The 198564-nt window shown below is 64.1% G+C and carries 166 protein-coding genes and 4 pseudogenes; 103 read left to right on the plus strand and 67 right to left on the minus strand.

The window, feature by feature from the left end:
- Window positions 1-198: 198 nt before the first annotated feature.
- A complete protein-coding gene (locus tag U5782_RS14450; RefSeq protein ID WP_322044508.1) occupies window positions 199-759 on the minus strand; it encodes an ester cyclase in 561 nt (186 codons plus the stop codon).
- Window positions 760-1111: 352 nt separating this feature from the next.
- Between U5782_RS14450 and U5782_RS14455 the strand changes: the two genes are divergently transcribed.
- The 5 genes and pseudogenes from U5782_RS14455 (at window position 1112) to U5782_RS41635 (ending at window position 6620) form a co-directional block, all read left to right on the plus strand.
- The gene (locus U5782_RS14455; RefSeq protein WP_322044509.1) at window positions 1112-2647 is read left to right on the plus strand and encodes a methyl-accepting chemotaxis protein; all 1536 of its coding nucleotides are present in this window, start codon (window positions 1112-1114) and stop codon (window positions 2645-2647) included.
- Window positions 2648-2773: 126 nt separating this feature from the next.
- Window positions 2774-3505: a gluconate 2-dehydrogenase subunit 3 family protein gene (locus tag U5782_RS14460; protein ID WP_322044510.1), complete on the plus strand. Its 732-nt coding sequence runs from the start codon at window positions 2774-2776 to the stop codon at window positions 3503-3505.
- A gap of 6 nt (window positions 3506-3511) precedes the next feature.
- Window positions 3512-5290, plus strand: coding sequence for a GMC family oxidoreductase (locus U5782_RS14465; RefSeq protein ID WP_322044511.1), 1779 nt, complete (start codon window positions 3512-3514; stop codon window positions 5288-5290).
- Window positions 5291-5303: 13 nt separating this feature from the next.
- Window positions 5304-6182: pseudogene (locus U5782_RS14470) on the plus strand (c-type cytochrome); the annotation flags it as partial.
- Between the two features lie 99 nt (window positions 6183-6281).
- Window positions 6282-6620 carry a c-type cytochrome gene (locus tag U5782_RS41635; protein ID WP_415914327.1) on the plus strand — a complete coding sequence of 113 codons (339 nt, stop codon included), beginning with the start codon at window positions 6282-6284 and terminating at the stop codon, window positions 6618-6620.
- A 608-nt stretch (window positions 6621-7228) separates the two neighbouring features.
- Here the strand turns inward: U5782_RS41635 and gcvA are convergent.
- Window positions 7229-8137, minus strand: coding sequence for a transcriptional regulator GcvA (gene gcvA, locus U5782_RS14475; protein ID WP_322044513.1), 909 nt, complete (start codon window positions 8135-8137; stop codon window positions 7229-7231).
- A 114-nt stretch (window positions 8138-8251) separates the two neighbouring features.
- Between gcvA and U5782_RS14480 the strand changes: the two genes are divergently transcribed.
- The 5 genes from U5782_RS14480 (at window position 8252) to U5782_RS14500 (ending at window position 15018) form a co-directional block, all read left to right on the plus strand.
- Window positions 8252-9028 (plus strand): hypothetical protein, encoded by a 777-nt coding sequence (locus U5782_RS14480; RefSeq protein WP_322044514.1) that lies wholly within the window; start codon window positions 8252-8254, stop codon window positions 9026-9028.
- 97 nt (window positions 9029-9125) lie between these two features.
- Window positions 9126-9446 (plus strand): antibiotic biosynthesis monooxygenase, encoded by a 321-nt coding sequence (locus U5782_RS14485; RefSeq protein ID WP_322044515.1) that lies wholly within the window; start codon window positions 9126-9128, stop codon window positions 9444-9446.
- Between the two features lie 353 nt (window positions 9447-9799).
- Window positions 9800-11980: a glycogen debranching protein GlgX gene (glgX, locus tag U5782_RS14490; RefSeq protein WP_322044516.1), complete on the plus strand. Its 2181-nt coding sequence runs from the start codon at window positions 9800-9802 to the stop codon at window positions 11978-11980.
- A 127-nt stretch (window positions 11981-12107) separates the two neighbouring features.
- The gene (locus U5782_RS14495) at window positions 12108-14522 is read left to right on the plus strand and encodes an ATP-binding protein (protein ID WP_322044517.1); all 2415 of its coding nucleotides are present in this window, start codon (window positions 12108-12110) and stop codon (window positions 14520-14522) included.
- A gap of 58 nt (window positions 14523-14580) precedes the next feature.
- Window positions 14581-15018 (plus strand): response regulator, encoded by a 438-nt coding sequence (locus U5782_RS14500; RefSeq protein ID WP_322044518.1) that lies wholly within the window; start codon window positions 14581-14583, stop codon window positions 15016-15018.
- Between the two features lie 21 nt (window positions 15019-15039).
- Here the strand turns inward: U5782_RS14500 and U5782_RS14505 are convergent, their stop codons facing one another.
- The 4 genes from U5782_RS14505 to U5782_RS14520 form a co-directional block, all read right to left on the minus strand.
- Window positions 15040-15420 carry a nucleotide pyrophosphohydrolase gene (locus tag U5782_RS14505; protein WP_322044519.1) on the minus strand — a complete coding sequence of 127 codons (381 nt, stop codon included), beginning with the start codon at window positions 15418-15420 and terminating at the stop codon, window positions 15040-15042.
- 63 nt (window positions 15421-15483) lie between these two features.
- On the minus strand, window positions 15484-17142 hold the full coding sequence (locus U5782_RS14510) for a sensor histidine kinase (protein WP_322044520.1): 1659 nt from the start codon (window positions 17140-17142) through the stop codon (window positions 15484-15486).
- 23 nt (window positions 17143-17165) lie between these two features.
- Window positions 17166-17831 (minus strand): biliverdin-producing heme oxygenase, encoded by a 666-nt coding sequence (locus tag U5782_RS14515; protein ID WP_322044521.1) that lies wholly within the window; start codon window positions 17829-17831, stop codon window positions 17166-17168.
- A gap of 288 nt (window positions 17832-18119) precedes the next feature.
- Window positions 18120-19982: a diguanylate cyclase domain-containing protein gene (locus tag U5782_RS14520; RefSeq protein ID WP_322044522.1), complete on the minus strand. Its 1863-nt coding sequence runs from the start codon at window positions 19980-19982 to the stop codon at window positions 18120-18122.
- A gap of 432 nt (window positions 19983-20414) precedes the next feature.
- Here U5782_RS14520 and U5782_RS14525 point away from each other — a divergent pair, with 432 nt between their 5' ends.
- The 4 genes from U5782_RS14525 (at window position 20415) to U5782_RS14540 (ending at window position 23159) form a co-directional block, all read left to right on the plus strand.
- Entirely contained in the window at window positions 20415-20618 is a 204-nt protein-coding gene (locus U5782_RS14525) for a hypothetical protein (RefSeq protein ID WP_322044523.1), read from the plus strand.
- A 44-nt stretch (window positions 20619-20662) separates the two neighbouring features.
- Entirely contained in the window at window positions 20663-21532 is an 870-nt protein-coding gene (gene motA, locus U5782_RS14530) for a flagellar motor stator protein MotA (protein ID WP_322044524.1), read from the plus strand.
- Window positions 21533-21560: 28 nt separating this feature from the next.
- Entirely contained in the window at window positions 21561-22517 is a 957-nt protein-coding gene (gene motB / locus U5782_RS14535) for a flagellar motor protein MotB (protein WP_322044525.1), read from the plus strand.
- A gap of 165 nt (window positions 22518-22682) precedes the next feature.
- The gene (locus tag U5782_RS14540) at window positions 22683-23159 is read left to right on the plus strand and encodes a PRC-barrel domain-containing protein (protein ID WP_322044526.1); all 477 of its coding nucleotides are present in this window, start codon (window positions 22683-22685) and stop codon (window positions 23157-23159) included.
- Between the two features lie 121 nt (window positions 23160-23280).
- On the opposite strand, the gene U5782_RS14545 is transcribed toward U5782_RS14540, so the two are convergent.
- Together U5782_RS14545 and U5782_RS14550 are read right to left on the minus strand one after the other, a co-directional pair.
- Window positions 23281-24378, minus strand: coding sequence for an aromatic ring-hydroxylating dioxygenase subunit alpha (locus U5782_RS14545; RefSeq protein WP_322044527.1), 1098 nt, complete (start codon window positions 24376-24378; stop codon window positions 23281-23283).
- Between the two features lie 1068 nt (window positions 24379-25446).
- Window positions 25447-26757 (minus strand): dicarboxylate/amino acid:cation symporter, encoded by a 1311-nt coding sequence (locus U5782_RS14550; protein ID WP_322044528.1) that lies wholly within the window; start codon window positions 26755-26757, stop codon window positions 25447-25449.
- Window positions 26758-26942: 185 nt separating this feature from the next.
- On the opposite strand from U5782_RS14550, the pseudogene U5782_RS14555 reads away from it, so the two are divergent.
- Window positions 26943-27122 (plus strand): annotated as a pseudogene (locus tag U5782_RS14555) (IS5/IS1182 family transposase); the annotation flags it as partial.
- Window positions 27123-27446: 324 nt separating this feature from the next.
- Here U5782_RS14555 and U5782_RS14560 read toward each other — a convergent pair.
- Window positions 27447-27617 carry a hypothetical protein gene (locus U5782_RS14560; RefSeq protein WP_322044529.1) on the minus strand — a complete coding sequence of 57 codons (171 nt, stop codon included), beginning with the start codon at window positions 27615-27617 and terminating at the stop codon, window positions 27447-27449.
- A gap of 115 nt (window positions 27618-27732) precedes the next feature.
- Window positions 27733-28635 (minus strand): LysR family transcriptional regulator, encoded by a 903-nt coding sequence (locus U5782_RS14565; protein ID WP_322044530.1) that lies wholly within the window; start codon window positions 28633-28635, stop codon window positions 27733-27735.
- 377 nt (window positions 28636-29012) lie between these two features.
- Between U5782_RS14565 and U5782_RS14570 the strand changes: the two genes are divergently transcribed.
- From U5782_RS14570 to U5782_RS14590, 5 genes and pseudogenes are all read left to right on the plus strand, one after another.
- Window positions 29013-30173 (plus strand): MFS transporter, encoded by a 1161-nt coding sequence (locus U5782_RS14570; protein WP_322044531.1) that lies wholly within the window; start codon window positions 29013-29015, stop codon window positions 30171-30173.
- Between the two features lie 219 nt (window positions 30174-30392).
- Window positions 30393-31202 (plus strand): annotated as a pseudogene (locus tag U5782_RS14575) (IS110 family transposase).
- An 818-nt stretch (window positions 31203-32020) separates the two neighbouring features.
- Complete coding sequence (locus U5782_RS14580) at window positions 32021-34294, plus strand: hypothetical protein (protein ID WP_322044532.1); 2274 nt, start codon at window positions 32021-32023, stop codon at window positions 34292-34294.
- Window positions 34291-35733 (plus strand): hypothetical protein, encoded by a 1443-nt coding sequence (locus tag U5782_RS14585; RefSeq protein WP_322044533.1) that lies wholly within the window; start codon window positions 34291-34293, stop codon window positions 35731-35733. The genes U5782_RS14580 and U5782_RS14585 overlap by 4 nt, the downstream gene beginning before the upstream one ends.
- Window positions 35734-35798: 65 nt before the next feature.
- Window positions 35799-37283 carry a hypothetical protein gene (locus U5782_RS14590; RefSeq protein ID WP_322044534.1) on the plus strand — a complete coding sequence of 495 codons (1485 nt, stop codon included), beginning with the start codon at window positions 35799-35801 and terminating at the stop codon, window positions 37281-37283.
- A 192-nt stretch (window positions 37284-37475) separates the two neighbouring features.
- Here the strand turns inward: U5782_RS14590 and U5782_RS14595 are convergent, their stop codons facing one another.
- From U5782_RS14595 to U5782_RS14615, 5 genes are all read right to left on the minus strand, one after another.
- Window positions 37476-38231 (minus strand): DeoR/GlpR family DNA-binding transcription regulator, encoded by a 756-nt coding sequence (locus U5782_RS14595; protein ID WP_322044535.1) that lies wholly within the window; start codon window positions 38229-38231, stop codon window positions 37476-37478.
- 88 nt (window positions 38232-38319) lie between these two features.
- Window positions 38320-41289 carry an EAL domain-containing protein gene (locus tag U5782_RS14600; protein ID WP_322044536.1) on the minus strand — a complete coding sequence of 990 codons (2970 nt, stop codon included), beginning with the start codon at window positions 41287-41289 and terminating at the stop codon, window positions 38320-38322.
- Complete coding sequence (locus U5782_RS14605; RefSeq protein WP_322044537.1) at window positions 41286-42575, minus strand: ABC transporter substrate-binding protein; 1290 nt, start codon at window positions 42573-42575, stop codon at window positions 41286-41288. The genes U5782_RS14600 and U5782_RS14605 overlap by 4 nt, the downstream gene beginning before the upstream one ends.
- A 201-nt stretch (window positions 42576-42776) precedes the next feature.
- Complete coding sequence (locus U5782_RS14610; RefSeq protein ID WP_322044538.1) at window positions 42777-43535, minus strand: hypothetical protein; 759 nt, start codon at window positions 43533-43535, stop codon at window positions 42777-42779.
- 37 nt (window positions 43536-43572) lie between these two features.
- On the minus strand, window positions 43573-43863 hold the full coding sequence (locus tag U5782_RS14615) for a hypothetical protein (protein WP_322044539.1): 291 nt from the start codon (window positions 43861-43863) through the stop codon (window positions 43573-43575).
- Between the two features lie 210 nt (window positions 43864-44073).
- Between U5782_RS14615 and U5782_RS14620 the strand changes: the two genes are divergently transcribed.
- The 5 genes from U5782_RS14620 to U5782_RS14640 all read left to right on the plus strand — a co-directional run bounded on the left by U5782_RS14620 (window position 44074) and on the right by U5782_RS14640 (window position 47426).
- On the plus strand, window positions 44074-45018 hold the full coding sequence (locus U5782_RS14620; protein WP_322044540.1) for a metallophosphoesterase family protein: 945 nt from the start codon (window positions 44074-44076) through the stop codon (window positions 45016-45018).
- Between the two features lie 37 nt (window positions 45019-45055).
- Window positions 45056-45403: a cupredoxin family copper-binding protein gene (locus U5782_RS14625; RefSeq protein WP_322044541.1), complete on the plus strand. Its 348-nt coding sequence runs from the start codon at window positions 45056-45058 to the stop codon at window positions 45401-45403.
- A gap of 670 nt (window positions 45404-46073) precedes the next feature.
- Window positions 46074-46448 (plus strand): DUF4148 domain-containing protein, encoded by a 375-nt coding sequence (locus U5782_RS14630; RefSeq protein WP_322044542.1) that lies wholly within the window; start codon window positions 46074-46076, stop codon window positions 46446-46448.
- A 94-nt stretch (window positions 46449-46542) separates the two neighbouring features.
- Entirely contained in the window at window positions 46543-46692 is a 150-nt protein-coding gene (locus U5782_RS14635; RefSeq protein ID WP_322044543.1) for a hypothetical protein, read from the plus strand.
- 257 nt (window positions 46693-46949) lie between these two features.
- On the plus strand, window positions 46950-47426 hold the full coding sequence (locus U5782_RS14640; RefSeq protein WP_322044544.1) for a hypothetical protein: 477 nt from the start codon (window positions 46950-46952) through the stop codon (window positions 47424-47426).
- A 51-nt stretch (window positions 47427-47477) separates the two neighbouring features.
- Here U5782_RS14640 and U5782_RS14645 read toward each other — a convergent pair whose 3' ends face one another.
- Window positions 47478-49304 (minus strand): sigma-54-dependent Fis family transcriptional regulator, encoded by a 1827-nt coding sequence (locus U5782_RS14645; RefSeq protein ID WP_322044545.1) that lies wholly within the window; start codon window positions 49302-49304, stop codon window positions 47478-47480.
- A gap of 376 nt (window positions 49305-49680) precedes the next feature.
- Here U5782_RS14645 and U5782_RS14650 point away from each other — a divergent pair, with 376 nt between their 5' ends.
- The 8 genes from U5782_RS14650 (at window position 49681) to U5782_RS14685 (ending at window position 56562) form a co-directional block, all read left to right on the plus strand.
- On the plus strand, window positions 49681-49962 hold the full coding sequence (locus tag U5782_RS14650) for a phenol hydroxylase subunit (protein ID WP_322044546.1): 282 nt from the start codon (window positions 49681-49683) through the stop codon (window positions 49960-49962).
- Between the two features lie 42 nt (window positions 49963-50004).
- Window positions 50005-51048, plus strand: coding sequence for an aromatic/alkene monooxygenase hydroxylase subunit beta (locus U5782_RS14655; RefSeq protein WP_322044547.1), 1044 nt, complete (start codon window positions 50005-50007; stop codon window positions 51046-51048).
- Window positions 51041-51313 carry an MmoB/DmpM family protein gene (locus tag U5782_RS14660; protein WP_322044548.1) on the plus strand — a complete coding sequence of 91 codons (273 nt, stop codon included), beginning with the start codon at window positions 51041-51043 and terminating at the stop codon, window positions 51311-51313. The genes U5782_RS14655 and U5782_RS14660 overlap by 8 nt, the downstream gene beginning before the upstream one ends.
- A gap of 21 nt (window positions 51314-51334) precedes the next feature.
- The gene (locus tag U5782_RS14665; protein WP_322044549.1) at window positions 51335-52942 is read left to right on the plus strand and encodes an aromatic/alkene/methane monooxygenase hydroxylase/oxygenase subunit alpha; all 1608 of its coding nucleotides are present in this window, start codon (window positions 51335-51337) and stop codon (window positions 52940-52942) included.
- Window positions 52943-52968: 26 nt separating this feature from the next.
- Complete coding sequence (locus tag U5782_RS14670; protein WP_322044550.1) at window positions 52969-53331, plus strand: phenol hydroxylase subunit P4; 363 nt, start codon at window positions 52969-52971, stop codon at window positions 53329-53331.
- A 28-nt stretch (window positions 53332-53359) separates the two neighbouring features.
- Window positions 53360-54424, plus strand: a complete 1065-nt coding sequence (locus U5782_RS14675) for a phenol 2-monooxygenase domain-containing protein (protein ID WP_322044551.1) — start codon at window positions 53360-53362, stop codon at window positions 54422-54424.
- Between the two features lie 36 nt (window positions 54425-54460).
- On the plus strand, window positions 54461-55363 hold the full coding sequence (gene catA / locus U5782_RS14680) for a catechol 1,2-dioxygenase (protein WP_322044552.1): 903 nt from the start codon (window positions 54461-54463) through the stop codon (window positions 55361-55363).
- A 110-nt stretch (window positions 55364-55473) separates the two neighbouring features.
- A complete protein-coding gene (locus U5782_RS14685) occupies window positions 55474-56562 on the plus strand; it encodes a porin (RefSeq protein WP_322044553.1) in 1089 nt (362 codons plus the stop codon).
- A gap of 733 nt (window positions 56563-57295) precedes the next feature.
- On the opposite strand, the gene U5782_RS14690 is transcribed toward U5782_RS14685, so the two are convergent.
- Together U5782_RS14690 and U5782_RS14695 are read right to left on the minus strand one after the other, a co-directional pair.
- Window positions 57296-58099 (minus strand): metallophosphoesterase, encoded by an 804-nt coding sequence (locus tag U5782_RS14690; protein WP_322044554.1) that lies wholly within the window; start codon window positions 58097-58099, stop codon window positions 57296-57298.
- Between the two features lie 371 nt (window positions 58100-58470).
- On the minus strand, window positions 58471-58695 hold the full coding sequence (locus U5782_RS14695) for a hypothetical protein (RefSeq protein WP_322044555.1): 225 nt from the start codon (window positions 58693-58695) through the stop codon (window positions 58471-58473).
- A 413-nt stretch (window positions 58696-59108) separates the two neighbouring features.
- Between U5782_RS14695 and mqo the strand changes: the two genes are divergently transcribed.
- The 3 genes from mqo to U5782_RS14710 all read left to right on the plus strand — a co-directional run bounded on the left by mqo (window position 59109) and on the right by U5782_RS14710 (window position 62744).
- Window positions 59109-60698, plus strand: a complete 1590-nt coding sequence (gene mqo / locus U5782_RS14700; protein ID WP_322044676.1) for a malate dehydrogenase (quinone) — start codon at window positions 59109-59111, stop codon at window positions 60696-60698.
- A 7-nt stretch (window positions 60699-60705) separates the two neighbouring features.
- Entirely contained in the window at window positions 60706-61008 is a 303-nt protein-coding gene (locus U5782_RS14705; protein ID WP_322044556.1) for a DUF3579 domain-containing protein, read from the plus strand.
- Between the two features lie 701 nt (window positions 61009-61709).
- Window positions 61710-62744: a helix-turn-helix domain-containing protein gene (locus U5782_RS14710; RefSeq protein WP_322044557.1), complete on the plus strand. Its 1035-nt coding sequence runs from the start codon at window positions 61710-61712 to the stop codon at window positions 62742-62744.
- 24 nt (window positions 62745-62768) lie between these two features.
- Here the strand turns inward: U5782_RS14710 and U5782_RS14715 are convergent, their stop codons facing one another.
- Window positions 62769-64076: an MFS transporter gene (locus U5782_RS14715; protein ID WP_322044558.1), complete on the minus strand. Its 1308-nt coding sequence runs from the start codon at window positions 64074-64076 to the stop codon at window positions 62769-62771.
- A gap of 344 nt (window positions 64077-64420) precedes the next feature.
- Here U5782_RS14715 and U5782_RS14720 point away from each other — a divergent pair, with 344 nt between their 5' ends.
- Window positions 64421-65050 carry a lipocalin family protein gene (locus U5782_RS14720; RefSeq protein ID WP_415914328.1) on the plus strand — a complete coding sequence of 210 codons (630 nt, stop codon included), beginning with the start codon at window positions 64421-64423 and terminating at the stop codon, window positions 65048-65050.
- A gap of 52 nt (window positions 65051-65102) precedes the next feature.
- Here U5782_RS14720 and U5782_RS14725 read toward each other — a convergent pair whose 3' ends face one another.
- A complete protein-coding gene (locus U5782_RS14725) occupies window positions 65103-65414 on the minus strand; it encodes a hypothetical protein (protein WP_322044560.1) in 312 nt (103 codons plus the stop codon).
- A gap of 269 nt (window positions 65415-65683) precedes the next feature.
- Entirely contained in the window at window positions 65684-68608 is a 2925-nt protein-coding gene (locus U5782_RS14730; protein ID WP_322044561.1) for an ATP-binding protein, read from the minus strand.
- A 461-nt stretch (window positions 68609-69069) separates the two neighbouring features.
- Between U5782_RS14730 and U5782_RS14735 the strand changes: the two genes are divergently transcribed.
- Window positions 69070-69990, plus strand: coding sequence for an AraC family transcriptional regulator (locus U5782_RS14735; RefSeq protein WP_322044562.1), 921 nt, complete (start codon window positions 69070-69072; stop codon window positions 69988-69990).
- 54 nt (window positions 69991-70044) lie between these two features.
- Here U5782_RS14735 and U5782_RS14740 read toward each other — a convergent pair whose 3' ends face one another.
- The 3 genes from U5782_RS14740 to U5782_RS14750 are packed head-to-tail and all read right to left on the minus strand — an operon-like array spanning window position 70045 to window position 71792.
- On the minus strand, window positions 70045-70890 hold the full coding sequence (locus U5782_RS14740) for an MBL fold metallo-hydrolase (protein ID WP_322044563.1): 846 nt from the start codon (window positions 70888-70890) through the stop codon (window positions 70045-70047).
- A 22-nt stretch (window positions 70891-70912) separates the two neighbouring features.
- The gene (locus tag U5782_RS14745) at window positions 70913-71239 is read right to left on the minus strand and encodes a hypothetical protein (RefSeq protein WP_322044564.1); all 327 of its coding nucleotides are present in this window, start codon (window positions 71237-71239) and stop codon (window positions 70913-70915) included.
- Window positions 71232-71792: a sugar ABC transporter gene (locus tag U5782_RS14750; RefSeq protein ID WP_322044565.1), complete on the minus strand. Its 561-nt coding sequence runs from the start codon at window positions 71790-71792 to the stop codon at window positions 71232-71234. The genes U5782_RS14745 and U5782_RS14750 overlap by 8 nt, the downstream gene beginning before the upstream one ends.
- 165 nt (window positions 71793-71957) lie before the next feature.
- Between U5782_RS14750 and U5782_RS14755 the strand changes: the two genes are divergently transcribed.
- Window positions 71958-72857 (plus strand): LysR substrate-binding domain-containing protein, encoded by a 900-nt coding sequence (locus U5782_RS14755; protein WP_322044566.1) that lies wholly within the window; start codon window positions 71958-71960, stop codon window positions 72855-72857.
- Window positions 72858-72888: 31 nt separating this feature from the next.
- Here the strand turns inward: U5782_RS14755 and U5782_RS14760 are convergent, their stop codons facing one another.
- On the minus strand, window positions 72889-73806 hold the full coding sequence (locus U5782_RS14760) for a LysR family transcriptional regulator (RefSeq protein WP_322044567.1): 918 nt from the start codon (window positions 73804-73806) through the stop codon (window positions 72889-72891).
- 120 nt (window positions 73807-73926) lie between these two features.
- Between U5782_RS14760 and U5782_RS14765 the strand changes: the two genes are divergently transcribed.
- Both U5782_RS14765 and U5782_RS14770 read left to right on the plus strand, forming a co-directional pair.
- Window positions 73927-74955, plus strand: a complete 1029-nt coding sequence (locus U5782_RS14765) for an NAD(P)-dependent alcohol dehydrogenase (RefSeq protein WP_322044568.1) — start codon at window positions 73927-73929, stop codon at window positions 74953-74955.
- Between the two features lie 122 nt (window positions 74956-75077).
- Window positions 75078-75758: a VIT1/CCC1 transporter family protein gene (locus tag U5782_RS14770; protein WP_322044569.1), complete on the plus strand. Its 681-nt coding sequence runs from the start codon at window positions 75078-75080 to the stop codon at window positions 75756-75758.
- A 52-nt stretch (window positions 75759-75810) separates the two neighbouring features.
- Here the strand turns inward: U5782_RS14770 and U5782_RS14775 are convergent, their stop codons facing one another.
- Complete coding sequence (locus U5782_RS14775) at window positions 75811-77442, minus strand: MFS transporter (RefSeq protein ID WP_322044570.1); 1632 nt, start codon at window positions 77440-77442, stop codon at window positions 75811-75813.
- A 159-nt stretch (window positions 77443-77601) separates the two neighbouring features.
- Here U5782_RS14775 and U5782_RS14780 point away from each other — a divergent pair, with 159 nt between their 5' ends.
- Entirely contained in the window at window positions 77602-78624 is a 1023-nt protein-coding gene (locus tag U5782_RS14780) for an Ig-like domain-containing protein (protein WP_322044571.1), read from the plus strand.
- Window positions 78625-78698: 74 nt separating this feature from the next.
- On the opposite strand, the gene U5782_RS14785 is transcribed toward U5782_RS14780, so the two are convergent.
- Both U5782_RS14785 and U5782_RS14790 read right to left on the minus strand, forming a co-directional pair.
- Complete coding sequence (locus U5782_RS14785; RefSeq protein ID WP_322044572.1) at window positions 78699-79133, minus strand: nuclear transport factor 2 family protein; 435 nt, start codon at window positions 79131-79133, stop codon at window positions 78699-78701.
- Window positions 79134-79169: 36 nt separating this feature from the next.
- Window positions 79170-81194: an NADPH-dependent 2,4-dienoyl-CoA reductase gene (locus tag U5782_RS14790; protein ID WP_322044573.1), complete on the minus strand. Its 2025-nt coding sequence runs from the start codon at window positions 81192-81194 to the stop codon at window positions 79170-79172.
- Window positions 81195-81349: 155 nt separating this feature from the next.
- Between U5782_RS14790 and U5782_RS14795 the strand changes: the two genes are divergently transcribed.
- The gene (locus U5782_RS14795) at window positions 81350-81943 is read left to right on the plus strand and encodes a PadR family transcriptional regulator (RefSeq protein WP_322044574.1); all 594 of its coding nucleotides are present in this window, start codon (window positions 81350-81352) and stop codon (window positions 81941-81943) included.
- 42 nt (window positions 81944-81985) lie between these two features.
- Here U5782_RS14795 and U5782_RS14800 read toward each other — a convergent pair whose 3' ends face one another.
- Complete coding sequence (locus tag U5782_RS14800) at window positions 81986-82948, minus strand: D-glycerate dehydrogenase (protein WP_322044575.1); 963 nt, start codon at window positions 82946-82948, stop codon at window positions 81986-81988.
- Window positions 82949-83239: 291 nt separating this feature from the next.
- On the opposite strand from U5782_RS14800, the gene U5782_RS14805 reads away from it, so the two are divergent.
- From U5782_RS14805 to U5782_RS14825, 5 genes are all read left to right on the plus strand, one after another.
- On the plus strand, window positions 83240-83998 hold the full coding sequence (locus tag U5782_RS14805) for an SDR family oxidoreductase (RefSeq protein WP_322044576.1): 759 nt from the start codon (window positions 83240-83242) through the stop codon (window positions 83996-83998).
- 51 nt (window positions 83999-84049) lie between these two features.
- Complete coding sequence (locus U5782_RS14810; RefSeq protein WP_322044577.1) at window positions 84050-85369, plus strand: MFS transporter; 1320 nt, start codon at window positions 84050-84052, stop codon at window positions 85367-85369.
- A gap of 9 nt (window positions 85370-85378) precedes the next feature.
- Window positions 85379-85789: a VOC family protein gene (locus U5782_RS14815; protein ID WP_322044578.1), complete on the plus strand. Its 411-nt coding sequence runs from the start codon at window positions 85379-85381 to the stop codon at window positions 85787-85789.
- 70 nt (window positions 85790-85859) lie between these two features.
- Complete coding sequence (locus U5782_RS14820) at window positions 85860-87122, plus strand: citrate synthase (RefSeq protein ID WP_322044579.1); 1263 nt, start codon at window positions 85860-85862, stop codon at window positions 87120-87122.
- 736 nt (window positions 87123-87858) lie between these two features.
- The gene (locus U5782_RS14825; RefSeq protein WP_322044677.1) at window positions 87859-88731 is read left to right on the plus strand and encodes a DUF535 family protein; all 873 of its coding nucleotides are present in this window, start codon (window positions 87859-87861) and stop codon (window positions 88729-88731) included.
- A gap of 66 nt (window positions 88732-88797) precedes the next feature.
- On the opposite strand, the gene U5782_RS14830 is transcribed toward U5782_RS14825, so the two are convergent.
- Window positions 88798-89490, minus strand: a complete 693-nt coding sequence (locus tag U5782_RS14830) for a DUF3304 domain-containing protein (protein WP_322044580.1) — start codon at window positions 89488-89490, stop codon at window positions 88798-88800.
- Between the two features lie 175 nt (window positions 89491-89665).
- Between U5782_RS14830 and U5782_RS14835 the strand changes: the two genes are divergently transcribed.
- The 3 genes from U5782_RS14835 (at window position 89666) to U5782_RS14845 (ending at window position 92574) form a co-directional block, all read left to right on the plus strand.
- Window positions 89666-90265, plus strand: a complete 600-nt coding sequence (locus U5782_RS14835) for an NUDIX domain-containing protein (protein ID WP_322044581.1) — start codon at window positions 89666-89668, stop codon at window positions 90263-90265.
- 46 nt (window positions 90266-90311) lie between these two features.
- Window positions 90312-90608 (plus strand): YciI family protein, encoded by a 297-nt coding sequence (locus U5782_RS14840; RefSeq protein WP_322044582.1) that lies wholly within the window; start codon window positions 90312-90314, stop codon window positions 90606-90608.
- Window positions 90609-90828: 220 nt separating this feature from the next.
- Entirely contained in the window at window positions 90829-92574 is a 1746-nt protein-coding gene (locus U5782_RS14845) for a putative bifunctional diguanylate cyclase/phosphodiesterase (protein WP_322044583.1), read from the plus strand.
- Between the two features lie 85 nt (window positions 92575-92659).
- Here the strand turns inward: U5782_RS14845 and U5782_RS14850 are convergent, their stop codons facing one another.
- The 3 genes from U5782_RS14850 to U5782_RS14860 all read right to left on the minus strand — a co-directional run bounded on the left by U5782_RS14850 (window position 92660) and on the right by U5782_RS14860 (window position 96407).
- Complete coding sequence (locus U5782_RS14850) at window positions 92660-93448, minus strand: FRG domain-containing protein (protein WP_322044584.1); 789 nt, start codon at window positions 93446-93448, stop codon at window positions 92660-92662.
- Between the two features lie 124 nt (window positions 93449-93572).
- Entirely contained in the window at window positions 93573-94874 is a 1302-nt protein-coding gene (locus tag U5782_RS14855) for an MFS transporter (protein ID WP_322044585.1), read from the minus strand.
- 57 nt (window positions 94875-94931) lie between these two features.
- On the minus strand, window positions 94932-96407 hold the full coding sequence (locus tag U5782_RS14860; protein ID WP_322044586.1) for a M20 family metallopeptidase: 1476 nt from the start codon (window positions 96405-96407) through the stop codon (window positions 94932-94934).
- 148 nt (window positions 96408-96555) lie between these two features.
- Here U5782_RS14860 and U5782_RS14865 point away from each other — a divergent pair, with 148 nt between their 5' ends.
- On the plus strand, window positions 96556-97482 hold the full coding sequence (locus U5782_RS14865; RefSeq protein ID WP_322044587.1) for a LysR family transcriptional regulator: 927 nt from the start codon (window positions 96556-96558) through the stop codon (window positions 97480-97482).
- Window positions 97483-97555: 73 nt separating this feature from the next.
- Complete coding sequence (locus U5782_RS14870; RefSeq protein WP_322044588.1) at window positions 97556-98137, plus strand: phosphotransferase-like protein; 582 nt, start codon at window positions 97556-97558, stop codon at window positions 98135-98137.
- A gap of 77 nt (window positions 98138-98214) precedes the next feature.
- Here the strand turns inward: U5782_RS14870 and U5782_RS14875 are convergent, their stop codons facing one another.
- Window positions 98215-98457, minus strand: coding sequence for an iron chelate uptake ABC transporter family permease subunit (locus tag U5782_RS14875; protein WP_322044589.1), 243 nt, complete (start codon window positions 98455-98457; stop codon window positions 98215-98217).
- Between the two features lie 429 nt (window positions 98458-98886).
- On the opposite strand from U5782_RS14875, the gene U5782_RS14880 reads away from it, so the two are divergent.
- Both U5782_RS14880 and U5782_RS14885 read left to right on the plus strand, forming a co-directional pair.
- Entirely contained in the window at window positions 98887-99762 is an 876-nt protein-coding gene (locus U5782_RS14880; protein WP_322044590.1) for a helix-turn-helix transcriptional regulator, read from the plus strand.
- A gap of 256 nt (window positions 99763-100018) precedes the next feature.
- Window positions 100019-101770: a methyl-accepting chemotaxis protein gene (locus U5782_RS14885; RefSeq protein ID WP_322044591.1), complete on the plus strand. Its 1752-nt coding sequence runs from the start codon at window positions 100019-100021 to the stop codon at window positions 101768-101770.
- A 65-nt stretch (window positions 101771-101835) separates the two neighbouring features.
- Here the strand turns inward: U5782_RS14885 and U5782_RS14890 are convergent, their stop codons facing one another.
- Window positions 101836-102798 (minus strand): response regulator, encoded by a 963-nt coding sequence (locus tag U5782_RS14890; RefSeq protein WP_322044592.1) that lies wholly within the window; start codon window positions 102796-102798, stop codon window positions 101836-101838.
- A 395-nt stretch (window positions 102799-103193) separates the two neighbouring features.
- Between U5782_RS14890 and U5782_RS14895 the strand changes: the two genes are divergently transcribed.
- On the plus strand, window positions 103194-103691 hold the full coding sequence (locus tag U5782_RS14895; RefSeq protein WP_322044678.1) for an acyl-CoA thioesterase: 498 nt from the start codon (window positions 103194-103196) through the stop codon (window positions 103689-103691).
- Between the two features lie 78 nt (window positions 103692-103769).
- Here U5782_RS14895 and U5782_RS14900 read toward each other — a convergent pair whose 3' ends face one another.
- Together U5782_RS14900 and U5782_RS14905 are read right to left on the minus strand one after the other, a co-directional pair.
- Complete coding sequence (locus tag U5782_RS14900) at window positions 103770-105227, minus strand: ATP-binding protein (protein WP_322044593.1); 1458 nt, start codon at window positions 105225-105227, stop codon at window positions 103770-103772.
- 451 nt (window positions 105228-105678) lie between these two features.
- The gene (locus tag U5782_RS14905; RefSeq protein ID WP_322044594.1) at window positions 105679-106665 is read right to left on the minus strand and encodes a GlxA family transcriptional regulator; all 987 of its coding nucleotides are present in this window, start codon (window positions 106663-106665) and stop codon (window positions 105679-105681) included.
- A 150-nt stretch (window positions 106666-106815) separates the two neighbouring features.
- Here U5782_RS14905 and U5782_RS14910 point away from each other — a divergent pair, with 150 nt between their 5' ends.
- Together U5782_RS14910 and U5782_RS14915 are read left to right on the plus strand one after the other, a co-directional pair.
- Window positions 106816-107457 carry an HD domain-containing protein gene (locus U5782_RS14910; protein ID WP_322044595.1) on the plus strand — a complete coding sequence of 214 codons (642 nt, stop codon included), beginning with the start codon at window positions 106816-106818 and terminating at the stop codon, window positions 107455-107457.
- 82 nt (window positions 107458-107539) lie between these two features.
- A complete protein-coding gene (locus U5782_RS14915) occupies window positions 107540-107998 on the plus strand; it encodes a hypothetical protein (RefSeq protein WP_322044596.1) in 459 nt (152 codons plus the stop codon).
- Between the two features lie 72 nt (window positions 107999-108070).
- On the opposite strand, the gene U5782_RS14920 is transcribed toward U5782_RS14915, so the two are convergent.
- Together U5782_RS14920 and U5782_RS14925 are read right to left on the minus strand one after the other, a co-directional pair.
- On the minus strand, window positions 108071-108379 hold the full coding sequence (locus tag U5782_RS14920; RefSeq protein WP_322044597.1) for a high-potential iron-sulfur protein: 309 nt from the start codon (window positions 108377-108379) through the stop codon (window positions 108071-108073).
- 114 nt (window positions 108380-108493) lie between these two features.
- Window positions 108494-109726, minus strand: a complete 1233-nt coding sequence (locus tag U5782_RS14925) for an MFS transporter (RefSeq protein WP_322044598.1) — start codon at window positions 109724-109726, stop codon at window positions 108494-108496.
- 108 nt (window positions 109727-109834) lie between these two features.
- Here U5782_RS14925 and U5782_RS14930 point away from each other — a divergent pair, with 108 nt between their 5' ends.
- The 3 genes from U5782_RS14930 (at window position 109835) to U5782_RS14940 (ending at window position 114317) form a co-directional block, all read left to right on the plus strand.
- Window positions 109835-110716 (plus strand): LysR family transcriptional regulator, encoded by an 882-nt coding sequence (locus tag U5782_RS14930; RefSeq protein ID WP_322044599.1) that lies wholly within the window; start codon window positions 109835-109837, stop codon window positions 110714-110716.
- A 113-nt stretch (window positions 110717-110829) separates the two neighbouring features.
- Complete coding sequence (locus tag U5782_RS14935; RefSeq protein ID WP_322044600.1) at window positions 110830-112605, plus strand: diguanylate cyclase; 1776 nt, start codon at window positions 110830-110832, stop codon at window positions 112603-112605.
- A gap of 161 nt (window positions 112606-112766) precedes the next feature.
- On the plus strand, window positions 112767-114317 hold the full coding sequence (locus U5782_RS14940; RefSeq protein ID WP_322044601.1) for an EAL domain-containing protein: 1551 nt from the start codon (window positions 112767-112769) through the stop codon (window positions 114315-114317).
- Between the two features lie 25 nt (window positions 114318-114342).
- Here U5782_RS14940 and U5782_RS14945 read toward each other — a convergent pair whose 3' ends face one another.
- Window positions 114343-114972 (minus strand): GNAT family N-acetyltransferase, encoded by a 630-nt coding sequence (locus U5782_RS14945; RefSeq protein WP_322044602.1) that lies wholly within the window; start codon window positions 114970-114972, stop codon window positions 114343-114345.
- A gap of 120 nt (window positions 114973-115092) precedes the next feature.
- Window positions 115093-115740: a GntR family transcriptional regulator gene (locus tag U5782_RS14950; RefSeq protein ID WP_322044603.1), complete on the minus strand. Its 648-nt coding sequence runs from the start codon at window positions 115738-115740 to the stop codon at window positions 115093-115095.
- A gap of 102 nt (window positions 115741-115842) precedes the next feature.
- Here U5782_RS14950 and U5782_RS14955 point away from each other — a divergent pair, with 102 nt between their 5' ends.
- Window positions 115843-116319: an OsmC family protein gene (locus U5782_RS14955; protein ID WP_322044604.1), complete on the plus strand. Its 477-nt coding sequence runs from the start codon at window positions 115843-115845 to the stop codon at window positions 116317-116319.
- 26 nt (window positions 116320-116345) lie between these two features.
- On the opposite strand, the gene U5782_RS14960 is transcribed toward U5782_RS14955, so the two are convergent.
- Window positions 116346-117260: an SDR family oxidoreductase gene (locus U5782_RS14960; RefSeq protein WP_322044605.1), complete on the minus strand. Its 915-nt coding sequence runs from the start codon at window positions 117258-117260 to the stop codon at window positions 116346-116348.
- Window positions 117261-117386: 126 nt separating this feature from the next.
- Here U5782_RS14960 and U5782_RS14965 point away from each other — a divergent pair, with 126 nt between their 5' ends.
- Window positions 117387-118256: a helix-turn-helix transcriptional regulator gene (locus tag U5782_RS14965; RefSeq protein ID WP_322044606.1), complete on the plus strand. Its 870-nt coding sequence runs from the start codon at window positions 117387-117389 to the stop codon at window positions 118254-118256.
- Here U5782_RS14965 and U5782_RS14970 read toward each other — a convergent pair.
- On the minus strand, window positions 118253-119155 hold the full coding sequence (locus tag U5782_RS14970) for a LysR family transcriptional regulator (protein ID WP_322044607.1): 903 nt from the start codon (window positions 119153-119155) through the stop codon (window positions 118253-118255). The genes U5782_RS14965 and U5782_RS14970 overlap by 4 nt on opposite strands.
- 99 nt (window positions 119156-119254) lie before the next feature.
- Here U5782_RS14970 and U5782_RS14975 point away from each other — a divergent pair, with 99 nt between their 5' ends.
- Window positions 119255-120253, plus strand: coding sequence for an NAD-dependent epimerase/dehydratase family protein (locus U5782_RS14975; protein WP_322044608.1), 999 nt, complete (start codon window positions 119255-119257; stop codon window positions 120251-120253).
- A gap of 154 nt (window positions 120254-120407) precedes the next feature.
- Window positions 120408-121604: an enoyl-ACP reductase FabV gene (gene fabV / locus U5782_RS14980; protein ID WP_322044609.1), complete on the plus strand. Its 1197-nt coding sequence runs from the start codon at window positions 120408-120410 to the stop codon at window positions 121602-121604.
- A gap of 112 nt (window positions 121605-121716) precedes the next feature.
- Here fabV and U5782_RS14985 read toward each other — a convergent pair whose 3' ends face one another.
- Window positions 121717-123459, minus strand: a complete 1743-nt coding sequence (locus U5782_RS14985; protein WP_322044610.1) for an IlvD/Edd family dehydratase — start codon at window positions 123457-123459, stop codon at window positions 121717-121719.
- A gap of 282 nt (window positions 123460-123741) precedes the next feature.
- Here U5782_RS14985 and U5782_RS14990 point away from each other — a divergent pair, with 282 nt between their 5' ends.
- The 8 genes from U5782_RS14990 (at window position 123742) to U5782_RS15025 (ending at window position 132552) form a co-directional block, all read left to right on the plus strand.
- A complete protein-coding gene (locus U5782_RS14990; RefSeq protein WP_415914329.1) occupies window positions 123742-124692 on the plus strand; it encodes an ABC transporter substrate-binding protein in 951 nt (316 codons plus the stop codon).
- Between the two features lie 153 nt (window positions 124693-124845).
- A complete protein-coding gene (locus U5782_RS14995; RefSeq protein ID WP_322044612.1) occupies window positions 124846-126372 on the plus strand; it encodes a sugar ABC transporter ATP-binding protein in 1527 nt (508 codons plus the stop codon).
- Window positions 126369-127415 carry an ABC transporter permease gene (locus U5782_RS15000; protein WP_322044613.1) on the plus strand — a complete coding sequence of 349 codons (1047 nt, stop codon included), beginning with the start codon at window positions 126369-126371 and terminating at the stop codon, window positions 127413-127415. Before U5782_RS14995 ends, U5782_RS15000 begins: the two co-directional genes overlap by 4 nt.
- A 37-nt stretch (window positions 127416-127452) precedes the next feature.
- Entirely contained in the window at window positions 127453-128601 is a 1149-nt protein-coding gene (yjfF, locus tag U5782_RS15005; protein WP_322044614.1) for a galactofuranose ABC transporter, permease protein YjfF, read from the plus strand.
- A 234-nt stretch (window positions 128602-128835) separates the two neighbouring features.
- On the plus strand, window positions 128836-129957 hold the full coding sequence (locus U5782_RS15010; protein WP_322044615.1) for a sugar ABC transporter substrate-binding protein: 1122 nt from the start codon (window positions 128836-128838) through the stop codon (window positions 129955-129957).
- Window positions 129957-130967, plus strand: a complete 1011-nt coding sequence (locus tag U5782_RS15015) for an ABC transporter permease (RefSeq protein WP_322044616.1) — start codon at window positions 129957-129959, stop codon at window positions 130965-130967. Before U5782_RS15010 ends, U5782_RS15015 begins: the two co-directional genes overlap by 1 nt.
- Window positions 130967-131779, plus strand: coding sequence for an ATP-binding cassette domain-containing protein (locus U5782_RS15020; protein WP_322044617.1), 813 nt, complete (start codon window positions 130967-130969; stop codon window positions 131777-131779). The genes U5782_RS15015 and U5782_RS15020 overlap by 1 nt, the downstream gene beginning before the upstream one ends.
- A gap of 47 nt (window positions 131780-131826) precedes the next feature.
- The gene (locus U5782_RS15025; RefSeq protein WP_322044618.1) at window positions 131827-132552 is read left to right on the plus strand and encodes a FadR/GntR family transcriptional regulator; all 726 of its coding nucleotides are present in this window, start codon (window positions 131827-131829) and stop codon (window positions 132550-132552) included.
- Between the two features lie 56 nt (window positions 132553-132608).
- Here U5782_RS15025 and araH read toward each other — a convergent pair whose 3' ends face one another.
- The 8 genes from araH to U5782_RS15065 form a co-directional block, all read right to left on the minus strand.
- On the minus strand, window positions 132609-133619 hold the full coding sequence (gene araH, locus U5782_RS15030; protein ID WP_322044619.1) for an L-arabinose ABC transporter permease AraH: 1011 nt from the start codon (window positions 133617-133619) through the stop codon (window positions 132609-132611).
- 51 nt (window positions 133620-133670) lie between these two features.
- Window positions 133671-135221: an L-arabinose ABC transporter ATP-binding protein AraG gene (gene araG / locus U5782_RS15035; protein ID WP_415914321.1), complete on the minus strand. Its 1551-nt coding sequence runs from the start codon at window positions 135219-135221 to the stop codon at window positions 133671-133673.
- 48 nt (window positions 135222-135269) lie between these two features.
- Window positions 135270-136274 carry an arabinose ABC transporter substrate-binding protein gene (locus tag U5782_RS15040; RefSeq protein ID WP_322044620.1) on the minus strand — a complete coding sequence of 335 codons (1005 nt, stop codon included), beginning with the start codon at window positions 136272-136274 and terminating at the stop codon, window positions 135270-135272.
- A 68-nt stretch (window positions 136275-136342) separates the two neighbouring features.
- Complete coding sequence (locus U5782_RS15045; RefSeq protein WP_322044621.1) at window positions 136343-137272, minus strand: Gfo/Idh/MocA family oxidoreductase; 930 nt, start codon at window positions 137270-137272, stop codon at window positions 136343-136345.
- Between the two features lie 54 nt (window positions 137273-137326).
- Window positions 137327-138268 (minus strand): dihydrodipicolinate synthase family protein, encoded by a 942-nt coding sequence (locus U5782_RS15050; protein ID WP_322044622.1) that lies wholly within the window; start codon window positions 138266-138268, stop codon window positions 137327-137329.
- 56 nt (window positions 138269-138324) lie between these two features.
- Window positions 138325-139683, minus strand: a complete 1359-nt coding sequence (locus tag U5782_RS15055) for an MFS transporter (RefSeq protein ID WP_322044623.1) — start codon at window positions 139681-139683, stop codon at window positions 138325-138327.
- A 74-nt stretch (window positions 139684-139757) separates the two neighbouring features.
- Window positions 139758-141335, minus strand: a complete 1578-nt coding sequence (locus U5782_RS15060; RefSeq protein ID WP_322044680.1) for an aldehyde dehydrogenase (NADP(+)) — start codon at window positions 141333-141335, stop codon at window positions 139758-139760.
- A gap of 25 nt (window positions 141336-141360) precedes the next feature.
- Window positions 141361-143112 (minus strand): IlvD/Edd family dehydratase, encoded by a 1752-nt coding sequence (locus U5782_RS15065; RefSeq protein ID WP_322044624.1) that lies wholly within the window; start codon window positions 143110-143112, stop codon window positions 141361-141363.
- A 145-nt stretch (window positions 143113-143257) separates the two neighbouring features.
- Here U5782_RS15065 and U5782_RS15070 point away from each other — a divergent pair, with 145 nt between their 5' ends.
- The 4 genes from U5782_RS15070 to U5782_RS15085 all read left to right on the plus strand — a co-directional run bounded on the left by U5782_RS15070 (window position 143258) and on the right by U5782_RS15085 (window position 148118).
- Entirely contained in the window at window positions 143258-144259 is a 1002-nt protein-coding gene (locus U5782_RS15070) for a LysR substrate-binding domain-containing protein (RefSeq protein WP_322044625.1), read from the plus strand.
- A gap of 39 nt (window positions 144260-144298) precedes the next feature.
- Window positions 144299-145147, plus strand: coding sequence for a class I SAM-dependent methyltransferase (locus U5782_RS15075; RefSeq protein ID WP_322044626.1), 849 nt, complete (start codon window positions 144299-144301; stop codon window positions 145145-145147).
- Window positions 145148-145273: 126 nt separating this feature from the next.
- Window positions 145274-146464: a tyrosine-type recombinase/integrase gene (locus U5782_RS15080; protein WP_322044627.1), complete on the plus strand. Its 1191-nt coding sequence runs from the start codon at window positions 145274-145276 to the stop codon at window positions 146462-146464.
- A gap of 589 nt (window positions 146465-147053) precedes the next feature.
- Window positions 147054-148118: a DUF6402 family protein gene (locus U5782_RS15085; protein WP_322044628.1), complete on the plus strand. Its 1065-nt coding sequence runs from the start codon at window positions 147054-147056 to the stop codon at window positions 148116-148118.
- 430 nt (window positions 148119-148548) lie between these two features.
- Here U5782_RS15085 and U5782_RS15090 read toward each other — a convergent pair whose 3' ends face one another.
- Entirely contained in the window at window positions 148549-149421 is an 873-nt protein-coding gene (locus U5782_RS15090) for a LysR family transcriptional regulator (RefSeq protein WP_322044629.1), read from the minus strand.
- 147 nt (window positions 149422-149568) lie between these two features.
- Between U5782_RS15090 and U5782_RS15095 the strand changes: the two genes are divergently transcribed.
- A complete protein-coding gene (locus tag U5782_RS15095) occupies window positions 149569-151047 on the plus strand; it encodes an MFS transporter (protein ID WP_322044630.1) in 1479 nt (492 codons plus the stop codon).
- Between the two features lie 217 nt (window positions 151048-151264).
- Here the strand turns inward: U5782_RS15095 and ptrR are convergent, their stop codons facing one another.
- Window positions 151265-152152, minus strand: coding sequence for a putrescine utilization regulator PtrR (ptrR, locus tag U5782_RS15100; RefSeq protein WP_322044631.1), 888 nt, complete (start codon window positions 152150-152152; stop codon window positions 151265-151267).
- Between the two features lie 108 nt (window positions 152153-152260).
- Here ptrR and U5782_RS15105 point away from each other — a divergent pair, with 108 nt between their 5' ends.
- A complete protein-coding gene (locus U5782_RS15105; protein ID WP_322044632.1) occupies window positions 152261-153652 on the plus strand; it encodes an aldehyde dehydrogenase family protein in 1392 nt (463 codons plus the stop codon).
- 364 nt (window positions 153653-154016) lie between these two features.
- Here U5782_RS15105 and U5782_RS15110 read toward each other — a convergent pair whose 3' ends face one another.
- The 4 genes from U5782_RS15110 to U5782_RS15125 all read right to left on the minus strand — a co-directional run bounded on the left by U5782_RS15110 (window position 154017) and on the right by U5782_RS15125 (window position 157725).
- Entirely contained in the window at window positions 154017-154256 is a 240-nt protein-coding gene (locus U5782_RS15110) for a hypothetical protein (RefSeq protein WP_322044633.1), read from the minus strand.
- Between the two features lie 79 nt (window positions 154257-154335).
- Window positions 154336-156243 carry an AI-2E family transporter gene (locus U5782_RS15115; RefSeq protein WP_322044681.1) on the minus strand — a complete coding sequence of 636 codons (1908 nt, stop codon included), beginning with the start codon at window positions 156241-156243 and terminating at the stop codon, window positions 154336-154338.
- Between the two features lie 325 nt (window positions 156244-156568).
- Complete coding sequence (locus U5782_RS15120) at window positions 156569-157156, minus strand: ABC transporter substrate-binding protein (protein WP_322044682.1); 588 nt, start codon at window positions 157154-157156, stop codon at window positions 156569-156571.
- 335 nt (window positions 157157-157491) lie between these two features.
- Window positions 157492-157725 (minus strand): hypothetical protein, encoded by a 234-nt coding sequence (locus U5782_RS15125; protein WP_322044634.1) that lies wholly within the window; start codon window positions 157723-157725, stop codon window positions 157492-157494.
- 432 nt (window positions 157726-158157) lie between these two features.
- Between U5782_RS15125 and U5782_RS15130 the strand changes: the two genes are divergently transcribed.
- From U5782_RS15130 to U5782_RS15165, 8 genes are all read left to right on the plus strand, one after another.
- Window positions 158158-158568 (plus strand): response regulator, encoded by a 411-nt coding sequence (locus U5782_RS15130; protein WP_322044635.1) that lies wholly within the window; start codon window positions 158158-158160, stop codon window positions 158566-158568.
- 63 nt (window positions 158569-158631) lie between these two features.
- Entirely contained in the window at window positions 158632-159084 is a 453-nt protein-coding gene (locus U5782_RS15135) for a GNAT family N-acetyltransferase (RefSeq protein WP_322044636.1), read from the plus strand.
- Between the two features lie 103 nt (window positions 159085-159187).
- A complete protein-coding gene (locus tag U5782_RS15140) occupies window positions 159188-159877 on the plus strand; it encodes a hypothetical protein (protein ID WP_322044637.1) in 690 nt (229 codons plus the stop codon).
- 229 nt (window positions 159878-160106) lie between these two features.
- Window positions 160107-161273, plus strand: coding sequence for an HPP family protein (locus tag U5782_RS15145; protein ID WP_322044638.1), 1167 nt, complete (start codon window positions 160107-160109; stop codon window positions 161271-161273).
- 94 nt (window positions 161274-161367) lie between these two features.
- Window positions 161368-161781: a helix-turn-helix domain-containing protein gene (locus tag U5782_RS15150; RefSeq protein WP_322044639.1), complete on the plus strand. Its 414-nt coding sequence runs from the start codon at window positions 161368-161370 to the stop codon at window positions 161779-161781.
- A 5-nt stretch (window positions 161782-161786) separates the two neighbouring features.
- Window positions 161787-163580 carry a chloride channel protein gene (locus U5782_RS15155; RefSeq protein ID WP_322044640.1) on the plus strand — a complete coding sequence of 598 codons (1794 nt, stop codon included), beginning with the start codon at window positions 161787-161789 and terminating at the stop codon, window positions 163578-163580.
- A 453-nt stretch (window positions 163581-164033) separates the two neighbouring features.
- The gene (locus U5782_RS15160) at window positions 164034-164618 is read left to right on the plus strand and encodes an ANTAR domain-containing response regulator (protein ID WP_322044641.1); all 585 of its coding nucleotides are present in this window, start codon (window positions 164034-164036) and stop codon (window positions 164616-164618) included.
- Window positions 164619-164671: 53 nt separating this feature from the next.
- Window positions 164672-165811, plus strand: a complete 1140-nt coding sequence (locus U5782_RS15165; RefSeq protein ID WP_322044642.1) for a CmpA/NrtA family ABC transporter substrate-binding protein — start codon at window positions 164672-164674, stop codon at window positions 165809-165811.
- Between the two features lie 22 nt (window positions 165812-165833).
- On the opposite strand, the gene U5782_RS15170 is transcribed toward U5782_RS15165, so the two are convergent.
- The 6 genes from U5782_RS15170 to U5782_RS15195 form a co-directional block, all read right to left on the minus strand.
- Entirely contained in the window at window positions 165834-166127 is a 294-nt protein-coding gene (locus tag U5782_RS15170; RefSeq protein ID WP_322044643.1) for an antibiotic biosynthesis monooxygenase, read from the minus strand.
- Window positions 166128-166214: 87 nt separating this feature from the next.
- On the minus strand, window positions 166215-167318 hold the full coding sequence (locus U5782_RS15175) for an NAD(P)/FAD-dependent oxidoreductase (protein WP_322044644.1): 1104 nt from the start codon (window positions 167316-167318) through the stop codon (window positions 166215-166217).
- A 120-nt stretch (window positions 167319-167438) separates the two neighbouring features.
- Window positions 167439-168542: a porin gene (locus tag U5782_RS15180; protein WP_415914322.1), complete on the minus strand. Its 1104-nt coding sequence runs from the start codon at window positions 168540-168542 to the stop codon at window positions 167439-167441.
- 103 nt (window positions 168543-168645) lie between these two features.
- Window positions 168646-169989 (minus strand): MFS transporter, encoded by a 1344-nt coding sequence (locus U5782_RS15185; protein ID WP_322044645.1) that lies wholly within the window; start codon window positions 169987-169989, stop codon window positions 168646-168648.
- 95 nt (window positions 169990-170084) lie between these two features.
- Window positions 170085-170444, minus strand: coding sequence for a protocatechuate 3,4-dioxygenase (locus U5782_RS15190; RefSeq protein WP_322044646.1), 360 nt, complete (start codon window positions 170442-170444; stop codon window positions 170085-170087).
- Window positions 170441-171307 (minus strand): gallate dioxygenase, encoded by an 867-nt coding sequence (locus U5782_RS15195; protein ID WP_322044647.1) that lies wholly within the window; start codon window positions 171305-171307, stop codon window positions 170441-170443. The genes U5782_RS15190 and U5782_RS15195 overlap by 4 nt, the downstream gene beginning before the upstream one ends.
- Window positions 171308-171647: 340 nt before the next feature.
- Between U5782_RS15195 and U5782_RS15200 the strand changes: the two genes are divergently transcribed.
- From U5782_RS15200 to U5782_RS15210, 3 genes are all read left to right on the plus strand, one after another.
- Window positions 171648-172355, plus strand: coding sequence for a GntR family transcriptional regulator (locus U5782_RS15200; protein ID WP_322044648.1), 708 nt, complete (start codon window positions 171648-171650; stop codon window positions 172353-172355).
- Entirely contained in the window at window positions 172352-173623 is a 1272-nt protein-coding gene (locus tag U5782_RS15205; protein ID WP_322044649.1) for a LysR family transcriptional regulator, read from the plus strand. Before U5782_RS15200 ends, U5782_RS15205 begins: the two co-directional genes overlap by 4 nt.
- Window positions 173624-174049: 426 nt before the next feature.
- Window positions 174050-176275: a TonB-dependent receptor gene (locus tag U5782_RS15210; RefSeq protein ID WP_415914323.1), complete on the plus strand. Its 2226-nt coding sequence runs from the start codon at window positions 174050-174052 to the stop codon at window positions 176273-176275.
- 102 nt (window positions 176276-176377) lie between these two features.
- Here the strand turns inward: U5782_RS15210 and U5782_RS15215 are convergent, their stop codons facing one another.
- Complete coding sequence (locus U5782_RS15215; protein ID WP_322044650.1) at window positions 176378-177046, minus strand: O-methyltransferase; 669 nt, start codon at window positions 177044-177046, stop codon at window positions 176378-176380.
- A 133-nt stretch (window positions 177047-177179) separates the two neighbouring features.
- Between U5782_RS15215 and U5782_RS15220 the strand changes: the two genes are divergently transcribed.
- The 10 genes from U5782_RS15220 to bcsR all read left to right on the plus strand — a co-directional run bounded on the left by U5782_RS15220 (window position 177180) and on the right by bcsR (window position 193126).
- Entirely contained in the window at window positions 177180-177392 is a 213-nt protein-coding gene (locus tag U5782_RS15220) for a hypothetical protein (protein ID WP_322044651.1), read from the plus strand.
- A gap of 202 nt (window positions 177393-177594) precedes the next feature.
- The gene (gene bcsB, locus U5782_RS15225) at window positions 177595-180081 is read left to right on the plus strand and encodes a cellulose biosynthesis cyclic di-GMP-binding regulatory protein BcsB (RefSeq protein ID WP_322044652.1); all 2487 of its coding nucleotides are present in this window, start codon (window positions 177595-177597) and stop codon (window positions 180079-180081) included.
- Window positions 180082-180083: 2 nt separating this feature from the next.
- On the plus strand, window positions 180084-181394 hold the full coding sequence (gene bcsZ / locus U5782_RS15230) for a cellulose synthase complex periplasmic endoglucanase BcsZ (RefSeq protein ID WP_322044653.1): 1311 nt from the start codon (window positions 180084-180086) through the stop codon (window positions 181392-181394).
- On the plus strand, window positions 181364-185434 hold the full coding sequence (locus tag U5782_RS15235; RefSeq protein ID WP_322044654.1) for a cellulose synthase subunit BcsC-related outer membrane protein: 4071 nt from the start codon (window positions 181364-181366) through the stop codon (window positions 185432-185434). Before bcsZ ends, U5782_RS15235 begins: the two co-directional genes overlap by 31 nt.
- A gap of 127 nt (window positions 185435-185561) precedes the next feature.
- Window positions 185562-187472 (plus strand): cellulose biosynthesis protein BcsE, encoded by a 1911-nt coding sequence (gene bcsE, locus U5782_RS15240; RefSeq protein ID WP_322044655.1) that lies wholly within the window; start codon window positions 185562-185564, stop codon window positions 187470-187472.
- A 1-nt stretch (window position 187473) separates the two neighbouring features.
- Complete coding sequence (locus U5782_RS15245) at window positions 187474-187749, plus strand: hypothetical protein (RefSeq protein ID WP_322044656.1); 276 nt, start codon at window positions 187474-187476, stop codon at window positions 187747-187749.
- Window positions 187746-188612 carry a cellulose biosynthesis protein BcsQ gene (gene bcsQ / locus U5782_RS15250; RefSeq protein WP_322044657.1) on the plus strand — a complete coding sequence of 289 codons (867 nt, stop codon included), beginning with the start codon at window positions 187746-187748 and terminating at the stop codon, window positions 188610-188612. The genes U5782_RS15245 and bcsQ overlap by 4 nt, the downstream gene beginning before the upstream one ends.
- Window positions 188609-191248 (plus strand): UDP-forming cellulose synthase catalytic subunit, encoded by a 2640-nt coding sequence (gene bcsA, locus U5782_RS15255; RefSeq protein WP_322044658.1) that lies wholly within the window; start codon window positions 188609-188611, stop codon window positions 191246-191248. The genes bcsQ and bcsA overlap by 4 nt, the downstream gene beginning before the upstream one ends.
- A gap of 84 nt (window positions 191249-191332) precedes the next feature.
- Window positions 191333-192922, plus strand: coding sequence for a cellulose biosynthesis protein BcsG (bcsG, locus tag U5782_RS15260; RefSeq protein ID WP_322044659.1), 1590 nt, complete (start codon window positions 191333-191335; stop codon window positions 192920-192922).
- Window positions 192923-193126, plus strand: coding sequence for a BcsR/BcsP family cellulose biosynthesis protein (gene bcsR / locus U5782_RS15265; protein WP_322044660.1), 204 nt, complete (start codon window positions 192923-192925; stop codon window positions 193124-193126).
- Window positions 193127-193239: 113 nt separating this feature from the next.
- On the opposite strand, the gene U5782_RS15270 is transcribed toward bcsR, so the two are convergent.
- Window positions 193240-193479, minus strand: a complete 240-nt coding sequence (locus U5782_RS15270; RefSeq protein WP_322044661.1) for a hypothetical protein — start codon at window positions 193477-193479, stop codon at window positions 193240-193242.
- 316 nt (window positions 193480-193795) lie between these two features.
- A pseudogene (locus U5782_RS15275) lies at window positions 193796-194542 on the minus strand (hypothetical protein); the annotation flags it as partial.
- Between the two features lie 80 nt (window positions 194543-194622).
- Between U5782_RS15275 and U5782_RS15280 the strand changes: the two are divergent.
- The 3 genes from U5782_RS15280 to rpoD all read left to right on the plus strand — a co-directional run bounded on the left by U5782_RS15280 (window position 194623) and on the right by rpoD (window position 198238).
- On the plus strand, window positions 194623-194958 hold the full coding sequence (locus tag U5782_RS15280; protein ID WP_322044685.1) for an XRE family transcriptional regulator: 336 nt from the start codon (window positions 194623-194625) through the stop codon (window positions 194956-194958).
- 336 nt (window positions 194959-195294) lie between these two features.
- Complete coding sequence (locus U5782_RS15285) at window positions 195295-195723, plus strand: GFA family protein (protein ID WP_322044686.1); 429 nt, start codon at window positions 195295-195297, stop codon at window positions 195721-195723.
- 529 nt (window positions 195724-196252) lie between these two features.
- Window positions 196253-198238 carry an RNA polymerase sigma factor RpoD gene (gene rpoD / locus U5782_RS15290; protein ID WP_322044662.1) on the plus strand — a complete coding sequence of 662 codons (1986 nt, stop codon included), beginning with the start codon at window positions 196253-196255 and terminating at the stop codon, window positions 198236-198238.
- The last annotated feature ends 326 nt before the right edge of the window (window positions 198239-198564 follow it).

Here is a 198564-nt window from a genome sequence, read left to right on the forward strand (position 1 = left end):
GAAACGGCTTCGTACACGGCATATTTTTCTGATCGAGCGATATGCTTACCGCTTACTTCAAGTAATAGATGCCTTTAAATTCACCTTGAATCATCCGTTGAAGTGGAATTGAAAACCCATGCCTTCGCGCATAGACCATTCCCTGCGAATTCAGCCAATGACAATCGAATCCATGACAAGCCGATCGGGTTAATCGACTCACTTCGCAACGACGCCTAATTGCTGAAGGAAAGTCAGGTTGTCTTCGAGGTGCCAGTTATCGCTGATCTTGCCGTCGCGAATGCGATAGATATCGGTGGCGATGAAGTCCACCGTCTGCCCCTTGCCCTGCACGCCATTGAACGTGCCGGTGAAATGCCCGGTGAAGTGCAGATGGGTGACCACACGATCGCCCACAACGATCATCTGCTCGACATCCGCATGCACGTCGGGCACGGCGGCGTGAAAGACCTTCGAGGCAGCCAGCGGGCCGGCAAGACCCTGGGGCCGTCCGGCCGGCAGCGTGCGGTCGGTGAAGTCCGGCGCGAGCGCGGCGCGCGCCTGGGACGCGTCGCCGGTGCTCCAGAACGTGTCATAGAGACGCGCGGCGTGGATCTGCCGCTGAACCTGTTGTGCGGGCAAGCTTTTATCGACGATCAGTTCGTGCGCCTCTACGAGCCCGGCGTCGGCGGAGGGCGCCGTATCGGCGGCGAAGGCGGGCAGCGCAGCGCCCAGGGCGAGAGTCAGGGCGGCGGCGCGGAGTGTGGTTTGCAGGTTCATGGCGGTTCCTTGAGAGCGGGTGATCGGGGTTGGGCGCGTGATGCAGTGCGTGTGAGTGCATTCTGCGATCCGCCGTCACGTTTGATAATTGGCCGCGCCATTGAATGATTTTCAAAATTATCCGAAAGATCACCCCACTGCCTGGCAAACGTTTCCGCCTTACAACAAATTTCCTCGCCTGCTTACAGACTGATTTCAAACAAATTTTTCAGTAGTCTCTTAAAAATTTCGCCGGGCACCCTAAATATCGTCAGACGATTGACGATATGAGGGAGGTACGCCCGCAGCGACCCACTGCCCCGGCAAGCCGGCAACTGCGCTGCGTCACCCTTGGTCAATCCGGTACAGACGCATGACACTCACTATTCGAGCGCGTATCGCCCTCACCTTCGCGCTTCTCGCCGCCCTGCTCACCGTTTCCGGTGTGCTGGGCTTCATCAGTACGGAAAAGGCCAACAGCGCCAACCGTGACACTTATCGCAACAAGCTCGCCGAATCCACGGCAATCGACAACGCCGAGATCTACATCGCCCGCACGCGCCTCGTGCTCGACCGCGTGGCGCTGCATCCCGACGCGTCCACGGTGCCCGACCAGATCGACCGCGCCGCCGGCTTCTTCAAGAACTCCGACGAATGGTGGTCGAAGTTCCAGCAGATGCCGCACGAGCCCGACGAGCTGCCGCTGATCGCGAAGACCACCGAGCGCCGCACCGCCATGCGCGACGCGGTGGCCGCGTTCACCAAGGCGCTCCAGGCGGGCGACAAGGAGACCGCCGACAACATCGCGATGACGCAGCTCTCGGACCTCTACAGCAAGATGAGCGAGGCCAACAACGAGGTCAAAAAGCACCTCTACGAGAATGCCAAGACGCGTTACGAGGAAGCCGAGTCGAACTTCTACCTGTTCTCGACCGTCAGCGGCGTGATGGTCGTGCTCGGCCTGCTGGCCGCCGGTCTCGGCTGGGTGATGCTGCGCGCCGCGATCATGAATCCGCTCAACTACGCGCTGCAGAGCCTGCAGGAAATCTCCTCGGGCAATCTGAGCCAGACGGTGCGCGCGCAACGAAATGACGAAATGGGCCTGCTGCTGGAAAGCATCGAAAAGACCCGCAAGGAGCTGGGCAACGTCACGGGCTCGGTGCGCTCGGGTAGCGAATCCGTGTCGGTCGCGACGCGCCAGATTGCGGCAGGCATGATCGACCTGTCGGCACGCACCGAGGAACAGGCCGCGTCGCTGCAGGAGACCGCCGCCAGCATGAACGAGCTCACCTCGGCGGTGAAGCAGAACACCGACAACGCCCGCACCGGCAGCGATCTGGCCCAGACCGCCGCAGACGTCGCCACGCGCGGCAGCGACATGGTGCAGCGTGTCGTGAGCACGATGGGCGAGATCGAAGGCAGCTCGCGCAAGATTTCCGACATCACCGCGCTGATCGAAGGCATCGCATTCCAGACCAATATCCTCGCGCTCAACGCCGCGGTGGAAGCGGCGCGCGCGGGCGAACAGGGTCGCGGCTTTGCCGTGGTCGCGAGCGAAGTGCGCTCGCTTGCCCAGCGCTCCGCAGCGGCGGCCAAGGAAATCAAGGAACTGATCGCGAACTCGGTCGAGACGGTCTCGCACGGCACGGAACTCGTGTCGTCGGCAGGCGCGACGATGTCCGAACTGCACACCGCCGTCGAACGGGTCACGGCGATCATGAACGAAATCGCCTCGGCTTCGGAACAGCAGCAAAGCGGAATCGAACAGGTCGACACCGCAGTCACGCAGATGGACGAAGTCACGCAGCAGAACGCCGCGCTCGTTGAACAGGTGACGGCCGCCGCGCAGGCGCTCGACACGCAGTCGAGCAAGCTCAGCAACACCGTGCAGGTTTTCCGGGTGGCCTGACGCCTCGGCTTCCTTTAGCCAGCGTTTTAACGCCCCCAGTCTCAGGGCGCGCGTGCCTTTGCCTTATGGCGGCGCGCCCCACGTATCACAAGCGCTCAAGCGCCTCTCGCCGGAGTCCCCTCTCTCATGACATCGCCAGACAAGGCGGGTCGTCGCTCGTTCCTCAAAGGATCGATTGCGATCGTGCCCGTTGCCGCCGTTGGCACGGCGTCCGCCGTGCTGCGTCCTACCGTGGACGACATCAAGCGCTCCGCGCCCCCGCCCGACACGCCCGCCCAGGAACACTATCAGCCGGGCTATTTCACACCCGACGAATGGGCCTTCGTCAACGCCGCCTGCGACTGCCTGATCCCGAAAGATCACGTTGGCCCCGGCGCGGTGGAACTGGGCGTGCCGCAATACATCGACCGCCAGTTGCAGACCGGCTATGGCGACGCCTCGCGCTGGTATATGCACGGGCCGTTCCAGAAGGGCGCGCCCGAGTTCGGCTACCAGTCGAAGCTCACGCCGAAGGAACAGTATCGTCTGGGCATTCGCGCGATCGACGCCTATAGCAAGGCGCATTTCGGCGGCAAGACCTTCGCCCAGTTGGAGAAGGCACAACAGATCGCCTTTCTTAAGGATATCGAAGCAGGCAAGGTGCAGGACGACTTCAACCTCAAGTCGTTTTTCAGCGGCTTCCTGCTCAAGAACACGATGGAAGGCTATTTCGGCGACCCGATGTACGGCGGCAACAAGGACATGGGCGCGTGGAAAATGATCGGCTATCCGGGCGCGCGCGCGGATTACGTCGAGTGGGTCAGCGAATCGAAACCGTATCCGTACGGACCGGTCAGCCAGTACGGCAAGCGGGGTTGAAGCAAAGTGAGCACCATTAAAAAGAAACCTGTCGATGCAGTGATCGTCGGCTTTGGCTGGACCGGTTCGATCATGGCGATGGAACTGTGCAGCGCGGGCCTCGACGTGGTCGCACTCGAACGCGGCGACGGTCGCGACACGATTCCGAATTTCGCGTACCCGCAAATCGTCGACGAGATCAAATACTCGGCGCGCAATGCGCTGCTGCAAAATCTCTCGAAAACCACCGTCACCACGCGTCACACGAAAGACGACACGGCCCTGCCCTATCGCCAGATCGGCTCGTTCAAACCGGGCGAAGGCGTGGGCGGCGCGGGCACGCACTGGTCGGGCGTGCAGTCGCGCGTGATGCCCGACGAATTGCGCCTCTTTAGCCGCGTGAAAGAGCGCTACGGCGAGAAGTTCATTCCCGAACACATGCAGCTACAGGACTGGGGCGTCAGCTACGACGAGCTGGAACCGCATTTCGACCGCTGGGAATACGTGTGCGGCACCTCGGGCCGTGCGGGCAACATCCAGGGCAAGCCGCAGGAAGGCGGCAATCCGTTCGAAGCGTACCGCTCGCGCGAATTCCCGCTGCCGCCGCTGCCCGATCACCCGACCGGGCGTCTGTTTGCAAAGGCCGCGCGCGAGCTGGGCTACAAGCCCTTTGCGCTGCCCGCGGGCAATGCGTCCGGGCCGTATCAGAACGAATATGGCTGCCAGCTTGGACCCTGCAACTTCTGCGGCTTTTGCAGCGACTACGGCTGCCTGAACTATTCGAAAGCCTCGCCGCAAACGGCCATCATTCCGGCCCTGCTGCGCAAACGCAATTTCGAATTGCGCGTGAATTCGCACGTGCTGCGCGTCGAACTGGACAAGGACGGCAAACAGGCCACCGGTGTCACCTATATCGATGCTCAGGGTAACGAAGTATTCCAGCCTGCCAACATGGTGGTGCTGGGCGCGTTCCAGTTGCACAACATCCGCCTGATGCTGTCGTCGAAGATCGGCAAACCGTACAACGCGGAAACCGGCGATGGCACCGTGGGCCGCAACTTCTGCTACCAGGTGCTCAACAGCGTCAACATGTTCTGGGACAAGGACGTCTACATCAACCAGTTCATGGGCGCCGGCGGCGGCGGCCAGGCCATCGAGGAATTCAACGCGGACAACTTCGATCACGGGCCGCTCGGATTCATCGGCGGCGGCATCATCTGGGGCCGGCAGACCGGCAACGGCCCGGTGCGCGGCATCCCGCTGCCCAAGGGCACGCCCAAATGGGGCACCGAATGGAAGCAGGCCGTGGCCGATAACTTCCTGCACACGGGCCGTATCGAATCGCAGATCAGCAACATGGCGTATCGCGGCTGCTTCGCCGACCTCGATCCGACTTACAAGGACGCCTATGGCGAACCGCTGCTGCGCATCACGCTCGACTGGCAGGACAACGACCTGCGCGCCTCCGAATACGTGGCGGGCAAGATGATGGAGATCGGCAAGCAGATGAACCCCAAGAGCATCTCGGGCCGCATTCTCAAACCGGGCGCGCACTGGGACACGCGGGCGTATCAGAGCACGCACGTGAACGGCGGCACCTCGATGGGCGCCGATCCGAAGACCTCCGTGGTCAACAAGTACCTCCAGAGCTGGGACGTATCGAACGTGTTCGTGCTGGGCGCGAGCGTGTTCGCGCATGGCATCGGCTACAACCCGACCGGCCTCGTGGGTGGACTTGCCTATTGGGCCGCCGCGAACATTCGCGAGCGCTATTTGAAGAACCCCGGCCCGATGGTCCAGGTTTGAGGAGCCGCACGACATGCGCAAACTTTCTGTAGCACTCGTTGCGACCGCCGTGGTCGTGGGCGGCCTGTGGGCCGGCAGCCGCGCGAAGCCCGCGGTAACGATCGACGCCCAGGCGCTTACGGCGCCCGGTAACGCCGCGCACGGCGAATACCTCGCGCGCGCGGGCGACTGCATGGCCTGCCACACGGCAAGAGGTGGCGCGCCATTCGCGGGGGGCGTGCCGCTCGCCACGCCGTTGGGCGCGGTGTATTCGACCAACATCACGCCGGATAAAACGCACGGCATCGGCAACTGGAGTTTCGAGGACTTCGCGCTGGCCATGCGCCAGGGCGTGACGCCGGACGGACGTCACCTTTATCCGGCGATGCCCTATACGTCCTATGCCAAGGTCAGCGACAGCGATCTGCGCGATCTCTACGCGTACTTCACGACGCGCGTGAGCTCAGCTCCGGTGGCGAACCAGGCGGCAGACATACCGTGGCCGCTCAATGCGCGCTGGCCGCTTGCTTACTGGAATCGCCTGTTTCATGACGACTCGCGTTTCAAGACCGACAATGCGCATAGCGTCGAGTGGAATCGTGGTGCGTATCTGGTGCAAGGGCTGGCGCACTGCGGCACTTGTCATACGCCGCGCGGCGTGGGCTTTCAGGAGGTTGATCTGGATGGCACCAGCGCGCGTTATCTGTCGGGTGCGCGGATCGATGGCAGTTCGCCCGTTAATCTTCGGGGCGATAAGGGCACCGGGCTCGGTGAATGGAATGAGGCCGATATCGTCGCCTTGCTCAAGACTGGGCGTACGGAACATTCCGCTGTTACTGGCCCGATGGGCGAAGTGGTCGAGCACAGCACGCAATATCTTGGCGATGCGGATCTGCATGCTATTGCCGTGTATCTCAAGAGCCTGACGCCGCTTTCTAATGATGCTGCTGCGCCGGCTTATAAGGCCGATGATGGCACGCTCACCACGATTATGACCGGCAACGCTAACGATATTGGCGCGCGGATTTATATCGATAGCTGTGCGGCTTGTCATCGGCAGAATGGGGAAGGCGCTGCGCGCGTGTTTCCTTCACTGGCAGGCAATCCTTCGGTGCTTGCTGCGCAGCCGGATTCGCTGATCGCTGTGATTCTTGCGGGGTCGCGGCTGCCTTCCACCGCTTCCGCGCCTGCGCCGCTCGCTATGCCGCCTTTTGCATGGCGGTATGGGGATGAGGAGGTCGCTCAATTGGCGACTTTTGTGCGGTCTGCATGGGGGAATGATGCGGGCGCCGTTTCTGCGAGCGATGTTAAGCGCGTGCGCGCTTCTATAGGAATCGAGGCTCAGCGTTAGGCGTTTGCTTTTGTTTTTCGTGGTTTATTGCGGGGTTGGCATTTCCTTGTTTTGTTGTCGGTCTATTAGCGTTGCCCCTGTGCGGGGCGGCACCTACTTTTCTTTGCCGCGGCAAAGAAAAGTAGGCAAAAGAAAGCCGCTCACACCGCCAGTGTGACGAAGTCGGCAAACCGCCGTACAAGGGGAAAGGTATAGGAGCGTCTGCCACCTCGCACCACAGAACGAAGTGACAAAGGACTCATCCATCCCGCTGCTCGCTACGCGCGCAGCGGCTGGGTCTGCAAGGGAAAGCCCTTACTGAAGGCATTTTCGCGAATTCTGGCAAACCTTCGGTTTGCCGTTATGCCCCACGGGGCGCGTAGCGCCCCCGGATGTATGACGGCCTTGTCACTTTGTTTAGTGGTGCGATGTGACGGATGCTCCTATACCTTTCCCCCTTAATGGCGGTTTGCCGACTTCGTCACACTAGCGGTGTGAGCGGCTTTCTTTTGCCTACTTTTCTTTGCCGCGGCAAAGAAAAGTAGGTGCCGCCCCGCACAGGGGCGACGCTAATAGACCGACAAGAAAACAAGGAAAGGCCAAAACAGAAAAAACCACGAAAAAAAAAATCACAAACCCTGCCGAAGAAATTCCCGAATCTCATCAGCAAGCCAGCTACGCAGAGCACAGACTTTAGGATCATCACGACTACCGATCCGATAAACAAGATCATGCCCGCGCTCGGCCTGCAAAAGAAATTGAGGAAACGGCGCAACAAGCCGCCCGGCGGCGATATCATCGGCAACGATCACACTGCGCCCGAGGGCAACCCCTTCCCCGCGAATAGCGGCCTCAATAGCCAGACTCCCATGACTATAGGCGGGCCCCCGATCACTACGCACACGCTCGACGCCGGCCATGGCAAACCACTGCTCCCAGTTGGCCAACATGCCATCCTCATGCAGCAACGTGCAACCCGCAAGACTATCCACCGCCCGCAACCCACGCATTTTCTCGCGATAAGCCGGACTGCAAACCGGCGTCACCGTCTCTTCGAGCACCCGCTCGGCGAGCAGACGAGGATAACGCCCACTGCCGTAACGAATCGCCACATCGGCCTCACCTTCGTTCAGGTCAACGAATTTATCGGTCACGTCGAGATGAACATCGAGATCCGGATACCGCGCCTTGAACCGATGCAAACGCGGCGCCAGCCATTTATTCGCAAATGACACGCTCGCATTGATCTTGAAGCGCTCGACGCCGTCATGTGCACGCACGCGATCGGCTTCTTTCGTCAATTCGCCCAGCACACGCGTCACCGAAAGCAGAAATTCCGCCCCCGCCTCGGTCAGCACGATGCGGCGCGTCAGCCGCTGAAACAGCGCGACACCCAGGTGATTTTCAAGCGTCTTGATATGCCGGCTAACCGCGCCGTGCGTCACGTGCAATTCCTGAGCCGCCAGCGTCATGCTCAGGTGACGTCCGGTCGCTTCAAAGGCGCGCAGTGTTTGCAGGGGAGGAAGCCGGTCGAACACGATGACGCCATGTGTGAATTTAACTCACGCATTATATGACGATAAATGGTTTGTCAGCCGCCGTGGCGGCCCTCAATATCAGCGGGCAATTTCATTGAATGTCGCTGGCTCATCATGGATCTCCTGCTTTTCAAACTCATCGTCACGCCGCTGTTACTCGTGGCCGCTTCGCTGGCCGTGCGCCGTTGGGGCGAAGCAGTCGGCGGTTTGCTCGTCGGCATGCCGCTCACGTCGGGTCCCATCTCCGTGTTTCTCGCGCTGGAACATGGTCCGGCCTTCGCCACCCAGGCCACGGCGGGTTCGCTCGTCGCCACCATCGCGCAAGTCGCGTTCTGCTTCGTCTATTGCCGGCTGGCCGCGCAGGGTTGGCGTCTCGCGTTGAGCGCTGCGGCGCTCGCGTTCGTCGTCGTAGCCGCGATTCTGCAATGGAGCGCCCTGCCGCAAGCGCTGCTGTTCCTGCTCTCGCTGCTGGCTATCGCGCTGGCGCTCAACGTCATTCCCAACACGTCGGCGACGAGCGCCCGGTTCGATCCGCCCTGGTGGGATCTGCCGTTGCGCATGGCGCTGATTGCCGGTCTCGTCGTCAGCGTGACGCTGATCGCGCCTTATGTCGGCGCGAGCGCGGCCGGCGTGATCGCTTCGTTTCCGTTCATGGCCATCATCCTCGCGGTATTCGCGCATCGCTCCAGCGGCGCCGCCGCGGCGCAGCAGGTGATGCGCGGCATGCTGACGGCCCTTACCGGCTTTGCGGCATTCTTCTTCGTGCTGAGTTTCGCGTTGACGCGCACGCACATGGTGGTCGCCTACGGCAGTGCGATTTTCTGCACGCTCGCCATCCAGGCGCTCTCGTTCTATCGCATGCGCCTGCCTGCCGCGTTGCCGGTGGAGTGAGCGCGCGCGCCTCTATAATCGAATGGCGCCGCGCGCGCCATCCGCTTCAAGGCGCGCGGGCCTCCCGCCATCGAAGTGCACCCAACAGGATTGCCGCATGTACATCGCCATGAATCGCTTCAAGGTCGCCCTCGGTTCGGAAGCTGCGTTCGAGGAAGTCTGGTCGAGCCGCGACACGCATCTCAAGGAGGTGCCCGGTTTCATCGAGTTCCATCTGCTCAAAGGTCCGCAGCGCGAGGATCATGTGCTCTATGCCAGCCATACGATCTGGGCGAACCACGCGGCCTTCGAGGCCTGGACGCGCTCGGACGCCTTCCGCGCCGCGCACCGCAACGCCGGCAACAGCGGCCAGAGCCGCCCGCTCTATCTGAGCCATCCGGAATTCGAGGGCTTCGAGGTCGTGCAGACCGTCAAGTGATCCCAGACGCACCTGAGGCGCGCATAGCGGCATAGGCTCGCCGCGCCACCGCTAAAACTGCACGCACGTCACACCAAAGCTACCTGTCACGCCACGCGCGGCCTCCACCAGGGGCCGCGCGCATCGCCTTCCCTACCTGGCGAACGCCTTGCATCACCGGCGTTGCGCCGCGCCGCAACATCGCAGCACCGCCAATCGTCCACGCGTTGGCCCGGAGCTTGCTACTCCTTGACCCGGTATCCTTGAAAAGCTGAGCCGGGCCACCGTCGCCTTTGCGCTGTCTGCCGCGCGTGGTTCAGCATCCGCCGCGAACCTGCTTCATGCACGCCCCACTCCAGCCACTGCGAGAGCCCATGAGCAAAAAGACCGCCACCCGCATCGCCGAAGGCCAGCCGTTCCCGCATGGCGCCACCTGGACCGGACACGGCGTGAATTTCGCGCTGTTCTCGGCGAACGCCTCCAAAGTCGAGTTGTGCCTGTTCGACAAGACCGGTCTGCGCGAACTGGAGCGCATCGTGCTGCCCGAGTACACCGACGAGATCTTCCACGTCTTCCTGCCCGATCTCGAACCCGGCGCGATCTACGGCTACCGCGTGCATGGTCCGTACGAGCCGGATGCGGGCCATCGCTTCAACCCTAACAAACTGCTGCTCGATCCCTACGCGAAGGCGCACGTGGGCGCGCTCAAATGGCATCCCTCGGTGTTCGGCTACACGCTCGACAGCCCCGATGCGGACCTTTCCTTCGATACCCGCGACAGTGCGCGCTACGTGCCGCGCTGCCGCGTGGTCGATCAGACCTTCAGCTGGCACCACCCCTTGCGCGAGCGCGTAGCGCGCGAACGCGCGATCGTCTACGAGACGCATGTGCGCGGCTACACGATCCGCCATCCCGATGTGCCCGAGGAAGAGCGCGGCACCTTCGCGGGCATGGCGAATTCGAAGGTGCTCGACTATATTCGCGGCCTCGGCGTGACGTCGGTCGAATTGATGCCGGTGCATACCTTCGTGAACGATTCGTACCTGCTCGATCGTGGCCTCACGAACTACTGGGGCTACAACACGATTGGCTTCTTCGCGCCCGACCCGCGCTTTTCCGTGGGCGCGCAAGGCTCGATCGACGAATTCAAGAACATGGTCGATCGTCTGCACCAGGCCGGCCTCGAAGTGATCCTCGACGTGGTCTACAACCACACCGCCGAAGGCAGCGAGCTAGGCCCGACGCTGTCGTTTCGCGGCATCGACAATGCCTCGTATTACCGCCTGGTCAGCGATAACCCGCGCTATCACATCAACGACACGGGCACCGGCAATACGCTCAACCTCTCGCATCCGCGCGTGTTGCAGATGGTCACGGACAGTCTGCGCTACTGGGTGCTAGAGATGGGCGTCGATGGTTTCCGCTTCGATCTGGCCACGATCCTCGGGCGCGAGCCGTATGGGTTCGACGAAGGCGGCGGCTTTCTCGACAGTTGCCGCCAGGACCCGATTCTCTCCAGCGTCAAGCTGATCGCCGAGCCCTGGGATTGCGGCCCCGGCGGCTATCAGGTGGGCGGCTTTCCGCCGGGCTGGGCCGAATGGAACGACCGCTTTCGCGACACCGTGCGCGGCTGGTGGAAGGGCGACGAAGGCCAGGCCGCCGATCTCGCCACGCGCCTCGCCGCCTCGGGCGACAAGTTCAACCGTCGCGGTCGCCGGCCCTGGTCGAGCGTGAACTTCGTGACCGCGCACGACGGCTTCACGCTGCACGATCTCGTCTCGTACAACGAGCGCCATAACGAAGCGAACGGCGAAGAGAATCGCGACGGACACTCGGACAATCTCTCGTGGAATTGCGGCGCCGAAGGCCCGACCGACGACGCCGAAATCCGTGCGCTGCGCGAGCGCCAGAAGCGCAACTTCCTCGCCACGCTGCTGCTCTCGCAGGGCACGCCGATGCTGCTGGCCGGCGACGAATTCGGGCGCACGCAGCGCGGCAACAATAACGCTTACTGCCAGGACAACGAGGTGAGCTGGGTGGATTGGGAGGGCATCGACGAAGATGGCCGCGCGCTTGCCGATTTCGTGCGCAAGCTCACGACCTTGCGCCATGCGCTGCCGGTCCTGCGCCGCAATCGCTTCCTCACGCGCGAGCACAACGCGGCGCTCGACGTCACCGACGTCGAATGGCTCTCGCCCGCGGGCGTGCCGCTGAACGGCGAGCAATGGGACGATGCGCAAATGCGATGCTTCGGCATGCTGATCGATGGCCGATCGCAGACGAGCGGCATCCTGCGCCTCGCTTCGGACGCGACCATGCTGATCGTGCTCAACGCCTATCACGACGTGGTGGACTTCACGCTGCCGTCCGTGCCAGGTAACGATCAGTGGCGCTGCCTCATCGACACCAACATGCCGGTGCGCGACGAACTGCCGGAATTCGAGGCGGGCGACGTCTATCAGGTGACGGGACGCTCGCTGCTGCTGTTCGCGTTGCACGCGCGTGGCGCGACGCAGCGCGTGTTCGAGCGGCTGGAAGAAGATCTCACGAGCTGAGGGCAGGCGCGCGGCACGCCAATTGCTACCCTCACCCCAAAGCCGCACGCCGTTTGACTTTCCGCCGCGCTGGCCCATTCGAGAATTCCGGGACGAACCCTCGCTCGCGTCCCATCACGGAGCATTCATGACACACCAGGCGCCGGCCAGCACGCCCGCCACGCAAGCGGACTGCGCGAGGGAGCCGATCCATCTCCCTGGCAGCATCCAGCCGCACGGGTTTCTGGTCAGCCTCGACGGCGAAGGCCGCATCGTGCAACTCAGCGCGAATACGGGGGCGCTAGCGGGCACGACGGCGCAAGCGCTGCTTGGCGCGCCGCTCGCGCGGCTCATCGGCGAGCCCGCTGCGCAGGCCACGCTCGGTGCTCTCGCCGAACCCGGCACCGACGGCACACCGCGCTTCGTCGGCGCGATTGCCGATCCGCGCAATCTCAGCGATGCCAACGACGCGCAAGCCCACACCCACGCACCGCTCGCCATCGTCGCGCATCGCCACGACGGCATCGCCATCGTCGAACTGGAGCCTGCGCTCGGCACCGCCGACGTGTTCTCCTCGCTCTATCCGCTCGTGCGCACGTTTTTACGCGGCCTGCAGGACGGCACGAGCATCGAGGACCTGGCGCGGCTCGCCGCCGGCGAGGTCAAACGCATCACGGGCTTCGGGCGAACGCTCGTCTACAGCTTCGACGACGACGGCAACGGCCACGTGCTCGCCGAAGCGCTCGACGCGGGCTATGCGTCGTACCTCGACCAGCACTTCCCCGCTTCGGACATTCCTTCCCAAGCCCGCGCGCTCTACGTGCACAACCGCATCCGCCTGATCGCCGACGCCGACTATACGAGCGTGCCGCTCGTACCGCCGCTGCATCCGGCCACGGGCCGCCCCACCGACCTCACCTGGGCGTCGCTGCGCAGCGTCTCGCCCGTGCACGTGCAATACATGAAGAACATGGGCACCGGTTCGTCGATGTCGATGTCGATCGTCGTGCGCGGGCGACTCTGGGGCCTCATTTCGTGCCATCACGCCCACGCGCGCGTGCCCGCCTTCGAGGTGCGCGCCGCCTGCGAGCACATCGCGCAGATGCTTTCGTTGCAGATCGAGGCGCGCGAGGATCGCGCGCAAGCCGAGTACCGGCTCGAACTGCGCCGCCGTCTCTCGCGACTGCTCACCGCCACGGCCAACAGCGAGCATTTCGTGAGCGCGCTGTGCGGCGAACCGCACGATCTGCTCGGGCTCGCCAATGCGGCAGGCGCGGCGATCGTGTTCGACGGCCGCATCGTCACGGTAGGCACGACGCCCGACACCGCCCGCATCGAAGCGATCCTCACCTGGCTCGACGGGCGCGATGGCGAGATCCATGCGACCGACGAGTTCGCCCAGGCGACGGGTCTGCCCTTTCATCACGACGCAGCCGGCATGCTTGCGGTGTCGATCTCGCGGCTCTTTCGCAACTACGTCATCTGGTTCCGTCCGGAAGTTGTGCGCGCACTCAAATGGGCCGGCGACCCGCGCGCGAAACTGGCCTCACTGGCGACGCTCGCGAGTTCGCTCTCGCCGCGCGCGAGCTTCGACGTCTGGACTGAAGTCGTACGCGAGCGCTCGCTGCCCTGGCATGCCGCCGAGCAGGAAATCGCGCTGGAATTTCGCGCCGCGCTGCTCGACATCGTGCTGCGCCGCGCCGAGGAACTCGCCCAGCTCGCGCTCGAACTAGGCCGTGCGAACGAAGAACTCGAAGGGTTCTCGTATACGGTTTCGCACGATCTGCGCGCGCCGCTGCGCCATATCGCCGGTTTCGCCGATCTGCTCGCACAAGGCGAGAGCGCGAATCTCTCGACGCGCGGCCAACACTTCATCGAGCGCATCGCCGATTCGGCGCGCTTTGGCGGCAAGCTCGTGGACGATCTGCTGGCGTTCTCGCAGATGGGCCGCGCCGCCTTGCACAAGCAGCGCGTCGATCTGAATCGCCTCGTCAAGGAACTCGTGACCGACCACCAGCGCGATCATGCACAGCGCGCAATCGAATGGCGCGTCGGTGCGTTGCAGACGCTCGTGGTCGATCCGGTGCTCATGCATGTGGTCCTGCGCAACCTGATCGACAACGCCGTGAAGTTCACGCGCAATCATGCGAGTGCGGACGACCCTGCGATCATCGAGATCGGCTGGGAGGCAGGCAAGGCCGATTCACCGCTCGCCGATCACGATATCGTGTTCGTGCGCGACAACGGCGTGGGCTTCGACGCTCGCTACGTGAGCAAGCTGTTCGGCGTGTTCCAGCGGCTGCATCGCTTCGAGGATTTCGAAGGCACGGGCATCGGACTTGCGAGCGTCAAACGCATCGTCGAGCGTCACGACGGCCGGGCCTGGGCGGACAGCCAACTGAACGTGGGCACCACGGTGTCGTTCGCGATTCCGCGCACGAGCGCAGCCCCGCCCGAGCAGAACCGGCCGCATCAAGGCGAGACGGCTGCCGCCGCGGTGGCGCGACTCGCGTCGCTCTCGCCGGATACGCAGCCGTTCAGGAACGTGCGCAAACCGGAATAAGCAGCAAACATTCATCAGGCAATCACGCGCGCAAGCGCGGTAATAGAAGGAAAACGTCGTGCTGAGACCCATCCTGCTGGTGGAAGACAATCCCAACGATATCGAGCTGACCTTGATCGCGCTCGAAAAAGCCCGGCTCGCGAATCCGGTGGTCGCGCTGCGCGATGGTGCGGAAGCGCTCGACTATCTGCGTCGCGAAGGCCAGTGGGCCGATCGCGCGGACGAAAACCCCGCCGTGATCCTGCTCGACAAGAAGCTGCCCAAACTCGACGGCCATGAGGTGCTCAAGCTCGTGCGCGAGGACGACCGGCTCAGGCGCGTGCCCATCGTCATGCTCACGTCGTCACGCGAAGAGAAGGACCTGCTGCGCAGCTACGATCTGGGCGTGAATGCCTATGTCGTCAAGCCCGTAGAGTTCGACGATTTCATGGACGCAATCAACGATCTCGGCGTGTTCTGGGCCGTGCTCAACGAGCCGCCGCCTTATAGCCGTTAACTGCGCGTCGCTGACCGCGCATCAAAGCTCGCTATGCTTTTTTGCGTTGCCCTTCGCCTTGTCGACCGGATAGCGCGTCTCGTTCACGCGCACCTTGTCGGCCGCCGCCTTTACGAGATCGAAGCCTGCCGTATGCGCCACCAGCAGCAGGTAGATGAAGACATCGGCGCATTCCTGTTCGAGGTGCGCGCGGCCCTGCGGATCGGCAAGCAGGGCGGCGATCTGCGCATCGTCCTTCCACTGGATCGTTTCGAGCAATTCGCCCGCCTCGATGCTGGTCGAGACGATCAGATTGCGCAGCGTATGAAATTGCTGCCAGTCGCGCGCTTCGCGAAACGCGAGCACCTGCTGCATGAGGCGCTCTAGCGGCGTGGCGGGTGTAGAGGGCGTGGAGTCGGTCATGATGAAAACGCGCGCGACGCAAAGCCCGGATTGTACCGCTCGCGCCGTGCAGGCAGTCCGGCGCTAACGATAACGCGGCAGGCTCACGCGGAACGTCGCGCCCTGGCCTTCGCCCTGGCTCTCGGCCCAGATGGTGCCGCCGTGCAGGCGCACAATGCTGCGCGCGAGCCACAGCCCCAGGCCGAGACCCGAAGCGCGCCCACTGCCGCTCGCCTGATAAAAGCGCTCGAAGATGCGTTCCAGCACCTCGGGCGCGATGCCGCGCCCCGCATCGCGCACGCTCAACTCCGCCGTGCCGCCGTGCGTGAGCGGCGACGCAACGGCACGCACGCTCACGACGATCTCGCCCGTCTCGCAGAATTTGAGCGCGTTGGTCATGAGATTCCAGATCACCTGGCGCAAGCGTTTTTCGTCGGCCATCACGAAGCAGGAATCGAGATCGTCGGCCACGAGACGCACGCCTTTTTCCTCGATGCGCATGCGCATGTCTTCGGCGATATTGCCCGCCAGCGCACCCAGGTCCACGGGCGCCAGTTCGATCGAGAGCTTGCCGGTGGCGATCGCACCGCTGTCGAGCAGATCGTCGACCATCAGCGCGAGCTGGCGCGCGTTGCGCTCGATCACGGTGCCCGCGCGGGCCATATGCGCGAGGTCGCCCGAGCGTTGCAGGAGCGTGGCCCACGACTGGATCGCGCCCAGCGGCGAGCGCAATTCGTGGCTCACCGCCGCGACGAAGTGATCCATCGCGCGTGTGGCCTCTTCGCTGCGCTCGCGCGCGGCGCGCTCGCTCTCGGCCGCCGCCTGATGCTCCAGTTCCGACTCCTTGCGCATGGAGATATCGAGCGCCAGCCCGACGATCGACGCCACGCCGCCCAGCGCATCGCGGCCGCGCGGACGCGCCGCGCGCAACAGGATCCAGCGCCGTTCGCGGTTGGGCCAGGTCACGCGGAAGTCGACTTCGACCGGGGCGTCGGCAAAACGCGCGGCATCGAACGCGGTTCGCACGCGTTCGCGATACTCCTGATCGATCAGCTCACCGAACAATCTCGACTCGGTGACCGTCGCGGCAACGGGCAGACCCAGCAGTGTCTTGAACTGGTCGTTGCAGGTGAACACGCCGGTTTGCTTCTGGAGTTCCCACGCGCCCACGCTCGCGAACGCCAGCGCATGCTGCAACTGTTCCTGTTGCAGGCGCAACTGTTCGTTGGCCTCTTCCATCAGCACCTGGCGCAGGCGCGCCTGTGAACGCAGCTTGGCGCGCTCGCGCTGCCCGCGCGCCTCGTCCTCCATGCGCTCGGTGATGTCGTGCACGCACAGCCCGTAGAGCCCCTCGCCGCGCGCCGTGCTCATCAACGTGACGCGCACCTGCCAGTAGCGCGGCACGAGCGGGCCGTCGTCGACGCAGGCCAGGTCGTAGCGGATCGGCGGCCCAAGGCGGCTCTCGCCGGGCACGCCCTCGCCCAGCATCGAATCGAGCCAGCGACGACGCGACTCGCGCTGCGCCGCCGACCCCGCCTGATTGATCTCGTAGACCGAGCGCCCCAGCACCGCCGAGCGCTCGGTCGCCACCAGCGCGAGATAGGCGCGATTGGCGGCCACCACGGTCATCGCGGCGTCGAGCACGAGCCAGGCGTCGGGCAGCGACTCGAAGATCTCACCGACGTCGGTCGCGGCCGACGGATCGGAACGGGAGGCCGGGGTGGCGGACAGAGGCTCGGACATGATGAGGCGGTAAAGCTGAACGCTCAGGCCGTCACGGCGCGCGCGGCGTTGGGCAAGGCAGCCGGCGCGAAGTCGGGCAGCAGCGCAATCAGGCGATCGAACGCGGCGCGCGCGCCCGCGCAGGCCTGATCGACCTCGCGCGGCGTGTGCACGGCGTGCCGCATGGCGGCCACGAAGGCGTGCCAGCGCGGACCGGGCGCGTTGCCATCGCCGCTGAGATAGTCGAGCGGATGCGGTGCGAAAGCGCCCGCGTAGCGGCGCAGCAGCACCGCGCCGCCCAGTTGCGAGCCTTCGATCACGTAGCAGGCGCCCCAGCGCCACGCGGCGGCGGCTTCGAGCGGTGCGAGCGCGTGGGCGGCGGTGGTCGGGGCGCTGTGCGGCTGCGCTTGAGCCTGTGCGCCATGCAAGGCCGGATGCGCGAGATCGCGCTCGATCAGCGCGAGACGCGCGAGCGGCGGCAGCAAGGCGGGGTCTTGCGGGCCGTCCTCGAAGCGCTGCATCCAGGCTTCGAGCGGCGCGAGCCACGCGTGTAAAACCAGCAGATGCTGCCGGTAATCGGTCAGCGTGGGCACGGGGACGGCGAGCGGCATGGCGCGCTCGGCGCTTTCGTGGCGGGACGCGGTCGCGAGGCGCAAGGCGCCGAGGACGTCGACGAACGAGGATTCGGCTGCGGATCGAAATGCGGTCACGGGTCGGGTCCGGGTAGGCAAACGTAGAAACTTGACGAATGGGCAGCGAGCGAGCCTGTTCGGCACGCACCGCTTCTTTCTCTGGCTTTGGACGCGAGCACGAGGTCGCGGCGCTCAGCGACGGCCCGAGGAATCAGGGCATTATCGCGTCGCGGCCGCTATTGCGCACGGCAATGCGCAATTCAGGCTCCAAAGTGCCGGAGCAAAGCCACTGCGGGGGAGTTGAGCAGTTTTTGTGCCCAAGGCGTGGCGCCTGGGCATTGTGAGCGTTGCGCCTTTGTGCGTGACTTACTGCACCAACGACACCGCGCGCGCCGCTTGCCGGGCCAACCGCCACGTATTGCGCCCTGCGCGCTTGGCCTCGTACATCGCGGCATCGGCGAGACAAAGCGGCTCGTCGGGCCGCCCGCCGCCTTCGTCCGCGCTGTGCAGCGCCACGCCCACGCTCGCGCTGGTCTCGACAATCTGGCCGCCTGCCACGAAGGGCCGGGCAAGCGCGTGGCAGGCCGCCTGGGCAATGCGCTCCGCGCTCATCGATTCGGTCACGCCGCGGCTGAGCATCACAAACTCGTCGCCGCCCAGACGGCTCACGAAATCGCCCGCGCGCACCGTCGACTTGAGACGGTTCGCGACCTCGCGCAGCAGCGCGTCGCCGGTGTCGTGACCGTATCGATCGTTGATGCTCTTGAAGCCGTCCAGGTCGATGAAGAACAGCGCGAAAGGGCTCCCGTCAGCGAGCGTCGCGCCCAGTTCCTCTTCGAGCGCGCGCCGGTTCGCCAGCCCCGTGAGCGGGTCAATCAACGCGTTTTCGCGCAGGCGCTGCTCGGTGTGGCGCTGTTCGGTGACGTCGTGCGACATCACATAAAACCCCGTGACCTTGCCCTCGCGCTCGGCGGGAATATAGGTCGTGCACCAGATGCGCTCTTCGTCCGCGCGATAACGCACCTCGTTGCAGGTCACGCGCTCACCCGCCAGTGCGCGCGCGAAATACGGCTGCAATTGCTCGAACACTTCGGGCCGCAGCGTATCGCGCACGCTCGCACCGCGCAGCATCGCCGACGGCGTCGCCAGCACGCGCCTGAAGGTCTCGTTGTTGAACTGATAGCGCAGGTCGCGATCCACCACGGCGATCAGCACAGGCAGGTTGTCGGTGATGGTCTGCAAGGCGTCGCGGCTGCGGCGCAACTCCGTGGTGCGTTCGCGCACGCGCTCTTCCAGTTCCGCGTGGTAATTGCCCAGCGCCTCTTCGCTGCGCTTGCGGCTGTCGATATCCTGGACGGCGGCGATGAAGTGCAGCGGCACCCCCGTGGCGTCGCGCAGCAGGGTCACCGCGAGATTCACCCAGATCGCCGTGCCATCCGGGCGCACGTAGCGCTTTTCGGTTGCGTACGTCGTCTGCTTGCCCGCCACCAGCTCCGCCGCCAGCGCCACATCCGAGGCGACATCGGCGGGGTGCGTGACTTCGGCGAAGGTCAGCTTGCGCAGCGTCGCCTCGTCGTAGCCGGTGATTTCGGAGAACATCGGGTTGACTTCGAGGAAGTGCCCGTCGAGCGCCACCAGCGCGTTGCCGATGGGCGTTTCCTTGAACACGGTCGTGAAGCGCGCCTCGCTGATCGCGAGCGAGCGGCGGTCGCGTTCGTGCGCCGTGCGCGAGTGGATCAACTGACGGCGCACTTCGAGTTCGCGCTCGACCAGTTGCGCGTAGTCGGCGAGAGCTTGCGCGTCGTCTGCCCCGAGGCTGCGCGGTTGCGTGTCGATCAGGCAGAGCGTGCCGATCACCTGGCCATCGGCCAGACGCAGCGGCGCGCCCGCATAGAAGCGGATGTAGGGCGCGCCCAGCACCAGCGGGTTGTCGAGAAAGCGCTCGTCGTCTAGCGCGTCGTCCACCACGAGCATGCGCTTGCTGAGCACCGCGTGCGCACAGAACGACATGCTGCGCGGCGTTTCACAGGCCGCGAGACCGTGATGCGACTTGAACCACTGGCGATCTTCGTCGACCAGCGACACCAGTACGATGGGCACGCCGAACGCGCGTGCGGCGAGGCGCGCGACGCGGTCGAACGCTTCTTCCGGCTCGGAATCGAGAATCTCCAGGCGTTTGAGCGCCTGGAGGCGAAGGTCTTCGTCGAGCGGAAGCGGTGCGGTAATCATGGTCGGGTCTCGCCTCGGCGGAATCGGCGCGCGATGGCGCGCGGCGGGTTGGGACGTGAGGCGGCGTCCGCCCTGCCCTTGTTTACGGCAGCAATCCGGTAATTTTGACCCCAGGCGTCACACCAAACGGAAAATTCGAAGCGCAGGCGCAAAAGTTTGAATAAGTGCACGATCGTGCGTCAGGTTTCTCGGGCTTGCCATCGCAGTGCGATCATCGTGCATGCTTGAACTGGGTCCAAACCGCGTCGACACTGCGTTTGAACCCGTCGAGCAGGCGCTTTTCTCTTACCGGCAATATTCGTCAATTGATTCGGATGCCGAATCAACATGCAAAATTTCCCTGTTCGAACCCTGCAAAAAAAGACTGACAAATGACTTCAGCAACGTGTCGAGCCGCCGTAAAGCAGGCCACGGTTCTTGAAGAAAAACGTCATGAAATCACCCGAACAGGCAGCAAAAATTACCTTGCGCGACCCTTTTGCCTGCGCCGCGCGCCTCGCGGCCAGCCACCAGGCCGCCACGAGTGCCGCGCCCCGCGCCCGCCGCGCCAGCGCCCTCAGCGCGCGTCATACCGGCGCGGCCACCAACTTTGCGACGCGCCGCCTGCTCGCGCGTCACCGCACGCGACGGGCTTGATGCGCGGCGTCTGCGTCTGATTGACAGAGAGAAAAGGAAACAACATGTTCGTCGCAATCGGCTGGATCGTGGTCCTCGGCTCGGTAATCGGCAGTTTCGTTGGGGTGGGCGGCCATCTGCCGGCACTCGTGCAACCGTTCGAACTGCTATGTATTTTTGGCGCGGCGCTGGGCGCGTTCGTGGTCAGCAATCCACGCGCGACGCTCGGCAAGACGCTCAAGGCGCTGCCGTCGTGCTTCAAGGGCGGCGGCTACACGAAGGCGCAGTACCTGGAGCTGATTGCGCTGCTTTACGAGTTGCTTCAGAAGGCGCGCAAGGAAGGCATGATGGCGCTCGAAGCCGATATCGAAGCGCCGGAGAACAGCCCGATCTTCCAGAAGTACGCACGCGTGCTCGCCGACCATCATCTGCGCGACTTCATCGTCGACTATCTGCGCATGATGACGGGCGGCAACGTGAACGCCATTGAGATTCAGGACCTCATGGACGAAGAGCTCGACACGCATCACGCCGAGGTCTCGGTCGCGCCCAACGCGATCCAGAAAATGGCCGACGGTCTGCCCGCCTTTGGCATCGTGGCCGCGGTGATGGGCGTCGTGCACACGATGGGCTCGGTTGGCCAACCTCCCGCCGTGCTCGGCGAAATGATCGCGGGCGCGCTGGTGGGCACGTTCCTCGGCATTCTGCTGGCCTATGGTTTCGTCGGCCCGCTCGCTGATCTGCTGAACGCCAAGGGCCGCGTCGCCGCCAAGCCCTATCAGTGCGTGAAGGCCGTGCTGCTTGCGTCGCTGGCGGGCTACGCGCCGGCCGTGGCGGTGGAGTTCGGCCGCAAGGTGCTCTTCACCGCGGATCGCCCGAGCTTCCAGGAGCTCGATGAAACGGTGCGCGCGACCAAGACCCCGAAGGCCGCTTAAGCGCGCCGCAAACGCCAGGGAGAACGACATGGCAGAACGACCGCGCGACGCGCAGGGCAGCCAGAGCAGCACGGCACCGATCATCGTGCGCCGGGTAAAAAAGGCCGGCCATGATGGCCACCACGGCGGCGCGTGGAAGATCGCGTATGCGGACTTCGTCACCGCGATGATGGCGTTCTTCCTGCTCATGTGGCTGCTGGGCTCGACATCGCAGTACGATCGCGACGGCATCGAGAAGTACTTCAATACGCCGCTTTCCAGCATGCTGGGCGGCAAGCCCAACTCGGCGAATCCGAGTCCGAGTCTCATCAACGGCGGCGGTCACGATCTGTCGAACAAACTGGCCGCCGTGGGCGGCGCGAACGCGCAGCCTTCGGCCACGCGCGCGGTGCCGGTCTCCGTCGCACCGAACGAGAGCGCCGACAAGGCCCGTCTCGCCCAGCTAAAAGCGCGGCTTTCCGCGTTGATCGAGCAGAAGCCCGCGCTGAGCGCCTTCAAGGACCAGATCCGCGTGACCATTACCGACGAGGGCCTGCGCATCGAACTCGTCGATTCGCTCAAGCGCCCCATGTTCGCAACCGGCAGCGCGAAACTCGAAGACTACGCCTGGGCGATTCTCGTGGAAATCGGCAGCGCGTTGAACGACGTGGACAGCGGCATCTCCATCGCGGGCCATACCGATTCCGTCCCGTATTCGGGCGGCGTCGCGGGCTACTCGAACTGGGAGCTGTCGAGCGAGCGCGCCAACGCCGCGCGGCGCGCGCTGGTGGCGGGCCATCTGCGCGAGGACCGCTTGTTACAGGTGCGCGGGCTCGCCGACGTCCTGCCGCTCGATCAGGGCGAAGCCGACAACCCGCAGAACCGTCGCATCAGCATCCTCGTGATGAACACGGCCGCCGAGCGCGCGTTCTTCCAGAGCGCCGGTCGTCTGGCGGGCGTGGGGGCAACCTCCGGGATTACCTTGCGGCCGGGCACGGCGTCTTAAGATCAAGTGCGGAAGACGAAAGCGGGCACGGCACGCGCATTGCGCTAGAGAAGGCACGACGTCCGGGCCACGGCATCCATCGCATTCACGGCTGATTTCGTGGCTGATTTCGTGGCTAGTGCAGTGGTCCGGACGAACTCAACGGAGTGCCTCAAGGAGACGGACATGCCTACCTTCACCCCCAACCCCATGCCCACGGGCAATGGCGCACGCATCGTCGGCAAGGGCTCATCCACGGCGGCCGGTCCCGGCCCCGATGTGATGGCCGCCAGCACGCTCGATGGCGATCACATCCTTAGTTCGGATGGCGAAGAAATCGGCAAGGTCAAGGACATCATGCTCGACGTGCAAAGCGGCCGGATTGCCTATGTCGTGATGTCGAGCGGCGGCTTTCTCGGTATCGGCGACAAGTTGCTGGCGATTCCGTGGAGCGCGCTGACGCTCGACACGAGCCGCAAGTGCTTCCTGCTCAACGTCTCGGCGGAACGCGTGCGCAATGCGCCGGGCTTCGACAAGGATCATTGGCCGTCGATGGCCGATGCCACGTGGGGCAGCACCGTTCACGCGTACTACGGCAGCGAACCGTACTGGGAAGGCGTCGAGCCCGTGGTGCCGCCGCGCGACGATCTCGGCCGTCACTAACCCCGAGATCCAGCGCGACTCAAGCGCAACGGTTGATTGCCTGCCCTATCGCGCCCGCGCGGCAGCTTGCGCGCGGGCGCGTTCATTGCGCTCATTGCGCTCATTGCGCTCATTGCGCGCTTCAACACGCGTCCAGCGCCCACGATGAGACTTCGCGGCGCGCCGGACATGCGATCACCTTGACCGTGCGCTGCGCCTGCGCCTGCATCTGGCCCGGCTGGTCCGCTTCGCCGAGCAGCCAGCCGCGTTCTTCCAACGCCCGCACGCGCTGCCGAAACGCAATCTGCAAGGCGTCCGATTTCACCGACACCTCGGTTTGCCAGCCCTCAGGCACACGCTCGGGGCGAATACGTTCGAGCACGGCATGATCTTCGGCGAACACGCGCAGGTTGCGCCGGCGAAAGCGCCCATCGAACATCGCCTGTTTCAGGAACGTGCGGCCCATCATCCAGTAGGTGCGCGTATGCAGTGCGTCCACGGGCACATGCGCCGAAGCGATGAAAATCCGCCAGCCGTTGCCGAGCGTGAGTTCGAGCGTCGCGCATGGGCCGCTCAGGTGAAAGCCCGTCTGGGTGACCACGTCGACGTGCTCGCCTGTGGGCGTGCGGCGTAGCAGCCCCCGGCGCACCGGCCGGCCCATCACCAGGCGCGCGTGCGCGCTCCATGCGTCGGCGGCGCTCACTTCGAAACTGTCGATCTCGGGCCGGTCAGGCGCACCGAACGACGTACCGTGCACGAAAGGCGCGTGCGCGAAATCCAGCCCGTTTTCGACGATGCGCTCCCAGTTCGCACGCCAGTCGAACGTGCCGTGCACCACGCGCACGTTCGGGTCGGCGGCCCAATCGAGCGGGGGCAGCGGCGCTCGCTCGGCCTCGGGCAGATCGCCAAGGAAGGCCCACACCCAGCCGTAACGTTCGATCACGGGATAACCGTCCACGCGCGCACGCGCCGGCACGCGCGCCTGCGGCTGCGCGGGAATCTGCGTGCAGACGCCGTCACCGCCATAGCGCCAGCCGTGATAGGGACACTGCACCTCGCCGTTCACGCGGCGACCCGCGCTGAGCGACGCGCCGCGATGCACGCAGATATCGGAAAGCAGACGCGCGTTGCCCGCCGCATCGCGAAACGCGACGAAGCGATGGCCAAGCAGCGTGACCGGCAGCAGCGCGTCGCGCAGATCGGCCGACGCGGCCACGACGTACCAGAGATTCTTGAGCATGAAGTCCGTGCGGAAAGGCTTGCAACAATGCCAAGGGGGCCGCATGCCTCTGATTGCCGCCGATTTCGATCGGCTGCAAAACCGATTGCGCCCCACAAGCTCGACGCGCCAGTCTAATACGCGCGCGCCCTGCACGACATCTTCACGGCCATACCCTGCCGATACAACACACCAGAAAAAAGCCTGCCGTCCCTCTCGGAAACGGCAGGCGAAGAGCGAGACGGCGGGGGAGGCCATCTCGGGACCACTCGCGAGCGCGCGGGCGGCGCGCATCGGCTGAATGCGGATATCGCTGCGTACCTCACGGCCGTCGCATGAAGCGATCTCACCCCGTAAAACAAGGGGTTTCAGGTGCCTGCGATACGTTTAGTACAAGCATAGCGGGTCATTTTTACCGTGTGGCGCCCCTGGCCGAAAATGCGGTGATCTTGACGGATAAGGGCACGATGGCGCGCACGATTGCGATGCCGCTCTCGCGTTTAAACGCCAATATCGGGTGCGCACGCAACGAGAAAGACGCGGAAAGGAAAAAACGTCTGCGCCGAAACGTCCGCCAGCGCACGGATCGAATATCGCGCGCGTGGAAAGATAGGGATAACTCGGGAAACGCCCGCGATCCGTCATCCCGTGAGTGCTCGAGGGGACGGAACAAGGGCGAGGACCACCCGGCGAATCAGGCACCAGAGTTGCTTTGCATCAGGGTGGAGACAAGCGGGTCAAAGCAGGTCATAAAAGCCGGGGCAGCACAACAACCGGCACGAATGCATGAACTGGGCGGTGAAGCCGCTCCTGCTCGGCGATTCGCCTCGCCAGGCGCGGCCCTAGACTGGTTCTGCATTCAAACCAATAACGGGGTTGATCATGAGCGTGACGAACTGGATTCTGGTGCTCGAATGTGCCTACATGGAATTTTCGAGCTGGCGCGGCAAGAACGTGTATCGGCGTACCGTCGCGTACGACCGCGTCGTGTGGTGCTGACCGGGCGTGTCTCCAGCACCTGAGCGGCGCGCGCCGGGTCGGGGCGACGCACGTTTGCGCACGCCCGCCCCGACGCGATCGTTCACCGATTCAAGCCAGCGCGCGTTCGCCGCTGGCCTGAGCCTCGCGCTCACGTTCGCCGATCAGCGCCGCGTATTCGTCGTCGCTCAGCACCGCGCCTGGCTGCCCTTCCCACTTCGTCACGACCGCTGCGGCCACGCTGTTGCCGAGCACGTTGGTCGCCGTGCGGCCCATGTCGAGGAAGGTGTCCACGCCCATGATGAGCAGCAGCCCGGCCTCCGGAATGTTGAACTGGCCGAGCGTCGCCGCGATCACCACGAGCGAAGCCTTCGGCACCGCCGCCATACCCTTGCTCGTGAGCATCAGGATCGCCATCATCGTCGCCTGCTGCATGAACGACAGATGGATGCCGTACGCCTGCGCGATAAACAGCGTGGCGAACGTGCAGTAGATCATCGAGCCGTCGAGATTGAACGAATAGCCGAGCGGCAACACGAAGCTCGAAATACGCCGCGGCACGCCGCTGCGCTCGAGTTGCTCCAGCAGCTTCGGATAAGCCGATTCGCTGCTCGCCGTGCTGAACGCCAGCAGCATCGGCAGGCGCACGGCGCGCACGAGACCAAACACGCGTCCACCCAGCACCAGCCCGCCCGCACCGACAATCGCGCACCACAACAACACCAGCGCGCCGATGAACACGCCCATGAAGGTGCCGTAACTGAGCAGCACGCCCAGCCCCTGAACGGCCACCACGTGCGCGAGCGCCGCGAACACGGCCACCGGCGCGAACGCCATCACGTAGCCCGTCACCTTGAACATGACCGCCGAAATCTGTTCGAGCAACACGACGATGCCTTGCGCGGGCTCGCCGATCGCGATGATGCCAAGACTGAAAAACGCTGCGAACACAACGATCTGGAGGATCTCGTTTTCGGCCATCGCCTGCACCACGCTCTTGGGCACCAGATGCGTGAGGAACTCCTTGAGCGAGATCGAACCGGCCTGAATACCGGTGGCCGCGTGCGAATCCGGCAGCGGCAAATGCAGGCCCGCGCCCGGCTGGAGCCAATTGGCGACCAGCGCGCCGAGCAGCAGCGAAACAAAGGTCGCGCCGAGGAACCACGCGAGCGTGCGCACGCCAATGCGCCCCACCGCCTTCGCGTCGCCCATCTTGCCTACGCCCACCACGAGGGTCGTGAACACCAGCGGCGCAACGATCATCTTGATGAGCCGCAGGAACAGATCGGTGACGAGGCCGAAGGCATCGGCGACAGACTTCAGCGTCTGCGCGTCGCTAATCGCGCGGTGGCACGCGTAGCCCGTCGCAATCCCCAGCACCATGCCGAAGACGATCCAGGTGGTCAGCTTCAATCGTTTCATGACGTCATTTCTCCTCGGCCAGCCGATGCGGCCCTGCATTTTTCTGGAATTTCTCTGGATTGATCAATTGTTGCGACACTGTACTTCTTCGCATCAAGTGTTGCAATCCTGCCAAAAACCCTGGGCCTAGGGGGGTGGCCCCCCCGCCGCGTGGCAAGGTGCAAGTGAATTCTCATTTGGCGTAAAAACGCTTAGCGCTGTTGTCACGTCGCTCGGTGGTCAAATGCACCACTGACCGGATGAACCGTTTCCGACGCCGGGCCAGAGACTACGAGCGGCTACCCGAAACCCTGACAGGCCTGCACTTCTTCAGATTTACCGTGCTCATGCTCGTCCACTTCGCAGCGTTCAACAAGGAGGTCTAACACGCTACTAAATGCAAGTGGCCCCCAGTAAAAACAGAGCAAAACGAAGATGGTTAAAACGCTACCAAGCGATGGAACAGACATCGGGCATGTGGAACAGGACCACGGCATACAGCGTCGCCGGCTCAAGGGACAAACCTACTACGCGTTACACGCGGTGCTGAGCGCCAAGGCGGTATAACCTGCTCCAAGCCTTGTGTGCCAATGTCGGTCTGAGGATTGGCCCCGTATTGCTTGTACTCGCGTAACTGAATGCCGGGGATATGGCAGCAAACCTTGCCCGCCTCTCCCGCAACTGCCAGAGTCGGCGAAGTACGACGCAACTCAATCGTCCGCCAGAATACGCCCGCGATGGGAATTGAATTTTTTCAGGTCCGCCGAAGCATCTGATGCTGCAGTAAGCGATCGCAGTGTGGATGCTGAAGAAACACGAATTCGCATCTTTCCGCCAGGTGCGGTTCTGCCGAGAGAGCGCATGATGAACTTGTGCTTCATCTGGCGATTCGTCGCCGCAATCGCCGTGCAACCAGTGCCCGTCGGTGCTGCGTATGACTTCCCGCTTCGCTAGTCGCAGGCTCGTCGAGCGTCGTCGTTGCGTCCAGCTTCACTTTCAGCAGAGCGTTCTTACCTTCCCGATCCCTGGGACGTCACCGATCTGCCTGGTCAGAAAATCAACCAGCAGTCGCACACGGGAAACGCCAGACCGCTCCGGTACAATCAACATACTTAGCGGTACGGGCTGCAACGAATAGTCTGGCAGGACGACTTCAAGCCGTCCCGAGGCCAGCAGATCTTCAATCAACCATTGGTGGGCGGCGCCAATACCGCGCCCTGCCAAAAAAGCTTCACGGGCGGCGAGTCCGTGATCGACCCGCAGACGTCCGCCAAGCGACACTACATGGCGCTCGCTTCCAGGTCCGACTAAGGCGAGGGTGTCGCTACCAGCGACGTTCGACATGCGGATTCCCTCGTGACCAACCAAGTCCTGTGGCACGCGCGGTGTGCCGTATGCGGCCAGATAGCCGGGGGCCGCCGCCAGCAAGCGTCGGCTTTGGCCAAGTGAGCGGTGCTTCATGGAACTGTCTCTGAGCGGGCCCAGGCGCACCGCGATATCGATTCCCTCCTGAATGAGGTTGATGCGCTCGTCGGTCAAGCTGAGATCGACCGATATGTCGTGATAGCGGTCCTGAAACGCGAAAATGAGCCGACTAAGGTGTAGGACACCGAATGCAGCCGTGCACGAGATCCGTATCGTGCCGGCCGGTGCTTCGCGCATACTGCGCACCTCCTCGCCGGCTTGATCCACCATCCGCAGGATCTGCACGCTGTTGGCGTAGTAGCGGCTACCCTCTTCGGTCAGCGTAACGCGTCGGGTGGTCCGACTGAGCAAAGGCACGCCCACCGCCTCTTCCAGTTCGTACAGATGCCGCGTAATCGTCGATTGACCGACCCCAAGATCGCGCGCTACTGCCGACAAACTGCCGCGTTCCGTCACTCTCACGAACGTGCGCATACGATCCAGCGTGACGTCTGATCTATCCATTTTTCGGCATAGTGATATCTATACTTTTGACATTGTAATGGCTTCATTGCCAATTTATTATCGTCTCCAAAGAAACTTTCATATCTTTATAAGACAGCGACGATGTTTCTTGTTTTTTTGTCTTACACCAAACTTTCTCGGCGAGCTGAAAAACGCGATCGCATTCGAATTATCGACACAGAATATTCCTCGCAATCCATATTTTTACCACCCATCTAAATTCTGGGCAGGACGGAGAAACGGTAGCAGAGGGTCAACAGAAGATAGACGGACGTCAAAGGTGGTAAATGCATTATCAATATCTCAAATAACCGCATTTTCATATTTATCTTGATAAGGAAATTTAAATGCCAATTGGACTTTTTGCCCTAGCTCTAGGTGCGTTCGGCATTGGTCTCACCGAGTTCGGTATTGTCGGACTGCTGCCCCAGGTCACCGCTGATTTTGGTGTCACCGAGCAGGTAGCCGGCTACCTGGTGTCTGGCTATGCGTTGAGCGTAGCCATAGGCGCACTAGCCCTCACTGCCTTGATGGCCAGATTTGAGCGTCGGCGCACACTGCTCATGTTGATGGGGCTCTTCATTGCCGGGAACCTGATTTCCGCCATGGCATCGAGCTACGAAACCCTGCTGGCGGGGCGGATCGTGGCAGCACTTTGTCATGGCGCCTTCTTCAGTGTCGGTGCAGTCGTTGCATCCGACATGGTCGAAGCTAACAAGAAAGCCAGTGCCATCTCATTGATGTTTGCGGGCCTTACTGTGTCCAACATACTCGGTGTTCCACTGGGCACCTTCCTGGGGCTGCAACTCGGCTGGCGGTCGACGTTCTGGGCGCTCGCGATCATCGGTGTCGTCACCATGCTAGGCATCCGCCTGTTGGTGCCTAGGCTCCTAGCTCCGACCAACAGCCTGCGAACGGAACTTGCCGTGTTTGGCCGCACGCAGGTATGGATTTCGGCATCGATCAGCATTCTTGCCTTCGGCGGCGTAATTGGAGGCTTCACTTACATAGCCTTCACCATCACCCGGGTGAGCGGCTTCGCCACAGCAACCGTGCCGTGGCTGCTCGTATTGTTCGGTGTGGGCACGTTCATTGGCAATATCGTTGGGGGCAAAGCGGCCGACCGCGCACTGAATACCTCACTGAGCGTATTTCTAGCGCTGCTCACCGTAGTGCTAATCGTGTTTGCACTCACCGCGCAAAGCAAGATTATGACGATCATCTCGCTGTTGCTGATGGGATCCATCGGGCTGGCGACGGCGCCTGGCCTGATGCTACGGATCATGAGCTTTGCCAGCGACGCTCCTACCATGGCCTCCGGCACCAACATCGCCGCATTCAATATAGGCAACGCGCTTGGCGCGTGGTTGGGCGGAATGGCCCTACAAGCCGGCTTCGGGTATGTCTCCCCGCTTTGGGCAGGGGCGGCGCTCAGTTTTGTCGGTTTGCTTATCCTCTTGGCAAATTCGCTGACAAAACCTTTAACGCGTCCTTCTGCTGCAGCGTGAAGTCAGTTGGAGATGAACGGCCAATACCTCTACATCCAGGCCGCCTGCGGCGGCCTGTGCTTCTTCTGATTCTTCCGTATGACTGGAAACGACCGAGATGGAATGGACTCCGCCCTCCCTCCGTGGAATTAAGCATGACTGAGGGCCTCCAGGAACCGAACGGCATCAATGTGCCAGAGTGGAGTTGCGACACAACCACTTAAGGAACGTAGGCCCCAGATGAATGCTACGACATACGGACTCGACATTGCAAAGCGGGTGTTCCAGCTGTACTGGGTCGACACCCAAACTGGCGAGATCGCGAATCGGAAGTTCGGACGTGACGATCTGATTACATTTCCGGCGCAACACCCCGCCGGTCGCGTTGCCCTCGAAGCATGCGTACGGTTGCCGCCAAAACAGAGGATCAGCAAGTGATGCTAAGCCTTCATCGTATGCGCTCGTTGCTCGTCAAGTTTCGAACAATGCAAAAAAATCAGCTGCGCGGGTTGCTGTATGAATTTGGCGTTACGTTTCGCGCAGGACGCGTTGCAGGGCTCGATGAGATCAGGGTGCGCATGGCTGAACTCGAAGACACGCTGCCCCGATCAATAGTTCTGAACCTCCTCGAACAGTTGCGCCGCATCAACCTGTTTGAGGAAGACATCAATCAACTCGAGAAGAGGATTGGTGCATGGCAGAGGCAGGAAGCGGCATGCCGTGCGATTTTCGAAGTACCGGGAATCGGCCGGATAACTGCAACGGCTCTTGTGGCAACAATTGAAGACGCGAAGGCATTCAAGTCAGAACGCAAGTTCGCAGCGTTTCTGGGACTCGTTCCTCGTCAGAACGGTACGGGCGGAAGGATACGGCTCGGCTCGATCTCAAAGCGCGGTGACCCATACCTGCGTACCTCATTGATACATGGGGCACGTTCTGTTCTGTGTCACACCAAAGTACCAACGGCGTGGAAAAAGGCGATTCAGGCGAGACGCCGAGCAAATGTGGCGGCGGTAGCCTTGGCAAAACAAAATGGCCAGAACCGCCTGAGCGATCCTTGCTCACGAGACTTCGTACGCAGCGAATCATGTAAGCCACAGACCCGCATAGCGGTGATGCGTCATGGAACTGGTAGGTTGCTAGTGTTGATTTCAATGTGATGGCAAAACAGGTCGGACCGCAGGAGTGCAAACCTGAACACAGCCTTGTGCCTGAAGCACGCGGCCGAGATGAGGACATTCCTGGCGCATTCCATCAGGGCTCGCGGCTTCGGCCTGCGTAAAGCCGGATATAAGACCGCAGCCGATACGTCGTTGCGGCATCACATCACGATCAACCTGGCAAACCGGGCGGTGTCCATATAAGGACGTGTAAAAACGCGAAGTTCCTCGGTTTTCGAATGTCAACTTACCTCTCCAGAATCGTCCGCAAGCTGGCAGAGCGCGATCTAAGAGGTCGGCTTTCTTGGTTGGGGTTGCCTGCTAGCATTTTTTCACTGCCTCGGTCTTATTTGCAGCAAACATGGGGTAGTTCCAGATCAAGCTGACAACTCTTAAGAGACCGCCACCCGAGATTACGAGATTTCACATCAAATTTCAAATGTCACACTATTTAACAAAAACATTATTCATCACCTAATATTAATTTAAATTAAATAAATAAAATTCACCCACAAAACAACAAACAAACTAATTGTCGATAACGTATAAATCCGCATCAAAATCTATCAATTTATATTAATCCAATAAATGCGAGAAAAATTATCCTCGGCATTTCCGTCGTCAAAGAATCGTATCGTTGGCTTTTTTCCAGGCCTCGGCAGTCGCGATGCCTACCGCAATCACAATAGCGCCCTGTTGGATAGCAGATTGCCGGAGGTACTGGAAATATATGCGGAAGCGGCTCAAGTGTATGGCTGTGCCAGCCATCAGTTGCTGATGTCCCCAGAAAACCTGCCTGCAGGACGGTTCGATCGACAAGGATTCGTTGGCGCTGCCTTTTTGGTACACAACTTGGTGCTAGATGCCTGGCTGCGGACCATTGCAGTTCAATGCAACGTGTCACTTAACTTCATAGCTTATACCGGCGAAAGCTTCGGCATCGTGGCTGCCGCAGTCGCAAGCGGTGCGCTCTCATGCGGCGACGGCGTCAGGATCGCGAGGGCCTTCACACCGCTGATATTGCAGGCTGCGGAAGGGGTGCGCTCCGATGAACCGTTTTCTCAATCCGTTGCCGTTTATCTGCCCGAGTATCTGCACGAGATGGCGCTGGTCGCGGAGCCGTTTCACGTCGTTGCACTCAAAGGAGATACCGCCGAACTTGCCAAAGCGATGGAGGGTATCAGAAAGATCTATCCGTTGGCGGATGTGGAAGTGCACAAGTTCTATTCGCGGCGGCAAACGAACATCTACGTCCGGGGTAGCATTAAGCCCGGCTTTGATCTGTTCATAAAAAATTTCCCTGCCGTCAAGATGGAGGAGTTGAAACCGCCGACCACTTTCCTGGCCCACTCCAGCCGGATGCGTTGCGTCCGCAGCGCGCTTGAACGTTTCATTGACGAAAACGGCATCGTGTTCAAGGAGCCGCACACGCCCGTTATTTCTAACCACTGCGCGTGCTCGCTCACAACCGCTGCCGGCGTGCGCACCGCCGTGCTGGCCATGACCAATGAAATCATGGCCTCCAGAACCACCGCGGAAACACTGGACTTCCTCAACCCGGATATCATCCTGGAGTTGGGCCTCGGTGGTAAATCGTTACGGTTGTTGACGGACAATAATACCGAGATACCAGCAACAGCCTGCACCGGTGCACTTGAGGAGACTGGCCTGCTGCTGCGCGCGGTCAAACTGCTCGAAGATCTGCAAGTGCAGATGATAAATCTGGATGTACCGGATGGTCGCCTGGACGCCTCGCAGTACAACTTGCTGCGGGATATGTTCCGATTGGCCTCCAGCAGTGCTTTCTGTGAGCACTACCTGTATCGCAGCATGATGGGCATCATCACCACGGAAATGCTCCATTTCAAGCGTGAGAGATCGCTCGCGTTCTACCACTTTCTGGAGATTTTCCAACATACTTGGCGACACCGCGAAAGCATCGACGTCAATCAAGGCGAACTGATACTGCAGGCGCACTTGAAGAAGCGGATAGTGGGTGTACAAGATCGGCTTGGGCACGTCTATGCCGAGTTGAAGGTCATCGACAGCACCGGTGACGTTGCCGACAAGAGCCTGAGCCACATCCAGTACCCGGAGGTGGTGGTATTTCATTTCGGATCACTGGTCGATCTGGGGCTGACCGAACTCTCCCGCAATACCCAGTTATTGCTGGACTCCCAGCCGCTAGCGCGCGATATCTACGCAGAAGTCGCGAGCATCCTCCACATTGACGACACGAGATACTTGGCGCTGACGGCGGGCGATATGTTAACGATCGAGCAGATCGCCATCAGCCGCATCGTCTACCAATGCACGCTGTTTAACGTTCTCCGTCGCTACCGACCCGCGATCTTCACCCAGCGCGACTGTTTTCTGGAAAGCAGCGACGTTATGGGCTGGCTGGTGACCCTCGTGGTTTCAGGCGCAAGCACGTTGGCGAACGTTTTGGATCTGTACTGCAACATGCTGCGAGTAGGGACCGGCAACAGCGCCATGCAGGATGCGCTGGAGCAAGTGTGCGCCGGACTCGTGGAACCGGAACTCCCTGTTATTTCGCCGGATGGCGTACCGCTCCAGGGCAGAAAGGAGTTGGAGGCTGCTACTCGCGCCCTGCTGCTTGGTGAACACCGCAAAACCTATGTGCGCCAATTGCGTCTAAACGGCAACTGCCAGATTATTTCACTGGGATCAACTCTGTCACAAGACCAAGTGAGCGCGGCACCCCACACTTCGAACGTGATCTCCGTGCTTTCTCCGGTCGATCTTTGGAAGCGGACAAACGCCTCGCTCGACAACTTTGACGCGCTTTGCATTTCGACTCTAACCGATGATAACGAGAAAGTGCAGCGTTACGCCCAGAGCCGTCGTCTCCTTAGTAGTACCGTATATGCATATGTCAACGTAGGGGAACGGATCTTGGGATTCGGCAACGGCGGCAGTGAATCCATGACGATGTTTCTCACCAAGGAGACAATTGCATGAGTACTTTCCCATCCGAAGCGACACTAGTCCCGCACCGGATTATTGTGCGCAAGATTCTGAGCGAGGCGTTGACCGCAGCACATTGGGATCAAAGTGGACAGGGAGTGATGCTCCCTCCATTTGCAAAAGCCAAGAAGCAGGCCGAGTATTTGCAAGCGCTGCCGGAATCCGTACGGCGGTACTTTCCCGAGGTATTCGCCGTTCTTGAGCGGGAAATTCCTATTCCCTCTCACTTGCAAAATGATGACAAGACGACCCACAAAGAGGTCATATATGAAATGAGTTTTGTCCCTGGCGAAGAGGTCAGCCGCTTCATCGAGAAACATTCACCGCCGCCAGCAGTCATCGCTCGCCTTTATGAGCAAATCCATTGTTTACTAGCGCAGCATGTACACAGTGTCAAACGTATCCCGGCGCCGGGCAACACGCTGAATATCTCGTATTTCCGGAAGATCGAAGACCGCCTCAACTTGTGTCGGCGTACCGCACCACGCACGTTTGACAGCAATTTAATCGACACCGAGCAAATTGTCATAAACGGTAAAAGTTATTTGAATCTTCTCGCCATCGTAAATTATTTCCGCGGACATCCGGAATTCAATGCTGTTCTAGAGCCTCGCTTCCATTCCCTCGTGATGGGAGATACGAATACTGAAAATATCAAAATATCAGACACCAGACCGCTACTGCTCGCGCAGGGTCTGATTGAGTCCAGCGCACCGGAAGCTGAAATCAATGCGGCTTTGGCAGATATCACGGCCGCATCACTCGGCATCAAATTTCTTGATCCCCGCGCCATTGGATTCAAAAGTGAGGGAAGTAATACCCGGGATGACGCCATGTACGACAACAAGCCGTGGCATAACAGCCTTGGCCATTATGACGAAATCCATTATGAGTATTTCAAACTACAGGTCTGGATAGAGGAAGGCCATGCACCGAAAGTCACCGTTTCCTTTAAAGAACAAAACCCGTTTCAAAAAGCCTACCGAGTCAGTGATCTGACCGAGTGGGGCAGAACAGTGGATCGCACTGGGCCGCCGCAGGGCATGGAGGACTATTTCAGCAAGGTCATGACTTCGGTTTTCGCGCTCGAGAACCCGGACTCACCGTATCTGCAGGACGATCCTTACTGGCTGATCCGGTTCGTCTTCGTCATGGGTACCCACTTTGCCGCCATGCCACCCTTCCACTTTCAGACCGAACGGGATGGAACGCTGAACGACACCTGGCAAACGCAGCGCCGGCCGATTGCGATCTATTGCGAAGGCGTCAAATGGCTGAACTGGGCGCTAGACATGCTCGAGGGCCGGCGTACGGAGTTCCTTGGCGTGCATGTACCGGCGTTGCCATACCCGCTTCCGGTCGCAGACGCAGCTCCTCGTACGCAAGAACTGTATGCCAACACGCCCGCAAAGCCGGAAACCGCAATGGTCTAACAGGGCTTGCGCTTGCAGTGTGATTTTAGGAATGACGCCAGGTCCCTACACAAGAAATTCGAATCATGACCAGCAATTCAATTTTTTCACCCGTAACCGGGCTGCACAATCTATCCAACGAATCCCGCATCATCACCACCCCTTGGAGCCGCATGGTGCGCGGCATCGGTCTCGGACAGTATCCGGTCGTGTATGACCCAGCTGTCGCGGCGCGGATTAGCTATGCATTTAGTTTGCTAGCGGAAAAGGTCACCGCTTCGAACGTCTACACGCAGTTCTCGCGTCTATTGACCGAGCTGATCCTGAGCGTGGTCAATCCGACCTGCTGTGTCGCCGATACCGCAGTAGAAACCGCGCTCGTCCCCATACTACGAACCATACGGACGGAGACTAATCCATATTGGCGCCTTATGGCCAGTTGCATACTGATCGATGCCGTTGCCAAGCTCGACCTTGACCGATCGCTACTAAGCAATGACCAACTGGACTTCCCGAGCGAGTTGGTTGCTATGTTGAATGAGATACAGCCGAATCAGATCAAGGATGAGAACATAGGCCGCCACGGTGATTATGAAAAGCTCTCTGCCTACACCGCTGTGTTTATCGCGCTTGGTCAGATTGGTGCGCAAAAGCAGCTGATAACCAGTGAGCGCAACTACATCCAGGAAGCGCTGGACACACTGGACCGCGTCCCCGCGCCGTTCTTCCGCGGGCGGGGCGGGTCGATGCTGTTCTCTGCAATCGCGTTGATTGGACGTGACACATTGATTTTCGACGGCAAGCGGGACTACATGCGCGAGATGCTAGAGCATTTGGACCGTGCCGACGAACTCAACATCCCGCCCGCGTTCCCGCAGCCGATGTCTCCGACGTTCTCGAAAATCTACCCGCTGCTAACGATGCTGAACGCGATCGCCATCTCCGGTCGGGCCGAGTACCTCACATATCGGAAAGACCGTCTAGCGGAAGCAAAGAAATTGCTGGCCGCGACTGGCCGGCTCGAACGCACCCATATGGGGCTGTACTACATCATGGCGCTGCACAACTTGGGCCGCCTGCACGAGCAACTACCGAACTTTGACGAATTCGTGACGAATTTTGTGAATCAGTGGCAGCAAATCGACCCGGGCAAGGATTTCTTCCTGCACGGCATCGCGTACTCCTATCTGATCGAGACGGCTGTGGTCACCGGACGGACGGATTTGATCACCGAAGAAATGCTCGTGCGACATGCTGATGCGTTTGCCGACATGATCCGCGACGATACGGAGAGAGCCAACCGTCCCTATCCATTTGCCTATGCACTCAACATGCATGGTGAAATTGGCCGCGCGGACGGTCTCTTCGTGTCCCGGGCTCGCTACCTCGGCCAGTCAGCGCTGGAGTGGATTGTGGATAATCTCTCCAAGAACGGCGTGGCGGAAGGCAGCCGGCTCTACATGCTGGATCACGCACTGATCAGTTACGCGCTCCGGCTACGCGGTAGTCAATCTACAGAGACAGAGTTGTTTAGACATTTCCGCTTCCGACTGGAGGAGCGGAAAGCGTGAGTGGTCAGCGACATTAGCATTAGTCGGGCTTCGCAGAAGAGGTTTAGTTTGTGAGCCTTCACCGCGTGGAGACGGCAGATTGGAAGTAGGATCGAGTCGGGAGGCAGAGTCAGCACGCGGGATCCGTTGCACTCCGGAGGGACGGAAAACTGGCTCTGGCGCTTACGGCGTGCGAGAACGCTCAGGGAAGCGTCAAGCCTTAACGACAGTCAGGCCAGCCTCTTCGAGCGGGCGCGTGAGCTTGACGCCCGCCGCCGCATCGACGATCAGCGTCTGCGCGAGGTCCAGCCCGCCGATGCAGTACTGCGAAGCCGTGTTGAGCTTGGACGCGCACGCGAGCACGACCGTTTCCGCCGCGCGCGCGGCGAGTGCGCGCTTCACATAGGCTTCCTCATAATCGCCGGTGCTCAGGCCAGCCGTTGCGTGCACACCGGTCACGCCCATGAAGTACAGGTCGGCGTGAATGTGGGAGAGCGCCTCGATGGCCGCCGCGCCCACGCTCACCACCGAATGCTTGTAGAGACGACCGCCGATCAATACGACTTCGACAGTGGGATGCGCGGCCAGCGCCACAGCGATGCTGGGGCTATGCGTGACGATAGTGGCCGCGAGATCGGGGGCGAGGCATTGCACCAGCAGCGCGGAGGTCGTACCGCCATCGACGATCACGACCTGGCCCGCCTCGATCATGCTCGCCGCCTTGCGCGCGACGCGCTGCTTGGCGGCTACGTCCATGTCCTCGCGCGCGGCGAGCGGTGCGATCGCAGGAGAGGCCGGCAACGCCCCGCCATGCACGCGTTGCAGACGCCCTTCCGCCGCCAGTTCGCGCAGATCGCGCCGCACGGTGTCCTCCGACACGCCGAACGCCGCGCTCAATGCGCCCGCCAGCACCTGGCCATCGCGTTCGAGGGCGTCGAGGATCGCTTTCTTTCTTTGACTTGTGAGCATGGGTGATGACGTTTCCGGGCGGCGGTGCACGAAATTTCCTGAAACTGCACGAGGCCGAACCATAGCACAGGATGCCGGGCGGCCAGGCTCACTGGCTATCGCTGACCGTCGGCACATCGGCCGCCGCTTCTCCGGTTTCTTGCCACACGCGCCGCTCGAATTGATCCGGCGGAATCGGCCGGGAATACCAGAAACCCTGAGCAAAATCGCACCCCATTGCCTTCAGGAAATCGCGCTGCTCCACCGTTTCCACCCCTTCTGCGATGACCTGGATGCCTAGCTTGTGCGCGAGCACCACCATCGCTTCGCACAGCACCTGATTGTCTTCGTCCACGCTCAGATTCTGTACAAAAGAGCGATCGATTTTCAGGTAATCGATATCGAAGCGCTTCAGATAGGCGAGCGATGAATAGCCCGTACCGAAATCGTCGATCGAGATGCCCATGCCGGCCAGACGGAAATCGAGCAGCTTTTCGTCGATATTCGATTCGGCTTGCAGCAGCAGGCCCTCGGTGATTTCGATCACGACGCTTTGCCCCTGCAGTCCAGCGCGATTGAGATAGTCGTGCCACCGCACGCCAATCGCGCTATCGAGGCGAATCTGCACCGGCGACATGTTGACGCTGATCTGGAACGACGGATCGTATTGCTCGCGCCATTGCTGTACCTGCTGGACGGCTTGTCTAAAGACCCAGTCGCCGATAGGAATGATCAGCCCCGTATCCTCGGCCAGCGGAATGAAGTCGAGCGGATTGACCATGCCGCGCTCGGGATGCAGCCAGCGAATCAGCGCCTCCGCCTTGTGAACCCGTCCTGTTTCGAGGTCGACGACCGGTTGATAGAGCACGCGAAGCTGTCCGCGCGCGAGGGCCACCCGCAGATCGCTCGTCAGCCGCAGACGTGTTTCCGCCTCCTGCTGCATATCGGGCGTGAAATAGCTAAAGCGATTGCGCCCGGCATTCTTGGCCGCATACATGGCCTGATCGGCGTTCTTGAACAGCGCGTCGAGTTCGATCGCGTCATCGGGGAAAACCGTCACGCCGATGCTCGCCGAGATATACACCTCGTCGGCGCCGAGTTTGAATGGCTCGGTCAGCTTGCGATTGATATTCCTGACGGTGAGTTCGATCGCTTCCATGTCGTCGAGCACGGGCAGGATGACCGTGAACTCGTCGCCGCCCAGACGCGCAACGGTGTCCAGGTTGCGCACGCACGCACCGATGCGCCGCCCTGCCTCGATCAGCAGAATGTCGCCCCGGTCATGCCCCAGCGAGTCGTTGACCTCCTTGAAGCGATCGAGGTCGATCAACATCAACGCCATGCGCGTTCCCGACCGGTGTGAGCGCGCGGCCTCCTCGCTCAGACGATCGAGAAACATCTGCCGGTTAGGCAGGCCCGTCAAGGCATCGAAATTGGCCTGCTTCCAGATGGTGGCTTCGAACGCCATACGGTCGGACAGGTCGCGGCCCACCGCCAGCACCGAGCAAATATCGCCATCGCGATCGATTTCCGGCGTGATGCGGATATGGGTGCATTGCTCCTTGCCATCCTTGCCGGCCCATCTTAGTTCGAACTGCGTACTATTGCCGCTCGCGATGACTTCGGCGATCCGCTTTTCATAGATCACCGCGTTAGGGCCGCCGGGAAGCTCCGAGGGCCGCTTGCCGAGCACCGTGGCCAGATCGCAGCCCGTCGACCCGCAAAAGGCCGGATTCGCGTACGTACGACGCAGCTCACGGTCGTAGCGCGTGATCGTATCGGGCGAATTGTCGATCAGGGTTCGCGCCTCGCGCTCGCGGGTCACCAGTTCCGCGGTTCGGTCAATGACGGTCTGCTCCAGCGACGCGTTGATTTCGTTGATCTTCTGGATTTTCTGACGAATGGCCGAACGCATGCGTTCGAAACGTTCGGCGAGGCGGGCCAGTTCGTCAGGACCGCCAACCGCACCTTCGGGGCCGAGGGCTTCGTCGTCGACCGCGCCGGCATCCTCGCCCGTGTCGTGCATCCTGCGCACCAGATTGTGCAGCGGCGTGGAAATGCTGGAGGAAATGAACCAGGCAAGGAAGATCGACAGCAGGAACCCGGAAATGCCGACGAGCACGATCTGGTTGCGCACGCCCTGCGCCTCCGCCGTCAAGCTGCGCTCGGCGATCGTGCTGACCACGAACCAGCTCGTGCCGGGAATTCTCGCGTAGGCGGCGAGGTAACGACCGCTCTTCGCGGCGAACGAGACGAAGCGGCTGGCATCGTCCAATGCGCCGTGGCGGGCGATATCCCTGATCAACTCCGGTTCGGGCGCCGCACCGGCATTGGGCCATGAGGCATTGCTCGCGCTATTCGGCACGATGATGACCTTGTTGTCGCTGGAGTCGACAACGTAGATCTGCGTGCCGCTACCCGAGGCGACATCATCGAAAATCGTCGAAAAATATTCAGGACGAACCACCAGCACGAGATTGCCGATCTTCGTGTTGTTGTTCCTGTCGTAGATGGCGCGCACGAGCCCCAGGTTCTGCTGCCCGACGCCATTGTCGTAACTGCCCCAGAAAGTGCGCTCATGCGCCTGTTCCGCCACGCCGACGAGCGTCGTCACGCCCGTGGTCAACTGCGCGAACGCCTGCGTGTCCAGAACCCGGTCTTTCTGGTCGAGCAAATATTTCTGGTTGATGAAATCGACCGATCCGTAGTGGTCGAGCAGCAGGCTGGCCATGTCCTGGCGCGCCTCCGCCTGTTCGCGGGCGCTGCCATTGGCGGCCCGCCCGAGTGCGCCCTGGACCCGCTCCGAGAGCACGAGAAGATTGCTTTCCGTTTCGATCTGCTGCATGCGCAGCTGGATATTCCTGGAAACCTGCCGCACCACTTCCTTGGAGAATATTTCAGCGTTCTCCTTGATGGCGGCGATCGATTTCACATAGGAAATGCAGCCCGAAATAATGATCGGCAATAACGACAACAGAATGAATGCAGCGATCAGCCGATAGCGAATCTCGACGCGACGAAGCAAATCCTGGCACAAGTAGTCGAAAGTGCGTTGCAGCCACACGGAGAGCAGGATCATTTGTAGTGCATCTTCGATTCAGTCTTGACCGATACGTCCAGGCGCTCCGCGGCTTGCCTGGGCGTCATTTTCCTGAGCAGCACATCCTGCATCAATTTATGCAGAACCTCAATGGTGTTGGACGGAAGCGACGAATAGTAAGGACTCGCTGTCACGGGCGCGCGGCTGGCGGCGTTCGTATAGTCGACGATTTCCGCGTCCGTCACGACCGTTCCCGTGCCTTGCTGAAATGGGGAAATGTTGTGACGTTTCGTCTGAAGAATCGAAAAGCCCTTGCCGGCGATGTATTCCAGAAAGCGCGTGGCGGCGGCCTTATTGGGCGTCTCGCACACCGCGAATCCCGTTTCGCTGCCGAGCACCGGCACGACCCGCTCGCCGCGTGCATTCCAGGGCGGCACGAACACGCCGACATCGAAATCGTTTCCATGCATCATGAGGCCCGCGGCCCAACTGCCCTGAAACGCCATCGCCACCCGGCCCTCCTTGAAAAGCCGGATGCCTTCGTCGTAGCCCGTCGTCATGAACGACGGCTGCGCGTAACCGCGCTCGGGGATCAACGCGATGCGCGCGAAGATATCGGCCACTTCCGGCGTATCCAGATTGAGCGTGCCGTCGGCCATCTGCTCCTTCCAGCGCGCGTCGCGCGCCACCACGTTATTGGCGAAGCCCGCGGCGAACGGCCCGTTGCCGAGCATGTTCGGAAAGCCGCCGTTCCATACGATGGGAATCATGCCCGCGCGTTTGAGCTTCGCGCAAACCGCCAGAAACGCATCGAAGTTGGTCGGCAGCGTGGTGATGCCCGCCTTGGCGAACATGGCGCGGTTGTAATAGATCATCGTCGTGGCGACGCCGCCCGAAATGCCGAACGCCGTGCCGTGGCGGCTGGTCCAGTCGCCCTTGAGCGGCTCCAGCATGTTCTTCCATGCCAACGTCTGGCTGACATCGGCGAGGACGCCCTGATCGGCCAGTTCGGCCGCGTAGGCATTGGGATTGATGCTGACGAGATCGGGCAGCGTGCCGGCCGCCACGCGCGGCTTCACGTTCTCCTCGACTGAATTGCCGATCATGAACTGGACGTTCACATGCACGTCGGGATTGAGCTTGCTGAACTCGGCGGCCATGCGCAGCATTTCCTCCGGCCAGTCCGGCGCCCAGATGAGCGCCGTAATCGTGGTCCGCACCGGTGCAGGCGCGCTGACCCCGGCCGTCTTCTGCTGATCGCACCCCAGCAGCAACAGCACGCCGATCAGACTGGATAGCAGCCAGGCAAACGGAATTCGTCGCACGTAACGCTCGCTTTTCAGTTCGGGATTAGCACACTACAGACATCAAGTGAAACGACGTCGCGCAGAACACCGCTCACGATGATAGACAAAGCCAGCGGCCAGGGACCGCTTGCATCCACGCAGGCCGCAGATTACCCAAATTGGATATCGGCAGAAACTTCGGAGGACTTGAGTGACGGTGCCAGAACCGATCGCGCCTTGTCAGGCACCCAGTGAGCGCTTGCTTAGCCTGCGACGCTCCAGGCTATTGCGCAGACGGCCCAGGATCACAGCACTGGCGATCAGGGCGAAATACAGCGTGAGCAGATCGTGACGCCAGGCATTGAGTTCCGCCTGATGGGCGACGAGTGTGGGATCGACAGCCGCGATCCGCACGCCCTTTGCCTCGACGACGCGCATCATTCTGATGAAACCCGCCGCAGACAACAGCGGCAACAGCACCATGAACGCCAGCAGCGCGGGCTTCATGCGCCGCGCCCATTCATAGTGGCGCAGCCGGAACCATAGTCCGAGGTTGCCATGAATCCAGCCGGGGGCAAGCAGCGCGAGTTGCAGACCCTGCGTGCCGCTCGTGAGCAACACGACGATGACGCGCTCGTAATCAGGCTCGAACCCGTAGAGCGTAGAAGCAAGCCGGGTCGACACCGCATGGCGCACGAGCAGCATCGGCAGGCTGAGCCCGGCCCACAGACGGACCCATTCGGCGGGCGGCAGCGACCAGTGACGCCGCCCGTAGAGCGTGTGGATCGCCAGGGCGAAGTGCAGGCAAGCGGCCCCATAAAGCGCGACCGTTCCAGGCGCGCTGCGCCACAACCGCAGGGCAAGGACGAGACCGCGCCCTGCGAGTTCGAGCGACCAGACCCCGAGCGCGTGATTGAGGAGATGCAGAAAGAGATACGTCAGCATCACCAGCCCGGAGGCGAGTTGAAGGCGGCGCAGAACGGCCTGCATAAGCGTCATCACCCCGCTCGCGGGATGGACATAGCGTCGACGCCCCTCACTTGCGACTCCGCCGAACGAGACGCGACATGCGTCGCGCCGGCGCGGCCAAGGCGCCGGTGGTTCTGGCAAGTCGACCAATACGCCGGCGCAAGCGCCCGAACATGCCGACCGCTGTGGCCTGCTGCTGGGCGCGGTCATGCCGAGGCGCGTGGGAAAGACGCAGCGATTCGGCGAAGCGCTGCAACGCCGATACCGAACCGCAGACGCTCTGATACTCCTCGCGGCCAATCCTGCCATCGAGGATGACGGTCAAGCCCGACGCGCGGGCCATTTCGATGATGTCCATTTGCCTCTCCCATCTCGGGTGCCATGCACGTCATACCGGGCGCGAGCCGCGCTTATTCCCGCGAGCGGCAAGATTCATCGGCGATCGACGGACCGAACGATAAGCGGGAATAAAACCCTGGCCGAGGCGGTATTGCACTTTATACCCCGCCCCGGAAGCACGCCGGCGCTAGCTGGCCGCAAGCTTCCCGAATCCAGTCGAGAGGACATCATGTCATCAGATCTTCCGTCCCAGCCGTCGCGCCGCAACGCACTAAAATGCCTCGCCTACGGCGGCGTGGGCACCCTGTTCATGCTGACCGGAGGCATCCTCACGCCTGTGGATCTGGCGCTCGCCCAGAGTAGCAAGGACAGCGCAACGGCTTCAGGCCTTCCGTTGTTCCTGCAAATCAGCGACTCGCATATCGGCTTCAATAAGGAAGCGAATCCGGATGTTGCGGGCACGCTCAAACAGACCATCGAACTCGTCAACGCCATGCCGGTGAAACCGGCTCTTGCGCTTCACACGGGCGATATCACGCACCTGTCGAAAGCGGCGGAATTCGATCTCGCGGCACAACTGCTGTCCGGGTTGAGCATCACGGAGTTGCATACTGTGCCTGGCGAGCATGACGTGACGGACGGACCGCAGGGCGAATACTTCAAACGCTTTGGCCAGGCGTCCGGGAACCGTGGCTATTACAGCTTCGACCACAATGGCGTGCACTTCGTGGGCCTCGTCAACGTGATGCATTTCAAGCCGAACGGACTGGGAAGTCTGGGTGAGGACCAGCTCGCGTGGCTTCAGGACGATCTGAAGGGCCGCTCGGCCAGCACGCCGATTGTCGTCTTTGCACACATGCCGATGTGGACCATTTACGAGCCGTGGGGTTGGGGCACGGGCGATGCCGGGCAGGCGATGGATTATCTGAAGCGCTTCGGCTCAGTCACCGTCATCAATGGTCATATCCATCAGATCGTTTCCAAGGTCGAAGGCAATATCACCTTTCATACCGCGCGTTCGACCGCTTATCCGCAGCCCACGGCAGGGAATGGGCCCGGGCCCGGGCCGCTGACAGTCGCGAGTGATCAGTTGCCCAAGATGCTTGGGGTCACCAGTATCAGGGTCTCGCAGCATCCGCTCGTGGCCTCGCTTTCTGATATGACGCTTGCTTGACTGCCGAATTTTGCTCTTTCTCTCGAGGAGACTTTTCATGCGTTCTTCTTTCTTTCGGCGTGCGTTTCTTTTTTCTCTTGGACGTCTGGTCGTCGTGGCCGCTTTGGGATGTGTTTTGCCTGCTGCCTATGCTCAGGATGCCAATGTCGTCGTTATCAAAAACTTCATGTTTTCGCCTATGGCGCTTACCGTTAAGGCCGGTACTACCGTCACCTGGAAAAATATGGACGGGGAACCGCATTCTGTCGTCAACGAGGCCGGTGTTTTTCACTCCGCCGCGCTCGATCAAAATGATACCTTTCAGTTTAAATTCGATAAGCCCGGGGTTTATAAGGTCTCTTGTGGGATTCATCCTTATATGAAGGCTACTATTACCGTGCAGTGAGTTTTTTTGTCGGTTTTCTTTTGGTGTTGGCATTTCCTTGTTTTCTTGTCGGTCTATTAGCGTTGCCCCTGTGCGGGGCAGCACCTACTTTTCTTTGCCGCGGCAAAGAAAAGTAGGCAAAAGAAAGCCGCTCACACCGCCAGTGTGACGCAGTCCACAACCAGCCGTACATGGGGAATGGTATAGGAGCGTCTGCCACCTCGCGCCTTCCAACGGAGTGACAAAGGACTCATTCATCCCGCTGCTCGCTCCGCGCGCAGCGGTTGGGTCTGCAAGGGAAACCCCTTGCTAAAGGCATTTTCGCGAGTTCTGGCAAACCTTCGGTTTGCCGTTATGCCCCACGGGGCGCGTAGCGCCCCCGGATGGATGACGGCTTTGTCACTTTGTTTAGTGGTGCGATGTGACGGATGCTCCTATACCTTTCCCCCTAAACGGCGGTTTGTGGACTTCGTCACACTAGCGGTTTGAGCGGCTTTCTTTTGCCTACTTTTCTTTGCCGCGGCAAAGAAAAGTAGGTGCTGCCCCGCACAGGGGCAACGCTAATAGACCGACAAGAAAACAAGGAAACGCGAAAAATCAGGAATAAAAACAGAAACCCCAATGTATACCCTAATGCGAGAAGCACGAAACCGCTCCACGCAATTCCCAGCAATCCAAATCGGAGTCTAAAATGAGCACTCGAATCAAGATTATTTCCCTGCTCCTCCTGGCTGGAACAGGAATGACCCTCACGGCACAAGCACAAGAACAAGCACTGACCCGCGCACAGGTCCGCGCCGACCTGATCAGACTAGAACAAGCGGGCTACTCGCCATCACTGAACGACGACGCCACCTACCCGGCCGCGATCCAGGCCGCCGAAGCGAAAGTATCGGCAGAGGATGCTGCACAGCAATCGGCAAGCTCACAGCAGCAAAACATGGACAGCGGCACCGGTCCCTCGATGACCGGCACGAGCGACGCTGGCCACAGCAAAAAGGGAACATCGCCCACGACGACCTGCGTAGGCCCAGCCAGCTACTGCACGATTTACTTCGGCTCCTGAGCCATTCCGGAATAAACCGCAGATCGCGAGCGTTTATCGGTTACGGGCCGCATCCAGGGTCGCATGCGGCCCCAACCACGCAGGAGAAATCGCCATGAAACCGTCCCGTTTGATATCGACCGTACTAGCGATCATCGCATTAGGTTTTGCATCGCTACCGTCCAGCGCCGGACAACCCAACAACGACATGAATTCGTCAGGCGCGAGCAGCAGCAGCACGAATGGAAGCGGCGGCGGCTACTGAGCGCCCAAACGCCGGGCGCCGCCAGAAAACGCCTGAAACATCGCGTAACAAAGCACCTCGCACTGAAACGCGCCGCCGCGGAATAGCATCGCTCGTCACTGCGTTATATCGTCATGCAGGCGCGTGTCCGACCAGTCGCCACAGGGGCACGAAGGGGCGAAGGGGCGACTCGCTCGCCCGCCTGCAAGGCGAACCGATGGCGTCTTCACGGCACCGGCATCGTGCCGGAATGTCGCCCCGTCGAAGCAGGACGAATCATGCGTACTCTATTTGGAATTGGCTCGGCGTTGTGCGTATGCGCCGGCTGCGCGGTGCCCGACGCTCAGACCATCAGCGCGCAGGAACAGTACAGCGATAACGTGTGCGAGCCCGTCGTGGGTCAGGCGGAGATCGACGGCACCATGCAGCAGATCAGCGGTGTCGCATGCAGGCAACCCGACGGCACCTGGCAAATCGTGCAGGACAGCGGCACGGGCGCAACCGTCGTCTATCCCGCGCCGGCTTATCTTTCCTATGATCCGCTCTATTGGGGGCCGCCTGTCTTCTTCGGTGCGGGCGTGTCGTTCGTGTTCGTCGATCGTTTCCATCACTTTCATCACATGAATCACGTCCACATGGGGAACCCAGGTGGTGAATTTCATGGGCACGGCGGATTCCACGGCACAGGCGGCATGCATGGCTGGGGCGGCGCAGCGCACACGTGGGGCGGCATGGGCGGCGGTCACGGTCACTGAACGCGCGCCCGCGCAAGTCCATTGAGCGCCGTATGTAGCGTCAGACGTGCGTCAGATTCGAAGGCCGCGGCTCTTGAGCCGATAGACCAGTTGTGCCCGCGTAATGCCAAGGCTGCGCGCAGCGGCAGACAGGTTGCCCGACGCCTGACGCACGGCGCTTTTCAGCAGCGCCGACTCAATATCGTCGAGCGATAGCGGTGCGTCGTCGCCTTCCATCTCGGTGCCCATCAGCAAGCCCGTGACTTTGCGCGTCACCCGTTCGGCTTCATCGCCCGGGCCGCTGTCGGCATGCAATTGTTGCGATGGCAACAAGCTGCCGTGTTCGCTCACGCCAAAGAGCGCATGGTCGATCGTTTCGCCGCTGATGAACAGATGGCCGACGTCGATCGGGCCACCCTCGGCGGCCAATATCACGCCGCGCTCGACGATGTTCTCCAGTTCGCGAATATTGCCCGGCCACTGGTAGCTCAGCATCGCATCGATCGCGCGGCTCGTGAATCCGGTCACTTCACGTTCGTGCCGCTGGCGATATTTGCGCAGGAAATGATTGAGCAAAACCGGCAGGTCTTCCTTGCGCTCACGCAGCGACGGCACACGGATCGGAAATACGTTGAGCCGGAAATAGAGGTCCTCCCGAAAGCGTCCTGCCCGCACTTCGTCGCGCAGATCGAGATTGGTCGCGGCCACCACCCGCACATCGACGCGGCGCGTCTGCGTGTCGCCCACCCGTTCGATTTCGCCTTCCTGAAGGGCGCGCAGCAGCTTGCCCTGCGCCGTCATCGTGAGAATGCCGATTTCGTCGAGAAAGAGCGTCCCGCCATGAGCGCGCTCGAATCGTCCCGGACGGCTTTGCGTCGCGTCGGTAAAGCCGCCTTTTTCCACGCCGAACAATTCCGATTCGACCAGCGACTCCGGAATCGCCGCGCAATTGACTGCGACAAAGGCGTTGTCGCGCCGCTGGCTGATACGGTGCAGGGTGCGCGCGAACACTTCCTTGCCGACTCCGCTTTCGCCCAGGAACAGCACCGTCGCACGCGTCGTCGCCACGCGCCGGATCATGTGGCACACCGCGTTGAAGCCGGGCGACGCCCCCACCATGTTGACGTCGCCGAACGCAGTGGGCGTTTCGCGCGCCGGCAACTCGCCGGGCTTCACCGTCGTTTGATCGTGTACCCCGTTCGACGCGAGCCCCTGCGTGAAGGCCTGCGCCTTCAGATAACGCAAGTCGTCGGCGGCTTCGGCACCCCATGCTTCAACCGGCTTGCCGACGATGCGGCAATGCGGCTGTCCGAGCGCGCGGCATTCGACTTCGCGGTACAGCACAGGACGCCCCATGAACACGCTCGTATAGCCGCACGCATAGCCGATCTGCATCCAGCACACGGGCTCCGCACCAATGCCGTAGATGCGCACGTGCTCTTCATCTTCGGCGCAGTTCTTCCAGAGAAACTCGCCGTAGTAATGGCCTTTCTCCACGTCGATTTCGAGCCGCACCGGCTCCACGCCAGTCAGGCCTTCGAGCATATGAAGTTGCGGGCCCACCGCGAACATCTCGGCAATGTCGTTGGCCGGGCGCACCTTGCCCACCAGTTCGGCGTCGCGGGCGCCGGAGTTGTAGCCCATGCGCGTCAGCAGGCCACGCGCGGCCTCGATGCCGAGGCTGTCGATCAATTCGCGTCGCAAGGTTCCAAGCGATTGCGCGTGCAGCAGCAGCATGCGCTGATCGTCGAGCCAGATGCGGCCGTCGCCCGGTGAAAAGCGCAGGCGTGACATCAGATCGGCGATGTCGGGATAGCGCAGGCTATCGATGCGCGCGCCTTTCGGCGTCACCAGTTTCATCTGCTCATCGGCCGCATTGCCCTTGCCCTGCATCGCCATGTTGACCTGCTCCTTCGAGTTGCGGACGGCCTCACGATAGGGGAATGCAACGAGCCGCGCAAGACGCTGTCTCCCTGCCTGCGAAGCGCTTGCGGGTATTCCCCGATGCTCGTTTGATCAAGCGGATTTCGCGCTCACGAACGGCGTTCAATCATTTCATCTACCCCATCGGCTCGCCTGCGCGGTCTCGCGGCGACGCTCGCGACCTTCGGAGAAATGGCGCAAAGGCTCTTGCCGTCAGCGTTTGCGCAGGATTCTGGCGGCGCGCGCGACGCCTCGCGCAACGCAGCTGGCCCGCTCATTGCATTAAGGGTGCACGACGCGGCGATCTTCACGAAAACATCGACAGTCCGCGAATGAAAAAAGGAGGAGACGTATGAACACCCCCACCCCTCGGCCCTTGCAGGTGTCCGCGCTCGAGCGGCCCTTCGACGTGGCGCAGCGCTATGTGCGCGTCAAGACACAGCGCCCCGATGGTTTCGTCGAATTCGATTTCTCGATTGGCGATCCTCGCCTGTGGGTCGAACTCGTCATGCGCGCCGATGACTACGACGCATTCTGCCGCGCCCACGCCGTGCAAACGCTGAGCGGCGCGGAAGGCGCCGTGCTCGATATCGAAGAACTCAAGTGGCGCTACGGCCCCGGCTTTGCCGAGTAATCGCGCGTACGCCATTCAATCCCTTTCCAGGAGGAGCACACGATGCAAATCGACATCAAGACGACGGCTGTACAGCCGATACGTCAGACGTTCTCGCATGTTGCACGACGCCTCGGCGCCGACAAGCCCGCATCGCGCTATCAGGAGGCCACGTTCGACCTGCAACCCGAGGTCAATTTTCACTATCGCCCGCTGTGGCAGCCTGAATTCGAGCTTTACGACAAGGCCCGCACGGCGATCCGCATGAGCGACTGGTATGCGTTCAAGGACCCGCGCCAGTATTACTACGGCGCGTACACGATCACGCGCTCGCGCCAGCAGGAGACGATGGAGAAGAACATCGAATTCGTCACGCGACGCGCCTTGCTCTCTGGCCTGAGCGACGAACAGAAGCAACGTATCGCCGCCATCATGGTGCCGCTTCGCCATGTGGAGTGGGCCGCGAATACCAACAACTGCTTTGTCACCGCGTATGGCTGGGGCACCGCCATTACCCAGGCGACGATGTATCACAGCATGGATCGTCTTGGCATTGCGCAGTACCTCTCGCGCATCGGCCTGCTGCTCGACGGCAATCAAGGCAGCTCGCTTCTCGAAGGCAAGACACGCTGGCTCGACGATCCGCAGTGGCAGCCGCTGCGCCGCCTGGTCGAAGACCTCATGGTCGTGCAGGACTGGTTCGAAACCTTCACCGCACAGAATGCCGTGCTCGACGGCCTGCTCTATCCGCTCGTGTATCGGCATATCGACGCACTGCTCACGGCGCAATGCGGCGCTGGCCTTGGCATGCTCAACGAGTTCGCCATCAACTGGTTCGACGAATCCAGCCGCTGGGTCGACGCCACGATCAAGACCGCTGCCGCCGAGTCGCCGGAGAATGCGGCGCTCCTGACGGGCTGGATCGAAACATGGCGCGCGCGCACGCTCGACGCACTGCGTGGTCTCGCGCATCAGGCACTCGGCACCGAGGCAGGCGAAGCCGCGCTCGCAGGAATCGACGCTGAGTTCGTCGCACGCATGGCGAAACTGGGCCTGAACCTCGCCGCGAATAGCGACTCCACCCACACGGAGACGAATCATGGCTGACACCGTCTTCATCGCCTTCCAGACCAATGACGATTCCCGCCCGATCATCGAGGCCATCGTCGAAGACAACCCGCACGCCATCGTCAACGCAATGCCGGCAATGGTGAAGATCGATGCACAAGGACGCCTGGTGATCCGGCGCGAATCGATCGAAGCACGCGTCGGACGCAGCTTCGATTTGCGCGAGTTGCAACTCAACCTGATTTCGCTGAGCGGCAACATCGACGAAACCGACGACGAATTCATCCTGACGTGGAATGCCTGAGCAACGACGAGGAGCAATAACATGACGACGACGCCCAACCCGACCCCCACGCAGAAAAAGCTCAGCATCAAGGAGAACTACGCGCTGCTCACGCGCGGCCTCGCGTGGGACACCACTTATCAGCCGATGGACAAAGTCTTCCCGTACGACCGCTTCGAAGGCATCAAGGTGCATGACTGGGATCGCTGGGAAGATCCGTTTCGCCTCACGATGGACGCCTACTGGAAATACCAGGGCGAAAAGGAGCGCAAGCTCTACGCGATCATCGACGCATTCCAGCAGAACAATGGCCAGTTCAATGTGAGCGATCCGCGTTATATCAACGCGCTCAAGCTGTTCCTGACCGGCGTGAGTCCGCTCGAATATGCGGCGCATCGCGGCTTCGCGCTGGCGGGTCGCAACTTCCGTGGCGCGGGCGCGCGCATCGCTTGCCAGATGCAGGCCATCGACGAATTGCGTCACGCCCAGACGCAGGTCCACACCATCAGCCAGTACAACAAGTTCTTCAACGGCTTCCACGACTTCCGGCACATGCATGACCGCGTCTGGTATCTCTCGGTGCCGAAGTCGTATTTCGAAGACGCCATGAGCGCGGGCCCGTTCGAGTTCGTCACCGCGATCTCGTTCTCATTCGAATATGTGCTCACGAATCTGCTCTTCATGCCGTTCATGTCGGGCGCCGCATTCAATGGCGACATGGCGACGGTGACGTTTGGCTTTTCCGCGCAATCGGACGAATCGCGTCACATGACGCTAGGTCTTGAAGTCGTGAAGTTCCTGCTCGAGCAAGATCCCGGCAACGTGCCGATCATCCAGAAGTGGATCGACAAATGGTTCTGGCGCGGCTACCGCCTGCTCACGCTCGTGGCGATGATGATGGACTACATGTTGCCCAAGCGCATCATGTCCTGGCAGGAAGCGTGGGAAACCTATTTCGAGCAGAACGGCGGCGCGCTCTTTCACGACCTCGAACGCTACGGCATCCGTCTGCCGAAGTATCACGACGTCGCCACGAAGGAAAAAGATCGTCTCTCGCACGAGGCATGGGGTATTTTTTACAACTACACCCACGCCGCCGCCATTCATACCTGGATTCCTGAGGATGACGAAATGGCGTGGCTCTCACAGAAGTATCCGCGCACCTTCGACAAGCTGTATCGCCCGCGTTTCGAATACTGGCGCGACCAGCAGCAGGCGGGCAAGCGCTTTTATAACAACTCGCTGCCCATGCTCTGCCAGATATGCCAGGTGCCAATGGCCTTCACCGAACCCGACGACCCCACGAAGATCTGCTATCGCGAGAGCGATTACCTCGGCAACAAGTTCCACTTCTGCTCGGACGGCTGCAAGGACATCTTCGACAACGAGCCGCAAAAGTACGTACAGGCGTGGCTGCCCGTGCATCAGATCTATCAGGGCAATTGCTTCGAGCCAGATGCAGACCCTACCGCGCCGGACTTCGATCCGATGCGCGAAGTGCTGCGCTACTACCACGTCGCACCAGGCGCGGACGGTCACGAGTTTGCGCACTCGCCCGACTTCGCGAACTGGCGGCAATGGACCGGCAAGCCGGCACCCGAGGACAGCCCTCCCGTCCAAAACACCGCAGCGCCGCGCGAAGCCGCCTGAGTAAAACCGATCCAAGGAGACAGATCATGGCAGTCATTGCACTCAAAGAAGGCTATGGCGGTCCCACGCGCGACCGCATCGAGAATTTCCACGGCAACCAGTTGCTCTACGTGGGCTGGGACGATCATCTGATGTTCTGCGCGCCCCACTGCATTGCCGTTCCTCCCGCCACCACTTTCGGCTCGCTCGTGCGCGACATGATTGCGCCGATGTATGCACCCCATCCCGACTGGTCTGCAGTCCGTATCGAATCCGTCGAATGGCTGCGCTCGGGCGAGCGCTTCGAACCCGACTTCGCGGCCAGTCTCGCCGACAACGGGTTGGGGCACAAGGCGATCCTGCGTCTGCGCACGCCGGGCCTGACGGGCATCGCCGGCTCACACAGCTAGCTCGCACACGCATTCCGAGGGAACGATCATGAGTTATCAATTGACCATCGAGCCGATCGGCCAGACGATCGACATCGACGACGGACAGACCGTGCTGGACGCCTGCCTGCGCGCCGGCGTCTGGTTGCCGCATGCGTGCTGCCACGGCCTGTGCGCGACCTGCAAGGTCCAGGTGCTCGACGGCGAGGTGGAGCACGGCGAGGCTTCGCCGTTCGCCCTGATGGACTTCGAGCGCGATGAAGGCAAGTGTCTTGCCTGCTGTGCGCAGGCGCAGTCCGACCTGACGATCGAAGCCGATATCGACGAGGATCCGGATGCGCGTCACTTCCCCGTGCGCGATCACGCGGGGCGTGTGGCGCAGGTCGTCGATCTCACGCCGACCATCAAGGGCATCTTCGTCGAACTCGATGGCGAGGGCATCGAGTTCCAGGCGGGACAATATGTGAACGTGCAGATTCCCGGCGAAAGCGTGCCGCGCGCGTTCTCGCTCGCGGGCGAACCGGGCGCGGGCGCGCACATCGAACTCAATGTGCGCCTCGTGCCTGGCGGCAAGGGCACGACGTATCTGCACGAAGACCTGAAGGTGGGCGACACGTTGCGCTTTTCCGGGCCGTATGGGCGCTTCTTCGTGCGCCGCTCGGACCCGCAGCCCATCATCCTGATCGCGGGCGGATCGGGACTATCGAGTCCCCGTTCGATGCTGCTCGACCTGCTCGCGCAAGGCGAGTCACGGGCGATCACCTTGCTCTATGGCGCGCGCAATCGCGCCGAGCTTTACTACCACGAACTGTTCGAGCAACTGGCGCAGCAGCACGCCAACTTCAGCTACGTGCCTGCGCTGTCCGACGAACCCGCCGATTCATCGTGGGCCGGCTTTCGCGGTTATGTGCACGATGCGGCGCGCGATCATTTCGCTGGCGACTTTCGCGGCCACAAGGCTTATCTGTGCGGGCCGCCCGTCATGATCGAAGCCGCGATCCGCACGCTCATGCAGGGCCAGTTGTTCGAGCGCGATATCTACACGGAGAAGTTCCTCACGCACGCGGACGGCGCACAAGCCGCCGCACGCAGCCCGCTATTCAAATCGATCTGAACACGCCGCCCACTACCCCAACAAGGAGACGACACCATGAACCGCGAAGCCATCGACGCCCTGCTCGACAAGCTCAGCGCACCTTCAGCCGGTCAGCCTGACCCGCGCACCCAGGCCATCGTCGGGCGCATCGTGCGCGACCTCTTCTATACCATCGAAGACTTCGACGTCACCCCCAGCGAATTCTGGAGCGCACTCAATTACGTGGCCGAAGCCGGACCCGAGATGGGCCTGATCGCGGCAGGCCTCGGTTTCGAGCATTTTCTCGACGTGCGGCTCGACGAAGCCGAAGCGAAACTCGGCCTCGAAGGCGGCACGCCACGCACGATCGAAGGGCCGCTGTATGTCGCCGGTGCGCCCGAGGCCGATGGCCACGCGCGTCTCGACAATGGCGAAAGCCCTGGCGAAACGCTGCTCATGCAAGGCCGTGTGCTCGGCGATGACGGCCAGCCCGTGCCGGGTGCGCTGGTTGAGGTGTGGCACGCCAATCATCTCGGCAACTACTCCTACTTCGACTCGACGCAGCCGCCCTTTCATCTGCGCGCCTCGATCCGCGCGGATGCCGACGGGCGTTACAGCTTTCGCAGTGTCGTGCCGGTCGGCTACAGCGTGCCGCCCGCGGGCAAGACGCAGCAACTGCTTGACCGGCTCGGTCGCCACGGTCACCGCCCCGCGCATATTCATTTCTTCGTATCAGCGCCCGGTCATCGCAAGCTGACCACGCAGATCAACATCGACGGCGATCCCTATCTCTGGGACGACTTCGCGTTCGCCACGCGCGAAGGGCTCGTGCCCGATGTAAAACGCCAGCCTCAGCACAATGGCAACGCATTCGGCATCGATGGCGCATTCGCGCAGATCGAGTTCGATTTCCATCTGCTACCCGAACACGCCAGCGCGCCTGCCGCCGAAATCGAACGCCTGCGCGCGGCGGCCTGATCCCTCGCGGGCCGGACATCGATAACGATCGCCGGCCTTCAAGAATAAATCCGACATGAAACGCCGTTCATATCATTCAGGATAACGATTCAATGTTTCGGAGGAGACATATGGCAGGCATTCGATGCAAGACCCTTCCCATCGCCGTGGGCGCCTTGATGATCACGGGCGCAGCCCACGCGCAAGGCAGCATCACGCTCTACGGCGTGCTCGACGCCAGTCTGCTGTATCTGAGCAAAACGGAAAATCCATCCACGGGAGCCAATAGCGGCAAGTTTTTTGGCTTTGGCGATAGCGGCTATTCGCCCTCGGTGTTCGGGCTCAAAGGCAGCGAGGATCTGGGCGGCGGCATGAAAGCGAATTTCACGCTCGAAAGCGGCATCAATATGGGCACGGGTGGCTTCAACAATTCGAATGGCAATCTGTTCGGACGCCAGGCGTGGGTCGGGCTCAGTGGCGGTTTCGGCGACGTGAAGCTCGGCTTGCAGTTCTCGCCTTTCTTCTTCGCGCTCTACGATCTCGATCCCCGTCTGTCCATCACGGGCAGTTCCCTCCTGCCGTGGTTGAACAATGTGGCGGGCACCGGCATCTTCACGCGCAATGCGATCTCGTACACGTCCCCGCAGTTTTATGGATTTCAGGGCAGCGTTCTCTATGCCTTTGGCAATGTGGCGGGCAGTTTCCAGAGCGGCAAGCAGGTCTCGGCAAGCCTCAAGTATCAATGGCAGGATCTCACGTTCGAAGCGGCTTACTTCGACAGTAACGCAAGTCCGCTCGCCGACACCGTGCCCCCAACCGACGTGCCTTTCGAAGGCCGCATGCTCGGCGCGTCGTATCACCTCGGCAGCGTGACCGCCAAGGCATCGTTCACGAGCTATCGCGTGAGCGGCGGCCCGAGCAACAATCTCTACGGGGGCGGGCTCGACTGGATGGCCACGCCGCAGATCGACCTGAACGCAGGCGTCTGGTACATGGACGATCGCAACGACACCTCATCCCACGCGTGGCTTGGCTCGCTCGGCGCTTCGTGGCTCGTGTCGAAGCGCACGACGCTCTATACGCAGGTGGGCGTCGTACGCAATGCCGGCAATGCGCGGCTAGGTCTCGTCACCGGCGAAGGGCTGTCGTCGAACAACACGCTGTTTGCGCCTTCAGGCACGACAACAGCCGTGGATGTCGGGGTCCGGCACACGTTCTAGCCGCCGCGAACGATGTCGTAAATGCCGGTAATCGCTTATCGCTCCATGCTTGTCGACGGCGCAAAAGCAACAAGCCGTGGGATGAATCCATCCACACGGCTTGACTGCTTAAACCATGAACCGCTCGTTATGCGGTGGCAGACGACTGCGGAACCTGAACCGATCCGTGCTGGCCGCCGGGACCACCCGGGCCTCCACCGCCAGGACCGCCACCGGGACCACCGCCACCACCAGGGCCTCCCGGCGGCCCCCACCAGCACCCGCCGAGCGCCGCAGTCACGGCAATCATGCCCAGAAGCGTTGCAATCTTTCTCATGCTTTCTCCCTCTGCTAAATGATGAAATATCGGAAATCAATTGCAGACCGCAATGACGAATGCGGCGCAAGCACGATTTGCGATCGAGCAGTCAATCTTTACATTCCAGCACCGAGGGATGTTTACTCTCGTATTACGAACGGACTCAGTCCCTGTCAATCTGTAACTCGGTTTCACCGCTTTGCCTTAGTTATCGACAATACGCGGTAAGCCTTGTTGCATAGATTACGTTTGCTAACGAAATCCGCTTGACGGGAGGGATGTCAATTGAATCGGGATAGAAGACCTTCCAATATCTCACCACAAATCACGGCGACGTAATTTTTTTATTATTTTTTCATCACCAGATTGTGCTACGCAATCAATATCCATAGTCATCCTATGGAAATCGTCATCGCGCCGACATGTCTCGCGTGTTCACGCCTTGACGCATTCTGGCGTCATGCAGGACCAGACGCGATCCGTGCCTGCCTCGACGAGCGTGAGTTTTCCGCCGGGATTGCATGCCCCCGTGTCGATCAATACGTGCGCGCCAATCTGGCGGACTTCGCGCATCGTGGTGTGCCCGCAGTACGTGATCGATAAAGTCTGGCGCACGGGCGAGAGACTGAATGCCAGATCCCGCCCCCACAGCATGCGGCGGCGAACGCCGGCATCGAATCCACCCGCAGCCAGTTGATCGTCGCTGCCGCGAAACTCCGCGTGAATGATATTGAAGCGAGTGCGCCCGTCACCCACGATGCGCGCGAGCGGCAGACGTCGTAGCCGCGCAGCATACGCCGAGAGTTCGCCATCCGATAACGACCGCGCCCAGTCACCGCCCACCTCGTACCAGCGCTCGCGAGGTAATTTGCCATCGGCCACGGCACACAACGCATCTTCGTGATTGCCGAGTACCGGGAAAAACCAGGCGTTGTCCAGCAAGCCCAATGCACGCTCGCTTTGCTCGCCGCGATCGACCAGGTCGCCGACGGAAAAAAGGCGATCGTGACGGGTGTCGAACTCGACCTCGTCAAGCAATTGTTCTAGCGCGCTCACACAGCCGTGAATATCTCCGACGACGAAATCCCGGCCGTAAGTATTCGATTCATGGCGCACGACCTCGGACCCGTTGACATCCGGATAGGTCGAACGTCCGTATTCCGGGTCCTGGCGCAATCCATGATTGCGAAGAAAGCCCAGGCGCTTTCGCGATGCGTTGGGATAGCTGTGCGGGCCCATTCTCGTCTCTCGTTGGCAACCGGGCCTCATCTTATTTCACGCCGCCGCGGAAAACGTGCCTGAGATTGCTACATATGTAACGAGTGGTAAGACTTTACGGAAAGCCAAAACTTACAGATTCCATGCGTCTGATATTCGTCGCCGTGGGAACGCGGATTCGATGCGTCGCGCATCCATGATTGCAAAAATCGAAACGCCCGCCTTTCAATTTTTCCGTTTGCCGTACGTCACCAATCCAGCTTCCGGGTCTCGATCTCACGCGGGGCGCGGTTGCGCCCTGTGTCCGCGCCACGGATTATCCATTGCTTATATCGCGCGATTCAAGCCGGGAAATAAACGCCCGGCTGCGCAATAGCGGCCATTAGCTGCCATTAACTGCCGAAGTAGATATTGCAGAACGAAACCGGCCCCACGCACTCATCCTTTTTCTCGACGCGCTGATGATGCTCGACGCGGCCGGCTTCCTGATTTGCCGACGCATCCTGGCTGGTCACGACATTGTCCATCGACGCGGACGGGTGGGCATGGTTGCCCTGTGCATAGGCAGTAGCAGCGCAAAGCGACATAGCGACCACGAGGCATTGCAAGACTTTCACGACTCTTCTCCTTACTCGCGGCGTCAAATTGCCGCGACACCGCAAACTATAGTTCGCGGCTGCGCGCCGATTAAGCGCGCCTAAAGGAAGGGTCCGTTCCACACTCCCGCCATCGCTATTGGCAGATAACCCGTAAAGGTCCATTGCCGACCCGCGACTATATGTAGCAGGGACAAAGCCGTAGCATCGCCACTGGCTTGACAACGTACAGACCGGCAATCGGTTCGACACCCCATTTCACTGAATGCCCAGCCTTGCGCCGCTTCCCGCTATTGCGCGAAAAACCGGCTCAAAGGCATCCGGCAACGTGGCGCGTCAGTGAATGAACACGGCGGTGTGGCAATTCAAGAAACCCACTTGCAGATACGCGACGGCGAATGAGCAACCTGAATCACGCAGAACGAGAAGCGCTAATGGGGCGGGAAAAATCCTCCCCATCGCACAGCGAATCCGGCAACGACCTCGAAAGAGTCGACGTCCTCTTTATTGGGGGCGGCATCATGAGCGCGACGCTCGGCGTCCTGCTGCACGAACTCGAACCCGGGTGGTCGATGACGATGGTCGAGCGGCTCGGCGAGGTTGCCGCGGAGAGTTCGAACGGCTGGAACAATGCGGGCACCGGGCACACTGCCCTAGCGGAACTGAACTATACGCCGCAAAGCGCTTCCGGGTCGGTCGACATCGCCAAAGCCGTGCGCATCAACGAAGATTTTCAGGTCTCGCGGCAGTTCTGGGCGTGGGGCGTGAACCGAGGCATCCTGAAGCAGCCGCGCTCGTTCATCAATACGACGCCGCATATGAGTTTCGTGTGGGGCGACGAGAACGTCCGCTTTCTCAAGGCGCGCCATGAGGCGCTGCGCAACAACTCGCTGTTCCAGAGCATGCAGTATTCGGATTCCCACGCGGAAATTGCGCAGTGGGTTCCGCTCATGATGGAAGGTCGCGACGCGGGCCAAAAAGTCGCCGCGACCTGGTCTTCGATGGGCACCGACGTGAACTTCGGCGAAATCACGCATCAGTTCGTGCGCTACCTGGAGAGCCAGTCCAATTTCAATCTATTGCTGAACAGCGACGTTCAGCAAATCGCACGCAACGACGACGGCTCATGGCGCGTAACGGTGGGCGATACGCGATCGCATGCCCAGACTCGACGCATTGATGCGCGGTTTGTGTTTATCGGCGCGGGCGGCGGCTCGCTGCCACTGCTTCAGGCATCGGGCATTCCGGAAGCGAAAGCCTACGGTGGCTTTCCGGTCGGCGGCTCATTTCTCGTGACGGAAAGCAGTGAAATCACGAGCCGCCATTTCGCCAAGGTCTATGGAAAAGCCTCGGTCGGCTCGCCGCCGATGTCGGTTCCGCATCTGGATACACGGATTATCGACGGCAAGAAAGCGCTGCTATTCGGCCCGTTTGCCACGTTCTCGACCAAGTTTCTCAAGAACGGCTCGTACAGCGATCTGCTTGCGAGCACGCGCATGAACAACATCGTGCCGATGGCGCGCGTGGGGCTTTCCGAGTTCTCGCTGATCAAGTATCTGGCCGGCCAATTGATGCTCTCCGATGCCGATCGCCTGGCGGCCTTGCAGGAGTATCTTCCTCGCGCGCGCCAGGATGACTGGCGATTGTGGCAGGCGGGTCAACGCGTCCAGATCATCAAGCGCGACAAACTTAAAGGCGGCGTGCTTAAACTGGGCACCGAAATCGTTTGCGCGAACGATGGCAGCATTGCCGGCTTGCTGGGAGCGTCGCCTGGCGCCTCTACGGCGGCGCCCATCATGCTTGGCCTGCTGGAAATGGCGTTCAAGGACCGGCTGCGCACGCCAGCATGGCAAGCGACGATCCGCAGGATCGTGCCTGGATATGGGACGCAACTCGCGTCGAATCCGCGCATGGCCTATGAGTCTTTGAGCTCGACGAGCGAAGTTCTGCAACTGAGCGCGCCGCCCAGGTGGGTTCCCAAGGTGCAAAGTGGCAGCGCCGCTGCGGCGCGGGCGCGAGCTTGATTTGCTCATGAAGAACGCGAATCCTACCGCTTATGTCATTCAAGGTGTGACACGCAAGGGGAAAACGTTTCGGCCGAGCGACTGGTCGGAGCGGCTCGCCGGGGCAATGTCCAGTTTCGGGCCGCCCGTGCGCGGGCTTAGGCTCGTCAATAGGCATATCGGTTATTCGCCCTATGTTTGTCCTGTGATCGTCGGGAGTCTCAAGTGTGTGGTGCTCGATGCACGGTTGCGGGAGGTCGCGCCTTATGCTTTTGATTTTGTTCTTGAATTTGCTAAGGATAATGATCTTGTCGTGGAAAGTCGGGGTTGAGGGGCGCTGATTTTTTTGGCCTTTCCTTGAATTCTTGTCGGTCTATTAGCGTTGCCCCTGTGCGGGGCGGCACCTACTTTTCTTTGCCGCGGCAAAGAAAAGTAGGCAAAAGAAAGCCGCTCAAACCGCCAGTGTGACGCAGTTCACAACCAGCCGTACATGGGGAATGGTATAGGAGCGTCTGCCATCCCGCACCACCAAACGAAGTGACAAAGCACTCATTCATCCCGCTGCTCGCTCCGCGCGCAGCGGCTGGGTCTGCAAGGGAAACCCCTTACTGAAGACATTTTTGCTAGTTCTGGCAAACCTGTGGTTTGCCGTTATGCCCTACGGGGCGCGTAGCGCCCCCGGATGGATGACGGCTTTGTCACTTTGTTTAGTGGTGCGATGTGACGGATGCTCCTATACCTTTCCCCCTTAACGGCTGTTTGTGGACTTCGTCACACTAGCGGTTTGAGCGGCTTTCTTTTGCCTACTTTTCTTTGCCGCGGCAAAGAAAAGTAGGTGCCGCCCCGCACAGGGGCAACGCTAATAAACCGACAAGAATTCAAGGAAAGGCCCAAAAAACAAATTCCACAAAGCCCCATCGCAATACCCACCACCCCTTACGAATAATTCACACCGCTCACATTTTCGGCTACATTCCCAAAACAGCTACTTCAAAAGACATTTGGCTCCCCAAAAGTCCAGCACCGCTTCGCATGAATTCCCGCGCCCCCAAAACCGATGCCTCGACCCCGCGAGAGCGAGAGCGCGAACCCGGCATCAACCACAGCCACTTCAGCGTAGAGGGCGAAGCACAAAACCGGCGTTTGCTCGCCTGGCGGGACCGCGTCGGCCACGTGATTGACGTGCTGCCCTCGCGCGCCGATCTGGAAAAGCCATTTCAGGCCTCAATCGACCGCTACCAGATTGGCGAGCTAGTCTTCACCGATTGCCGCTCGGATTTAATGGTCCTGGAGCGCTCGCTAGCCAGAATCTCGACAGACCGCGTCCGCGACTTCGTCTTTCACGTGTTTCTGGAGGGCAGCGTAGAAAACGTTTCCGTTCGCGCGTCCCATCGCGATCTCCCCTCCTCGCCCGCCCGCATCGTTGCGCTGGATATGAATCAACCCGTTCGCATGCAACGCCAGGCATGCAGGGTCATCACGTTTTTCGTGCCTGGCGATCTCGTGCTGGAGGTCTTTCCCGATCCCGAGGCCATCCACGGTCGTCTGCTCGACGGCTCGGCCCCGCTGGAGCGGCTAATCGTCGAACACGTCGCCACGCTGAGCCAGCAAATCGCGCGCATGAGCGCCCCGGAGGCAGACATCGCCATCCACGCCGCCGCCAGGCTCATGATCGCGGCGTTTGGACGGCAGGCAGGCCTGAACGGCGACGCGCGCGCCGCAGCCCGCGTGGCGATGTTCGCTCAGGTACGCCGCTATATTCAGGCGCACCTCAGCGATGACGATCTATCCCCCGAAAGCATACTGAATACCCTTCAGCTTCCGCGCCCAACGCTCTATCGGATGTTTCAGCATGAAGGCGGAATTCGCGCCTATATCCGCCAGTCGAGGCTGCGCCGCGCAGCCGATGAACTGATCCGGCATCCGCACGTCGCGGTGGTGGAGATTGCCTACGGTCTCGGCTTCAAAAGCGCATCCGATTTCACACGCGCCTTTCGGCGCGCCTACGAAATGGCGCCGCAGGATTTTCGGATCCAGGCAATCACAAAGCTCGAGGCACTGCGATAGGCCTCGGTGCATACGAGGCGCGTCTCAGCTTGCCTCGCGCCGCTCCCTGAACAGCATCACCGCACAGAAACTCACCCCGCACGCAGGCGCGACATACCACGCGGCGGATAGCGGGTTGCCCGTCCATTTGATCAAGGCGGTCACGATGAATTGCGCCGTCCCGCCGAACAAGGCGACGCTCGACGCATGCGCGACCGCCATGCCACTCGCGCGCACCCGCGCAGGCAGTGCTTCGAGCACTAGCACGGTGTTCGCACACGCGCTGCATGCCACCGAGGTGCTGATCAGCGCGACGCCACACAGGATCGGCAGCACGCTGCTCGCGTGCGTAATCATCATGAAGACCGGATAAACCAGCAGCGCCGTGCATCCCGACGCGCACATCGCCCACGGCTTGCGGCGGCGCAGCCGGTCGATGATGCGGCCCGCCAGCGGCGGAATGACGACCAGCAGCAGCGCCGAAAGCGCTGAAGCCATGAAGCCGACGATCGCGGGCATATGCATCACACGCGTTGCATAGCTCGGCATGAAGTAGACGATGGTGTAGGCCGGTACGGTCTGTCCCATGATCATCAGCACTGCCAGCAGGATCGTCGCCCCATGTTCGCGGCACAGTTCGGCCAGCGGCATGCGGGCTTGCCGGGTGTCACGCCCGGGAATCGGTGCGTCGCGAAGCCGCAGGCGAACGTAGAGCCCCAAGGGGGCGATCAGCAGACCGAGCAGAAACGGAATGCGCCAGCCCCACGAGGCTAGCGCGTCAGGCGACAGCGTGCGGGTAATTAGTAGACCCAGGCTTGCACCCAGCAACGCCGCCGAACCCTGGCCAACGAGTTGCCAACTGACCCGGGAAGCGCGTCGCGACTCGGGCCCGGCTTCCAGCACGAAGGTCGCGGCAACGCCAATGTCGCCGCCCACCGCAAAGCCTTGCAGCGAGCGCGCGCACACCACAATGAGCGGCGCAAGCACGCCGATGCTGGCAAATGAAGGGCACAGGCCCAGCGCGCCGGTCCCCAGCGCCATCATCCAGCACGTTCTCGCGAGCGCGGCGCGACGTCCCACGCGATCCGCGTAGGCGCCGATGACCATCGCGCCAACCGGTCGCATGAAAAAGCCCACGCCGAACGTGCCGACGGCCCATAGCAGCGACGTCATCGGGTCGCTCGCGGGGAAGAACTGGTCGCCGATCATCACCGCGAAAAAACTGAATACGGTGAAATCGAACATTTCGAGGCCGGTCACGAGCGATGCGGCGATGGTGGCCTTGAGCCGTTCCCGAGGGCCAGGCTGATTGCCAGTACTCGGGTCGAGCGTCGTAGCGAGAGGCGTAAGCATGCGTTTGGAAAAGGGTCGATAGGGGGCAGGCGTGACACGTCTGGATCGGCGTCGCGCTGCGTGGTGCGTCGCACAATATCACGTCCGCCTTTTCGCCAATAGGTCGCGCCCTCGCGCCAAAGTTCGTGCGGGCGACGCCGTTATTGGCGCGCGTGGTCGAGATGGGCGGGCGAAAACGTACGAAGGCGGTCGAGCGCGGCAATACATTCGCGCGAATGGGCCGCCCCGGATAATCAGCGATTTTTCCTTCGCCGATGCGTCCTCGCGGCCTCGCGGTACGTATATGCGTCTGTCAATACCGCTGGAATCGAGCCAGGGAGCCCGCCACGATGTCCGCGATTTTCATGACCGACAGCCGCGCTGCGCGACACCTGCAACACCTGCAGCGCACTGCGGTGCGCCTCGCCATAGCCGCGTTTGCCGGCCTGACGGGTTGCGCATGTGGGCCGTCGAATCCCGCTCCACGCGCGGCGTTGCCGCTGCAATCCGTGCCGGTGGATCTTCCGCGCTATATGGGGCGCTGGTATGTGATTGCCAACATTCCGTATTTTGCCGAGCGCGGCTTCGTCGCCAGCCGCGCCGAATGGACGCTTCGCGAGGACGGTCGTATCGACGACGTTTTCGTCGGTCGTAAAGGCGGGTTCGACGAGCCCGAGCGGCGCTACCGGTTCGTCGATACGGTCAAGCCCGGCAGCGGCGGCGGCGAGTGGAGCGTGCGCCTCTTCTGGCCAATCTACGTGACGCAACTCACGCTCTATGTCGACCCCGACTATCGCTATACGATCCTCGGCTATCCGGGTAAGACGCTCGGCTGGATTTTCGCGCGGCAGGCGCAGATCAGCGAGGCCGACTATCGCGCCCTGCTGGGGCGCCTTCAGGCAATGGGTTATGACACGTCGCGATTTCGGCGCGTGCCCCAGACGCCGGATCAGGTTGGACAGCCGGGCTTTGCCCGCACGGATGGCAGCGACTGAAACAACCCAAAAAAGCGCGGCATCGCGCGCCTGCCCTGCGTGAATGCACGACTCACCAGAATTGCGGCAACAGGCTCGCCGTCACTTTCGCAGCGCTCTTGCGGCGCCGGTTCAGCTTCACCTGCGCCTGGGCGATGCCGCTCCAGGCTTGCGCCGCGCGGCGAACGGCGCAATCGAACGATTCGTCCTCCACCGTACAACGCCCATCCACCGTGATCTGCCAGCCGTGACGCAAGCGCGTCACGCGCACGCGGTCGTCTTCCATGAGGTCGGCGTACCAGCGCCAGACGCGCGCGTCGTCGGCGTTCGCGCGTGCGGCGGCGGACAGCCGCGCGACTTCCAGGTTATGCGCCTGCGTGACCATATCGTTCCCCTATCCTCTTTTTGCTTACCAGCCGAATTTCGCTGTCACGCCCACATCCAGTCCGCCTTCAACGAAATCGGATACGACATGCCTGCTTGCCCTTGCCGTGCCACGCCCAGCGCAGCCTGCGTGCTCGCAGCTTAGGGCCGCGACGCGCCGAAGTCCTTGTCGCGCCCTGAAAAGTCCTGAATTTAACGGCGGACGCGACGGCGCTCGCGTCCGGAAAAGTGCAGAGGGGGAAGCCATCGCGCGGGGCGCACGCGCCGCGCTTACTGCGGCGCAAGCCGCTCCGCGCGCGGTGTGCCTTGCGCCTGAAGTGCCTTCGTGAGCGCTATCAGGCGCTGGTAATCGGGCGCGCCCGCAGCGAGGGCCAACTCTGCGCGCAGTCCAGCCAGCCCTTCTAGCGCCGCCGCCGCGCGTGCCGTCTCGCCGTTGTCCAGTTCGAAGGCCGCGAGATCGAGCGTGGCGCGCAACTCCCACAGCGGCGCACCATCCGCACGCGCCATCGACACCGCCTCGCCAAGCAGACGGCGGCCGGCCTCTTCGCGTCGCGTCGTTTCCTCGACTGGCGTGCCGCGCTGCGACGCCCGGCGCAATTCGAGCCAGCCGCGGGCGCGCTGCAATTCGGGCGCGAAGTAGCGCTCGCCATTCGCCCGGGCATTGACGAGCGCATCGTCGAGACGCGCGCGCGCTTCCTCGAACCGGCCCGCGTGCGCGAGCGCCTGCGCGTGCAGTACGACGAACGGCGTGACCACACGCCGGAAACCGCGCGACGCGAGCCGCTGCAACGTGGGCTCCAGCCGTTCGAGGGCGGCCTGCGGCCGTCCGCCAAGCATGTCGCGCTTCGCCGCGAGGCACTCGGCGTAGTCGAGCCAGATCTCCAGCCGATGGCTCGTCGCCTGCGAGCGCAGCAGCGCGAGGTAATTGGCCGCCGCCTGCTCCTCGCCGCAATCGAGCGCAATGGGCACGGCCACCACCGCCAGCACGTGGCTCAGCGATGGCTCCAGCGCATCGCTGCGAATCAGCTCGAGCGTGCTCTCGACGAGTTGCATCGCCTTCGCGGGCTGGCATTGAAGCAGGGCGATGCGCGCCAGCGTGCCGCGCGCGTAGATCAGCGGATAGACCGTGAGCCAGCCGCGCGACGGCACGTTGTGGCCGAGCGTGGTGAAGGCTTCGACCGTGCGCTCCAGCCGCTCGCGCGCCTGCTCGTGCTCGCCGCAGCAATGCAGCGAAATCGCGATGGTTTGCTCCGCGAGCCAGCGCCGCCACGGCGAATCGCAACTGGCGGCGGCGTGCTGAAAGCGCGTGGCATAGCGCATCGAGGTATGGATGTCGCCGCTCGATTGCATGGTGTTCCAGAGGCCCCAGAGCGCGTCGGCGGCGAACTCGCCGTCGTCGGCGGCGCGGGCGAGGCGCAGCACGCGCTCCCACAGCGCGACGGCCTGCCCCATGTCATCGCCCACATGCAGCAGCGAGGTCGCATAGGCGGCGCACAGCTTCATCTCGCAGACGGCGTCGACGGAACCCGCGGGCAGCGTGTCCAGCGCCGCGAGCGCGCGTTGGGCGCGTTGGCGGCACTCCTGCACGTGCGACGCGCTGAGCAAGGTGCCGACGAGCGCGCCCGCGAGCGCCACGCCCAGCACCTTGTCGCCGTCGTCGGAAAAGGCCCAGTCATAGGCGTTGCGCGCGTCGTCGAGCGAGAGCCGCGCGCTCACGTCCGCGCAATCGTGCTCCGGTTGCGCGACGAACGGGCCGTTCTCCTCGATGCGCTTGCGCATATAGCGCACGTGACGGGTGGCGACGCCCTGCGATTCGCCTTCGTCGCGCAGCTTTTCGAGCGCGTAGGCGCGCGTGCTTTCGGTCAACCGGTAGACCGCGATCGCGCCGCGAAACTCCACGTTCAGCAGCGATTTGGTCGCGAGCTCCGACAGGCTCGACACGATCACGGCGATCGACATACCGGGCTCGGCCGTCACCGCACAGACGGCCTCGAAGGTGAAGGTGCCCGCGAAGCAACCCGAGCGGCGAAACACGATGCGCGACGCGCTATCGAGCAGCATGTAGCTCCATTCGAAGGTCGCGCGCAGCGTTTGATGGCGCGGCAGGATGGAGCGCAGGCCGCCCGTGAGCAGATTGAGCCGGTCGTCGAGCCGCGAGGCCACGCCTTCCACGCCCAGCGTCGCCACGCGTGCGGCGGCCAGTTCGATGGCAAGCGGCAAGCCCTCCAGGCGCCGGCAGATTTCGGCGACGAGCGCGACGCTCGCTTCATCGCGCGCGCAGTCGGGGGCGAGCGCACGCGCGCGGTGCAGGAACAGCGCGACGGCGGAATGCGCGAGGATCGCGTCGACGGACAAGCCGCGCTCCGGCACGGCGAGCGGTTCGAGGCGCAGCACGGTTTCGGCCCGGATATGCAGCGGCTCGCGGCTCGTCACGAGCAGACGCGCACCGTGATGGCGCGCGACCAGCGTGTCGACGAAGCTCGCCACCTCGTCGATCACGTGTTCGGCGTTATCGAGCACGAGAAGTCCATTGGACGCGGCCACGGCGCTGCAAATGGCGTCCTCGCCCGGCACGCCGGATTCGCTTTGCAGATCGAGCGCTTCCGCGAGCGTGGCGAGCATGCTCTCGCGCGAGCTGGCTTTGTTCAGTTCCACGAAACACACGGCACGCCCGTGACGGCCTTGCATCTCGCGCGCCACGTGACGCGCAAGCGAGGTCTTGCCGATGCCGCCCGCGCCCACCACCGTGGTCACCGCCACGTGTTCGAGCTGCTCGACGATGCGTGCGATTTCGGCTTCGCGGCCGATGAGCGGCGCAATCCGCATGGGCGGCAGGGGTGGCATGGGCGGCGGCGGCACCGCGGCTGCCGTGCTGTGCCCCGCCTGAGGCGCGCCGCCTTCCGGCGGCTGGCGCACGACCAGCATGTAGCCCCGCCCCGCCAGGGTCTTGATCAGGTCGCGCTCCTCGCCGAGCAGCTTGCGCAGCGCGGCCACGTGCACCTGCAAGCGGTTTTCCTCGACGATCGCGCCGGGCCAGACGGCGTCCATGATCGCGTCTTTCGAGAGCACCGCGCCATTCGCGCGATACAGCACTTCGAGCACATCGAATGCGCGCGCACCAACACGCACCACGAGACCATTGCGCTGAATTTCGCGCCGCTCGAAACTGACTCGCAATGCGCCAATCTGAATCACGGCCATCTCCATGACATATTGGCGTGCTTATACGCGACGCAACGCACACCGGGTTGAACACCGCTAATCAAACAACGCTTGCCGCCTTGCTTCGAAACCAATATTGCGCCCCCATTGAACAGCGATGATTCGTTCTATTTCGTGGGCCGAAGTGTAAAGAGCCGCAATAATGGCGTCTTGAACAATAATTCGCCGTATGGGCTGTGTAGCGCACCGTCCGGCATGCCAACAAGCCCAAAGTGATTATTTTTCAAGCGGATTTTCGGCGGATAATCGGAAGCAATGCATTGCCCGGCGGGCATTCAGCCCGATAAACGCAACGCATGGCATGCATTGCCGCAGGTGCGCGCCAATGGTATAAATGTCACCTCGAATCTGTCGATCCGGTTACGGCGGCATGTCAGCCGCGCTGTCTTTCCGCTGGCTCCTTTATCCGTGCAGTCCTGCACGAGGTCACGTCCATGATTTCGCGTGCATCGATACCGCCACTGCCGGCCGCGCCCAAAGATAATCTGGGCTGTGTGGCCAGCAAATTGCAAAAGGACGTACACGTCGATAGCGGCGATATCGCGTTCTACCGCAAATGCATGGCGGAACCCGATCTCGAACGCGTGGCCATGCCCGCTTGCGAGCGAGGGTTTTTAGCGGGCATTTCATTAGGCAATGCGCACCGCAGGAAGATATTCCGCGGCGCACGGCCATTCGACAGACGATTCGAAACCGATTCAATCTATCTCCGCGATTTTTCTGAAGATTATCAGGCGGATATGTATGGCAATTTCGATTTCGTGCTGGTCGAATTGTCACGTCCGTTTCTGGACCGGCTCGCGCACGAGCACGACATGCCGGCCATCAGCGGCCTGACTTGTACGCCGGAACAGAAAGACGCCGTACTCGGTCACCTGGCCCGGGCGCTCGCCGCGAATCTGGAAATCGCGGGTCCGCTCAACACCCTCTTTATCGAGCAGATCGGTCTGGCGATCGGTTCGCACGTTGCGCGGCAATACGGCAGCGCAAGCATCGCGAGCGAACGCACCAAGGGCGTGCTCTCGGCCAGTCACGAAGCACGCGCGAAGGAACTGCTGCTGGAGCGCACGCGCAATGGCGCATCGATTGCCGATATCGCGCGCGAGTGCGACCTGTCGCGCGGCTATTTCATCCGTGCGTTTTCGAAGTCGACGGGACGCACGCCTCATCAATGGTTGCTCGAACAGCGCACGGAACAGGCGCGCCAGCTCGTCGAGCGTACCGACATGACGCTCTCGGAAATCGCCGCGCAATGCGGGTTCGCCGACCAGAGCCATTTGAGCCGCGTATTCCTCAAGCTCGTGGGCGTGTCGCCGGGTGCCTGGCGACGGCACGGCCGGCATGGGACGGGTTGACGCCGCGTGCCGGGAAAGGGCGATGGCCGCGTAAACATCGCGGCCATTCGTGTCTCATGCCTCGGTCTCGTAGAGCAGGCCGTATTTCCCCCTTGTTTGCCTGATGCGCGCGAAGCCGGCTTCCCCCAAATGCATGCCAGCAATCAGAATGCCCTCCGCACTGACCCGATCCAGAAGCCTTGACCGTGTGGCGGCAGCCCGGGACGAGTCCTGATCGAATGCTATCGATACATCAGGCCGTTCAATCTGGATATGTGGGAAGTGAACGATATCCCCCCAGACCAGCAGGCTCTGGTCGCGGGATTCGAAAAGATAGCCGGTGTGTCCATCCGTATGCCCCGGCAGCGGCATCGCCGTGATACCGGGCAGCACGTCCCCCTCGTTGAACGTACGCAGCTTGTCGCTGTAGCCGTCGAACACCTGGCGCGCGATCAGAAAGTTGCCACGCGCCCGCTCGCTGGCGCGCGCAAGATTGGCGTCATCGCGCCAGAACCTGAGCTCTCGCTCATGCGTCACCAGCTCCGCATTGGGAAAGGCAATCTGTCCGGTTGGCTCCACCAGGCCTCCGACATGGTCCGGATGAGCGTGGGTGAGCAGGATGGTGTCGATCCCGGAGGGTTCGACACCCGCAAGCGATAACTGGCTTCTCAGGCGACCGCCCCATTGCTTGATGCCGCCCGCCCCACCGTCGATGAGGAGGGTCCGGCCCGCGCCGCGCACCAGGTAGCAGTTGATATGCACCGCAGCGGGCTGCGTCTGCCCGGCATCGCGTTGCATTCTGGAGGCCTCGGGCGCGTCGATATTCGAAAGGAAATCCAGACTCGCGCTGAGGTAACCGTCGCTGATCGCGGTGATCGTGAAATCCCCGACTCGCTGAGTGGGAAACGTGATGGTGGACACCGCTTGTTCTCCTGAAGACGGCCTAATTGCGGGCGTGAATGTTCGACGCGGCGTGACCCAAACAACGGATGCGCGCCGTAAGACCCGTGCGGCGCATGATGGCGCTATCGAGGGCCGCCATGAACTCGCTTATGACTTCAGGCGTGCGAAACGCGTGAAGCCGATAGTGGACTTCCGCGAACACGGGATGTCCGTGCCCATGCCGGGCGTCGACATAAATGACATGGACGTTTTCGAGCGCGGCTTCAAGGACACGCGTACAGAGTTCGACGCAGTCGTGGGAAAGCTCGGCAAGCCGCTCATCGGGCGGTCTTTGCCCAGTAGCGATGTAGAGCGTGACATTAGGCATCGCCGGTCCGGCTTTCATGGTCTGCCGACACAGTGCGCGAGCGGGTCAGTTGCGCGGTCAACGGTTCGTAGAGGTGGATGCCTTCGGCCAGGCTTGCGACACCATGCGCGTTTCGCCGAGGCATTTTTGCAAGCCAGCGACGCTCCGGAAACTTCTCCAGCGCGACCGCTTGCAGGGACAACGGTGTGAGGCCCAACTGGATCAGCGAATCGGGGCCGCCTGCGCACAGCACGAGGAGTTCGTCGGCATCGACCGCTGGCGCCACGCCAATGACGCCATAGAGATTGCGGTGCCAGTCGGTGATGTGTTGCTGCCACCTGGCGAAATTGCCGCCGCCTTTCTCGCGATATTCGTCTCCCGTCAGCACATCGAGTCCGTCAATGGTGTGGACCGCCAGGTAGACCGGGCAATCGTCGCTTAACGACTTGAAGCGCTGCGACGCATGGAAGCCCTTGACCGAGATGAGGGCGGGCAGCTTTTCATGGCTGTAGAAGTCGTTCCATCCGGCTTCGCTGAGGGGATCGGCGAAGCTGCATTCGACTGTGTAGATCATCAGATTATCCGTCCAAGGGGCCGGGCATCGTGCAGCAACCAGGCCATGTTCATTGCAGTAACGTAATGCTAATCTGATGTTTCCCGCGTATATAACGATATAAAGTCAGCCTTCAGTGATATTTGCTCAAGCTGGCGGCCGATCTATTTCAACCACTGAGATTCGATGCGACGCAAGATTCCCAGCCATTCCGCGCTGCTGGCTTTTGAAGCCGCCGCACGACACGACAGCTTTGCCCGCGCGGCCGAGGAACTAGCGCTGACGGAAGGCGCCATCAGTCGTCAGATCGCTCGCCTGGAGACGTTTCTGGGTGTCGCGCTATTCGAGCGCGTGGGCAATCGGGTGCGGCTCGCGCCTAACGGCACGCGCTACGCAGGACAGGTTCGCGAAATTCTCGATCGGCTGGAGCGGGACAGCCTCTATCTGATGGGGCAGCCCGTCGAGGGCGCGAGCATCGAGATCGCCGCTATTCCGACCTTCGCCACCCGCTGGCTCATTCCTCGGCTAAAGCGGTTTCAAGACCGGCATCCGAACATCACTTTGCATATCGCCGAGTGCATGGAGCCCTTCGTGCTTCCGGGGAGCGGATTCGACGCGGCCATCCATTTCGAGCACCCGGCATGGGCGGGCATGCATCGTCATCACCTGCTGGAGGAAGTGCTCGTGCCCGTGTGCAGTCCGGCGCTTCTCGCGAACACCGGGGCGGATGTGACGCTGGATGCGCTGCCGCGCCTTCACAGGCGGCAAAACCCGGACGCCTGGCAGCGCTACGCCCAAGAGACCGGCATCGTGCTGACCAATTCGGCGATTGGCGCGCGTTATGACCTTCACGCCATGTTGATCGAGGCGGCGCTCGCCGGTCTGGGCGTGGCGCTGGTGCCGCGTCTGTACGTCGGGGCGGAGCTCGAGCAGGGCCGACTGGTCGCGCCCTGGCCGGACGGCAAAGCCGTCACCAAGCACTTCTGCCTCGTGCTTCCTGAGCCGATCGAATTGAGTGCGTGGCCGCTACAGGCATTCGCCCAGTGGATGCTTGACGAAGCCCACGGTCACGCCGAGGCGGTCTAAAACCGCGACGGGCGCGCGTCGCACAACATCCTCAAGGTCTGAACACCGACGCTTCACGCGCCGCGAGTTCAGCCAACGCATCGACCGCCACTTTGACCTTCGGCTGGAGATGCCGCGTCTTTTGCCAGATCGCGTGGATCGGCATCGTCGTCGACAGGCTCGGGAGCACCTCGCGCAGCGCGCCCGAACGCAAGCCCTCTTGCGCGAGCCAGCCCGGCAGCTGAGCCAGGCCGCAGCCCGCGAGGCACGCGCACAGCAGCGTGTCGCCGTCGGTCAGTTCGTGGCGCGCGCGCACATCGAAATAAGCTGCTTCGTGGTCGCTCCCGGCATCGGCCAGCAGCCAGCCCGAGCGCACGCTGCGCCGCCAGCCGATCAGGCAATCGTGCGCGAGCAGATCGTCTCGCCGCACCGGTTCGCCACGCCGCGCGAGGTACTCCGGCGCACCGCAAATGAGGAGCCGCTGCTCGCCCAACTTGCGCGCGACGATATCGGGAAACGCATCGAGCGCGCCGATACGCACCGCCAGATCGACGCCCTCGCTCACGAGATCCACCGCGCGATCCTGCAGGGTGACGGCCAGATCCAGACGCGGAAATCGCTGTGTCAGGCTCAGCAGCGCCGGCATGATGTGACGCCGGCCAAAGGTCGTCGGCAGGTCGATGCGCAGGCGGCCGATGGGTTGCTCGTGCCCGGTCGACAGAAACGCTTCGGTCTGGTCCAGCTCTTCGAGAATGCGCCGGCAGGTGAGCAGGAAGGTCTCGCCCGCCGTGGTCAGGTCGATGCGTCGCGTGGTCCGGTGCAGCAGTTGCACGCCGAGCCGCGCCTCCAGCCGCGAGACGCTCTTGCCGACGGCCGACCCCGTGATACCCAGCGACTCGGCCGCAGCCGTAAAGCTGCCGCGATCGACGGCGGCAACAAACTCGCGGATTCCGGCAAAACGATCTTCCATGGCGATTCTGGACTGAGAGGATGGAATGTCTGGAATCTTATCGCCTAACTCAACTTCATTGCCGAAATTAGACTGTGCAGCACGATGGCAGCCGCCGTCGCAGCGAATGTGAGGTTTGAAATGAAGGCTTGGCTACTCAACGATTTTGGTCTGGAAAACCTGCAAGCCGGCGAGGTGGCGACGCCCACACCGCAGCCGGGCGAGTTGCTGGTGAAGGTCGGCGCGGTCTCGCTGAACTTCCGCGACAAGGCGATCATCGACGGCATCTACGAGCCCGCGCGCGTGCCGAGGCCGCTGATTCCCGTGTCGGACGCGGCGGGCACCGTGGTCGCCATCGGCGACGGCGTGACGCGCTTCAAGGTTGGCGAGCGTGTGAATTCGACGCTCTATTCGCGCTGGATCGATGGCGCGCCCGGCCCCGATGAACCGGCATACTGCCTCGGCATGCCGCTGCCGGGCGGGCTCGCCGAATACATGATCATTCACGAAGACAGCGCGGTGCCCGCGCCCGCCTCCATGAGCGACGAGGAAGCCGCCACGCTGCCGATCGCCGCGTTGACCGCGTGGTACGCATTGAACGACGTCGGCCATCTGCAGGCGGGGCAAACCGTGCTCGTGCAGGGCACTGGCGGCGTGTCGATCTTCGCGGCGCAGTTCGCCGTCGCGCAGGGCGCGCGCGTCATCGTCACGTCGAGCAAGGACGAGAATCTCGCCAAGGTCAAGGCGCTGCTCGATAGCGACAAGGTCGAAGGGATCAACTACCGGACGCATCCGGACTGGTCGGCGAAAGCGCTCGAACTGACCGGCGGTCTGGGCGCGGATATCACGATCGACGTCGCGGGCGGCAACGGCATCAACCAGTCCGTTGCGGCGACCCGGGTGCAGGGCGTCGTGGCCCAGGTGGGGTTCCTCACGGGCCAGACGTCGGCGCTCGATCTGATGCCGCTGATCTTCCGGCAAACGACGCTTCGCGGCATCGCCGTCGCGCCGCGCACATCCTTCGAGCGCATGAACGCGTTCCTGAATACGCACAGGCTCCAGCCGGTCATCGATCGCGTCTATCGCTTCGACGAGGCCGTGCAGGCCTTCGAGCATCTGGCGCGCGGCCCGTTCGGCAAAGTGGTGATCAAGGTCGGCAGCGACGCGTAAGCGCTCGGGGCCTCGTGCGAGCACCCGTCAGCGAGCCATGCGACGCAATGGCGTATCTTCTGCCCATAGCCGCCCCGGATACGCTATCGAACACCCGCTCGTCACCTCTCGCACGAGGCCCTATGAACACCCGTCCGTCGCCCCGGCAAGCCATACCCGAAAAGCGCGAGCCCATCCTGAACGCGGTCGACCGCGTGACCGAACTGTGCTTTGGGCTCTTCATGGCGTTGACGTTCGTGGGCGCCATCAAGGCCGTCACCGCCGATGAAGATGCTGGCCGCAAGCTGTTCCTTGCCGCGCTCGGCTGCAATCTCGCCTGGGGCCTTGCCGACGCCGTGATGTATCTCGTTCGCACGCTCGCGGATCGCGGCCAGCGCCTCACACTCGCCCTGACCGTGAAGCGCGAACCCGATCGCGCAACGGCCGTGCGGGCATTGCGCGACGCCTTGCCGAAGGCATTGGAGCCGCTTGTCGACGACGACGAACTGGAGCAGATCCGCGCACGCCTTGCCGCGGCCGCCACGCTGCCACCGCGCGCGCGACTCAGACGCGATGATTTTCTGGGGGCGCTCGGCATTTTTCTGCTGGTCGTTGCGTCGACCTTTCCGGTTGCGCTGCCGTTTCTTCTCGTGAGGGATCACACCACGGCGCTCGTGATCTCGCGCGTGCTCACGCTCGCGATGCTTTTCACCGCGGGCTTCGCGCTCGGGCGCTACACCGGTGCGGGCGCCATGAAAGCCGGCTTCGCCATGACGCTGCTCGGCGTGGTGCTGACGGCAGCGATCATCGCACTCGGTGGGTAAGCGATTTCTGTCGATGCAGGGCTTCGCCCATATTATTTGGAATCCGAATCATCTACCGTTTCTGAGGCAGCACAGTGGCCGCTGCGATCGCTGCTCCGGCAAACGCACATACAGCCGACACCGCGGCAACGGCGCGCATCGCGTCCGTGATGGCGTCCGCTTCCGCACGCTCGACCAGCGCCGCGTGTGGCGCATCGGCTTGAACCGATCCGCCCCCGCCCTGCCCATCCGGCTCCAGCAACCTGGCCGTCCCACGTGCGTCCTGTGCCACGTGCAACGCGTCGAGGCGCGCCGATAACGCCGCGTGATGCGTCCACACGAATACGATGCCCAGCACCGCGATGGCCAGCAGGCTCGCCACGCGCGCCACCGCATTGTTGATGCCGGACGCGACGCCGGTGCGCTCGCTCGACACCGAGGCCATGACAACCGTGGTCAGCGGCGCGACGGTCATGGTCACGCCCAACCCGAGCACGACGAGCGCGGGGAAAAATCCGGCCCAATAGCCCAGTCGCACGAACGGCAGCGCCAGCAGCGCGAAGCCAAGCCCCGCAATGCCGGGGCCCACCGTCAACAGCGCGCGTGAACCAAAGCGGTTCGTCAGCCCGCCGGTCAGGCGCGAGAGCAGGCCCATCGCGACCGGCACCGGCAGCAGCGCCGCGCCCGCTTCAGTCGCGCTGAAGCCCTGCGCGCGGATCAGCGTGAACGGCAAAAAGAAGAATGCGCCGCCAAGCCCAAAGTAAAGCAGCAGCGTGACGAGATTGGCGGCAGTGAAATCGCGCGAGTGGAACACGTCGAGCGGCATCATCGGATAAGCGCTGCGTGACTCGATCATCACGAAGACCGCAAGCACGAGCACACCCGCGCCAATCGGGCCGAACACCAACGGACGCGCGAAGCCGAGCGCGGATGCCTCGGTCAGCCCGAAGGTGAGCGCGGCGAGCCCCGCTGCCGCGCTCAGCGCGCCGGGCCAGTCGAGCTGTCGGGGGGCATCGGCCTTGTGGCTGTTGGGCACCGACGCCAGGGCGAGCGCAATCGTCAGCACGGCGAGCGGGACGTTGAGAAAAAAGATCGCGCGCCACGAAAACGCGTCGACGAGCCAGCCGCCCGCGACCGGCCCTACCGCCGAGGTGATCGCGCCGACTCCAGCCCAGGTGCCGATTGCGCGGCCTCGCGACGCGTCGTCGAACACCGCGCCGATGATCGCGAGGCTGCTGGGCACGAGCAGCGCCGCGCCCACGCCCTGGACCCCGCGCGCGGCGATCAGCGCGAACGCGTTGGGCGCGAAACCGCAAGCGGCCGATGCCAGCGTGAAGAGCACGATGCCCGCGACGAACACCGTGCGGCGCCCGAGCCGGTCGCCCATCGATCCGCCCACCAGCACGAGTGAGCCGAGAAAGAGCAGATACGCGTTGACGACCCACTGCATCGCCGCGACGCTCGCGCCCAGTTCGCGCTGAATGGCGGGCAGCGCAACATTGACCACCGAGCCGTCGATAAAGGCCATGCTCGACCCGAGGATCGTCGCGGCGAGCGCGAGGCGCTTGCGTCGACACGGGCGGTCGACGATGGTGGGCTGCGCGTGAATCACGAGCTTGTCGCACGGGCTCGCCTGCGCGGCGATGACGTGCGCGGCCTTCGGGGCGTTGTCGCGGAGATCCGGCTTGGCCAAGGTCGCTCCCATGCGGGTCGTCGGCGGTCAGCAGAGTCTGTTCGCGCGGGCGGGCAAGGTCAAGGGCTGGTTCAAGGGCTGCGAGCCCGCCCGACGGCGCCTAAATTTGCGGGTTTCGCTGCCGATATGCAGTCTGGGACGTATCATGCGTCGCCAATAACCGATAAAACGATGTCCCGCCAGTCACTCGCTACCGCCCTCATTTCGATCGCCCCGATTTCGATTGCCCTGATGCAACTCGCCGGATGCGCGACACAACCCGCCCAGCAAGCCTCCGAGCCGCCCTACCTAGGACCGCGCATCACGCTGCGCGCCGCGCCCGGCGCAGCGGCGCCCGGCGCGGCCGCGCTTGCCGATCGACCGGGCGCCCGCCCGCTCGGCGCCATCGCCTACCTGAACGCGCGACGCGCGGAGCTGGGTTTAGCCACGCTCGCCGCGGACCCGCTGGTGGCCAAAGCGGCGGCGGCCCACGCCTCCTATCTCGAAGCGAATCGCACGGCGGGCCACGAGGAAAATGCAGGGCTGCCGGGCTTTTCCGCGGCCGATGTGACTGCACGCGTGCGTCTGCACACGCAGACATCGGGCGCGAGCGAAGTGTTCGCCGTCTATGGCGGACAACGCGCGCCGGAACTGCCCATGGAGGAGATTTTCGATTCGCCCTATCATCGCGGCGCCATGCTCTACGACTGGGCCCGCGCAGGCGAAGCGGTGGCTTCGGGCAATAGCCAGGTCATCGTGGTCGATTTCGCCGATCCGCATCCCACGATCGGCGCAACCGAACTCGTCGCCTGGCCCTATGACGGGCAGAAGGACGCGCCGCTCGCGTGGCAGGACATCGAACAGCCGGACCCGATGGGCCCCGACACGCGTTACCGTGGCGCCGTGCTCGGCTACCCGATCACGCTCTCCGGCGGCACCAACGCGCACATCGAACTCGCCACGTTCGACCTTCGCGACGGACACGGCAAGAAGGTGCGGTGCCAGATTGCGCCCCTCACCGCTGCCGATGCCGGCCGCAATACCGCCGTCTGCACGCCGTTCTCGCCGCTGCGCCCTCAAACGACTTATACGGTGCACGCGACCGGGCGGCTCACGCAGCAATTCGGCGTGGCCAATGCGCCCTTCGATCTCCGCTGGTCTTTCACAACAGCGGCGACGCATCCGCGCGCGTGGCTTCAGCAACCTCACGCCTGACCGGGCGACGCACGTTTTTTTGAACGTAGCGTCGGCCTGTTTCCCGCGTTCGCTTTTGTCAGACCTCGCTTTTATCAGACCTTATAAGCAGGCAGAAACTGCGCAAGACGGGTGCCCATTTCCGCACCCAGCGTCTGCAAGGCGTTGAACGGGCGGATCATCACCTCGAAGTCCACGATCCGCCCCGACTCGTCGAAGCGGATCATGTCGATGCCCTTGAGTTGCTTGTCCTGCACAGTGGCGCTGAATTCGAGCACGATATCGAGGCCATCGGCACTGCTGAACTGGCGATGATAGGTAAAGCCCTCGAAAATGGTGATCACGGTGCGCAGCGCCATCAGCAAGGCAGGCGCGGGGCCGTACGGCTTGAACGCCATCGGCGAGCGGAACACCGCCTCGGGATGAACGATGGACTCCAGCCTGCCGAGGTCCTTGCTGGCCACCATCTCATGCCAGATCGCGAGGGACCGCGCAACGGCGGGCGGCAGGTTCAGTGCGGCGTCATTCATAGGTACTCCGAATTGAAGGAAGGTTGAACACCACGTTCAAAGCGAGGCGGCGAGCAGCGTGCCTTCGCGGATAGCCCGCTTCGCGTCGAGCTCGGCGGCTTTCGCGGCGCCGCCAATCACATGGACCTGACGCCCGGCGGCCTGCAACTGATCGGCCAGTTCGCGCAGCGGCTCCTGTCCCGCACAAACCACCACGTTGTCCACGGCGAGGGTTTGGGGCACACCGTCGACGCTCACGTGCAGTCCTTCGTCGTCGACGCGCTGATACTCCACCGCGGAAGACATCCCGACCCCTCGCGCCTTCAACGCCGTGCGGTGAATCCAGCCCGTCGTCTTGCCGAGATTCTCGCCCACCTTCGACTGCCGGCGTTGCAGCAGATGCACGCGGCGCGCAGCCGGACCCACCGCTGCCCGGCGCAGTCCGCCGCGTTCGGCATAGTCCGTGTCCACGCCCCATTCGGCGAAGAATTTTTGCGGGTCGAGGCTCGCGGACTCGCCCTCATGCACGAGGTATTCGGCCACGTCGAAACCAATCCCGCCAGCGCCCACGATGGCGACATTCGCGCCTACCGGCTTGCCGTCGCGCAGCACGTCAAGATAGCCCAGCACCTTCGGATGGTGAGCGCCTTCGATGTGCAGTTCGCGCGGCAGAACGCCGGTCGCCACCACGATTTCATCGAAGCCCTCACGCTGCAGCTGTTCGGCGCTCGCGCGCACGCCAAGACGAAGCTCAACGCCGCTCAATTCGATCTGGCGGCGGAAGTAGCGCAACGTCTCGTAGAACTCCTCCTTTCCCGGCACTTTTTTGGCAATGTTGAACTGACCGCCGATCTCCGCGCTGGCCTCGAAAAGCGTCACGGCATGGCCGCGGCCGGCCGCCGTCACGGCACAGGCGAGACCGGCTGGCCCCGCGCCCACGACGGCCACGCGTTTGCGCTGCGCGGCGGGCTGGATGACGAGTTCGGTCTCGTGGCAGGCGCGCGGATTGACGAGGCAGGACGTGACCTTGCCCGCGAAGGTGTGGTCGAGACAGGCCTGATTGCAGCCGATGCAGGTATTGATCTCGTCGGCGCGGCCCTCGCGGGTCTTGCGCACGAAGTCGGCATCGGCGAGGAACGGACGCGCCATCGACACCATGTCGCACACGCCATCCGCCAGCAGTTGCTCGGCGAGTTCGGGCGTATTGATGCGGTTGGTGGCGACGAGCGGCACCGAGACCTTGCCCATCAGCCGCTGCGTGACCCAGCCCCACGCGCCGCGCGGCACCTTGGTGGCGATGGTGGGCACGCGCGCCTCGTGCCAGCCAATGCCGGTATTGATGATGGTCGCGCCCGCCCGCTCGATGGCCTGGGCGAGCTGGATCACTTCCTCCAGGGTCGAGCCGCCTTCCACCAGATCGAGCATCGAGAGCCGGTAAATGATGATGAAATCGCGGCCGACGCGCTCGCGCACCCGGCGCACGATCTCCACCGCGAAGCGTATGCGGTTCTCGTAGCTGCCGCCCCAACGGTCGGTGCGATGATTGGTGCGCATCGCAATGAACTCGTTGATGAGGTAGCCCTCGGAGCCCATGATTTCCACGCCGTCGTAACCCGCGTGCTGGGCGAGCGCGGCGCAGCGAACGAAATCGTCGATGGTGGCTTCCACCTCTTCGTCACTCAGTTCGTGGGGTGTAAAGGGATTGATCGGCGCTTGCAGCGCACTGGGCGCAACCAGGGTGGGCTGATACGAATAGCGCCCGAAATGCAGGATCTGCATGGCGATCTTGCCGCCTTCCGCGTGCACGGCGCGCGTAATCACGCGGTGCTTCCCGGCCTCCTCCTCCGTCGTCAACATGGCGCCGCCGTGCATGGGGCGCGCGCGTTCGTTCGGCGCAATGCCGCCCGTCACGATCAACCCCACCTCGCCGCGCGCACGCTCGGCGTAAAACGCGGCCATGCGCTCGAAGCCATTCGGGACTTCCTCCAGGCCAACGTGCATGGAGCCCATCAGCACGCGGTTCTTCAGGGTCGTAAAGCCCAGGTCGAGCGGATTCAGAAGGTGGGGATAGTGATTTGTCATGTTTATGCAACTGGTTGCATGAAGGTGCGGTCGATAATGCAACCAGTTGCATAGAGAGTCAAGCGGATGCGAGAATTTCGAAAACCTCCTCTATATCGCTCACTACCAGGCCAACTGGCCGGCTTATTGTTCCGCTTATTGTTCCGATTAATCCGATGTCACTTCCGCACGCCTTGCTCACCGCGCTGGTCGAACGCTCCTGCTCCGGATCGGAACTCGCCGCGCGCTTTGACCGCTCGATTGGCTATTTCTGGCACGCGACCCATCAGCAGATCTACCGCGAACTGGCGCGTCTGGAGGAGGCCGGTCTGATCGAGTCGCTTCCTGAAGCATCCACGCGGGGACGCAAGCGCGCCTATCGGGTTCTGCCTGCCGGGCGCGATGAGTTGAGGGCCTGGATCCCTCAGGAGGATGAACCCGCCGCGCTGCGCGACGAGTTCATGGTGCGGCTGCGAGCCGAGGCCGCAGTCGGCCCCACGGGCCTGGACAAGGAGATCCAGCGCCGGATGAGCCTGCACGAGGAAAAGCTCGCTAACTATCGGGAAATCGAGCAAAGAGACTTCGCCATCGAGCCGCAGGATCGTGAAACCGCCCTGCAACATTTGGTTCTGCGAGCCGGCGTTCGCTACGAGGAAAACTGGCTGGAACTACTCAAGGAGGCGTTGGCGGCGCTGCGCAAGCCCGCTGGGACGTCGAAAGCGGGCCGTGGAAAATCAGGGGCTTCCGCTAACAAGAGGACAACGAAATAAGCGCGTCCGTGCATGGCTTCGCACCGGACGCGCTCCCTCGCCTTAAACCGGATTGAACGCAGGCGCGCCGTCGAGCACGGCCGCCACGTTATCGAGCGCCGTGAAGCCCATCTGATCGCGTGTCTCGATCGTGGCGCTCGCCATATGCGGCGTGAGGAACACGTTATCGAGGCCGGCGAAGCGCGGGTCCACATTCGGCTCGCCGCGGTAGACGTCCAGGCCCGCGCCAAAGAGATGCCCCGAGGTCAGCGCCGCGTAAAGCGCGTCCTCGTCCACGAGACCACCGCGCGCAGCGTTCACGAATACCGCGCCTTGCGGCAGGCGAGCGAACTCCCTGCTCGTCATGATCGGCGCACCGCCGCCCGGCACGTGCAGCGTCAGCACCTGGCTGTGCGGCAGCATCGCGTCGAGACTTTCGTAGAACGTCGCGCCGTTTTCCAGCGCGGGCGCAGCGCGCTGAATATCCGTGTAGATCACGCGCATGCCGAACCCTTGCGCGCGTCGCGCCACCGCGCGGCCAATCCGCCCGAATCCGACAATACCCAGCGTCTTGCCATTCACGCGCGTGCCGAGCATGTCGGTCATGCCGAACGATTTGCCCCAACCGGCGCGCATGATGCGCTCATATTCCGACGCGCGACGGCACGCCGCCAGCACGAGCAGCATCGTGAAATCCGCGGTGCATTCGGTCAGCGCATCGGGCGCGTTCGTCACGACGATGCCGCGTTCGCGCGCCGCCGCCACGTCCAGATGATCGACGCCCGCACTCGCATTCGCGATGATCTTCACGGTCGGCGGCAGCGCGGCGATGTGCTCGGCCTGAAGCCCCGACTTCTTGCCGATCAGCACCGCGGGCACCGCGTGCTTCGCGCAGAAGTCGACCACTGACCACGAGTCCATATCGGCGTCGGTCACATAGGCATGAAATTGCGTTTCTGCTCTTTTCGCCACGGCGGCGGGAACCCTGCGTGCGACGAGCAGCCTGGTGCGATGATTGTCCGGCATGGTGCTTTCCTTTGGTCGAGAGACGTCGAGAGACTACGAAAGCGCACGCCAGCGCGTCAATCTTGATTCAATCAATCAACGCATGCATCGCGCGTTTTGCCCCTTAAATAACGGGTCGACCGCGCGCGCCCCAATCCTGCGCACCTCCAACACCTCATCGGGACAATCCCTGATGGGCGCCCCGGCTGGAAAGCCCTTTGATGTTGATTCAACCAATCAAGATTGCCCGGCCTGGTACGCGAGTGCAATTCTTTTTCCGTACTCAACCGAATATCGACGAGAGGACGGGAAATGCCAGCATCGAAACCCATTGCAGCAGTCACAGGCGCGGGTTCCGGCATCGGCCGGGCCGCGGCCATTGCGCTCGCTAAAGCCGGATTCACGCTAGCGCTGATCGGGCGCCGCATCGAGCCCTTGCTGGAAACGAAGGAAGCCATCGGCGTGATTGGCGGCGAAGCGCAGCCCTTTACCGCCGACGTAACGGATGCCAATTCGGTCGAGCACGCGTTTGCACAGATCTCGCAGTCCTTCGGTCGCCTGGACGTACTGTTCAACAATGCGGGCCGCAACGCGGGCGCGGTGCCGCTCGAAGACTACGAACTCGATCTCTGGAACGACGTGGTGGCCACCAACCTCACGGGCGTCTTTCTGTGTGCACGCGCGGCGTATCGGCTGATGAAAGCGCAGTCGCCGCAGGGCGGCAGGATCATCAACAACGGTTCGATCTCCGCCCATTCTCCGCGACCGAACACGATCGCGTATTCGGCGACCAAGCATGCCGTCACCGGCATCACGCGCTCGATTGCGCTCGACGGACGCGCGTTCAATATCGCCTGCGGGCAGATCGACATCGGCAATGCGGCAACGCCGCTCACCGAACGCATGAACCGGGGCGTGCTGCAAGCGGACGGGCGCACTGCGCCCGAGGCGCGCATGGACGTGGAGCACGTTGCGAATGCGGTCGTGCATATGGCCATGCTGCCGCCCGAAGCCAATATCCTGAACATGACCATCATGGCCACCACCATGCCGTTCGTCGGCCGCGGATAGTCCGCTTGCGCGGACCCATAAGAAAAAAACCGCCCTGACATGGAGACACCGATGAAATACGCAGAGGAACAGCCCTTGGCGGCAGGCACCCAGGCCTACGCACACAGCACGAAACGCACGAAGGTCCGCTATTTCGTGCTCTCAATGCTGCTGGTCGCCACGATTCTCAACTACGTCGATCGCTCCGCGCTGGGAATTGTCGCGCCGGGCCTCTCGAAGGATCTCGGTCTCAACAAGATGCAGATGGGCGAGTTATTCGCGGCCTTCGGCCTCGCCTACTCGATCGCGCTCGTTCCCGGCGGCGTGCTGACCGACGTGCTCGGTTCACGCGTGGCCTATGCGCTCTCGCTCGTCGGCTGGTCGTTCGCGACGCTCACGCAAGGCTTCGCGAACGGTTATCACATGCTGCTCGGATCGCGCCTCGCCATGGGCGCGCTCGAAACGCCGGCCTTTCCCTCGAACACGCGCGCGGTCACGTTGTGGTTTCCGGTACAGGAGCGCGGCTTCGCCACGAGCGTCTACGTGATGGGGCAATACGTGGGCACGCCGCTCTTCACCGGCTTGCTGCTCTGGATTTCGTCCGTGTATGGATGGCGTTCGGTGTTTTTCGTCACGGGCGGCTTTGGCATGCTCTTTAGCGTGCTGTGGTATCGCGCGTATCGCGATCCGTTCAAGCATCGCGCCGTGAACGCGGCGGAATTGCAGCACATTAACGAAGGCGTGGCCCCTGCCGCACGCAAGCCGCGCGACAAGTTCAACTGGCGCATGGCGCTGAAGCTGCTCGGCTACCGGCAGATTCTCGCGATCTGTCTGGGCAAGTTCTGCAACAACACGCTGCTGGTCTTCTTCACGACGTGGTTCATGACTTATCTGATCGAAGCGCGTCACATGTCGATGATCAAGGTGGGCATTTTTCAGGCGATGCCGTTCCTTGGCGCGACGCTCGGCATTCTCAGCGCAGGTTTTCTCTCGGACTTTTTCATTCGCCGCGGCGTGTCGGTTTCCACGGCGCGTAAAGCGCCGCTCATCATCGGCACGTTGTTGGGTGCGTCGGTGGTGCTCGTCAATTTCGTCGAGTCGAATGAGCTCGTGATTGCGATTCTCACCGTGGCGTTTTTCGCCCAGGGCGTCGGTTCGATGTCGTGGGCGGCCGTGGCGGAAATCGCGCCACGCCAGTATGTGGGCCTCACCAGCAGCATCACGAGTCTCGCCGCGAATATCGCGGGCGTCACGACACCGCTCATGATCGGCTATATCACGCAGCACACGGGCCACTTTTACTGGGCGCTCAATCTGATGGGAGGCATCTGTCTTGTCGGCACGCTCTCGTATTCCGTCCTGCTGGGCAAGCTCTCCCGGATCGAACTCTAAGGTACTCGCATGTCACACGATAAACGCGCGATTGAATTTCGCTGGGATCATCTGCAACTCTGTTCAGCCGATGCGGAAGCCACCGCTGCCTGGTTCGCGCGTTGCCTGAATGCCGAAATCGTGCGCCGTCCCGGGCGCGTGGATCTGCGCATCGGCGCGATCAACCTGTTCATCACCCCGCTCGCGCACTCGAACACCGTCTCTCCAGCCGATGCCTCGCGGCGCGAAGGCATCGATCACTTCGGCGTCACGGTGGACGATCTCGATGCGGCATTCGCGCATCTCACGCATTGCGAGGCACAGATCGTCGAGCCAATTCGCCAGATCCGCCCCGGTGTGCGCGCGTGCTTTGTGCGCGCGCCGGGCGACGTGCTCGTCGAAGTGCTGGAACGCCGCCCGGCGGAGATGACTTTTCAGTGAAAAGCGCTCAAGATGGGCCGGGTCGCCCATCGGGCACAGCCCGCATTCCCGCATCGCCGCCCATTCCCCTATGCGAAACTGGATCACCCTGACCGAAGCCGCGCGGCAGCTCGGCGTGCAAGCACAGACCGTCTATGCCTATGCGAGCCGCGGCAATATCGCGGTCATGCCCGATCCGCACAACCCGCGCAAAAGTCTTTATCGCGCGGAAGACGTCGCGGTTCTGTGTCGCAAGAAACAGGTCGGTCGCAAGCGCGAGGCGCTGGCCGCGGGCACGATTTTCGGCGCGGAGCCATGCATCTATAGCGGCATCACGACGTTTTCCAAGGGACGTCCGTACTATCGCGGACGCGACACCTTGCGCCTCGCGGAACACGCCACGCTCGAAGAAGTCGCCACGTTGTTGTGGAACGCGCGCGCGCCGATCGTGTTTCCCTTCGATGCCAACGAACCGGCGCTGCACGGCGAAGCACGCGGCAGGCAATGTGCGTTCACATCGCTCGCGGCGCTCGCGGCCAACGGCCACTCCACCCTCGGGCGCACCGACAAGGCCTTGCACGTAGAAGCCGGCCAACTCGTCGCAACCGTCGCGCAGGCGTTTGGCGCGTGCGGCGACGGCGCGGCCGCACCGCTTCACGAACGGCTCGCGCACGGCTGGGGCCAGCAGGCCGAAGGCGCCGCTTTGATCCGCAAGGCGATGGTGCTCGTCGCCGATCACGAAATCACCAGTTCGGCGTTTGCCGCCCGCATCACCGCTTCCACGGGCGCGTCGCTGCCCGGTTGCCTGCTCACGGGTCTCGCAACCTTTTCGGGCCCGCTTCACGGCGACGCATCAGGGCGCGTGCGCGCCGTATTCGACGACGTGACCCGGCTCGGACCGGACCAGGTCGTCACCCATCATCTTCAGTCGGCCATTCCCGTTCCCGGCTTCGGCCACCATCTCTATCCGGACGGCGACCCGCGCGCCGAGGCCCTGCTCGACGCATTGAACCCGCCGGCCGAACTCACGGCGTTCATCGCCAAAGTGGTGCAGCTCACCGGCCTCAAGCCCACTATCGACGTCGCGCTGGCGGCGCTCGCGGCCCAGTTGAAGCTGCCGCGCGACGCGGCGTTCGCCTTGTTCGCCACGGCCCGCAGCGTGGGCCTGCTCGCACACTGCATCGAACAACTGCGCGTGGGCAAGGTCATCCGCCCGCGCGGACGCTATACCGGTCCCGCGCTTGAGGACGCGCGCGCGACGCCCACCGCCCCGGAAGAAGTCAGCGCAATCGACGAACAAACCCTGCAGAAAAATCGCCTTTTCATGGTCGGCGGCAATCCGCGCAAGACGTAACCCGGGCCCCCCCTGCAGAATCCGCCACGCAGCGTCACCCTTCTGTCAAATGCAAATGATTTGCATTTATTACACGACACCGCTATCCTTGCCGCCCAGCAACCTTGCATTGGGCGCAACACTTTGCGTGAGCAGAGCCCAGCGGGCGTTCATTCACTACGGCTACGAAGTAATGTCAACGTAAGAAATAGCGAATACGTTGAAAAATAATCAGTAATATTGCGTAACACCTAGAAACATTGCATAATCCGGCAGCCTCGATGCGATTGCCGCTAGAATGCGCGCTTTAGCTCTCCGAATGACAACTGTGTGACAGCGAGATATGAAAGCGCATTGTCAATCAGCGAACGAATCCATCTTTGTTGATAAGGAATGCGATTTATTTGCATGCGCACTTCGACTCGTCAGTACGGGCCGATCTTCGATGTCTGACAGCCGCGAATTGAATCACCGTTACGCTTGATCCCGCATCGTCCACGCGATAGCGATCCGGCAATTATTTAGCCATCCAGATAATTTAAGTTTATTTTCTCGCAGCCACTCCTTTGAAGAAAAGCTCGCTGGCAGTGGCTACTGAATTATCGCCGGGTGCCTGCACGCTCGCTCTATTCCCGGCAAATCAATAAGTTCGTGGCCCATGAAGTCAATTCTTGAATTTTTCCGCCTGCTTTCCAGATCGATTCCTGGGCGAGCGCCTCAAGACCTCTTCCGGAAAATCCGTGTCCTGATGTACGCGATGCTCAATCCGCTCGCGGCCCAGATCTGGTTGAAGGCACTGACGACGAATGTTCTGCTTGCGGATAAGGCGATCCGCAGCCGTCGCTTTCTCGAGCGGCCTTTTCATTGTTTTGGCCAGGCCAACATGCCTGCCCGCGCGCGCGCCGAACTCCTGCGCAATCATTTTCGGGTGGTCCGCGAACTGTTTGGTGAAGATCGTGCGCGCAGGCTCTACCTGAATACGGAACACGTGACCTTGGCGTCCAGCGGTGGATTTGCGCTCGTGGTGAGCGAGCCGGTGCGCTGCTGGCGCGAAGGTTTGCTGAGCGTCGCGTGGCGCGACACGGTTAGCAACGTCGATCTGGCTTGGGCGACCGTCAGCTTCGAACAGCATCCCGAATCGGGCAAACGGGGCGTGCTGATCGGGGGCCTGCAAGGCCCCGCCGGCGCGGATCGGGAGCGCGTGCGCGAAGCCACGCGTGCATGCCACGGCTTGCGCCCGAAGGCCGCCGTGATGGAAGCGATTGGCGAGTTCTGCCGGCTCGCCGACGTGGAGATGCTGACCGGCGTGACGAAGAAGACGCACGTTTCCTCCGCCACCGACGTTCGGTTTAGCGCGGACTACGACGGCTTCTGGGGCGAGATGGGCGGTGTCGAGACCAATGGGCGCTTCGTGCTGCCGCTGCGCCCGTATCACCGCGATATCAGCGAGGTTCCGTCGAACCGTCGTGCTGCCTTTCGCCGCCGGCAGACGCTGATTGCGGATGTGCTCGCGCAGATTGAGCAAACCGTGGGCGAAGGTCTGACGGCGAATATGCCGCTATCTCTTCCGGTTCACGCCAGGGCCCATGACCCGCTGCCGGAACTTGTCGTTGCGCTCGCAACGGGTTAACAGGAAGCGGCCCTTGCGTGACGGTCATGGGGGACCCCGTTGCGGGGCCCGCGCACGGGTGCCTCCTCAATTCCACTGAGCAGGTTTCTTGCGGCCGTAGAATGGATTGGGTATTTCCTTCAGGCAGGACCGACCGGTCAGTTTGGGCTGCTCGTTGCGTTTGGCGATGTCGACCTTCACCGGTTGGCCGTCCACAGAAAAATCCATGTCACCCTCAACACGCCCGTCAGGAAAGAAATGCAGCAGTAGCCCACCGCTCTTGTCCTTGACGGGCGGTCGCGTAACGGTGATTTCCCCCTCGCACCACGCGATACCCGGTTCAGTTTCCCGATGGGTGTACGGGTCGTAGTTATTGCTCGATGCGTACACCTTCGCGTCAACAACACGCTCCCACCAGACCTTCATCTTCATCGGCGTCTTCCAGCGGAAGTCCCAGGCGAGACTCGCTCGCCCGCCGGGGCCGCCTTCCCATTGCGTATCGGACTGAGGCGTGGCTCTCGCGCCATCGGCACTCGCCGCATCGTCGAGGCTCTTCGCGTCGGGCGGCAAGAGATAGACGTGGTAAATATCGTAGTCGGTGTAGTTGTACGAACCCGCCGTAATGATGTCGATATTCGCATCGTCCCACTTGCTATCGGCACTCGTTCCGAAGCTGACCGTCTGACCACCAGTCGCACCGCGACTGCATGCCGAAGCCGCTAACGTCAGCACCATCAGCGCCGCAATCCACGCGCGTTGAGTTTTCAATTTCGATTTCATAGATCCTGATTGGTGGCCGCGCGAAGCCATTAGAGCAGGTGGTCCGCACGCAGACAAGTCAGTCCGGCTTCGACCACGGTTGCACGAAATTTCTTGAACATGCACGAGTCTGCACGCTATCATGCGGCGATCAGCCTGTCTAATTTCCCCTTCCGATCCCCGTCTGGAGCCCCCTGTGACTTCCACCCAAGACCGCGTCCGCATCGTCGACACCACCGTGCTTTCGGACAACTGGTATGTCCTGCGCAAGGTCACCTTCGATTACCTGCGTCGCGACGGCAGCTGGCAGCGCCAGAGCCGCGAGACCTACGACCGCGGCAACGGCGCGACCATCCTGCTGCACAACCCCGCCACCGGCAACGTCGTGCTCACGCGCCAGTTCCGCATGCCCGCCTTCGTCAACGGCCATGACGGCATGCTGATCGAAGCCGCCGCGGGTCTGCTCGATCAGGCTTCGCCAGACGAGCGCATCCGCGCCGAAGTCGAAGAGGAAACCGGCTATCGCGTGCGCAATCTGCGCAAGGTGTTCGAGGCGTTCATGAGCCCCGGCTCGGTAACGGAAAAACTCCAACTCTACATGGGCGAGTACGACGACTCCACGCGGATCAGCGAGGGCGGTGGTCTCGCGGAAGAAGGCGAGGATCTCGAGGTGATCGAAATGCCCCTGAGCGAGGCGTTGGCCGCGATCGAGCGCGGCGAGATCGTCGATGGCAAGACCATCATGCTGCTGCAACACGCGGCATTGCAGGCAATGGCAACGAGCCGGGCGAGTTAAGCGCGCGCCGCTACAATCCCCGCCACCGACTTTGAAGGATGCCCGCATGTACATCGTCTCGCTGACCTATACCGCCTCGCTCGATCGCATCGACGATGCCCTGCCCGCGCATCGCACGTTTCTCGACACGCAATTCGCCGCCGGCCACTTCATCGCGGCAGGGCCGAAGCTGCCGCGCGATGGCGGCGTGATCGTCGCGTCGAACATGGAGCGCGCACGGCTCGACGCCATCCTCGCCGCCGATCCGTTCGCGCAACAAGGGCTCGCCGCCTACACCGTGACCGAATTCAAGGCCACGCGGCTCGCGCACGGTCTGAACCTGCCACGCCCCGAGGCGCAGTAAGCCCGCGCGGCGGGCGTAACGTAACGCGCACGCAGTAGGCATCGCGCGCGTTACGTAATGCGTGCATCCCGCCAGCGTCCTTCAGTCCGTTGCGCGCGCATCGGATATGGCATGGCTTCTGCTTCGTCGCTGCTCATCACGACGAGGCGACGCGCGCCGCTACGCCCGGCGGCGCGCGCGTTCGCACTCGTTCGCTCTTGCCCTAGCGCACAGGACTTCGATGAGCACGCCCAGCGTCTATGAATCGGCCTTTCTCGCCGCGCCCTTCGGCGCGTTCCTGTGCCGCCCCGACGGCGTCTTCGCGCGCGTCAATGCGGCCTACGAGCAACTGACCGGCTACCGCGAAGCGGACCTGATCGGCCAGCGCAAATTCCTCTCGCTGCACGACCCCGCCGAGTTGGCACGCCGCGTCGGCTCATTGCCCGGCGCGGGCGCAAGCGCCGTCGAACAGTTTCGTGGCGAATGGGCCTACGTGCGGCGCAACGGCACGCGTGTGCCGGTCTCGCTGGCGATGGCGCCGCTCACGGGCGCACTGGAGACGCAGTATGCCGGTCACTATGTGGGCATCGCCGTGGACACCACGCGTCACGCCCACGCCGAGGCGCGCCTCTGGTACGTCTCCAATCACGACAGCGCGACGCGCCTGCCCAACCGCGAGCTCTTCCTCGAACGACTCGACCTCTCGCTCGCGCGCAGTCGCCGCAGCGGCGAGCCGCTCACCGTGCTCGTGATCGAAATCGACGATCTGCACAAGACGCGCGAAGCCCTTGGCCCCGAAGGCGCCGATCTCGCGCTCGAATACGCGGGCGCGCGGCTGCGCCGGCTCGCGCAGGCGCTGTGCGGCGATTGTCCGATGGGCTTCATTGGCGGCGATCAGTTCGCACTCGCGCTGCCGGGCCGCGGCGACGAGGCCGAAGAGATCGCGCAGGCACTGATGGAGGCCTTCGCGCAAGGCGACGATCCCGTGCATCCGGAACGCGAGGCGCGCGAACCCGGCAAGCGCCGCGCGTCGGTGAGCATGAACATCGGCACGGCGCTGCATCCCGCCGACGGCGACGATGCCGCCACGCTCGTGCGGCGCGCAGGCGTGGCCGTTTCCGAGGCGCGCCGCACGGGGCGCAGCCAGGTCTGCCGCTTCCTGCGCGCCCAGGAGCAGCGCGCGACGCGGCAACTCGAACTGGAAAACGCGCTGCGCCACGCAATCGACGCCCGCGAACTGTTTCTGCTCTATCAGCCGCGCGTCTCGCTACAGACCGGCGCCATCGTGCAATCCGAGGCCTTGCTGCGCTGGCGTCATCCCGCGCACGGGCTCGTGAGTCCGGCCGAGTTCATCCCCATCGCGGAGGAAGCCGCGTTGATCGACACCATCGGCGCGTGGGTCATGACGACCGCCTGTCGGGAAACCGGCCAGTTGCAGCGCCTCGCGCGCACGCTGCCGAGGGTGGCCGTCAACGTGTCGCCGCAGCAGTTCGGCAATCCGCAATTCGCGGCGCAGATCGAGGCCGCCCTGGAGCGCGCCGCGCTCGCGCCCGATCAGCTCGAAATCGAGATCACCGAAAGCATGCTGTTCGCCGATACGGGCTGCACGGTACGCACGCTGCGTGCGCTGCGCGCGCTCGGAATCGAAGTGGCCGTGGACGATTTCGGCACCGGCTATTCGAATCTCTCGTGGCTCGCGAGCCTGCCGCTCAGTCGCCTGAAAATCGAGCGCTCGTTCGTGTCGAAGATGGCCTCGGACCCGCGCAGCGAAGCGCTGGTGGGCGCGATCATCTCGATGGCGCACGCGCTGGAACTCAAGGTGACGGCCGAGGGCATCGAGACCGCTGAGCAAGCGCAACGCTTGCGCGAGCTGGGCTGCGACGAGGCGCAGGGTTTCTGGTTTTCGCGGCCGGTTTCGTTGCAGACACTGCGCACGTTGCTCGCGCCCGATCCGCGTTTGCTCGCGGGCGGGACGTGCGCGGCTTGAGTGGCTTGAGCGGCGTTTTCGATGCATTTCGAAGCAGGCGATGCGCACGCATCGCCGCGCGCGTTCAGGCACCTTCACGGCACCTTCACGGCGCCTGCATCATCCCCGACCAGACGATTTCCAGTTCCACGGCAATCGAGCGGGCCAGCCCGTCGAGCCCCGGAAACAGCGAGGCATTGGTGATGTTCATGCGATACAGCCACTTCATCGCATCCATGCGCAGGCTCGCGGGCAACACGATCTGATGCAGCAGTTCCTCGTTGGTCTCGTAGCCGTCGAGGATCGCCTGCAAGGGCTTGTCGATCACGCCCGGCAACACGAAGGTGCCCGACTGCGCCACCAGCCGGTCGTCCATTTCGGACGGCTCGCCCGACCAGAGAATCTCATGCGTGTTGCAGAAGAAATAGCGCTCGAAGTGACCCGGTGCGCGCGGATCGATCACGTCGCGCGTGAGCAAGGGATCGCTCTTCGGGCGCGCGCGGTTGTTCCAGAGCGCGGGCGTGTTGAGCGCATAGACGGCGGCGTCGCCGGTCGCGCGTTCGAGCGCGAAAAAAGCCGCCACGAACGGGCTCTTGGTGAAGTCGAGCAGACGCGTGGGTGCGCCGTGGTGCTGCATCAGCGCGAGACAGCGCAGATCGTCGGCGAGGATGTCGGGATGCGCGAGAAAGTTATGCGCCTTGCGGCGAAACACGCGAATCGCGCGCTCCTCGCGCGCGCGCCATTGGCTGTGGTCGTCCACGTAATCGCGCATATAGCGTGAGAGCGAGCTTTCCAGCCGCCATTGGGCATTCTGCTGCCCGCGAAACGCCCAGCCGTCGAGCTGAGTCGTCAGCTCCATGAACTGGTTCCAGTCGGTGAGTTGGGTGGTCTGCATGCGTATGTCTCCCGGCGGCGCGGCGCCAGGCGTCGATCCGCCCGGCACGCCGCCTTTTCCGTCAGACAAACTATCACACCGACCGTTACATCGTGAAGTCTCGCACCTTCACGTCGCGCACGCCTCAAGCAGCGGCGCGGCGCGCGAGCCCATCGCCCGGCACACGGCTCACCCACGCAAGCGCCGCGAGGCTGATCGTGGCCGTGAGAATCAGGTAGTAGCTCGGCGCGCTCTTGTCGCCGGTCGCGCCCAGCAGCCAGGTGACGATGGCCGGCGTGAAACCGCCGAACACCGTCACGCCCACGTTGTAGCCGATCGCCATGCCCGTGGCGCGCGTGGCGGCCGGAAAGATCTCGGCCATCAGCGCGGGCAGCGCGCCGAAGTAGATCGACTTGAGCAGCGCGAGCCACGCGATCAGCACGAAGAGCGGCGCAGCGCTGGCCTGCGAGGTGGCCCATGCGAAGCCGGGATACGCGGTGAGCGCGAACAGCAGCGCCACCCACGTCATCTGGCGGCGACGGCCGATGCGATCCGAGAGGTGCCCCGCGAACGGCGTGACCACCGTGAGGATCACGCCGCCCACCATCGTCGCGCCGAAACCGGTGGCCGCGCCCAGATGCAGGTCGCGCATCGCGAAGGTCGGCACGTATTGCAGCAGATAGTTCACCGCCGTCGAAACCGTCAGCAGTCCGATCGATACGAACACGAGGCGCTTTTGCCGGGCGAACACTTCGCGCACGGGCGATTCGGTGCGCGCGGCGTGCGTGAAGTCTTCGGCATCTTCGATGAAGCGGCGCAGATAAAGCCCCACCGGCCCGATCAGCAAGCCGAAGAAGAACGGCAGACGCCAGCCCCACGCGGCAAGATCGGCGGCGGGCATGCCTTTGGCGAGACCGTAGCCGAACGAGGCCGCGAGCAGCGTGGCAAGCCCTTGCGTGGCGAACTGCCAGCTCGCGATAAAGCCGCGCCGATGCGGCGCATGTTCGATCAGCATCGCCGTCGACGCGCCGAACTCGCCGCCCGCCGAGAAGCCCTGAATCAGGCGCGCCGCCAGCACCGCGAGCGGAGCGGCCATGCCGATCGTCGCGTAGTCGGGCACCAGTGCGATGATCGCCGTGCCGAGCATCATGAGACTCACGGAGAGCATCAGCGCGGCCTTGCGCCCGCGCCTGTCGGCGTAGGCGCCCAGCACCATGCCGCCGAGCGGGCGCACCAGATACGAAGCGCCGAATGCGCCGAAGGTCAGCAGCAGCGAAGCGGTCTCGCTCGCGGCCGGAAAGAAGTGCTTGCCGATGAACACCGCAAAAAAGCCGTAAATCGCGATGTCGAACCATTCGAGCGCATTGCCCGCCGAGGTGGCGACGACGATCTGCGTGAGGCTCGGCCGCCGTTTGCCAGGCTGCGTGGTGGACGGTGTCGTGGTCATGATGGTCTTCCCGATGTGCGTGAGCGTGGGTAGCGAATAACGGCTGGCGTTGAGCGGCTAGCGTGGGCGGGCAAGACGGCGCGCATCGTCGCCCAGGTCGTACCAGAGACCCGCCATCACGGCGAGCGCCTCGCGTGCGACGCTGCCGAGCAGATGCTCGTTCGGCGCGTGCTGCGCGCAGGCCGGATACGAGTGCGGCACCCACAAGGTCGGCAGGCCGAGTGTTTCGGCGAACACGTCGTTGGGCACCGTGCCGCCCAGGTTCGGCAGCAGCGCGGGCTTCTTGCCGGTGCTCGCGCGCAGCGAGGCGAGCGCCCAGTGGACCCAGGCGTCGTCGGGGTCCAGACGCGTGGCGGCGGAGGTCTGCGTGACGCGCACCTGCACTTCGCCGAAACCGAGTCGCGCAAAGTGCGCCTGGAGATGCTCGCCCACGCGCAGGTAGTCGGTGCCCACCACGAAGCGCAACTGGCAGGTCGCGTGGGCGCGCGGCGGAATCGCGTTGACGGGCGCGTCGGGATTGCCGGCCTTGAAAGCCAGCACTTCGAGCGTGTTCCAGCCGATCACGCGTTCCGTGGGCGTGAGGCCCGGCTCGCCCCAGTCGGCGTCGATGGCGGGGGCGTTCTCGTCGCCGCCCAGTTCGATGTCGGCGAGCGCGGCGCGCACGCTCGCCGATATCGGCGGCGGACGCAGCCCGTCGACGGCGATCGCGCCGTGCCGGTCCACGAGGCTCGCGATCGCATGCGAGAGCACGATGGCCGGGTTGCGCAGCGCGCCGCCCCAGTTGCCCGAGTGATGCGCGCCTTCGCGCAGGTCCACGCGCAGCTCGAAGGTCACGCCGCCGCGCGAGCCGAGAAAGAGCGTCGGGCGTTCGGCGCTCACGCGCGGGCCGTCCGAGGCGATGAAGACATCGGCGGCCAGGGCGTCGCGGTGCGCCGCGCAGACTTCGTTCAGGCCCGGCGAGCCGATTTCCTCGCCGGTCTCGAAGATCACCTTGACGTTGTAGCCCAGCTTGCCGCCGCGCGCGGCAAGCACCGCAGCGAGCGCGGCGAAGTTCACCGAATGCTGGCCCTTGTTGTCGGCGGTGCCACGGCCGTACCAGCGGTCGCCTTCCACGCGCACTTCCCAGGGCTTGAGCCCGTCGCGCCATTGTTCGTCGTAGCCGCGCACCACGTCGCCGTGGCCATAGGTCAGCACGGTGGGCAACGCGGGATCTTCGATGCGCTCGGCGATCAGGAACGGGGCGCGGGCGTCGTTGGCATCGGCTTCAAAGGCCGGGTTCGCGACGACGCGGCTCGTGAAACCCAGCGCCGCCAGCGCGGGCGCGATCTCGTCGTTGAGGTACGCGGCCAGCGCGCCGCTCTGGGCCGGGTTCTGGCTCTCCGAGCGAAACGCGACGCGGCGTTCGAGATCGTGCAGGAAAGCGCCGCAATCGTAGCGTCCGAGCGCCGCCGCAACGGCTTGCTCGCGCGGCCCGCCAGCCGCGAGGATCGCGGGTTGCACGGGGTTCTGCTCAATCGTCTCTGTCGCGCTCATGGGGCTTCTCTCGTTTTGTCCGCTGTGGAAATCAGCGGAATGAGCCCAGTCTATGAACGTCAAAAATTCGCAACAATTTCAAATTTTGCGGATAGCATTGCCAAAACGGCAACGCAACGGCAATCCAGTCAAGGGAGATCAACCGACCATGCTGCACGGCATCGCCTTGCGCTACTTCGTGGAAGTGGCACGCACCGGCTCGCTCGCCGCGGCGTCGCAGACGCTGCATGTGGCGATTTCCGCCATCAGCCGGCAAATCGCCAAACTGGAAGAGGACGTGGGCACCGCGCTCTTCGAGCGCATGCCGCGCGGCATGGTGCTGACCGAGTCGGGCGAGCGGCTCGCCGCCCATGCGCGCCGCGCGCTGCTCGAAGCCGACGCGGTGCTCGCGGAAATCGCCACGGACCGCGCACTGGGCCGCGGCATCGTGCGTCTGGGCTGCACCGAGGGTTTCACGCGCTCCTTCCTGCCGAGCGTGCTCGCGCATCATCACGCGGCCTTGCCGCAGGTGCATTTCATGTTGCGCGCGGGCACGCCCGCGCAGGTCGAGCATTGGGTCGCGTCGGGCGAGGTCGATCTGGGGCTGTCGTTTACGGGTGGCGATCCCGCGAAAGTGAGCGTGGAGTACAGCGCGCAGGCCAGCGTGTGTGCGCTGCTCGATGCGACGCACCCGCTCGCGCAACAAGACACGCTCACGCTTGCCGATCTCGCGGCTTACCCCATCGCGCTGCTCGAACGCGGCAACACGGCGCGCCAGTTGATCGACGCCTGCTGCGCGCGCCAGGGGATCGAGCTGAACCCCATCCTCACGAGCAACAATTCGAGCGCGCTGCACGCGTTCGCCGCGCTCGCGGGCGCGATCACGCTGGGCAGCCGGCTCTCGCTCGCGGGGCTGACGGCGCTCGCCGACGAACTCACGCTCGTCGCGCGCCCCATCGACGAACCCGAACTGCGCCAGCGCAGCCTCTACGTGACGACGATGCGCGAGCGGCGTCTGTCGTCGGCGATCCAGAGCGTGCTCAAGGCGCTGATCGAGGCGATCGAATCGTCAGGCCTGGGAGAGGCGGCCCCTTGATCGCGTAAGGCCGCGCGGCACTATACTGAAACGGCCCGAGCGCGCCGCGCCCGCCTTGCACCGCGAGGCCCAGATGCCAACGACTCAACCCCAGGGCCGACCGGATCAGAACGGTCAGCACGAGCCCAACGGCCAGCCCGACCCGCGCGGCCAGATCATCGTCCTGAGCGGGCCGCCCGGCAGCGGCAAGACCGCCGTGACGCGCGCGCTCATTCCGCTGCTGCCCCAACCGGTTGCCTGCATCGAGGGCGACCGCTTCTGGAAATTCATCGTCAAGCCCGACGCCCGCGAGCGGCACGAAAATTTCCGCATCCTGATCCGGTCGATGACGGCGGCCTGCCTGCCGTTCGCACGCTCGGGTTTTCACGTCGTGCTCGACTTTTCGGTGCCCCCCGCGATGCTCGACACGCTGCGCACGATCGTCAAGGACATCCCGCTGCATTTCGTACTCCTGCGCCCGAGCATCGAAACCTGCGCGCTGCGCGCCGCCGGGCGCGACGCGGGCAGAATCGCCGAGTACGAGAACCTGCGCGGCTTTTACACGCTTTTTGCGGGCGAAAGCGCGGGCGATGCGCTCAACGACGATACGGCGTCCCCCGAAACCATCGCCGCCGATATCGTCAGCGGAGTCGCGGCGGGAAGGTTCAGACGGTAGTCGATCAAGCCGATTTCGCGTTGTTCGATGAGGCGAGGCGGGTCGCGTGAAGGCTGGGCGCGGCGCAGGGCCACACACTAGCGCGCGAGCGACACCATCAGATACAGCCCGCCCGCGATCATCGCCAGCAGGCCCGCCGGCATCTGCAGGGGGAACAACAGATTGCGACCGGCCCAATCCGATAACACCATCAGCAGCGCGCCAAGCAGCGCCGATGCCAGCATGGCCGGGGCCGCGCGGCGCACGCCCATCTGCCGGACCATGTGCGGCGCCATCAGGCCGATGAACGAAAGCGGGCCGACGACAAACTTGTAGCCCACTGCGTACTGCGTGCGGCGGAAATAGTCGTCGTTCGGGTTACCGATGTACGTGCTCGGGCTGATCTTGCCGTTCGCGTTTTAGGTGTCGACGCCGCTCACCGGCAACGAGCCGAACCGGCAACCCGCGCTGCCCCGTCATGTTGTTCTTACGTCCCTTCATCGTCGCTTTACCGAATGAATGTTAATGATAATGCTTCTTATTCCATTTGCGAAAGCCAGAAAATCCCGGACAATGGCGTCACGGGCACCAGCGAATGCGCTTTTCGGGGGGACTTGAGCTTGTTGGAAGACGGTCGGCGGTATGCACAGCGATTGCGACCTGTCGGATGTGAATGATACAAGGGCCTGAGTCGCAGAGGTGGACAACTTCAGACGCCCAAAGGACAATAATCGTCCGCTTCAGATGTTTTTACTTCTTTATCGAATCAAATGGCCACCATCGCCGATACTTCTCCTGCTCCCAACGTGCGCCGCGAACTCCCTAACGTGTTCGGCCAGGCCATCGAGTACGAGTCGGGCACGCGCGAAGTTGCGCATACGCATCCGCGCGCGCAACTGCTCTACGCCACGAGCGGCCTGATCCGCGTGCGCACGCCCGGCGCGAGCTGGATCGTCGGCCCGGATCGCGCGCTGCTGGTGCCGCCGCGCGTCGAGCACGAACTGGAGATGGTCGGCCAGGTTGCCTTTCGCACGCTCTATATCGAGCCCTGCCCGATTCCCGATGGTGAAGAAGCGCGCCTGCTGGCCGTCAACGGCCTGCTGCGCGAGGCGATACTCGCGATGATGGCCGAGCCGGTGCAACGCCATGCGCCAGGCAGCCTCGCCGACGTGCTCGCGCAACTGATCGCCCATCTCATCGCCACGGCGATCGCACAACCGGCGGGCGCGGCGCCGACACTCACAACGGACGACCTCGATCTGGCCAACGCCGCCGCCGACGCTGCCCGCCTGCCCATGCCGCAGGACGCGCGCTTGCAGAAGATCTGCCAGGCCTTGATCGCGAACCCGGCCAATGCGGAGTCTCTGGAGCATTGGGGCGACCGGCTCGGCGCGAGTTCGCGCACGCTCGCGCGGCATTTCCAGCGCGAAACCGGCATGCCCTTCGCGAGATGGCGCGAGCAGATGCGCGTGTGCGAGGCCATGTGCCAGCTCGCCACGCTCACGCCGATCCCCGAAGTGGCTGCGCGCCTGGGTTACGCCGATGCGAACACCTTCGCGGTCATGTTCAAGCGCGTGCTCAACATCACGCCGCTCAAGTATCAGGCGATGATGGGCGCGCCTGCGGGAGAGGCTGCGCGACGCTGATCGATCTCGGCAGATTGTTGTCCATGCAACGTTGATCGACCGGGGGCGGCGTCTTTTGATCAGACAAATACCCGCTTGCCGCACGTCGACAACGCCTTTAAGCAAACGCGCAAAAGCTTATCCAGCGCGCATTACATGCCTTCAGTTCTCCCACCTTCGCGCCGATAAACATGTCGGGAAGGCGGCCATGTATCGCCTTGCACCATGAACCTTGGGCTGCCGCACGCAGCAGCCAGGCCTGGAGGATACGGAGAACGTGAAGCGACTGTCGTTGAATCAAAAAGCGTGGAGCATCGTCGCGCTGCTATGGATCGCCCTCGTGGTGATGGTCGTCGCCAATGCCATCATGACGCGCACAGGCATGCTCGACGACCGCACGGGCACGCTCGCCCAGGAGACGCAAACCGCGCTCGGCGTGGTGAGCTTTTATCAGAAGGAGGCGGCGCAAGGCCATCTCTCCGTCGACGATGCGAAGCGTCAGGCCATCGCCGCGCTGCGCGGCCTGCGCTACGGCGCGGACCAGAGCGGCTATTTCGGCATCTATGACAGCTCGGCCGTCGCATTGCTGGTGCCGCCAAAGCCCGAACTGGAAGGCAAAAGCCAGGCGAACATGGTCGATCCCTACGGCACGCACGTGGCGCTGGAGATCGTGAAGAGTTCGTCGGCGGGCGGCAATCACGTGAGCACGTATGTGTGGCCCAAGCCGGGTCACAGCAGCCCGGTCGAGAAGATCACCTACGCCGACGTCGTGCCCGACTGGGACTGGCATCTTTTCACGGGTGTCTATGTCGACGATATCGACGAGGCTTTCCAGGGCGCGCTGATTCGCAATCTCGCGCTCGTCGCGCTGATCGGCGTGGCGCTCACGCTCGGCATGCTCTGGCTGATCCGCAGCATCCGCGCGAGTCTCGGCGGCGAGCCCGACTACGCCACCGATATCTGCGAGCGCATCGCCGCGGGCGATCTCACGGCGCAGGTGCGTCTCGCGCCCGGCGACGATCGCAGCCTGTTGTACGCGATGAGCCAGATGCAACATCAGCTCGTGGACACGGTGCAACGCATCCAGACCTCGGCCGAATCGATCACGACGGGCGCGCAGCAGATCGCCGCGGGCAATCTGGATCTGTCCTCGCGCACCGAAGAACAAGCCGCGTCGCTTGAGGAAACGGCCGCCAGCATGGAGCAATTCACGGCCGCCGTGAAGCACAACACCGACAATGCGCGCCAGGGCAACACGCTCGCCGCCAATGCGTCGGATGTGGCCGCGCGCGGCGGCGAAGTGGTGCGTCGCGTAGTCACGACCATGCACGGCATTTCGCAGACCTCGCAGCGCGTGGAGCAGATCATCGGCGTGATCGATGGCATCGCGTTCCAGACCAATATCCTCGCGCTCAATGCCGCCGTCGAAGCGGCGCGCGCGGGCGAACAGGGTCGCGGCTTCGCGGTGGTCGCGGGCGAGGTGCGCACGCTCGCACAGCGCAGCGCGAGCGCCGCCAAGGAGATCAAGGATCTGATAGGGCAGTCGGTCACGCAGGTGGCGGAAGGCTCGAAACTCGTCGACGAAGCGGGCGCGACGATCGATCAAGTCGTGCAGTCGGCGCGGCGCGTGGCCGATCTGATGGGCGAGATCGCGGCGGCGTCGGAGGAGCAGCACACCGGCATCGAGCAGGTCAATCGCGCGGTGGCACAGATGGACGAAGTCACGCAGCAGAATGCGGCGCTCGTGGAAGAAGCCTCGGCGGCCGCGCAGTCGATGGCGGCGCAGTCGGGCGGCCTGCGCGAGGTGGTGGCGGTGTTCCGGGTGGGCGCGCAATCAGCAACGGTGGCTGCGTCGCCCGTATCGCCCGTAGCGAGCACGGCGCGCAAGCCTCAAGCGGCGAAGGCTGTGCCCGTACCCGTCAGGCAGGAGAAACGCGTAGCGGCCCAGCGTAGTCCCGCCCTTAAGCCTGCGCCAAAAACCTCCGCGCCCGCCACGGTCGGCAATGAACAGGACTGGGAAACGTTCTGATGAGGACAGGGCGCGCGATTAACGAAAATTAAAGCGCGCGCCCCGCATAAGGTATCGAGAGAAGCTCAGGCTTCTCGTTGCGCCCGCAACCATTGCGCATAGGTATCGAATCCCGGCGCCAGATTCACGCCTTCGATGCGCGTCCAGCTCGTATAGATATCCTGCGAGCCCGGCACCGGTTCCGGCACGGCAAACTCCACGCGCTCCATACCCGGGCGATACGCCTCGTTGGGCCAGAACACCGGCATGATGCGGCGCCCTTCCATTTCGTCACGCAAGGCGCCAGGACCACCTTCGTCGGTCACCACGTCGCATTGCGCGTCCCAGTCGTGCGCATCCCACGCGAGGAACACGCCAGCCTGGCCGAGTGCGTCGAAGGTCAGCACTGCGTTCTGTTCGGGCCGCCAATAATATTCGACGATGCGCTCACGCTGCGCGAGCGCATGCAGCACCTCGTTCGTGCGCCGGTCCGCGTAGACCGCGCCCACCCCGTGCACGCCGATATGGCCATGCTGCGCGCAGAACTTCTGCTGCGCGTTGGCGAGCGCCTGCGTGAGCTTGCGCGTCATGGCCGGATCGGACTTTTTGACGTAGAAGTGAATGAGGCCCGCATTGAAGGCATCCACGGCGTGCGATTCGTCGGCGGTGCCGGTCAGCAGAATGCGCGTGCAGTTGGCGTCCTTCACCGAAGCGAGGAACTCCAGCCCGTCCTGCCCGGGCATGTCGTAGTCCACCACGATCGCGGCCACGTCCTCGAAGCGCGTGGCGTCCGCCATCGCGTCGTGGCCTAGCGCATTGCCGCCCTTCTTTTCGAACTCCGACCACGCCGCGCCCGACATGGGGCTATGGCGTGCGCTACGCGCGCTGGCCGCTTCGATGAACGCGCGCGCCTCGGGCTGCGAGGTAAAGAAGTGGTGGGTGGCCGCATGCGGGAAAAAACCGCGCAATGCGTGAAGAAAATCCGCGCTGTCGTCGAGAAAGACCACGGATACGGGGTAGAAAACCGGCTGCCTGACGATCGAACTCATGTATATGCCTCATTGCTCGCGACGGTCTGCGAAATATTCTGCGTCGTGTTTCTGCCTCGTGGTCCTGCCTCGCCAACACCTGTCAGGCCGATCCACGCGCAACGCATCGCGATGCCATCGCTGCCAGATTATGCGGCCTCGCGAGAGGCTCGGCAACCGTTGTCCCTGCGCTGTTGCACCCGCTGCTGCACCTTATGCCACATGCACGTCAAGCCCGCCTCGCGCACGAAATCGTTTGCGCGCACGCAAGGCGACGCTATGTGGATCACACGGTATTGGCGGCCAGTAAACGTAACGAGAACGCGACGAGAATTGGGGGCATGTCTTCAAACATCGAAGGCATGCGCGGCCGCCGCCAGCGGCCATTCGCAACATTCGCATCTGGAGTTCATCTTATGAACGCACGTGAATCGATTCCCGCAGTGCTCTCCCGTGGCGCCAACGGCTTTTCCGACGAGATCATGGAGGCGACGCCCACCAAGACCTTCCATCACGTCATCGATATCTACCTCAAGGACTCGAATGCCTTCATGAACACTTACTTCGCCCGCTACTTCGAGTGGCAGGGCATTTGCCGCGAACGCTGGTTCCACGAATGCATCCATAACAACCTGCTGGCGGCAGGCGGCGTCTTCGTCACGAAGCGCGCGCATCAGGAATATGTGCAAGAGACGTTCCCGTTCCAGCGCGTCGATTGCTACATGAACACGTTCCAGGTGCGGCAATGCTCCGCGTATCTCGTGTTTCGCTTTTGCGTGGACGGGCGTCCCGTTTCGCTCGGCTACCAGCAGATTCTCTTTGCCGGTACCGACAAGCGGATTCGCCGTTTCCCGCCGGGGATCATCGAGCGCGTCAAGGAATATGAAATCGTTCTGCCGGTTGCCCGCCGCTAAGGCCACAGTCTGCATCGCGATCAAGACGCACCCATGTCGAAGCCGGGCAATGACTGAACGCTGACGGCCTCGACCTCATCAACCCGCGTAATCCTGCCCCGCCGTCCAGCGGCGGGGCTTGCCCGATGCATCGTCGATCGCACGATCCGCGGACGAACCCGGCTCCGGCAGATACAGCGTGAAGGTAGTGGCCACGTCCTGCACCGACTCGCAGGCGATCGTCCCGCCCAGTGCGTCGGCCACCCGGCGGCAGAACGCCAGCCCCATGCCCGCGCCCTTGCCATGCGACTTGGTCGAGTAGAACGGCTCGAAGATGCGCGGCAGCACATCGGCCGGAATGCCCGGTCCCGTGTCGCTGAAGCGCAGCACGCAGTAACCGGCCTCGCTGGTCGCCTCGATCTCCACGTTGCCCTTGCCGCCCGTGAGGATCGCATAGAGCGCGTTCTTGAGCAGGTTGAACAGCACGAACACCACCAGCGAATCCGAGCCCGAAAAGCTCAGTTGCGGATCGATCGGCGACACGTGCACCAGTTCGCGCTCGCCCGGACGGAAGGGAAAACGTTCGAGCGCCGCGTTCACGCAGGAGCGGATCGGATAGGCCTCGAAGCTGCGGCGATCGAGCCGGTCGAGCGTGAAGGACGCGAGCGACATTTCGACCACGGTGCTGGTGCTGTCCACCTGTCGCCGGATCGACGTCGCCAGCGACGAAATCCGCTCCGACTGCCCCGGATAAAGGCCATCCACGCAAAGCTGATGCTGCACGGCGAGCTGATAGCCGCGCATGAGTTCGGGCAACACGTTGCCGATCTCTTCCGCATGCATGCCGATGGCCGCGAGCGGCGTGGCGACCTCATGCGCGACGGTCGCGGCGATCAGATACGGGCGCATCAGGCCATAGCGCACGATGGTGACGGCGAGGAGCCCCAAGCTCACGGCGATGAACACCGCGCCGACCGGATAGAACGCGATGCCGTAGTTGACCGCGTAGTCGGTCGCGGCCACGCCATAGAGGCCGAGACTGAAGAGACACAGATCGAGCAGCCGGCGACGATCGCGCGCCTGAGTCTGACGGCGCGCCGAAAACAGCAGCCAGCCGCAGCGCAGCGCGAGCAGCACGGTCTGCGCGACGTGCACCGGATGCAGCAGCCCGGCATGCGGATACTTGCCGAAGAAGAACGTACCGTAGCCCGCCACCACTTCGTCGCTCACTGCGAGCAGCATGGCGAGCACGAGGCTCAAGCCGTAGGACGCCACCAGCAGCGGCCGCTCGCTGCGCCGCGCGGTGACCTCGATCGTGAAGTGATAGTAGGTGGTCGGCAGGAACAGGATAAACAGGTAGCCGAACTTGACGAGCGCGTCGGCGAGATCGGCGTCGGCGGTCTGGAACAGGAAGGCCCAGGTACCCTGCCAGACGAAGGTGGTCGCGCACATCAGCGCGAACGGCACCGAAAGGCGCGAAACGCCTTCCGTCAGGAGCACGTACACGCCGAATCCGAGAAACAAGGCGGATACGAACGCGGGCAAGATCGAATACATAAAGGTTGTCGCGTGGATTCTTGTTTTCGTCGCCCGGCGCGTGGCGTCGGCGCGCCGGCACTGCCTGTTGCACTCGCGCATCGGCGAAGTGGCGGTCGGTCTGCTGCGCCCGCGCCAGATCGTCTCGTGCGCAACCATCGCGCCTCGACGACCTCGCTGGATCCGTGCGCGTCATGCGCTGCATGGTTCATGCCGTATGCCCCAAATCGGGGCGTCCCCGTACGGCTTCGCTTTGGCTTTTGCGGGTGCGTCTGAATCGTGTGATGCGGGATTGGCTGCGCGCAGACTCACCGTCTGCCGGGACGCGCATGCCGTCTGCATGGCTTGCGCAGCCGTCAAATCCTTGGTCGCGATTATCGCCGGGATCGACGAAGTGTGTCCGAAAATTAACCTTCTCCTGGCATTTTGATGCCCGACGAATCGGCAATGCGAAGCAATCCGCATACCGAAGTCAAACCGGCTCCTCAGCAGGGCCGCCGAAGCGTCGTCGATACTCGGCAGGCGACACGCCAACGTGCTTGATAAAGGTGCGCCGCAGCGTATCGGCGTTCGCAAACCCGCAACGCGCGGCCACGCGTTTGGGCGCTTCGCCCCCCGCCTCAAGCAGCGCGCGCGCGGCGTCGACGCGCACCGCCTCCACCCACGCCGCGGGCGTGAGACCCACCTCGGCCTGGAACAGGCGCGCGAAATGGCGCGAGCTCAGTCCCACGCGCGCGGCCAGATCCGGCACGCGATGCGCGAGCGCCGGATTCGCGGCCACCCAGCGCTGGACCTCCTGGAGCGCCGAGCGCCCCGCCGGACGCGTCTCGCCCTTGCGGCTGAACTGCAACTGGCCGCCGGGCCGCTTGAAGAACATCACGAGCTGGCTGGCCACCTGCATGGCGATCTCGCGGCCCAGATCCTCTTCGACGAGCGCCAGCGCCAGATCGAGCCCGGCCGTCACGCCCGCCGCCGTGCGCAACTTGCCGTCGCGCACATAGAGCGAATCGGCTTCGATGGCGACCGTGGGGCAGGCCTGCGCGAGCGCCTCCACGCTGGCCCAATGGGTGGTCAGGCGGCGCCGCTCCAGCAGGCCGCTGGCCGCCAAAGCGAAGGCGCCGGTGCAGACCGAGCCGAAGCGCCGCGCGCGCGAGGCCGTCGTGCGCAGCCAGTCGCGTACGCGGGGCGCAAGCTGGGCCGTGGCGGCATCGGGCGCGCCGGCCACCAGCAGCGTGTCGATGCGCTCCTGGGCGCGCTCCGGTGGCTTGCCCGCCACCTCGTCGGGCAACAGGCGCACGCCCGACGAGCTGCGGATCGGCCCCGGACGGCAGGCGACCACGCGCAGGTCGTAGTAGGGGCGCCCCGCCTCGATATTGGCCTGCGCGAACACGTCGAGTGGTCCGCTCACATCGAGCAGCTGTACGCCGGGCAGCGCGAGAATGGCGATGATTTTCGGCATGGGGTCGGGCTCCTGCGCGAGGCTCGCAGCACACATTCCAGCATGTGTCCGGATCGCGCGCGAAATGGCAGAATTCGACTGCCTCAGTCAATTGAGGACAATGCTAGCACAGGCCAGAATGGATTCCATTCCCCCCAACGGAGTCTGACCATGAGCCTCGATCTTGCCATCCCCACCATTCCCGATAGCCAACTCGCCCGCGAAATCACCGAATTCGTACGCGACACCGAATCGCCCCTGCTGTTCCATCATTCGAGCCGCGTCTACTACTTCGGCGCACTCGCGGGCCAGCATCGCGGCCTGAAGTTCGATCCCGAACTGCTCTACGCAGGCGCGATGTTCCATGACGTCGGCCTCATGCATTCGCACAGCAGCGAGCACGAGCGCTTCGAGGTGGACGGCGCGAACGCGGCGCGCGATTTCCTGCGCGCACGCGGCATCGCGCAGCACGATCTCGATCTGGTCTGGACCGCCATCGCGCTTCACACCACGCCTGGGATTCCTCAGCATATGCATCCGGTCATCGCGCTCGTGACAGCGGGCGTGGAGATGGACGTGCTGGGCCTCACGTATCACGAATACAGCGAGGCCGAGCGCCACGCCGTCGTGCATGCGCATCCGCGCACGGAGCACTTCAAGGAGGACATCATCCAGGCTTTCTACGACGGCATTCGCCATAAGCCCGCGACGACGTTCGGCAATGTGAAGGCCGATGTGCTCGCCGACAAGGACCCGCATTTTCATGCCGGCAACTTCTGTAGCGTGATCCGCTGCTCGGCCTGGCATGGTTGAGGCGTGATTTCACGCCCGCGGGGTCCGGAAAACGAGCTAAACCGTATATACTGTTTAGCTCGTTCCTGATCGAGTTTTTCGCATGTCCACCGTCATTGCCCGCAAGCCCACCAAGAAAGCTTTTTTCTTCCCGACCTCGGCCGACGCAAAAAAAGCGCAACGTAAGTTGACGACCAAGGCGGAAACGCCTTCGAAGTCCGCACGCGCGGAGAAGGCCAGCCGCACGAAATCCGCCGCGAACGACGCGGCTGCGGCAAAGCTGGCCAGGTCGGTTGCCGCTCAGGACGCCGCAATCAAGACCAAGGGCAAGCGTACGAAGAAAGAGAAGGTCATTCGTGACAGCTTCACGATGCCCAGGACCGACTACGAGCGTCTCGCGCTGCTCAAGCGCAAGTGCCTGGACGCTGGCGTCACGGTCAAGAAGAGCGAGTTGCTGCGCGCCGGCCTGCAATTGCTCGATTCGGCTTCTTCGAAGCGGCTGCTCGCCGCGCTTTCGGCGCTCGAAACCGTCAAGACCGGGCGTCCCGCCAAGGGCGAATAAAAGCCAGGTTCCTGGCGTTCATGACGGCGCGTGCAGGTCGATGCGCGCCGTCCGACTCCGCCATCTCCAGGCTTACATGGTGCTATACGAACTGCACCACCCTGCTGCGGCCACCCGCTTGCCGCTGAACAGCAGACAATCTCCCCACTTGTCGTCCGTCGACGCCTGAAACAACGAACAACTCTTGCAGTCCTGGCCCGGTACATAAGCCGGAAATTGCTTTCGATCCACGCTCGTGGCGACTTCCCGGTAGCCGAGGCGCCGGGCCTGCTCATCCGATTCGGCCAGTATGGGCTCCTCCGCCCGGGCTTCGCTGGCGACCACGACGGACGTAGCCGAGCAAAGACTCAGTACAAGGAATTTTCGACGCGAGATAGTCATGGCGGGGAATGACGCTTTCAATATTGATGGGGAGATCGTTGTGGCTCGCCAAAAGCGGCGAGCACCGATTATCCGCCAGTGTCGCAGGCTGCCCCACTTCGTGCAGCGCGGCGCTCACTTCGCGTGAGTCGCTACGCGCGCGGCCCTCGCCTGCTTGCGCGCGACGACCATCGCCAGCACCCCGCATGCCGCCAGCATCGCAAACGAAAAACCCGCCACCGACGGCCATTGGCCGTTCTGCCAGAACCAGCCGCCCCACGATCCCAGCACGCTCGACCCGAGGTAATACGCGAGCAGATAGAGCGACGTAGCGTGACCTTTCGCGCCATCGGCAAGCTGGCCGACCCAGCCGCTCGCGACCGAATGCGTCGTGAAGAAGCCCACGGTGAGCACGACGATGCCGAGCACCACGGGCACGAGCGCATGCGAGAGCGTCAGCGCGAGCCCCAGCGCCGCCACGATCACGCCGCCGATCAGGATGGGTCCGCGCCCGCAACGATCCGCGAGCGCACCCGCTGCCGTCGCCGCCACGATGCCGAACAGGTAGGCGCAGAAGATCAGGCCCGTCTGCGTCGCGCTCAGATCGAAAGGCGGCAACAGCAAGCGGAAGCCCGCGTAGTTGTAGATCGTCACGAAGAACCCCATGGCGAGACAGCCCGTAGCGAACACGGCAGGCAACGTGGAAGCCGACAGATGCTTGCGCCACAGCGCGAAATGATGCGCGGGATTGAGGCTCGCGCGCCGCACGAAGCGGCGCGAGGCCGGCAGCAGCAGGACGAAGGCGATGGCCGCGGCCATGTCGATCACGCCGATCGTGAGCATGGCCGTGCGCCACGACAGGTGTTCGCTGAGCCAGCTCATGCCCACGCGCCCCACCATGCCGCCGAACGCGGTGCCGCCCACGTAGAGACCCATCGCGAAGCCGAGTCCTGCCGCTGAAATCTCCTCGGCGAGATAGGCCATCGCCACGGCGGGCACGCCGCCCAGCGCGAAGCCTTCGAGCGCGCGAGCAATGAGGATGCCATGCCAGCCGGGCTCCAGCGCGGCGAGCACGTTAAAGAGCGCGGCCAGCATCATCGACGCGAAGATCAGCCCACGCCGCCCCACGCGCTCCGAAAGCGCGCCCGCACACAGGATCGATACGGCGAGAAAGCCGGTGGACAGCGAGAGCGCGAGCGAGCTTTGCGCCGCGCCGACATGGAATTCATCGGCGAAAACAGGCAGCAGCGGCTGCACGCAATAGAGCAGGGAAAACGTCGCAAAACCCGCCAGAAACAAGGCGATGCTGATGCGCCGGTAAGCGGGGGAGCCGGGGTTGACGCCCATGGCGGGCGAGGTGGAATTCATGATGACGATGCCTCACGGCGATGGCGGAAAACGAGGCAAATTGTCCCGCCGCCTCGCTATACTGTCCAATATATGGAACCCGCTAACGCGATATGTTTTAGCACTGGCATGGAACTCCGACATCTTCGTTATTTCGCCGCCGTCGCGGCCGAACGCAACTTCACGCGCGCCGCAGAAAAGCTCGGCATCGGGCAGCCGCCGCTCAGTCAGCAGATCAAGAGCCTGGAGCGCGAACTAGGCGTCGAGTTGTTCGTGCGCACGCCCCAGGGCGCCGATCTCACGGCGGCGGGCGAGGCGTTTCTCGTCGAGGCGCGCCGCGTGCTCGACGACGCCGAGCGTGCCGCCCATGTCGCGCGACGCGCGGCGCGCGGCGAATCGGGGCAGATCCGCATCGGCTTTACCGGCTCGGCCGCGTTCAATCCGCTCGTGCCGAATCTGATCCAGCGTTACAAGGCGCGCTTTCCCGCCGTCGAACTGACGCTCGACGAAGCGAATACGCCCCTGCTGCTCCAGGGTCTCGCGGACGATCGCCTCGACGCCGTGTTCTTTCGCCCAGGACGCGACAGTACGCCCGCGTTGCCGGGCCTCGCCATGCATCATTTCCCCGACGAGGCCATGAAGATCGCGCTGCCTTCGTCGCATCCGCTCGCCGCGCGCCGGCGGCTGCCGCTCGCGGCGCTCGCGCGCGAACCGTTCGTACTGGTGACCGGCCCCGCGGGCGCGACACTGCACGACGAGATCGTGCGCGCGTGCGCCGAAGCCGGCTTCAGCCCACGTCTCGCACAGCCCGCGCCGCAGGTCTCCTCCGTGGTCAACCTCGTGGCGGCGGGACTCGGCGTGTCGATCGTGCCCGCCGCGATCGCCCAGGTGCAGGTGAAGGGCGTGCGCTACCTCGACGTCACGGGCGTGCGCATGCGCGCGCGGCTCGCGCTGGGCTGGCGCGAAAACGATCCTTCCGCGACGCTGCGCCAGTTCATCGCACTGACCTGAGCGAGGCCCAGGGCCGTCACGGCGCTCGCATCATGGCGCGATGCTATCCTTGACGCCTTACCCGCAAGCCACGCCGCCACGCGGCGGCATAACGTCGAGGGGTCGGGGCAGCCATGCAGCGTAGCGCGAAGCGCACAGTGGGCCAGACGCGGCCCGACCGCTTTTCCAGCATCGTCATGAAAGGGCCCCGGCTCGTGGTGACGGTATGCTTTGTCGGCGCGATGCTGCTGTTGACGCTCGTCGGCGTGCGCCAGCTTTACAACATGACACGCAACGACCTGCAAAGCCGTCAGCGCGACCTCGAAGTGCGGGCCGTTGGCGTGGATGCGCTGATCGAGGCCGAACGCCGCCGTCTGGTGTTCCTGCGCAACTACGCCGAGCACGTGCTCGCCGCCAACGAGCAGCAGTCGCCCGCCCAGCAATCGGCCGTGATGGCGGCGCTGGCCGTCTCCACGCAGCCGGTGTGGCATGTCGGCGGGGCGCTCGGCGGGCCGAACGTCTACGGCACCAATGCAGCCGGCCTTGCCGGTCTCGAAGGCTTCCAGCGCGACCCCGCCACGCTGCCCGCCGACATCGCGCTCGCGCGCGCCATTAGTCCGCTCGTGCAGATCAGCCAGCACGCCGACGCCGTGCAGAGCACCGTGGCCTTCATCTCGTCGAACGGCCTGTTCGTGATCGCCCCCGAGGATGGCAGCCGGACCGCGCAGGCATTGTTGAAGCGCTTCAGCACCATGAACTACTATCGCGGCCAGTTACCCGCGCAGAACCCCGCGCGCGACATGCTCTGGACACCTGTCTATACCGGCCTGAAGCAGGGCGAATCTATCTCGACGCTCAGCGCGCCGGTCTACGTGGGCGACCATTTTCGCGGCGCGGTCGTGATGGATCTCACGCAATCGCGCCTGCTGTCGCTCCAGCTCGCCTCAGGCAACCCCGACGACGAGGACGACGACGATCCCGTTGAATTCGGCCTCCTGAACAGTAACGGCAACGTGGTGTATTTCCGCAACGGCGTGCTCACCGAACAGCGCCCCGCCCGCTTTAGCCCGGCGCTCCTGCAAATCGCGCACGGCTCGGTCGATCGCTGGATGCAGAACGGCTCAGGATACGTCGAGCATCACGGCACCTACCTGCTCTATCAGCGCGTCGGCCAGTCGCACTGGATGCTGATGGCGCCCACCGACAACACGGAACTGCAGCTTGCGGCAGCGCGGCGCGTGTTCAGCAGCCCCGTGATCGCGGCGTGGGCCGTGCTGCTCCTGCTGCTGATGGGCACGCTGCGCATCGTGACGAATATCTTCGGCCATTACGTGGAAGCGAGCGAGCGGCTTGAAACCCTCGCGCGCAGCGACCCGCTCACAGGGCTTGCGAACCGGCGACGCTTCGAAGAGGCCTTTGCCGAAGCGCTCGAACGCGCGCGGCGCGCGCAAGGCAACCACGGCGACACGCCTGCGCAGATGGCCTTCCTGATGCTCGACATCGACTTTTTCAAACGCGTCAACGACCGCTACGGCCACGCCGCTGGCGACCGCGTACTGACGATCCTCGCGCAAATCCTGCGTGAGAATCTGCGCAGCGTCGATCTGCCCGCCCGCGTGGGCGGCGAGGAATTCGCCGCGCTGTTGCCCGATACCGATCTCGCGACGGCCACCGCCGTGGCCGAGCGCGTGCGCTGCGCAGTCGTTGCGCACGCAAGCGATGCCGACGCGAGCACCACGCCAATCAACGCCGATGCGATCGCCTTTACCGTATCGATCGGCGTCGCCGCGAGCCCCGCAGACTGCGCCGCCGACTACGAGGCGCTCATGCAGGTCGCGGACCGGCGCCTCTATATCGCGAAAGAAAGCGGGCGCAATCGCGTCGTGCACGCCGATTTGCAAACGCATTGAGCGCGGCCTCGCACGCGCCTTTGCCTCATTTCATGCGCAACGAATGACGCATGCGCACCGCCGGCACAGCGTCGCGCGAAAGACGTTAGGATCGGCGTGCCGTTCCCCTTCGTTCCCTCGCACCCGGCACGCGCCCATCCGGCATGAAAAGCAGATTGTCCATGCTGGTCACGTTCCTTATCGTTTCGCTCGTCCTGGGCGCGGCATTCATCGCGATCGCGTGCGCCACAGACGCGGTGATCGAGCAACATCAGCGCGGCCAGGTGGATGAATATTCGCGCCGCGCGCTCATGCGCGCCGAAATCGTGACCGCCGAAGCCGAGTCCGCGCTGCGTATGCTCGCGCCCTATGACGGTACGCCCTGCACGCCCGAACATCTGCAAACGATGCGTCGCGTCGAGGAGCAACACCGCTATATCCGCAGCGTCGCGTGGACCGACGGCGAGAAGATTCGTTGCTCGTCGTTGCGCGGCATGGCCGAGAGCACATTGCCGCCCCCGCAATGGACCTACCGCAATAACTTCACCGCATGGCAGACGGAAACCGGCAAGCGCGGCAATGAAACCCTCATGCTCAATATCCGCCTCGCAAACCATATCGTCGTGGTCGATCCGCGTTTCTATCTCGACATCGTGCCGTTCGACGACACCATCGAACTCGCGCTGCTCGAATCGGTCGACGGCTCGATCGTCACGCGCTGGCCGCGCGCCGATCCCGCGCTCGTGCACGCCGCACTGTTCCGCGAGCCACACACGCGCTTTTTCGAGCATCGGTACTACGTGGTCGGCCGCTCGCAGCGCTACCCGCTGGCGGTGGTCGCGTACGAGCCCGAGGATCGCGTGCGCCCCGACCTCGCCGCGCAGATCAGGATCGCTATCGCGCCCGTGCTGCTCGCCAGCGCATTGGGGACCTGGCTCGTGCTGCGCTGGCGCCGCAAGCTGCGCACACCGCGTCACGCGTTGCTGGAAGGCATCCGGCGGCGCCAGTTCACCGCGTGGCTGCAACCGCTCGTCGACTTGCGCACGGGCCGCTGCGTCGGCGCGGAAGCACTGGTGCGCTGGACACTCGCGGACGGCACCGTGATCGCGCCCGACACCTTCATTCCGATGGCGGAATCGCTCGGTTTGATCCAGCCGATCACCGACCTCGTCGTGCAGTCCGTGTTCGCGGGTGCGGGCACGCTGCTCACGCAGCGCCGCGATCTGCACGTATCGATCAACGTCACGCGCGACGATCTGATCTCCTCGCGCGTGCTCCAGACGCTCAACGCGTGCTTTGCGAAATACAACGTGCACGCCGACCAGATCTGGTTCGAATGCATCGAGCGCGCTTTCATGGACGCGCAGCGAATCGGGCCGGTTTTGCAGGGCTATCGCGACGCGGGCCACAAGGTTTTCATCGACGATTTCGGCACCGGTTATTCGAGCCTCGCCTATCTGCACGCGCTCCCAGTGGACGGCATCAAGATCGACAAGTCCTTCGTCAACGCGCTGACCTCGGGCTCGGAGGTCAACGCGATCGTGCCGCATATCATCGGCATCGCGCACGAACTCAAACTCGCGATGGTCGCGGAAGGCGTGGAGCTCGAGGCGCAGGCGGAGTATTTGCGCGAGCACGGCGTGCAGATCGCCCAGGGCTGGCTCTATGCGAAGGCGATGCCCGCGGCGGATTTCGTGCGCTGGGTCGAGGAAAACGCCGTAAAAACAGCGTAAAAAAGTGCGCCGGGGCGACCGACGTTCAGCGCGCCGCCGTCGCTCCCGCATGCGCGAACGCGGGCTGCATGCGACCGAAGAGCGGGCTCGCGCCAGCAGGTTTGCTCAGGATTGCGCTGTCGTAATCACGCCCCGCGAAGCGCACGACATCGACCAGACTGAAGCCCTGCGAGCGATAAAACGCCACCAGTTGGGCGGCAGGAAACGGCGTGTCGAGCGCAAGCTGCGTGAAGCCGCGCGTGGCGGCCCACTGGCCGGCGAACGCCAGCAACGCACGGCCGATACCGCGGCTCTGCCAGGCCGGCTCGATGCCGAATTGATGCAGCGACGCCACGCCGCGCTGCCGATATTGCTCGCACGGCGAAGCGCCGTCGCGGCCTTCGAGCGTCATCGTGCCGACGATACGCCCATTGCACACGGCCACGAAGCAGTCGCCCGCCAGCGCACGCTGGCGCGTGGCGCTCGCCGCCTGATCCACACAGGCGCAGTGCAAACCGAGCGACGCAAGCCGCGCAAATGCACGATGCAGCAGTTGCGTCAGGAATTCCCACGAATCGCGCTGCGGATCGAAGCGTCGCAGCACCAGACGGCCGATGCCGGGCTGATTGCAGATGATCCGATCGTGCTGGCGTTGCGGTGCGCGCTGTGTCGACATGGCCTCTCCCGTCGTTTCCATGCAGGCCAGTCTAGGTTTGCGCGCTGGGGGTCACAAGAAAAAATGTCGTAAAAAAAGCCGTGTTATGTGTGAATGCGAGGGCACAGCAGTGCCGTGATATCACGCCGCCTGTTGTGCGACCACGGCCAGCGCGATACGCCGCGCCGATTCGATATGCGCCGCCGTGAGGGTACGCGCCAGCCGCGCATTGCGCGCGAGACAGGCTTCGAGAATGCCGTTGTGTTCGTGCTGAAACGCGGGCGTGTCCGCCAGCAAGGTGCGTTGCAAACGCTCGTAGCGCTCCACCTGGTGACGCAGCTCGCGGATCGTCGCCAGTTGGCGCGCGTTGCCGCATGCGCCATACAGCAGTTCGTGAAACTCGCGGTTGAGCTCGCCCTGCTTGCGGTGCGTCTGCGCCTCGCCCAGCAGACGATGCACGAGTTCGGCGCGGGCCAGCGTTTCGTCGTCGATACGCTTCGCGCTGCGAAATATCGCGTCGCCTTCCAGCAGCACGCGCAGATCGTAGATTTCGGCGATGTCCTGTGCGTCGAGCATGCGCACCACCGCGCCGCGATTGCGGTAGATCTCCACCAGCCCTTCGCGCTCCAGCCGCTGGATCGCCTCGCGCAAGGGAATGCGGCTCACCTCGAAACGTTCCGCCAGGTCGCGCTCGACCAGCCGCTCGCCGGCCGCGAGCTCGCCTTCGACGATCAATTCCCGCAACGCCGCCGCCACGGCCTGAGCCGTCGAATCGAATCTGGCTTCCATGTTCCGCCCGCGCCTTCTGCTTTGTCTAAACGGGATAATGGTATACCAAATAGACAATCAGTGAAATAATGAACCGACCCACGACAGCATGGAGAGCTTGAGATGGCGCACAAGGAACACAACTACGCGGTGACGGTGCGATGGACCGGCAATCGCGGCACGGGCACCTCGGGTTATCGCGACTACGACCGCGATCACACGATCGAGTCGGCGGGCAAACCGACCATCGCGGGGTCGGCCGACCCCGCATTTCGCGGCGACCCCGCGCGCTGGAATCCCGAAGATCTGCTGGTGGCGTCGGCCAGCGCGTGCCACAAGCTCTGGTATCTGCACCTGTGCGCCGACGCGGGCATCGCCGTGCTCGCCTATGTAGACGAGGCCCAGGGCACGATGATCGACAGCGCCCAGGCGGGCAGTTTCAAGGAGATCGTGCTGCGCCCGCGCGTGACGATCCGCGCGGGCGACAACCGCAGTCTCGCGGAGCATCTGCATCACGCCGCGCATGAGCAGTGCTATATCGCGAACTCGGTCAACTTCCCGATCCGCTGTGAGGCGGTGGTCGAGGTCACGAGCGCGTGAGGGAGTCGTAGCGCAAAGCCGCGCGATCAGCCCGCCAGCGCGGGCGGGCGCGGCGCGTAGTAGTGCGCCTGATCGAGATCGGCGGCAAGACCGCATTCGCGCGGCGTCCAGCCAAGCTGCGCGCGGGTCCATTCGCTCGACGCGGGACAGTCGCGCCCGAAGAAGAAGCCGAGCCAGCCGAAATGCGCCGCTGCTTCCTCGCGCGACTTCGACACCACGGGCAGCGCGAGATGCTTGCCGATCAGTTCCGCAAGCGTCCTGGCCGGCACACCCGCGTCGTGCACGGCGTGATAGCGCGCGCCCGCTTTACCCGCTTCAAGCGCAAGTCTGAAAAGACGCGCCGCATCGCGTCGATGCACGCCGGGCCAACGGTTCTCGCCCGCCTTGATATAAGCGGATTCGCCACGCTCGCGCGCAATGTCGATCAGGCGCGGCACGAAGCCATGATCGCCTTCGCCGTGCACCGACGGCGGCAGCCGCACGAGCGACGCGCGCACGCCTTGCTGCGCGAGGGCAAGCGTGGCGACTTCGGAGGCCGCGCGCGGAATCGAATGCGCCCCCACCACGGCAGCGAGATCTTCGGTGATCAGCGGACTGTCGATCAGCGCGATGCCCGAGGTCACCACAAGGGGTTTATCCGTGCCCGCAAGCGCCGCGCCTATCGCCTCGATCACGCGCACATCGGTGGCGCAACTGGCTTCGAACTGACTGAAATCGTGGATAAAGGCGGTGTGAATCACGCCGTCGCAACGGCGCGCGGCGTCGGCGAGTCCGGCCGCATCGGCCAGATCGCCGCGCGCCACGGTCGCGCCCATTCGCGCTAGAGTAGCGGCAGCCTGGTCGCTGCGCGCGAGGCCGAGCACCGTATGGCCGGCCGCGAGCAGCTCCTGCACGACCGCCGATCCCACAAAGCCCGTGGCGCCGGTGACGAATACCTGCATGGCAATCTCCTTTCCTGGTTCGGCTTCAAGATCTTCGATACGCCGTTTGTCGCCATGACAGGGCGATCGAATGCGGAGATTCTGGAGTGCGCATGCGGCACGAAAAAGCCGGGAGCGTATACCGTTATGCCAGTTAACACCCTGACCCCACCCCTGACCGAACCGGTCGATTCGCTTGGCGGCTTTTTGCGCGAGCGCCGCGAACGGCTCGCGCCGGGACCGGATGCGTCCGCACGGCGACGCACGCCGGGCCTGCGCCGCGAGGAAGTGGCGGCGCGCGCTCATGTGAGCGTCGCGTGGTACACGTGGCTCGAACAGGGGCGCGGCGGGCCACCTTCGGCCGAGGTGCTGGAGCGCCTTGCGCGCGCGCTCGAACTCGACGATGCTGGTCGCGAAATGCTGTTTCTGCTCGGCCAGCAACGCCCGCCTCCGCTCACGCCCAACGCGGACGCGACCAGCGTGCCGGCGCTCTTGCAAAGCGTGCTGGACGGCCAGCCCAACAGCCCCGCCATCATCAAGACGCCCACCTGGGACGTGGTGGCGTGGAACGAGGCCGCCAGCGCCGTGCTCGGCGATTACGGCGCGGTGCCCGCCCATGCGCGCAACGTGCTGCGCCGTCTGTTCGGCGACGATCCGCACATGCGCGCGATGCTGCCCGACTGGGAGGACAACGCGCGCTGGGCCGTCTCCGTATTCCGCATCGACGTCGCGCGCGGCGGCGGCGCCCCGCAGGCGCAGGCGCTCGTGGCCGAATTGCTCGCGCAAAGCGAGGACTTCCGCCGCATCTGGGCCGAAAGCGAGGTGCGCCGCCACGGCATCGGCACGAAGCGGCTTGTGCATTCGGAGGCGGGACCGCTTGCGCTCTCGTACTCGTCCTTTGGCGTGGATGGATCGAACGGCCTGAGCATGATCGTGTTTTCGCCCGCTACGGCGCACGATGCGCGCGCCATTGAAACGCTGATCGCGCGGCGGCGCGCGGCCAATGAGCAAGGCTAGCTCGCGCCCGCCTGCGCGATATACGCTTCGAGCCCTTGCCCGAGCGCATCGAACACTGTCTTGCAGCGCCGGTTGCTGCGCAGGTCCTCGTGCATCGCCATCCAGGTCGTGAGCTGGATGGTGCACTCGCGCGGCAATAGACGCCGCAGCCGCGCATCGCGCTTCGCAATCCCCACCTGGCACATGCCGATACCGCAGCCCGCGCGAATCATCGCCAGTTGCGCGACGTCGCTATCGGTGCGCAGCGCGAACGCCTCGCGCTTCCAGAACGGGAAATGACGCGACGCCTCGCGCACGAAGGGCGTGACGGTATCGAAGCCAATCAGCGCGTGCTGCATGAGATCCGCGAGCGTTTGCGGCGCGCCGTGTTCGGCCAGATAGTCGTCGCGCGCATGCAGGCCCGCCTCGATATCGCCGATACGGCGCGCGATCAGCCCGTCCTGTTGCGGCGGCGTCATGCGCACGGCGATATCCACTTCGCGCTGCAGCAGGTCTTGCACGCGATTGCTCGGCACCAGCTCCACCACGAGTTGCGGATGTTCGCGGCGCAAGGCCGCGAGGATCGGCGGCAACACTTCCACGCTCACCACTTCGCTCGCCGATACACGCACCACGCCGCGCATGGCGTCGCCCTGGCCCGTTGCCGCGCGCTCCAGCGCCGCCGCCGTGCTGCGCATGGACTCGGCGTAGCCGCGCAACGTGCGCGCGGCTTCGGTCGGCAGGAAGCCCGCGGGCGAGCGGGTGAAAAGCGGTTGGCCGAACGCCGCTTCGAGCGCCGCCACGTGCCGCCCCGCTGTGGGCTGCGTGATGCCGAGCGCGCGCGCCGCGCCGGACAGCGAGCCTTCCGTGAAAACCGCCAGGAAGGTCCGATAGAGTTCCCAATTGAGGTTCGAAGCCATGCATAAATGTATAGCGACCCGGCTATCTTCGGCAATTTTTAATGAATCGAAGCGCGCGCAGAATGCAGCCATCGACACTTCATTCAAGCGAGAACGAACATGGCGGCAAACCTCACGGAATCGGCCCGCACGGCGCTCGTGCTGGGCGTGAGCGGCGGGATTGGCGGCGAACTCGCGCGGCAGTTGGTCGGCGCGGGATGGCGGGTGCGTGCGTTGCAGCGACGCGCGGGAGACCTCGGTCCGATCGAAGTCATCCAGGGCGACGTCATGGACCGCGACGCCGTCATGCGCGCCGCCCAGGGTTGCGAGGTCATCGTGCATGCCGTGAATCCGCCCGGCTACCGGCGCTGGGCCGATCTCGTGCTGCCGATGATCGACAACACGCTCGCCGCCGCGCAGGCCGCGCACGCCACGGTGGTGCTGCCGGGCACGGTCTACAACTTCGGCCCCGAGGCGCTGCCGCGCGTGGCCGAGGACGCCCCGCAACAGCCGCGCACACGCAAGGGCGCGATCCGGGTCGAGCTGGAACGGCGTATCGAGGCGGCCACCGCGCGCGACGCGCGAGCGATCGTGGTGCGCGCGGGCGACTTTTTCGGCCCGCACGTGGGCAATAGCTGGCTCGCGCAGGGCTTCCTGAAACCGGGCCAGCCGCTGCGCACCGTGCGGGAACCCGGCACGCGCGGCGTGGGCCACGCCTGGGGCTATGTGCCCGACGTCGCCCGTACGATGCTCGAACTGATTGAGCGCCGCGCCACGCTCGCGCCTTTCGCGCGCTTTCACATGGCCGGTCACTGGGACGCCGACGGCACGCAGATGGCCGCCGCGATCTGCCGCGTGGCTGCTCGGCAGGACTTGAGCGTCAAGCGCCAGGCATTCCCGTGGCCACTGATCTACGCGGCGGCGCTGTTCGCCACCACGCCGCGCGAAATGCTGGAGATGCGCTATCTCTGGCGCGAGACGCTCGAACTCGACAACGCGCGCCTCGTGGCGACGCTCGGCCGCGAGCCGCATACGCCGCTCGACATGGCCGTGGAAGCCACGCTGCTGGGCCTTGGCTGCCTGCCGGCGCCCGCGCGTGCGGTGGCCGCCGCGCACTGAAACTGCGCCCTGATAGCGCCGTGGCAGGCGCTCAAAACGCACTGAACCGGCCCTCAAAATACCCGTAAATTTCGCCGTGCATGGCCCGCAACGCGGGCTCGCGCTAAAATGCGCCCCGTTCCTGCATGCACCATGCGACTTACGGAGAAGTCTGATGATTATCGAACCGCGCGTCCGCGGCTTCATTTGCGTGACGGCCCATCCGGCGGGATGTGAAGCCAACGTCGCTCAGCAAATCGAATACGTTACCCAACACGGCCCCATCGCCAACGGCCCGAAGCGCGTGCTCGTGCTCGGCGCTTCGACGGGCTACGGCCTCGCCGCGCGCATCTCGGCGGCGTTCGGCTCGGATGCGGCCACGCTCGGCGTCTGCTTCGAGCGCGCCGGCACCGACACCCGCCCCGCCACCGCGGGCTGGTACAACACGGCGGCGTTCGAAAAGTTCGCCACGCAAAAGGGTCTCTACGCCAAGACCATCAACGGCGACGCGTTCTCGGACGCCATCAAGCAGGAAACCATCGACGCGATCAAGCGCGATCTCGGTCAGATCGACCTCGTGGTCTATAGCCTCGCCGCGCCGCGCCGCACGCACCCGGTCACGGGCGTCGTGCACAATTCGACGCTCAAGCCGGTCGGCAAGCAACTGCGCATGCGCGGCATCGACACCGACAAGGAAATCGTCAAGGAGACCGTGCTCGAAGCGGCCAGCCAGGCCGAGATCGACGGCACCGTGGCGGTGATGGGCGGCGAAGACTGGCAGATGTGGATCGACGCGCTGGCTGCGGCCGGCGTGCTCGCCGAAGGCGCGAAGACCACGGCGTTCACCTACCTGGGCGCGGAACTCACGCACGACATCTACTGGAACGGCTCGATTGGCGAAGCCAAGAAGGATCTGGACCAGAAGGTGCTGGGCATTCGCGCCAAGCTCGCGGCCACCGGCGGCGACGCGCGCGTCGCGGTGCTCAAGGCCGTGGTGACGCAGGCCAGCTCGGCGATTCCGATCATGCCGCTCTACCTCTCGCTGCTGTTCCGCGCGATGAAGGCCAACGGCACGCACGAAGGCTGCATCGAGCAGGTCTACGGTCTCTACAAGGACTCGCTCTACGGCGCCACGCCGATCCTCGACGACGAAGGCCGCCTGCGCGCCGACTACAAGGAGCTCGACCCCGCCATCCAGGCGCAGGTGAAGGCCTGGTGGGACGAAGTCGCGGACGACAACCTGTACGCCACGACCGATTTCGCGGGCTACAAGGCGGAATTCCTGCGCCTGTTCGGCTTTGGCATCGAAGGCGTGGACTACGCCGCCGACGTCAATCCGAACGTCGCGATTCCGGGCATCATCGAGAAGTAATGCTTGTTTCGCGCAACGGGCCTCGCTCGTTGCGCGAACAACGACTATCGGCGCGCCGTTCTGGCGCGCCTCATCGCCTCACCTCACCCCGCCTCTCCTCACTGCCACGCTTTCAGTGTGAATGACTCGGCACGTCCGCGCCACGGCAACCCACCAGAAAATCGAAATCGCAGCCTTCATCGGCTTGCAACACGTGCTCGACATAGAGCTTGCGATAGCCGCTGCCATCTGCGGGCAAGGGCTGTTGCTGCGCACGCCAGGCGTCGAGGCGCGCGCTGATTTCTTCATCGCCGATATCCACGCGAAGCAGGCCTTGTTCGCAATCCAGTTCGATCCAGTCGCCGTCGCGCACGATCGCGAGCGGCCCGCCGGCGCGCGCCTCGGGCGCGACGTGCAGCACCACGGTGCCATAGGCCGTGCCGCTCATGCGCGCGTCCGACACACGCACCATATCGGTCACGCCCTGCGCAAGCAGCTTGGGCGGCAGCCCCATGTTGCCGACCTCAGCCATGCCGGGATAGCCCTTCGGCCCGCAGTTCTTCATCACGAGAACGGAATCGGCCGAGACGTCCAGATCGGGGTCGCCAATGCGCGCCTTGTAGTCGTCGAAATTTTCGAACACCACCGCTCGACCGCGATGTTTCAGCAGCTTCTGCGTAGCCGCGGACGGCTTGAGCACCGCGCCATTGGGCGCGAGATTGCCGCGCAGCACGCACAGGCCGCCGTCGTGAACGAGGGGCTTGTCGATGGGACGAATCACTTCCTCGTTGTAGTTGGGCGCTTCGCGCACGTTCTCCCAGAGCGTGCGCCCGTTCGCGGTGAGCGCATCGGGATGCGGCAGCAGGTTCGCTTCGCCAAGGCGTCGCAGCACGGCGGGCAAACCGCCCGCGTAATAGAACTCCTCCATCAGGAAACGGCCCGATGGCTGCAAGTCGACAAGCGTGGGCGTGCCACGCCCGATGCGCGTCCAGTCGTCCAGTTCCAAAGGCACGCCGATGCGCCCCGCGATCGCCTTCAGATGAATCGCCGCATTGGTCGAGCCGCCAATCGCGGCATTGGTGCGAATCGCGTTCTCGAACGCCGCGCGCGTGAGCAGCTTCGACAGGCGCAGATCTTCCAGCGCCATTTCGACGATTCGCATTCCTGACATTTGCGCGAGCACGTAGCGTCGCGCGTCCACCGCTGGAATCGCCGCGTTATGCGGCAGCGTCACACCCAAGGCTTCGGCCATGCAGGCCATCGTCGAAGCCGTGCCCATCGTGTTGCAGGTACCTGCGGATCGCGACATCCCCGCTTCCGCCGACATGAACTCGTGAATCGAAATCTTGCCCGCCTTCACCTGCTCACTGAGTTGCCACACGACCGTGCCCGAGCCGATATCGCGTCCCTCGTGCTTGCCGTTGAGCATCGGGCCGCCCGTCACCACGATCGCGGGCACGTCGCAACTGGCCGCGCCCATCAGCAAGGCCGGCGTGGTCTTGTCGCAACCCACCAGCAGCACCACGGCATCGACGGGATTGCCGCGGATCGACTCCTCGACGTCCATCGAGGCGAGATTGCGCGTGAACATCGCCGTGGGCCGCAGATTCGATTCGCCGTTGGAGAAGACGGGAAACTCCACCGGGAAACCACCCGCCTCGTACACGCCGCGCTTCACATGCTCGGCGAGCTTGCGAAAGTGCGCATTGCAGGGCGTGAGTTCCGACCACGTATTGCAGATGCCGATAATCGGCTTGCCCGCGAACTCGTGATCGGGGATGCCCTGATTCTTCATCCAGCTTCGATACATGAAGCCGTTCTTGTCCGTGGTGCCGAACCACTCGGCCGAGCGCAGCCTGGGCTTACGGGTGTTCATGGCTTTACCCACTTTGTGAGAAAGACCCATAAATAGCATGACTATATGAGTCGTAATGATCGGGAAAACGCTAATAAAAACGGCCTCGCGCGTTGCATATAGTTTGGCTATTCAGCGATAGCAGTGCAGTGAAGCAAGGCGGCGGCCCGAGGGCGACCCAAGGGCCCGGGATGGCGCGATCGACTCGTGACTCTGTCCGGCCGTGATGGACGCGGGTGTAGCGCCGTGAATTAAAAGACTACAGAAGCGACATCGGAGACACGCATGAAACTGGCAACGCGCATGGTGAGTGGGTTCGTCGCAGCGGCGGCGGCCTTCTCTCTGGCGGCGGGCATCGCCCACGCCGAAGACAAGCAGATTACGCTCGGTTTTGCCCAGGTGGGCGCGGAAAGCGCCTGGCGCACGGCCAATACCGTATCGGTCAAGGCGGCAGCAAAAGACGCCGGCATCAACCTGAAATTCTCGGACGCCCAGCAAAAGCAGGAAAACCAGATCAAGGCGATCCGCTCGTATATCGCGCAAAAAGTCGATGTGATCGCGTTCTCGCCGGTCGTCGAATCGGGCTGGGAACCGGTGTTGCAGGAAGCCAAACGCGCGAAGATTCCCGTGATCCTCACCGACCGCAACATCGACGTGAAGGATCAATCGCTCTACGTCACGATGATTGGTTCGGACTTCCTGGAAGAAGGCCGTCGCGCGGGCAAGTGGCTCGAAGAGCACTACAAGAACAACCCCGGCCCGATCAATATCGTCGAATTGCAGGGCACCGTCGGTTCCGCGCCGGCCAACGATCGCCATGCGGGCCTGATCGAAGTGATCAAGAACGACCCGAAGTTCAAGATCATCGCATCGCAGAGCGGCGACTTCACGCTCGCAGGCGGCAAGCAGGTGATGGAGGCGTTCGCCAAGAGCTATGGCAACAAGATCAACGTGGTCTACGCGCATAACGACGACATGGCGCTCGGCGCGATCCAGGCCATGGAAGAAGCGGGCATGAAGCCCGGCAAGGACGTGAGCGTGGTGTCGTTCGACGCGACCAAGGGCGGCTTCGAGGCGATGATCGCGGGCAAGATGAACGTCGACGTGGAATGCAGTCCGCTGCTCGGCCCGCAATTGATGAGCGCCGTGAAGGACGTGGTGGCGGGCAAGCAGTTGCCCAAGCGCATCGTCACCAACGAGACCGTGTTCCCGATGGATGTGGCGGCGCAAACGCTGCCGTCGCGCAAGTACTGAGTGGAGAATGGGGCTTAGAAGCGCTTGGCCAACCTGAGAGCGGCGCGCGTCACGGGCAATGCCGCGTGACGCGCGCCGTGCATTTCGGCCCCTATTTTCCGCGATTTTCCTGACGCATTTGCCTGGCACTTCGATCTTTTCCGGTTCCTGCCCATGAGCGCATCGCCGCTACTCGAAACCGTTGGCCTGTCGCGAACCTTCCCCGGCGTGCGTGCGCTCGACCGGGTCGATTTTCGTCTGTTCCCCGGCGAGATTCATACGCTGATGGGCCAGAACGGCGCGGGCAAATCCACCCTCATCAATGTACTGACCGGCGTGCACGAACCCGAAGCGGGCGAGATCCGGCTCGCGGGTCAATCCGTGCGCTTTTCGACGCCCCAGGAGGCGGAAGCCGCCGGTATCCAGACGCTCTACCAGGAGGTCAATCTCTGCCCCAACCTATCGGTGGCCGAGAATATCTTCGCGGGCCGCCAGCCGCGCAAACGCGGCCTGATCGACTGGAAGACGATTCACCGCCGCGCCGCCGAGGCGCTGGCCGAACTCAATCTCTCGCTCGACGTCACGCAGTCGCTCGACACCTACCCCATCGCCATGCAACAGATGGTGGCGATCGCGCGCGCGGTGTCAGTCGATGCGCGCATCCTGATTCTCGACGAGCCGACTTCCAGCCTCGACGAAGGCGAAGTCGCACGCCTCTTCGACGTGCTGCGCAAGCTCAAGGCGTCGGGCATCGCCATTCTGTTCGTCACGCATTTTCTGGAGCAGACCTACGCAATCTCCGACCGCATCACCGTCATGCGCAACGGCGAACGCGAAGGCGAATATCCCGCCGCCGAATTGCCGGTGCAGACGCTCGTGGCCAAAATGGTCGGCCTGGCCAATGCCGGTGAAAGACTCGCGCACGCCGAAGCGCCCCACTCTGCCGAAGCCGAATCGGCCGCGCCTGCGAAAGAGCCTTATCTCGCAGCACAAGGCGTCGCGCGGCGTGGCGTGCTCAATCCGCTCGATCTCGAAGTGCGGCCCGGACAGATCCTGGGCCTCGCGGGCCTGCTCGGCTCGGGGCGCACGGAAACGGCGCGTCTGCTGTTCGGCGCCGACAAAGCCGATGCCGGCGCGGTACGCATTGACGGCAAGACGGTCAAGCTCTCCTCGCCGCGCGACGCCGTGCGTCACGGCATGGCGTATTGCCCCGAGGATCGCAAGAAGGAAGGCATCGTCGCCGATCTGTCGATCCGCGAAAACATCGTGCTCGCCTTGCAGGCGCAGCGCGGCTGGTGGCGCATGATCGGGCGCGCACGGCAACGCGAACTGGCGAATCAATACATCGCGCAGCTTGGCATCAAGGCGCGCGACGCCGAACAACCCATCGGCCTGCTTTCGGGCGGCAATCAGCAGAAAGTCCTGCTTGCGCGCTGGCTCGCCACCGAGCCGCGCCTGTTGATCCTCGACGAACCCACACGCGGCATCGACGTGGCCGCCAAGTTCGAGATCATGGACCGCGTGCGCGCGCTCTGCGCGAAGGGGCTGGGCATCCTGTTCATTTCGTCGGAGATCAGCGAAGTGGTGCGCGTGAGCGATCGCATCGCGGTGCTGCGCGACCGCCGCAAGGTGGCCGAGCTCGCGGGCGCGTCGCGCTCGGAACACGAGGTCTACGACCTCATCGCCGGAGACCGCCGATGAACGCCCGCTTGCCTTCTGGCCTGCCCACCTGGCTCGCGTTGTTGCTCAAGCATCCGCTCGTGTGGCCTGTCGTGACGCTGGTGGCGCTGTTTGCCGTGGACGTCGCGCACCGCGCGAACTTTCTCTCGGTCACGCTGCTCGGCGGCCATCTGTTCGGTGCACCCGTCGATATCCTCATGCGCGCCGCGCCGCTCGTGGTGGTCTCGCTCGGCATGACGCTCGTGATCGCCACGCGCGGCATCGATATTTCGGTGGGCGCGGTGGTCGCCATTGCGGGCGCGGCGGCCGCCACGGTGCTCGCCGACGATCCCACACGCGTGGCCGCCGCGTTCGGCGCGGCGCTCGCCGTGGGTGTGCTCGCGGGCATGTGGAACGGTCTGCTGGTGGCCTTCGTCGGCATGCAGCCGATCATCGCCACGCTCATCCTCATGGTGGCCGGGCGCGGCGTCGCGCAACTGCTCACGGGCGGGCAGATCATCCCGATTGGCGCACAAGGCTATCTCTATGCGGGCGGCGGCTATCTGGCGCTGGTGCCGTGCGCCGTGTGGCTCGCCATCGCCGTGACGGTGCTCACCGTGCTGATAGTCAATCGCACGGCGCTGGGCCTCTTTATCCGCTCGATCGGCGTGAATCCGGTGGCCGCGCGGCTTGCGGGTCTGTCCTCGCAGGCCGTGGTGTTCGGCGCTTATGCGTTTTGCGGTTTGACGGCTTCGATCGCGGGCATCCTGATCAGCTCGAACGTGCGCAGCGCCGACGGCAACAACGCGGGCCTGTTACTCGAACTCGATGCGATTCTCGCCGTGACGCTGGGCGGCACTTCGCTCTCGGGCGGACGCTTCAGTCTCGCGGGCACCGTGCTCGGCGCGCTCATCATCCAGACGCTCACCTACACCACCTATTCGATCGGCGTGCCGCCCGAGGCCACGCTCGTCGTCAAGGCCGTGGTCGTGCTCGTGGTGAGCGTGATCCAGTCGCCCGCCGCGCGCTCGTTCCTCGCCGCACAATTGCGGCGGCTCGCGTCGAGCCGCCGGGCGCGCGCGTGAACTGCGTACACAACAAGGATATCTGGGGACTCGCCGCATGAACCGTCCATCGCCCGTCGCCTCTCCCACGCCCGCCGCCACCTCCGCCGCCTGGCGGCGCGGCGTGGCGCGCTTCGTCGATCCGCGCGTGCTGCCCATCGTCGTCACGGTGCTGCTGTTTGCGGCGCTGTTCGGCTTTGGCTCCGTGATGTACAAGGGCTTTTTCTCGCTCCAGGTCGCGTTCGGACTGCTCGTCGATAACGCGTTCCTGCTGATCGTCGCCATCGGCATGACGTTCGTGATCATCTCGGGCGGCATCGATCTCTCAGTGGGCGCGGTGGTCGCGCTCACCACCATTCTTTGCGCCGTGGGCACCGAGAAACTGCACTGGTCCGTGGCCGTGGTGGTGCCGCTCGTGCTGCTGCTCGGCACGCTCTATGGCGCGGCAATGGGCGCGTTGATCCATTTCTTTCGCTTGCAGCCCTTCATCATCACGCTCGCGGGCATGTTCCTCGCGCGCGGCACTTGCTTTCTGATCACCACCGAGTCCATCCAGATTAACGACGCCGGTTTTCACGCGCTCTCCGAGTTCAATATTCCGGTTGGCAGCGGCTCGCTCACCACGGGCTCGCTCACCGCGCTCGCCATGCTCGCTGCCGGCATCGTGATCGCGCATTTCACGCGCTTCGGGCGCAACGTCTATGCGATCGGCGGCAATGAGCGCTCCGCGTTGCTGATGGGCCTGCCGGTTGCGCGCACCAAGATCGGTGTCTATGCGCTCTCGGGGTTCTGTTCGGCGCTGGGCGGTGTGGTGTTCACGCTCTACGTGCTCTCCGGTTACGGGCTGCAAGCGCAGGGGATGGAACTCGACGCCATCGCCGCCACCGTGATCGGCGGCACGCTGCTCACGGGCGGCGTGGGCTATGTGATCGGCTCGGTGTTCGGCGTGGGCATTCTCGGCACGATTCAGACGCTCATCACATTCGACGGCACGCTCAGTTCGTGGTGGACGCGCATCGTGATCGGCGCGCTGCTCTGCGCGTTCTGTCTCTTGCAACGCGCCACCGAGCGCCACGCGGCGCGGCGCAAGTCCACCGGCGGCGGCAAGGGTGCGCCGCGCGCGCGGCGTGCGGTTGCGCAGCCCGACGCGCCGCTCGACCCCATGCAGCAGGCGAGGCTCGTACCCACGCCGCCGCGCGAGGCCTGAATCGACGGCATGAAGCAATAGTCCGACTAGTTAGGGGTATACATGGATTAGGAGCCGCAACAGCCCTGCACTAAGCTTTTTTGCGGTACCGCCCGGCGCGTATCGAACGTTTCCGAACTACGGCCCGCGCTCATCACGCGCCGGCCAGCGCACTCCCGGTGCCGTCCAGCATCTGCACGCGATCGACCCAACGTCGAGCACATCGACCCACGACAACGAGATCCGGAGGAAGACATGGCGCAGCAACGGGATGACGACGATAACCACGCGCAAGACCCCAACACCCCATTGAACACCGCGCGGCGCGGCCTGATGCAGGGCGCGGGCCTGGGCGCGGCGCTCTCGCTGATGGGCGCGCTAGGCGGCGGAGCAGGCGGGTTGATCTCGTCGGCGCAGGCCGCCGAAATGGCCTTTCCCGCGCACAAGAAGTGGAAGATCGTGTTCGTCAATCACGTCACCACGAACCCCTTCTTCGTGCCGACGCAGTACGGTATTCAGGATGCCTGCTCATTGCTGGGCATGGACTATCAATGGACCGGCTCGGCCACCTCGGACGCGGGCGAAATGGTGCGCTCGGTCAACGCGGCGATTGCCGCCAAGGCCGACGCCATCGCCGTGCCCATCGTCGACCCCAGCGCCTTCGACAAGCCGATCCAGGCCGCGCTCGACGCGGGCATCCCTGTGTTCGCCTATAACGCCGACGCGCCGCGCGGCAAGAGCAATCCGCGCCTCGCCTATATCGGCCAGGATCTTTATCTCTCGGGCTACCAGATGGGCGAGCGCATCGCGAGCCTGATCGACAGCGGCATGGTGGCGCTCTTCATCGCCACGCCCGGGCAGCTCAACATCCAGCCGCGTCTGGACGGCGCAAGCGACGCCATCAAGAAGTCCGGCAAGAAGATCGACATCCAGACCGTGGCCACGGGCGCGACCGTCAACGAGGAACTCTCGAAGATCAAGTCGTTCTATCTGGGCCACCAGGACCTCAAGGGCATGTTCGCCGTCGATGCGGGCAGCACGCAGGGCGTGGCGCAGGTCATGAAGGAATCGAACCTGCCGTCGAAGGGCGTGCATGGCGGCGGCTTCGATCTGCTGCCCACCACGATCCAGCTCATCCATGAAGGCTTCCTCGATTTCACCATCGACCAGCAGCCCTATGTTCAAGGCTTCTATACGGTGATGGAGGCATTCGTGTTCCTCGCCTCGGGCGGGCTCGTGGGGCCGGCCAACATCAACACGGGGCTCAAGTTCGTGACGAAGTCGACGGTCGAGCCGTACCTGAACACCTCGACGCGCTATGAAGGCAAGACCACCAAGCCGCAAATCGTGCCGATGAGCGGCGCGATCAAGTCGTGATGGGCACGGTGAACGAAACCGGCAAAACACACGCAACCCGCGCGCCCCGGCGCGCGGGTTTGTCGTGGACCTCACACTGGGCGGCGGAGCTGCGCATCCTGCTCGTGGCCGTGCTGCTGGCCGCCTACTTCGAATTTGCGAATCACGATTTCCTGCTCACCAACGCCAGTCTCATCAATCTCTCGCAGTTCATCGCGCCGGTGGCGATCATCGCGTTCGGCGAAATCATGCTGATGATCGGCGGCGACATCGATCTGTCCGCAGGCATGGTGTTCGCCTTCGCGCCGTTCATGATGGTGTTCGCGAACGATGCGGGCGCACCCATGTGGCTCGCCGTGATCGCGGGCCTCGTGTCGGCGGCCGTGATCGGCTTCGTCAATGGCGCGGTGACGGTCTGGCTTCGTCTGCCCTCGTTCGTCACCACGCTCGGCACGCTGTTTCTGATCAACGGCATCACGCTCACCGTCTCGCACGGCACGCCCGCGCCCACGCCTGGCTCGCCCGAATTCGCGAACTTCATGGGCGCGTGGGGCTACAGCGAGATTCTCTGGACCGTGGGCATCGCGTTCGCCATGCACGTGCTGCTGCGCCATACGCGCTGGGGTCTGCATACGCAGGCGGCGGGCGCGAACCCGATCGGCGCAAGCGAAGCCGGTATTCAGGTGAACCGGTTGCGCCTGGGCAATTTCGTGCTGGCCGCCGTGCTCGCGGGCCTCACGGGCATACTCGAAGGCTTTCGCATCACCTCGATCGACCCGCAGGCGGGCGGCAACCAGATCATGTTTCTCGCCGTGGCCGCCGCCGTGATCGGTGGCACGCCGCTCACGGGCGGCTCCGGCACGATCGTGGGCGGTCTGATCGGCGCGGCGGTGCTGGGCATCCTCAACGACGGCTTCACGCTCATCGGCATCAACGCCTTTACGTTCAACATCATCCTGGGCGCCGCCATCCTCGCCGCGATGATCTTCAATATCCATGTCGGGCGTCTGCGTCGCAGAGGAGGGCACTGATGGACGAATCCCAGGCCTTCTCGACACCCGCGAGCGCCCCGCCCGACGCCCCGCTCGCCCTGCGTGGCGACAAGCTCGTCAAACGCTTTGGCGCGGTCACGGCGCTCGACGGTGTGTCGCTCACGCTCGGCAAGGGCGAAATTCTCGGCGTGCTCGGCGACAATGGCGCGGGCAAGTCCACGCTCGTCAAGATCCTCACGGGCTTTCATCAGCAAACCGATGGCAAGCTGGAGATCGACGGCCAGCAAACGCTACTGCGTTCCGTCGATCACGCGCGCGCACTCGGTATCGAATGCGTTTATCAGGACCTCGCGCTCGCCAACTCGCTGAGCATCTATCACAACATGTTCCTGAACCGCGAGATCGTGCGGCGCGGCCCCTTCAAACTGCTCGATCACAAGCAAATGCGCGAGCGCGCGGCGCAATGTCTGGACGATATCGGCGTGCATGTGCCGTCGGTGGATCTGCCCGTCGAGCGTTTGTCGGGCGGTCAGCGCCAGGCGATCGCGGTGGCGCGCGCCGTGCATTCGAACGCGAAGATCCTGCTGCTCGACGAACCGCTCGCGGCGATGGGCGCGCGCGAAGCCGGGCTCATTATCGACTTGCTCATGCGTCTGAAGGAAAAGGGCGGTCTATCCATTATCATGATCATGCACAACTATGCGCAGACGCTCGACATCGCGGATCGCATCATGTTGATGCAGCGGGGCCGCGTGACTTACGAACAAAAAAGCGCGCTCACTTCGGTGGCGGAGCTGATGGACATCGTGCGGCGAGAATACCGGGCAATGCGCGCCACCAGCGCGCAATAGCCCATACCAGGGGGCCTGCCTGACCGGCGCGCCCGGTCGGACCAACTATGGATTACCGCAATCTAGAGAAACGCAAGAGCATGCACGCGCGCATCGTGCAGGAGCTCGGCATGCAGATCGTCGGCGGCACGTTCGCGCCCGGCCAGCGTCTGCCGCCCGAGCCCACACTGTGCGAAACCTATGGCGTGAGCCGCCCGGTGCTGCGCGAAGCCACGCGCGTGCTGGTGGCCAAGGGGCTCGTGGTGTCCAAGCCGCGCGTGGGCAGCGTGGTGCGCCCGCGCGACGAGTGGCACATGCTCGACCCCGACGTCCTGTTCTGGACCGTCAACAGCCTGCCCGAAGGCGAGTTCTTCCGCTCCCTCATGACGGTGCGCCAGATCATCGAACCCGCGGCCGCCGCGCTCGCCGCCATCTCCGCCACCGACGAAGAGCGCGCGCGTATCGCTGCCGCCTATGCGCGCATGGAGGAGGCGAAGACGGCCAGCGATCTGCTCGAACCCGACCTCGAGTTTCACCGCGCGATCATGGCGGCCACGCATAACGACATGCTCGCGTATATCGGCAATATGCTGTCGCTCGCGCTCACCGAGTCGATCAAGCTGACGAGCCGCCATCCGAATACGCATGCGCTTTCGTTGCCGCGTCACAAGGCGATCCTCACGGCAATCGAGCATCGCGATGCGCTGGCGGCGCGCCAGGCGAGCGTGGTGCAACTCGACAATGCGCGTGCCGATGCGAAGTCGATCCTGGGCGGGGCGGCGCTGGAGAGTTGAACAAGTGTGCGGGCGCGCGGTGAATTGCGCAATTGCCCGCACGCCGCCGTTCATGCTCACACCGCCCGCTTGCTACGGCGGAATTGATCGAACAGCACGGCCAGCAGCAGAATGCCGCCGCGAATCAGGTACTGGTAGAACGTGGGCACGTTCATGAGGCTCATGGCGTCCTGCACCGAGCCCATGATCAGCACGCCCACCAGCACGCCCGAAATCGTCGCCACGCCGCCCGTGAGCGACACGCCGCCCAGCACGCAGGCCGAGATCACGCCCAGTTCCAGGCCGACGGAGGTCTTCGGATCGCCCAGGCTCATGCGCGAGGCCAGCATCACGCCTGCAAAGCCCGTGACGAGCCCTTGCAGCACGAACACGGTGATCTTGATGCGCGTGACCGGCAGACCCGCGAGCCGCGCCGCTTCACCATTGCCGCCCACCGCGAGCACGTTCTTGCCGAACACGGTTTTCTTGAGCAGGAAGCCGAAGATCACGAAGCCGATGATGTTGCTCCAGATCGGGAACGAGATGCCGAGGAACGAGCCGCCGCCGAGATCGAAGAAACGCTCTTCCGAGATCATCACGGCGTCGCCGTTCGAGGTGAGGAAGGCGAGGCCGCGCACCGCTTCCATCATGGCGAGCGTGGCGATCAGCGAGTTGATCTTGAAGCGCGCGATCAGCACGCCGTTGACGAGGCCCACCGCCCCGCCCGCGAGCACGCCCGCGGCGATGCCGAGCAGCACGCTATGCGACTGCGTGATGACGGTCGAGGCGACCACGCCTGCGAACGCGACGATCGACGCCACGGACAGATCGACCTCGCCCAGCGCGAGCACGAACATCATGGTCACGGCGATCGAGCCGATCAGCGTGACGGAGAGCAACAGGCCCTGAATATTGCGGGTCGTGAGGAAGTCGGGCACCGTCGCGGAAAGCACCGCGAACAGCACCACGAACACCACCGCGATGCCCGACTTGTTGATCATGTCCCACGCGCGCGCACGCGACGGCGTGATGGGCGCGGCGGCTTCGTTGACGGTAGGTGTGCCCTGTGGCTGCATGGCTTGACTCATCTCTGGTTTGACTGCGCGGGTTTGATTCCGCAGGGAATGCTTCGGTCGTGCTCAGCGCGGCAGCGCGAGCTTGATCAATTCGTCGGGCGAGGCTTGCGCCTTCGGCACGCTGCCCGCAACGCGACCTTCGCGCATCACGATGATGCGGTCGGCCACGCCGATCACCTCGGCCAGATCGCTCGACACCATGATCACGGTGCGGCCCGCTTCGGCCAGTTCATAAAGCAGGTTGTAGATTTCGGCGCGCGCGCCCACGTCGATACCGCGCGTAGGCTCGTCCATGAGGAACACTTCGATACGTTCTGCAAGCCAGCGCGACAGGATCACCTTCTGCTGATTGCCGCCCGACAGCGTGCCGATAGCGGTGTCGCCGTTGCGCGTCTTGATCGCGAGTTTCTTGATGTAGTCCTGCGTGAGATCGCGCTCGCGCTTCGCATCCAGCAAGAAGCGCGCGGGGCTGAAGTGACGACGCGCGCTGATGTTGAGGTTATCCGCCACGGAAGCGATCGCAACGATGCCTTCCTGCTTGCGGTCCTCCGGGCACAGCGCGATGCCCGCGCGCACCGCGTCGCGCGGGCTCGCGAAGTTCACGCGCTTGCCGTTCAGTTCGACATGGCCCGCGCTTGCGCGTGTCGCGCCGTAGATCAGCTTCATCAGTTCGGAGCGGCCCGCGCCCACGAGGCCAAAGAAGCCGACAATCTCGCCGCGCCGCGCGGTAAACGACACCGGCTCGGCAAGTCCCGGCCCCATCAGCCCCTTCGCTTCCAGCAGCACGTCGCCCGCCGGGCGCGCGCGATAGCCGTAGACGTCCTCGATCGAGCGCCCCACCATCGCGGCGATCAGGCGATTACGGTCGAGGTCCGCGACCGATTCGAAAGTCTCGATGCGCTTGCCGTCGCGGAACACCGTCACGCGGTCGCACAACTCATAGACCTCATCCATGCGGTGCGTGACATAGATGATCGCGCGGCCATCGGCGCGCAACGCGTTGATGATCCGAAACAGGTTCTCCGTCTCGCGCGCCGAGAGCGAGCTGGTCGGTTCGTCGAAGGCGATCACGCGCGCGTCGCGCATGAGCGCCTTGCCGATCTCGATCATCTGGCGCTGGCCGATGGAGAGATTCTTGACCGGCGTGCGCGGGTCGATGCGCTCGCCCAGCCGCTTGAGTTCGTCCATCGCGCGCTGTACGAGCGTGCGTTCGTCGAGCACGCCAAAACGGTTGGGCAATTGCCCGAGCATCAGGTTGTCCGCCACCGTCAGCTCGGGCACGAGATGCAATTCCTGATAGATGATCGCGATGCCCGCGTCGAGCGCCGCACGCGTGGTCGTAAAGCGCTGCTCCGCGCCGTTCAGGTGCAGCGTGCCGGCCTGCGGCTGGTTCACGCCCGAGAGCACCTTCAGCAGCGTCGATTTACCCGCGCCGTTCTCGCCCATCAGCCCGTGCACTTCGCCCGCGCGCACTTGCAGCGATACGCGGTCGAGCGCTTTCACGCCCGGAAAGCTCACGGTGATGCCGTCGAGTTCCAGATACGCACGCGGCCCCTGTTGAGTTGCCCCGCGTGCGTTCGTCTCTGCATCGGCCAATGTCATGGTTTCAGTCATTGCATCCCTGCCCTTTCGAAGACTGCCTTAAGCGCTATTTCGCAGACCTTAGATACCCAGCTCGCTACGAACCGAGGTCCAGTTATCGCGCGTCATCAGCTTGCCGGTGGTCTGCGTGTCGGCGGGCGGTTGCTTGCCATCGCGAATCCATTCGACGAGGTTCTGCGCGCTGTCCTTGCCGTGGTTGGTCGAGCTGACCGCGATCGTGCCGTAGAAGCCCGTGGGCTGCTTCTTCTGGAATTCGGCAAAGGCTTCGCCCGCACCGTTGATGCCCACGCCGATCACGTCCGAGGCCGGCAGATGCAGTTGCTCCGTCGCGCGCACCGCGCCCAGCACGCTTTCTTCGTTGAGCGCGAAGATCACCCACTTCTTGATGTTCGGATGCTGCGCGAGCACGGGCGAAGCCGCATTGAAGCCGCCTTCGTCGTCGGTGGTCTTTTGCGGCGCGTCGAAGATGTTTTCCTTCTTGAAACCGCCCGCGATCAGCGACGCCGTCGCGCCGTCCGTGCGCAGCTTGGCGGTCGGCAGTTCGTAGTCGGTGATGCGCAGCGCGCCCACTTCTTCCGGCTTCCAGCCGCGACGCTTCATTTCGTCGGCGATCGCGCCGCCCACCTGATTGCCGATCTTGAACGCCGACATGCCCAGATGCGGCACGCTCGGCAGCGGCTTGCCCGACGAATCCACCAGTTGGTCGTCGACCGTCACGAACTTCATGTTGTAGCGCTTGGCGCGCGCCTGGATGGCCGGCCCGAGACGCACGTCGGGCGCGCAGATCACGAAGCCCTGTGCGCCTTGCGCGCCGAGGTTGTCGATGGCGGCCAGCACTTTTTCGCCGTCCGGCGTGCCGATATTGACGACCGAGAAGTTCTCCTTCTGGCCGAGCGCCGTGGCGGCCTTCTGCTCATTGATGAACCATGCCTGCTCCGGCATCTTCACGAGGAAGCCGATCTTGGTGGGCGAATCGGCGTGCGCCGCCAGGTTCATGCCGAGCGGCGCGACGCACAGGGCCGCGAGCACGGCGCGAAGGGTAAAGCGGCGAATGTTGCTGGTCATGCTTCTGTCTCCTTGGGTGTGGTTGTTGCGTCTGCTTTATCGGGAATACGAAATATAGCCAGTGATGCTCAGTGCCCGAAGGCCTCGACTTCGACGTGCCGGCCTAGCAGGAAGGCATCGGCGACGAGACGCAGCGGGCGCACGTCCACATCCTCCGTGCCATGCGCGATGAGCCAGTGAAAGCGTTCGTAGAGCGCCGCATATTCGCGCTCGGCATCGAGCGCGACCGGTTCGCCGCCAATCGCCAGGCGTTTGCCGCCTTCCGAAATCGACAGCAGGCCGTCGGTGGTCTCCACGTCGATTTCCCATTGCTCGACCGGGCCATGACGCCAGTCGAATTCGGCGCGCACCGGCACGCCGTCGATGTCGATGCAATCGAGTTCGGCGGCAATCGGCGTCGCGCAATCGGCGGGTACGTGCAGCGTCGCGCCGCGCAGGAGCACTTCGCGCGGCAGGATGCGCGTGACGATCGAGAGCGCGTTGATGCCTGGATCGAATACGCCGAGGCCGCCCGGCTCCCAGATCCACTGCTGGCCCGGATGCCAGCGGCGCACGTCCTCTTTCCAGCGCACATGCACGGCGCGCAGGGTACGTTGTGCGAGCCACGCGCGCGCGGGTTCGACCGCGCTCGCGCAGCGCGAATGCCAGGTGGCGAACAGCGTGCGCTTGTGCTGGCGCGCGAGTTCGCGCAGCGCTTCCACTTCGCTCACGCTCGCGCCCGGCGGCTTTTCGAGCATCACGTGCTTGCCCGCTTCGAGCGCGGCGCGCGCCTGCTCATAGCGCACCTGCGGCGGCGCGCACAGCGACACGGCGTCGAGTTCGCGCTCGGCTGCGAGAAACTCGCCGATATCGCTGTAGTTGCGCACGCCCTCGACCTGGGCATTGCGGCTCGCAGCCGCCACCAGATCGAAGCCGGGATTGCCCGCGATGGCGGGCAGATGCTGGTCGCGCGCGATCTTGCCCACGCCGACGACGGCCAACGTATACGACGCATTCATGGCGATCTCCGTTCCTCTGTTCAAGGAGACTATTTATTATGGATACCGAACAACTTACTTTGCCCAGCGCAGCACGAGCGGATCGAGACGGCGCGCAATCGCGATCAGTTCGGCGCGCGTGTCCGGATGCATCGCGGGCAGCGGGTGGCGCGGCAGTTCGCACTCGATCACGCCGCCCTCCTGCATCAGCGACTTGCAGGCGAGCAGACCCGCCTGGCGGTTTTCGTGATTGATGAGCGGCAGCCACTTCTGGTAGAGCGTGAAGGCATCGTCGGCGCGGCCTGCGCGGTGCGCCTCGATGATCGGACGGATGCCGTCGGGAAAGCCGCCGCCCGTCATCGAGCCGGTCGCGCCCGCGTTAAGGTCCGCCAGCAGCGTGATGCCTTCCTCGCCATCCCACGGGCCTTCGGCCGCGTCGCCCGCGAGGCGGATCAGTTCGCGCAGCTTGTTGGCCGCGCCCGGCGTTTCGATCTTGAAGTACGAGACCTGCTCGATCTCGCGCGCCATGCGCGCAAGGAAAGGCGCGGAGAGCACCGTGCCGCTCGCAGGCGCGTCCTGAATCATGATCGGAATGTCGATCGCGTCGGACACGCGCGCGTAGAACTCGTAGATCTGCGCTTCGGGCACGCGAAAGGTCGCGCCGTGATACGGCGGCATGACCATCACCATCGCCGCGCCCATGTCCTGCGCGCGTTTGCTGCGCGCGGCGCAGACATTGGTGCCGTAGTGCGTGGTCGTGACGATCACCGGCACGCGGCCCGCCACGTGTTCGAGCACGGTGCGCGTGAGGATTTCGCGCTCGTCGTCGGAGAGCGAGAACTGCTCGGAAAAGTTCGCGAGAATGCACAGGCCGTCCACGCCCGCGTCGATCATGAAATCGACGGCGCGCTTCTGGCTCGGCAGATCGAGTTCGCCGCTCGCGGTGAAGGTGGTCGGCACCACCGGGAAGATGCCCTGATAGCGGGGTTTGCCTGGAGTCGTACTGCTCGTCGTCATATCGTCGATCCTGCTTCGGTAGAGGTGTCTTGCGCGCTTTCCGTTGCGCCGGGCGATCACGATTCGCCTGCGAAAGCGCCTTCGGCCCGCACCGGCGTGCGCAGCGCCGCACGGACCACGAAGGTCACGAGCACCGCAAACACCAGCGTGGCCGCGAGAAAATACAGTCCGGCCGCGAGGCTGCCCGTCGCGTCCTTGATGAGTCCGATGCCGTAAGGGCCAAGGTAGCCGCCGAGATTCGCGAGCGAGTTGATCATCGCGATCCCCACGGCCGCGCTCGTGCCGCTCAGAAACTCGCCGGGCAGCGCCCACACCACGGCCTGGATCGAATAGATCGAAAACGCGGTCAGGCTGATGAACAGCAGTTGCAGCACCGGCGAATGCACCCAGGCGCTCGCGGCCATCGTCAGCGCCGCCGCAGCCGAGACCACGACGATGTGCCAGTAGCGCTCGCGACGATGGTCCGAGTGGCGCGGCACGATCAGAAGACCCGCCACCGCGAACAGATACGGCACCGCGGAAAGCAGGCCCGCCGTCGAATCGCTCACGCCGAACGCCTTGATAATGGTAGGCAACCAGAGTGACAAACCATAGATGCACAGCGGAAACGGCAGAAACAGCAGCGCGAGCAGCAGCACGCGGCGGTCTTTCAGGGCGCTGAACGGGTTGCGGTGCGCGTCGAGCGCATAGCTGCGCTGGTCGGCTGCCAGTTCGCGCTCGATCCAGCGGCGCGCGTCGGGCGCGAGCCAGCGTGCATGCGCAGGCGATTCGGGCAGCAGACGCAGCGTCGGGATGCAAAGCAGCACGGCGGGCAGACCGCTCACGACGAAAAGCGTCTGCCAGTTCGAGAGGCCGAAGAGGCCATGCGTTTCCAGCAATGCGCCCGCGAGCGGCCCGGTGACGATGCCCGCGATGGGTTGTGCGAGCACGAGCAGGCCGATCACGCGCGCGCGATGGCGCATCGGGAACCAGTGCGTGAGGAAGAACAGGATGCCGGGGTAAAGGCCCGCTTCGGCCGCGCCCAGCAGAAAGCGCAGCACGTAGAAACTCTTCGGACCGCTGACGAAGGCCATCGCCATCGTGATCGTGCCCCACGTGAAGAGGATGCGCGCGAACCACACGCGCGCGCCGAAGCGCGAGAGGGCAAGATTGCTCGGCACTTCGCACAGGAAATAGCCGACGAAAAACAGGCCCGCGCCCATGCCGTAAGCGGCGTCGCTCAGGCCCACGGCAGCGTTCATGTGCAGCTTCGCGAAACCCACGACCGTGCGGTCCACGTAGGCGACCACGTAGATCAGCGCGAGAAACGGCACGAGCCGCCGCGCGATATGGCCGACGATATGCTTTTCCTGCTCGCTCGCGTGCGTCGCGCGCGCCTCGGTCTTGCCTTGTTGCAGCACCTGCGGATTGCTCATCCTGTCTGTCTCCTTCCTGACTCCATCGTGTCGCCTGTCCGCGTCGCGCGGATCTTGTCGGCGTTCTCTCAGGGCTAGTTCACGCGCTCCGGCTTGCCCACATAGCGCCGTTGGATCGCCAGCGGATTTGCGTCGCGCAGCGCGTCGGGCAGCAGGCCATCGGCCAGGTTCTGGTAGCAGACCGGACGCAGGAATCGCTCGATCGCGGCCGTGCCCACCGATGTGCTGCGCACGTCCGAGGTCGCCGGGAACGGGCCGCCGTGGACCATCGCATCGCACACTTCGACGCCGGTCGGGAAGCCGTTGACCAGCACGCGGCCTGCCTTGCGCTCGATCAGCGGCAACAGCGTGCGTACGAGCGCCGCGTCGGCGTCGTTCATATGCAGCGTGATCGTGAGTTGGCCTTCGATCTTGCGCAGCAGCGCGCACAGTTCGTTTTCGTCGGCGCATTCCACCAGCACGCTGCTTGGGCCGAACACTTCGTCGCCGAGCGTGGCATCCGTCAGCAGATCGCGCGCGCCGATCTTGAAGAGCGCGCTCTGGGCGCGTCCTGGTGCGGCGGCGCCGCGTGCGAGCGTCGTCACGTTCGCGTGTTGCGCAAGGCGATCGACGCCGTGTTCATAGGCGCGCAGGATGCCTGCCGTGAGCATCACGCCCGCGCTGGTCGCGCTGAATTCGCGCGCGGCATTCGCAGCAAACGCGTCGAAATCCGCGCCCGCGAGGCCGAACATCAAACCCGGATTGGTACAGAACTGGCCGCACCCGAGCGTGGCCGATGCCGCGAACTCGCGCGCCAGCGCTTCGCCGCGTGCGGACAATGCGCCCGGCAGCAACAGGTTGGGATTCACGCTGCTCATTTCGGCGTAGACGGGAATCGGCTCGGCGCGCGCCGCCGCCAGCTTGACGAGCGCGAGGCCGCCCGCGCGCGAGCCCGTAAAACCCACGGCGCGAATGGCGGGATGCTGCACGAGCGCGCTGCCCACTTCGTAGCCCGCATCGAACAGCAGCGAGAACACGCCCTCGGGCAGACCCGCTGCTGCGACCGCCTGCTGGAGCGCACGGCCCACCAGTTCCGAGGTGCCCGGATGCGCGGAATGCGCCTTCACGACCACGGGACAACCGGCCGCCAGCGCGCTGGCCGTATCGCCACCCGCCACCGAAAACGCGAGCGGAAAATTGCTCGCGCCGAACACCGCAACCGGTCCCACGCCGATGCGCCAGAAGCGCAAATCGGTGCGCGGCGGCTGGCGCTCGGGCAACGCGGGCTCGATGCGCGCGTCGAGTGCGTTGCCGCTGCGCACGAGCGTGGCGAACATGCGCAACTGGTTCGCCGTGCGGGCGCGCTCGCCTTCGAGCCGCGCGCGCGGCAGGCCGCTTTCGGCCATCGCGCGCTCGATCAGGGCGTCGCCGAGCGCTTCGATGCGCGCCGCGCAGTCGTCGAGGAAGCGGGCGCGCGCTTGCGCGGGCAACGCGCGATACGTGTCGAATGCTTCGTCGGCGAGCGTGCAGGCGGCATCGACATCGGCCGGCAACGCGCCGTGGAAAACCGGCTGCGCGATGGCTTCGTGCGTGGCGGCGTCGATGGACTGGAACGCCGCGCCTTCGCCGCGCTTCGCCTGCGCGCCGATCAGCAGTTCGCCGGTGAGTGCAATCGTCATGATGAAAACCTCCGGCGCGTCAGTGCGAGTGGCGCGGCACGGCCGAGCCGCGCTTGCCGACCAGGAAGTCGAGATCGCAGCCTTCGTCGGCCTGGAGCACGTGATCGACATAGAGGCGCGCATAACCGCCCTTGCCCAACTGCTCGGCCACGCCCGGTGCGGCGGCGGGATCGACGTCGGACAGACGGCGCTTGAGTTCCTCGTCGCTGATGTCCAGATGCAGGCGTCCCGCCTCGCAGTCGAGTTCGATCCAGTCGCCGTTGCGCACGGCGGCAAGCGGGCCGCCCGCCGCCGCTTCGGGCGCGACGTGCAGCACCACGGTGCCGTAGGCCGTGCCGCTCATGCGCGCATCCGAAATGCGCACCATGTCCTTCACGCCCTGGCGCAGCAGCTTGGGCGGCAGGCCCATGTTGCCGACTTCGGCCATGCCCGGATAGCCGCGCGGGCCGCAGTTCTTCATCACGAGGATCGAGTCCTTGTCCACGTCGAGCGCTTCGTCGCCGATGGTCGCCTTGTAGTGATCGAAGTTCTCGAACACCACGGCGCGGCCGCGATGCTTGAGCAGTTCGGGCGTCGCCGCCGAGGGCTTGAGCACCGCGCCGCGCGGCGCAAGATTGCCGCGCAGGATGCAGATGCCGCCATCGGCGATGAGCGGATTGTCGATCTGGCGGATCACCTCGTCATTGTAGTTCGGCGCTTCGCGCACGTTGTCCCACAGCGACTTGCCATTGACCGTGAGCGCGTCCGGATGCGGCAGCAGGTTCGCTTCGCCCAGACGACGCAGCACCGCAGGCAGTCCGCCCGCGTAGTAGAACTCTTCCATCAGGAAGCGGCCCGACGGTTGCAGATCGACGAGGGTGGGCGTGCTGCGGCCAATACGCATCCAGTCTTCGAGTTCGAGCGGCACGCCGATGCGCCCCGCGATCGCCTTCAAATGGATCACGGCGTTGGTCGAGCCGCCGATCGCCGCGTTGGTGCGGATCGCGTTCTCGAACGCCTCGCGCGTGAGCACCTTCGAGAGCGTGAGGTCTTCGAGCGCCATCTGCACGATGCGGATGCCCGACATATGCGCGAGCACGTAGCGGCGCGCGTCCACGGCCGGAATCGCCGCGTTGTGCGGCAGCGTCACGCCCAGCGCCTCGGCCATGCAGGCCATCGTCGACGCCGTGCCCATGGTGTTGCAGGTGCCCGCCGAGCGCGACATGCCCGCTTCGGCCGCGAGGAAATGATGCAGGTCGATCTCGCCCGCCTTGAGCGATTCGTGCAGACGCCACACCGCCGTGCCCGAGCCGATGTCCTTGCCGTCGAGCTTGCCGTTGAGCATGGGGCCGCCGCTCACGACGATCGCGGGCACATCGACGCTCGCCGCGCCCATCAGCAGCGCGGGCGTGGTCTTGTCGCAGCCGCACAGCAGCACGACGGCGTCGATGGGGTTACCGCGAATCGCCTCCTCCACATCCATCGAGGCGAGATTGCGCGTGAGCATCGCCGAGGGGCGCAGGTTCGATTCGCCGTTCGAGAACACCGGGAATTCGACCGGGAAACCGCCCGCCTCGTAGATGCCGCGCTTGACGTGCTCCGCGAGCTTGCGGAAGTGCGCGTTACAGGGCGTGAGCTCCGACCACGTATTGCAGATGCCGATGATCGGGCGACCATCGAATTCGTGATCGGGAATGCCCTGGTTTTTCATCCAGCTTCGGTACATGAAGCCGTTCTTGTCCGTGGTGCCGAACCATTGCTGGGAGCGCAGTTTGGGTTTCGTTGCCGACATCGTCTGATCTGTCTCGTGGACTGCTGGTTGGACTGAATGTTCGGCATAGTCTAGGGAGAACTCTGATAACCTTCTAATGAAATAACGGACGGTTCCGATATCGAAATCGGCATTGGTGTAAACGCTTAGAACTATTTGGGAAATCATGCTGGAGACCAGCCCCTGGTACGTGCGCACGCGGCTCAAGACGCGGCAATTGCTGCTGGTGGTCGCGCTTGCGGAGGAAGGCAATATTCACCGCGCGGCGGCGGCGCTCAACATGACGCAGCCGGCCGCCTCCAAGTTGCTGCGCGAGCTGGAAGAGATGCTGGACGCGCTGCTGTTCGAGCGCATGCCGCGCGGCATGAAGCCCACGCTCTATGGCGACGCGCTGATCCGTCACGCGCGCGCGGTGCTCGGCAGTCTCGACCAGGCGCAGGAGGAACTCACGGCGCTGAAGGCCGGGCGGCTCGGCCATGTGGCGGTGGGCGCGATCACCTCGCCGGGCGTGCGCGTGCTGCCCGCCGCCGTGGCGGCCGTCAAGCGCACACACGCGAATATGCGTGTTTCGGTGGCGATCGACGCGAGTAACGTGCTGCTCGAACACCTTGCGCAGGACAAGCTCGACGTGGTGCTCGGGCGGCTTTCCGCCGAGCACGACAAACTCGCGCTGCGCTACGAGCCGCTCACGGGCGAGCCGGTGTGCGCCGTGGTAAGACCTGGGCATCCGCTGCTGGCTTCGGCCGACTCCAACGCCCATGCCGATCGCGCCCGCCCGCTCGCGCTCGCCGACGTGGCGCGCGCCACCTGGGTCGTGCCGCCGGTCGCGAGCGTGCTGCGCCATCGCTTCGAGCTGATGTTCCAGCGCGCGAGCCTCGCGCCCCCTTCGAACGTGGTGGAGACGCCCGCGCTGCTGTTCATCACGCGCGTGCTGGAGCAAAGCGACATGATCGCCGTGCTGACCGAAGACGTGGCACGCTACTACGCCGCGCACGGCATGGTCGCGATCCTGCCGCTGCCGATGGACTGCCAGATGGACGACTTCGGCATCATCACGCGCGCCGACCGGCTGCTGTCGCCGGCAGCACAGGTGATGATCGAAGCGCTGCGCGCGGTGAGCGCGGAGGTTTATGGGACGACCGCGCGCGAGGCGCGTTCGTTAAGCTAGCGCTTTCGGCCCCGACACCCATGCCTTCAGGAGACCCCGATGCAAGCGACCTTCCCCGATAGCAGCGCCGTGCGCGTCGCACTCTGGCGCGCATTACACGTATTGGTCGATGCCGCGCCGCCCGTGCTCGCCGACGAACTCGGCATGCAACTCGCCGCGCCCGACGCGCACTGGCGCGAACGGCCCGACATGGACCCCGTTGGCACGCGCGGTTATCGGGCCTCCATCGTGGGCCGCGCTCGGCTGATTGAAGACCTCGTCGTCGATGAAGCCGCGCGTGGCGTCGAGCAGTACGTGATTCTTGGCGCGGGCCTCGACACCTTCGCGCAGCGACGCCCCGACATCGCCTCGCGTTTGCGCGTGTATGAGGTCGATCAGCCGGGTACGCAGACCTGGAAGCGCCAGCGCCTGGCTGAATTGGGCTATCGCGAGCGGGACGGCTTGCGCTTCGTGGGCGTCGATTTCGAAGCGGGCCAATCGTGGCGCGCGCAGCTTGAGCAGGCGGGCTTCGATGCCACGCAGCGCGCCGTGGTGGCGTCCACGGGCGTGTCGATGTACCTCACGCGCGAGGCGAATCTCGCTACGCTGCGCGAGATCGCGCAACTCGCACCCGGCTCGACGCTCGCGATGACCTTTACCTTGCCGCTCGACCTGATCGACGAACCGGAGCGCTCGCAGCATGCGGCCGTCTACGAGCGCGCACGGGCGGCGGGCACGCCGTTCGTGAGCTTCTTCCGGCCCGAGGAAATGCTCGCGCTCGCGCGCGAAGCGGGTTTTACGCGCGCGGAGCACGTAGGCACCGACGATATCGTCGCGCGTTATTTTGCGGATCGCAGTGACGGATTACGGCCTGCGAAAGGGGAGTCGTTTTTGATCGCCACGGTGTAAAACAAGCTTCAATCACGCTTGCCCAAACGCGTCAGACCGCCGGGCGCAGCGGCGAACAGCGTTCGACGCGCGGGCGTTCCACGCTATAGTGCGGGCAGCTTTTTCGATTCACAGTTCTACCCGCCCATGCACACCGCCCTGCTCGCCCCGCAACCGCTCGATGCCCTTGAACTGCCCGCCGATCTGGACGGGCGCGACGGCGTGAATCGGGCGCACGGCCGCATGCAGATTGCGGCGGTCAACGACCTCGACGCGATCCGCGCGTGGCTTGCGCGTGTCGCCGACTCGAAGGCGACCTTCGAGACCTATCGCAAGGAATCCGAGCGCCTGCTGCTGTGGGCCATCGTGCAACTGGGCAAGCCGCTTTCGTCGCTCACGCACGAGGATTTGCTCGCGTATCAGCACTTTCTCGCCGATCCACAACCCGCTGCGCGCTGGGTTTCGGGTGGCGGGCGCAAGCACGCGCGCGACGATGCGCGCTGGCGGCCGTTCTATGGACCGCTTTCCGCCGCGAGTCAGCGCCAGGCGATGGTGATCCTCAACGCGCTTTTCTCGTGGCTCGTGAGTGCGGGCTATCTCGCGGGTAATCCGCTTTCGCTGTCGCGCCAGCGTGCCCGGCGCGCGCCGCCGCGCATTACGCGCTATCTCGAACGCGAGCTTTGGGACGAGGTGAAGGCTTACGTCGACAGCCTGCCGCGCGAGACCGAACGCGAGCGCGAACATCACGGGCGGGCGCGTTGGCTGCTTACGCTGCTCTATCTGGGCGGATTGCGGATTTCCGAAGTGAGCGCTAATACGATGGGCGATTTTTTTGCGCGGCGCGATGGGGCGGGGGTCGAGCGCTGGTGGCTCGATGTGCTTGGCAAGGGTGAGCGTCGTCGGCTTGTGCCGGCTACGGCCGAGATGATGGCCGAGTTGGCGCGCTATCGGCGGGCGCGTGGTCTTGCTGCGCTGCCTGCGGCGCATGAGTCTACCCCGCTTGTTTTGCCTATCGGCAAGTCGGTCAAGCCGCTCACGCGCACCGCGCTGCATGCGATCGTTAAGGGGATTTTTGCGGGGGCCGCGCAGAGGTTGCGGGAGATGGGGGACTCTGTGGATGCGGAGTTTGCGGCTGCGCGCGCGGCCCGGCTCGAAAGCGCTTCCGCGCACTGGCTGCGGCATAGCGCTGGGTCACATATGGCCGATGGCGATGTCGATCTGCGTCTCGTGCGCGATAACCTCGGGCATGCTTCACTCAGTACTACCAGTCTTTATCTGCATAGCGATGATGATGTGCGGCATCGGGAAACCGATCTGAAACATCGGATCGATTGGTGAGTGCCGATCTGATTGCGTGGAAGATGTTTGAGGTCTGACGGGTTTTTCGTGATCCGTACCGCTTTGGCATTTCCTTGATTTCGTGTCGGTATCCCAGCATCTTACTTGTGCGCCCCCTTCTCTGCGGCGGGTATGGAGAAACTCAGGACTTTTCCCGACTCGTCCCGCTCGCACATCGCGCAGGCCTTGCGCTAACCGTCGGTCATATTGATCGCGCGCTTGAGTCTGTCCTGCTCCGAGTTCACACGTCACGTCGCGGTTGCTGCCGCGAGCGCCGCCCGCTCGTCATTCCGACCGGGCCTAAAGGCATAAATCCCTTTAGGCCAAAAAAATAACGTCAATCAAAAAATCTACTTGAAAATCTTTCCAGCCATTCGTTCTGGTATGCACTCTTAAATTCAGCTATATCTGATATCGCTGAATCTCGATTCATAGTTCACTGAGACGTTAGCGGTGCATCTGCGTCACCCGTAACTGGTCGAAGTGCCAGGGAACGGTGCAAGCATCCTAAGCACGAGCTTCGTTTCCAGTAATCCAGCGGGTGCCGGAATACTGGCCGATTGCCTGAAAAAAATATCGAGAGAAAGACGTGGACATTCTAATTTGCGATTTACCCTATTTCAAAACTGGTCTGTTGAAACATCGGTGGAAGCCCGGCGATACCTGCAAGGCAGTCAACGTTGAGCGTATCTCTGCTCCGACGCTATCAATGGACAAGCCACCGCCTCCGCTCCCCGAAACGCCAAAGGATCATCAACCGGCTGATATCGTTCAGGTTCCGCCTTTCGATATTCAGGAAATACCCGCAGCAATGCGTCGCGAAAACATGCCAATCGCAGCAAAACTTATGGAAAGGTGGTTCAGCGGCGCGCTCAATTACGCACCTACGAGTGCCCAACTGAAAGCCGAAATCAATCAGGACAATGCACCTTACCCGCCGAGCATGTATGACTCGACAACGGTTACGATGAACTGGGCACTCGGATTTGAGCGCGCGAAGAAGGAGTACACCAATCTGGTCGAGAAGGCTATTTATTCATTCCCTGCGGTTGAAGTTCTAAAGAGCATACTGAGGAATTACCGCCATATGATGACTTCTTTCGATACCTGGTCTCTATGCAATGGGAGCATGTCGCTGTTACATAAACATTTTCAGTTCCAGCGTGCTGCTGTCGGCAGTACGTTATCTCAGAAGATCGGGGAATTTATCGGTTCCCAATTTCAGAACAATGGCGCACCCGACGATATGACCGCGGCACTAGGGGCATTTGTATTCTACGCTGCACCAGCGGAGGTTCGGATCGGTGTTTTCGGGGCGGAAGCGGAGATATCCAGCATCTACGTTTACATTAAGGATAGTTATGATTTCACCGATGGTGCCGAGGGCTTGTCTCAGTACCTTGGCCACTGGAGCAGAAAAGGGGTAATTGTTGTACCGTACGACGGTGTGATGGATGCGCTCAATATTTCGTCCTTCTATTACCCCTATCCGGTTGCACGCGGGGATATGAGGGAGAGGGGAAATATCTTTTATCCAGTTCACAACAAGGATTTTCGCCAGTGGGCACTAAGGCACAATCGGGGAGGCGATTTTATCTTTTTTTCGGACCGCAAGTACGTCAGGCTGCAAAACCCGATCAAGGTAATCCTATGAAAAGGCGAATCGCCCTTGTCATGGCATGTGCGTGCCTAGGCTTCCTCTATATCTCATACCGCACAGATTCGAATGCAACAGACTGCATAACGAGCACATCACCTGATGGGCGGTACTACGCCGTGGAATGCTTGCGCGATTGGGCGCACGGGGACAACCCAGAATATGTGGGCAGGCTTTATGACGCTGAATCTAAACGGCTGGTAGCGCGCAGAGCATTACGCACTACGGTTCCAGAAGTGATCTGGGTGGACAAGTACGTGATGTTCGAAAGGGGCGGTGACGATGCCAGCAACATTGTGCCGTTACCGCCGCAATTTCTCGATCGCATCAACGCGTTGTATTGGGAACTGTTGATACTGAGGAAAACCAGAAGCCCCGATGGTTAGCGGGAAATGCCAAAACAAAAAACCACAACAAAATCAAAAATCTAAACCAGCAATTGCCGAGCCAAAACCTCCCGCGCCTGCGCGACAGTTTCGCGCTCACCAGCCAGCGGCGGCGTAAGCGAAAAGACCGCTTCGGGCAGCGCAGGCAGCCGATAATTCGCCCCCAACCGCACAAGCCCATCGGGCACAGCCGAAGCACAAAGACACCCCACCCCAAGCCCAGCGGCGAGCATCGATTGCAAGCCCGCGACCCCCGACGCACTATGCCCCATCACAAAAGCGCGCCCCTGCTCCTCGAGCGAGCGCACTGCAATCTGATGCAGCATGCAGTCATCGGGCAGCAACACCAGCGGCAGCGGATCGGGCAACGACTCAGCTAGCCCAGGCGACGCCACCCAATGCAGCGACTCGCTGCGCAGCACCCAGCGCGCGTCACCGCTAACAGGCCGCACCGATCCAATCGACATGTTCATCACGACACCCAGATCGATCTGCCCACGCGCATGCGCCTGCTCGATCTCGATGCTCTTCATCGTGCTCACATGCAAGCTCAATTGCGGATAACACTCGCGCAACCGCGCAAGCATCCCAGCCACTTCGTGAGTCCGGTAGTAATCGGTAATGGCGACGCGCAGTTCGCCTTTGATCGCCTGCCCCCGCACATCATCGAAGGCGGCTTCATTGAGCGCCACAATGCGCCGCGCGTGCGCCAGCAGTCGCGCACCAGCGGGCGTGGTCTCGACACCGCGTTTGCTACGCACGAATAACGCCACGCCGGCGCGCGCTTCGAGCTTGCGCATCTGCTCGCTCACCGTCGATTGCGAGAGATGCAGCGTGGGCGCCGCCGCCGACAGGCTCCCCGCATCCACCACCACCGTGAAGGTGCGTAACTGGTCGAATTCGAATCCCCGCATGCTGCTCACCTGCCTTCCCTATCCATCGAGTAAGTCGATGGATAGTACCACCTATTCCCGCTTTTCCGAAGGGTGCGTGCTATAGCACAATGACCTTCCGAATGATGCAATGCGCCAACGCATCGTCCTTTTTCCGACAGATCCGCCATGACTGACGACACGCTCACCGCCCCGCCCCCCGCGGCTGCGGCACGCCCCACCCCCGCATCACCCGCTGCCGCGGCTCACGGCCAGTCCGGCTGGGCGCTGGTGGTTCTCTTGATCGGCGCAATCCTGCCGCCGCTCGATTACTTCATCGTCAATCTCGCGATGCCCTCGATTCACGATGGTCTCGCGGCCAGTCCCTCGCAGTTGCAGCTGGTGGTCTCGGCTTATGCCTGCGCGAATGCAGTCGCGCAGATCACCGGCGGGAGGCTCGGCGATCTCTATGGCCGCAAGCGCATGTTCATGATCGGCATGGCGGGCTTCGTGCTGGCTTCCACCCTCTGCGGGCTGGCTTCGGACGGCTCGGTGCTGGTGGCCGGGCGCATCCTGCAAGGTCTGTTCGCGGCCGTGCTCGCGCCCCAGGTGCTGGCGACGATCCGCAGCGTCTACCCGCCGCAACAGCAAGTGCGCGTGATGGGGCTCTATGGTTTCGTGTTCGGGGTCGCGGCCGTCATCGGCCAGTTGGGCGGCGGCGCGCTCATCAGCCTGCATCCGTTTGGCCTCGGCTGGCGCGCGATCTTTCTCGTCAACCTACCGATCGGCGCGCTGGCGCTCATCGGCAGCTGGCGCTTTCTGCCCGAAAGCCGGCCGCCGCGCGGTGCGCGCATCGATGTGCCCGGTACGCTGCTGCTCTCGCTTTTCCTGCTGATGCTGGTCTATCCGCTCACGCGCGGACGCGAGGACGGCTGGCCCGCGTGGATGCTGGTCTGTCTCGCCGCTTCCGTGCCCGTGCTCGGCCTGTTGCTGCGCGTGGAACTGCGCAGTCTCGCGGCGGGCAAGGAGCCGCTGCTCGACGTGCGTTTGCTGCGCAATCCCGTCGTGGCGCTCGGCCTCGCGCTGGCCTTCCTGTTCTATCTGATGAGCGCGTTTTTCCTGAGCTATGGCATCTATCTGCAAGGCGGGCTGCATTGGTCGCCGCTCGCTTCGGGTTTCGCGATCCTGCCATTCGGCGTCGGCTTTCTGTCGAGTCCCTTGTTGATGCCACGGCTGGTAGCGCGCTTCGGCGGCTATCGCGTGCTCACGCTGGGTTATGTGCTCATCGCGCTCGGTCTTGCCACCGCGGCCACGCTCGCGGGCGCGGTGGCGCCAGGGCCGGGCTTCTACGTCGGTCTTGCGGCGATGGGAATCGGCCAGGGTCTGGTGCTGCCTTCGGTGGTGCGCAACGTGCTCGCGGAAGTCGAGCCTGCGCGTGCAGGTGTGGCCTCGGGCATGGTCACGGCGATGCTGCAAATCGGCGCGGCCGTGGGCGCGGCCACGCTCGGCGGCCTGTTCTTTGCGCGGCTCGGTACGCATCCCGAAGCGCTCGACTATGCGGCGGGCTTCAAGGTGTCGATGTTCGCACTGGTGGCGATTCTGGGCGTGTGCGCGCTGTTGTCGATGGCGCTCGCGCCGTTGCATCGGCGCTTGCATGCGCACGACTGAGTATGCGTGCGTTCATGACCTTCATTACGTTATGCCAAAGGCTTCGTTCACGCGCGTGCGGCCGCTTGTTACGATGCGGCCAGTCTTCTCCGAGACTGCCTGGGCCGCTCGCCGAGTGATTCCTCGAGCCGGTCTGGACTGGGGTTCGCCCCGGCGTGGCTGACGCGCCGGGGCGCTTTTCATGTGCGCCTGAAAGGCGCACTCTCCACGCAGACGCTCAGGCGAGTTTCGCCTGCGGCTGCGCTCTCTGCGCTTGCAGCATCTCGATCAGCCGCCGCAGCGCGGCGGGCGCGCGCAGGTCGCGCCGCCACACCAGATGAATCCACACGTTGCGCACCGAGGACGGCAAACGGTGCGACATCACCGAGCTGCGACTAGGCATGCTCTCCAGCAAGCTCGCCGGCAATAGCGCGAGCCCCGCGCCCGCCGACACGCAGGCGAGCATGCCGTGATACGACTCCAGCTCGAACACGCGCCCCGGCGCGGCGCCATCTTCCTCGAACCAGCGCTCGAAGATGCGGCGGTACGAGCAGTTCGAGCGGAACGCGTAGATGTTCGCGCCGTTCACGTCCTTGGCGCGCTTGATCGGCTTGCGGTTGGTCGCGGAAATCAGCACGAGCTCCTCGTCGAACACGGGCATGCCCGTAAGCGCCGGATGCGAGACCGGTCCATCGACGAAGGCTGCCGCGAGCTGCCCCTCCAGCACGCGATCGATCAGTTCTCCCGAAGGTCCGGTCGAGAGATCGAGCGCCACTTCCGGATATTGCCGATGAAACGCCGCCAGCACCGGCGGAATCCGCACGGCCGCCGTGCTTTCCAGCGAGCCTAGCGGCAGCACGCCGCGCGGTTCGTCGCCCGCGACGGACAGTTTGGCTTCGTCGGCGAGATCGAGAATGCGGCGCGTGTAGTCGAGAAACGCCGCACCGGTTGCAGACAGGCGCAGACGCATCTTCTCGCGGATAAACAGTTCCGTCCCCAGCTCCTCCTCCAGCTGCCGCAGGCGCGTCGTGAGGTTCGAAGGCACGCGATGCAGCCGCTGCGCGGCCGCCTGGACGCTGCCCGCGTCGGCGATTTCGCGAAAGATCAACAATTGGGCCAGTTCCACACCTTCACCCCCAGAGAACAATTTGTTCAATATTATTCACTTTTATTGAGTATTGCCAGCTCGTATGCTGTCGCTCATCCAGTGCGTTTCCTAACGAGGAGCCCAGCAATGACCACAACACCCGACACGAATCACGCCGTCTCGCGCAACCCCGCCAACGGCGAGATCCTCGCGACCTATGCGTTCGACAGCGCAGCCGACGTGGAAGCGGCCCTCGCCCGCACGGCCGCCGCCGCGCGCGTCTGGCGCGACACGCCCATCGCCCGGCGCGCCGCCGTGCTGGTGCAACTCGCGCACGTGCTGCGCGAGCGCAAGCAGGCGTTCGCCACCATGATCGCCGACGAAATGGGCAAGCCGATCGTGCAGGCGCGCGGCGAAGTCGAAAAGTGCGCGGCGCTGTGCGAGTGGTATGCGGAACACGGCCCGGCCATGCTCGCGCCACTGAATGCGCCGGTGCAAAGCGGCGTCGCGCGTCAGGAATTCCGTCCGCTCGGGCCCATTCTCGCGGTCATGCCGTGGAATTTCCCGATCTGGCAAGTGCTGCGCGGCGCCGTGGGCATGCTGCTCGCCGGCAATACCTACGTGCTCAAGCACGCGCCGAACGTGATGGGCAGCGCCTATTTGCTGCGTGACGCCTTCGCGGCCACCGACCTGCCGCAAGGCGCCTTCGAGGCGCTGAACCTGCCGCCCGAGCGCGTCGCGCCGGTGATCGGCGACGCGCGCATCGCCGCCATCGCGGTCACGGGCAGTGTGCGCGCCGGCGCGGCCATCGCCCAGCAGGCGGGCGCGGCGCTCAAGAAGTGCGTGCTCGAACTGGGCGGCTCAGACGCGTTCATCGTGCTGTCCGACGCCGATCTCGACGAAGCCGTGCGCTCGGCCGTGCTGGGCCGCTTCGGCAATACGGGTCAGGTCTGCCTCGCGGCCAAGCGCCTGATCGTGGAGTCCAGCATCGCCGCTGAATTCGAGGCCCGCTTCGTTGCCGCTGTCACGGCGCTGCGCGTGGGTTCGCCGCGCGAGGACAGCACCTTCATCGGCCCGATGGCGCGTTACGACCTGCGCGACGAACTGCACAACCAGGTCGAGCGCTCGATCGCCGAGGGCGCGCGCCTCGTGCTGGGCGGCAACAAGCTCGAAGGCGCGGGCAACTTCTACGCGCCCACCGTGCTGGCCGATGTGAAGCCGGGCATGACGGCATTCCGCGAAGAGTTGTTCGGCCCGGTCGCTGCGATCGTGGTGGCGAGCGATGCGCAGCATGCCGTCGATCTTGCTAACGACAGCGAATTCGGCCTGGGCGGCACGATCTGGTCGCGCGATGTCGAACGCGCGAACGCCCTCGCCGCGCAGATGGATACGGGCGCCGTTTTCATCAACGGCGATGTGGCGACCGATCCGCGCGTGACCGTGGGCGGCGTGAAGAAGAGCGGATTTGGGCGCGAGCTCTCCAGCTTCGGGCTGCACGAGTTCTGCAACATCCAGACGGTGTGGGTGGATCGCCGCTAAAGCGGACGGTGCGCAACGCAAACGCGTTTCGCGCCTTCCAGCAAGGTCTTTTTTACCGGTTCTGGCCCTGCCAGGGTTGACGAGCAAGCGGGTTTTTCCGCATTCAACCTTTCGCCACAATGACCGTTAATCCGGTTGTGGAGCGCAGCAGCGGATCGACTGACTTGCCGGTTCGTGCGCCGCGCGCCATACCCTGTCCCCGTTCATTCTGGGACCATGCAGAGTCGAAGTCTTGAAACGCCGGCGGGTAGCCCCCGTCGGCGATTTTTTTGCGCGCGTGAATTGAGTGCTCGATCGAGGTCGGCAGCGTGGGCACGGCGAGGCGGTTGCGGGCGCAACGGTCGCGAGGCGCTCAGCCCCGCCGTCAATGCGTATCGAAACTCATATCGTCGTAGAGCACGCGCACGGGCTGCGCGCGGCCGAGCGCTTCGAGCAGGGAGTGGCCCGCCATCGTGAGCGACGGCAGGCGGGCGCCCTCGGCGCGCGTTTCGAGCGCGACGAGCTGGCGTTCAAGCAGGATATCGAGTTCGTGACGGTTCAAGTCGATCTCCTCCGGCGCGTGGCGGATCAACATCAGCGTGGCAAACTCGTGCGGGCTCAACAATTTACGTCTCCTAGCAATGCCGCAACCAGGGGCACAGGGGCGCATATCATCAGGCCTGAGTGTGACAACGACGTGACTGTCACATTTGTTGTCGCGCGACCGCCTCCGGCTGGCGCGACAACGCCGTCCCGCACTCCTCCACCAGATCGCGCAGCGTAGCGGCGAGATGCGTGCTGTCGTCGTCCGTGGCGATCCCCATGCCTTCGTCGCGCCGCACGGCCCGCACGCCGACCACGATCGGCAAGGCCGGCGCGCGCTCGCGCAGACGCCGCACCAGGTTGCGAAGGTACGGCGGCGACTCCGCGGCGTCGAGCGACACCACGCAAATCGCGTGAATATCGTGCGCATCCAGCATGCCCGCCCGGGTATTGCGCACTTCGTCGTAAGTCGTCGTCATGCAGGGGATGCGCGCACGCGTGAGCAACTGGCAAACGATGGCCGCCACCACGTCGTCGAACGCGCCGCGCCCCGGCACGCACAGCACGGCGCGGCCATCGTGCGGCACTTCCAGCGGCGCATCGACCGGGTCGCCGTTGCGGCGCGCGTTGGCGTCCTCGAGGGCGGCGTGGCGCGAGTCGTCCACCGATTCGAGATCCTCGATGATGTCGAGCAGCGCCTGATTGATGCGCGCCAGCTGCTCGGCGGGCAGCACGCCGCGCAGCACGTCATTGCGCGCGAAGCGCAGGCCCTCGAACACCACCTGCTCGTAATAGTCGATCAGCGGCATGTCGGCGAGCAGGCGGTCGGCCTGCAACAGCGCTTCGTGCGGATCGTCCGCGAGCAGGCGCTGGTAGCAGGTCTGCGCGGGCGTGAGCGCGGGCTGATCGCCCAGCAGGATGGTCAGGAAGTTCAAGCGATCCACGTAACGCCCGAGCGTGACGATGCACAGCGTGAGCGGCGTCGACAGCACGAGCCCGATCGGCCCCCACAGCCAGCTCCAGAAAATCGCCGCCACCACCACCGCGAGCGGCGAGAGGCCCGAGCGGCGGCCATAGAGCATCGGCTCGGCGAACTGGCCCGCCACCACGTCGACGACGATGAAGAAGATGAGCGTCCACACCGCCATCGTCCATTGCGGCTGGATCGCGGCGGCCAGCAGGGTCGCCATGACGGCGGCGATCCAGATACCGATGTAGGGCACGAAGCGCAGCAACGCGGCCACGGCGCCGAATAGCAGCGCACCCGGCACGCCGATGCCCGCGAGTCCCACGGCCAGCACCGCGCCCACCGACACGTTCACGCCCAGTTGCGCGACGAAGTAACGCGAGAGGCGCTCCGAGGCGTCGTTGATCGCCGTGGTGGTGCGATGCAGGTCCTCGGAGCCGAACACGCTGATGAGGCGATCGCGCAAGTCCTCTCGCTGCAGCAGGATGAAGATCGTCACCACCAGCACGATAAAGCCGGTCTCCAGCGGCGCGATCACCGGCGAGAAGGCCTTCTGCGCGAGCTGCATCGGCGTAGGGACGGGGTTGTGGATCTCCACCGGCATCGGCTGCTGCGGCTGATTGCGCGCGGCGCGACCGCGCGGCTGGGGCGGCGCCGGCGGCGGCGTGGGCGTCACGCGTTGCAGCGCGGTGGCGGCGCGCGTCATCAGCGAATCGGCGCGGCCCACGGTCTTTTGCTGCACCGTCTCGATCTTCTGCTCGATGGCTTCCTGATACTGCGGCAGGTCGGTGGCCAGTTGCACGACCTGCGCGGCGATCAATGCGCTCACGCCCGCCAGCGCCATCACCGTGGCGAGCACGGCCACCATGATGGAGACGAATTGCGGCAGGCGCAGACGGCGCAGCGCGTTCACGAGCGGCGCGAGCAGAAAGCTCAGCAGCACGGAAAGCGTGATCGGAATCAGTACCGCGCGCCCGAAGTACAGGCCGCAGACCACCACGACGCCCGTGATGACGGAGGCAAGCGTGTGCACCGTCGGCGTACTCGGCGGGAAGACGCGGTTGCGGCGGCTGCCCGCGGCGGCGCCCTGCGTGGGGTCCATCTGCGGCCGGTCAGGCGGAAGCGGAAAATTCATGGCGAAACGTGCACTGCCAGGACGGTCATCGGATTCCTGGGGAGGATAGGGCTCGCGCATCGGGGCGCACCTGCTTTCAGGGTAGTGCGCGCTGCGCGCAATGGGCGGCAACGGGCGAAATCATTTGGGGATTCACATCCCGGCTCAAGTCCCGCTTCACATCGCGGGCTGGCCGGGTGCCTGACGACGCATGAGGCTGGTCAAGCGGCGCTCGCCTTGCAGGGCAAGCGGCGTGCCGCGCGCGAGCGTAACGCAGACGCGCCGGCAAGGAAAGCGTGCGCTCACGCGCGCGTCAGGGCTTACCGGCATCCAGTTGCTGATTGCGCGAGGTGAGGAACTGGATCAGCCCGTCCACGCCGCCTTGCTGGATCTTCTCGTTGAACTGGGCGCGGTAGGTCTGGATCAGCCAGGCGCCGAGCACGTTCAGATCGTAGAGCCGCCAGCCCTGCGGGGTCTTGTAGAGACGGTAGTCGATCTCGACCGGCTTGCCGCTCGTCTGCGCCAGGGTGCGTACGACGACGTCGGTATCGGTGGCCGCGTTGCGCATGGGGGCGTATTCGATCTGCTGATCGGGCTTGAGTTGCGCGAGCGCGCCCGCGTAGAGGTGGATCAGCAGGAGCTGGAACTGTTGCATGACCTGCTGCTGTTGCTCGGGCGTCGCGGTGCGCCAGTGGGGCCCCATCGACAGTTGCGTCGTGCGGCGGAAATCGACGTACGGAAGGATGTCGCGATCGACGATGCCGCGAATGCGCGGGATGTCGTCCGGCGCGATCGCCTGGCTGCGGACCTCGTCCAGTACCTGCTGGGTAGCGGTCTTGATGAGCGCTTGCGGGTCGGTCTGGTCGACGGGCTGGGGCGCGGCGGTCGCGGATTGCGCCATGAGGCCGGTCAGGCCGGTGAGCAAGGTGGCAAGGATCAGGAGATTCTTCATGCGGGGCTCGGTCGATGTCTGGGGCTCGATGTCTTGAACGGCTTCCCGCCTTTTATAAAGCATTCGAGGGTTTAATGTTTTTCCTCGTTCTTACCTTTTCTGGCCAGAAAAGCAGAAAAGTTACGTCACGCAACAGCCTGAAAACGCTGTTACGTTACGTTACACCCACGGAGATTTTGTTACAGGCACCCGGTATGGCTGGGCAAGGAACGGCAAAACCGGCAGGACTGGGCTGACAGAAATAAGTGACGGCCAGCGCGATCCGCACTGGCCGTCCCGGCGCTTCAGTGGCGCCTCCTCCCTTCTAGACCCTGGACATCCTCAAGCTCGACAAAAAAAGCTTCCAACCCAAACAACCATGCAACGCAATACGACAACTTCGACAACACACGCAGGCCTTTCTCCTCCCCAGCGGCCTCGTCCGTCAGCGCTTGCGGCGTAACGAACACAGCCCCTGCCGTTCCCCGGGCGAGACTCGTCTGCGTCGATTCCTGGCGCGAAACCGGATCGATCTTCATGTGGTACTCCTCTGAGCGTTTTTGTGTGTGGCAAGCCTTACTCAGCAAACTCTGTACCAGCCACGTCAGCCACGACAAAAAGCGTTGAGCGAGCCATTCGCATGCGGTGGAGTGCGTTCGCGCACCCAAATACCGCAATCAGACGAATCCGCTGGCAATCGACCAGTCAAACGGCACCCTGTAAAAAGTACAAGCACACCTTGCAAAAGCGTCGAATCCCATGACAGCCGGGACTTTGGTGACATCGTCAACGCGCTGGGCGGCGCCTGAAATAGCGTCCGCCGTCCCCTGGGTTTTTCCCCGTGGGTAATAGCTTCAATCGCGACAATGGTGTAAGGTGCAGCCGTTCCGTCTCGAAAAAGACACCCGCGAGCGCGCTCGTCATACCGTCGAGGAGTCGCATGAGCACGCCCGACCGGATGCGTCTCACTGATGAACAACAAAATGGACAACGAAACGACTGCGCCTGAACCGCCCAAACGCCGCGTGCTGATCGCCGACGATAATGTGGACTCGGCCACCTCGCTGCTGATGCTGCTCGAACTCGAAGGCCACGACGTGCGCGTGGCCCACGACGGTCCGAGCGCGCTCGAGATCGCACAGAATTTCGAGCCGCACGTGGCGATACTCGATATCGGCCTGCCGGGCATGGACGGCCACGCGCTGGCGAAGGCGTTGCGCGCCTTGCCCGTCACAGCGCACGCGCGCCTGATCGCGCTCACGGGCTACGGCCAGGAACGCGACCGCCAGGCCACCACCGAAGCCGGTTTCGACCGGCATCTCGTGAAGCCCGCGCCATTCGACGAAATCCTGCGCGAAATCGGCGAAACGACGGTGGGCTGACGCGCGACCGGCGAGTGGCTCGCCGATTCTTAGGCCCCCGCTTCGAACGAAAGAAGATTCCGCATGCACGCACGCGTCATCGATATCAACGATCTCGAACTCGTCTGCCGCCACCGCGAGTCCATGTTCCGCGAGGCCGGCCGCGACGCCGACACCCTCGCGACGATGACCGGCCACTTTCGCGCATGGCTCGCGCCGCGTCTCGCCGATGGCCGCTACTTCGGCTTCGTGCTGAGCGAGGACGAGGTGCCCGTCGCCGCCATCGGCCTGATGGAAATCGACTGGCCGCCCCATCCCGCGCATCCCGATCAGGACCGGCGCGGCTATGTGCTCAACGTCTATGTGGAACCGCATGCGCGGCGCCGCGGCCTAGCCCGACAGCTGATGCAACTCGCCGACGAGGCGTTCGCGCAACGCGGCATCCGCTACGCGATCCTGCATGCGACCGAGCAGGGCCGCGACCTCTATCGGCAACTGGGCTGGGGCGGGACGACCGAAATGGCCAGGACGCTCTAACGCCCATCCTTTCCGCACCTTCCTTACGCGCCCTTTTTTCTCAAGCCGCCGGGCATCCGTGCCGTTATCCGGGAGAGCCATCCACCTTCTCTCGGAGCCACGCTTGAACGGCAACCCGCGCGCCCTCACTGCTTCATCCGCTGCCGGCGCTCGTACCGGCGCCCGCGCCACGCTCGCGGCCATCGTCCCCCTCTCGATTGCGCTGCTGCTCGGCGGCTGCGTGAGCCAGACACGCGTGGCCGCCACGCCCGCGCGCCCCGTCGTGGTGGCAGCCCCGCCGCCCGCACCGGTCGTGCTGGCCGCGCCGGTCTATGTGCCGGAGCCGCATGACGCCTATGTTTCCGTCGCGCTCGATCGCGACGTGGTCGTCGTGGGCGGCATGACGTACATCTGGTTCGTCGGTCCGGACGGGCAGCGTCACCGTCACTATTACGGACGCGGCGATCTGCGCGGCGAGGTGTTTCATCGGCGCGCCGAATTGCGCAACGTGATGGCGCACAACGACGGCCATCTGCCAATGCAGCACGCCTACGTTGCGCCGCCGCCGATGCGCAGTGCGCCGCCGCCACCGCGCGTGCACGTGGAAATGGTCGCGCGCCCAGGCGGGCGGGCGATGCCGCGTCCGGTGCCGCGCCCGGACGGCCGCCCGCAGCCGCATCCCGAAACACGGCAAGCCCAGCAACATCACGCACCGGCACCCAGCCGCAATGCGGCGGAACATGGGCGGCGCTTGCCCAACGCGCATCCCGGCGATGTGCACCCGATGGCCGGCGTGCCGCGCCACACGGTGTAAGACGTTACGATTCGCGATGACGAAGCCGTCGGTGCGCGCCGCGCCCCGACGGTTTTTTTGCGCCTTTTTAATTCGTGATCCTGATAATAATCAGCACATTCTGCGTGCTTCATACGCCGCGCCCTATCCGCCGGATTTCCCCGGCGCGCGGCAACTTATATCACGTTGCGATATAATTCGGCGCATTCCCGCCGCTCCCGGCATCGCTTCTTTTGTCGCTATTTCGACCTTGTCACGTCTCACCTTGCCCCGTTGGCTCGCCCGCTTCGCACCACCGCCCGTTACCCTGCGCTGGCGCGAGCGGCTGCGCTCGGGCGTCGGCGCGCTGCTTGGCATCGCGCTCACCGGCGCCATCTCGCACCGGCTGCTCGGCAATGCCTCCACGATTCCCTGGCTAATCGCGCCGATGGGCGCCTCCGCCGTGCTGCTGTTCGGCGTGCCCGCAAGCCCGCTGGCGCAGCCGTGGGCGATCATCGGCGGCAATCTGATCTCGGCGCTCGTGGGCGTGACCTGCGCGCTGTTCATCGGCGATCCCGTGGTGGCCGCCGCCGTCGCCGTGGGTGTCGCGATCTGCGCGATGTTCTCGCTGCGCTGCGTGCACCCGCCCTCGGGCGCCGTTGCGCTCACCGCGGTATTGGGTGGGCCCGCCGTGCGTGCGCTCGGCTATGAGTTCGTGCTGGAACCGGTGCTGCTGCAATCGTTTGTGCTGCTCGGCTCCGCGCTCATCTATCACAAGGCCACCGGCCACCGCTATCCGCATGCGGCACCCGCCGCAGCGCCAGCGCCGAGCGCGCCCGCGACCGGCGGCGCGGGTTTCGCCCTGCGCGCCGATCTCGAAGCCGCGCTGCGCGCGCGCGACGAACTGCTCGACGTCGACACCGACGATCTCGAAGCCCTCCTGCGCGAGACCGAGATTCGCGCCTACGCGCGCAGCTTCGGCGCGCTCAATTGCGCCGATGTCATGTCGCGCGACGTCGTGAGCATCACGCCCGCGACCACGGTGGGCGAAGCACGCACGCTGCTGCGCCAGCACGACGTGAAGGCGCTGCCGGTCGTGGACACGCAACGTCACGTGAAGGGCATCGTCACGCGCGCAGACCTCGCCGATGAAGGCGTGCACCAACATCCGTTGCGCGTCCTGCTGTCTTCGCTCGGCATCGGCGCCAGCGCACGCGCGAGCGACGCCGCGCCGGTCAGCGCGCTCATGAGCACGCATGTGCGCACGATCTCCGCCGCGACGCCCATCGTCGACTTGCTCGCGCTCTTCGCAGGCCGCGGCCACCATCACGTTCCGGTGGTGGACGAACAGCGCCGCCTCGCCGGCATCGTCACGCAGGCCGATCTGATTTCGGGCCTCTACCAGCAGACCCAGCCGTTGCAGACGCAACGCGCCTGAAGCAGGCAATGGGCCTTGTGCATGGCCTCATTGCCATCATAAATATCATGTTGTGATATATTCGCAGATCGAATCGTCTCGCCCTGGACCCCTGATGAAACCAAATCCGCGCGGCCTGAAGAAGGCCGATTTCGAGCAACTGTCCGAGTTCCGCTATCAGATGCGCCGCTTCGAGCGCTTCTCGGAACAAGCCGCGCAGAACGAAGGCATCACGCCACTGCAATATCTCTTGCTGCTGCATGTGAAGGGCTATCCCGAGCGCGAGTGGGCCACCATCGGCGAACTGGCTGAGCGTCTGCAAGCCCAGCATCACGGCGTGGTCGCGCTGGTTTCGCGCTGCGAGGCGCTCGAACTCGTCGAGCGGCGCGTGAGCGAGCGCGACCGTCGCCAGGTGGAAGTCCATCTGCTCGCCGCCGGTGAAAAATTGCTCGTTCGCCTCGCCGAACTGCATCGCGCGGAACTGCGCTCGCTCGAAGGCGCCTTCACTATTCCGCAGATCGACCTCTGACGACCATGCATTCCGACGATTCCCACAAGCGCGACTTTTCGGTCAACGCCCGCCTGCCCGGCATCTGCGCGCTGGCCGCCGTGATCGGCGCGCTGGCGACGCTCGCGGCGTTCGTGTTGCTGAGCCTGATTCACGGCTTCACGAACCTGTTCTTCTATGGCCGCCTGTCGTTCGCCGATCATTCGCCCGCGCTCAACACGCTCGGCTACTGGGTGATCGGCGTGCCGGTGCTCGGCGGCCTGATCGTAGGCATGATGGCGCGCTTCGGCTCGGAGAAGATTCGCGGCCACGGCATTCCGGAGGCCATCGAAGCGATCCTGTTCGGCAAGAGCAAGATGTCGCCGAAGGTGGCTGTGCTCAAACCGCTGTCGTCGGGCATCGTGATCGGCAGCGGCGGGCCGTTCGGCGCGGAAGGGCCGATCATCATGACGGGCGGCGCGCTAGGCTCGCTGCTCGCGCAGTGCGTGCGCGTCAGCGCCGCCGAGCGCAAGACGCTGCTGGTGGCCGGCGCCGCCGCGGGCATGACGGCCGTGTTCGGCACGCCCGTCGCCGCCGTGCTGCTCGCGGTCGAGTTGCTGCTGTTCGAATGGCGTCCGCGCAGCTTCCTGCCGGTCGCGCTCGCATGCGCCGTGGCGGGCTTCGCGCGCGCCGCGTTCTTCGGCACCGAACCGCTATTCGCGATGCAGACGCCGCCGCCGCACACGCTTGCGCTGGGTTCGTGCGTGATCGCCGGGCTGCTCTCGGGCGCGTTGGCCTCCGGCCTGTCCGTGTCGCTCTACAAGGTCGAGGACCTGTTCAAGCGCCTGCCGCTGCACTGGTCGTGGTGGCCCGCGATCGGCGGTCTGGCGGTAGGGATTGGCGGTTTTTTCGAGCCGCGCGCGCTGGGCGTCGGTTATGACGTGATCGGCGATCTGCTGCATCAACACATCCTGTTGCAGGCCGCCGTCGCCATTCTCGCGGTGAAGGCCGTGATCTGGGTGATCGCGCTGGGTTCGGGCACCTCGGGCGGCGTACTCGCACCGCTGCTGATGCTGGGCGCGGGTTTGGGTTGCGTGCTCAGCCACGTGCTGCCGGGCAGCGATCCGGCGCTCTGGCCGCTCGTGTGCATGGCCGCGACGCTCGGCGCCACGCTGGGCGCACCGCTCACGGCGATCGTGTTCGCCTTCGGGCTCACGCACGACGGCAATGCGCTGCTGCCGCTGCTCACGGCCACGCTGGTCGCGCACGGCTTCGCGACGGTCGTCATGAAGCGCTCGATCATGACCGAGAAGATCGCGCGGCGCGGCTATCACATCTATCGCGAATACGGCGTCGATCCGCTGGAGCGCCACTATGTCGATGAAGTGATGACGCGCGAGGTCGATACGATCGATGCGAGCCTGAGCAGTCGCGAAGCGTGGGCGCGTTACTTCGGCCAAACGCAGCAGCGCCGTGCGTGGCCCGTGGTGCGTGATGGCCGGGTGCTCGGCGTGGTGGATCGCGAGATCCTCGAACTGATGGTCGCTGATGGCGGGCTCGATCGGCCGCTCGGCGCGCTTTTCGCCGGGCGCTCGGTGGACGTGGCCTTGCCCGAAGAGACTTGCCGTCAGATTGCCGCGCGCATGGCCGTGCATGGGCTCGAACGGCTGCCGGTGGTGAGCGGACGCGACACCATGCAGCTTGTCGGGATCGTCTCGCGCAGCGATCTCGTGAAGCTGTCGCTCGCGCACTTCGAGGAAGAAACGCGGCGCGAGCGCTTCCGCCGCATTCGCGTCGGCAACGGCAAGCGCCGGTTTGCCCCGGTGCGCCGGGCGGGTTGAGCAGGCTTGCGCGGAGCGGAGCGCCGCGACCTGTCGCGCGGCGCTTCTGCTTGCTCTGAAGTGCCGCGCTTTCGTCCGAATGATGGCCCACCGTATTGCTTGGCTGCGGCTATTGCGATTGGCTGTTAGTTGCAATATAGACGGGGACGCTGCGCCATTCAGGTGCCGATCCTTTCGGCACGCACTGCTGCGGTGCACCACGTCGGCATCCACCGCCACCTTCGCCCCGCCGCTGCGCCGTCCAGGCCCCGATCTCGTGCACCGCACAAACTGGCACGCACCTTGCTGTAAGCTTGTACGTGCCGCAAAGACGCGACACGCCGCGAGCGCCCCCCACGCGCCGCGATCCAATCCAGTCGGGCAATGCAGTTCGACACGAGAGGCGCTGCGCCGACGCTGCCTGCGGGCACGCGCCACGTAGAAGCCTTCAATGCCACCGGCCCACGAAACACCATGCTGCGCGTCCTGCTCGTAACCGACACCGACAAGCCCATCGGCGATCTGCGCGACGCGCTCGCGCGACTCGGCTACGACATGCTCGCCGAGCCCGCCACGCCGCAGGCGCTCCATCGCGTCGTGGAGCGCGAGCGCCCGGACGTCATCATCATCGACACCGAATCGCCCTCGCGCGACACGCTCGAACAGCTCGCCGTGATGAACGCCACGGCGCCGCGCCCCGTGCTGATGTTCAGCAACGACGCCAACCAGCAACTGATCCGCTCGGCCGTCAATGCGGGCGTGACGGCCTATCTCGTCGAAGGGCTCGCGGGCGAGCGCATCGCGCCGATTCTCGAAGTCGCGCTCGCGCGTTTCGCGCAGGAAGCCCAACTGCGCGAGCGCCTCACGCAGGCCGAGAACGAACTGGCCGAGCGCAAGCTGATCGACCGTGCCAAGCGTCTCCTGATGGAACAGCAGAAAATGACCGAGCCCGCCGCCTACGCCACGCTGCGCAAGCGCGCGATGAACCAGAGCCTCAAACTCGCCGAGGTCGCCCGCCAGATCGTCGATGCGGCCGACTCGCGCGAGCGCAACGCATGAACGGGACGCCAGAACGCGCCCCCGCCTGAACGAGCACACCGCCTGCGCCGCCTATGAACGCCACCGTATCCGCCGCGCCGCCGACCCCGGCCGCGCCGCTCGAAAAAACCCATCTGAAGATCGGCTTCGTACCGCTCGCCGATGCCGCGCCCGTCGTCGCCGCGAAGCTGCTGGAGTTCGGCCACGCGCACGGGCTCACGCTCGAACTGTCGCGCCAGCCTTCGTGGGCGGCGCTGCGCGATAAACTGCTCGCGGGCGAGCTGGACGCCGCACATTCGCTCTACGGACTCGTGTATGGCGTGCAGCTTGGCATCGGCGGCCCGCAAACGGACATGGCCGTGCTGATGGTGCTCAACCGCAACGGCCAGGCGATCTCGCTCTCGAACCGCCTCGCCGATGCGCTCGCCGAACACGGCACCCTGCCGCGCGCGCTCGCGACGCTCGGCCGCAAGCCCGTGTTCGCGCAGACCTTCCCGACCGGCACGCACGCGATGTGGCTGTATTACTGGCTCGCTTCGCAAGGTGTGCATCCGCTGCGCGACATCGAGAGCGTGGTGATCCCGCCGCCGCAGATGGTGGCGGCGCTCGCCGAGGAACGTCTCGACGGCCTTTGCGTGGGCGAGCCGTGGCCTGCGCTCGCGCAGCAGCGCGGCATGGGGCGCACGGTGATCCGCAGCGGCGAGATCTGGCCGGATCATCCCGAGAAAGTGCTGGCCTGCCGGCGCGATTTCGTCACGCATCATCCGAATACGGCGCGCGCGCTGGTGCAGACGATGCTGGAGGCTTGTCGCTGGCTCGATGGCGCGGGGCATCGCACGGAGATTGCGCAGTGGCTTGCGCGACCCGAGATGCTGGGTGTCGACGCGCAATTGATTGCGTCGAAGCTCGAAGGCGAGCCTGGTTCAAGCCAGGCGGGAATGAAGTTCTTCGAAGACGGTGCGGTGAATTATCCGTTGGAGTCCGAAGGAATCTGGTTTCTCACACAGTTCGAACGCTGGGGGATGATGGCTCGGCGTGGTGATTATCGCGATATTGCCGAAGCGCTGAATCAGACGGCGCTTTATCGGGAAGCTGCGGGGGCGATGGGGATTGGCGTGCCCAAGGCCTGGCCTAAACCGGTTCTGGTCGATGGGCGCGTGTGGGACGCAGAGAATGCGGCGGCGTATGTCGAGGGGTTTGAGATCAAGGCTTAAGACACCACGCCGCCAGCGCCGCTTACTTCACCACCACTTCCGTATGCCCCACGACCGGCGGCTTTTCAAAGAACGGGCCGACCAGACCGCGCCACGTCTGGAAGTCAGCGGACTCGCGGAAGTGGACCATATGATCTTCGAGCGTATCCCACTGCACGACCAGCACATACTGGTTCGGCTCTTCGACGCTGCGTTGCAGTTCGACGCCGCGGCAGCCGCGCGCGCGATGGAAAAGCGGCAGCGCCTGCGTCACGCCCGCTTCGAATTCGGCGTTCTTGCCTGCCAACACCGTGATGTGTGCCATTTCGTAGACCACGTTCTGCTCCTTCGTATGCGTTGATTCGTTGATGCGTCGGGATATTGCGCCTGCGCTGTGTCCAGCGTTAGCGCGCACGACACGTTATCACGCCTGCGCGTCGAGCCGCGCGGCCACTCGCCCGGCGATGGCTAGCGACGCGGTCAACCCGGGCGATTCGATGCCGTAAAGATTGACGAGCCCTTTCACGCCGTGCTCGCTCGCGTCCTGGATCACGAAGTCCGTGTTGTCCACCAACTTGGGGCGAATGCCTGAATAAGCCGGCTGCAATGCGCCATCGGGCAGATCGGGCCAGTAGCTGCGGATCGCTGCGTAAAATTTCGCCGCGCGAGCCGGATCGACGCGGTAGTCGATCGTGTCGATCCATTCGACGTCCGGCCCGAAGCGCGCCTGGTGGCCAAGATCGATCGTCAGATGCACGCCCAGGCCGCCAGGTTCCGGCACCGGATAGATCAAGCGCGAAAACGGCGCCGCGCCCGCGAGCGAATAGTAATTGCCTTTCGCATAACGCCCCGCAGGAATCGTTGCCGCGTCGATGCCCTCGATCGATGCAGACACCTGTTGCGCGAACAGTCCCGCGCAGTTGATGACGCGTTTCGCGAGCAATTCCATCGGCTCGTCGCCGCCCACTTTCAGCAGGATCGGCTGTCCTTCACGCACCGCACCGCCTGTGACCGGCGAGCACAGCGCGAGCATGCCGCCCGCCGCCTCGAAGTCGCCTTGCAGCGCGAGCATGAGGCCGTGGCTATCGACGATGCCGGTCGAGGGCGATTCGAGCGCGGCGACGCAATGCAAGGCGCTTTCGCGCGCCTGCGCCGCATCGCGTTCGAGCCAGCGCAGATCGTCCACGCCGTTCGCGGCCGCTGCCGCGCGGATCGCATGCAGCGCGTCGAGCTGACTCTCATGCGTCGCGACGATGAACTTGCCGCAACGCTCGTGCGCCACGCCTTTGTCTTCGCAATAGGCGTAGAGACGCTGCTTGCCTTCCACGCACAGGCGCGCCTTGAGCGAGCCTTGCGGGTAATAGATGCCCGCGTGAATGACCTCGCTGTTGCGCGAACTGGTGCCGGTGCCGATGGCGTTTTCCGCTTCCACCAGCACGGTTTCCCAGCCCCGCTGCGCGCACGCGCGCGCCACCGCGAGACCGACCACGCCCGCGCCGATCACGACGCAATCGATCGTCTCCATCATCGAATCTCCTTTCTCCCCGAGGGCGATGCTTTCGATGACGGTATTGTGCCTCGTCGCGCCAGAACGCAAAAACGCGGCGTGCAGGCCAGGCCCGCACGCCGCGTTCGCCACGCAGGGGAATCAGAACTTCGTATGCAGGCCTACGCGCGCGACCGCCTGGGTCTGGCCGCTCGATGCGCCGTCCGAGCTGTTCATGCCGTTGATCTGCGCATTGCCGCCCGCACTCGCGCGCTGATACACGCCCAGCACATAGACGCTGGTGCGCTTGGACAGCGCGTAATCGACGATAGCCGCCAACTGGTGCGCGTGGTTGTTGTCGACCACGTCGTTGCCCTTCATGTACATGTACGACGCGCCCGCGCTCAAGGCCGGCGTGAAGTAGTAATGCGCGCCGACCGAGCCTTCGTACACGGAGCCGCCGTTATACGAGTTGTGGACGGTGGTGAAGAGCGCGTTGGTGATCCAGCCGCCAAACTTGTAATGCGCGCCGATACCCCAGTTGCGCACGCTCACGTCGCCTTCGCCCGTGACCACGTATTTGAGGTTGGTGTAGGCCGCATTGACGCCGAAGTTTTCGTGCGCGTAGTTGAGCGCGAAGCTCGACCCGTTGCCCGTGCCGATCGAACCCGCCACGTTGCCGAAACTGTACATCGCGCCCGCGCTGAAGCCGCCGAAGGTGGGCGACACGTACTTGACCGAGTTGTTGACGGTCTCGCCCGCCATGCGGTCCCAGTCGAACGCGCCCGTGGCGTTGCTCGGCAACGCGAGCTTGTCGAACGGGCCAGCGCGGAAGTCGTAAAAGTGGCCCGACAGTTCGGCCGGATCGTCGCCCGCGAAGTAGAGCGAGTCCGTCATGAAGTCGTACTGGTTACCCAGCGAGAGCTTGCCGTAGACGGGGTTGCTCAGGCCCACGATCGAGGTGCGGCTGAACAGGCTCTTGTTCGGCATGAAGCTGCCGTTGTCGATCTGGAACTGGTTGACGAGCTGGAAGAACGCCTTGTTGCCGCCACCCAGATCTTCCGTGCCCGTCAGGCCCCAGAGGTTCGGGCCGTTCACGCCGTCGTCCATCTTCACGTTGCTATGGCCACCCTGGTTGCTCACGTAGGTGATGCCGGTATCCATCATCCCGTAGAGCGTCACGCTGCTTTGCGCGAGTGCCGAAGCGGCGCAGGTCAACCCCGCCAGCGCCATCATCATTTTTATGGACTGCTTATTTTTCGTCATTCTCCAAGTCTCCTGTCATCAATATCGGTCGTTGTTTCTAGTAGTCGTTTTGTTGCTGAGCGCGCGGGGGCGCTCAGCAACGCGCTGGAATGTTCAGCGAGGTTCAGGCGTCCGCAACCGGCGCGGTGATGAAGCGCAGCGCAAGGCGGTTGAGCAGGATCGCCGCAGCGGCAACGAGCGCGGGCACGGCCAGCACGGAGAACACCGTCGAGAAGCTGAAGCCGAGCGAGAGCAGCACGCCGCCCACGAAGGAGCCGAGAATGCCGCCGAGGCGCCCGAAGCCCAGCATCCAGCTCACCCCCGTCGCCCGCGCACGGGTCGGGTAGCAGGACGGTGCGAGAGCGTTGAGGCCCGTCTGCGCGCCGCTCATGAAGAAGCCCGCGCACGCCACCAGCACGGTGAGCATGCTGGACTTGAGCGTACCCATGCCGAGCGCGAAGATGAACACGCCACCCAGCAGATACGAGGCGCCGATCACCGCGTTGCGGTCGAGGCGGTCCATCGCGAAGCCCACGACGATCGCGCCCACCGTGCCGCCCAGCTGGAACATGCCGGTGATCGCCGCCGCGCGCTCGACGGGCAGGCCCGCGTCCTTGATGAGCGTCGGCAGCCAACCGGTGAGCAGATAGATGATCAGGAGTCCCATGAAGTAGGTGACCCACAGCATCAGCGTGCTCATGGCGTAGCCATCGGCGAACAGCATGCGCACCGGCGCCTTGGCGGCCACGGTCGGTTCGGGCGAGGTGAAGCGGGTGGTCGCGGCGAAGCGATGACCGCTCACGCGCGAGAGCGTCGCGGCGATGCGTTCGGCGGAGAAGCGGCGCACCAGCAGGAAGCGCGCGGATTCCGGCAGCAGACCCATCAGCACCGGCACGAACAGGATCGGCAGCACGCCGCCGCAGACAAACACGCCGCGCCAGCCGAAGTGCGGAATCAGCGCCGCCGCGACGAAGCCGCCCGCGCCCGAGCCGAAATTAAAGCCCGTGAACATGATGGTGAGCAGCAGCGAACGGCTCTTCGAAGGTACGTACTCGGAAAGCAGCGTCGTCGAGTTCGGCATCGCCGCGCCCAGACCCAGACCGGTCAGAAAGCGCAGCGCCACCAGTTGACCCGGCGTGTTCGCGAACGCGCACAGCAGGCTGAAGAGGCCGAAGCACGCCACCGAGCCGAGCAGCACTTTCTTGCGGCCGATGCGGTCAGCCGACGGGCCTGCCACCAGCGCGCCAATCGCGAGACCGACCATGGCGGCGCTCATCACGGGGCCGAATGCGGCACGCGCAATGCCCCACTCCTTCATGACGACGGGCGCGACGAACCCCATCACGGCGGTGTCGAGCCCGTCGAGCGTCACGATCAGAAAACAGAGGGCGAGCACGAGCCATTGATAGCCCGACATTCTGCGGGCGTCGATAAAGCCCTTGATATCCACTGCGTCAGCAGAGTTCATGCGTGTCTCCGAAGTTAATATTTCCCCGTTCCCGCGCTTCGTCGGCGCGGGAATTGTTGTGCTACAGCCAGCAGATAAAACCGCGGACGCGGGGGTTAAACCGCGTCGGGCACGCGCCGCGTCTTGAGAAACGCTTCGAGCGTTTCGCCGCGCATGCTCGCGTACATGCCCAGATTGGTGATCTTCACCACGCGCGCGAACTTCTCCAGCACGAAGAAGCACACGCCGTATTGCACTAGGCCGAGCCAGTCGGTGTTGTCCACCAGCGTGCGTTCCTCGGCCGTGAGTGCCGCTGCGTCGTAGGCCGCTGCGCGATCGTTCAGCCACAACTCACGCGCGGCCGGCGTGCGCATCATCCAGAAGAAGCGGTTCAGGCGCATCGCCTTGATGCTCTGGCGGATGTCGAACGGATAGGTGCCGGTGAGCGCCTCGATGCCTTCCAGTTGCGGGTTCATCGCGCGATCTCCTCGCCGGCCGCTTCACAAGCCTCTTCATAGATCGTCACGGCCATCGCCGTGCTGGTCGCGAGGTAGTAATTGCGATGCACCTCGCGAATCTTCGGCGCGAGCGCGCCGCGCATCGCGAGCCACATGATCGTCTCGACGCTTTCCGCACCGCCGAGGCGCACGTAATCGACGTGTTTCATCTTCGCCAGCCGTTCGGGCTCGTGCACGATGAGGTCGAGAAACTCCATGTCCCACTCGGTGTTGTTGAAGCCGCTGCGCTCGCCGTGCACCTGATGCGACAGGCCGCCCGTGCCCACCACGACCACGTCGAGATCTTCCTCGAACGATTCGATCGCGCGGCGCAGCGCCTGGCCGAGCCGATAGCAGCGGTTCGCCGTCGGCAGCGGATACTGCAACACGTTGACTTCGAGCGGCACCAGCGCCGTGGGCCAGCCGCCGGCGTGCGGCAGCATCAGCGAGAGCGGCGAGTTGCAGCCGTGATCGAGCGGCTTGTCCTGGAAGATCGTGAGATCGAACTCGTCGTTGACGAGTTGTTCGGCGATATGGATCGCGAGTTCGGGATGACCGGCGATGTCGGGCAACGGGCGCTTGCCCGCGCCCTCATCGGCGAATTCATGCTGCGGCGACACGCCCAGCGCGAAGGTCGGATAGCAGTCGAAGAAGAAGCTGTTGGCGTGGTCGTTGTAGAACATCACGAGCACGTCGGGCTTGCGCGCGGCCAGCCATTCGGCCACGGGTTCGTACCCCTTGAAGAGCGGCGCCCAGGCCGGGTCGTTCTGCTTGCCCTTGTCGTACGCCATACCGATCGTCGGTACGTGCGAAGTCCCGATGCCGCCCACTATCCTTGCCATGCTTCATGCCCTCGTGCCAATGCACTCGATTACCTGCGGTTCGCGGCGCGCTACTTCCACCGCTCACCTGTTGGGATACGAAATTACAGAACGGCGGTTGGCGCGGTAAGTCAGGGTTAACGCCAGTTTTTTCGTTTGAGTCCGTAATAAGCGGGACTTTGCGCGTTGCCTCGCCTTCTCGCCTGCCGGGAAACCCACGCGCCATAACGGTTTTTGGTATCCTGAAACGGCCAGTGCGCGATTTATTACGCATGCACCCGGCAACACGGCCATAAACGAAATAGATAGCAAAAGAACAAACTCGCAAGGCCGCCCACGCGGCGCCAGGCGGGGCATCGACATGAACGAGACCACCCAGCAAACCATCGTGCAGGCGCTACGCACGCGCATCCTTTCGGGCGAACTAGCACCAGGCCAACGACTCGTGGAAGCGCATCTGGCCGAACGACTCGGCATCTCCCGCACGCCGTTGCGTTATGCGTTGAGCGTCCTCGCGACCGAAGGGCTGGTCGAGCGTTCGGGCGCACGCGGCTATATCGTGCGCCGTTTCAGCGTGACCGACGTGCTCAATGCCATCGACGTGCGCGGCGTACTCGAGGGGCTCGCGGCCCGCAGCGTGGCCGAACGCGGCGTGAGCGCCACGCTCGCCCGCGCCTTGCAGGACTGTCTGCGCGATGGCGACGAGATTTTCCAGGCGGGTCCGCTGGCGTTGAACGGCGAGTCGGAGACGCGCTACGCCGCGATGAACGGCCGCTTTCACGCGCTGATCGTGGAGGCCGCCCAAAATCATGCGGTCAGTGCCGCGCTCGGTCTGAACGACAAGATTCCCTTCGTTTCTCCGGCCACGGTCGTGTTCGACGACGCGGCGCGCGAGCAGCAATACATGATGCTCGCGTACGCGCACCGCCAGCATCACGCGATCGTCGGCGCGCTGATCAAGGGCGAGGGCGCGCGCGTGGAGGCGCTCATGAAAGAGCACACGCATATCTCGAAGGAGAGCCTCAACCTCTCGGTCGAACATCTGCACCTGATCGCGGGGGCCGCATGAATCCGGCCGAACTGCTCAATCTCGCCCATCTGCGCGCGTTCCGGCTCGTCGCCGATACGGGCAGCGCCACGCGCGCCGCCGCCGCGCTCTATCGCGCGCAATCGGCCGTTACGCGCTCGGTGCAGGAACTCGAAACCGCGCTGGGCGAGCCGCTCTTCGAGCGCAAGCCGTCGGGCATGCTGCCAACGGCCGTAGGCCGCGTCGTGCTGGATCGTTGCGCGCGCATCTTTGCCGAGCTCGAAGCGCTCGCGCAATGGTGTGCGGCTCGTCAGACGCGCCGCCGTGCGCTCGCGGAAGGCGCGATGCCCGCGTGGCTGCTCAACACGCGACGGCTCCAGTTGTTCGTCGCGCTCGCTCGCCATCGGCACATGCCCAGCACCGCGAGCGCGTTTGGCATCAGCCAGCCCGCCGTGAGCAGCGCCATGCGCGTGCTCGAAAGCGGCTCGGGCATCACGCTGTTTCACCGCAGTGCGCGTGGCATGCAATTGAGCGCCGAGGGCGAGACGTTTTTGCTGCACGTGCGGCGCGCACTCAACGAGCTGCGCCATATTCCCGACGACATCGCCGCGCTGCACGGCAACATCCAGGGCGCGGTCACGGTGGGGGCGCTGCCGCTCGGCCGCACGCTGATCCTGCCTGCGGCCATCGCGCGTCTGAGCGCGCAGCATCCCGGCGTGCGCGTCGTCACGGACGAAAGCGCCTATGAAATGCTGGTGGCGGGCTTGCGCGCGGGCGATGTCGATTTCATTCTCGGCGCGCTGCGTGAAAACGATACGGCCAGCGGCCTCGCCAACGAGCGCTTGATGGCCGAGGACATGGTGGTGCTCGCACGGCGCGATCATCCGCTCGCGCAGAAGGCCGGTCTGAACGTGGGCGATCTGCGCAACGCGCAGTGGATCGTCTCGCGCCTGAATTCGCCCGCGCGCGGGCTGTTCGAGGCGCAGTTCAAGCGCCTGAAACTCAAGCCGCCGACGCCGACCGTCGAGACGGCCGATCTCGCCGTGATCCGTGGCCTGCTGATGGGCACCGACATGGTCGCCGCGCTCTCGGCGCAGCAGTTGCATTACGAAATTGCGGCGGGAGAACTGGTGGTGCTGGACGTGCCGCTGCACAACACGCGGCGCGAGATCGGACTGACGACCCGCGCCGATAGCGCACCCTCACCCGGTGCGCGCGCGTTGATCGACGCGATCCGGCTTGCGGTCGCCGAGGCGGCGCCTGCTGTACGGGTGGTGGAAGGACGCCTGGGCGGGCGGTCCGTGCGCTGAATACAACGGCGCTTTTGGGGCGCGTCAGCGCCCTGCCAATAACACGCAATCAACGCCTTTCATTTTCACTACGTTGCACACGCAACGGCAGTCTGATGCAACCCTGATTGCACCTCGGTGGCGCACTCGCGCCGACACGTCCAGCCACACGCCGTCCGCACGATTTGGCCCTTTCAATGACATCCACACTCGTTGCGCCCGCAACTAGTTGGCAACGCGCGCGAGTGTTGCGTAAACGCCGAAATCGTCGGTTGAAAGCGTGTTAGCGAATAACAATCGTTCTCATTTGCATATACAATCCGCATACTTTTGAGGACACGTCTGCCGCGCATCGCCGTGGCGCAGGTGAAGCCGCAAAACAATACGTCCGCCAATGAGCCCTTGGTCTCGCAAGGCGGCTGCACGAATACACCGTTCGAACTTTTTATGTCTGCCACCCGTTTGCTTTCGCCGCGCCTCGATGCGGCCGCACTGCCCCGCCCGCTCACCCAACCCGCACTGCCCGCCAGCCGCCGCGCGATGCTCGCGGCGGTCGCTATGGCGTTCGCGCTGCCCGCCGCTGCGTACGCGCAGGCGAGCACCACCGACAGCGCGAACGCCACGCTGCCCACCGTGAAGGTTCAGGCGGCAAAAGACGTCCTGCCCGGCGATCTTCAACCGACCTACGGCGGCGGTCAGGTCGCGCGCGGCGGCGACTTTGGCGTGCTCGGCTCGCAAAAGAACATCGACGTGCCGTTCAGCATGACGACCTATACCGCGAAGCTGATCCAGGATCAGGGCGCACGCACCATCGGCGACGTGCTGGCGAACGATCCGGCCGTGCGCACGGCCTACGGCTACGGCAATTTCCAGGAGATCTACGTCATTCGCGGCTTCACGCTGGATAGCGACGACATCTCCCTGAACGGCCTGTACGGCATCACGCCGCGCCAGCTGGTCGAGACGCCGGCGATCGAGCGCGTCGATGTCTTCAAGGGCGCAAGCGCGTTCCTCAACGGCGCGGCGCCCAACGGCAGCTCGATTGGCGGCAGCGTGAACCTGCAACTCAAGCGCGCCGACGACAAGCCGCTCACGCAAGTGACCTTCGATGGCAGTGCGTCGGGCGAATTCGGCGAGCACATCGACGTGGGCCGCCGCTTCGGCGACAAGGACCAGTTCGGCATCCGCGTGAACCAGTCGAACCGCGACGGCGAAACGAGCGTCGACGGCGAACATCGCCGCAACAACCAGACGGCCGTGGCGCTCGACTGGCGCGGCGACAAGCTGCGCCTCGAAGGCGACTTCCTCTATCAGCGCCAGCGCGTGACGGACGGTCGCGGCGTGGTCTATGTCTCCGGCACCGAGATCCCGACGGTGCCCTCGGCCACGCACAACTATGCGCAGACGTGGTCGTACAGCGACGCCGAAGACACGGTCGGCATCCTGCGCGCCGAATACGATTTCCTGCCGGGCTGGACCGCCTACGTGGCGGGCGGCACGCGCCACACGAGCGAGCACGGCGAGTACTTCTCGCCCTACTACACCGACGCCGCCACGACCACGGGCAACCGGCTCGGCGTCGTGCGCAAGGAAGACGGTTCGTCGGCGGAAGCGGGTGTGCGCGGCCACTTCGACACCGGTCCGGTGAGCCACTTCGTGACCGCGGGCGCGTCGATCGTGCGCGTGCTCACGCAGTCGGGCTGGACCTTTGGCGGCCCGTTCGCCACCGACCTCTACAACACGCAGCAGGTGCCGTCGCCGGCGACCAACTCGCAGGCGGGCATGAACGGCAACCCGCCGATCACGGCGCTCAACCTGACGCGCAGCGTCGCCGTGTCGGACACGCTCGGCTTCCTGCACGACCGCGTGCTGTTCACGGTGGGCGTGCGTCATCAGGAACTGCTCTCGAACGGCTATAGCTCGACGACGCTGCTGCAAACTTCGAACTACAACGACTCGATCACGACGCCGCTGTTCGGTCTCGTCGTCAGGCCGACGGAAAACCTCTCGTTCTACGCGAACCGCAGCGAATCGCTTTCGCCGGGCGGCATTGCGCCTCAGGGTTCGGTGAACTATGGCGACCAGCTCGCGCCCGAGCGCACCAAACAGTACGAAGTGGGCGCGAAGTACGACAACGGCCACTATGGCGCGCAGCTCGCGCTGTTCCAGCTCGAGAAGCCGCAGACCTACACGAATAGCGCCGCCGTGTTCGTGGCCAACGGCAACGAGCGCCATCGCGGCGTGGAAGCGTCGGTGTTCGGCGAGGTCTACAAGGGCGTGCGCGTGATCGCGGGCGCGACGTATATCAACGCCGAGCAGCTCGATACGCTCAATGGCGCGACGGACGGCAAGAAGCCCGTAGGCGTGCCGAGCTTCATGCTCAACCTGGGCGCCGAATACGACGTGCCCTGGGTGCCGGGTCTGACGTTCTCGGCGCGCTGGACGCACACAGGCCCGCAGTACTTCGACGCGGCCAACACGATGTCGATCAAGGCGTGGGACACGGTCGATCTCGGCGCGCGCTACGCGACGAGCGTATTCGGCCGTCCGACGACGTTCCGCGCCAACGTCTACAACGTCGCGAACAAGGGCTACTGGTCCTCGACCAACGGCGGTTATCTGACGATGGGCGCGCCGCGCACGGTCCTGTTCTCGATGACGACGGACTTCTGATCCTGCTTCGCATGCGAGGGCCGCGCGCCTTCGCCAGAAACGAAAACGCCGGTGCTGCATGCAGCACCGGCGTTTTTTGTTTTACGGCCCGCTAAATGGCCGTCACGCGCCCACGATGGTAATCGCGAACCCATCCCAGCCCTTGCTGCCCACCGTCTGCACGGCCGTGGTATCAAGCCGCGCGTCCTGGGTCAGCAAGTCGAAGTATTCGCGCAGGCCCACCACGTCGGCATCGTGATCGGTTTCATCGGCGACCCGGCCGTTACGCACCACGTTATCCGCGACGATGACCGTGCCCGGACGCGCAAGCTTCAGCACGCGTTCGAGGTATTGCGGATTACTGCGCTTGTCCGCGTCGATAAAGACGAAATCGAACGGCGGCGTGCCGTCGCGCAGCATCGCGTCGAGCGATTCCAATGCGAGGCCGGTCACGACCTTGACCTTTTCGCTCAGACCCGCGCGCGCGATATTGGCGCGCGCCACCGCGGCGTTCTCGGGACTGAATTCGAGCGACACGAGCACGCCGTCGGCGGGCAGCGCCCGCGCCAGCCAGATCGCGCTATAGCCGCCCAGCGTGCCGATCTCCAGGATGCGCCGTGCGCCCTGGATGCGCACGAGCAGGTGCAGGAACTTGCCCTGGTTCGGCGCAACGTTGATGGCGCGCAGGCCCGCCTTCGCGCTGGCCGCCAGCGCGCCGTCGAGCGCCGCATCCGCGCCGATCAGCCGGTCGGTCAACCAGTCGTCCACTGCATGCCACGTCTGCTCGTTCATTGCGCCACTCCGCGATAAGTGAAGCGGCAAGCTTAACGTGCTGGCCAATTGCGTGCAGTTAGCGTGCCGAATGCCGTCGAATGCATGCCAATTAACACCGCGATACGGCTATTTCTCTTAATTCGGATTGCCGATGAATGAAAAAGGCATTCGCTTTGCCTTGCACTTTTTTCCGATTGCCATGAATTGCGTAAATTCACCCGATATGCATATTCAATACACGACCGTTCGCAAACATCGTTTCACACCGATCTCCGGCGTCTGGAGCGGCATTGCGCTCAAAGGCCCATCTGGCAACGCGTTGCGCCGTTACGACATTAAGGCCAATGTTAAAAATGTCACCTGACAATCGTTAACGATTCAATGTAAATAAACAGTGAGCAATCATCTGCCGGATTTGATGAGAGTCATATAAACTCCGACGAACTCCGAACGTTGGCGCACTCCCCGAATCAGGGCGGGGAGATGCGAGACCGCCAATATCACCAGCCGGCTTGCTGAGCATGTCAGGGGGCAGCCGCCGCGAATAAGACAAAGGGCCGTTTGCGATGCGAGTTACCGTTCAAGTCCGCCTCGGCGCGCTGATCGCCGGGCTGCTGCTGGCGTCCAGCCTTCTCGCAGCCGACAAGCCGGCCGCCGCGCCGGCAAGCAAAGCGACACCTAACGCTGCATCCGGCGCATCGAACGCACCGGGCACGCCCGTTGCACCGCCAGCCGCCGCCGTCGCGGCCGCATCGGCGTCCGAGCCCGCGGTCGGGATCGGCGTGACGGGGGGCGTGGCCGGCAGCATCGCCACCACGCCCGGCGGCAGCGGACCCGCCGTGATCCAGACGGCGCCCGGCAAGATCGCCATGCCCATCGACGCGAGCGGTGCGCCCGCGCCAGTCGGCCCGCCACGCACACGCGTCTTCTCGCTGCGCCAGATGGGCGTCTATGGGCCGATGGAGCTGCGCGGGCTCGACCCCACCGGCTACATGAACGTCGATGTGCGCACCGACGAAGTCGTCAACAGTGCGAAGCTGCGCCTCGTCTATACGTACTCGCCGTCGCTGATCTATCCGCTCTCGCATCTGCGCGTGATGGTCAACGGCGAAGTCGTCGCCACGATTCCGCTCGTGAAGGAAACCGCCGGCCAGCTCGTCACGAGCGAGATCAATCTCGACCCGCGCCTCTTTACCGACTTCAACCGCATCAGCGTGCAGATGATCGCGCACTACACGCTCGATCACTGCGAAGACCCGTATCACTCGGCGCTGTGGACCGACGTTGCGCCTGAAAGCACGCTCACGCTCAACACCACGGGCATCACCTTGCCCAACAGCCTCGCGCTGCTGCCGGTGCCGTTCTTCGATCGTCACGACAACACGCTGCTGCGCGTGCCCTTCGTGCTCGCCGCCAATGCGGGCGTGCCCGCGCTGCATTCGGCGGGCGTGGTGTCGTCGTGGCTCGGCGCACTCGCGAGCTATCGCGGCGCGCGCTTCCCGGTGGTGCGCACGCCGCCCGCCGACGCCAATGCCATCGCGCTGGTGCTGCCCGGCCAGGTGCCCGCGGGCCTCTCGCTGCCCGAGATCAAGGGCCCGACGATTTCGGTGATGGCCAACCCGGCCGCCGATCCGCAATCGGGCCGCAAGCTGCTCGTGCTCGCGGGCCGCACGCCCGAGGAGCTGGAAAAGGCCGCCGATGCGCTGGTGCTCGGCCAGGCCGGCATGTCGGGCGACAGCGTGATCGTGCAGTCGGTCGACATGGGTCCGGCGCGCAAGCCCTACGATGCGCCGAACTGGGTGCCCACCGACCGCCCCGTGCTGCTGCGCGAGCTCGTGAGCGATCCGCAGCAGTTGCAGGTCTCGGGCTATAACCCGCCTGCGATCCGCGTGAACATGCGCGTGCCCGCCGACCTCTATGCGTGGGCGCGCAGCAACGTGCCGCTCGACATCCGCTATCGCTATACGGCGCCGTCGGCGTGGAACGATTCGATCCTCAACGTCAGCATCAACGACCAACTGGTGCGCTCGCAGCGTCTGAAGCCGGTCACGCGCGCCGCCGACGAAGCGCGCATCAGCGTGCCGCTGCTCTCGGGCACGGATGTGCGCGCGTCGAGCAACATCGAAATTCCGGCCTTCCGGGTCGGCTCGAACAACCAGTTCCAGTTCCAGTTCCACATCGATTCGCAGAAGACGGGGCTGTGCACCTCCACGGCCACCGACGTCGCGCGCGCGGCCGTCGATCCCGATTCCGTGGTCGACTTCAGCGACTTCGCGCACTACACGGCGTTGCCGAATCTCGCCTTTTTCGCCAACAGCGGCTATCCGTTCACGCGCATGGCCGACCTCGCGGAATCGGCGGTCGTGATTCCCGACGCGCCCAACGCACAGGATCAGGAAGCCGTGCTGACGATGCTCGGCCACATGGGCCAGTGGACCGGCCTGCCCGCGCTGCGCGTGCGGCTCGTGCCCGCCAGCCAGATCGACAGCGCAAGTGGCGCCGACCTGCTGGTGATCGGTTCCGGCTCGGCCGCGAACCTGCTCGCCAAGTGGGGCAAGGATCTGCCGCTGCTGATCGAGCGCGGCAAGACCGAAGTGACCACGCGCGACCAGCGCAGCGGCTGGCCGGGCTGGCTCGGCGGCACCGAGGACGACGACGATACGACGCCCGCGGGCCGCTCGATCGTCACGCTGGGCGGGCCGATCTCCGCGCTGATCGGCTTCGAGTCGCCGCTGGCGTCGGGCCGCAGCGTGGTGGCGCTCGCCACCACTTCGTCGGCGCAACTCGGCGAGGTGCTCGACGCGCTCGACGACAGCGGCAAGGTCGCGGCGATCCACGGCGACTTGACGCTCGTGCGCCACGGCGATGTCGAAGGCCTGCGTGTGGGCGATCGCTACTTCGTCGGCGATCTGCCGTGGTATGCGCGCGTCTGGGTGCATGTCTCGCGCTATCCGTCGCTGATGGCGCTCGCGGGCATTCTCGCGGGTCTGATCGTCGCGCTTACGGTGTTCTGGGCGCTGGGCCGCATGGCCGCACGCCGCACCGGAGACTGACCATGCAGCCGGGATCGTCCCGCCTCGCGCGCTGGCTCGCGGCTGGCGCCTGTGCGTTCGCACCGCTCGCGTATGCGGGCGCGGCGCAGGCTGCGGCTGCGGCACCGGCCGCGTCCACCGCGGCCGCCGCGGCCACGCCTGCCGCCTGCGCGTGGTCCGACTGGACCACGTTCAAGCGCGACCTGCTGTCCGCCGACGGCCGCGTGATCGACGCCAGCACGCCGCGCCAGATCACGGTCTCCGAAGGCCAGTCGTATGCGCTCTTCTTCGCGCTCGTCGCGAACGACCGCGCAGCCTTCGACAAGATCCTTCAGTGGACCGAGAACAATCTCGCCCAGGGCGATCTGACGGCGCATCTGCCCGCGTGGATCTGGGGGCGCACCGACATCGACGAGAAAGGCGCGCCGGTGGCGGCTTCCGGCGCGTCGGCGGCTTCTGCGGCCTCTGCTGTTGACGCGCAGAAAGGCACGTGGGGCGTGATCGATTCGAACTCCGCAAGCGACGCCGATCTCTGGATCGCCTACACGCTGCTCGAAGCGGGCCGCCTCTGGAACGTGCGCCGCTATACCGCGCTCGGCACGGTAATGGCGCGCAACATCGTGCACAGCGAGACCGCCACGCTGCCGGGTCTCGGCCGCACGGTGCTGCCGGGGCCGATGGGCTTCAAGCTCGACAAGGACACGTGGCGTCTGAACCCTAGCTATGTGCCGTTGCAGGTGATGCGCCGCTTCGCGCTCGCGCTGCCGCAGTCGAGCGAGTGGAAGGCAATGCTCGACAGTTCGACGAAGCTCGTCAACGACACGGCGCCGCATGGTTTCTCGCCGGACTGGGTCGTCTATCGCGGCAAGGACGGCGCGAAGAGCGGCGGCAAGGGCGGCTTCGGCCCCGACGCGCCGACGCACGCCGAAAGCGCCTACAACGCCATCCGCGTGTATCTGTGGGCGGGCATGCTCGCCTATGACGATCCGCTGCGCAGCACGACGCTCGCGACTTTCACGCCGCTTTCCGGCTTCGTGGCCGCGCACGGCTTTCCGCCCGAGCGCGTCGATACGCAGACCGGCACGCCGGGCGCGAACGAAGGCAACGGCGGATTCTCCGCGGCAGTCGCGCCGTATCTCTCAGCGCTCGGCCGCACCGATCTCGCCGATGCGCAGGTCGCGCGCAGCCGCACGCTCGCGCAAAAATCGCCGCCCGGCTACTACAGCAGCGTGCTGATGCTGTTCGGCCTCGGCTACCTGCAAGGCCTTTATCACTTCGACGCGCAAGGCCGCGTCGCGCCCGCATGGACGACCCGATGCCCGGCACCGCGCTGACCGCTCTCGCCTGCGCGCCCGGCACCCGGCGGGCCACGCGCACCCTGCGTGCCGCTCGCGCCACGCCGCGCCTGTCGTCGCTGCTCGCGCTGCTGATCGCGGCGTCGCCGTTCGTCGCGCGCGCGCAATCGAACAACGCGCCGCTGGTGCCGAGCGCGCAGAACTCGCCACAGCCCGCCGCCAATGCCGCCGCGCCCTCGGCACAGGCCGCGCAGTTGCTGTCGGCGGCGCGCATGTGGATGGGGAAGAACCGGCCCGACGTCGCGCAGGGCCTCGTGCAGAAGGCATTGCTGATCGATCCGCAGCAGCCCGAAACGCTCGCCCTCAAGGGCGAGATCGAGCTGCGCATGAACCGGCCGGCCGAAGCCGCGAAAGTCCTCGCGCAACTGAAAAAAATCGCGCCGGATGCACCCGCGACCCAGGAGCTGTCCGACGCCTACCGCATCGCCACCACCGACAAGAACGAGCTTGCGCAGATCCGTCTGCTGTCGAGTTCGGGCAAGTCTGACGAGGCGGTCGCACGCCTGAAGAAGCTGTTCCCGAACGGGCCGCCGCGGGGCGATCTCGTGCGTGATTACTACCGCATCCTCGCGGGCACGGATGCGGGCCGGGTGCAGGTGATCAATGAGTTGCGCGCGCGCCTGAACCGCAATCCCAACGATGTCACCGCCGCGCTGGTGCTCGGCGACCTGCTCACCGACCGCGCCAGCACGCGCATGGAAGGGTTGAACCTGATCTACGGCGTGTATCAACGCCAGGGCAGCAACCGCGCCGAAGCGCTCGAACTCTGGCGGCGCGCGCTCGCCAGCGCAGGTCGCGACGATCCGGCCTACTACGTCTGGTATCTGCGTTATCTGCAGGAAGTGCCCGACGATGCCGACACCCGGCAGACGGTCGCGGATCTCGCGAAGAAGATCGGGCCGACGGGCGTGGCGCAAGCCAACGCGGCGGCGGCGAGCGGCAAGCCTTACAACGTGGCGTCGAGCAGCAGCAGCGGTGGCGGTTCCGGCGGCTCGGGCCAGACCCGCGCGCGCCCGGCCGGCCCGGGTGCCGCGGCGCGCGATCGCGGTGTCGCGCAACTCCAGCGCGGCGACCTCAAGGATGCCGAAGCGTCGCTGCAAACCGCGCAGCGCGCCAACCCGAACGACGGCGAGACGCTCGGCGCGCTCGGCCTCGTGCGCATGCGCGAAGGTCGCCAGGACGAGGCGCGCGAGCTGTTCGCGCGCGCGCTCAAGCTCGACCCCGACAACGCCGGCAAATGGCGCAGCCTCGAAAAGACGGCGGCCATCTGGGGCACCATCGGACGGGCGCGCGCGGCCAATTCGCAGGGCAAGCCGGAAGAAGGCGAAACGCTCGCCCGCCAGGCGCTCAAGCTCGATCCGGGCAATAGCGACGCCACGCGCATCCTCGCCGATTCGCTCATCGCGCAGAAGAAGTGGAGCGAGGCGGAAGCCGTGCTGCGCCCGCTCGTCGAGGCGAAGCAGCCCGACATGGACGCCTTGCGCAGCCTCGTGACGGTGTTGCGCGAAACCCATCGCGACAACGAAATCGGCCCGCTCATCACGGCCACGGCGCCGCGTCTGTCGGGCTCGGACGTGGAACTCAAGCGTCTGCGCGCCGAACTGCTGTCGATCCAGGCCGATCAGTTGCTGGCCGAAAACCGCAAGAGCCCGGCTATCGCGAAGCTCGAAGAAGCCGTGCGCCTCACGCCCGACGACGCCTGGACGCGCTTCACGCTCGCGCGCCAGTACCGCGATCTGGGTCTGCCCGCGCTCGGCCGCCAGGTGATGGAGGACGGGCTGAAGGTCTCGCAGGCGCCCGACATGCGTTACGCCACGGCGCTCTATCTGAATTCGGTGGACGACGTGGATGGTGCGAGCGCCCAGCTCGAGGCGATTCCGGTTGCCGAACGCAGCGACGGCATGCGCGAGTTGATCGGCAATCTCAAGGCCCAGAAGCAGCTCGCCCAGGCCCGCCAGCTCATCGCGCAGGGCAAGGAGGACGAGGCGCGCGCCATGCTCGACTCGGCGGCCGCCAGCGCCACGGCGGCCAACGATCCGCAGATGCTTGCGACGGTTGGACGCGAATGGATCGCCATCGGCGAGACCGACAAGGGGCTCAAGCTGGTGCAGGACTGGCTCGCAGCCCATCCGGACGACCCCGACGCGAACAGCGTGCGGGTGCGTTACGGCGAGTTGCTGGGCGCGGCCAACCGCGAAGACGATTGGGCCAAATGGATCGACGCGACGCGTGCGCGGCCCGGCATCACGGACGAGCAGCGCGCCGATCTCGACGACCAGGAATTGCGCCTCGCCGTGCGCGCGACCGACCGCCAGATCGAAGCGGGCGATTTGCGCAGCGCGCAGCGCACGCTCGACGCCGTGCCTGACCGGCTCAAGTCGAACCGCCGCTGGCTGCTCGAAGAAGCCGATCTGCTGGAGGCCAGGGGCGATTACAAGGGCGCGATGGCAGCGGCCCAGAAGGTGCTGGCGACCCAGCCCAACGACGCCGACGCGCGCCTGACGGTCGCGCGCATGTACGAGCGCATGGGACGTAGCCGCGAGGCCGCGCAGATGGTGCGCGACGTGCTGGCCGACACGCCCGAGGACGACGTGGACACGCGCCTCGCGATCGCGCGGCGCTTCACCGCGCAGGGGCTCAATCAGGAAGCGCAGGACGTGGTCGATCCGCTGCGCGCGCTCTACCCGGATCGATCCGACATCACGACCCAGGCCGGGCGCGTGGCGCAGTCGCGTGGCGACTACAACGACGCCGCCAGCCTCTACAAGACCTCGCTCGTGCAGGAGCAGGCGGAAGGCGCGCAAGCGGACCCGAGCGACGGTTTAACCTCGGCGGGCCGCGCGCTGCAAGGGCTGGAGGACCGCAAGCAAGGGCAGATCGCCACCGAGTGGTATCAGTCGAATCTCTCGGGCGACCCCGGCATTTCGGAACTGCACGCCACCGAAATCCCGCTCTACGTGCGCATTCCGGACGGCTACACGGGCCACTATTTCTTCCACGCCGATACGGTCTATCTGAACGCCGGCACGCTGCCCGCCAACGATCTCCAGAACGCGTACCAGTACGGCAAGATCGCTGCGCTCGGCAACGCGGGGCTGAACCCGATCAACGAGACGGCGACGGGCGTGGCGCTCGCGGCCGGCTACGAGTACAACCGCGCGAACACCAACTGGCGCGCCGATATCGGCACCACGCCAATCGGCTTCCCGATCACGAGCGTGCTGGGCGGCCTGCTGTATCGCTACGACTTCCCGCACGCCTCGCTGTCGGTCGACGTGTCCCGCCGGGCCATGACGAGCAGCCTCGTGTCCTATGCGGGCGGGCGAGACCCCGTCACGGGCGAGACCTGGGGCGGCGTGGTGCGCAACAGCGTCACCGTGCGCGGCGCGCAGGATCTCGGGCCCGGCACGATATTTACGAGCGTGGGTCTCGGCCTGCTGACCGGCTCCAACGTGCAGACCAACCAGGAACTGCGCGTGCGCAGCGGCTACGACCTGACGGTCTGGAAGCGGCCCGACCAGACCGTGTCGAGCGGTCTCACGATCAACTTCTGGAAGTACTCGAAGAACGAGCACTTCTACACGTTCGGCAACGGCGGTTACTACAGTCCGCAGAGCTATCTGTCGTTCGGCATTCCGATCGACTGGACCGGGCGCTACAACAAGCTCTCGTGGGAGATCGACGGTTCGGTCGGCATGTCGTTTACGAACGAGGACCGCTCGCCGTATTTCCCGACCAACGCGAGCCTGCAGTCGCAGGCCGCCGCCTACATGGCCGCCAACGGCCTTGGCTCGCCGTATTTCGGCGGCGGTTCGGGCGGCGGCTTCAGCTACGCCGTGGAAGCCGCGCTCGAATATCGCGTGACGCCGCACTTCACGGTGGGCGGGCGCTTCCGGCTCGACCGCTCGCGCGACTACGCGCCGAACGTGGGTCTGCTGTATCTGCGCTACTTCTTCTCGCCGCAGCATGGCCCGGTGCCTTACCCACCGACGCCGGTCAGGCCATACTCGGAATATTGAGGCATCGTATGAAGACTTCGACGGACAACACGTTGCCTGACACCGCTGTGATCCTGGCACGCACGCCGGGACGCAGCGCACCCTCGATGGCCCCACTTGCGGATTGCCCCACGACCCGAGTGACACGATGAACCAGCCCGCCCGCGATTCCGCCTCTCGAAAGGCACAGTCCGCGCCGCCCGCCGGCGCGAGCCGCGAGCCGCGCGCGTCGCTGCTCGCGCGCACTTCGCAACGCGAGCCGCTCGCGATCGACGGCCTGCCGCCCGCGCTCGCCGCGCTCGGCGTGGGCCAGGTCCACATCGTCTACGCCAACGCTTCGCCCGCACGCGACACGCTGTTCTGGGAAACCGCCGCCGCCGCGCTCGAAGGCCCAGCCACGGTGCTGTCCACGCGCGACGCCGCGAGCATCGCCGCGACCCTGCGCGATCACGGCATCGACATCGACCGGCGCGACGCCACTCACCATTGGGCCAATGTCTGCTCGCTCACGCCGCTTGCCGGCCGCGACGGCGCCCAGGTGCTGATCGAAGCGCTGGATGCGCTCGCCAATCAGTGCGCCGCCCCCGCGAGCCAGTTCTATATCGAAGGCGCCGAAGCCTTTTTCGCCTGGCAGGACCCCGCCACGCTCGCGCGCCAGGGCGCGCAACTCGCCAACTGGTGCGTGCAGCATCGCTACGGCGTGCTGCTGGTGGCCGAACCGCCCGGTCTGGGCGACGACAACGCGCATCCCGAACTGGCCGCGTTCCAGGCGCGCTTCGCGGGAGCGGCGCAACTGCTGCAGACGCAAGGCCAGTTCCATTGGGAAGTGGCGTTCTGGCGCTCGGGCGACGCGGTGCTCGGCAGTCAGTCGCTGCCGCTGCGCTTCGCGGCGCTCGATCATCGGCTGACGGTCTCGGGCGGCACGTTCGAGCATTCGATCGGCGAGGCGGGCCTGCTCGCGCCCGATGAAGGCCGCGTGATCATCTCGCGCGACTCCGTGCTCAACGAGCGTGTGCTGCCAGCCGCCTGGCAGGTGGTCGACGACAACGAAACGGCGCTCGCCGCCGCGCGCACGGCCGTCGCGGCGACGGTGGTGCTCGATTTCGGCGCGAGCCGCGAGCTTGAATCGCTCGCCGAGCAGGTGCACACGCTGCGCCTGCAATCAGGCAACGCACTCAAGATCATCGTGCGCGAGGAAGCCGTGGCGATGCGCTACGAGTCGCTCATGCTCAACCTCGGCGCGAACCGCGTGGTGCCGCGCCATACGACGCTTGCGCAGCTCGAGGCCATCGTCGAAAGCCTGCAAGGCCAGGTGTTCTCGCGGCCCTTGCCCGCCGATTACCGCCAGGCGCTGGCCGGCGTGATGCACGGCGAGGAAAGCGGTTACGTGGGCGCCACGCACTTCGTCGAGCTGGTGCGCGCGGCCGTCGAACGCAGCCGGGTGATCCAGTTGCCGAGCGTGCTGATCCGTCTCGCGCTGATGCCCGAAGTGGCCCACGTGGACGCGCTCAAGGCCTGCCATCAGCGGCGCGCGGGCGACATCATGACCGCGGCCGGCGACAGCCTGTATGTGTTCTTTTTCGCCTGCCGCCTGGGCGACGCGGACGCGGTCTGCCAGCGCGTATTCCAGCGCCCGCTCGCCGAGCTGTTCCAGGGCGAGCAGCGCTGTGGCGACGCGAACTCGATTGGCGCGCTGCTGGAATCGCTCACCGACGAGATCGACGCGCATACGCCGCCCGATTACTCGGGCTGGCTCGCACTCAATGCGCTGCAGGAAGCGCAGGCGCACGTCGCGGCGCACGCCACCGTCGATGCGGCCATCAAGCCCGCCGCGCCGTCGATTGCCTCCTACCCCGCCGCCGCTGTCGCGCCGCGCGAGGAAGCGCCCGCCGTCAGCGCGCCACTGGCGACTCCATCGGCACCGTCAGCCGCACCGGCCCTGCCTGCGCTGCCGGTCCTTGCCGACGCCGCACCCACGCCGCTTGCCCCGCCAGCCGCCGCGACCCGCGGCGAGCCGCGCCGCGCGCCGCTGCCGCTCAAAGCCCAGGGAACCCGCTGACATGGACATTTTTATCGGTTATTTCGTCTGGGGGCTGATCCTCGCCGCACCGCTCTGGTGGCTAGCATGGCGTTTTCGCATTGGACGCTTCGTGCCCGACTGGGCCAAGCCGGTGCGCCAGCGTCCGCTCGAGCTGCCACCGCAACTGGACGCGCTCGTGATCCGCGGCAAGCGCCGCAAAGACCTCGTGGTGCGCCGCCCCTCGACCGCGCCCGCGGCGACGCCTACGCCCACTCCTGCCGCCTCTCCGGCCACTCTCGCGGAGCCTCGCTCATGAAAACCGTCGCGATCGTCTCCGCCGTGGGCGGCGCGGGCCGCACGACGCTCACCGCCGCGCTCGCGGGCCTGCTGGCCGCGCGCTCGCACACGGCGCTCGCCATCGAATGCGATCCGCGCAATGTGCTGGCGTTGCACTTCGGCCTGCGCGAAAGCGCCCGTGAAGGACTCATCACGCATCTGTACGACCCGGGCGCGAGCGGCGACGGCTGGGCCAGCGCCGCACTGGAAAGCGACGACGGCGTGCTGGTGCTGCCCTGGGGCAGCACAACCGGGCAGACCGGCCAGGCGAGCAATGGCTTCGATGCCGACGATGACGGCGACGGCAGCGCGCGCCTCGACGCCAATCGCCGCTGGCTGCGCGACCTGCTCGGCCGCGTGGATCTGCCCTCGAACGCGATCGCGCTGATCGACGCCGCGCCCTGGCCTTCGGCGCACGCGCGCCAGGCGATCGAAGCAGCCGACCTCGTGCTCGGCGTGCTCACGCCCGATGCGGCGGCCTGCGCGACGCTGCCGCGTTTCACCGAGGCGCTGGTGCGCGCGGGCAAGCGCACCGCGTTCATCGCCAACGCCGTGGTGCCCGCCCGCCAGTTGCACACCGACCTGATCGCGATGCTGCGCGCGCGTCTGGGCGCGGCCATGCTGCCTTACCTCGTGCACGCCGATACGGGCGTGCCCAACGCCTTCGCAAGCGGCTCGAACTTCTGCCGTGGCGCGCCGGGCTCGCAGGCCGCGCACGACATGAACGGCATCGCCTCGTGGATCTCGCACTGGTCCACGGGGGCGCTCGCCGAGCTGCAAAGCGATCTGCCCGAGGGCGCGCGGCCCGCGCCGCCCGACCGCTCGACGGGAGGCAGAAGATGATCCGCGCCAGGGTCCACACGTTCTGGGCCAACTACGTGAGCGATCCGCTGGCCCGCGGCTGGAGCGGGCTCTGGACGGGGCTGCGCCGCGTGAGCGCGCCGGAACTGAGTCTGGCCGCCGACGCCGGCTTCGGCCAGTGGCTGCTGCGGCTCTTTTTCCAGCCGCCGCGCCCGGGCAAGCCTGACTGGCCTGCGCTCGCGTTCTCGTCGCTCGGCCGCGACATCGTGCGGCGCCTGGACATTGGCAACGACCGCAGCACGCGCGCGTGGCTCCTGCGGCTGTTCCTGCGGCCACGCCGTGGGCGCCGCCGGCTGGCCGCCGATCTGCGCGAGGTGCACAAGCAGGCGCATCCGCGCAAGCTCGCGCTGCGCGTGTGGCTCGACCGCAAGCTCGAACCGCTCTACCGGCGCGGCCGGCGCGCGGCCTCGGCCGTGTCGGCGCGTCTGCCGACGATTCACTGGGAAGGCATCCAGCATCGGCTGGAGAAGCTTTCCGAGGCGCTCGACCGGGTGCCCTTCCTGCGTCAGTGCCTGCTCTGGCTCGCCTTCATCGCCGCCGTCACGATCTGCACGACGCCCCTGCCGCTCGGCGACCAGGTGCTGCTGTTCTTCCTCGTCTGGCTGGTGGTCATGCTCGCGCGCCGCGTGCCGGGACGGCTCTCCACCATGTTGATGGTGATGCTGTCGATCATCATGACGGGGCGCTATGTCTGGTGGCGCTCGACCCAGACGCTGCATCTCACGAGCCCCGCCGAGGCGATCGTCGGCTACGTGCTGTTCGCCGCCGAGCTCTACACCTGGGTCGTGCTGATGCTCGGCTATGTGCAGACCGCCTGGCCGCTGCGCCGCAAGCCCTCGCCGCTGCCCGACAACCCCGCCGACTGGCCGACCGTCGACATCTACATTCCGACCTATAACGAGCCGCTTTCGGTGGTGCGTCCGACCGTGTTCGCGGCCAGCACGATCGACTGGCCGCGCGACAAGCTGCGCATCTATCTGCTCGACGACGGCGACCGCGATGAATTCCGCGACTTCGCCGCGCTGGTGAACGTGGGCTACATCCGCCGCAAGGAGCACACGCACGCGAAGGCGGGCAACATCAATCACGCGCTCAAGCTCACCGACGGCGAGCTGATCGCGATCTTCGACTGCGACCACATTCCCACGCGCTCTTTCCTCCAGACGACGGTGGGCACCTTCCTCGCCGATCCGAAGTGCGCGATGGTGCAGACGCCGCACCACTTCTTTTCGCCCGATCCTTTCGAGCGCAATTTCGATACGTTCCACCGCGTGCCGAACGAAGGCAGTCTGTTCTACGGCCTGATCCAGGACGGCAACGACTTCTGGGACGCCACGTTCTTCTGCGGCTCGTGCGCCATCATCAAGCGCGGCCCGCTGGAGTCGATCGGCGGAATCGCGACCGAGACCGTGACCGAAGACGCCCATACCTCGCTGCGCCTGCATCGCCACGGTTTTACCTCGGCGTATCTGCGCACCGTGCAGGCGGCGGGTCTCGCCACCGAAAGCCTCGCGGGCCATATCGGCCAGCGTATCCGCTGGGCGCGCGGCATGGCGCAGATCTTCCGGCTCGACAATCCGTGGGTCGGCAAAGGGCTCTCGTTCTTCCAGCGCATGTGCTACAGCAACGCCATGCTGCACTTCTTCTACGGGATCCCGCGGCTGATCTTCCTCGTGATGCCGTGCGCGTTCCTGTATTTCGGACTGCACGTCATCAACACGCCCGCGACCGTGATCCTCGCCTACGTGCTCCCCTATCTCGTGACCGCCGCGATCGCCAACTCGCGCATCCAGGGGCGCTACCGGCACTCGTTCTGGGCCGAAGCCTATGAGAGCGTGCTGGCGTGGTACATCGTGCTGCCCACCACGATCGCCGTGGTGAATCCGAAGCTCGGCAAGTTCAATGTGACGTCCAAGGGCGGTCACATCGAAGAGGATTACCTCGACTGGACCATTTCCACGCCGTATCTCGTGTTGCTCGGCATCAACGTGCTGGCCGTGCTGGCCGGCATCGGGCGTCTGACGATCTGGCAGAGCGACGAGCCCGCCACCGTGTTCATGAACCTGTTCTGGGCCTTCGTGAATCTCACGGTGCTCGGTCTGGCCGTGGGCGTGGCCAAGGAAGCGCGCCAGGTGCGCGTCGCGCACCGCATTCCGCTGCGCGTGCCCGCCATGCTCACGCTGCCCGATGGCCGCACGCTCGCCTGCAAGACCGAGAACTATTCGATGGGGGGGCTCGGTCTCGTGCTGCCGGTCGAAGCGGGCCTGGAAAAGCTCGAGACCGGCGAACGCGTGAGCGTGTGCCTCTCGCGCGGCGCGGTCGAGCACGACTTCCCCGCTGTGGTTGCGCGGCTCGCGGACCGACGCCTGGGCATTCGCTTCGAGGAAATGTCGATCGAGCGCGAGCGGCGTCTGGTCGAATGCACCTTCGGGCGCGCCGACGCCTGGCTCGAATGGGAGGATGTGCCGCGCGACGATGCGCCGCTCAATGGCCTCGTCGAGCTGATCATGCTGAGCTGGCAGGGTTATCTGCGTCTGGCCGATGCCTTCTTCGACGCGGTCGAAAACATTTTCACGCGCCGACGCGCGGTGCGCGGCAAGCCGGCCCGCCAGCCATAAAGCTCAACGGCGCACGACGACGCTCGATCGACACCGCAACGCGACCGAATTCACGCTGCAACCACGCTGGAACGCGACTTCAATATGGGCCTCTGGAACCTCTACTTCGCCGCCAAGCTGTACCTCTTCTCGCTCGGGAAGCTCCAGGTCGAATGGCTGCTGAACATCCTGTTCGCCGTCGCACTGCTCGTGCCGCTGCACCGGCGCTGGCTGCGCACCACGCGCAACGTGCTCGCGGTGCTCGCGGGCATCGCGCTCTTCTATCACGAGTCGGGCTGGCCGCCGATCAGCCGTGCGATCTCGCAGATTCCCGTGCTGTTCACCTTCACGCCTTCGTACATGCTGGAGCTGATGGGGCGTCTCGTGTCGATCAAGGCGATCGTCTCGGCGGTGCTGGCGGTGTTGCTCTACTTCCTGATCAATCGCTGGATCCGCGTGACGACGCTCGTGCTGGTCGCGCTGGTCGCGGTGCCGCTTTACCAGGGCGCGGGCACGCTGGTCGCGAACGCCACGAGTGCGCTGGCCCAGAGCGGCAACGATGGTGGCGATAGCGATGGCCGCAACGCCAACGAGCCGAAGAACGAGCAGGCCGGCGGCTACGACCAGCAGCTCGCCGCGTTCCGCTCCAACGAGGAAGGCCGGCGGGTGACCTTCACGCCGCTCACGAGCGATACCAGCGCGCAGTTCGACATCATCGTCGTGCATATCTGTTCGCTCTCGTGGGACGACATGGATGTCGTGAAGGCGCGCAATAACCCGCTGTTCTCGCGCTTCGATTACCTCTTCCAGAACTTCAGCTCGGGCGCGAGCTATAGCGGCCCGGCGGCGATCCGGGTGCTGCGCGCGACTTGCGGGCAGGAGCCGCACAAGGCGCTCTACGACCCGGCCGCGCCCGAATGCCATCTGTTCGCGCAACTGGCGCAGGCAGGCTTCACGCCGAACGCGCTGCTCAACCACAACGGCCGCTTCGACGATTTTCGCGGCACCGTGCTCAAGGAAATCGGCGTGCCGGGCGTGACGATTCCGTCGAACGATGGCCTGCCCCCGTTCATGAAGGAGTTCGACAATTCGAATCTGGTCGACGACTACGACGTGATCGCGCGCTGGTACAAGCAACGCATCGCGGCAGGCGGCGGCCCGGTCGCGCTCTACTACAACACCGTGTCGATGCATGACGGCAACCGCCTGCCGAACAACAAGCTCACGAGCCTCGAGTCGTATCCGGTGCGGCTGCAGACGCTGCTCGGCGACGTGGACAAGGTGATCGACATGGTTGCGCAGTCGGGCCGCAAGGCCGTGATCGTGTTCGTGCCCGAGCACGGCGCGGCGCTGCGCGGCGAAGAGAACCAGATCGCGGGCATGCGCGAAATCCCGACGCCGCATATCGTCCATGTGCCGGTGGGCGTGAAGATCGTCGGCCTGCCTGCGGGTACGGAGCAGGCGGGCGGCCCGGTGACGATCGACCAGCCGACGAGCTATCTGGCGCTCGCCCAACTGCTCGCGAATCTGGTGGCCAAGAGCCCGTTCGCCGTGGGCGCGCAGCCGCTCGCACAGTACGCGCAGAATCTGCCGCAGACGCGCATGGTGGGCGAGAACGAAGGTACGGTGACGATGACCACGCCGACCGGTTATGTGATCCATACGCCGGACGGCGTCTGGGTGGAGGGCAAGTAAATGGCGCTCAAACTCTGGGGTAGCCGCCGCACGCGCCGCAGTCCGCTGCTGCCCGGCGACATCGATGCGCTCGCGCGGCTCGTCGAGGGTGTCGATGCAGAGCGTTATTACGATGTGCAGGCTCAGGACGCGTGGCAGGACGCGGCCGCGCGCTGGCCGCTGGTGGCGGCGGTGCTCGAGCTGACACCCGAATCGCAGAAGTAATCGGCGAATGCGGGCCTAAACCGGCTCAGCGTAGACCGTGCGTTCCATCGGCATGCAGCCGAGGGGGGACGACCGGTTGGGTCGATGTAACGCTGGGCGAGCGCCGTCGTCGCTCAGGTGTTCAGGGCAGGACGGTTGCGCTGGCGCCCCTGCACCTTCGCCATGGTTTCGAACAGTTGCTCAGCACGCGCCAGTTCGTCGAGTGCGAGATCGAGGCGCGTTTGCGCCGCCGACGCGCCATCGTGCAAGCGTGCGGCGCGAAAAGCCTGCTCGACGTTGCGGCTCGCCTCAAGAAAGCGTCGGGCGGCCTCGGCCTCGCTTGTGGGGACGCGGGTACGGGTACGAATCACCATGGAACAGTTCCATCGTTAGTTGCGTCCAGTCCGCCCCGCGCGATGCCGCAGGCGTGCGGGCGGCACGCAGAAGCTCTCCTTGCGGAGCGCGGGCCTGCCGCGCCGGCGTCGAGCAATCGGCCGGCATGGTGTCGAACAGGTCGCATGCAAACAGTTCCCGCGTGGCGCCGGCTGCTGTCGCCGGGGCAATCGCCATGACGGGCGGCTCGCCGCAGCGCTGACGGGTGCTCTGGGCCAGCATGTCGCATTCGGTTTCGCGTGCGGGAAGGTGCGGCTGATGCGTCTGGACGCTGCCGGGCTCCCGGGCCTTCGTGACCAGCTCGAACAGATCGCTAGTGACACCGCGCGCATGCTGGGCCGAGGGTTCGCTGCGCAGGCGCTTCGTGAGTTCGACGTAGGTGTCGAAATCGGCATTGCGCACGCTCTCGTGCAATTTCGCCATGTCGCGCGCCTTGACGCGTGTGGGCTGCACGAGCTTTACGAAATACGGCGCTTCGAGCTCCACGCCGAACGCCACCGGGTAACCCTTCACGCCGAACTCCGCTCCCGCGCGCGCTGCCTGGCTCGCCCGGTCCACCACCAGTGTTCCTTGCGAGGCGCACGGCGCCTTTCCTGTGCTCACGCTGCGCAGCTTCTCGGGCTGCACGCGCAGGCTGCTGCCAAGCGTCAGTTCCGTGGGCGATGAGCACACCAGTGCGTAGTGATGGTCGCGCAGCTGGCCCGACGGCAGCCGCGTGCGGCTCGTCACGAACACGTGTTGCGGCAGCTGCCGCACCTGACCGCTCGCATCCACCCAGGCGTTCCAGACGAACGCGTCCTCGCGCTTGACGTCCGCCACGCGCGGGCGGCTGGCCGCCGGCGAGAACAGCGCGAGCAGCGAGCCCATGCGTAGCGCGGCGAGCTGGGCACTGCTGCCGAGCGACTGGCTAATGCCAAACAGGAAACGCCCACCGCCCAGACGACGCTCCCACTCCTTGCGCAGGACGATCGTCGGGAGATCTTCTCCCGTTTCCGATCCGATCCTGGACCAGCAGAACGTGGGCGGTAGGTGTTTCAGTGCCATCGACTTCCTCGAAATGCGCCGCGCCCGCCAACTCTGGCGAGCAATTCAATAAGCGTTACTGTATAGGTATAATGCATGACATGGAAGCCCCAGACACTCATTTTCCCGTGCAGGAACTATTGCGCCGACTGGCCGCCGACACGCGCTCGTCCAGCGAAATTGCACGACTATCCGGGGTGAGTCAGCCGACCGTTTCGCGGCTTCGGCTCTCGAACGGGCGCAGACTGCGCAGCAGCGCGTCATTCAATAAGCTATGCAATTTCTATGGAATGAAGGCCGCTTCGCGGCAAGCGGCGGCCTATAACGATCTGCTGCGCAATGCCATCGTCGACGTGTGGGACGGCTCGGAGGAGCACGGCCGCGCGCTGCTCGTCGTCATCAAGGGATTGAAGGAATTGCGGGAGCGACCCGGGTGAAGGCGATCTGAACGGTTACCGCGTCTCGCCCTTGCTGGAGATGGCGAGGCTCGAGGTAACCAGATTTGGGAAGAAAAGCGTCGCGGCGAGGGCGAGCAAGGCGAAAAAGGCATGTTTAGTCGCTTTCCGGGCTTGCCTGTGTGCCTTGTCGCACCGACATTGCATAGAAAACGACCCTGCGCAGCCAGGAAGCTCCCATAAATGGTGACCTTTGCATTTGACAGGGAACCTATGAGCAACGGAGGCCTCGTTTTTTCGGGGGGCGTCTATATATAGAAGAAGCGATCGCTTCACACGCTCCACCCGTAACGTTTGGTTTGCTTGCCTGTGCGCCCGATGAACTCTAAGTCGATTGAAAGTGCCCGTGCGTCGCTGCGCGGCCAGTGCCTGTGCGGCGCCGTGCGCTATCGGGTCGAGGACGCATTTCGCTATGCCTTCAATTGCCATTGTTCGCAGTGCAGGCGGGCGACCGGAGCGGCCTTCAAACCGTTCGCAGGGATCGAGCACGCGCATCTGAACCTCGAAGCGGGCCAGCAGGCGCTGATGATCTATGGAAGTCCCGATGCCGCGCATGACGTCCATTGTGGACGCTGTGGGTCCCTGCTCTATTCGGTCGTACGTGAGGGTGCCTACGTGCACGTGACGCTGGGGACCCTCGTGGATGCCCCCGCTATCCGCCCGCAAGGGCATTTGTTTGTCGGCTCGAAAGCGCCGTGGCACGAAATTACTGACGCACTCCCCCAATATGACGAATTTCCTTCGTAATATTCCGGCGCGCATGTCGAGGTCAACGCAGACAGCCGCCGACACGTTCATAATTGAGTATTGGCGCGCCGCAACCGCCGTAATGGGGAGCGGTTGCAGTGCGCCACGTGCGTTCATGCGCCAATTCGACGCAATTTTGCTGCGGCACCGCCTGGCCGTTTATCCAATGAAGGAAAACGTGCGAACCATTGGCCGGTTGTTGAGTCAAATCAGGCTCGTGAGAAAACGCGGAGCGCCCAAAGGCGCCATTCAGACAACGTATCCAGAACGTTTCGACCCTGCAATGGGCGATCTGTGCGTCCGCGCGACGATACCGGTTGCCTCACGTGGCGTAACGCACTACCATACGCGATCTTTCTGCATTGCACGAAAATCCGGGACGCCACGCCCTTGTGCGTTTGGCGCTCGCTCGGCGGGCCGGCATGCGCCCCCGCCCATACCCCTGCAATTTCGTCATCGCCAGGACGCCACGCCGCTTGGCGCGTGACCCTTTTTGCCCTCGCCGGGCATTCCTTTCGAGGAGAATGTATTGACTAGCCATGACCGGGAAGACGCGCTGGCCTCGTCGTCTACCCGCACCGCACGCCGTTCATCCAAGGACAAGACCGGCGATACGACTCAAATGGACGGTTCTTCGCAACTCGAAAAGCGCCAGCATCAGATGCGGGCGCTGATCAAGCTCGGCCGTGAACGCGGTTATTTGACGCACGCCGACATCAACGACCACCTGCCCGATAACTTCGCGCAGACGGCCGCGCTGGAAACCATCGTCGCGACGTTTAACGACATGGGCGTGCAGGTCTATGAGCAGGCGCCGGACGCCGACACCCTGCTCCTGAACGACGAAGCACGCGCTGACCAGCAGGCCGACGACGAAGCCGACGAGGAAGTCGAAGTCGCCCTGTCGACCGTCGATTCGGAATTCGGCCGCACGACCGATCCCGTTCGCATGTATATGCGTGAAATGGGTTCGAGCGAGCTGCTCACGCGCGCAGGCGAAATCGAAGTCGCCAAGCGCATCGAAGACGGCCTGCAGGAAATGATCCAGGCGATCGCGGCTTGCCCGTCGATCGTCGCGACGATTCTCGCCGACGCTGACCGCGTCGCCGCCGAAGAAATGCGCATCGACGAACTCGTCGACGGCATTGGCAGCGGCGAACCCGAGCAGGAGCCCGCTGCGGCTGCGCCCGAAGCCGACGCAGACGAAGCGATCGAAGCCCAAGCCTCGGAAGAAGAAGAATCCGACGACAGCGACGAAGACGACGACGGCGGCGACAACAGCAAGGCCAACGAAGCCATGCTCGCGCAGCTCAAGGCCGATAGCCTGGCGATCTTCGCCCGCGTGCGCACGCTGTTCGAGCAGATGACCTGCACGACGGACGCCGACGCGCGCGCTTCGGCCGCGGAAATGCAGATCTGCGCGGATATCCAGAAGGAACTCGCACAATTCCGTTTCACGGCCCGCACGATCGATCGTCTGTGCTCGCTGCTGCACGAGCAGGTCGCGGCAATCCGTGCGATCGAGCGCAATGTGCTCGCCATCGTTGTGGACCGCTGCGGCATGCCGCGCGAAGCGTTCATCGAGCAGTTCCCGGGCAAGGAAACCGACCTCGAATGGGGCGTGCGCGCTGCCGCCGCATCGAGCAAGTACGGTCCTGCCATCGAGCGCAGCCTGCCGGCTATCCAGTCCGAACAGCGCAAGCTCGCTGAGATCGAAGCGGCTGCTTCGCTCTCGCTGCAACAGATCAAGGCGATCAACCGCCGCATGACCGCTGCTGAAGCCAAGATGCGTCAGGCGAAGGGCGAGATGGTCAAGGCCAACCTGCGTCTCGTGATCTCGATCGCGAAGAAGTACGTGAACCGTGGCATGCAGTTCCTCGACCTGATCCAGGAAGGCAACATTGGCCTGATGAAGGCGGTGGACAAGTTCGAATACCGCCGTGGCTGGAAGTTCTCGACCTACGCCACCTGGTGGGTGCGTCAGGCTGTGACGCGCGCGCTCGCCGACCAGGCACGCACGATTCGCGTTCCGGTGCACATGATCGAAACGATCAACAAGCTGAACCGCATCTCGCGCGAGATCCTGCAACAGACCGGCATGGAAGCGCATCCGGCCGATCTGGCCGCACGCATGGGCATGACGGAAGAGAAGGTGCGTGGCATCCTCAAGATCGCCAAGCAGCCGGTTTCGCTCGAAAGCCCGGTGGGCGACGACGGTGACGCTACGCTCGGCGACATGATCGAAGATGCATCGTCGAGCTCGCCTGCCGATGCGGCGATCCACGCGAACATGCGTGCCGCCATCGACGAAGCGCTCAAGGCGCTGTCGCCGCGTGAGGCAAAGGTGCTGCGCATGCGTTACGGCATCGACACGACCTCGGATCACACGCTCGAGGAAGTGGGCAAGCAGTTCGACGTCACGCGCGAGCGTATTCGCCAGATCGAAAGCAAGGCGATGCGCAAGCTGATGCACCCGAGCCGCGCCGATAAGCTGCGTCCGTTCCTGGAGCGTTAATAGCGGATAGCCGCTGCGCTTTGGCAGTTGGAACGAAAAAGCCCGCCACGAAAGTGGCGGGCTTTTTGTTTTCTTGTCGGCGAAGGGTTGGTGTGATGGTTTTTAGGTCGTGCAGGCCGGGACTGGCTGCTGTTTGGAGATGTCAGGAGAGGGCGAGAATGGCCTCGGGATATCTCGCGGCGCTTGCCGCGGGAGGAAAGATCTAGAGCGCGCCATATCACATTAATCGAGCGCCAGCTCTTCGTAGAGAGGCTGTGCATCTGCCTCGCTCGGTCATCGATCAGCGAGCCCGTCTGACGCACAGATCTGTGGTGATGAGTGATCGC

The sequence above is a fragment of the Paraburkholderia sp. J67 genome (genome assembly GCF_905220265.1).
GTDB lineage: Bacteria > Pseudomonadota > Gammaproteobacteria > Burkholderiales > Burkholderiaceae > Paraburkholderia.

Excerpts from the sequence above, each read along its gene's own strand:
- U5782_RS14805 (WP_322044576.1), top strand. The coding sequence starts at position 83,240 with ATGCCAGCATCGAAACCCATTGCAGCAGTCACAGGCGCGGGTTCCGGC.
- U5782_RS15155 (WP_322044640.1), top strand. The coding sequence starts at position 161,787 with ATGCATTCCGACGATTCCCACAAGCGCGACTTTTCGGTCAACGCCCGC.
- U5782_RS15195 (WP_322044647.1), bottom strand. The coding sequence starts at position 171,307 with ATGGCAAGGATAGTGGGCGGCATCGGGACTTCGCACGTACCGACGATC.
- araH (WP_322044619.1), bottom strand. The coding sequence starts at position 133,619 with ATGAGTCAAGCCATGCAGCCACAGGGCACACCTACCGTCAACGAAGCC.
- U5782_RS14710 (WP_322044557.1), top strand. The coding sequence starts at position 61,710 with ATGAATTCCCGCGCCCCCAAAACCGATGCCTCGACCCCGCGAGAGCGA.
- U5782_RS14995 (WP_322044612.1), top strand. The coding sequence starts at position 124,846 with ATGAGCGCATCGCCGCTACTCGAAACCGTTGGCCTGTCGCGAACCTTC.
- U5782_RS14870 (WP_322044588.1), top strand. The coding sequence starts at position 97,556 with ATGCCAACGACTCAACCCCAGGGCCGACCGGATCAGAACGGTCAGCAC.
- U5782_RS15210 (WP_415914323.1), top strand. The coding sequence starts at position 174,050 with ATGTCTGCCACCCGTTTGCTTTCGCCGCGCCTCGATGCGGCCGCACTG.
- U5782_RS14610 (WP_322044538.1), bottom strand. The coding sequence starts at position 43,535 with ATGACGCTTATGCAGGCCGTTCTGCGCCGCCTTCAACTCGCCTCCGGG.
- bcsB (WP_322044652.1), top strand. The coding sequence starts at position 177,595 with ATGCGAGTTACCGTTCAAGTCCGCCTCGGCGCGCTGATCGCCGGGCTG.
- U5782_RS14455 (WP_322044509.1), top strand. The coding sequence starts at position 1,112 with ATGACACTCACTATTCGAGCGCGTATCGCCCTCACCTTCGCGCTTCTC.
- U5782_RS15160 (WP_322044641.1), top strand. The coding sequence starts at position 164,034 with ATGCTGCGCGTCCTGCTCGTAACCGACACCGACAAGCCCATCGGCGAT.
- U5782_RS15000 (WP_322044613.1), top strand. The coding sequence starts at position 126,369 with ATGAACGCCCGCTTGCCTTCTGGCCTGCCCACCTGGCTCGCGTTGTTG.
- bcsZ (WP_322044653.1), top strand. The coding sequence starts at position 180,084 with ATGCAGCCGGGATCGTCCCGCCTCGCGCGCTGGCTCGCGGCTGGCGCC.
- U5782_RS14520 (WP_322044522.1), bottom strand. The coding sequence starts at position 19,982 with ATGATTACCGCACCGCTTCCGCTCGACGAAGACCTTCGCCTCCAGGCG.
- U5782_RS15270 (WP_322044661.1), bottom strand. The coding sequence starts at position 193,479 with ATGGTGATTCGTACCCGTACCCGCGTCCCCACAAGCGAGGCCGAGGCC.
- U5782_RS14965 (WP_322044606.1), top strand. The coding sequence starts at position 117,387 with ATGCCAGTTAACACCCTGACCCCACCCCTGACCGAACCGGTCGATTCG.
- U5782_RS14540 (WP_322044526.1), top strand. The coding sequence starts at position 22,683 with ATGCCTACCTTCACCCCCAACCCCATGCCCACGGGCAATGGCGCACGC.
- U5782_RS15135 (WP_322044636.1), top strand. The coding sequence starts at position 158,632 with ATGCACGCACGCGTCATCGATATCAACGATCTCGAACTCGTCTGCCGC.
- catA (WP_322044552.1), top strand. The coding sequence starts at position 54,461 with ATGAACCGCGAAGCCATCGACGCCCTGCTCGACAAGCTCAGCGCACCT.
- U5782_RS14550 (WP_322044528.1), bottom strand. The coding sequence starts at position 26,757 with ATGAAACGATTGAAGCTGACCACCTGGATCGTCTTCGGCATGGTGCTG.
- U5782_RS15045 (WP_322044621.1), bottom strand. The coding sequence starts at position 137,272 with ATGAATGCGTCGTATACGTTGGCCGTCGTCGGCGTGGGCAAGATCGCG.
- U5782_RS15075 (WP_322044626.1), top strand. The coding sequence starts at position 144,299 with ATGCAAGCGACCTTCCCCGATAGCAGCGCCGTGCGCGTCGCACTCTGG.
- glgX (WP_322044516.1), top strand. The coding sequence starts at position 9,800 with ATGAGCAAAAAGACCGCCACCCGCATCGCCGAAGGCCAGCCGTTCCCG.
- U5782_RS14495 (WP_322044517.1), top strand. The coding sequence starts at position 12,108 with ATGACACACCAGGCGCCGGCCAGCACGCCCGCCACGCAAGCGGACTGC.
- U5782_RS14930 (WP_322044599.1), top strand. The coding sequence starts at position 109,835 with ATGGAACTCCGACATCTTCGTTATTTCGCCGCCGTCGCGGCCGAACGC.
- U5782_RS15025 (WP_322044618.1), top strand. The coding sequence starts at position 131,827 with ATGGATTACCGCAATCTAGAGAAACGCAAGAGCATGCACGCGCGCATC.
- U5782_RS14795 (WP_322044574.1), top strand. The coding sequence starts at position 81,350 with ATGTCACTTCCGCACGCCTTGCTCACCGCGCTGGTCGAACGCTCCTGC.
- U5782_RS15040 (WP_322044620.1), bottom strand. The coding sequence starts at position 136,274 with ATGACCAGCAACATTCGCCGCTTTACCCTTCGCGCCGTGCTCGCGGCC.
- U5782_RS15150 (WP_322044639.1), top strand. The coding sequence starts at position 161,368 with ATGAAACCAAATCCGCGCGGCCTGAAGAAGGCCGATTTCGAGCAACTG.
- U5782_RS14815 (WP_322044578.1), top strand. The coding sequence starts at position 85,379 with ATGTCACACGATAAACGCGCGATTGAATTTCGCTGGGATCATCTGCAA.
- U5782_RS14985 (WP_322044610.1), bottom strand. The coding sequence starts at position 123,459 with ATGAACACCCGTAAGCCCAGGCTGCGCTCGGCCGAGTGGTTCGGCACC.
- U5782_RS14900 (WP_322044593.1), bottom strand. The coding sequence starts at position 105,227 with ATGTATTCGATCTTGCCCGCGTTCGTATCCGCCTTGTTTCTCGGATTC.
- U5782_RS14525 (WP_322044523.1), top strand. The coding sequence starts at position 20,415 with ATGAAATCACCCGAACAGGCAGCAAAAATTACCTTGCGCGACCCTTTT.
- bcsQ (WP_322044657.1), top strand. The coding sequence starts at position 187,746 with ATGAAAACCGTCGCGATCGTCTCCGCCGTGGGCGGCGCGGGCCGCACG.
- U5782_RS15070 (WP_322044625.1), top strand. The coding sequence starts at position 143,258 with ATGCTGGAGACCAGCCCCTGGTACGTGCGCACGCGGCTCAAGACGCGG.
- U5782_RS14790 (WP_322044573.1), bottom strand. The coding sequence starts at position 81,194 with ATGACAAATCACTATCCCCACCTTCTGAATCCGCTCGACCTGGGCTTT.
- U5782_RS14625 (WP_322044541.1), top strand. The coding sequence starts at position 45,056 with ATGCGTTCTTCTTTCTTTCGGCGTGCGTTTCTTTTTTCTCTTGGACGT.
- U5782_RS15120 (WP_322044682.1), bottom strand. The coding sequence starts at position 157,156 with ATGGCGCAATCCGCGACCGCCGCGCCCCAGCCCGTCGACCAGACCGAC.
- U5782_RS15175 (WP_322044644.1), bottom strand. The coding sequence starts at position 167,318 with ATGATGGAGACGATCGATTGCGTCGTGATCGGCGCGGGCGTGGTCGGT.
- U5782_RS14630 (WP_322044542.1), top strand. The coding sequence starts at position 46,074 with ATGAGCACTCGAATCAAGATTATTTCCCTGCTCCTCCTGGCTGGAACA.
- U5782_RS14775 (WP_322044570.1), bottom strand. The coding sequence starts at position 77,442 with ATGGGAGCGACCTTGGCCAAGCCGGATCTCCGCGACAACGCCCCGAAG.
- bcsA (WP_322044658.1), top strand. The coding sequence starts at position 188,609 with ATGATCCGCGCCAGGGTCCACACGTTCTGGGCCAACTACGTGAGCGAT.
- bcsE (WP_322044655.1), top strand. The coding sequence starts at position 185,562 with ATGAACCAGCCCGCCCGCGATTCCGCCTCTCGAAAGGCACAGTCCGCG.
- U5782_RS14665 (WP_322044549.1), top strand. The coding sequence starts at position 51,335 with ATGACGACGACGCCCAACCCGACCCCCACGCAGAAAAAGCTCAGCATC.
- U5782_RS14505 (WP_322044519.1), bottom strand. The coding sequence starts at position 15,420 with ATGACCGACTCCACGCCCTCTACACCCGCCACGCCGCTAGAGCGCCTC.
- U5782_RS15065 (WP_322044624.1), bottom strand. The coding sequence starts at position 143,112 with ATGTCGGCAACGAAACCCAAACTGCGCTCCCAGCAATGGTTCGGCACC.
- U5782_RS14750 (WP_322044565.1), bottom strand. The coding sequence starts at position 71,792 with ATGATCTACACAGTCGAATGCAGCTTCGCCGATCCCCTCAGCGAAGCC.
- U5782_RS14480 (WP_322044514.1), top strand. The coding sequence starts at position 8,252 with ATGGATCTCCTGCTTTTCAAACTCATCGTCACGCCGCTGTTACTCGTG.
- U5782_RS15050 (WP_322044622.1), bottom strand. The coding sequence starts at position 138,268 with ATGACGACGAGCAGTACGACTCCAGGCAAACCCCGCTATCAGGGCATC.
- U5782_RS15205 (WP_322044649.1), top strand. The coding sequence starts at position 172,352 with ATGAATCCGGCCGAACTGCTCAATCTCGCCCATCTGCGCGCGTTCCGG.
- U5782_RS15180 (WP_415914322.1), bottom strand. The coding sequence starts at position 168,542 with ATGACGAAAAATAAGCAGTCCATAAAAATGATGATGGCGCTGGCGGGG.
- bcsG (WP_322044659.1), top strand. The coding sequence starts at position 191,333 with ATGGGCCTCTGGAACCTCTACTTCGCCGCCAAGCTGTACCTCTTCTCG.
- U5782_RS14745 (WP_322044564.1), bottom strand. The coding sequence starts at position 71,239 with ATGCCTAATGTCACGCTCTACATCGCTACTGGGCAAAGACCGCCCGAT.
- U5782_RS14975 (WP_322044608.1), top strand. The coding sequence starts at position 119,255 with ATGGCGGCAAACCTCACGGAATCGGCCCGCACGGCGCTCGTGCTGGGC.
- U5782_RS14650 (WP_322044546.1), top strand. The coding sequence starts at position 49,681 with ATGAACACCCCCACCCCTCGGCCCTTGCAGGTGTCCGCGCTCGAGCGG.
- U5782_RS14970 (WP_322044607.1), bottom strand. The coding sequence starts at position 119,155 with ATGGCTTCGAACCTCAATTGGGAACTCTATCGGACCTTCCTGGCGGTT.
- U5782_RS14560 (WP_322044529.1), bottom strand. The coding sequence starts at position 27,617 with ATGAAGCACAAGTTCATCATGCGCTCTCTCGGCAGAACCGCACCTGGC.
- U5782_RS14595 (WP_322044535.1), bottom strand. The coding sequence starts at position 38,231 with ATGCTCACAAGTCAAAGAAAGAAAGCGATCCTCGACGCCCTCGAACGC.
- U5782_RS14635 (WP_322044543.1), top strand. The coding sequence starts at position 46,543 with ATGAAACCGTCCCGTTTGATATCGACCGTACTAGCGATCATCGCATTA.
- U5782_RS15010 (WP_322044615.1), top strand. The coding sequence starts at position 128,836 with ATGGCGCAGCAACGGGATGACGACGATAACCACGCGCAAGACCCCAAC.
- U5782_RS14860 (WP_322044586.1), bottom strand. The coding sequence starts at position 96,407 with ATGAGCGCGACAGAGACGATTGAGCAGAACCCCGTGCAACCCGCGATC.
- motA (WP_322044524.1), top strand. The coding sequence starts at position 20,663 with ATGTTCGTCGCAATCGGCTGGATCGTGGTCCTCGGCTCGGTAATCGGC.
- U5782_RS14920 (WP_322044597.1), bottom strand. The coding sequence starts at position 108,379 with ATGACTATCTCGCGTCGAAAATTCCTTGTACTGAGTCTTTGCTCGGCT.
- U5782_RS14675 (WP_322044551.1), top strand. The coding sequence starts at position 53,360 with ATGAGTTATCAATTGACCATCGAGCCGATCGGCCAGACGATCGACATC.
- U5782_RS14485 (WP_322044515.1), top strand. The coding sequence starts at position 9,126 with ATGTACATCGCCATGAATCGCTTCAAGGTCGCCCTCGGTTCGGAAGCT.
- mqo (WP_322044676.1), top strand. The coding sequence starts at position 59,109 with ATGGGGCGGGAAAAATCCTCCCCATCGCACAGCGAATCCGGCAACGAC.
- araG (WP_415914321.1), bottom strand. The coding sequence starts at position 135,221 with ATGACTGAAACCATGACATTGGCCGATGCAGAGACGAACGCACGCGGG.
- U5782_RS14590 (WP_322044534.1), top strand. The coding sequence starts at position 35,799 with ATGACCAGCAATTCAATTTTTTCACCCGTAACCGGGCTGCACAATCTA.
- U5782_RS14925 (WP_322044598.1), bottom strand. The coding sequence starts at position 109,726 with ATGAATTCCACCTCGCCCGCCATGGGCGTCAACCCCGGCTCCCCCGCT.
- U5782_RS14545 (WP_322044527.1), bottom strand. The coding sequence starts at position 24,378 with ATGCTCAAGAATCTCTGGTACGTCGTGGCCGCGTCGGCCGATCTGCGC.
- U5782_RS14825 (WP_322044677.1), top strand. The coding sequence starts at position 87,859 with ATGCTCAATCCGCTCGCGGCCCAGATCTGGTTGAAGGCACTGACGACG.
- U5782_RS15090 (WP_322044629.1), bottom strand. The coding sequence starts at position 149,421 with ATGCGGGGATTCGAATTCGACCAGTTACGCACCTTCACGGTGGTGGTG.
- U5782_RS14855 (WP_322044585.1), bottom strand. The coding sequence starts at position 94,874 with ATGACCACGACACCGTCCACCACGCAGCCTGGCAAACGGCGGCCGAGC.
- U5782_RS14955 (WP_322044604.1), top strand. The coding sequence starts at position 115,843 with ATGGCGCACAAGGAACACAACTACGCGGTGACGGTGCGATGGACCGGC.
- U5782_RS14615 (WP_322044539.1), bottom strand. The coding sequence starts at position 43,863 with ATGGACATCATCGAAATGGCCCGCGCGTCGGGCTTGACCGTCATCCTC.
- U5782_RS14720 (WP_415914328.1), top strand. The coding sequence starts at position 64,421 with ATGACCGACAGCCGCGCTGCGCGACACCTGCAACACCTGCAGCGCACT.
- U5782_RS15125 (WP_322044634.1), bottom strand. The coding sequence starts at position 157,725 with ATGAAGATCGATCCGGTTTCGCGCCAGGAATCGACGCAGACGAGTCTC.
- U5782_RS14685 (WP_322044553.1), top strand. The coding sequence starts at position 55,474 with ATGGCAGGCATTCGATGCAAGACCCTTCCCATCGCCGTGGGCGCCTTG.
- U5782_RS14770 (WP_322044569.1), top strand. The coding sequence starts at position 75,078 with ATGAACACCCGTCCGTCGCCCCGGCAAGCCATACCCGAAAAGCGCGAG.
- U5782_RS14960 (WP_322044605.1), bottom strand. The coding sequence starts at position 117,260 with ATGCAGGTATTCGTCACCGGCGCCACGGGCTTTGTGGGATCGGCGGTC.
- U5782_RS14565 (WP_322044530.1), bottom strand. The coding sequence starts at position 28,635 with ATGCGCACGTTCGTGAGAGTGACGGAACGCGGCAGTTTGTCGGCAGTA.
- U5782_RS14450 (WP_322044508.1), bottom strand. The coding sequence starts at position 759 with ATGAACCTGCAAACCACACTCCGCGCCGCCGCCCTGACTCTCGCCCTG.
- U5782_RS15130 (WP_322044635.1), top strand. The coding sequence starts at position 158,158 with ATGAACAACAAAATGGACAACGAAACGACTGCGCCTGAACCGCCCAAA.
- U5782_RS14585 (WP_322044533.1), top strand. The coding sequence starts at position 34,291 with ATGAGTACTTTCCCATCCGAAGCGACACTAGTCCCGCACCGGATTATT.
- U5782_RS15080 (WP_322044627.1), top strand. The coding sequence starts at position 145,274 with ATGCACACCGCCCTGCTCGCCCCGCAACCGCTCGATGCCCTTGAACTG.
- U5782_RS14945 (WP_322044602.1), bottom strand. The coding sequence starts at position 114,972 with ATGTCGACACAGCGCGCACCGCAACGCCAGCACGATCGGATCATCTGC.
- U5782_RS14880 (WP_322044590.1), top strand. The coding sequence starts at position 98,887 with ATGGCCACCATCGCCGATACTTCTCCTGCTCCCAACGTGCGCCGCGAA.
- U5782_RS14895 (WP_322044678.1), top strand. The coding sequence starts at position 103,194 with ATGAACGCACGTGAATCGATTCCCGCAGTGCTCTCCCGTGGCGCCAAC.
- U5782_RS14620 (WP_322044540.1), top strand. The coding sequence starts at position 44,074 with ATGTCATCAGATCTTCCGTCCCAGCCGTCGCGCCGCAACGCACTAAAA.
- U5782_RS14670 (WP_322044550.1), top strand. The coding sequence starts at position 52,969 with ATGGCAGTCATTGCACTCAAAGAAGGCTATGGCGGTCCCACGCGCGAC.
- U5782_RS14950 (WP_322044603.1), bottom strand. The coding sequence starts at position 115,740 with ATGGAAGCCAGATTCGATTCGACGGCTCAGGCCGTGGCGGCGGCGTTG.
- U5782_RS15245 (WP_322044656.1), top strand. The coding sequence starts at position 187,474 with ATGGACATTTTTATCGGTTATTTCGTCTGGGGGCTGATCCTCGCCGCA.
- U5782_RS14935 (WP_322044600.1), top strand. The coding sequence starts at position 110,830 with ATGCAGCGTAGCGCGAAGCGCACAGTGGGCCAGACGCGGCCCGACCGC.
- U5782_RS15185 (WP_322044645.1), bottom strand. The coding sequence starts at position 169,989 with ATGAACTCTGCTGACGCAGTGGATATCAAGGGCTTTATCGACGCCCGC.
- U5782_RS15115 (WP_322044681.1), bottom strand. The coding sequence starts at position 156,243 with ATGGACCCCACGCAGGGCGCCGCCGCGGGCAGCCGCCGCAACCGCGTC.
- U5782_RS14780 (WP_322044571.1), top strand. The coding sequence starts at position 77,602 with ATGTCCCGCCAGTCACTCGCTACCGCCCTCATTTCGATCGCCCCGATT.
- U5782_RS14660 (WP_322044548.1), top strand. The coding sequence starts at position 51,041 with ATGGCTGACACCGTCTTCATCGCCTTCCAGACCAATGACGATTCCCGC.
- U5782_RS14785 (WP_322044572.1), bottom strand. The coding sequence starts at position 79,133 with ATGAATGACGCCGCACTGAACCTGCCGCCCGCCGTTGCGCGGTCCCTC.
- bcsR (WP_322044660.1), top strand. The coding sequence starts at position 192,923 with ATGGCGCTCAAACTCTGGGGTAGCCGCCGCACGCGCCGCAGTCCGCTG.
- U5782_RS14760 (WP_322044567.1), bottom strand. The coding sequence starts at position 73,806 with ATGGAAGATCGTTTTGCCGGAATCCGCGAGTTTGTTGCCGCCGTCGAT.
- U5782_RS14890 (WP_322044592.1), bottom strand. The coding sequence starts at position 102,798 with ATGAGTTCGATCGTCAGGCAGCCGGTTTTCTACCCCGTATCCGTGGTC.
- U5782_RS14705 (WP_322044556.1), top strand. The coding sequence starts at position 60,706 with ATGAAGAACGCGAATCCTACCGCTTATGTCATTCAAGGTGTGACACGC.
- U5782_RS14990 (WP_415914329.1), top strand. The coding sequence starts at position 123,742 with ATGGTGAGTGGGTTCGTCGCAGCGGCGGCGGCCTTCTCTCTGGCGGCG.
- U5782_RS14715 (WP_322044558.1), bottom strand. The coding sequence starts at position 64,076 with ATGCTTACGCCTCTCGCTACGACGCTCGACCCGAGTACTGGCAATCAG.
- U5782_RS14765 (WP_322044568.1), top strand. The coding sequence starts at position 73,927 with ATGAAGGCTTGGCTACTCAACGATTTTGGTCTGGAAAACCTGCAAGCC.
- U5782_RS14905 (WP_322044594.1), bottom strand. The coding sequence starts at position 106,665 with ATGCCGAAAATCATCGCCATTCTCGCGCTGCCCGGCGTACAGCTGCTC.
- U5782_RS14570 (WP_322044531.1), top strand. The coding sequence starts at position 29,013 with ATGCCAATTGGACTTTTTGCCCTAGCTCTAGGTGCGTTCGGCATTGGT.
- U5782_RS14755 (WP_322044566.1), top strand. The coding sequence starts at position 71,958 with ATGCGACGCAAGATTCCCAGCCATTCCGCGCTGCTGGCTTTTGAAGCC.
- U5782_RS14690 (WP_322044554.1), bottom strand. The coding sequence starts at position 58,099 with ATGGGCCCGCACAGCTATCCCAACGCATCGCGAAAGCGCCTGGGCTTT.
- U5782_RS14840 (WP_322044582.1), top strand. The coding sequence starts at position 90,312 with ATGTACATCGTCTCGCTGACCTATACCGCCTCGCTCGATCGCATCGAC.
- U5782_RS14845 (WP_322044583.1), top strand. The coding sequence starts at position 90,829 with ATGAGCACGCCCAGCGTCTATGAATCGGCCTTTCTCGCCGCGCCCTTC.
- U5782_RS14810 (WP_322044577.1), top strand. The coding sequence starts at position 84,050 with ATGAAATACGCAGAGGAACAGCCCTTGGCGGCAGGCACCCAGGCCTAC.
- U5782_RS14725 (WP_322044560.1), bottom strand. The coding sequence starts at position 65,414 with ATGGTCACGCAGGCGCATAACCTGGAAGTCGCGCGGCTGTCCGCCGCC.
- U5782_RS15190 (WP_322044646.1), bottom strand. The coding sequence starts at position 170,444 with ATGAACCCGCAACTGGAAGGCATCGAGGCGCTCACCGGCACCTATCCG.
- U5782_RS15280 (WP_322044685.1), top strand. The coding sequence starts at position 194,623 with ATGGAAGCCCCAGACACTCATTTTCCCGTGCAGGAACTATTGCGCCGA.
- U5782_RS15055 (WP_322044623.1), bottom strand. The coding sequence starts at position 139,683 with ATGAGCAATCCGCAGGTGCTGCAACAAGGCAAGACCGAGGCGCGCGCG.
- U5782_RS14830 (WP_322044580.1), bottom strand. The coding sequence starts at position 89,490 with ATGAAATCGAAATTGAAAACTCAACGCGCGTGGATTGCGGCGCTGATG.
- U5782_RS15020 (WP_322044617.1), top strand. The coding sequence starts at position 130,967 with ATGGACGAATCCCAGGCCTTCTCGACACCCGCGAGCGCCCCGCCCGAC.
- U5782_RS15095 (WP_322044630.1), top strand. The coding sequence starts at position 149,569 with ATGACTGACGACACGCTCACCGCCCCGCCCCCCGCGGCTGCGGCACGC.
- yjfF (WP_322044614.1), top strand. The coding sequence starts at position 127,453 with ATGAACCGTCCATCGCCCGTCGCCTCTCCCACGCCCGCCGCCACCTCC.
- U5782_RS14910 (WP_322044595.1), top strand. The coding sequence starts at position 106,816 with ATGAGCCTCGATCTTGCCATCCCCACCATTCCCGATAGCCAACTCGCC.
- U5782_RS14820 (WP_322044579.1), top strand. The coding sequence starts at position 85,860 with ATGCGAAACTGGATCACCCTGACCGAAGCCGCGCGGCAGCTCGGCGTG.
- U5782_RS14735 (WP_322044562.1), top strand. The coding sequence starts at position 69,070 with ATGATTTCGCGTGCATCGATACCGCCACTGCCGGCCGCGCCCAAAGAT.
- U5782_RS15285 (WP_322044686.1), top strand. The coding sequence starts at position 195,295 with ATGAACTCTAAGTCGATTGAAAGTGCCCGTGCGTCGCTGCGCGGCCAG.
- U5782_RS14800 (WP_322044575.1), bottom strand. The coding sequence starts at position 82,948 with ATGCCGGACAATCATCGCACCAGGCTGCTCGTCGCACGCAGGGTTCCC.
- U5782_RS15165 (WP_322044642.1), top strand. The coding sequence starts at position 164,672 with ATGAACGCCACCGTATCCGCCGCGCCGCCGACCCCGGCCGCGCCGCTC.
- U5782_RS14865 (WP_322044587.1), top strand. The coding sequence starts at position 96,556 with ATGCTGCACGGCATCGCCTTGCGCTACTTCGTGGAAGTGGCACGCACC.
- U5782_RS15015 (WP_322044616.1), top strand. The coding sequence starts at position 129,957 with ATGGGCACGGTGAACGAAACCGGCAAAACACACGCAACCCGCGCGCCC.
- U5782_RS14645 (WP_322044545.1), bottom strand. The coding sequence starts at position 49,304 with ATGGCGATGCAGGGCAAGGGCAATGCGGCCGATGAGCAGATGAAACTG.
- U5782_RS14640 (WP_322044544.1), top strand. The coding sequence starts at position 46,950 with ATGCGTACTCTATTTGGAATTGGCTCGGCGTTGTGCGTATGCGCCGGC.
- U5782_RS14600 (WP_322044536.1), bottom strand. The coding sequence starts at position 41,289 with ATGATCCTGCTCTCCGTGTGGCTGCAACGCACTTTCGACTACTTGTGC.
- fabV (WP_322044609.1), top strand. The coding sequence starts at position 120,408 with ATGATTATCGAACCGCGCGTCCGCGGCTTCATTTGCGTGACGGCCCAT.
- U5782_RS14510 (WP_322044520.1), bottom strand. The coding sequence starts at position 17,142 with ATGTCCGAGCCTCTGTCCGCCACCCCGGCCTCCCGTTCCGATCCGTCG.
- U5782_RS14940 (WP_322044601.1), top strand. The coding sequence starts at position 112,767 with ATGCTGGTCACGTTCCTTATCGTTTCGCTCGTCCTGGGCGCGGCATTC.
- U5782_RS15215 (WP_322044650.1), bottom strand. The coding sequence starts at position 177,046 with ATGAACGAGCAGACGTGGCATGCAGTGGACGACTGGTTGACCGACCGG.
- U5782_RS15220 (WP_322044651.1), top strand. The coding sequence starts at position 177,180 with ATGAATGAAAAAGGCATTCGCTTTGCCTTGCACTTTTTTCCGATTGCC.
- U5782_RS14915 (WP_322044596.1), top strand. The coding sequence starts at position 107,540 with ATGTCCACCGTCATTGCCCGCAAGCCCACCAAGAAAGCTTTTTTCTTC.
- U5782_RS15235 (WP_322044654.1), top strand. The coding sequence starts at position 181,364 with ATGGACGACCCGATGCCCGGCACCGCGCTGACCGCTCTCGCCTGCGCG.
- motB (WP_322044525.1), top strand. The coding sequence starts at position 21,561 with ATGGCAGAACGACCGCGCGACGCGCAGGGCAGCCAGAGCAGCACGGCA.
- U5782_RS14655 (WP_322044547.1), top strand. The coding sequence starts at position 50,005 with ATGCAAATCGACATCAAGACGACGGCTGTACAGCCGATACGTCAGACG.
- U5782_RS14460 (WP_322044510.1), top strand. The coding sequence starts at position 2,774 with ATGACATCGCCAGACAAGGCGGGTCGTCGCTCGTTCCTCAAAGGATCG.
- U5782_RS15200 (WP_322044648.1), top strand. The coding sequence starts at position 171,648 with ATGAACGAGACCACCCAGCAAACCATCGTGCAGGCGCTACGCACGCGC.
- U5782_RS15105 (WP_322044632.1), top strand. The coding sequence starts at position 152,261 with ATGACCACAACACCCGACACGAATCACGCCGTCTCGCGCAACCCCGCC.
- U5782_RS14850 (WP_322044584.1), bottom strand. The coding sequence starts at position 93,448 with ATGCAGACCACCCAACTCACCGACTGGAACCAGTTCATGGAGCTGACG.